190 protein-coding genes, 1 tRNA gene and 5 pseudogenes (2 of these 196 running past the window's edge) are annotated in these 230686 nt (G+C 58.3%); 83 read left to right on the top strand and 113 right to left on the bottom strand.

Going from position 1 to position 230686, the window contains the following annotated elements:
* The 8 genes from KQP88_RS01345 to KQP88_RS01380 form a co-directional block, all read right to left on the bottom strand.
* Positions 1-50 carry the start of an ABC transporter ATP-binding protein gene (locus KQP88_RS01345; protein ID WP_216704628.1) on the bottom strand. It extends 1534 nt beyond the left edge of the window, so the window shows 50 of its 1584 coding nt (coding positions 1-50); it begins with the start codon at positions 48-50; the stop codon falls past the left edge of the window.
* A 1-nt stretch (position 51) separates the two neighbouring features.
* A complete protein-coding gene (locus KQP88_RS01350) occupies positions 52-1074 on the bottom strand; it encodes an ABC transporter permease (RefSeq protein ID WP_216704629.1) in 1023 nt (340 codons plus the stop codon).
* Positions 1074-2141, bottom strand: a complete 1068-nt coding sequence (locus KQP88_RS01355) for a microcin C ABC transporter permease YejB (protein WP_216704630.1) — start codon at positions 2139-2141, stop codon at positions 1074-1076. Before KQP88_RS01355 ends, KQP88_RS01350 begins: the two co-directional genes overlap by 1 nt.
* Before the next feature lies 1 nt (position 2142).
* Positions 2143-4026 (bottom strand): extracellular solute-binding protein, encoded by a 1884-nt coding sequence (locus KQP88_RS01360; protein WP_216704631.1) that lies wholly within the window; start codon positions 4024-4026, stop codon positions 2143-2145.
* A 147-nt stretch (positions 4027-4173) separates the two neighbouring features.
* Entirely contained in the window at positions 4174-6897 is a 2724-nt protein-coding gene (locus KQP88_RS01365; RefSeq protein WP_221529421.1) for a TonB-dependent receptor, read from the bottom strand.
* 191 nt (positions 6898-7088) lie between these two features.
* Positions 7089-7490, bottom strand: a complete 402-nt coding sequence (locus KQP88_RS01370) for an ExbD/TolR family protein (protein WP_198728112.1) — start codon at positions 7488-7490, stop codon at positions 7089-7091.
* The gene (locus KQP88_RS01375; RefSeq protein ID WP_407681822.1) at positions 7490-8176 is read right to left on the bottom strand and encodes a MotA/TolQ/ExbB proton channel family protein; all 687 of its coding nucleotides are present in this window, start codon (positions 8174-8176) and stop codon (positions 7490-7492) included. The genes KQP88_RS01370 and KQP88_RS01375 overlap by 1 nt, the downstream gene beginning before the upstream one ends.
* A gap of 71 nt (positions 8177-8247) precedes the next feature.
* The gene (locus KQP88_RS01380; RefSeq protein ID WP_216704634.1) at positions 8248-9075 is read right to left on the bottom strand and encodes an energy transducer TonB; all 828 of its coding nucleotides are present in this window, start codon (positions 9073-9075) and stop codon (positions 8248-8250) included.
* A gap of 1107 nt (positions 9076-10182) precedes the next feature.
* Between KQP88_RS01380 and KQP88_RS01385 the strand changes: the two genes are divergently transcribed.
* Positions 10183-11766: a methyl-accepting chemotaxis protein gene (locus KQP88_RS01385; protein ID WP_216704635.1), complete on the top strand. Its 1584-nt coding sequence runs from the start codon at positions 10183-10185 to the stop codon at positions 11764-11766.
* Positions 11767-11779: 13 nt separating this feature from the next.
* Here the strand turns inward: KQP88_RS01385 and KQP88_RS01390 are convergent, their stop codons facing one another.
* Positions 11780-12061, bottom strand: coding sequence for a hypothetical protein (locus tag KQP88_RS01390; RefSeq protein ID WP_216704636.1), 282 nt, complete (start codon positions 12059-12061; stop codon positions 11780-11782).
* A gap of 394 nt (positions 12062-12455) precedes the next feature.
* On the opposite strand from KQP88_RS01390, the gene KQP88_RS01395 reads away from it, so the two are divergent.
* The 7 genes from KQP88_RS01395 to KQP88_RS01425 all read left to right on the top strand — a co-directional run bounded on the left by KQP88_RS01395 (position 12456) and on the right by KQP88_RS01425 (position 20082).
* On the top strand, positions 12456-12860 hold the full coding sequence (locus tag KQP88_RS01395; protein ID WP_253950587.1) for a sugar 3,4-ketoisomerase: 405 nt from the start codon (positions 12456-12458) through the stop codon (positions 12858-12860).
* Positions 12853-13317 (top strand): acyltransferase, encoded by a 465-nt coding sequence (locus tag KQP88_RS01400; RefSeq protein WP_025258042.1) that lies wholly within the window; start codon positions 12853-12855, stop codon positions 13315-13317. The genes KQP88_RS01395 and KQP88_RS01400 overlap by 8 nt, the downstream gene beginning before the upstream one ends.
* Complete coding sequence (locus tag KQP88_RS01405) at positions 13314-14438, top strand: DegT/DnrJ/EryC1/StrS family aminotransferase (RefSeq protein WP_216704638.1); 1125 nt, start codon at positions 13314-13316, stop codon at positions 14436-14438. Before KQP88_RS01400 ends, KQP88_RS01405 begins: the two co-directional genes overlap by 4 nt.
* A 67-nt stretch (positions 14439-14505) precedes the next feature.
* Positions 14506-16203 (top strand): ABC transporter ATP-binding protein, encoded by a 1698-nt coding sequence (locus KQP88_RS01410; protein WP_216704639.1) that lies wholly within the window; start codon positions 14506-14508, stop codon positions 16201-16203.
* Positions 16204-16490: 287 nt separating this feature from the next.
* A complete protein-coding gene (locus KQP88_RS01415) occupies positions 16491-17369 on the top strand; it encodes a hypothetical protein (protein WP_216704640.1) in 879 nt (292 codons plus the stop codon).
* Entirely contained in the window at positions 17362-18363 is a 1002-nt protein-coding gene (locus tag KQP88_RS01420) for a glycosyltransferase family A protein (protein WP_216704641.1), read from the top strand. Before KQP88_RS01415 ends, KQP88_RS01420 begins: the two co-directional genes overlap by 8 nt.
* A 66-nt stretch (positions 18364-18429) precedes the next feature.
* Positions 18430-20082, top strand: a complete 1653-nt coding sequence (locus KQP88_RS01425; RefSeq protein WP_216704642.1) for a ribosomal eL19 family protein — start codon at positions 18430-18432, stop codon at positions 20080-20082.
* 157 nt (positions 20083-20239) lie between these two features.
* Here the strand turns inward: KQP88_RS01425 and KQP88_RS01430 are convergent.
* Positions 20240-20316 (bottom strand) — tRNA-Arg (locus KQP88_RS01430).
* Positions 20317-20487: 171 nt separating this feature from the next.
* Here KQP88_RS01430 and KQP88_RS01435 point away from each other — a divergent pair.
* The 4 genes from KQP88_RS01435 to KQP88_RS01450 all read left to right on the top strand — a co-directional run bounded on the left by KQP88_RS01435 (position 20488) and on the right by KQP88_RS01450 (position 25443).
* Positions 20488-20811, top strand: coding sequence for a RebB family R body protein (locus tag KQP88_RS01435; RefSeq protein ID WP_374011488.1), 324 nt, complete (start codon positions 20488-20490; stop codon positions 20809-20811).
* A gap of 242 nt (positions 20812-21053) precedes the next feature.
* On the top strand, positions 21054-22496 hold the full coding sequence (gene gabD, locus KQP88_RS01440) for an NADP-dependent succinate-semialdehyde dehydrogenase (protein WP_216704643.1): 1443 nt from the start codon (positions 21054-21056) through the stop codon (positions 22494-22496).
* A gap of 120 nt (positions 22497-22616) precedes the next feature.
* Positions 22617-23897 carry a 4-aminobutyrate--2-oxoglutarate transaminase gene (gene gabT / locus KQP88_RS01445; protein WP_025258050.1) on the top strand — a complete coding sequence of 427 codons (1281 nt, stop codon included), beginning with the start codon at positions 22617-22619 and terminating at the stop codon, positions 23895-23897.
* Between the two features lie 160 nt (positions 23898-24057).
* Entirely contained in the window at positions 24058-25443 is a 1386-nt protein-coding gene (locus KQP88_RS01450; RefSeq protein ID WP_216704644.1) for a response regulator, read from the top strand.
* 33 nt (positions 25444-25476) lie between these two features.
* Here the strand turns inward: KQP88_RS01450 and KQP88_RS01455 are convergent, their stop codons facing one another.
* Positions 25477-26478, bottom strand: coding sequence for a GGDEF domain-containing protein (locus KQP88_RS01455; RefSeq protein ID WP_216704645.1), 1002 nt, complete (start codon positions 26476-26478; stop codon positions 25477-25479).
* Between the two features lie 136 nt (positions 26479-26614).
* A complete protein-coding gene (gene desA / locus KQP88_RS01460; RefSeq protein ID WP_216704646.1) occupies positions 26615-27799 on the bottom strand; it encodes a delta-9 fatty acid desaturase DesA in 1185 nt (394 codons plus the stop codon).
* 157 nt (positions 27800-27956) lie between these two features.
* Here desA and dibA point away from each other — a divergent pair, with 157 nt between their 5' ends.
* The 6 genes from dibA to KQP88_RS01490 all read left to right on the top strand — a co-directional run bounded on the left by dibA (position 27957) and on the right by KQP88_RS01490 (position 34236).
* A complete protein-coding gene (gene dibA / locus KQP88_RS01465; protein WP_216704647.1) occupies positions 27957-29891 on the top strand; it encodes a phosphodiesterase DibA in 1935 nt (644 codons plus the stop codon).
* 206 nt (positions 29892-30097) lie between these two features.
* Entirely contained in the window at positions 30098-30280 is a 183-nt protein-coding gene (gene oscA, locus KQP88_RS01470; protein WP_025258055.1) for a sulfur starvation response protein OscA, read from the top strand.
* Positions 30281-30425: 145 nt separating this feature from the next.
* Complete coding sequence (locus tag KQP88_RS01475) at positions 30426-31433, top strand: sulfate ABC transporter substrate-binding protein (protein WP_216704648.1); 1008 nt, start codon at positions 30426-30428, stop codon at positions 31431-31433.
* Between the two features lie 105 nt (positions 31434-31538).
* Entirely contained in the window at positions 31539-32360 is an 822-nt protein-coding gene (gene cysT, locus KQP88_RS01480; protein ID WP_025258057.1) for a sulfate ABC transporter permease subunit CysT, read from the top strand.
* Positions 32361-32370: 10 nt separating this feature from the next.
* Positions 32371-33243 (top strand): sulfate ABC transporter permease subunit CysW, encoded by an 873-nt coding sequence (cysW, locus tag KQP88_RS01485; protein WP_117163650.1) that lies wholly within the window; start codon positions 32371-32373, stop codon positions 33241-33243.
* Positions 33244-33246: 3 nt separating this feature from the next.
* Positions 33247-34236 (top strand): sulfate/molybdate ABC transporter ATP-binding protein, encoded by a 990-nt coding sequence (locus tag KQP88_RS01490; RefSeq protein WP_216704649.1) that lies wholly within the window; start codon positions 33247-33249, stop codon positions 34234-34236.
* A 203-nt stretch (positions 34237-34439) separates the two neighbouring features.
* Here the strand turns inward: KQP88_RS01490 and KQP88_RS01495 are convergent, their stop codons facing one another.
* A complete protein-coding gene (locus KQP88_RS01495) occupies positions 34440-34964 on the bottom strand; it encodes an Mpo1 family 2-hydroxy fatty acid dioxygenase (RefSeq protein WP_216704650.1) in 525 nt (174 codons plus the stop codon).
* Between the two features lie 84 nt (positions 34965-35048).
* On the opposite strand from KQP88_RS01495, the gene KQP88_RS01500 reads away from it, so the two are divergent.
* On the top strand, positions 35049-35759 hold the full coding sequence (locus KQP88_RS01500) for a Crp/Fnr family transcriptional regulator (protein WP_216704651.1): 711 nt from the start codon (positions 35049-35051) through the stop codon (positions 35757-35759).
* Position 35760: 1 nt separating this feature from the next.
* Here KQP88_RS01500 and KQP88_RS01505 read toward each other — a convergent pair whose 3' ends face one another.
* Both KQP88_RS01505 and KQP88_RS01510 read right to left on the bottom strand, forming a co-directional pair.
* Entirely contained in the window at positions 35761-36435 is a 675-nt protein-coding gene (locus KQP88_RS01505) for an Abi family protein (RefSeq protein ID WP_095067320.1), read from the bottom strand.
* A 252-nt stretch (positions 36436-36687) separates the two neighbouring features.
* Entirely contained in the window at positions 36688-37680 is a 993-nt protein-coding gene (locus KQP88_RS01510; protein WP_200986323.1) for an AraC family transcriptional regulator, read from the bottom strand.
* Between the two features lie 397 nt (positions 37681-38077).
* Between KQP88_RS01510 and KQP88_RS01515 the strand changes: the two genes are divergently transcribed.
* From KQP88_RS01515 to KQP88_RS01545, 7 genes are all read left to right on the top strand, one after another.
* The gene (locus KQP88_RS01515; RefSeq protein WP_200993569.1) at positions 38078-38659 is read left to right on the top strand and encodes an alpha/beta hydrolase; all 582 of its coding nucleotides are present in this window, start codon (positions 38078-38080) and stop codon (positions 38657-38659) included.
* Positions 38660-38756: 97 nt separating this feature from the next.
* Positions 38757-39689, top strand: a complete 933-nt coding sequence (locus tag KQP88_RS01520; protein ID WP_025258064.1) for a sigma 54-interacting transcriptional regulator — start codon at positions 38757-38759, stop codon at positions 39687-39689.
* Positions 39690-39910: 221 nt separating this feature from the next.
* Complete coding sequence (locus tag KQP88_RS01525; RefSeq protein ID WP_216704652.1) at positions 39911-40693, top strand: MetQ/NlpA family ABC transporter substrate-binding protein; 783 nt, start codon at positions 39911-39913, stop codon at positions 40691-40693.
* A 194-nt stretch (positions 40694-40887) separates the two neighbouring features.
* On the top strand, positions 40888-41784 hold the full coding sequence (locus KQP88_RS01530) for a TauD/TfdA dioxygenase family protein (RefSeq protein WP_216704653.1): 897 nt from the start codon (positions 40888-40890) through the stop codon (positions 41782-41784).
* A gap of 16 nt (positions 41785-41800) precedes the next feature.
* Positions 41801-42685: an ABC transporter ATP-binding protein gene (locus KQP88_RS01535; RefSeq protein ID WP_253950537.1), complete on the top strand. Its 885-nt coding sequence runs from the start codon at positions 41801-41803 to the stop codon at positions 42683-42685.
* A 40-nt stretch (positions 42686-42725) separates the two neighbouring features.
* Positions 42726-43592 carry an ABC transporter permease gene (locus KQP88_RS01540; RefSeq protein WP_216704654.1) on the top strand — a complete coding sequence of 289 codons (867 nt, stop codon included), beginning with the start codon at positions 42726-42728 and terminating at the stop codon, positions 43590-43592.
* A gap of 52 nt (positions 43593-43644) precedes the next feature.
* A complete protein-coding gene (locus KQP88_RS01545) occupies positions 43645-44664 on the top strand; it encodes an ABC transporter substrate-binding protein (RefSeq protein ID WP_216704655.1) in 1020 nt (339 codons plus the stop codon).
* A 712-nt stretch (positions 44665-45376) separates the two neighbouring features.
* Here the strand turns inward: KQP88_RS01545 and KQP88_RS01550 are convergent.
* The 5 genes and pseudogenes from KQP88_RS01550 to KQP88_RS01570 all read right to left on the bottom strand — a co-directional run.
* On the bottom strand, positions 45377-45847 hold the full coding sequence (locus tag KQP88_RS01550; protein WP_216704656.1) for a hypothetical protein: 471 nt from the start codon (positions 45845-45847) through the stop codon (positions 45377-45379).
* A 104-nt stretch (positions 45848-45951) separates the two neighbouring features.
* On the bottom strand, positions 45952-46422 hold the full coding sequence (locus tag KQP88_RS01555) for a hypothetical protein (RefSeq protein WP_216704657.1): 471 nt from the start codon (positions 46420-46422) through the stop codon (positions 45952-45954).
* A gap of 27 nt (positions 46423-46449) precedes the next feature.
* Positions 46450-46920 (bottom strand): hypothetical protein, encoded by a 471-nt coding sequence (locus KQP88_RS01560; protein ID WP_216704658.1) that lies wholly within the window; start codon positions 46918-46920, stop codon positions 46450-46452.
* Positions 46921-47046: 126 nt separating this feature from the next.
* Positions 47047-47517 (bottom strand): hypothetical protein, encoded by a 471-nt coding sequence (locus KQP88_RS01565; RefSeq protein WP_216704659.1) that lies wholly within the window; start codon positions 47515-47517, stop codon positions 47047-47049.
* A pseudogene (locus KQP88_RS01570) lies at positions 47514-49814 on the bottom strand (RHS repeat-associated core domain-containing protein); the annotation flags it as partial. The gene KQP88_RS01565 and the pseudogene KQP88_RS01570, both read right to left, overlap by 4 nt.
* 320 nt (positions 49815-50134) lie before the next feature.
* Between KQP88_RS01570 and KQP88_RS01575 the strand changes: the two are divergent.
* Complete coding sequence (locus KQP88_RS01575; protein ID WP_095067314.1) at positions 50135-50347, top strand: DUF6124 family protein; 213 nt, start codon at positions 50135-50137, stop codon at positions 50345-50347.
* Positions 50348-50436: 89 nt separating this feature from the next.
* Here the strand turns inward: KQP88_RS01575 and KQP88_RS01580 are convergent.
* The 8 genes and pseudogenes from KQP88_RS01580 to KQP88_RS01615 all read right to left on the bottom strand — a co-directional run.
* Positions 50437-50667 (bottom strand): annotated as a pseudogene (locus KQP88_RS01580) (hypothetical protein); the annotation flags it as partial.
* A 171-nt stretch (positions 50668-50838) separates the two neighbouring features.
* The gene (locus tag KQP88_RS01585; protein ID WP_216704660.1) at positions 50839-51309 is read right to left on the bottom strand and encodes a hypothetical protein; all 471 of its coding nucleotides are present in this window, start codon (positions 51307-51309) and stop codon (positions 50839-50841) included.
* A pseudogene (locus tag KQP88_RS25435) lies at positions 51306-53606 on the bottom strand (RHS repeat-associated core domain-containing protein); the annotation flags it as partial. The gene KQP88_RS01585 and the pseudogene KQP88_RS25435, both read right to left, overlap by 4 nt.
* A 306-nt stretch (positions 53607-53912) precedes the next feature.
* Positions 53913-54383: a hypothetical protein gene (locus KQP88_RS01595; protein WP_216704661.1), complete on the bottom strand. Its 471-nt coding sequence runs from the start codon at positions 54381-54383 to the stop codon at positions 53913-53915.
* Complete coding sequence (locus KQP88_RS01600) at positions 54380-59353, bottom strand: RHS repeat-associated core domain-containing protein (protein WP_216704662.1); 4974 nt, start codon at positions 59351-59353, stop codon at positions 54380-54382. Before KQP88_RS01600 ends, KQP88_RS01595 begins: the two co-directional genes overlap by 4 nt.
* Positions 59350-60093 (bottom strand): DUF4123 domain-containing protein, encoded by a 744-nt coding sequence (locus KQP88_RS01605; protein WP_216704663.1) that lies wholly within the window; start codon positions 60091-60093, stop codon positions 59350-59352. The genes KQP88_RS01600 and KQP88_RS01605 overlap by 4 nt, the downstream gene beginning before the upstream one ends.
* Positions 60083-62125 (bottom strand): type VI secretion system Vgr family protein, encoded by a 2043-nt coding sequence (locus KQP88_RS01610; protein ID WP_216704664.1) that lies wholly within the window; start codon positions 62123-62125, stop codon positions 60083-60085. Before KQP88_RS01610 ends, KQP88_RS01605 begins: the two co-directional genes overlap by 11 nt.
* Positions 62126-62203: 78 nt before the next feature.
* Positions 62204-62719 carry an Hcp family type VI secretion system effector gene (locus KQP88_RS01615; protein WP_025258081.1) on the bottom strand — a complete coding sequence of 172 codons (516 nt, stop codon included), beginning with the start codon at positions 62717-62719 and terminating at the stop codon, positions 62204-62206.
* A 470-nt stretch (positions 62720-63189) separates the two neighbouring features.
* Between KQP88_RS01615 and KQP88_RS01620 the strand changes: the two genes are divergently transcribed.
* The 4 genes from KQP88_RS01620 (at position 63190) to KQP88_RS01635 (ending at position 69496) form a co-directional block, all read left to right on the top strand.
* A complete protein-coding gene (locus tag KQP88_RS01620; RefSeq protein ID WP_216704665.1) occupies positions 63190-64167 on the top strand; it encodes an RHS repeat-associated core domain-containing protein in 978 nt (325 codons plus the stop codon).
* A gap of 105 nt (positions 64168-64272) precedes the next feature.
* Positions 64273-65391 (top strand): efflux RND transporter periplasmic adaptor subunit, encoded by a 1119-nt coding sequence (locus KQP88_RS01625; protein WP_216704666.1) that lies wholly within the window; start codon positions 64273-64275, stop codon positions 65389-65391.
* On the top strand, positions 65388-66458 hold the full coding sequence (locus KQP88_RS01630) for an efflux RND transporter periplasmic adaptor subunit (protein WP_216704667.1): 1071 nt from the start codon (positions 65388-65390) through the stop codon (positions 66456-66458). Before KQP88_RS01625 ends, KQP88_RS01630 begins: the two co-directional genes overlap by 4 nt.
* On the top strand, positions 66455-69496 hold the full coding sequence (locus tag KQP88_RS01635; protein ID WP_216704668.1) for an efflux RND transporter permease subunit: 3042 nt from the start codon (positions 66455-66457) through the stop codon (positions 69494-69496). Before KQP88_RS01630 ends, KQP88_RS01635 begins: the two co-directional genes overlap by 4 nt.
* 181 nt (positions 69497-69677) lie before the next feature.
* Here the strand turns inward: KQP88_RS01635 and KQP88_RS01640 are convergent, their stop codons facing one another.
* From KQP88_RS01640 to KQP88_RS01700, 13 genes are all read right to left on the bottom strand, one after another.
* Entirely contained in the window at positions 69678-70145 is a 468-nt protein-coding gene (locus KQP88_RS01640) for a hypothetical protein (RefSeq protein ID WP_216704669.1), read from the bottom strand.
* 166 nt (positions 70146-70311) lie between these two features.
* A complete protein-coding gene (locus tag KQP88_RS01645) occupies positions 70312-70938 on the bottom strand; it encodes a class I SAM-dependent methyltransferase (RefSeq protein ID WP_216704670.1) in 627 nt (208 codons plus the stop codon).
* A gap of 64 nt (positions 70939-71002) precedes the next feature.
* Positions 71003-71647 carry a methionine ABC transporter permease gene (locus KQP88_RS01650; protein WP_216704671.1) on the bottom strand — a complete coding sequence of 215 codons (645 nt, stop codon included), beginning with the start codon at positions 71645-71647 and terminating at the stop codon, positions 71003-71005.
* Positions 71637-72758: a methionine ABC transporter ATP-binding protein gene (locus KQP88_RS01655; RefSeq protein WP_216704672.1), complete on the bottom strand. Its 1122-nt coding sequence runs from the start codon at positions 72756-72758 to the stop codon at positions 71637-71639. The genes KQP88_RS01650 and KQP88_RS01655 overlap by 11 nt, the downstream gene beginning before the upstream one ends.
* Position 72759: 1 nt before the next feature.
* Entirely contained in the window at positions 72760-73548 is a 789-nt protein-coding gene (locus KQP88_RS01660) for a MetQ/NlpA family ABC transporter substrate-binding protein (protein ID WP_216704673.1), read from the bottom strand.
* 187 nt (positions 73549-73735) lie between these two features.
* Positions 73736-75106 (bottom strand): LLM class flavin-dependent oxidoreductase, encoded by a 1371-nt coding sequence (locus tag KQP88_RS01665; protein ID WP_216704674.1) that lies wholly within the window; start codon positions 75104-75106, stop codon positions 73736-73738.
* Entirely contained in the window at positions 75106-76299 is a 1194-nt protein-coding gene (locus KQP88_RS01670; RefSeq protein ID WP_216704675.1) for an SfnB family sulfur acquisition oxidoreductase, read from the bottom strand. Before KQP88_RS01670 ends, KQP88_RS01665 begins: the two co-directional genes overlap by 1 nt.
* A 24-nt stretch (positions 76300-76323) precedes the next feature.
* Complete coding sequence (locus KQP88_RS01675; protein ID WP_253950589.1) at positions 76324-77496, bottom strand: SfnB family sulfur acquisition oxidoreductase; 1173 nt, start codon at positions 77494-77496, stop codon at positions 76324-76326.
* A 447-nt stretch (positions 77497-77943) separates the two neighbouring features.
* Positions 77944-78669: a hypothetical protein gene (locus KQP88_RS01680; protein ID WP_200993988.1), complete on the bottom strand. Its 726-nt coding sequence runs from the start codon at positions 78667-78669 to the stop codon at positions 77944-77946.
* Between the two features lie 581 nt (positions 78670-79250).
* The gene (tcyN, locus tag KQP88_RS01685; protein ID WP_216704677.1) at positions 79251-79994 is read right to left on the bottom strand and encodes an L-cystine ABC transporter ATP-binding protein TcyN; all 744 of its coding nucleotides are present in this window, start codon (positions 79992-79994) and stop codon (positions 79251-79253) included.
* Between the two features lie 3 nt (positions 79995-79997).
* Positions 79998-80666, bottom strand: coding sequence for a cystine ABC transporter permease (gene tcyL / locus KQP88_RS01690; RefSeq protein WP_200993986.1), 669 nt, complete (start codon positions 80664-80666; stop codon positions 79998-80000).
* A complete protein-coding gene (tcyJ, locus tag KQP88_RS01695; RefSeq protein ID WP_200993985.1) occupies positions 80663-81460 on the bottom strand; it encodes a cystine ABC transporter substrate-binding protein in 798 nt (265 codons plus the stop codon). The genes tcyL and tcyJ overlap by 4 nt, the downstream gene beginning before the upstream one ends.
* 150 nt (positions 81461-81610) lie before the next feature.
* The gene (locus tag KQP88_RS01700; protein ID WP_216704678.1) at positions 81611-82609 is read right to left on the bottom strand and encodes a D-cysteine desulfhydrase; all 999 of its coding nucleotides are present in this window, start codon (positions 82607-82609) and stop codon (positions 81611-81613) included.
* A 196-nt stretch (positions 82610-82805) separates the two neighbouring features.
* Between KQP88_RS01700 and epsC the strand changes: the two genes are divergently transcribed.
* Together epsC and betT are read left to right on the top strand one after the other, a co-directional pair.
* A complete protein-coding gene (epsC, locus tag KQP88_RS01705; protein ID WP_200993983.1) occupies positions 82806-83759 on the top strand; it encodes a serine O-acetyltransferase EpsC in 954 nt (317 codons plus the stop codon).
* Between the two features lie 312 nt (positions 83760-84071).
* The gene (betT, locus tag KQP88_RS01710) at positions 84072-86030 is read left to right on the top strand and encodes a choline BCCT transporter BetT (RefSeq protein WP_216705867.1); all 1959 of its coding nucleotides are present in this window, start codon (positions 84072-84074) and stop codon (positions 86028-86030) included.
* Between the two features lie 67 nt (positions 86031-86097).
* Here the strand turns inward: betT and KQP88_RS01715 are convergent, their stop codons facing one another.
* Positions 86098-87144 (bottom strand): LacI family DNA-binding transcriptional regulator, encoded by a 1047-nt coding sequence (locus KQP88_RS01715; RefSeq protein ID WP_216704679.1) that lies wholly within the window; start codon positions 87142-87144, stop codon positions 86098-86100.
* Positions 87145-87361: 217 nt separating this feature from the next.
* On the opposite strand from KQP88_RS01715, the gene KQP88_RS01720 reads away from it, so the two are divergent.
* The 5 genes from KQP88_RS01720 to KQP88_RS01740 all read left to right on the top strand — a co-directional run bounded on the left by KQP88_RS01720 (position 87362) and on the right by KQP88_RS01740 (position 94404).
* Positions 87362-89629, top strand: a complete 2268-nt coding sequence (locus KQP88_RS01720) for a TonB-dependent receptor (protein WP_216704680.1) — start codon at positions 87362-87364, stop codon at positions 89627-89629.
* Between the two features lie 45 nt (positions 89630-89674).
* Entirely contained in the window at positions 89675-91003 is a 1329-nt protein-coding gene (locus KQP88_RS01725) for an LLM class flavin-dependent oxidoreductase (RefSeq protein ID WP_216704681.1), read from the top strand.
* Positions 91004-91145: 142 nt separating this feature from the next.
* Entirely contained in the window at positions 91146-92090 is a 945-nt protein-coding gene (locus tag KQP88_RS01730; RefSeq protein ID WP_216704682.1) for a sulfonate ABC transporter substrate-binding protein, read from the top strand.
* A gap of 49 nt (positions 92091-92139) precedes the next feature.
* Positions 92140-93177 carry an L-glyceraldehyde 3-phosphate reductase gene (mgrA, locus tag KQP88_RS01735; protein WP_216704683.1) on the top strand — a complete coding sequence of 346 codons (1038 nt, stop codon included), beginning with the start codon at positions 92140-92142 and terminating at the stop codon, positions 93175-93177.
* Between the two features lie 276 nt (positions 93178-93453).
* Positions 93454-94404, top strand: coding sequence for an IS110 family transposase (locus KQP88_RS01740; RefSeq protein ID WP_216704684.1), 951 nt, complete (start codon positions 93454-93456; stop codon positions 94402-94404).
* Between the two features lie 58 nt (positions 94405-94462).
* Here the strand turns inward: KQP88_RS01740 and ntrC are convergent, their stop codons facing one another.
* The 7 genes from ntrC to glnA all read right to left on the bottom strand — a co-directional run bounded on the left by ntrC (position 94463) and on the right by glnA (position 101146).
* Positions 94463-95899: a nitrogen regulation protein NR(I) gene (gene ntrC, locus KQP88_RS01745; protein ID WP_025258106.1), complete on the bottom strand. Its 1437-nt coding sequence runs from the start codon at positions 95897-95899 to the stop codon at positions 94463-94465.
* Positions 95896-96981: a nitrogen regulation protein NR(II) gene (glnL, locus tag KQP88_RS01750; protein ID WP_025258107.1), complete on the bottom strand. Its 1086-nt coding sequence runs from the start codon at positions 96979-96981 to the stop codon at positions 95896-95898. Before glnL ends, ntrC begins: the two co-directional genes overlap by 4 nt.
* Before the next feature lie 303 nt (positions 96982-97284).
* Complete coding sequence (locus KQP88_RS01755) at positions 97285-97929, bottom strand: DUF4124 domain-containing protein (protein WP_216704685.1); 645 nt, start codon at positions 97927-97929, stop codon at positions 97285-97287.
* Positions 97913-98443 (bottom strand): DUF4124 domain-containing protein, encoded by a 531-nt coding sequence (locus KQP88_RS01760; protein ID WP_216704686.1) that lies wholly within the window; start codon positions 98441-98443, stop codon positions 97913-97915. The genes KQP88_RS01755 and KQP88_RS01760 overlap by 17 nt, the downstream gene beginning before the upstream one ends.
* 61 nt (positions 98444-98504) lie before the next feature.
* Positions 98505-99062, bottom strand: coding sequence for a chorismate mutase (locus tag KQP88_RS01765; protein ID WP_216704687.1), 558 nt, complete (start codon positions 99060-99062; stop codon positions 98505-98507).
* Positions 99063-99149: 87 nt separating this feature from the next.
* Positions 99150-99503, bottom strand: a complete 354-nt coding sequence (locus KQP88_RS01770; RefSeq protein ID WP_374011496.1) for a cupin domain-containing protein — start codon at positions 99501-99503, stop codon at positions 99150-99152.
* A gap of 236 nt (positions 99504-99739) precedes the next feature.
* Positions 99740-101146: a glutamate--ammonia ligase gene (gene glnA, locus KQP88_RS01775; RefSeq protein WP_200993975.1), complete on the bottom strand. Its 1407-nt coding sequence runs from the start codon at positions 101144-101146 to the stop codon at positions 99740-99742.
* Between the two features lie 332 nt (positions 101147-101478).
* Here glnA and thiI point away from each other — a divergent pair, with 332 nt between their 5' ends.
* Together thiI and typA are read left to right on the top strand one after the other, a co-directional pair.
* Entirely contained in the window at positions 101479-102933 is a 1455-nt protein-coding gene (gene thiI, locus KQP88_RS01780; RefSeq protein WP_216704688.1) for a tRNA uracil 4-sulfurtransferase ThiI, read from the top strand.
* Positions 102934-103073: 140 nt separating this feature from the next.
* A complete protein-coding gene (gene typA, locus KQP88_RS01785) occupies positions 103074-104894 on the top strand; it encodes a translational GTPase TypA (protein ID WP_200993973.1) in 1821 nt (606 codons plus the stop codon).
* Positions 104895-105137: 243 nt separating this feature from the next.
* Here the strand turns inward: typA and KQP88_RS01790 are convergent, their stop codons facing one another.
* The 3 genes from KQP88_RS01790 to KQP88_RS01800 form a co-directional block, all read right to left on the bottom strand.
* Positions 105138-105593 carry a YkgJ family cysteine cluster protein gene (locus KQP88_RS01790; protein ID WP_025258115.1) on the bottom strand — a complete coding sequence of 152 codons (456 nt, stop codon included), beginning with the start codon at positions 105591-105593 and terminating at the stop codon, positions 105138-105140.
* 135 nt (positions 105594-105728) lie between these two features.
* Positions 105729-107114: a GTPase/DUF3482 domain-containing protein gene (locus tag KQP88_RS01795; protein ID WP_216704689.1), complete on the bottom strand. Its 1386-nt coding sequence runs from the start codon at positions 107112-107114 to the stop codon at positions 105729-105731.
* Complete coding sequence (locus KQP88_RS01800) at positions 107107-108486, bottom strand: DUF2868 domain-containing protein (RefSeq protein ID WP_216704690.1); 1380 nt, start codon at positions 108484-108486, stop codon at positions 107107-107109. Before KQP88_RS01800 ends, KQP88_RS01795 begins: the two co-directional genes overlap by 8 nt.
* Before the next feature lie 103 nt (positions 108487-108589).
* On the opposite strand from KQP88_RS01800, the gene KQP88_RS01805 reads away from it, so the two are divergent.
* On the top strand, positions 108590-109102 hold the full coding sequence (locus tag KQP88_RS01805) for a dihydrofolate reductase (RefSeq protein ID WP_200993970.1): 513 nt from the start codon (positions 108590-108592) through the stop codon (positions 109100-109102).
* A gap of 210 nt (positions 109103-109312) precedes the next feature.
* The gene (locus KQP88_RS01810) at positions 109313-110368 is read left to right on the top strand and encodes an HAD family hydrolase (protein WP_216704691.1); all 1056 of its coding nucleotides are present in this window, start codon (positions 109313-109315) and stop codon (positions 110366-110368) included.
* A gap of 78 nt (positions 110369-110446) precedes the next feature.
* On the opposite strand, the gene ilvD is transcribed toward KQP88_RS01810, so the two are convergent.
* Complete coding sequence (ilvD, locus tag KQP88_RS01815; RefSeq protein WP_216704692.1) at positions 110447-112294, bottom strand: dihydroxy-acid dehydratase; 1848 nt, start codon at positions 112292-112294, stop codon at positions 110447-110449.
* Between the two features lie 267 nt (positions 112295-112561).
* On the bottom strand, positions 112562-113758 hold the full coding sequence (locus tag KQP88_RS01820; RefSeq protein ID WP_216704693.1) for a class I SAM-dependent rRNA methyltransferase: 1197 nt from the start codon (positions 113756-113758) through the stop codon (positions 112562-112564).
* A 190-nt stretch (positions 113759-113948) separates the two neighbouring features.
* On the opposite strand from KQP88_RS01820, the gene KQP88_RS01825 reads away from it, so the two are divergent.
* From KQP88_RS01825 to KQP88_RS01835, 3 genes are all read left to right on the top strand, one after another.
* A complete protein-coding gene (locus tag KQP88_RS01825) occupies positions 113949-114815 on the top strand; it encodes an HDOD domain-containing protein (RefSeq protein ID WP_200993965.1) in 867 nt (288 codons plus the stop codon).
* Positions 114816-114860: 45 nt separating this feature from the next.
* Positions 114861-115673 (top strand): bifunctional DNA-formamidopyrimidine glycosylase/DNA-(apurinic or apyrimidinic site) lyase, encoded by an 813-nt coding sequence (gene mutM / locus KQP88_RS01830; protein WP_025258123.1) that lies wholly within the window; start codon positions 114861-114863, stop codon positions 115671-115673.
* 94 nt (positions 115674-115767) lie between these two features.
* Entirely contained in the window at positions 115768-116106 is a 339-nt protein-coding gene (locus KQP88_RS01835) for a multidrug transporter (RefSeq protein WP_198724124.1), read from the top strand.
* Positions 116107-116138: 32 nt separating this feature from the next.
* On the opposite strand, the gene KQP88_RS01840 is transcribed toward KQP88_RS01835, so the two are convergent.
* The 3 genes from KQP88_RS01840 to KQP88_RS01850 form a co-directional block, all read right to left on the bottom strand.
* Positions 116139-116390: a YfhL family 4Fe-4S dicluster ferredoxin gene (locus KQP88_RS01840; protein WP_025258125.1), complete on the bottom strand. Its 252-nt coding sequence runs from the start codon at positions 116388-116390 to the stop codon at positions 116139-116141.
* Positions 116391-116478: 88 nt separating this feature from the next.
* Positions 116479-116961, bottom strand: coding sequence for a pantetheine-phosphate adenylyltransferase (gene coaD, locus KQP88_RS01845; protein ID WP_025258126.1), 483 nt, complete (start codon positions 116959-116961; stop codon positions 116479-116481).
* A gap of 158 nt (positions 116962-117119) precedes the next feature.
* Positions 117120-118529 carry a coniferyl aldehyde dehydrogenase gene (locus KQP88_RS01850; RefSeq protein ID WP_216704694.1) on the bottom strand — a complete coding sequence of 470 codons (1410 nt, stop codon included), beginning with the start codon at positions 118527-118529 and terminating at the stop codon, positions 117120-117122.
* Positions 118530-118694: 165 nt separating this feature from the next.
* Here KQP88_RS01850 and KQP88_RS01855 point away from each other — a divergent pair, with 165 nt between their 5' ends.
* Together KQP88_RS01855 and KQP88_RS01860 are read left to right on the top strand one after the other, a co-directional pair.
* A complete protein-coding gene (locus tag KQP88_RS01855) occupies positions 118695-119366 on the top strand; it encodes a TetR/AcrR family transcriptional regulator (RefSeq protein WP_216704695.1) in 672 nt (223 codons plus the stop codon).
* Positions 119367-119416: 50 nt separating this feature from the next.
* Positions 119417-120271 carry a sulfurtransferase gene (locus KQP88_RS01860; protein ID WP_216704696.1) on the top strand — a complete coding sequence of 285 codons (855 nt, stop codon included), beginning with the start codon at positions 119417-119419 and terminating at the stop codon, positions 120269-120271.
* A 214-nt stretch (positions 120272-120485) separates the two neighbouring features.
* Here the strand turns inward: KQP88_RS01860 and KQP88_RS01865 are convergent, their stop codons facing one another.
* Together KQP88_RS01865 and KQP88_RS01870 are read right to left on the bottom strand one after the other, a co-directional pair.
* A complete protein-coding gene (locus KQP88_RS01865) occupies positions 120486-121532 on the bottom strand; it encodes a hydrolase (RefSeq protein WP_216704697.1) in 1047 nt (348 codons plus the stop codon).
* A gap of 120 nt (positions 121533-121652) precedes the next feature.
* The gene (locus KQP88_RS01870) at positions 121653-124091 is read right to left on the bottom strand and encodes a penicillin-binding protein 1A (RefSeq protein WP_407681823.1); all 2439 of its coding nucleotides are present in this window, start codon (positions 124089-124091) and stop codon (positions 121653-121655) included.
* 211 nt (positions 124092-124302) lie between these two features.
* On the opposite strand from KQP88_RS01870, the gene KQP88_RS01875 reads away from it, so the two are divergent.
* The 11 genes from KQP88_RS01875 to hemE all read left to right on the top strand — a co-directional run bounded on the left by KQP88_RS01875 (position 124303) and on the right by hemE (position 140212).
* Positions 124303-125367 carry a pilus assembly protein PilM gene (locus KQP88_RS01875; RefSeq protein WP_025258132.1) on the top strand — a complete coding sequence of 355 codons (1065 nt, stop codon included), beginning with the start codon at positions 124303-124305 and terminating at the stop codon, positions 125365-125367.
* Entirely contained in the window at positions 125367-125939 is a 573-nt protein-coding gene (locus tag KQP88_RS01880) for a PilN domain-containing protein (RefSeq protein WP_200993960.1), read from the top strand. Before KQP88_RS01875 ends, KQP88_RS01880 begins: the two co-directional genes overlap by 1 nt.
* The gene (pilO, locus tag KQP88_RS01885) at positions 125936-126559 is read left to right on the top strand and encodes a type 4a pilus biogenesis protein PilO (protein WP_198724138.1); all 624 of its coding nucleotides are present in this window, start codon (positions 125936-125938) and stop codon (positions 126557-126559) included. The genes KQP88_RS01880 and pilO overlap by 4 nt, the downstream gene beginning before the upstream one ends.
* Complete coding sequence (locus KQP88_RS01890; protein ID WP_025258135.1) at positions 126556-127083, top strand: pilus assembly protein PilP; 528 nt, start codon at positions 126556-126558, stop codon at positions 127081-127083. The genes pilO and KQP88_RS01890 overlap by 4 nt, the downstream gene beginning before the upstream one ends.
* A gap of 47 nt (positions 127084-127130) precedes the next feature.
* Positions 127131-129230 carry a type IV pilus secretin PilQ gene (pilQ, locus tag KQP88_RS01895; protein WP_200993959.1) on the top strand — a complete coding sequence of 700 codons (2100 nt, stop codon included), beginning with the start codon at positions 127131-127133 and terminating at the stop codon, positions 129228-129230.
* Positions 129231-129234: 4 nt separating this feature from the next.
* A complete protein-coding gene (gene aroK, locus KQP88_RS01900; RefSeq protein ID WP_025258137.1) occupies positions 129235-129753 on the top strand; it encodes a shikimate kinase AroK in 519 nt (172 codons plus the stop codon).
* A 115-nt stretch (positions 129754-129868) separates the two neighbouring features.
* Entirely contained in the window at positions 129869-130972 is a 1104-nt protein-coding gene (aroB, locus tag KQP88_RS01905; protein WP_200993958.1) for a 3-dehydroquinate synthase, read from the top strand.
* Between the two features lie 10 nt (positions 130973-130982).
* Complete coding sequence (locus tag KQP88_RS01910) at positions 130983-132608, top strand: AAA family ATPase (RefSeq protein ID WP_200993957.1); 1626 nt, start codon at positions 130983-130985, stop codon at positions 132606-132608.
* Between the two features lie 356 nt (positions 132609-132964).
* Positions 132965-137410 carry a glutamate synthase large subunit gene (gene gltB / locus KQP88_RS01915; RefSeq protein WP_216704699.1) on the top strand — a complete coding sequence of 1482 codons (4446 nt, stop codon included), beginning with the start codon at positions 132965-132967 and terminating at the stop codon, positions 137408-137410.
* A 121-nt stretch (positions 137411-137531) separates the two neighbouring features.
* On the top strand, positions 137532-138950 hold the full coding sequence (locus KQP88_RS01920) for an FAD-dependent oxidoreductase (RefSeq protein WP_198724146.1): 1419 nt from the start codon (positions 137532-137534) through the stop codon (positions 138948-138950).
* A 197-nt stretch (positions 138951-139147) separates the two neighbouring features.
* Positions 139148-140212: a uroporphyrinogen decarboxylase gene (hemE, locus tag KQP88_RS01925; RefSeq protein WP_198724147.1), complete on the top strand. Its 1065-nt coding sequence runs from the start codon at positions 139148-139150 to the stop codon at positions 140210-140212.
* Between the two features lie 54 nt (positions 140213-140266).
* Here the strand turns inward: hemE and KQP88_RS01930 are convergent, their stop codons facing one another.
* The 3 genes from KQP88_RS01930 to KQP88_RS01940 all read right to left on the bottom strand — a co-directional run bounded on the left by KQP88_RS01930 (position 140267) and on the right by KQP88_RS01940 (position 143525).
* On the bottom strand, positions 140267-140929 hold the full coding sequence (locus KQP88_RS01930; RefSeq protein WP_216704700.1) for a retron system putative HNH endonuclease: 663 nt from the start codon (positions 140927-140929) through the stop codon (positions 140267-140269).
* The gene (locus KQP88_RS01935; protein WP_216704701.1) at positions 140926-142194 is read right to left on the bottom strand and encodes an AAA family ATPase; all 1269 of its coding nucleotides are present in this window, start codon (positions 142192-142194) and stop codon (positions 140926-140928) included. Before KQP88_RS01935 ends, KQP88_RS01930 begins: the two co-directional genes overlap by 4 nt.
* Positions 142195-142271: 77 nt before the next feature.
* A complete protein-coding gene (locus KQP88_RS01940; RefSeq protein WP_216704702.1) occupies positions 142272-143525 on the bottom strand; it encodes an MFS transporter in 1254 nt (417 codons plus the stop codon).
* A gap of 117 nt (positions 143526-143642) precedes the next feature.
* On the opposite strand from KQP88_RS01940, the gene KQP88_RS01945 reads away from it, so the two are divergent.
* Positions 143643-144590: a LysR family transcriptional regulator gene (locus tag KQP88_RS01945; protein WP_200993952.1), complete on the top strand. Its 948-nt coding sequence runs from the start codon at positions 143643-143645 to the stop codon at positions 144588-144590.
* A gap of 98 nt (positions 144591-144688) precedes the next feature.
* Here KQP88_RS01945 and KQP88_RS01950 read toward each other — a convergent pair whose 3' ends face one another.
* The 20 genes from KQP88_RS01950 to KQP88_RS02045 are packed head-to-tail and all read right to left on the bottom strand — an operon-like array spanning position 144689 to position 162669.
* Positions 144689-145915, bottom strand: coding sequence for a beta-ketoacyl-ACP synthase (locus KQP88_RS01950; protein WP_216704703.1), 1227 nt, complete (start codon positions 145913-145915; stop codon positions 144689-144691).
* Positions 145915-146643, bottom strand: a complete 729-nt coding sequence (gene fabG, locus KQP88_RS01955) for a 3-oxoacyl-ACP reductase FabG (RefSeq protein WP_216704704.1) — start codon at positions 146641-146643, stop codon at positions 145915-145917. Before fabG ends, KQP88_RS01950 begins: the two co-directional genes overlap by 1 nt.
* On the bottom strand, positions 146640-147095 hold the full coding sequence (locus KQP88_RS01960; RefSeq protein ID WP_216704705.1) for an ApeP family dehydratase: 456 nt from the start codon (positions 147093-147095) through the stop codon (positions 146640-146642). Before KQP88_RS01960 ends, fabG begins: the two co-directional genes overlap by 4 nt.
* Positions 147092-148288 (bottom strand): beta-ketoacyl-[acyl-carrier-protein] synthase family protein, encoded by a 1197-nt coding sequence (locus KQP88_RS01965; RefSeq protein ID WP_216704706.1) that lies wholly within the window; start codon positions 148286-148288, stop codon positions 147092-147094. Before KQP88_RS01965 ends, KQP88_RS01960 begins: the two co-directional genes overlap by 4 nt.
* A complete protein-coding gene (locus KQP88_RS01970) occupies positions 148285-148767 on the bottom strand; it encodes a hypothetical protein (RefSeq protein WP_216704707.1) in 483 nt (160 codons plus the stop codon). Before KQP88_RS01970 ends, KQP88_RS01965 begins: the two co-directional genes overlap by 4 nt.
* Positions 148764-149498 carry a class I SAM-dependent methyltransferase gene (locus tag KQP88_RS01975; RefSeq protein WP_025258152.1) on the bottom strand — a complete coding sequence of 245 codons (735 nt, stop codon included), beginning with the start codon at positions 149496-149498 and terminating at the stop codon, positions 148764-148766. The genes KQP88_RS01970 and KQP88_RS01975 overlap by 4 nt, the downstream gene beginning before the upstream one ends.
* On the bottom strand, positions 149495-150742 hold the full coding sequence (locus KQP88_RS01980) for an NAD(P)/FAD-dependent oxidoreductase (protein ID WP_216704708.1): 1248 nt from the start codon (positions 150740-150742) through the stop codon (positions 149495-149497). Before KQP88_RS01980 ends, KQP88_RS01975 begins: the two co-directional genes overlap by 4 nt.
* Positions 150729-151901, bottom strand: a complete 1173-nt coding sequence (locus KQP88_RS01985) for a cation:proton antiporter (RefSeq protein WP_216704709.1) — start codon at positions 151899-151901, stop codon at positions 150729-150731. The genes KQP88_RS01980 and KQP88_RS01985 overlap by 14 nt, the downstream gene beginning before the upstream one ends.
* Positions 151898-154219: an MMPL family transporter gene (locus KQP88_RS01990; protein ID WP_216704710.1), complete on the bottom strand. Its 2322-nt coding sequence runs from the start codon at positions 154217-154219 to the stop codon at positions 151898-151900. The genes KQP88_RS01985 and KQP88_RS01990 overlap by 4 nt, the downstream gene beginning before the upstream one ends.
* Complete coding sequence (locus KQP88_RS01995; RefSeq protein ID WP_216704711.1) at positions 154203-154814, bottom strand: outer membrane lipoprotein carrier protein LolA; 612 nt, start codon at positions 154812-154814, stop codon at positions 154203-154205. Before KQP88_RS01995 ends, KQP88_RS01990 begins: the two co-directional genes overlap by 17 nt.
* On the bottom strand, positions 154811-155236 hold the full coding sequence (locus KQP88_RS02000) for an acyl-CoA thioesterase (RefSeq protein WP_216704712.1): 426 nt from the start codon (positions 155234-155236) through the stop codon (positions 154811-154813). Before KQP88_RS02000 ends, KQP88_RS01995 begins: the two co-directional genes overlap by 4 nt.
* Complete coding sequence (locus tag KQP88_RS02005; protein ID WP_216704713.1) at positions 155226-156773, bottom strand: HAL/PAL/TAL family ammonia-lyase; 1548 nt, start codon at positions 156771-156773, stop codon at positions 155226-155228. Before KQP88_RS02005 ends, KQP88_RS02000 begins: the two co-directional genes overlap by 11 nt.
* Positions 156754-157698, bottom strand: coding sequence for an LpxL/LpxP family acyltransferase (locus KQP88_RS02010; RefSeq protein ID WP_216704714.1), 945 nt, complete (start codon positions 157696-157698; stop codon positions 156754-156756). Before KQP88_RS02010 ends, KQP88_RS02005 begins: the two co-directional genes overlap by 20 nt.
* Positions 157695-158429, bottom strand: coding sequence for a glycosyltransferase family 2 protein (locus KQP88_RS02015; protein WP_200993940.1), 735 nt, complete (start codon positions 158427-158429; stop codon positions 157695-157697). Before KQP88_RS02015 ends, KQP88_RS02010 begins: the two co-directional genes overlap by 4 nt.
* A complete protein-coding gene (locus KQP88_RS02020) occupies positions 158422-160110 on the bottom strand; it encodes an acyl-CoA synthetase family protein (RefSeq protein ID WP_216705868.1) in 1689 nt (562 codons plus the stop codon). The genes KQP88_RS02015 and KQP88_RS02020 overlap by 8 nt, the downstream gene beginning before the upstream one ends.
* 10 nt (positions 160111-160120) lie before the next feature.
* Positions 160121-160666, bottom strand: coding sequence for a COG4648 family protein (locus KQP88_RS02025; RefSeq protein WP_216704715.1), 546 nt, complete (start codon positions 160664-160666; stop codon positions 160121-160123).
* Positions 160663-160917 carry an acyl carrier protein gene (locus KQP88_RS02030; protein ID WP_117167185.1) on the bottom strand — a complete coding sequence of 85 codons (255 nt, stop codon included), beginning with the start codon at positions 160915-160917 and terminating at the stop codon, positions 160663-160665. The genes KQP88_RS02025 and KQP88_RS02030 overlap by 4 nt, the downstream gene beginning before the upstream one ends.
* A gap of 9 nt (positions 160918-160926) precedes the next feature.
* Positions 160927-161187: a phosphopantetheine-binding protein gene (locus tag KQP88_RS02035; RefSeq protein WP_025258164.1), complete on the bottom strand. Its 261-nt coding sequence runs from the start codon at positions 161185-161187 to the stop codon at positions 160927-160929.
* Complete coding sequence (locus KQP88_RS02040) at positions 161162-161974, bottom strand: lysophospholipid acyltransferase family protein (RefSeq protein ID WP_216704716.1); 813 nt, start codon at positions 161972-161974, stop codon at positions 161162-161164. The genes KQP88_RS02035 and KQP88_RS02040 overlap by 26 nt, the downstream gene beginning before the upstream one ends.
* Entirely contained in the window at positions 161950-162669 is a 720-nt protein-coding gene (locus tag KQP88_RS02045; RefSeq protein ID WP_216704717.1) for a beta-ketoacyl synthase chain length factor, read from the bottom strand. Before KQP88_RS02045 ends, KQP88_RS02040 begins: the two co-directional genes overlap by 25 nt.
* A 334-nt stretch (positions 162670-163003) precedes the next feature.
* Here KQP88_RS02045 and KQP88_RS02050 point away from each other — a divergent pair, with 334 nt between their 5' ends.
* Positions 163004-163783 (top strand): ParA family protein, encoded by a 780-nt coding sequence (locus KQP88_RS02050; protein ID WP_200993935.1) that lies wholly within the window; start codon positions 163004-163006, stop codon positions 163781-163783.
* Positions 163784-163824: 41 nt separating this feature from the next.
* On the opposite strand, the gene KQP88_RS02055 is transcribed toward KQP88_RS02050, so the two are convergent.
* Complete coding sequence (locus KQP88_RS02055) at positions 163825-164226, bottom strand: PAAR domain-containing protein (RefSeq protein ID WP_216704718.1); 402 nt, start codon at positions 164224-164226, stop codon at positions 163825-163827.
* Between the two features lie 254 nt (positions 164227-164480).
* On the opposite strand from KQP88_RS02055, the gene KQP88_RS02060 reads away from it, so the two are divergent.
* Together KQP88_RS02060 and KQP88_RS02065 are read left to right on the top strand one after the other, a co-directional pair.
* Positions 164481-164927: a hypothetical protein gene (locus KQP88_RS02060; RefSeq protein ID WP_216704719.1), complete on the top strand. Its 447-nt coding sequence runs from the start codon at positions 164481-164483 to the stop codon at positions 164925-164927.
* A gap of 78 nt (positions 164928-165005) precedes the next feature.
* The gene (locus tag KQP88_RS02065; protein WP_216704720.1) at positions 165006-165821 is read left to right on the top strand and encodes a hypothetical protein; all 816 of its coding nucleotides are present in this window, start codon (positions 165006-165008) and stop codon (positions 165819-165821) included.
* On the opposite strand, the gene selO is transcribed toward KQP88_RS02065, so the two are convergent.
* Genes selO through KQP88_RS02080 form a run of 3 tightly spaced genes read right to left on the bottom strand, consistent with a single transcriptional unit; the run spans position 165805 to position 172485 of the window.
* Entirely contained in the window at positions 165805-167268 is a 1464-nt protein-coding gene (gene selO / locus KQP88_RS02070; protein WP_216704721.1) for a protein adenylyltransferase SelO, read from the bottom strand. The two genes, KQP88_RS02065 and selO, sit on opposite strands and share 17 nt — an antisense overlap.
* A gap of 48 nt (positions 167269-167316) precedes the next feature.
* Complete coding sequence (mscK, locus tag KQP88_RS02075) at positions 167317-170703, bottom strand: mechanosensitive channel MscK (RefSeq protein WP_200993930.1); 3387 nt, start codon at positions 170701-170703, stop codon at positions 167317-167319.
* Positions 170704-170742: 39 nt separating this feature from the next.
* Positions 170743-172485 carry a potassium/proton antiporter gene (locus KQP88_RS02080; RefSeq protein WP_198724204.1) on the bottom strand — a complete coding sequence of 581 codons (1743 nt, stop codon included), beginning with the start codon at positions 172483-172485 and terminating at the stop codon, positions 170743-170745.
* A 198-nt stretch (positions 172486-172683) separates the two neighbouring features.
* On the opposite strand from KQP88_RS02080, the gene KQP88_RS02085 reads away from it, so the two are divergent.
* Positions 172684-175257: a dermonecrotic toxin domain-containing protein gene (locus tag KQP88_RS02085; protein ID WP_216704722.1), complete on the top strand. Its 2574-nt coding sequence runs from the start codon at positions 172684-172686 to the stop codon at positions 175255-175257.
* Here KQP88_RS02085 and KQP88_RS02090 read toward each other — a convergent pair.
* A complete protein-coding gene (locus KQP88_RS02090; protein WP_216704723.1) occupies positions 175254-177056 on the bottom strand; it encodes an acyl-CoA dehydrogenase in 1803 nt (600 codons plus the stop codon). The two genes, KQP88_RS02085 and KQP88_RS02090, sit on opposite strands and share 4 nt — an antisense overlap.
* A gap of 145 nt (positions 177057-177201) precedes the next feature.
* Positions 177202-181155 carry a trifunctional transcriptional regulator/proline dehydrogenase/L-glutamate gamma-semialdehyde dehydrogenase gene (putA, locus tag KQP88_RS02095; protein ID WP_216704724.1) on the bottom strand — a complete coding sequence of 1318 codons (3954 nt, stop codon included), beginning with the start codon at positions 181153-181155 and terminating at the stop codon, positions 177202-177204.
* Positions 181156-181610: 455 nt separating this feature from the next.
* On the opposite strand from putA, the gene putP reads away from it, so the two are divergent.
* Positions 181611-183098, top strand: coding sequence for a sodium/proline symporter PutP (gene putP / locus KQP88_RS02100; protein WP_200993926.1), 1488 nt, complete (start codon positions 181611-181613; stop codon positions 183096-183098).
* A gap of 58 nt (positions 183099-183156) precedes the next feature.
* Here putP and KQP88_RS02105 read toward each other — a convergent pair whose 3' ends face one another.
* Positions 183157-183828, bottom strand: a complete 672-nt coding sequence (locus tag KQP88_RS02105) for a polysaccharide lyase family 7 protein (protein WP_200993925.1) — start codon at positions 183826-183828, stop codon at positions 183157-183159.
* Between the two features lie 310 nt (positions 183829-184138).
* Between KQP88_RS02105 and KQP88_RS02110 the strand changes: the two genes are divergently transcribed.
* The 3 genes from KQP88_RS02110 to KQP88_RS02120 are packed head-to-tail and all read left to right on the top strand — an operon-like array spanning position 184139 to position 187157.
* Positions 184139-186265, top strand: coding sequence for a two-component system response regulator (locus tag KQP88_RS02110; RefSeq protein ID WP_216704725.1), 2127 nt, complete (start codon positions 184139-184141; stop codon positions 186263-186265).
* Positions 186266-186306: 41 nt separating this feature from the next.
* Positions 186307-186834, top strand: a complete 528-nt coding sequence (locus KQP88_RS02115; RefSeq protein WP_025258177.1) for a M48 metallopeptidase family protein — start codon at positions 186307-186309, stop codon at positions 186832-186834.
* Positions 186835-186860: 26 nt separating this feature from the next.
* Entirely contained in the window at positions 186861-187157 is a 297-nt protein-coding gene (locus tag KQP88_RS02120) for a winged helix-turn-helix domain-containing protein (protein WP_216704726.1), read from the top strand.
* Between the two features lie 12 nt (positions 187158-187169).
* Here KQP88_RS02120 and KQP88_RS02125 read toward each other — a convergent pair whose 3' ends face one another.
* The gene (locus KQP88_RS02125; RefSeq protein WP_200993922.1) at positions 187170-187628 is read right to left on the bottom strand and encodes a GNAT family N-acetyltransferase; all 459 of its coding nucleotides are present in this window, start codon (positions 187626-187628) and stop codon (positions 187170-187172) included.
* Positions 187629-187884: 256 nt separating this feature from the next.
* On the opposite strand from KQP88_RS02125, the gene KQP88_RS02130 reads away from it, so the two are divergent.
* Positions 187885-188637 carry a substrate-binding periplasmic protein gene (locus KQP88_RS02130; RefSeq protein ID WP_025258180.1) on the top strand — a complete coding sequence of 251 codons (753 nt, stop codon included), beginning with the start codon at positions 187885-187887 and terminating at the stop codon, positions 188635-188637.
* Here KQP88_RS02130 and yccS read toward each other — a convergent pair.
* The 13 genes from yccS to KQP88_RS02190 form a co-directional block, all read right to left on the bottom strand.
* Entirely contained in the window at positions 188603-190798 is a 2196-nt protein-coding gene (gene yccS / locus KQP88_RS02135; protein ID WP_025258181.1) for a YccS family putative transporter, read from the bottom strand. The two genes, KQP88_RS02130 and yccS, sit on opposite strands and share 35 nt — an antisense overlap.
* Positions 190799-190922: 124 nt before the next feature.
* Positions 190923-192101: a BaiN/RdsA family NAD(P)/FAD-dependent oxidoreductase gene (locus KQP88_RS02140; protein WP_200993921.1), complete on the bottom strand. Its 1179-nt coding sequence runs from the start codon at positions 192099-192101 to the stop codon at positions 190923-190925.
* 92 nt (positions 192102-192193) lie between these two features.
* Positions 192194-193573: an ATP-dependent RNA helicase DbpA gene (gene dbpA / locus KQP88_RS02145; protein ID WP_216704727.1), complete on the bottom strand. Its 1380-nt coding sequence runs from the start codon at positions 193571-193573 to the stop codon at positions 192194-192196.
* Between the two features lie 304 nt (positions 193574-193877).
* Positions 193878-194012: a hypothetical protein gene (locus KQP88_RS25365; protein ID WP_260406810.1), complete on the bottom strand. Its 135-nt coding sequence runs from the start codon at positions 194010-194012 to the stop codon at positions 193878-193880.
* 87 nt (positions 194013-194099) lie between these two features.
* On the bottom strand, positions 194100-195497 hold the full coding sequence (mdtD, locus tag KQP88_RS02150) for a multidrug transporter subunit MdtD (protein WP_216704728.1): 1398 nt from the start codon (positions 195495-195497) through the stop codon (positions 194100-194102).
* A 64-nt stretch (positions 195498-195561) separates the two neighbouring features.
* Positions 195562-196887, bottom strand: coding sequence for a TldD/PmbA family protein (locus tag KQP88_RS02155; RefSeq protein WP_216704729.1), 1326 nt, complete (start codon positions 196885-196887; stop codon positions 195562-195564).
* Positions 196887-198329: a TldD/PmbA family protein gene (locus KQP88_RS02160; RefSeq protein WP_216704730.1), complete on the bottom strand. Its 1443-nt coding sequence runs from the start codon at positions 198327-198329 to the stop codon at positions 196887-196889. Before KQP88_RS02160 ends, KQP88_RS02155 begins: the two co-directional genes overlap by 1 nt.
* 264 nt (positions 198330-198593) lie before the next feature.
* Entirely contained in the window at positions 198594-200300 is a 1707-nt protein-coding gene (gene betA, locus KQP88_RS02165) for a choline dehydrogenase (protein WP_216704731.1), read from the bottom strand.
* A gap of 133 nt (positions 200301-200433) precedes the next feature.
* Positions 200434-201906 carry a betaine-aldehyde dehydrogenase gene (gene betB / locus KQP88_RS02170; protein ID WP_198724239.1) on the bottom strand — a complete coding sequence of 491 codons (1473 nt, stop codon included), beginning with the start codon at positions 201904-201906 and terminating at the stop codon, positions 200434-200436.
* A 106-nt stretch (positions 201907-202012) separates the two neighbouring features.
* Positions 202013-202606 (bottom strand): transcriptional regulator BetI, encoded by a 594-nt coding sequence (gene betI / locus KQP88_RS02175; protein WP_200993915.1) that lies wholly within the window; start codon positions 202604-202606, stop codon positions 202013-202015.
* 210 nt (positions 202607-202816) lie between these two features.
* On the bottom strand, positions 202817-203995 hold the full coding sequence (gene choV / locus KQP88_RS02180; protein ID WP_198724243.1) for a choline ABC transporter ATP-binding protein: 1179 nt from the start codon (positions 203993-203995) through the stop codon (positions 202817-202819).
* A complete protein-coding gene (gene choW, locus KQP88_RS02185; RefSeq protein WP_200993914.1) occupies positions 203992-204837 on the bottom strand; it encodes a choline ABC transporter permease subunit in 846 nt (281 codons plus the stop codon). Before choW ends, choV begins: the two co-directional genes overlap by 4 nt.
* 64 nt (positions 204838-204901) lie before the next feature.
* Positions 204902-205849, bottom strand: a complete 948-nt coding sequence (locus KQP88_RS02190; protein ID WP_025258192.1) for a choline ABC transporter substrate-binding protein — start codon at positions 205847-205849, stop codon at positions 204902-204904.
* A gap of 705 nt (positions 205850-206554) precedes the next feature.
* Here KQP88_RS02190 and gbdR point away from each other — a divergent pair.
* Positions 206555-207658, top strand: coding sequence for a choline metabolism transcriptional regulator GbdR (gbdR, locus tag KQP88_RS02195; RefSeq protein ID WP_117167214.1), 1104 nt, complete (start codon positions 206555-206557; stop codon positions 207656-207658).
* 148 nt (positions 207659-207806) lie between these two features.
* On the opposite strand, the gene KQP88_RS02200 is transcribed toward gbdR, so the two are convergent.
* The 3 genes and pseudogenes from KQP88_RS02200 to KQP88_RS25495 form a co-directional block, all read right to left on the bottom strand.
* Entirely contained in the window at positions 207807-208736 is a 930-nt protein-coding gene (locus KQP88_RS02200) for an IS110 family transposase (RefSeq protein ID WP_216703852.1), read from the bottom strand.
* Positions 208737-209014: 278 nt separating this feature from the next.
* Positions 209015-210100: pseudogene (locus KQP88_RS02205) on the bottom strand (methyl-accepting chemotaxis protein); the annotation flags it as partial.
* Between the two features lie 45 nt (positions 210101-210145).
* A pseudogene (locus KQP88_RS25495) lies at positions 210146-210835 on the bottom strand (MCP four helix bundle domain-containing protein); the annotation flags it as partial.
* A gap of 184 nt (positions 210836-211019) precedes the next feature.
* On the opposite strand from KQP88_RS25495, the gene KQP88_RS02210 reads away from it, so the two are divergent.
* Both KQP88_RS02210 and KQP88_RS02215 read left to right on the top strand, forming a co-directional pair.
* Positions 211020-211253, top strand: a complete 234-nt coding sequence (locus KQP88_RS02210) for a hypothetical protein (RefSeq protein WP_216704733.1) — start codon at positions 211020-211022, stop codon at positions 211251-211253.
* Positions 211250-211552: a cell division protein ZapA gene (locus KQP88_RS02215; RefSeq protein WP_216704734.1), complete on the top strand. Its 303-nt coding sequence runs from the start codon at positions 211250-211252 to the stop codon at positions 211550-211552. The genes KQP88_RS02210 and KQP88_RS02215 overlap by 4 nt, the downstream gene beginning before the upstream one ends.
* A 55-nt stretch (positions 211553-211607) precedes the next feature.
* Here the strand turns inward: KQP88_RS02215 and KQP88_RS02220 are convergent, their stop codons facing one another.
* Positions 211608-212648 (bottom strand): threonine aldolase family protein, encoded by a 1041-nt coding sequence (locus KQP88_RS02220; RefSeq protein ID WP_216704735.1) that lies wholly within the window; start codon positions 212646-212648, stop codon positions 211608-211610.
* A 103-nt stretch (positions 212649-212751) separates the two neighbouring features.
* On the opposite strand from KQP88_RS02220, the gene KQP88_RS02225 reads away from it, so the two are divergent.
* On the top strand, positions 212752-213495 hold the full coding sequence (locus tag KQP88_RS02225) for a TraX family protein (protein ID WP_216704736.1): 744 nt from the start codon (positions 212752-212754) through the stop codon (positions 213493-213495).
* Between the two features lie 251 nt (positions 213496-213746).
* Positions 213747-214961, top strand: coding sequence for an alanine transaminase (alaC, locus tag KQP88_RS02230; RefSeq protein WP_200993910.1), 1215 nt, complete (start codon positions 213747-213749; stop codon positions 214959-214961).
* Positions 214962-215009: 48 nt separating this feature from the next.
* Here alaC and KQP88_RS02235 read toward each other — a convergent pair whose 3' ends face one another.
* On the bottom strand, positions 215010-215213 hold the full coding sequence (locus KQP88_RS02235; protein ID WP_200993909.1) for a hypothetical protein: 204 nt from the start codon (positions 215211-215213) through the stop codon (positions 215010-215012).
* Between the two features lie 299 nt (positions 215214-215512).
* Between KQP88_RS02235 and glyA the strand changes: the two genes are divergently transcribed.
* The 8 genes from glyA to KQP88_RS02275 all read left to right on the top strand — a co-directional run bounded on the left by glyA (position 215513) and on the right by KQP88_RS02275 (position 225197).
* The gene (gene glyA, locus KQP88_RS02240; RefSeq protein WP_200993908.1) at positions 215513-216766 is read left to right on the top strand and encodes a serine hydroxymethyltransferase; all 1254 of its coding nucleotides are present in this window, start codon (positions 215513-215515) and stop codon (positions 216764-216766) included.
* A 17-nt stretch (positions 216767-216783) separates the two neighbouring features.
* Entirely contained in the window at positions 216784-218034 is a 1251-nt protein-coding gene (locus tag KQP88_RS02245; RefSeq protein WP_025258201.1) for a sarcosine oxidase subunit beta family protein, read from the top strand.
* Between the two features lie 16 nt (positions 218035-218050).
* Positions 218051-218347, top strand: a complete 297-nt coding sequence (locus KQP88_RS02250) for a sarcosine oxidase subunit delta (RefSeq protein ID WP_025258202.1) — start codon at positions 218051-218053, stop codon at positions 218345-218347.
* On the top strand, positions 218344-221364 hold the full coding sequence (locus tag KQP88_RS02255; protein ID WP_216704737.1) for a sarcosine oxidase subunit alpha: 3021 nt from the start codon (positions 218344-218346) through the stop codon (positions 221362-221364). Before KQP88_RS02250 ends, KQP88_RS02255 begins: the two co-directional genes overlap by 4 nt.
* Positions 221365-221480: 116 nt before the next feature.
* The gene (locus KQP88_RS02260; protein WP_200986111.1) at positions 221481-222113 is read left to right on the top strand and encodes a sarcosine oxidase subunit gamma; all 633 of its coding nucleotides are present in this window, start codon (positions 221481-221483) and stop codon (positions 222111-222113) included.
* 109 nt (positions 222114-222222) lie between these two features.
* Positions 222223-223080 carry a formyltetrahydrofolate deformylase gene (gene purU, locus KQP88_RS02265; protein WP_025258205.1) on the top strand — a complete coding sequence of 286 codons (858 nt, stop codon included), beginning with the start codon at positions 222223-222225 and terminating at the stop codon, positions 223078-223080.
* A 170-nt stretch (positions 223081-223250) separates the two neighbouring features.
* Positions 223251-224450: a formaldehyde dehydrogenase, glutathione-independent gene (gene fdhA, locus KQP88_RS02270; protein ID WP_198724259.1), complete on the top strand. Its 1200-nt coding sequence runs from the start codon at positions 223251-223253 to the stop codon at positions 224448-224450.
* Positions 224451-224630: 180 nt separating this feature from the next.
* On the top strand, positions 224631-225197 hold the full coding sequence (locus tag KQP88_RS02275) for a DUF2780 domain-containing protein (protein ID WP_216704738.1): 567 nt from the start codon (positions 224631-224633) through the stop codon (positions 225195-225197).
* Here the strand turns inward: KQP88_RS02275 and KQP88_RS02280 are convergent.
* Positions 225177-226076: an acyltransferase gene (locus KQP88_RS02280; protein ID WP_216704739.1), complete on the bottom strand. Its 900-nt coding sequence runs from the start codon at positions 226074-226076 to the stop codon at positions 225177-225179. The two genes, KQP88_RS02275 and KQP88_RS02280, sit on opposite strands and share 21 nt — an antisense overlap.
* A gap of 185 nt (positions 226077-226261) precedes the next feature.
* On the opposite strand from KQP88_RS02280, the gene rloA2 reads away from it, so the two are divergent.
* Positions 226262-226762 (top strand): retropepsin-like aspartic peptidase RloA2, encoded by a 501-nt coding sequence (gene rloA2 / locus KQP88_RS02285; protein ID WP_200993904.1) that lies wholly within the window; start codon positions 226262-226264, stop codon positions 226760-226762.
* Positions 226763-226788: 26 nt separating this feature from the next.
* Here the strand turns inward: rloA2 and KQP88_RS02290 are convergent, their stop codons facing one another.
* The gene (locus tag KQP88_RS02290; RefSeq protein WP_183143800.1) at positions 226789-227418 is read right to left on the bottom strand and encodes a glutathione S-transferase family protein; all 630 of its coding nucleotides are present in this window, start codon (positions 227416-227418) and stop codon (positions 226789-226791) included.
* A gap of 286 nt (positions 227419-227704) precedes the next feature.
* Between KQP88_RS02290 and KQP88_RS02295 the strand changes: the two genes are divergently transcribed.
* Positions 227705-228655, top strand: coding sequence for an IS110 family transposase (locus KQP88_RS02295; RefSeq protein ID WP_216704740.1), 951 nt, complete (start codon positions 227705-227707; stop codon positions 228653-228655).
* A 39-nt stretch (positions 228656-228694) separates the two neighbouring features.
* On the opposite strand, the gene KQP88_RS02300 is transcribed toward KQP88_RS02295, so the two are convergent.
* The 3 genes from KQP88_RS02300 to KQP88_RS02310 form a co-directional block, all read right to left on the bottom strand.
* A complete protein-coding gene (locus tag KQP88_RS02300; RefSeq protein ID WP_198724272.1) occupies positions 228695-228859 on the bottom strand; it encodes a hypothetical protein in 165 nt (54 codons plus the stop codon).
* Complete coding sequence (locus KQP88_RS02305) at positions 228856-229962, bottom strand: PepSY-associated TM helix domain-containing protein (protein WP_216704741.1); 1107 nt, start codon at positions 229960-229962, stop codon at positions 228856-228858. The genes KQP88_RS02300 and KQP88_RS02305 overlap by 4 nt, the downstream gene beginning before the upstream one ends.
* Positions 229963-230024: 62 nt before the next feature.
* Positions 230025-230686: the 3' portion of a TonB-dependent siderophore receptor gene (locus KQP88_RS02310; protein ID WP_216704742.1), read on the bottom strand. Its footprint extends 1756 nt past the window's final position; the window shows 662 of its 2418 coding nt (coding positions 1757-2418); its start codon lies off the right edge, out of view — the gene reads right to left on this strand; its stop codon occupies positions 230025-230027.

Here is a 230686-nt window from a genome sequence, read left to right on the forward strand (position 1 = left end):
CCGTTGAAGGCGACGCGCAGGTCGCGTATTTCAATCAGGGTCTCTTGCATGTCAGCTCCGGGGATCGAAAGCGTCGCGGCAGGCTTCGCCGATGAACACCAACAGGGAAAGAATCAGCGCCAGTACCACAAAGGCGGTCAGCCCCAGCCAGGGGGCTTGCAGATTGCGCTTGGCTTCACCGATCAGTTCACCCAGCGAGGCGCTGCCTGCGGGCATGCCGAAGCCGAGAAAGTCCAGCGCGGTCAGGGTGGCGATGGCGCCCGTGACGATGAAGGGCAGATAGGTCAGGGTGCTGGTCATGGCGTTGGGCAGGATGTGCCGCCACATCAGCGCCGTATCGGTCAGGCCCAGGGCGCGGGCCGCCTTGACGTATTCCAGGCTGCGGCCGCGCAGGAATTCGGCCCGTACCACATCCACCAGCGCCAGCCAGGAGAACAGCGCCATGATGCCCAGCAACCACCAGAAATTCGGTGAAACGAAGCCGGACAGAATGATCAGCAGATACAGCACCGGCAAACCGGACCAGATTTCCTGAATCCGCTGGCCGATCAGGTCGGTCATGCCGCCGTAGTAGCCCTGGATCGCGCCGGCACAGACCCCGATCACGGTACTGATCGCGGTCAGCAGCAGGGCGAAGAGGATGGATATCCGGGCACCAAACAGCACCCGCGCCAGCACATCCCGGGCCTGCTCGTCGGTGCCCAGCCAGTTGTGGCTGTCCGGCGGGCTGGGCGATGGAGCTTGCAGGTCATAGTTGATGGTGTCGTAACTGAAAGGGATCGGTGCAAACAGCATCCAGCCGTTTTTGGCGGCGATCAGTTGGCGTACGTAGTCACTGGAGTAGTCCGGCTCGAAGGGCAGTTCGCCACCGAAGTCGGTTTCCATGTAGGTGTGCAGAACAGGGTAGTACAGCCTGCCTTCGTAGCTCAGCACCAGCGGCTTGTCGTTGGCGATCAGCTCGCCACACAGACAGACCAGCATCAGTGCGAGGAAGATCCACAGCGACCACCAGCCCCGCCGGTTGGCCTTGAACAGCGCCATGCGGCGTTTGCTCTGGGGAGAAAACTCGAACATCAGGCGCTCCTCGCGGAAAAGTCGATGCGCGGGTCGACCAGCGTGTAGCACAGGTCGCCCACCAGCTTGATCAGCAGGCCGAACAGCGTGAACAGAAACAGCGTGCCGAACACCACCGGATAGTCCCGCGACACCGCCGCCTCGTAGCTCATGCGCCCCAGCCCATCGAGGCCGAAGATGGTTTCGATCAGCAGGGAGCCGGCGAAAAACACCTCGATCAAGGCCTGCGGAATCCCGGCGACCACCAGCAGCATGGCGTTGCGGAACACATGGCCATACAGAACCCGGTGTTCCGTGAGGCCTTTGGCTCGTGCCGTGACCACATACTGACGGCTGATCTCGTTGAGAAAGCTGTTCTTGGTGAGGATGGTCAGCGTGGCAAAACCGCCGATCACCAGGGCACTGACCGGCAGCACCAGATGCCAGAGGTAGTCTTTGACCTTGCCCCAGGCACTGAGGCTGTCGAAGTTGTCCGAGAGCAGGCCTTGCGCCGGAAACCAGCTGAGGTAACTGCCCCCGGCAAAGACCACGATCAACAGAATGGCGAACAGAAACGCAGGCGTGGCATAGCCGATGATGACCAGCGTGCTGCTCCAGACATCGAACGCACTGCCATGCCGCACGGCCTTGCGGATGCCCAGCGGTATGGAGATCAGGTAGGTAATCAGCGTGGCCCATAGTCCCAGGGACAGTGATACCGGCAGTTTCTGGGCAATCAGTTCCGTCACTTCGGCACCACGAAAGAAGCTGGTGCCGAAATCCAGCTGTGCATAGTTCTTGAGCATCAGCCACAGACGTTCGTGCATGGGTTTTTCGAAGCCGTAGTGCTCCTTGATCGCCTCGATCAGTGCCGGGTCCAGCCCGCGAGTGCTGCGGCTTGCCGTGCCGGAGGCCGCCACTTCGCCACCGCCACCGCCGACCCCGTTGGGACTGAAGCCCTGAATGCGGGCGATGGCCTGCTCGACCGGGCCGCCGGGCGCCGCCTGTACGATCAGGAAGTTCACAATCAGAATGGCCAGCAGCGTGGGGATGATCAGCAACAGGCGTCGAATCATATAAGCCAGCATGTTATGGCTCCTTCGCGGCGGTGGTCTTGCCTGTCAGGGCAGAAGCCTGGGCATTGGTCAGTGCTGTCGGGCTGATCTGCCACCAGGTTTCCAGGCCAATGTCGTAGACGGGCTCGATCTCGGGCCTGCCAAAACGATTGGCGAACACCAACGGCGTTCCTTTGGAGTAGTAGTTGGGAATCATGTAGTAGCCCCATTGCAGGACCCGATCCAGGGCGCGGGCATAAAGCACCATGTCCTGACGACTGTTGGCGGCGACCAGGCCATCGATCAACCTGTCCACAGCGGGATTGCGCAAGACCATGGCGTTGGAGCTGCCCACTTGTGTGGCGCTTTGCGAGCCAAACAGGTTGTACAGTTCACGGCCCGGGGAAATCAGCGGGTTGCCGTTTTTCGGCAGACTGACCACGATCATGTCGTAGTCCCGTGCGTTGAGCCGGTTGATGTACTGCGCCGAATCGATGCGCATGAAATTCAGGGTGATGCCGATCTGCGCCAGGGTGCGTTTGAACGGCAATATCAACCGGTCGAAGCCGCCCTGGCCGTCGAGAAAGCTGAAAGTCAGTGGCTCGCCTGCCGCGTTGACCAGCTTGTTGTTGCGCGGATGCCAGCCCGCCTCGGCCAGCAGCTTCAGGGCCTGTAGCTGCTTGTCGCGGATATAGCCGCTGCCGTCGGTGCTGGGTGGCTGGTAGACCTGTGTGAATACCTCATCCGGGACCTGGCCGCGCAGGGGCTCGAGAATCTTCAGTTCGGCAGCGTCCGGCAATTGCGTGGCGGCCATCTCGCTCTTGGGGAAGTAGCTCTGTTCACGCACGTAGAAACTGCGCATGACCCGACGATTCAGCCACTCGAAGTCCCACAGCAACGATAACGCTTCGCGAACCCGTCGATCCTGAAAGACGGGGTTGTCCAGATTGAAGACAAAGCCCTGTGCCGCAACGGGGCGTTGCCGGGCCAGGATGTGTTTTTGCAGACGTCCGTCGTCGATGGCCGGGCCGCTGTAGCCGACGGTGTAGCCTGCCGATGAGAACTCCCGGTTGTAGTCGAAGGCTCCGGCCTGCAGCAGTTGCCGGGCGATTTCCGTGTCGCCGTAGAAATTCACGGTCAGGGTGTCGAAGTTATACAGCCCGCGGCTGACCGGCAGGTCTTTGGCCCACCAGTCCTTGACCCGCTCGAAGACCACACTGCGTCCGGCGTCGACTTTCGCGACCCGGTAAGGCCCGTTGCCCAGCGGTGGCTCGAAACCTCCACCGTTGGCAAAGTCTCTGTTCTTCCACCAGTGCTCGGGAAGGATGCGCATGCTGGCGATATCCAGAGCCAGCATGCGGTTGAGGTTGTTCTTGAAGTCGAAGCGAATCTGTAGCGGTCCTTCCATGACCACATCCTTGACGTCCTCATACATGGGCCGGTAGCTGAAGCTGGCCTTGGTGGTCATCAGTTCAAAGGTGTAGCGCACATCATTGGCGGTGACGGGTGTGCCGTCCTCGAAGCGCGCCTTGGGGTTGATGAAGAAACGAATCCAGAGGCCATCGGGGGCCATTTCCATTTTTTCCGCGATCAGGCCGTACACCGTGTAGGGCTCATCCAGTGAGCGATAGGCCAGCGGGGAATAGACCCAGGTGTCGAGTTGAACCACGTTTATGCCTTGATCGACATACGGGTTCAGGTAATTGAACTGGCCGATTTCTTCGGCCGAGCGTGTGAGCGAGCCGCCCTTGGGGGCGTCCGGGTTGACGTAAGCGAAGTGCTGAAAGCCCACAGGGTATTTCGGTGCTTCGCCATAGACCGTCAAGGCGTGGGTCGGCGCGGCCAGCAGTGCCTGCCCATAACCGTACAGAACAACGCCCAGCAGCAGGCGCCTTAGAAAACGGGAGGTATGCAACATGATGGGGCTGTCCTTGTACGCGCTGAATACTCATGCACTGCGAAAAAAACCTCCGGCCGGGGAAGGTGGATGAAACCTGTAGGGCCGGAGGGGCGAAGCGCAACTCAAGGCGTGGCTCACGGAGCCTGTATGAGCCACGCCATTACCTCAGAAGTGATAGGTCATGCGGGCGAACAGCGTGCGGCCCAGCGGATCGGCATAGCGCGGGTCGTAGCCGGACTGGAAGTTGTAGGCCTGATTGGAGAACGGCGGCTCGCGGTCGAACAGGTTGCGGACCCCGGCATCCACATCCAGCACCTTGTCGAAGGTATGCCCGACCGATAGGTCCCAGAGCGTATACGACGCCACCCGAGCGTTGGTGGTGCGGTCATAATCGTTGTAACCGCTGGTGAAGCGGTTGGTGAGGGAAGCGCGGCTGTTGCCCAGTGACCAGGTGCCGGTCAGGACATGTTTCCAGCGCGAGATTACGCCATCGCCCTGGAAGTCCCCGACCTTGTCGGTGTAAGGGCCGTCGATGATGTTCTGGTAGTCGTAGCGGGTTACATAGGTGCCGGTCATGCCCAGACCGAACTGGCCGTACGGCGTGTTCGGAAAGCGATAGTCCAGGGAGACGTCCACACCGCTGGTCTTGACGATGCCAAGGTTCGCGTTGCCGGTCACGATATTGGCGATCGAACCATCCGGATTGCGGATGAAGCGGTCGGCGTAGGTGGTGGGGTCGTCGAAGACGGTCGATTCAGGGAACGACTGAATCTGGTTGGAGATGTGAATCCACCAGAAATCCAGGCCCATGGAAAGGGTGCTGACCGGCTGATAGACGAAGCCCAGTGTCACGTTGCGGGCTTTTTCGGGAGCCAGTTCGGTATTGCCGCCACTGTTGTTGAGAAACTGCTGATTGCAGTCGCGTCCGGCATTACCGCCAGGCTGCACGGTGCCGCCTGCGCACAGGGTCGGGTCGTTGTAGTAACCCTGGGTGAAGCTCAGGCTGCGCGGCGCATAAAGCTCATACAGAGAAGGTGCGCGGAAGCCCTCGCTGTAGGCACCTCTGACCACCAGTTGCTTGAACGGCTGGAAGCGGAACGAGTATTTGGGGTTGGTCGTACTGCCGAAGTCGCTGTATTTGTCGTGACGAATGGCAGCGCTCAGTTCCAGGCTGTCGAGGACCGGAACGTTCAATTCGGCGTATTGGGCCTTTACGCTGCGTTCGCCCGAAACACTGCCCGCCGCGTCTGCCCCCAGGCTGCTGACGTCATTGACGAAGGCTTCGTACTCCTGATGCATTTTCTCCTTGCGGTATTCACCGCCCAGCGCCAGGCCGGCCGGTCCGGCACCAAACCAGTCACCGATTTCCCGGCTGATGCGGGCGTCGATACCGGCCACCCGGCCCACGGCGCTTGAGTACTGGCCATGGTATTCGTTGGCATCGATCAATGCCTGGCCTGCCGCGGTCTGCGGACCGAACGGGTTGATAATGCCGTTGGCCAGACCGGCGATCATGGCCGCATCGCTGATATAGCCGTTGGTGAGTGAGGAAATGACCTTGTTCTGGTTGTATGACGCGCCGACGTTGTAGTCCCAGCCGCTGACCATGCCATCGAAGCTCAGAAGAAAGCGCTGACTGGTGTTCTGGTCGCTGGAACCCCTTGGCCCGGCTGCGGTTTCCCGCCATGCGGTATCGATGGGCTGTGTCGGATCGAGCACGAAACTGGTCGGCAAGGGTGTGATGCCGTTGCCGGGGTAGTAGGGCGACGAAGCGTCCAGCGACAGGCCGGTCAGCGGAGCCGGGCCGATGTCGGTGTGGTTATTGTTGCGGGCCCAGAAGTATTCGAGGTTGACGTTGTGGTCGTCCGCCAGCTTGCCGGTGGCCTTGCCGAAAAAGGAAGTCTTCTCGGTCTGCGGAATCAGGTCGATGTATTCGCGGGTGCTGAAACGGCAGATGCCGTTGCTGGCGATCAGGTTGGGCCCGTTGCAGTTACCGCCGGCCAGCGGATTCGTGCCATTGTTGCCCTGGTAATAGTTGCCGGGGAAGGCGGTCCCGGAGGTCTGGTTAAGACCGCGTCCCGGCACATAATCCCTGGCGAATGAGCGGTCGTTGGCATCCAGATTCTGCTGCTTGTTGTAGTTGAAGACACCCATGACATTGAAGCGGTCTTCTTCAAGGTCACCGAAGCCCCAACTGGCGCTCATGTCCTTGGTGGCTCCGCCGCCACTGTTGGTGGGCGTTTCGCCGCCCAGGCTCAAAGTGCCGTCGGTCATGGATTTTTTGGTGATGAAGTTGATGACCCCGCCGATGGCGTCGGTGCCGTACAGCGCAGAGGCGCCGTCACGCAGCACTTCCACCCGGTCGATGGCGGCAAACGGGATCATGTTCAGGTCGATGGCACTGCCGTTGGGCGTGCCGACACCCGACAGGGCGTTGTTCGCCAGGCGGCGACCATTGAGCAGAACCAGCGTCTTGTTTGCGCCAATCCCGCGCATGTCGGCGTAGGACGCGCCCCCGGTTCCGGCGCCGACCGAACCGGCACTGTTGTTGATCGACTGGCTGCCGGTGATGCGCTGGACCATTTCCTGGGTGGTGGTCACGCCCTGTTTCTTCAGGTCATCGGCACGCAGGATGGTGATGGGCACGGCCGTCTCGGCATCGACCCTGCGGATTGCAGAACCTGTGACTTCGACACGTTGCAACTGGGTCGTGGCGGGTACGACGGCGGCGCTGGAGGATACGCTTGTACTGCTTGTGTCCGCATCGACGGCATCGGCCGCCTGGGCACCACTCATGCCCATGGCCAGTGCGCAGAGCAGCACACGGGGATGGCGCCGTACCGCAATGGCGAGGGGTTTGAGGGTGCAACCGGGAAGATTCATCAGCATGGTAATTTCCGACTTGTTCCAGACGTTATTGAAATGGCCTTGTGAGCCCTCTTTTCCCGATGCGGTTGTGCCCATCAGGAGTGTCACTTCTTCCTTTCCGGCAAGCCGCTCCCCTCCAGGGGCTTTGCGGCCCACGGACGAGCGTGCTTACGGAATTCAGTCAGCAGGCTTCGCGCGGCGAAGCCCTCATGTCATTTCGAGGTCATGACGGATATCTTCGTAATGCCCGACCTTTCGATCGAGGCCATGGCCTTGGCCACCTGGCCATAGTTCACGGCCGTGTCGGCCTGCAACTGGACGCGGATTTCCGGGTCTTTGGCTTTCTCGTCCTGCAGGCTTTTTTCCAGCAGTTCGGGGGCAATTTCAGATTTGGCCAGATAGAACTTGCCGTCCTGATCGACGCTGACCACCACCGGGTCTTTCTTTTCGGCCGGCGCCACCGAGTCGGTCTTGGGCAGGTTGACCTTGATAGCATTGGTCATCAGCGGTGTGGTGACGATGAAAACCACCAGCAGCACGAGCATCACATCCACCAATGGCGTGACGTTCATTTCGCTGAGCACTTCATCGCTGTCCTGGTTGGAAAAGGCCATTAGCTTGCCTCCCGAACGGATTGGTTGTGGCGGGTGGCGATGGGTTGGCGCGTGACGGCGAAGGCGCTGCGCTGGGCGAGCGAATCGAAGTCGTGGGCGAAGTCGTCCATGTCGGCAACGGCCAGCTTCAGGCGGCGCAGGAAGAAGTTGTAGATCAGCACCGCTGGCACCGCGACGGCGATGCCGACGCCGGTGGCAACCAGAGCGTGGCCGATGGGGCCTGCCACCGCTTCAAGGCTGGCCGAACCAGTGAGTCCGATACTTTGCAGTGCCTCCATGATTCCCCAGACCGTACCGAACAGGCCTATGAACGGTGCGGTGCTGCCGATACTGGCCAGAATGGCCTGGCCGTTTTCCAGTGCCCGGCGTTCTTTCTGGATCTGTTGGCGCAGATTGCGTTCCAGTCGGTCTGAACGGTTGATGGTGTGGGCCAGTTGCTGGGTGGTACGAGGTGCATCTTCGACCGCCATCGCTTCAAAGCCGCTGTTGGCGATACGGGCCAGTGCGCCCGGGTACTGGGAAGCGTGTTCGGCTGCCGTCAACAGGTCCGGGGCACTCCAGAAGGCCTGGGTGAACTGTTTGTTCTGGGATTTCTGCCTCATGTACTGCGCCGACTTGATCAGCAACAGGGCCCAGCTCAATACGGAAAACAGAATCAGTGCCCAGAGCACGGCCGGAACAATCATGGAGGAAAGCGATGCGTTCATGGTTTACACCTCACCAGCTTGAATAAAGTTGTCGGTTGTTATGCGCCGGATCATTCCGGAAGCTTGAAGTCGATGGTCTGTGTCGCGAAGCCTTCGATAGGCGTGTCACCCCGTTTGGCCGGGATGAACTTCCAGTTGCGCACGGCTTCCACGGCGGCTTCGTCCAGTACCGGTTTGCCGCTTGATCGGGTCACCTCAACACTGCCGGCCCGGCCATTGGCCAGAACCTTGATGCGCAGAATCACGCGTCCTTCCCAACTGCGTCGTAACGCCAGCCCCGGGTACTCGGGCGGCGGATTGCCAAGGCTGGCCAGCCCTGAAACGGCCGCACTTTCCTTGACCGGCGCCGCAGGTGCTGGAGGTGCGGGCGAAGGTGTCGGCGGTGCCGGGGTACTCGGGGCACTGGGCGCAGGCGGTGTCGGCGGCGCGGGTGGCCTTGGCTTTTGTACGGGCTCCGGTTTTTTGACCGGCTTGGGTTTTTCGACTTTCGGCTTTTCCACCGGTTTGGGCGGTGGCTTGACCGCGTCCGGGTCCTCAACCGGCTTTTCGGGCTCGGGTTCAGGGGGCGGAGGTGGCGGCGCAGGCGGAGGTGGCTCCGGAGGCGGCGCTTGCGGTGTCGGTGGTGTCGGGCTGGTCAGCTCAATCGTCATTTCCGGAACTTGGGGTGCAACTTCCGGAAGTTCGGCTTTTGCGGTCTGCATGTACCACCAGACCGCACCGTGAATAAGCACCGAAGCGGCAATCAACAAGAAAGCCTGCGGTTTATTCAGACTGCCAGGTCGTGAGGTATTGGCTGTAAACGGAATACTCTGCCATGCCGTGGGAACTTCATCGGGCAATGGATCAGGGACCGACTTCAGGGTTGCCGCATCATTCATTAAAGCTCCCTCGGAATAGTTGAAGGGCAATAAAAGTCCGTTCAAACATTTCGTGAATGTTCAAATACTGGAGGGCTGCACATTTAACAGGCGCACGATTCCGTGGAGCCGCACGTCAGCTCAATCGGATAACAACGGTTTACGGATTATGAAGATGGCATTGATCGTCCTTTTTCTTATCACGTACCTGAAGGTAGTGAGGGTTCCTGAGGGCTAGATAGCAACCGCTATGCCAGAAACTATCAGGAAGTGGTCTGTAATGGCTGAAATAGAGCGAATGTCGCATTCATGTAATTTTTTATCGAATCCCCGAAAAGTTTGAGCTGTGCCCACTGTTTATTAAGGGGTGAAGCCATAAAGTTGAAGGCGAAAGAATACCCTCTGTTTTTTCAGACGATATCAAAAAGACACCAGTTAAAATCCGGCTGACGGCATGCACCAATCTTGTATGAGTCGAGTCAAGTTGGTGCAGTTAATAATCAAGGGCTCACAGAATATTCTCCTTAGTGAAAGATGATGTATTTTGAGAAACTTTATAAACAGGCAGACAAAGTCCGAGCGCCCACTCTGAAAGAGAGGTGGCTATTTGGAACTAGCTGATGGATTGTCGGACGACATTCACTTTATCTAGTTAAATAATTGTTCTCGTCTGAACCTGCCGATAGATCGCTGATAAAAAAGTACAAAGCCTGATGATCCAGGAAAAAGGCAGTCGCTCAGGGCGACAGAAGGTCATTGCAAGGACGGGCCCGTTGGCAGGGCGAGCGGCGGGGTAGAAAAGACAGCGAGCGCTTGTGGGGCACGAGTGGATCTCCTTATCTGAAGAGACACGACTTTTGATCGGGTCTTTGCACTGTTTATGGACGCTGTGGCATCCGGTGACTGCACTGTGGTGCGCGATGGGCGTTTTCCATGCCGCAAAACCAGTGATTTTCTGGTACGAGTGTTCCACTAGGAAGAAATGTGCCAACTTGTGTCTGTTTGTAACCGTGGACATACAGATTGTCGCAAACGGGATACCAAAGGATCACTCACAAGGCAGGCGACGGAACCCGAACGACCCTGAGGACACTCACCAGCACTTAAACGTGCACGGAGCGCTCTGAGATGGTCAACTGGTTCGCAGGTATGCTGGGCAATATCAGTGTCAGATCGAAATTGATCCTGGGGTTTGTCAGCGTTCTGCTGCTGACGACCCTGATCGCTGCTTTCAGTTGGGTGGAAATCAATATCCTGCGCGAGCGGGGCGAGAAGCTGGCGTCCATTTCTCAGCTAAATGAAATGGTGCGCGACATGCGCATTGCCAAGCTGGGCTATGCCCTGCATCCAGAAACGGATCGAGCCGCTGCGGTGCTCAAGGCGAACGACAACCTGGAATCGCATTATGAAAAAATCAGAAGCCTGCTGAATGCACCAGCGGACCTGGCTCTGGTCTTTCGTGCCATGGAGACGACCCAGCGTTATCGCGATCATTTCCAGGATTTTGTCCGGGCCACCGATGACCACGACGCCGCGAAGCTCAAGCAGATCCAGTATGGCCTGGACACGGAAGTGGCCAGCCTGTTTGAAACCAGTCGGCAATTACTGGTCAACCAGACGGCCAAGCGCGATGAAGATGTCGCAGAAGCCAAGTTTCTGCTCATCGTGTTTGCGAGTATTGCCCTGACACTAGGCGCGCTGGCGGCCTGGCTGATTACCCGCATGATTGTCGGACCGTTGATGGAAACCCTGCATGTTGCCGAACGGGTGGCAGGCGGAGACTTGAGCGTCGACATCCCCGTCAATCGCAAGGATGAGCTGGGCCTTCTGCAGGCCAGCATGCAGCGCATGACTGCCAATCTGCGAGACTTGATCGGCGGCATTCGTGACGGTGTTGTCCAGTTGGCCAGCGCTTCCGAGCAGTTGTCAGCGGTTACCGAGCAAACCACCGCAGGCGTTACCAGCCAGAAGAGCGAGACGGATCAGGTTGCGGTCGCCATGAACCAGATGGCCGCGACGGTGCAGGAGGTGGCGCGCAATGCCGAAGATGCGTCCATCGCCGCCATTGCCGCCAATGATGAAGCCCGTAAAAGTGATGAAGTCGTGGTCCATGCCCTCGATCACATTGGCCGGCTGGCTGAAGAGGTGAACCACTCGACTCAGGCCATGAGCGAACTGAGCCGCGAAAGCGACAAGATCGGCACGGTGCTGGATGTGATCAAGTCGGTTGCCCAGCAGACCAACCTGCTTGCCCTCAACGCCGCCATCGAAGCCGCCCGTGCAGGCGCTGCCGGTCGCGGTTTTGCCGTGGTTGCTGACGAAGTTCGCAGCCTGGCTCAACGAACCCAGGCTTCCACTGAGGAAATCGAAGGGCTGGTCAGCAGTCTGCAGAGTGGTACCCAGAAAGTGGCTTCGATTCTGGACAGCAGCCGTGCGCTGACCGAAAGCAGTGTCGAGCTGACCCGTCGTGCAGGCACCTCACTGATGAGCATCAGCCGCTCGGTGTCCACCGTCGAACAGATGAACACCCAGATCGCTGCAGCCGCCGAGCAACAGAGTATCGTCGCCGATGAAATCAACCGCCGCGTCGTGAACGTGCGAGTGATCTCGGATCAGACCTTCGTCGCCAGCGGCGAAACCGCCATGTCCAGCAGTGAGCTGGCAAGGCTGGGCGGCAGCTTGCAGGCGAGTGTCGGGCGATTCAGGTTTTGAGATGAAAGGCGTCTTATTCGGGCTGCGCCGGATCGTCGGCAACCAGCCCGATCCGTTTGCGCCAGAACCAGGTCAGCATCAGCACACCGGTGACCGCAATGGGGGTCACCAGATAGATCGGCATCATGCTTCTCGTGTACAGCGATACCCCGGCCATCAGCACCATCATCGAAACGATCCCCATGACCTTGGCCCGGTAACGGGCGCGATAGAAGTCCAGCCAGTAGCGTTGCAGGTTCAGCCGCCGCTGCTCGCGTATGCGCTGGGATCGGGCTGATCGTTTTTTCACTTTCATTGCATGTCCATCCGTGGTTTGGGTGGGGCATTGTCTTGCGCTGTGCTCCCTCGTGCCTACACTGACATCGTTTTTTTCATAGCCATGATACAAAGCGCGTCTGCGGCATGGCGTGGGATACGCAGATGTTTTCATCGATCAGGGCTTATAAAGGTATGACTGGTGGCCTGCCCTGCGTATTATCAGGGGTTTGAGTCGATGAGCGGACCTGCATAGCCTCGGTGTACAATTTTCGAGGATGTACCGCATACAGAGATGGCAAAAAGGTATTGCAGCACCCCGGTGTAGAATGCTGGGTGATTGCTGAGCCATTCGTTTTTTGTAGCGATTGCCGATCTCGATGAATTCTTATACAGCGCCAATCAGAAAATACAGCGGAGCATGTGAAGTGAGCATGATGAAATGGATTGACTTTCCCAGTCTGGGCGATGAACGAGGAGGGTTGGTCGCTCTGGAAATTGGTATGGAAAAAGCAATACCTTTTGATATTAAGCGCGTTTATTACATCTATCGGACCGGCGAAGGTGTCAGTCGCGGGTATCATGCTCACCGTAACCTGAAACAAGTTGCTATCTGCGTTGCTGGACAGTGCCGGATGGTGCTGGATAACGGCAAAGTTCGTGAAGAAACCGTGATGGACAGTCCTACCCGAGGACTGCTGATCGAAAGTATGGTCTGGCGCGAAATGCATGACTTCAGTGACGACTGCATACTTTTAGTGTTGGCCAGCGAACATTATGACGAGTCGGATTACATCAGAAGTTATGATCGTTTTCTCACGGAGATAAATAATGTCTGAGATTCACGCTCTGGCCGATGTCAAAAGTTCAAGCATTGGTAGTTCGACACGTATCTGGCAATACTCCGTTGTTCTGGAGGGAGCGGTTATCGGTCGTAACTGTAATATCTGTGCCCATACGCTGATCGAAGGCGATGTTATCGTGGGCGACAATGTTACTGTCAAGTCGGGTGTTTTCCTGTGGAGCGGCACTCGCGTGGAGGACAACGTTTTTATTGGTCCCAACGCAACGTTTACCAACGATCCAATGCCCAGGTCGAAAGTATATCCCGATGCGTTTCAAGGCATAACGGTCAAGGCCGGTGCAAGTATTGGGGCCAATGCAACATTGCTGCCGGGTATCACCATCGGTAGTAATGCAATGGTAGGGGCAGGTTCTGTGGTCACTAAAGATGTGCCCGACAGCGCTGTTGTAGTAGGCAACCCGGCAAGAATTATCAGGTATCTGGACAAATGATCAGCTTTCTGGATTTGAAGAAAATCAATTCGACGATGCGTGACGAATTGATCGAGTCGTGTACCCGTGTCATTGATTCGGGCTGGTACATCGGCGGTAATGAACTGTCGGCTTTTGAAGAAAGCTTTGCAGCCTACAGCGGTAGCCGGCATTGCATTGGCGTTGCCAACGGCCTCGATGCGTTGAACCTGACGTTGCGTGCCTGGAAAGAGCTGGGGAAACTCAAGGATGGCGACGAAGTCATCGTGCCAGCCAACACCTACATCGCCAGTGTTCTGGCTATCACCGAAAATCGCCTGGTGCCGGTTCTGGTCGAGCCCGATGCGAGCACTTACAACCTGTGCCCTGTCAATGCCCGGGCTGCGGTGACTTCCAGAACCCGCGTGCTCATGCCAGTTCACCTGTACGGGCAATTGTCCGACATGCCGGCATTGATGGCCCTGGCTGAGGAAAAGGGACTTCTGGTTCTGGAAGACTCGGCCCAGGCCCATGGCGCGAGCTTCAATGGCCGCAGGGCAGGGAGCTGGGGCGATGCCTCGGGCTTCAGCTTCTATCCAGGAAAAAACCTGGGGGCTCTGGGCGATGCGGGCGCTGTTACCACTGACGACGACGAGTTGGCGAAAGTCCTGCGCGCACTGCGCAACTATGGCTCCCATGAGAAGTACAAGAATCTCTACCAGGGCGTGAACAGCCGTCTGGATGAGATTCAGGCAGCGATGCTCAGCGTCAAGCTCAAGTATCTGGATGACCAGACTGCACGCCGCAGGGAAATTGCCAGGATGTACATGGAGGGTATCAACAACTCTTCAGTAGAACTGCCACTTGCCACCGGCACTTGCCCGCTGTCGCTGCATAGCCATGTGTGGCATTTGTTCGTCGTTCAATGCCGGCAGCGTGATGTGTTGCAGCAGCATCTGGCCGCACAAGGTATTCAAACCATCATTCACTACCCGATTCCTGTCCATCAGCAGCAGGCTTACAAAGAGCTCAATGGCCACAGCTATCCAGTGACCGAGAAGATCCATCAGCAAGTCCTGAGTTTGCCAATGAGTCCTGAAATGACATCGGCTGAAGTCGAACTGGTCATCGCAGCCGTTAATAATTTTTCTTGCGAAGAGTGACTCAATGATTCAGTTGCTAGGCCGTCTTTGGAAGTGTTTTACACTCAAAAGAAAGCTGCAGTTCTTTGTGATCCTCGGGCTCATGGTGGTTGCATCGCTTGCGGAAATAGTCAGCATCGGAGCCATCGTTCCCTTTCTGGCTGTCCTGATCAATCCCGAGAAGCTACTGAGCCAGCCTCTGGTGGGTGATCTCTTTGCGGCCATGGGAATCGACTCTGCCAACGGGCTTTTATTGCCGTTGACCGTCATTTTTGCTGCCGCGGCCATATTCTCCGGTGTCAGTCGTTTTGTGCTGATGTGGGCACAGAACAGACTGAGTTCGGCCGTCGGTGGCGATCTGGCAGGCGATATCTACAAGACGGTTATTCATCAGCCTTACAGCAAGCACATTTCCAGGAACAGCAGTGAAGTGATCACTGCCATTTTCAACAAGGTCGATACCGTGGTGCGGGAGTTTCTTTTCCCCTCTCTGACCATTGTCAGCTCGGCTTTCATGATGTTGGCAATCCTCGTGATCGTCCTGGCCATTCAGCCGGTTGTCGCCTTTCTCGCCTTTGCAAGTTTTGGCGGGGTCTACCTGGCGGTTGTACTGGTGACCAGGAAGCAGTTGAGAAAAGACAGTCTGGTGGTGAGCGTCACTTCCGATCGGCTGCTGAAGTTGATGAGTGAAAGTCTTGAAGGTATTCGGGACGTGATCATCGACTCGTCTCAGCGCACCTATCGCAAGGACTTCGATAGCGCCGATTACAAGTTGCGTCGGGCCAAGGCCAATATCCAGATCATCGCGAACTCGCCACGATTCGCTATCGAATCGTTCGGCATGCTGATGATTGCGATTTTTGCCTATTGGCTTGCGCAGTTGCCCGGTGGACTGCTTGCATCCATCCCCATGCTGGGCGCGCTGGCGCTGGCGGCGCAACGCCTGCTTCCGGTCCTGCAGCAATCCTATGCCGCGTGGGCATGTATCAGCGGTGCGCAGGATTCCTTGCGAGATGTATTGGACCTTCTGCCAGAAGAGCGTAATGACGTCGAAATCGAAACGACGCGCATTCCTCTGGACTTCAACGATCGTCTGTCGCTGGACAATGTCTCGTACCGCTACGGCAACGATGCGCCGTGGGTGTTGAAGAACATCAGCCTGAATATTCCCAAAGGTTCGCGTGTAGGCCTGATGGGGGCTACGGGCAGCGGGAAAAGTACCCTGATCGATATTCTGATGGGGTTGCTGACTCCAACGGACGGTGTCTTTGCGGTCGACGGTGTCGAGGTGAATACGGACAACAGTCGAAACTGGCAGGGGAACATTGCCCACGTACCACAGCAGATATTTCTGTCCGATGCTTCAGTGGCTGAAAACATCGCCTTCGGGGTGCCTTACGAAAATATCGATTTCGATCGTGTGAAGCGAGCCGCCGCCAAGGCGCAAATTTCCGATGTCATCGAATCGTGGTCTGCTGGTTATGAGACTCCTGTGGGAGAGCGAGGTGTCTTTCTCTCCGGCGGACAGCGCCAGCGCATTGCGATAGCGCGTGCTTTCTATAAAGAAGCCAGCGTTATCATTCTGGATGAAGCGACCAGTGCGCTGGACAGTAAAACCGAGCAGGAGGTCATGCGCGCCGTCGATGATCTGGGGGATGGCACGACGTTGATCGTCATTGCGCACCGCCTTAATACGCTGGAGACCTGTGATACTGTTATCGAGGTCGAAGGTGGAACAGTGGTAAGGTATGGCTCTTATGAGTCCGTGTGCGGCGCTGTTCGTTAGTTTTTAAATGAGCGAGTCTTGGGGGATCGTAGGCTTTCTGCCCGGCAAGACCTCGCTACGCATATCGTTGATGCTAGAAACATTCATGCGCCCTGCTTTGAAGCAGGGCGCAGGTGCATCTGCAAGGTGGGAAGTGGCCGCTGCAAGATGTGCCTGATAGCTGAAAAACAGAATTGAGTGGAAGTCTATCCAGATGGATGGGTTTACTGCTTTGAGAATCAGGGGGCAGTAGTCAGAAATGCATGGCTATTTCAGGCTATCCCCAGCGGTTTACGTTGGAGTGGGTCATGAGTGATAACGTTGGCAGGGTGAGTGGGAAGGATTGCACAATCATTGTTAACTCCTGCGACAGTTATGAAGATGTGTGGCTCCCTTTTTTCTACTCACTCAAGGAGATGTGGCCTGACTGTGACTGTCGGGTCATATTGAACACGGAGCGTAAAAGTTTCGAGTTTGACGGGTTTCAGGTTCGTACATTGAAACTGTCGGCTGATGAAGCCAGGCGACCTTGGGGCTGGCGGTTACGCAAAGCTCTGTCCCTGGTGGAAACTGAATTTGTTATCACTCTGTTTGATGATTTCATCCTGGAGTCTCCCGTCAATCAGTTGAAAATAGCTGACTGCATCCGGGCGATGAAAGAACGCTCCGAAATCGCTGTTTTTTATTTCAGCAATATCCCTGGCATCAACAGGGTTGAAGGCGAATTTGACGGTTTTGAAGTGGTAGGAGCGCGAGATGACTACCGCTTGAATTCTGCGCCTGCTCTCTGGAGAACCCGCAAGCTTGTCGAGTTTACCGGTGAGGTTGACTCGCCTTGGGCGTGGGAGTTTTTCGGTAGTGCCCGGACTTACGGTGGCGGCGACACCTTTTACTGCGCCCAGATCGGCAAGGAAGATACGTTTGTCTATAACTACACGCTTGGCGGTGCGATCCGTCGAGGGAAGTGGGTGCCTAGCGTTATTACACCTGTACTGAAAAAGTACGACTTGCCAATAGACATCAATAAAAGGGGTGTGGCAAGTGAGTCTTTGTCTGATGGAAAGTACAGTCTGAAATGGAAAGTCGATTTTTTTGTACTCGGCTTCAAGATGGTTGGTTTCAAGGCTTTCATCTTCTTGTACAGAGTGTTGGCAAAAAAATTGAGTGAAGGTGTTTCTCGTGGTTAAGAAGAAGTTTACGTTTGGTGTTTTGACCTATAATCACGAGCTTTATATTGTCGAGCACCTCGAAAGCATAAGATTTCAGATAGAAAGCTTCGGTGCCGACTACGATTTTTGTCTGGTTATCGCGGATGACTGTTCCCGGGACAAGACCATTGAGCTGGTCAATCGCTGGCTGTCTGTTCATGGTCATCTGTTTCATGATGTTAAAGTTCTGGATCATTCAAAAAACAATGGTACCTGCTTTAACTACACTCGCATCTGGCCCCATGTTGAAGGTGAGCTGTTCAAGATCACCGCCGGCGATGACGTTTACTCGTGTGTGAATCTTTTCGAAGAGGCCGAGCAGTTAAGCACCCATGACTATTATTCAGGTCTGCCGCTGCTGTTGATCGATGGTGAGATTATCAATTCACCTTCGACCCTGTTCCATATTCTGGCTTCTGATACGATCTATAAAGACAAACCGTTCATGGCGCGTCTGAAAAACATCAGCAGCATCAATACGCCCAATCTCTTCTGCAATAAAAAACTTCTGCTGAATGATGAGCTTTGCCAGTTCATCAACAGCTACAGTGTTACCGAAGACTTCCCCATGTTGGTAAAGACTGCCGAGCTTTATGGGAATGTCAGTTTTCACCAATCCAGTAAAGTGTATGTGTACTACCGTCGCACATCAGGATCGACGTATCTTGTCAGGGGTTCAGACTTTGACAAGGACAAGCTGAATATTTTCAATCACATGCTTTCTCTGGAGAAAGGCTGGCTCGGACGTATTCTCTTGAAGAATCGCCTGTATTGCTACAACCTCGATAATGGGCTTTTGAAAAAGCTGCTCAATCTGAACTACTATGTTTATCTGCTTCGATTGGTTACACGACTTGTGCCAACCATAAAGCGTTATTCCGAGTCGACCCCCGATGTGGCACGCCACAAGTCCCATTATGAGCTGGTCAGTAAAAGAGCGGCTGATTTTCATGCAGGGCACAGCCAGGTATGAGTAAGCAGCGGGTGAGCTTGACGTTTCTGGATATTGGAAAAGGTTTAATCTTCTTCGGTGGGCTGGATGAAAACTGCTAAATTCTACATACCGCTTTTACTTGTTGAAAGCTACCTGCTCTTCACGCTGTGGCTGTTCTTTTTCGGCCCGGTAATCTGGCCCGTCGAAAATAAAAAAGAGTTCCTCTTTGTCGTATCTCTGTATCACGCGTTCTTTATCGCCGGGTATCTTCTGTCCTGCCGTTTCTCGCTGAAACAGCCGTCCAGGGCTGTTGAACCGAACGGTGATAATCTGTTCTTGAGATATTACTGGATTATTATCGTCTTCGCTTTCATTGCGATGGTCATCCTTCATCGCAATACGACGCTGTCCAGATCATATTTCCCCACCGGTTTTTTCTCGGAGTTACTGAAGGGGTTATTGGCACCTGCTGAGGTGAGGAGTTTTTATGCTTCGGCTGCCTCAAGAGAAGGGTTTTCCGGGAATGCCTATGTAACAGGGATGCTCCTGTTTTTCGGAGTGTTCAAGTACGTCCTGTTACCGGGCCTGGTGTTCTTCTGGGACCGGCTGAGTACCACGCGCAAACTTGTGGGTTTTCTGGTGGTCATGCTTCCGTTGTGTACAGGCATTATCTCCAGTCTGAGCGCAATCAATTTCTATTACCTTTTCGTGGTGTCGGTTTGCCTGTTTGGTGTTGTGATTTCGAACAAGTCTGCCGGATTTTTTGTCGAGCTCGGACGGCGCAAGACCTTTCTGTTCTTTCTGGTCTTTATATTCCTGTTCTCGTTCTGGCAGTTTTATAGTGTCAAATCCGGAGTATCGCCTTACAAGGTTTTCTTTGAAGACGAAAAGCCAATTTCGTTCAGCTACTTGAATGAAACAGGAAGTGTGTTCAAAAGCGATCTTGCTCCGGCTGAGAAAGCCAAGGATGCAGATTCGTCTGTGAAGGACCCGGCTCCAGCCGTACCGGAAAGCGTCGATATTACTGTGCGGCCTGCCAAGACCAATGTTGTGGCCTTGCCTGCGACGGTTGATAACAAGGTTGCTGCTGCGAAGAGCAATACAGCACCTTCGCCTGCAAAGACGGTGACTCCGGAGTTGCCTGCGAAGATCGAAACTGCAGCCTTGCCAGAGATTGCCAAAGTGGCAGATGTGCCTGCCCAGGTTGCAGTCGCAGTCGTACCTGAGAAGTCCAACCTTACCGACTTTTATGAGAAGCTGACCGTCTATCTGGTTCAGGGCTACCAGGGCGTATCCATTGCGCTTGGAGAGAAATTCGATAGCTCATATGGCATCGGGCATTCGGTATTCCTGCAGCGGGTTTTTGCCGAGCACCTTGGCATTGATGTAAGAGACAGAACGTTCCAGCGCAAAATTACCGCACGGTGGGACGAGAATGTTTACTGGCATTCGTTCTACAGCTACATGGCAAATGATGTCGGCTTCTTTGGTGTGTCGATTGTCATGTTGATCCTGGGCTGGTATTTCGCAAACGTTTACCTTGCCGTGGTCAATGATGATGACTTCTTTGCGAAGATGCTGCTGCCGTTATTTGCCATCATGTTCCTGTATATCCCGGCGAATAATCAGATTTTCAGCTTTCTGGAAACCATGATTTCGTTCTGGATACTCACGGCGCTCTATATTTTTCACAGGCGCCGTACCGCTGTCCGGCATGCTCAAGGCTTCACTGAAGTGAGCGCGGCCCAGCAAGTCTAGAGTTCACATCAAGTGACTTCATACCCCACCGGTTTCAAGGTGGGGTATGCGCTTGCAAATCACGAGCAGGAAAACAGTCCGTCAGCCTGGGCGGTGATTGAGGTGCAAGAGAGTTTTCGGCTGAAGCGACAACCCTTGGGACCAAGGGAAAGGAAGATGGCGCACTCGGCGGGATTCGAACCCACGACCCCTGCCTTCGGAGGGCAGTACTCTATCCAGCTGAGCTACGAGTGCAACGCGGGCGCCATGATACTCATCTGACGGGCGGGCGTCCATGCTGGCTTTAGCTTCTGGCGGGAAATCGCGACTTTTGCTTCTGTGGTTTCACATCTATGCTCTTTTGGCGACCCGGGGTGTAATGCGCCACGTGGTGAAGGCCCTGATGTGGCAGCGGTTTCCCAGGAGATGTCCATGCCCGACTCAATCGTCAATTCGCAGATTACCGATGCTGTCACCCAAGCCAACGTCAAGGTGCTGGGCGAGTCTCCGCCCATGGCCATGAGCACTCTGTATCAATCCATGTCCCAGGCAACGGCGATTCTGTTTCAGAACGCCGTGTCCGCGCAGCAGCAACAGAACACCCTGTCTCAGGCTGCTGCCAATCAGGGGATCATGCAGATCTATAACGTCGACACCACTGGCGCTGCCAAGGCGACCGAGGCTGTTGGCCAGTCCGGGGCGCCTGACAACCTTGCAAGCCTGCTGACGGTGCTCAAGAGCTTCCAATAGCCAGGGACGTTCCTCTTTCCGTTGTCAGCCTGTTCTTTTTTTTGAACAGGCTATTGTCCTTTATCCCGGCAGTCCCTAGGATTCGTTTGAGATTTCAAACGCTCTTGTTCGGTCTTCCCGTTTTTTCGCGATGTGCGTCGCTGGGACCGATGGAATGTTTTCCTGGCGATGGCTTCCAAATGAGGCACATCGATATTCATTTGTTCGCTCCGCCCTTGTGCGGTGCTGTTTAGGAGGCCGACATGCAGCTCAAAGATTCCAAACTGTTCCGCCAGCAAGCCTATATCAACGGCCAGTGGCTGGATGCGGACGGTGGTCAGACGATCAAGGTCAACAACCCTGCAACCAATGAGATCCTCGGTACAGTGCCAAAGATGGGTGCTGCTGAAACCCGTCGTGCTATCGAAGCTGCCGACAAGGCGCTGCCGGCCTGGCGTGCTCTGACCGCCAAGGAGCGTGGCAACAAGCTGCGCCGCTGGTTCGAGCTGATGATCGAGAACCAGGATGACCTGGGCCGTCTGATGACGCTGGAGCAAGGTAAGCCACTGGCCGAGGCCAAGGGCGAGATTGCTTATGCAGCTTCCTTTATCGAGTGGTTTGCCGAAGAAGCCAAGCGTGTCTATGGCGACGTGATTCCGGGCCATCAGCCGGACAAGCGCCTGATCGTGCTCAAGCAGCCGATTGGCGTAACTGCGGCCATCACTCCGTGGAACTTCCCGGCAGCGATGATCACCCGCAAGGCCGGTCCTGCACTGGCTGCCGGTTGCACCATGGTGCTCAAGCCCGCTTCGCAAACCCCTTATTCTGCTTTGGCCCTTGCTGAGCTGGCCGAACGTGCTGGCATCCCGGCTGGCGTGTTCAGCGTGGTGACGGGCAGCGCTGGCGACATCGGCAGCGAACTGACCGGCAACCCGATCGTGCGCAAGCTGTCCTTTACCGGCTCGACCGAAATCGGTCGCCAGTTGATGGCTGAATGCGCGCAGGACATCAAGAAGGTGTCGCTGGAGCTGGGCGGTAACGCGCCTTTCATCGTGTTCGACGATGCCGACCTGGACAAGGCAGTCGATGGCGCGATCATCTCCAAGTACCGCAACAACGGCCAGACCTGCGTCTGCGCCAACCGTATCTATGTGCAGGACGCCGTTTACGATGCGTTCGCCGAGAAACTTCAGGCTGCGGTTGCCAAGCTCAAGATCGGTAATGGTCTGGAAGAGGGCATTACCACCGGCCCGCTGATCGACGAGAAGGCCGTTGCCAAGGTTAAAGAACATATTGCCGATGCTGTCGGCAAAGGCGCGAAAGTTCTGTTCGGCGGCAATAGCCTGGAAGGGACCTTCTTTGAGCCGACCATTCTGGTCAATGTGCCCAAGGATGCCGCGGTGGCGAAGGAAGAAACCTTCGGTCCTCTGGCGCCGCTGTTCCGCTTCAAGGACGAGGCCGAAGTGATTGCAATGGCCAACGATACCGAGTTCGGCCTGGCTTCTTACTTCTATGCCCAGAACATGAGCCGCGTGTTCCGTGTAGCCGAAGCGCTGGAGTACGGCATGGTGGGTATCAACACCGGCCTGATCTCCAACGAGCTGGCTCCGTTCGGTGGCATCAAGTCTTCGGGCCTGGGCCGCGAAGGCTCCAAGTACGGCATCGAAGACTACCTGGAAATCAAATACCTGTGCCTGAGCGTTTGACGCAGCGGGCTTGACCGGTAGCCGGGCGTTGCAGCAGTCGATCATCGTATGCTGCTGCAACCCACCCCGGCTGCTTAATCCTTGAACTACGCCGACCGATGAGCGGCGAATGAGGAATACATGAGCAATACAAACGAATCCTTGATGCAACGCCGCCAGAACGCTGTCCCACGTGGCGTTGGTCAGATCCACCCGATCTTTGCCGCCTCGGCAAAGAACGCCACCGTTACCGACGTCGAAGGTCGTGAGTTCATCGACTTCGCGGGCGGTATCGCGGTACTGAACACCGGTCACCTGCACCCGAAAATCATCGCCGCCGTGCAAGAGCAGTTGACCAAGCTGTCTCACACCTGCTTCCAGGTACTGGCTTACGAGCCGTATGTAGAACTGTGCGAAAAAATCAACGCACGGGTTCCTGGTGATTTCGCCAAGAAAACCCTGCTGGTGACCACAGGCTCCGAAGCCGTGGAAAACGCCGTCAAGATCGCTCGTGCAGCGACTGGCCGGGCAGGCGTGATTGCCTTCACCGGTGCCTATCACGGCCGTACCATGATGACCCTGGGTCTGACCGGTAAAGTCGTGCCTTACTCGGCCGGCATGGGCCTGATGCCGGGCGGTGTGTTCCGCGCCCTTTACCCGTGCGAGCTGCATGGCGTGAGCGTTGATGACTCCATTGCCAGCATCGAGCGCATTTTCAAGAACGATGCAGAGCCCAAGGATATTGCCGCCATCATCATCGAGCCTGTGCAGGGCGAAGGTGGTTTCTATGTGGCGCCAAAGGCGTTCATGCTGCGTCTGCGTGAGCTGTGTGACAAGCACGGCATTCTGCTGATCGCTGACGAAGTGCAGACCGGCGCTGGCCGTACCGGCACCTTCTTCGCCATGGAGCAGATGGGCGTTGCTGCCGATCTGACCACCTTTGCCAAGTCCATCGCAGGCGGTTTCCCGCTGGCGGGCGTCTGCGGCAAGGCCGAGTACATGGATGCCATCGCTCCAGGCGGTCTGGGCGGTACTTATGCCGGCAGCCCGGTTGCCTGTGCCGCGGCCCTGGCTGTTCTGGAAGTGTTTGAAGAAGAAAACCTGCTGGCGCGCTGCAACACCGTGGGCGAGCACCTGGTTTCCGGCCTGAAAGCCATCCAGGCGAAATACCCGGTCATCGGCGAAGTTCGTGCCCTGGGCGCAATGATCGCTGTCGAGCTTTTTGAAGACGGTGACAGCCACAAGCCAAACGCTGCCGCTGTCGCTCAGGTTGTGGCCAAGGCACGTGACAAGGGGCTGATCCTGTTGTCGTGCGGTACTTATGGCAACGTCCTGCGCGTCCTGGTGCCTCTGACGGCCGAGGATGAGCTGCTGAACAAAGGTCTGGCTATTCTGGAAGAGTGCTTCGCAGAGCTGGCCTGAAAAAGTGCGGTTACAGATTGAGTGATTTGTGACCAGACAGACAGAAAAAACCCTGCCTCGGCAGGGTTTTTTCGTCTTGAGAACAGGATTTATCGCTTACAGCTATATATCCGGACGAAGGCTTTGGCTAAGGTGGGCGAATCGATGTCGGAGAGTTCTGATGACTGCTGTAGATTTGACTGCGATGCCTCGCGTATTGATTGCTGAATCGGATCCGTGGGTTCGTGAAACCCTCAGCGATCTGGTGTTGAGCGTGCGGGCTGACGTCGAATTGGAGATGTGCAGCGACGGCAAGCAGGCCGTCGAATGGATCAAGAAACATTTGCCGGACCTGGTGGTAGCGGCCAGAGAGTTGCCGGTTATTGATGGTTTGAGTCTGCTGCGTGGCATCCGCGCCTTGCGTCGCCAGCCTCCCATTCCCTTTATTCTGCTCAGCAACCGTAGCGACAGCGCCAGCGTGCGCGAAGTCCTGCCGCTTGCGCCTACGGCTTATCTGACCAAACCCCTGAATACCGAAGGGCTGCGTCAGCGCCTTGAAGGTCTGTTGCTGGAACGCCGTGCGCCAGTACCGGGTGAAATGCCTGCACTGACGCCAGGGTTGACCCTGACCAAGTTTCTCGAAAAACGACGTGATGTGGCCGATGGCGCGCCACTGTTTGTGGATGTCGCCACCGCGCTCAAGCTCAGCCAGAGTGGCGGTAGCATCGACGCGGCCTTGCTTGAGCAGGAGTTGCGCAACGACCCGCACATTACGGCAGTACTGATTGCGGCCGCCAATAGTGCGGCGCAGCATCTGGGCAAGCCTGTTCAGACCCTTGGGTTGGCCATTGGTGTGCTGGGCGCGGTACAGAGCGCAAGTATCGTGGCCGCCCTTGCCAAGAAGCGCATGGCGGTGCTGACAAACGATGCACTGCTGGTCGAAGCCAGCAAGTTCTGGACAATGTCGCAACGCACAGCTGATTACGCACGGATTCTGGGTGGCATGCTGGAACTCGATGTCGAACGCTGTTTCTGCGCGGGTTTGCTGCAGTCGTTGGGGGATCTGGCGGTGCTGGGCTGTCTGCAGGAGTGGTTGCTGGCGGGCGGTCATCTGGACGAGGAAGTGATCAGGCAATCTCTGGAGCAATATTCAGCTGCCTACGGCTCAGCCTTGCGCACCCGCTGGCGTCTGCCGCTCGAGCTGCGTGAGCTGATTGCTGCGGTGTATCAGTATAACACCGGCATTTATACCCGCGAAGTGCTGGCCATGAACCTCGCCGGGCAGATGGCTCGTCTGGGTGAGCATGAAAGCGTGACGACGCTGGTCAAGACCAAGTCTGCCAAGCTGCTGAAACTGAGCGTTGGGGACTTGCAGCGTCTGCGCAAGAAGCTCACGGGCGTGACCGACCCAAGCCTGCTGGCGCCGGTGGTGGCTGAAGTGACAGAGGCTGAACCTGAGCAAGAGGCTGATACGGATCTGCTGGATATTACGTCAGAGCCTGTGGATCCGGGAGTTGCCAGTACGGAAGACCCGGGCGTCGGGATTCAGGAGTTGCCGAAGGGATGAGGTTTTTCGCGAATGAATTCATTCGCGAAGGCCTCACACCAGAACAATCTGATTCTTGCCCTGACGCTTTGCCTGATACATCGCCGCATCCGCTCGTGCATACAGCGCTTCCAGGCTGGTGTCTTCCGGGCCCAGATTGGTCAGGCCCTGGCTGGCGGTGATACCGAACGTCGTGCTGTTGCACTGGAAGCTCTGGCGCTGGATTTCACGTTGCAGGCGCTCGGCGATCTGCATGGCCATCTCAGGGGCGCAGCCCGGAAATACCGCTGCAAACTCTTCCCCGCCAATACGCCCGAACAGATCACCACGACGTAGCGCCGAGCGGCCGCTTTCGGCGATGCGCTGCAGCACCACATCACCTTCCTGGTGGCCGTAAGTATCGTTGACCAGTTTGAAGTCATCGACGTCCAGCAGCAGAAAGGCCAATGGTGTGTCGTTGAGCCGTGCCAGCTCGAACTCGCGCTGGGCGCACTCGAAGAAGTGGCGACGGTTGCTGCTCTGGGTCAGCACGTCGGTGGTGGCCAGGCGCTGCAGTTCGTCTTCGAGGTGTTTTTTCTCGGTGATGTCTTCGGCGATGCCGACCACTATCAGGCGCTGGCTCGGATCGGTGCGGTGGCTGACGAAGCATTTGTCGCTCAGCCAGCGGATTTCCCCATCGGCCCGGATGATCCGGTATTCGCGATCTTCGATGGAGCCTTTTTCGATGACGTCGCTCAGGCTGCGTTCGGCGTAGTTCAGGTCATCGGGATAGATGCTGTCGCGCCATTCGGCGAAGTCAGCCAGCAGCAGGCCTGCGGAGCGCCCGAATATCTTCTCGTAGGCAGGGCTGACATAGATCATGCGCTGGGTTTCCCAGTCGAATGCCCACAGTACGGCATTGACGCTTACCAGCAATGAACTGAAGAGTTGTTCGCGCTCGCTCAGGCGAGCGACTTCTGCCTGGGCATGCATCAGGGCCAGCAGGGTTTCTGCTGCCGCAGGCATCTCGGCGATTTGCGTGGCTGTAGGTAGGGCGATTGCTGTCTGCTTTTCCATCGTGCGGCATCTCAAATGACGTGCGGCCAAGGCCGCAGCATCCACCCAAACGGATTATGGGGAAGCCTTTGAGATTGATTTTCAGGAGGGAAGTTCCGGTATCGGCGCGCCCAGGTGGGCGCGCCGATCAACGGTGTCAGGCTTGAGAGGGGCGCAGGGAGTAGGTTTTCAGCTGATCTGCAAAGTCGCGCAGGGACTGAATACCGCTGGCCTCGGCTTCCTGTACCCAGTCCTTGATGGCGCTGAGCATGTCATGGCCATTGCTGCTGGTCTTGAGCCAGATCTGTTGCAGGGCAAGGCGTTTCTCGTAGATCACTTTCAGGGCCTGGCTGTGTTCGAGCATGGCCTGGATGCGTACGTGATGCTTGTCTTCCAGCAGGCTGGTTTCCCGGGAAAGCAGACGTTTGGCGCGGTGGAACTGATGACGCACCGAGGCATCGGCCTTGGCCAGCTCCTGTGCAACCAGCGGGCCGATGACCAGCTTGCGGTACTGGGCCATGATCTGGAAGCGGTTGTTGAGGATGGCCATGGCGGTGTCCATGTCCATGTGGCCCTTGCCTTCGACCCGGTGGGCAATCGGCGCGACCCGCTGGACCTTGGCCAGACGCAGTGCGCTGAACAGCTTGATCCAGGCCCAGCCCATGTCGAACTCCCACGGCTTGACCGACAGCTTGGCCGAGTTGGGGTAGGTGTGGTGGTTGTTGTGCAGTTCTTCGCCGCCGATCACGATGCCCCACGGCACCAGATTGGTCGCGGCATCGCGACACTCGAAATTGCGATAGCCCACGGCATGACCCAGCCCGTTGACCACACCGGCAGCCCAGAACGGAATCCACATCATCTGCACGGCCCATACGGTGATGCCGAGCACACCGAACAGCGCCAGGTCGATGACGGCCATCAGGGCGATGCCCAGCATCTTGTAGCGTGAATACAGATTGCGCTCGATCCAGTCCTCGGGGCAGTTCTTGCCGTAGATGCGCAGGGTATCCTGATTCTGTGCTTCGGCACGGTAAAGCTCCGCCCCCTTGCGCAGGACGGTGGAAAGACCTTTGACGACGGGGCTGTGCGGGTCATCGACGGTTTCGCATTTTGCGTGGTGCTTGCGGTGGATGGCTGTCCACTCGCGGGTGTTCTGCGCCGTGGTCAGCCACAGCCAGAAACGGAAGAAGTGTTTGAGCCCGGCGTTGAGTTCCAGGGAGCGGTGAGCGGAGTAGCGATGCAGGTAAACCGTAACGCCGACGATGGTCACGTGGGTCATTACCAGCGTGACTGCTATTAACTGCCAGACGGAAAGGTCGAGCAAACCGTTGTACCACATAGGCTGTTTGGCCCTCGGTAGAGACGCGTGTGAAAAACAAAGTAACAAGCGCATTATCACTTAGCTTTCACAGAAAACCAGTCGCTCTTTTAGATAAGAGTCGCAGGATGTTTCTTGCTTTATAATCCGGTCATTTTGTAAGGCTTTATGCATTCTTATGAACAATTCTTCTTATGAGGCCCTACGGACCGCGCTTTTGTACGGGTTGTCCTCTGTTTTGTGGTTTGTGGCGTGCGACGAGCTGCTGCCACATTGGATCGAAGAACCGGCTCGATTGGCCTTCTGGCAGCAGGTTGGAGTCTATCTCTGGGTAGTGCTCAGCGCGGTCATGGTGTTTATCGCTCGTGGCCGATTGCTCAGGTTCATGGGCATCGATGCGCAGTTGCGTCGCCAGCAGGAGGAAGATCAGGAGCGCCTGCGGCTGGCTTCGGCGGTCTTCGACAGCACCCGCGAAGGGGTATTGGTAACCGATGAAAAGGGGCTGATCGTTCATGTGAACCGCGCCTTCATGGAAATCACCGGTTATCAGGCTGAAGAAGTGCTGGGCTTCAACCCGAGCAAGTTCAAGTCCGGTCGCCACGGCCCCGAGTTCTATCGGCAGATGTACCGCTCCATCCTCAGTGCCGGGCAATGGAGTGGCGAAATCTGGAACCGTCGCAAAAGCGGCGACATTTACCCGCAGTGGCAGAGCATTCGTGGCATCAAGGACCTTGATGGCCAGATCAGGCATTTCGTGGCGGTGTTTTCGGACATCACGGCCATCAAGCGTTCCGAGCAGGAACTGGCCCAACTGGCTCATTACGACGCCCTGACAGACCTGCCCAATCGCCTGCTGTTCACGGATCGCGCCACTCAGGCGCTGGCCCATGCCCGCTCCAGCAAACGCGGGTGTGCCTTGCTGCTCATCGACCTCGACCACTTCAAGAACATCAATGACAGCCTGGGCCACAGCGTTGGCGATCAGGTGCTCAAGGCAGTGGCCGAGCGCCTGAAGAGCCTGTTCGACAGCGAACTGACCCTGGCGCGACTGGGCGGCGACGAGTTTGCGCTGCTGGTGAAGAATTGCCAGCAGAGCGTGCAGGCCGCCGCCCTGGCCCAGCAGATCATCGACAGTTTCAAGAAGCCTTTTCTGCTCGATGATCACGAGCTGTTCATGACCGCCAGTATCGGTATCAGCCTGTTCCCCGGCGACGCGCTGACGGTTGTGCAATTGCTGCGCAATGCAGACTCTGCCTTGTTCAAGGCCAAGAACGACGGGCGCGAAGGCTATGCGCTTTACACCGAAGAGCTCACCGCGCATGCCCAGCAGCGTGTCGAACTGGCCAGTGAGTTGCACCGGGCCATCGAGCAGCAGGAATTACGAGTGTTCTACCAGCCCATTCATGATCTGCAGAACAGCCGTATCAAGGGAGTTGAGGCTCTGGTGCGCTGGGAGCATCCAAGGCGCGGCATGGTTTCGCCGGGAGAATTCATTCCGATTGCCGAGCAGAGCGGGCTGATTGCCGATATCGATGCCTGGGTATTGAGCACGGCCTGCCGGCAGATGAGCACCTGGCTGGAAGAGGGCGTCAATCTGTCATTTGTTGCGGTGAATATCTCCAGCCGACTGTTCAGCCATGGTGATCTGGACCTGCAAGTGGCTCAGGTGCTGCGCGATACCGGGCTGGACCCTGGCTTTCTGGAGCTGGAAGTCACTGAAAGCGCGGTGATGGACGACCCCGAGCAGGCCATCGAACAACTGCATCGGTTGCGCAATCTGGGCCTGAGCCTGGCCATCGATGATTTCGGCACCGGTTATTCATCGTTGTTGCGGCTCAAGCGCATGCCGGTGCAAAAGCTGAAGATCGATCAGGGTTTTGTCGCCGGCCTGCCGAGCGATGATGACGATATCGCGATTGTGCGCATCATCATTGCCCTGGCCAAAAGCATGGGCATGCGGGTGCTGGCCGAAGGGATCGAGCAGGCCGAGCAGGCGGGTTTCCTGTTGGAAAATGGCTGTCAGTTGGGGCAAGGCTATTGGTTCGCCCGTCCGATGCCTGCTGAAAAGATCGACTGGTTGCGAGCGCCGGACTTTCGTCAGCCCGTTATCTGAATAATTTTTTCCTGTGCAATCCAGGCCCGCCGGGGCGTGCAACGCGCTCCGGCTGCATGCTGCAACGCCAAATGACTTTTGGTTATATCTGCATTCTTAAATAGTCTTTTTAAGAATAACTCTGCGTATCTAATATTGCCTCACCGCCACAAGCCATCGCCCCCAGTCGCGACAGGCAGGCCTCTCAAATTTCAAGGAATACGATTATGAGCGCATCTCTACGTAGTGTTGACGGTCAGGACGAAGCAGCAATTCTGCGTGAAATTCAGAGTGCGCTGCGTGACCTGCGTTTTGGCGCCGTCGAAATCACTGTGCATAACGCCCAAGTGGTTCAGATCGAGCGTAAGGAAAAGTTTCGTTTGCAGAACTCTGGCGCCAAGCCGAGCTGATTGCATACCCGACTGGTTAACCGGAGGGCTTCACTTTGACTCCTGATACACCCGTGAACAGCAGCGCTCCCTTCCGAATGCGGTTTTGAAGCGCCAAGAAGAACTCAAAAAAGCCAACACTTAGAATTTCCAGGAGCTCCACCTTATGTCAATTCGCCGTTTCGCTTTGGCTGCTCTGGCCAGCGCTGTTTTTGCAGGTTCCGCTGTTGCAAAGGATTATGAATTGCTCAACGTGTCCTATGATCCGACACGCGAGCTGTATCAGGAATACAACGCAGAGTTCGCCAGCTACTGGAAAAAGGCTCACCCGGAAGACACCGTCACCGTCAAGCAGTCCCACGGTGGTTCGGGCAAGCAAGGCCGTGCGGTCATCGACGGTCTGCGCGCTGACGTCGTGACCCTGGCTCTGGCCGGTGACATCGACGAAATCGCCAAGCTGGGCAAGACTCTGCCAGAGAACTGGCAGACTCGCCTGCCAGATGCCAGCACGCCTTACACCTCGACCATCGTGTTCCTGGTGCGCAAGGGCAACCCTAAAGGCATCAAGGATTGGGGCGACCTGATCAAGAAGGATGTCTCGGTTATCACTCCGAACCCTAAAACCAGCGGCGGTGCGCGCTGGAACTTCCTGGCGGCATGGGCCTATGGCCTGAAGTCCGGTGGCAGCGAAGCCAAGGCCAAGGAGTACGTACAGACCCTGTTCAAGCATGTGCCGATTCTGGACACCGGTGCTCGCGGTTCGACCATTACCTTCGTCAACAACGGTCAGGGTGACGTGTTGCTGGCCTGGGAAAACGAAGCGTTCCTGGCTCTGAAAGAAGATGGCGGCAACGACAAGTTCGATATCGTCGTACCTTCCCTGTCGATCCTGGCCGAGCCGCCTGTTGCGGTCGTCGACAAGAACGCCGAGAAGAAAGGCAACACCGAAATCGCTACCGAATACCTGAAGCACCTGTACAGCAAGGCTGGTCAGGAAATCGCAGCCAAGAACTTCTACCGCCCGCGTGATCCGGAAGTTGCCGCCAAGTACGAGAAGCAATTCCCGAAACTGGAGCTGGTAACTATCGACAAAGACTTTGGCGGCTGGAAAACTGCGCAGCCGAAATTTTTCAATGACGGCGGTGTGTTCGACCAGATCTACCAAGCGCAGTAATCTGTGCAGCCAGGCGGCATTGCTCGATAAAGCAGTGTCGCCCAGGACACGTTCATTAGCCCGGACTCGTTTCCGGGCTTTGTGCAAGCGCAACCAAGGACTTTTATGTCGCGTCGTATCTCCCCCGTCATACCCGGCTTCGGGCTGACGCTGGGCTACACCTTGGTGTACCTCAGTCTCATTGTGCTCATACCGCTGGCGGCCATGTTCGTTCATGCCGCGCAGCTCACCTGGGATCAGTTCTGGACCATCATCACCGCTCCGCGTGTGATCGCTGCCTTGAAACTGAGTTTCGGTACCGCGTTCTACGCAGCCCTGATCAACGGCGTCATCGGTACGCTGCTGGCCTGGGTGCTGGTGCGCTATACCTTCCCCGGCCGCAAGATCATCGATGCGATGATCGATCTGCCGTTCGCCCTGCCCACCGCCGTTGCCGGTATCGCGCTGACCGCGCTTTATGCACCCAATGGTCTGGTCGGGCAGTTCGCCACGGATCTGGGTTTCAAGATCGCCTACACCCCGCTGGGTATCACCCTGGCGCTGACGTTCGTGACCATGCCGTTTGTGGTGCGTACCGTGCAGCCCGTACTGGCTGATATTCCCCGTGAAGTCGAAGAAGCGGCTGCCTGCCTGGGCGCTCGCCCGTTGCAGGTGTTTCGCTACATTCTGGTGCCTGCCTTGTTGCCTGCGTGGTTGACCGGGTTTGCCCTGGCCTTCGCCCGTGGTGTCGGTGAGTACGGCTCGGTGATCTTCATCGCCGGTAACATGCCGATGAAAACCGAAATCCTGCCGCTGTTGATCATGGTCAAGCTGGACCAGTACGACTACACCGGTGCGACGGCTATCGGCGTGATGATGCTGGTGGTTTCCTTCATTCTGTTGCTGCTGATCAACTTGTTGCAGCGACGCATCGAAACCCCATCCTGAGGAGGCGCGCATGTCTTATTCATCTGTTTCTGCCGCCGCCGATGCCAACGCTGCACGCCGTGGCAATTCAACAGCGCGCCGGGTCCTGATCGGCCTTGGCTGGCTGATTTTTGCCCTGTTTCTGGGCCTGCCGCTGTTCATCGTGGTTTCCCAAGGGCTTAAAAACGGCCTGGGTGCGTTCTTCTCCGCGATTCTTGAGCCCGATGCGCTGTCGGCCCTCAAGCTGACGGTGATTGCTGTGCTGATCTCGGTTCCGCTGAACCTGGTCTTCGGCGTCAGCGCCGCCTGGTGCGTGAGCAAGTACTCGTTCCGGGGCAAGAGCATTCTGGTGACCCTGATCGACCTGCCGTTCTCGGTATCGCCGGTCATCGCCGGTCTGGTCTATGTGCTGATGTTCGGTGCCCAGGGCCTGTTCGGGCCATGGTTGCAGGACCATGACATCCAGATCGTCTTTGCCCTGCCGGGCATTGTGCTGGCGACCATTTTCGTGACCGTGCCTTTCGTGGCGCGTGAACTGATCCCGCTGATGCAGGAGCAGGGCACCCAGGAAGAAGAGGCCGCACGCCTTCTGGGCGCCAATGGCTGGCAGATGTTCTGGCACGTCACGGTACCCAATATCAAATGGGGTCTGATCTACGGCGTGGTGCTCTGTACCGCACGGGCCATGGGTGAGTTTGGTGCGGTGTCGGTGGTGTCCGGCCACATCCGCGGCGTTACCAACACCCTGCCGCTGCACGTCGAAATCCTCTACAACGAGTACAACCACGTGGCAGCCTTTGCCGTGGCGAGCTTGTTGCTGATCCTGGCGCTGTTCATCCTGCTGCTCAAGCAGTGGAGCGAATCCCGCATTAACCGTCTGCGCCAAAGCGCGGCGGAGGAATAAATCATGTCGATCGAAGTCCGTAACGTCAGCAAGAACTTCAACGCCTTCAAGGCCCTGAACGCTATCAATCTGGATATCCAGAGTGGCGAGCTGGTTGCCTTGCTCGGCCCGTCAGGCTGCGGCAAGACCACCTTGCTGCGCATTATTGCCGGTCTGGAAACCCCGGATGCAGGCAGCATTGTGTTCCACGGTGAAGATGTCTCCGGTCACGATGTTCGCGACCGTAATGTCGGGTTTGTATTCCAGCACTACGCGCTGTTCCGGCACATGACCGTGTTCGACAACGTTGCCTTTGGCTTGCGCATGAAGCCCAAGAGCCAGCGCCCGAACGAAACCCAGATCGCCGCCAAGGTTCACGAGCTGTTGAACATGGTGCAACTGGACTGGCTGGCCGACCGTTACCCCGAGCAGCTTTCCGGTGGTCAGCGCCAGCGTATCGCCCTGGCGCGTGCCCTGGCGGTCGAGCCCAAGGTGCTGCTGCTGGACGAACCCTTCGGTGCGCTGGATGCCAAGGTGCGTAAAGAACTGCGCCGCTGGCTGGCGCGCCTGCACGAAGACATCAACCTGACGTCGGTCTTTGTGACCCACGACCAGGAAGAAGCCATGGAAGTGGCAGACCGCATCGTGGTGATGAACAAGGGCGTGATCGAACAGATCGGCTCGCCGGGCGAAGTGTACGAGTCGCCGTCCAACGACTTCGTCTACCACTTCCTGGGCGACTCGAACCGCCTGAGCCTGGGCGACAACGGCCATGTGCTGTTCCGTCCCCACGAAGTATCGCTGTCGCGTCAGGAGCTGGAAGACCACCACGCTGCTGAAGTTCGTGATATCCGTCCGCTGGGCGCCACCACACGCGTGACCCTCAAGGCTGAAGGCCAGAGCGAACTGATCGAAGTTGAAGTGGTGAAGGATCACGACAGCCTGGTTGGCCTGGCACGGGGCGAGACGTTGTTCTTCAAACCGAAGGTCTGGCAGAAGGTTTCGGGCGTTTAGCACATGCTTGTGCGAATTCATTCGCGAATGAATTCGCTACGGCGTAATACCGATCAGTTAAGGCATACCTGTCACTTGTGGGAGGGGCCTTGGCCGCGACGACTTGCTTACAGGCAACACATTTGAAGCGTCTGAAAGTAAAGTCGCCAGCAAGCTGCCTCCCACAAAGTGACCTTGGCTGATCAATATTATTCCTGGAGTTTTCAGACTGCGGCTTTTGGTGCGTTGCGCCGAACCGGCCCCGAACGCTCTTCGATGGCATGCTGCAACGGCTTGCGCATCCCCGCCAGAAACGCCAGTTCCGCCACCACGAACAATGGCCCGATGATCAGGCCCGTGACGTCGTCGATGAATGCCGGTTTGCGGCCTTCGTAGTAATGGCCGATGAACTGGATGATCCAGCCGATCACAAACAACCCGACTCCCGCACTCAGCCAGACCATGGTGGTCTGTTGCGCCAGATTCGCACCTGCCCAGATGCAAAGCCCGAGCATCACGGCCATCACCAGCCCCAGCGCCCGATCCAGCTTGAGATAGAACACGGTCGAGGCCAGCGCCACTAACGCAGCAGGCGATAACCAGACCCCGCCCACGTCCCAGCCCGGACGCGACAGCAATACCGCCACAGCCAGCACGATCAGGGGTATTCCCACGAAGTGGGTCACGATATTGCGTGAGTCGCGGTGATACGCCGCGTATTGGCTGAGATGATCGACAAGGTTTTTCATTATTATTCCTGCCTGAGACGATTATCGGGTTGGGCTACCGTATCGCTTTTGCAATACGAGCGTTTGGAAAAAAAGGGAGCAAACATGACAAATGGAGCGGGATGGCGGTCACGATTACTGTCCGATTACTGGTTTACCTATTTACCTGCCGACTTGCAGGATAGCTTGCTTGACGCCGCTCGGCAGCGGCGCAAGACACCCGGCAAACTGCTGTTTGAAAAAGGCGACCCTCCGTGCGGGCTTTATGTCCTGCTCGAAGGCTCTGTGCGCATGGGTGGCATTGACGAACAGCGCCTGGCGCCACGGCTCAAGGAAGTCCGGCCGCCTTACTGGTTTGGCGAAGTTTCATTGTTCGACGGCATGCCCCGCATGCTGGATGCCTACTCGGTGGATCAGACGATCTTCCTGCAGATCCCCCATGAAACACTCGTCCAGTGGCTCGAAAAGAACCCGCAGCACTGGCGTTACTTCGAGGCATTGCTCAGCCACAAGCTGGGCCTGGCCTTGCCCGGCACCGAGAAAATGAAGCAACTGCCCGCCCGTGCCCGCGTGGCCTGGCGCCTGTTGCTGCTGTGCGAAGGCTATGGTCATTTGAGCCACGCACGACGCCTTGTCACGCTGGACGACATCCTTGCCACGGACACCTTGTCGCTGTCCCGACCTGACGTACTCGAAGCCCTCGACGATTTGCATCAACGCAAGATCGTGCGTCTTGGCGATGAGCAGGTGGAAGTCTTCGATGTGGTCGCGTTGCGCAAGGTTGCCAATTTTTCGCGGACCAGGGTGTTGGGCTGATTCATGTCGAAAACGGTTTTGCCTGGATTGCAGCAAGAGCCTGTTGCTCACTCATCATCCAGGCAGCCGATACCATGCATCGTGCTTCCACCAAGTCATGTACCTTTGAAAATTCGTTGGCCAGGTTTCGTCTGAATATCGGCTCATGGTGCGCAATCCGGTTGCGTAGCAGGCGGATTGCTTCCAGATCCGTTGCCAGTCTCAATCTTTGAGTAGATACCGTTTTTGTCTGGTCCAGGTTGGGGAACAGGGAAAAGAGGTGCGTGTTCCAGATCCGTTGGTCGTGGCGGCTCGTCAACATTTTTTCCCAGAACACGAATTTAAGCTCGACAACAATTCGATCTGTGGTGCGACAACGGGTACGTGTGTCGATCAGATCCTGACGTTGCTGGTAGCCGTATCCTTTGGAGACAGGGAGACTGTTTTCAAAATTTTTATCCCAAGGCCAGTGATTTCCATAGACCAACTTCAGTGCATCCGATACGGCATTGCGTACAGTTACCTCGCAAATGTGGAGTGGGGTCAGTAAGGCGCTAGAAACGTGCGCGTTCCAGGCGTAGAGTTTTACCGCATCCTCGCAGGAAAGCCCGGCTGCCGCTGCTGCGGTTTCGTAGGTTGCAAATCTTGCGGGTGACAAAGCGAGGCGGATAGCTGGCGCGACAGGTTGAGCAAGCATTGACGACAACGGTGAATATCCTTATATTCCGTTCACTAGCCGAGGGAAACGAGGGCGAAAGCCTCCACCCGCGGACATATGAAAGTAGTTCACGAAAAACCCACCTCACGGTGGGTTTTTTCGTTTTCGGCGCTGAATTTACCAGCAAATTTCCAACCTCTCCATGCCTGGTCGCTGTGATGTGCTGTGAGGTTTTCATGGTTTTGTCATTTGGCTGATCAGCGCGGAGGCAGGTGATCTGGAGTCCGGCAGTCACCTCGCCAACTCATTGCGATACTGCTCCGGTGTCTGTCCTGTCCAGCGTTTGAAGGCGCGGTTCAGGCTGTCGATATTGGCAAAGCCCAGCAGGTAGGCGGCTTCGCTCAGTGAGACTTGTGGGTCGCTCATGTGCAGCAGTGCCAGGTTCTGGCGACATTGCTTGAGCAGCAGGTCATAACGACAGCCTTCGTCGGCCAGGTGCCGTTGCAGGCTGCGCGGGCTCAGATTCAAGGCCTGGGCAATGCTTTCGGCCGAGGGTTCTCCTTCCGGTAGCAGATTCTCGATGGCCGAGCGTACACGCTGCTCCCAGATCAGTGGCTGGAGCTGTTCGCCGTTGCGGGGTGCTTCGCTCAGTTGCGAAGGGTTGTCGTCCAGGTGGCTGTCGAAGTCGGCGCACGCGAATGTCAGCAGGTTTTCTGCTGCCGAGAAGTACAGCCGCGCCCGGAAGAAGTCCTGCCAGGGTTGGGGATTGGCGGGTGCGGGTCGCTGCAAGTGGACGCTTAGCGGTGCATAGTTGCGGCCCAGCCGGTTACGGCAGGTGCGCACATAAATGGCGGCAAAGGCATCCAGCACTTCATGGGCGGGTGCCGCAGCGCCTGCCGGTGTATTGAAGCGAAGCTCGTAGTGCTCATCGACTCGCTTGAAGCTCAAGGCCAGTGCGTCATCGGCCATCGAGTGATAGCGCACGATGCGCTCGAATACTTCCCGCAAGGACTCGCTGGCCACCAGCGTGTAGCCCAGCGCATGAAAGGTGGTCGGGCTGACGAAGCGCGAGACCCGCAAGCCCAGTGCCGGATCATGGCTGGCGTCAACCGCCAGTTGCCAGAGCCGACGGGTTGCGTCTGGTGAGTATTCGGCGTTGGGAGCGTCAATGAGGTGGGGATCGAGTCCGGCGTCCTTGCACAGCGCAAAGCTGTCCAGGCCCAAGACATCGAGTTGTTTGCGCAAAGCGCGGGTCCAGGTGGCAAAGCTGTTTGACTCGGGCATATGAACGACCCTTCCTGTCATCGATTGTTACTCACGCCGGGCGGTGCCGACAGGTATCGATGGCAACTCCTTTGCCCGATACCGAAGTCAGAGCATGGAAGCATTTATGACAATTGTGCAAGTGCTGGCTGACTGAATGCATAACGAGTCATATGAGGACGGTGGTGATCGAGCCAGTTGTGATGTTCATCCTCTGTAGCTTTCCTGTAACCCGTCGGGTTTATCTTCCTTCCTGAAAGCAATTTTTAGAGGGATCGTCCTTGAGACAGGGGGCGGTTCCTTTTTTTTGTGTCTCATATTTGTTTTGGTTATTAATAAATAGCTACTTATTCCTTATCGGATATAAGTTTCCTCCCTATACTCGTTTCATGAGTGCCCACATGCAGGAGGCGAACCCATGCATAACGAGTCGATCCGTTACCTGATCGTGCCAGGCTGGCAAGGGTCGCCTGAGGATCATTGGCAAAGTCACTGGCAGGCCAGTCTCCCCAACAGCGCGCGCGTCGAGCAGTACGACTGGCTCAAGCCGCGTCGTGAAGACTGGATTGGCGAGTTGCAGCGCATGATTTCTGCGCAAGACACGCCGGTGATCCTGATCGCTCATAGCCTGGGTTGCATCACGGTTGCGCATTGGGCGCAACTGGCTCCGCTGGAGTCCTTGCGTCAGGTGCATGGAGCGCTGCTGGTGGCCCCTGCCGATGTGGAGCGCCCCAACTGCCCGCCTGCATTACGTAATTTTGCACCGATTCCCCAAGACCTCCTGCCGTTCCCGACGCAGATCGTCAGCTCGGACAACGACCCTGCCGTCAGCTCCCAGCGTGCCCTGGAAATGGCTCGCAACTGGGGCGCGGAAGTCGGGTTCCTGAGTCAGGCGGGGCACATCAACGTCAAGTCGGGTCATCAACGCTGGGAGCAGGGGTTCGCTTACCTGTACCGCCTGCAGAATCGTTTGGAACAGCACGCACGTCGTCGGGCATGAGTTCATACCTGGCGGCCATATTACGTTTTCGTCGGGCCATTTCGGGTCTGCCTGTTTTTAACGCTTGAGTCTGGCAAGGCTCAGGCGGGAGTTTGTCATGAGCCTTGAAAATTTTGGTCAGCCGCTGCTGACGTTCCCTGAGGCGGACAAGAGTCCCCTCAGTATCCGCGCCAAAGCACTGGTATTCATCGATCCACGTTCTCGTCAGTTGCGCGAAGAAATGGAACAGCTGGCTCCGCGCTCGCTGCCGGTTCTGATTCGCGGCGAATCCGGCACCGGCAAGGAATTGCTGGCGCGGCACATTCACCGTGGCAGTGATCGCTCCGGGCTGTTTGTGTCGGTCAACTGCGGTGCCATCAGCCCGTCCTACGCCGATGCGGAGTTGTTCGGCTATGCCGCAGGCGCCCACAGCGTTTCGGGAAGCAGCCGTGCTGGCTGGTTCGGGTCGGCCAATGGCGGCACGCTGTATCTGGATGAAATCGGCGACTTGCCGCTGCCGATTCAGATCAAGCTGCTGTCGGCGCTGGAAAACCATGAAGTCACCCGCGTCGGCGCACATCAACCCAGCCCCGTTGATGTGCGGCTGGTGGCTGCAACCAGTATCGACCTGGCCCAGGCTGTAGAAGCCGGGAAGTTTCACGAGCGGCTTTATCACTATCTGAGCGAAGGGCGGCTCGATCTGCCGGCCTTGCGCGAACAGCCCGGCAACATCCTGCCGTTGGCGGAATACTTCGTGGGCATCTACAGCCAGCGCCTGAACCTGCCGGTGCAGTTGCTCAGCGATGAGGCGCAGCATGCCCTGCAATCCCACAGCTGGCCCGGCAATACACGTGAGCTGGAAAACGTCATTCACTTTGCGCTGCTGGTCAGCAGTGGCGAAGAGATTCTGCCGGAGCACCTGAACCTGCCACAAAGCACCAATCCGGTTGCTGAGGTCGAGCGGCTGGTGGGGCAGATACTGGTGGATGCCAAGGAAGAACAGCTTCTGGCCGTAAAACGCCTGCTGGAGCGTATTCAGTCCAAGGATTGAAACGTCGCCCTGTTTTTGTCCTGCGCCCCTTATGGGGCGTTTTTTTTGCTTGCGAGACGGTGGGTGAAATCAAACAGGTATAAGGACTTATCAAAAAAATCTTTTCTAGGAATAAGAAAGCCCGGTAATGTCCGCTCCATGCCCCCGATAGCCTCTGCATCGCGGGCAACACATTGGTGAGCTGTCGTTTTCCACGACTTTGATTTTCCTAAGGACATTGCATGAAAAAGACCTTGTTGTTGACCGCTCTGGCGGCTGCGCTTTCCATTGGCCTGGCTCAGGCTGGCGAAAAACTGGTGGTTGGCGCGACACCTGTCCCACACGCTGAAATTCTGGAGCTGATCAAGCCAACCCTGGCCAAGGAAGGCGTGGATCTGGAAGTCAAGGTCTTCACCGATTACGTGCAGCCTAACGTGCAGCTCAACGAGAAGCGTCTGGACGCCAACTACTTCCAGACCAAGCCTTATCTGGATGGCTTCAACAAGGGCAAGGGCGCCAAACTGGTGACCGGCGTCGGCGTTCACGTAGAACCTTTCGGTGCTTACTCCTCCAAGTACAAGAAGCTGGCCGACCTGCCTGAAGGCGCAACCGTTGCCATTCCGAACGAGGCCAGCAATGGCGGCCGTGCGCTGCTTCTGCTGCAGAAGGGCGGCCTGATTACCCTCAAGGATCCGACCAACGCGCTGTCGACGCTGAAAGACATCGCGACCAACCCGAAAAAACTGAAGTTCCGCGAACTGGAATCGGCTTTGCTGCCGCGCTCGCTGGGCCAGGTTGACCTTGCTCTGATCAACACCAACTACGCGCTGGAAGCCAAGCTGAGCCCACGCAAGGATGCGCTGATCATCGAAGGCTCCGATTCGCCATACGTGAACTACCTGGTAACTCGTGAAGACAACGCCAATAGCGACGCTATCCAGAAGCTGTCCAAGGCGTTGACCAGCCCTGAAGTGAAGGAATTCATCAACAAGAAGTACGACGGCGCGGTATTGCCAGCGTTCTGATTGTCGACCGGATACGGTAATACCCTTTCCCGGCTGCCGCTTCTACGGAGTTTTCTGTGGGAGCGGCTTCAGCCGCGAAGCCTGCTAGCTCATTCCGCGCTATGAATATGCCATAACGGTATTTAAATTTAGTTTCTTATACCTATAAAGTTCTGCCTCTATATTCATCTACATGTTTTGGAGTCGGAGCCTATATGTCCGCAGCCGCCCTCGCTTCATCGTCTACCCAAGCCGCAGAGCAACAGTTCGAGGTGCGTCCATTCACCGGCAAGGTGGGCGCGGAAATCGTCGGGCTGGACTTGTCCAAAACCCTCAATGACGCCGATTTCGCTCGTGTGCACAAAGCGCATCTTGATTACCACCTGATCGTGTTTCGCGACCAGCACATCACTCCGCAGCAACAGATCGATTTCAGCCGCCGTTTCGGCGTGTTGCAGATCCATGTGCTCAAGCAGTTCCTGCTGGCCAATCACCCGGAAATCCTGATCGTTTCCAACATTGTCGAGAACGGCCAACCTGTGGGGCTGGGCGATGCTGGCAAGTACTGGCATTCGGACCTGTCCTACAAGGAACTGCCGAGTCTGGGCTCGATGCTCTACGCCCAGGAACTGCCAAGCGAAGGCGGCGACACGCTGTTCGCGGACATGCACCTGGCCTGGGAAACCCTGCCGCAGCATCTGCGCGAGGCGGTCCAAGGGCGTTCAGCCGTTCACAGCTACACCTCCCGCTATCTGGATGGTGACAACGCCGCCAACTGGCGTCCGACCCTGACGCCAGAGCAGTTGGCCCAGGTCGCGGAAGTGACGCACCCGATCGTGCGCACCCACCCGGAAAACGGCCGCAAGGCATTGTTCGTCAGTGAGAACTTCACGACCCGCATCGTGGGCCTGCCGGAAGACGAAAGCCGCCAGCTTCTGACCGAGATCTATGCCCACTGCGCCCGTCCCGAACATATATACCGTCACCAATGGCAGCCACACGACATGGTCTTCTGGGACAACCGCTCCCTGATCCATCTGGCAGCCGGTTGCCCGGCACATCTGCGACGCAAGTTGTATCGCACCACCATTCAAGGCGATGCGCCGTTTTGATTCAGGGGAATTGGTCATGAATGCTGTAGTGCAAAGCCATACGGCTAGCGAAGGTACAAACACGCAACAGGCCACTCAGCATGCCACTGAGGCCTTGTTGAAAGTTCAGGACGTGAGTCTTGAATACCGCACCCCCGAGCGGGTCGTGCGGGCCACCCACCAAGTCAGTTTTGAAGTCGATCCGGCGGATCGCTTCGTACTGCTCGGCCCTTCCGGTTGCGGCAAGTCCACCTTGCTCAAGGCCGTGGCCGGGTTCATTCAGCCCAGCGAAGGGCAGATTCGTCTGGCGGGCGTTCAGGTCAAAGAGCCTGGCCCGGACCGGATCGTGGTGTTCCAGGAGTTCGACCAACTGCCACCCTGGAAGACCGTGATCGAAAACGTGATCTTTCCGCTGCTGGCCTCGCGCACCCTCAAGCGTCCCGAAGCCCTGGAGCGTGCGCGTTACTACCTGGAAAAGGTCGGCCTCAGTGCCTTTGCCGACGCCTACCCGCACACCTTGTCCGGCGGCATGAAAGCGCGTGTGGCGATTGCCCGTGCCCTGGCGATGCAACCGAAAATCCTGCTGATGGATGAGCCCTTTGCGGCGCTTGATGCCCTGACTCGCCGCAAGATGCAGGAAGAACTGCTGGAGTTGTGGGAAGAAGTGCGTTTCACGTTGCTGTTCGTGACCCACTCCATCGAAGAAGCGCTGGTGGTCGGCAACCGCATCCTCTTGCTGTCACCTCATCCGGGCCGTGTGCGGGCGGAAATCAACAGCCATCAGTACGACCTGAAAAGCCTCGGTGGCGTCGGTTTTCAGCAAACGGCACAGCGTATTCACCGCTTGCTGTTCGATGAAAACGAAGCTGGTGGCCAGGCCGAGTCCGAGCTGAATTTCCAGGATATCCGCATCGCTTATTGAGGCCTGTTAAGCGCCTCAACATGACAACAGAGAACCCGACATGAGTCTTTCACCCCCCGTTCGTGAAGAATACGAAGTCGCGCTGGAGCCCTTCACCCAGAAGGATCTGGTGCGCGATATCCCCCTGGCCCAACGCATCTGGCAACTGGGCTGGGTCCGCAAGAGTGTGATCATGGTCCTGCTGGCCGTGCTCTGGGAAGTCGCCGCACGTATCCAGAACAATGACCTTCTGCTGCCCAGCTTTCTGCAGACCGCCACGGCGTTCTATGACGGCATCATCACCGGTGAATTGCCCGGCAAAGTCTGGATCTCCCTGAAGGTACTGATCCAGGGGTATGTGATCGGCATTGTCCTCGCGTTCGGCCTGACGACCCTCGCGGTTTCGACCCAACTGGGCCGTGACCTGCTCAGCACCCTGACCGCGATGTTCAACCCGCTGCCTGCCATTGCCCTGCTGCCGCTGGCGCTGCTGTGGTTCGGGCTTGGGCAGAATAGCCTTATCTTCGTGCTGGTGCATTCGGTGCTCTGGGCGCTGGCGCTCAATACCTATGCCGGTTTCCTCGGTGTCTCGGAAACCCAGCGCATGGCCGGTCGCAACTATGGCCTCAAGGGGTTGCGCTTTGTCTGGCACATCCTGATTCCGGCGGCGCTGCCTTCGATTCTCGCCGGCCTGAAAATCGGCTGGGCCTTCGCCTGGCGCACCCTGATCGCGGCCGAACTGGTCTTCGGCGCGTCCTCAGGCAAGGGCGGTCTGGGCTGGTACATCTTCCAGAACCGTAACGAGCTGTATACCGACAAAGTGTTTGCGGGGCTGGCGGCGGTGATTCTTATCGGCCTGCTGGTGGAAAACCTGCTGTTTGCCAATATCGAGCGCCTGACAGTCAAGCGCTGGGGCATGCAGCGTTAAGTGCATGGAACGCTTGGTTTCTTATCGTCTTTCGAATTTTTGTGAGGGTTTCATGGTTACTTCTTTCAAACGCCCGGCACTTACCGCACTGGCAGCAGCATTGGGGCTTGCAGGCGCACTGCTCAGCGGTGGCGCACAAGCCGAAGGCAAGATCAGCATCGCCCAGCAGTTCGGCATCGGCTATCTGATTCTGGATGTAGTGCGTGATCAGAAACTGATCGAAAAGCACGGTAAAGAGCAAGGCCTGGACATCAAGGTCGACTGGAACAGCATTTCCGGCGCTACCGCCATGAACGAAGCGCTGCTGGCCGGTGCGCTGGATGTGGTGTCGGCAGGCGTGCCGCCGATGCTGACCATCTGGGACCGCACCAAGGGCAAGCAGAACGTCAAGGCCATTGCCTCGCTGGGCTCCATGCCCAACTACCTGCTGACCAACAACCCGAACGTCAAAACCCTGAAAGACTTCACCGACAAGGACCGCATCGCAGTGCCGGCGGCAGGTGTAGGCTTCCAGTCGCGTACCTTGCAGATCGAGACGGCCAAACAGTTCGGAAACGAGAACTTCAAGAAATTCGACAACATCTCCGTCAGCCTCGCACACCCTGACGCCACCTCGGCGCTGATTGCCGGTGGTTCGGAAATCAACTCGCACTTCTCCAGCCCGCCGTTCCAGTACCAGGCGCTGGAAAACCCCAACGTGCATAAAGTGCTGAGCAGCTACGACGTACTGGGTGGCCAGGCCACCTTCAACGTGCTCTACACCACCGAAAAATTCCACGACGAAAACCCAAAGACCTACAAAGCGTTCTACGCCGCGCTGGCCGAGGCCGAGAAAATCATCAAGGCTGACAAAGCGGAAGCGGCCAAGACTTATATCCGTGTCGAGCAGTCCAAACTGGCGCTGCCGCTTGTAGAGAAAATCGTCTCCGACCCTGAAATCGACTTCACCATCACGCCGCAACGCACCTTCATCTACGCCGAAAAACTGCATGAGCTGGGTGTGTTGAAAAACAAGGCTGCAAGCTGGAGGGATTACTTCTTCGAAGAAGCTCATGGTGGGTCGGGTAGTTGATAAATCCCACAAGCTTAATTAGTTGGCATTAGTGGTAGGAGCGAATTCATTCGCGATAGGCCTGTACATTCAAAGAAAATGTATCGCCTTCAATGATGTCTCGCGAATGAATTCGCTCCTACGCAGCTCTCAACAAATCCGCCAGCGAAGTCATTTGCCTGCCGATTTTGCTCTTTCTTCTGTATGAACTTCCCTGGAAAAGCCCAAGCCCTTGCGCCTCTGAATTCTGGCGCATAGGCTGATTCGGTCACTGAAATGACCGCTTTGCGTGGGGCATCTTCGGATGCACCGGGTCTTGTGTTCTCTACCGGTCTGCTAACCTGCGTCAAGGCTGTCGCCTTCAACTCCCTTTGAAAAAAATCAGAATTTTTTAAAACAGGCCATGAACCTGTTCTTCAAGAGGCGCTTTGAAATAAATATATTAGCCATACGCGTACAACATATCTTCGATTATCTCTAGCTCTTGTTTGGTAAATGGCGGGTGGTCGTAATTTTTTATACGCTCCAGTACACCTCTAATTGGAACTTGGCGTGAGCGTTCCTCCACGAAACCTATGAGTCGATCAGCTTCCGGGTCTTTGTTTTTTAGATATTTAATTATTAGGGTTTTTAATGATTCACGTGCTTGGTCATCGCTCAGCATTTTATTGTTTCGCCTGTGCTATCTGACTTCAAAGGAGGTAATCTGAAATATTAGATAAATGCATTGCCTCTAAAGATTCTCTAGGTCTTTAGGACCTCCATCGCTGATCAATCTTTCCATGTCCTGATTGAAGAGTTCTATCTTCTGAGTGTTATTGGATCTTGTTAGCTCTTGTCTTAAAAAACTTATGGTTTCGGATGTTTTTTGACGCTGTGCGTCTGGTAAATTAAGAAGTAGGTCAAATCCGTTGACGGATAAGGCAGGAGATTTTTTGCGCATATAATAATAGCAGCCTATGTTTTCAAATAGGTCTTCTGCATCCTGCAAGCTGATGGTCACTGTATCTAGATATTTGCTGAAAGCATTATTCAATATTAGATCGGGCGTTTTGTGTGTTTTGAGAAAGCTGCAGAGTCCCGCCCAGTTTCTAATGTGCAGCTGAGTACCCCAATCAGGGTCAGGAGAGAAATAATTTTTTAGCCCCCTGAAATAGTCTGAGAATTCATTTCGGTTTAAGGCGGTTTCAAAATTACTTCTCATTGAGGTTTTTTCCAGTCGTCAGCGTTCTTGCGCTCTCTGACTTGTTGTAGCCCATTATAGAGTTGAATGCGGATTCACTAATAACGATGCACGCTGCATGTGGCTTACAGAGCCTCAAGATCTGTAGTGCATCCTCTCTTTATAAATGTTTCAATTTCTTGGTCAAGTGTGTAATTCGGCAGGTCTTTGTTTTTTATATCGTACTCTTTTCTCAAGAAACGAAACATCTTGCCAATGGTTTTTTTACTGTCTTTATCGACGCTTTCGATTAAATCGTAATCGTCGTCAGATAAAAATGAGATTTTCTTTCTAAGCGTATAGTATGACGAGATGTTACGTAGCAGACTCTCGGCATCACTATATGACTCTTCGAGATACCTCAAATACTCTTCAAATAGATTTGTCAATAGACTCTGTGCAGGCTTTTGCTTTTTGAGAATACTGCACATTTCTTGCCAATTACTTACGTATAAATGGTCGCCCCAGTCTGAGCCTCTTGCAAAGTAAATACCCTTTCCTTTGAAGAACTCCGAAATTTCATGTCTGTCTAAAGCCATTTCAAAAGAGGTTGTCACGGAAATGCTCCAGAGTAAGATATCTTTTTACAGCTTCTCTAAGTCTATCTTGCAACCATTATCCTTTATTTCGGAAAGAAATTGATCGAAGCTGATTACGGGGCTGCCGGCATTATGTATATCATATTCTCTACGAAGCAGTCTGAACAGTTCGCCTATTATTTTTTTGCTGCCAGAGTCGAGAGCAAGTATTAAGTCGAAGTCATCAGCAGACATGAAACTAGTATCTACTCGCATTGAATAGTAGCAGCTTATATTGAGTAATACGGAATCTGCATCTTTGTAGGTGATTTGCAATGATTGCAAGTGCTCGTTGAATGCTTTTAGCAGTATATTATTTGGCTGTTCTTTCTGTTTTAGGAAGCCACATAAACCTTGCCAGTTATTTATATACAGGTGGTCACCCCAGTCTGGATCCCTTGAAAAGTATTCTCCTTGGCCTTTGAAGAACTCAGGGAATTCGTTTTTTTCTAGTGCAGTCTGAAATTTTGTTTTCATTGAAACTTTTCCCAGTCTTCAAATTGGCTTGGTGATTTATTTGAAGTTGCAGGTTGTCAGGCGATACTCCAAGTTTCTTCTGTTGGGAGACTCGCGTGTTACAGAATTATATAAATTCCGGATGCTCTAAAGATTCTCTATGTCTTTAGGGCCACCATCCCTGATGAGTATTGCCATGCGCCGCTTGTAAAGCTCTAGGTCCTGAGCTTTGTCAGCTTTGGATAGCTCTTGTCGTAGAAAACGCATGATTTGGGATATCTTTTGTTTTTGTGTGCTTGGTAAATCAAGAATCAGGTCGAATCCATTTGTAGATAAGGCAGGAACTTTCTTTTTCATATAGTAATAGCAAACTATATTTTCAAATAAGTCCTCTGCTTCTTTTAGAGTAATATTGACTGTGTCCAAGTACTTTGTAAAAGCATTTTTTAGTACTGTGTCTGGGGTCTTTTGTGTTTTAATGAAGCCGCAGAGTCCTTGCCAGTTCATGATGTGTAGCTGATTTCCCCAGTCAGGGTCTGCTGTGAAGTATGTGCCAATTCCTCTAAAGTAGTCCGGGAATTCATCTCTGTTTAAGGCAGTTTCAAAATTGCTTCTCATTGAAGTTGCTCCCAATCATCAAACTGGCTCAAAAGCTTGTTCATATCCATCCCGTGGTCGATTTTTTCTGATCCAACCAGTGCGGCTTCTTTCGTTCCACTTTTGGTTTCTCCTCCAGGAACCCATTCTTTAGGATAAGCGCCTGCTTCATTGCCATTTGGGATTTCATATTTGAACCTAGGGTCGTTAGGTTTAATATTTACGAGATAAATTTTGGCGTTAGAGAGGTCTTTCGTGCCAAGATTCAGCTCTCTGTTAAGTATCTCCCAGTTACCGCCGCTCGCTTTATATTTGGCGACTACTTTATCCATCTCGGATGGTAGACCTACAAATTTTCTAGGCGGGAAAGTAGGATACTTCGAGAGTTCGATCCACTCATCGATAACAACAAACGAGCCTCCCTGCTGCCGGAATGCCTCTTCGTGCATCGTTACATATGATTCTGGCAGATATTCGCGCGTGTCAGTGGGTCTGTTTCCTCTCTCGAGATTGATCACTTCATCGTACTTAGCCTGAGACATGGGAATCCGGTCAGGTTTCGTTGCGTTCGCCGAATTGTTGGGAAGCGTTGTTCCTGATCCTGGACAGCTATCACTCAACCCCAACGGATCCACCCACCCCGTAGGGTTAGGCACATACCGATAGTTATTCAGCCCACCCGCCAGCTTGATCGGGTCAGGTGTCAAAAACCGTCCGGTCCCCGGATTGTAGTAGCGATGCCGGTTGTAGTGTAACCCTGTCTCCGCATCGAAATACTGACCTTGAAAGCGCAGCGGGTTGTCGATTTCGGCGACGTCCAGCGTGGCGAGGTTGCCGTAGGCGCGGTATTTGGCGGACCACATGATCTCGCCGCTGTAGTCGGTGAGCTCCTGTGGCGTGCCGAGGTGGTCGAGTTGGTAGTAGAACGGCGTGGCTTTGCGTGGGCCTTCGCCGTCGAGCATGGCCAGCGGGCGGAAGCTGCCGGGTTCGTAGACGTAGCTGCGATAACGGTTGTCGGCGCTTTCGGCGACGAGGCGTTCGCCTTGCCAGAGGAATTCGGTGGTGTGGCCGTCGACGGTCTTGGCGATGCGGCGGCCAAAGGCGTCGTATTTGTAAGTGGCGGTACTGCCGCCCGGCAGGCTGACGCCGATCAGTCGGTGTTGGGCGTCGTAGCGGTATTCGGTGACGAGTTTCTGGCCAGCACCACGACGCTCGCGGATCTGGTTGCCGTAGGCGTCGTAATCGTAATGGCGGTCGCCCTGCATCAGCAGGCGGTTGCCCTTGACGTTGGCCAGGTTGGCAGTTGGCAAATCGCCCTGGCCCAGCAGGTTACCGGCCGGGTCGTGGGCGAAGCTTTCCGGTGTGTTGCCACGAACGTTGATCAGGCGGTCCAGCGGGTCGTAGTGAAAGCTGCGATTGCCCTTGCGGCTGTCATCGATCCCCGCCAAGTTGCCGTTGGCATCGTAGGCGTAGCGACGCTGGAACAGGCTGCGATCCTGCTGGCTGACGCTGTGCGCTTGCAAGCGACCTTGTTCGTCGTACTGATACTGGCTGAGCAACAGACCCTGCTGACGCTGCCGCTCCCGACCGCCACTGAACTGCTGGGCGGTCAGGCGCGAACCGTTGAGGTCGATGCTGCTCAGTTGCCCGCCGCAATGGTGGTGGTAGTCCAGCTTGCTGCCGTCCGGCAGGCGACAGTGTTTGAGCTGGCCGACGCTGTCGTACTCGTAGCGCAGCTTGCCCCAGCCTTGGTGTTCGGTGATGAGGCGGTCTTGCAGGTCGTATTCGTAGGCCAGCGGCCAGTTGCCGTCGTCGACATTGACCAGGCGGCCAAGGGCGTCGTAGCTGTAGTGAATCTCTTCGCCGTCGGGCAGGGTCTTGACCAGCAGGCGGCCGGCCGCGTCGCGCTGGTACTCGGTCACTAACTCGCTTTCGTCGTCACCGAATTCGGTTTTCTTCAGTAACTGGCCGTTGAGGTCGTATTCATACGCGGTGCGGCGACCGTCGAAACCGGTTTCCTGCTGGATCAGGCCATTCGAGTAGTAATTGAGGTGGTAACGCTCGCCACGCTCGTTCTCGATTTCGGTCAGCAGCAGGCGCGAGTTGTCGTAGCGGTAGCGCAACTGGCTGCCGTCGGGATTGATGCGGCGGCTGACCAGGTGCAGGTTGTCGGCGTATTCGTAACGGGTGATGCGACCCAGTTCATCGCGCTCGGCGGTGACGCGGCCATACGGGTTGTAAGCGAAGGCGCGGGTGGCACCGCCCGGCAAGGTCACCTGTGCCAGGCGGTTGGCAGCGTCCCATTGGTAATTGTTTACGTTCGCTAACGAAAACCCTGCCTCCAATCACTTGGTCCGATACCCTTTTCCCTTTCTTCTGCATGAAGTTTCCGAGAGAATCCTGAGCCCTTGCGCAGGGGTATTCCGGGCTCTAGGCTGCATCCGTCGCTGAACATCAGCGGTCGGGTTTAGCAGCCTGTTTGATCAATCCCAGCGCAAGCTTCGTTTATGGCGGCTTTGTGCGGGGCACTTTCGAGTGCGCCGGTTTTGGGATGGTCACCGGTCTGCTAACCCGTATCAAAGCCGCCACCCTTGGACGTTTAGCAGCGGGCCTGGGTGGTCTGATGGAGATTGTCCCAATGGTTAAAGTAATCCCCGATCCACCGCAAATAACGCTTGAAGAATCCTTGTTGCATGTCAGTGATCTGCTGCGTTGCGCTGCTGCCACTGCATACGAAACCGGCGACAGCCTCAATGGCCCCAAACGTGATTTGGCGTTTTCGGTGGTGCATTTGATTGGCATGGCCAAGACGGAACTGGAACGGTCTTTGGCGCGCGTGGAGGTGCGTTGATATACGAGTGACCAGTACCAGTGTGAAGGTGCGAGTGAGGGCAGCCTTGCTCGCACATATTGTTCAGAAAAATCTCGAATTCGACTTTACTTCAGCAATTGACCGTTGAGGTCACATCCATAAGCGGTGCGACGTGGGTCGAAGCCGTTTGCCGGCTGGATCAGGCTGTTGGCGTAGTAATCGAGTTTGTAGTGCTCATCACGTCCGTTCTCGATGTCGGTCAGCAGCAGACGCGAGTTGTCGTAGAGGTAACGCAACTGGGTGCTGTCCAGATTGATACGTCGGCTGAGCAGATGTAGGTTGTCGGTGTATTCGTAGTGAGCTGCTACCAATTTCTCCCTGCGCTCACTAACTCAAAAGGAATAACAGTCTACGAAGTACGGTACTTGTGTGGCTGGGTCGTATAAGGGATCAGTCGAATCCAGCCATTGCTCTATGCTATCGATACAGAGAGTTACTCAGTTGGCAAAGGCAAGTAGATGCATCGCCCTTTAGAGATTCTCTATATCTTGAGGGCCGCCATCATTGATGAGCTTTTTCATACGGCGATTATAATGCTCGATATCCTCCGCTTTATTGGATTTTGTCAATTCTTGGCGTAGGAAAGTCATGATGCCCGATATTTTTTTCTTTTGTTCGCTAGATAGGTCAAGAATCAGATCAAATCCATCTATGGATAAGACGGGATGTTTTTTACGCATGTAGTAATAGCAACCGATGTTTTCAAAGAGGTCATCTGCATCCTTTAGGTCGGTATTCACAGTGTTTAAATATTTCTCGAATGCCTCTTTTAATACTGAATCTGGGGTTTTATGTGTTTTGAGAAAACCACAAAGCCCTTGCCAGTTTCTAATGTGTAGCTGAGTACCCCAGTCGGGATCTCTCGTAAAGTATATGCCATTCCCTTTAAAGTAGTCTGGGAACTCATCTCTGTTTAAGGCTGTTTCAAAGTTGCTTTTCATTGAAGTTGCTCCCAGTCATCAAACTGACTCAATAGTTTTTTCATGTCCGAGCCGTGATCGATCTTTTCTGATCCAATTAGTGCCGCTTCCTTTGTGCCACTTTTTGTTTCACCTCCGGGAACCCACTCTTTTGGATAAGCACCGGCTTCATTTCCATTTGGAATTTCATATTTAAACCTAGGGTCATCAGGTTTGATTTTTACGAGATAGATTTTGACCTTGGAAAGATCTTCTGTGCCAAGGTTTAACTCTCTATTAAGTACCTCCCAGTTATTGCCGCTTGCTTTGTATTTGGCGACTACGGCATCCATTTCGGATGGCAAGCCTACGAATTTTCTAGGGGGGAACGTTGGATACGTTGAGCGCTCAATCCAGTCATCGATAACAACAAACGAGCCTCCTTGCTGCCGGAAGGCTTCTTCGTGCATGGTTACATATTGTTCTGGCAGATATTCGCGAGTATCAGGAGGCCTATTTCCTCTTTCAAGGTTGATTACCTCATCGTACTTTTCCTGAGTCATGGGTATACGATCAGGCTTCGTCGCATTCGCAGTGTTATTGGGAAGAGCGGTTCCTGATCCCGGACAGCTATCACTCAACCCCAACGGATCCACCCACCCCGTAGGGTTAGGCACATACCGATAGTTATTCAACCCACCCGCCAGCTTGATCGGGTCAGGCGTCAAAAACCGTCCAGTCCCCGGATTGTAGTAGCGATGCCGGTTGTAATGTAAGCCCGTTTCCGCATCGAAATACTGACCTTGAAACCGCAGCGGGTTGTCGATTTCGGCGACGTCCAGCGCGGCGAGGTTGCCGTAGGCGCGGTATTTGGCGGACCACATGATCTCGCCGCTGTAGTCGGTGAGCTCCTGTGGCGTGCCGAGGTGGTCGAGTTGGTAGTAGAACGGTGTCGCTTTGCGTGGGCCTTCGCCGTCGAGCATGGCCAGCGGGCGGAAGCTGCCGGGTTCGTAGAGGTAGCTGCGGTAGCGGTTCTCGGCACTTTCGGCGACGAGGCGTTCGCCTTGCCAGAGAAATTCGGTGGTGTGGCCGTCGACGGTCTTGGCGATGCGGCGGCCAAAGGCGTCGTATTTGTAAGTGGCGGTACTGCCGCCCGGCAGGCTGACGCCGATCAGGCGATGTTGGGCGTCGTAGCGGTATTCGGTGACGAGTTTCTGTCCGGTGCCGCGACGTTCGCGGATCTGGTTGCCGTAGGCGTCGTAGTCGTAATGACGGTCGCCCTGCATCAGCAGGCGGTTGCCCTTGACGTTGGCCAGGTTGGCAGTTGGCAAATCGCCCTGGCCCAGCAGGTTACCGGCCGGGTCGTGGGCGAAGCTTTCCGGCGTGGCACCACGGACGTTGATCAGGCGGTCCAGCGGGTCGTAGTGAAAGCTGCGATTGCCCTTGCGGCTGTCATCGATCCCCGCCAGGTTGCCGTTGGCATCGTAAGCGTAGCGGCGATGGAACAGGCTGCGATCTTGCTGGCTGACGCTGTGAGCCTGCAGGCGACCTTGTTCGTCGTACTGATACTGGCTGAGCAACAGACCCTGCTGGCGCTGCCGCTCCCGTCCGCCACTGAACTGGTGAGCCGTCAGGCGCGAACCGTTGAGGTCGATGCTGCTCAGTTGCCCGCCGCGATGATGGTGGTAGTCCAGCTTGCTGCCATCCGGCAGGCGACAGTGTTTGAGCTGGCCGACGCTGTCGTACTCGTAGCGCAGCGTGCCCCAGCCCTGGTGTTCGGTGATGAGGCGGTCTTGCAGGTCGTATTCGTAGGCCAGCGGCCAGTGGCCGTCGTCGACGTTGACCAGGCGGCCAAGGGCGTCGTAGCTGTAGTGAATCTGTTCGCCGTCGGGCAGGGTCTTGACCAACAGGCGGCCAGCAGCATCGCGCTGGTACTCGGTGACCAGCTCGCTGTCGTCATCGCCGAATTCGGTTTTCTTCAGCAACTGGCCGTTGAGGTCGTATTCATACGCGGTGCGGCGACCGTCGAAACCGGTTTCCTGCTGGATCAGGCCGTTGGTGTAGTAATCGAGGTGGTAACGCTCGCCACGTTCGTTCTCGATTTCGGTCAGCAGCAGGCGCGAGTTGTCGTAGCGGTAGCGCAACTGGCTGCCGTCGGGATTGATGCGGCGGCTGACCAGGTGCAGGTTGTCGGCGTATTCGTAACGGGTGATGCGACCCAGCTCATCGCGCTCGGCGGTGACGCGGCCATACGGGTTGTAAGTGAAGGCGCGGGTGGCACCGCCGGGCAAGGTCACCTGTGCCAGGCGGTTGGCAGCGTCCCATTGGTAATTGTTTACGTTCGCTAACGAAAACCCTGCCTCCAATCACTTGGTCCGACACCCTTTTCCCTTTCCTCTGCATGAAGTTTCCGAGAGAATCCTGAGCCCTTGCGCAGGGGTATTCCGGGCTCTAGGCTGCATCCGTCGCTGAACATCAGCGGTCGGGTTTAGCAGCCTGTTTGACCAATCCCAGCGCAAGCTTCGTTTATGGCGGCTTTGTGCGGGGCACTTTCGAGTGCGCCGGTTTTGGGATGGTCACCAGTCTGCTAACCCGTATCAAAGCCGCCAACTTCCCCCTTTTTTACAACATGATATTACCTACAGTTATAAGTTTTCTATATTTTCTGGGCCGCCATCTCTGATCAGCTTACTTATATTTAAGTTATAGTTTTCAACATCCTGAGCGCTGTTAGATCTGCCAATCTCTTCTTTTAGCAGTCTCATTACACTTGAAACAATTTTTTTTCCGTCAGTTCCTAAATCACGGATCAAATCGAACCCATTCTCAGATAGTTCTGGAATTTTCTTCCTCATATGGTAGTAACAGATGATGTTTTCCAATAGGTCGCTTGCTTCTTCTCGCGTTTCTTCAATGCTTAGCACGTATTTTTCAAACGCGTCTTTTAGCAGGGCGGTTGGATTTTTTTGTAACTTTAAAAAGCTACATAGGCCGGACCAGTTGATAGCATGAAGTTGTGTCCCCCAGTCAGGGTCTCTTGTAAAATAAATACCGCTCCCTCTGAAGTATGCTGGAAACTCATTTCTCCTTAAAGCTTTTTCAAAGTTGCTAATCATTGAAGTTGTTCCCATTCATCGAATTGGTTTAGGAGCTTGTTTACATCTTTTCCGTGATTAATTTCTTCCGACCCTACCAAGGCCGCTTCTTTAGTTCCACTTTTGGTCTCGCCTCCTGGTACCCATTCTTTAGGATAAGCGCCTGCCTCATTTCCATGTGGTAGCTCATATTTGAATCTAGGGTCGCCAGGCTTGATTTTTACGAGATAGATTCTTTTATCTGAAAGATCCCCAGATCCAAGATTTAGCTCTCTATTTAATACCTGCCAATTCCCCCCGCTTGCCTTGTATTTGGCAATTACAGCGTCCATTTCTGATGGCAAACCAACAAATTTTCTTGGTGGGAAGGTTGGGTAACTAGAAAGTTCGATCCAGTCATCAATAACAACGAAAGAACTACCCTGTGTTCTAAAAGCTTCCTCATGTAAATTTACATATTCATCAGGTAAATATTCACGGACATTACCAGGCCTGTTTCCTTTCTCAAGATTGATAATCTCATCGTATTTATCTTGAGTCATGGGTATGCGATCAGGCTTCGTCGCATTCGCAGTGTTATTGGGAAGAGCGGTTCCTGATCCTGGACAGCTATCACTCAACCCCAACGGATCCACCCACCCCGTAGGGTTAGGCACATACCGGTAATTATTCAACCCACCCGCCAGCTTGATCGGATCAGGCGTCAAAAACCGTCCAGTCCCCGGATTGTAGTAGCGATGCCGGTTGTAGTGTAACCCTGTCTCCGTATCGAAATACTGACCCTGGAAGCGCAGCGGGTTGTCGATTTCGGCGATGTCCAGGGCGGCGAGGTTGCCGTAGGCGCGGTATTTGGCGGACCACATGATCTCGCCGCTGTAGTCGGTGAGTTCCTGTGGCGTGCCGAGGTGGTCGAGCTGGTAGTAGAACGGCGTGGCTTTGCGTGGGCCTTCGCCGTCGAGCATGGCCAGCGGGCGGAAGCTGCCGGGTTCGTAGATGTAGCTGCGATAACGGTTGTCGGCGCTTTCGGCGACGAGGCGTTCGCCTTGCCAGAGGAATTCGGTGGTGTGGCCGTCGACGGTCTTGGCGATGCGGCGCCCGAAGGCGTCGTATTTGTAGCTGGCGACACTGCCGCCCGGTAGGCTGACACCGATCAGGCGATGTTGGGCGTCGTAGCGGTATTCGGTGACGAGTTTCTGCCCGGCACCACGACGCTCGCGGATCTGGTTGCCGTAGGCGTCGTAGTCGTAATGGCGGTCGCCTTGCATCAGCAGGCGGTTGCCTTTGACGTTGGCCAGGTTTGCTGTGGGCAAATCGCCCTGGCCCAGCAGGTTACCGGCCGGGTCGTGGGCGAAGGTTTCCGGTGTGTTGCCACGAACGTTGATCAGACGGTCCAGCGGGTCGTAATGGAAACTGCGGTTGCCCTTGCGGCTGTCATCGATCCCCGCCAGGTTGCCGTTGGCATCGTAGGCGTAGCGACGCTGGAACAGATCACGATCCTGCTGGCTGACGCTGTGAGCCTGCAGGCGACCTTGTTCGTCGTACTGATACTGGCTGAGCAACAGACCCTGCTGACGCTGCCGCTCCCGTCCGCCACTGAACTGGTGAGCCGTCAGGCGCGAACCGTTGAGGTCGATGCTGCTCAGTTGCCCGCCGCGATGATGGTGGTAGTCCAGCTTGCTGCCATCCGGCAGGCGACAGTGTTTGAGCTGGCCGACGCTGTCGTACTCGTAGCGCAGGGTGCCCCAGCCCTGGTGTTCGGTGATGAGGCGGTCTTGCAGGTCGTATTCGTAGGCCAGCGGCCAGTTGCCGTCGTCGACATTGACCAGGCGGCCAAGGGCGTCGTAGCTGTAGTGAATCTGTTCGCCGTCGGGCAGGGTCTTGACCAACAGGCGGCCAGCAGCATCGCGCTGGTACTCGGTGACCAGCTCGCTGTCGTCATCGCCGAATTCGGTTTTCTTCAGCAACTGGCCGTTGAGGTCGTATTCATACGCGGTGCGGTGACCGTCGAAACCGGTTTCCTGCTGGATCAGGCCATTCGAGTAGTAATTGAGGTGGTAACGCTCGCCACGCTCGTTCTCGATTTCGGTGAGCAGCAGGCGCGAGTTGTCGTAGCGGTAGCGCAACTGGCTGCCGTCGGGATTGATGCGGCGGCTGACCAGGTGCAGGTTGTCGGCGTATTCGTAACGGGTGATACGGCCCAGCTCATCGCGCTCGGCGGTGACGCGGCCATACGGGTTGTAAGCGAAGGCGCGGGTGGCACCGCCGGGCAAGGTGACCTGGCTCAGGCGATTGACCGCATCCCATTGGTAATGGGTGATGGCACCGGTTTCGTCCTGACGGGTGATCTGCCGACCGAGGGCGTCATAACGGTATTTGCGCTGGCCGCCGTCGGGCAGGCGTTCTTCCAGCAATTGGCCCAGACCGTTCCAGCCCAGTTGATGACGGCTGCCATCGGGATGACGGATTTCCAGCAGACGGCCCTGACGGTCGTAGCTGTAATGGGTTTCGTTGCCGTGGGGGTCGATCTGCCGGGTAATGTCGCCTTGTTCGTTACGGTCATATTGCCAGCGGGCTTTGCCGCGCAGGACCTCGACCAGTTGCCCGTCGAAGTAGTTGTAACGGATCGTCGCGTCTTCCGGCGGGATCACGGCGATCAGGCGCCCGGCGTCGTTGTACTGATACTCGGTAATGGCCCCCAGCGGATCTTTTACGGCAATCAGGCGGCCTTTATCGTCATAGGCTTTCTGGGTTTGTGCGCCATCGGGAGTGGTTTCGCTGATCAGGCGGGCATTTTCGTCATGCACGTAAACCTGTTCGCTGCCGTCGGCGTTATGGACAGTGACCGTGCCTTTGTCGTCCCACTCATAACGCGCTTCGAGTTGCGAGTAGTTGGCCCAGTGATGCACGCAGCGCGAGAGCTTGCCTTCGCGCTCCCATTCCCAGAAGAAGCTGGCACCACCGGCCATTTGCCGTTCCAGAATGACGTGCTGGTCGTTGTAGCGGTAATGCTCGGTTTCCCCCACCGCATTGGTGGCAGAGACGAGTTGGTGCTTGTCGTTGTAGCCGTAGGTGACAAAGGTCTGGAGGGTCAGCCACGGGTCCTGACGCTCGCCACGCTCGTCATACTCCGGACGTTGTTGCTGATGATCCACGGCGACGATATGCCGGTCGTCGTAGCGCAAGAGCAGGGCGCGGCCAGCACCGTTGTCGATGCGCTGAATCCGGTCCACCAGGTCGTACGTGATATGGACCTGGTTGTCGTACGGGTCACTGATGGTGGTCAGGCGACCGGCACGGAAGTGATAGAAGCGTGCTTTTGCCCCGGCCTGGGTCAGGATCAGTTCGCCAGGAGCATCCCCGAGGTAAATGGCGGCCTGGGCAAGGCTGTTGGTGATGGCCGGACGTTGCTCGGTCGGCATCGGGAAGCGGGTCTGACGGTTTTCGTTGTCCGTCCAGAGCACGCCTTCATCGTCCAGTTGCAGACGATGAGACAGCGAATGGCTCCAGCCATGGCCCAGACGGCTATCGATTTCGACCGCACTGCTGCGGTACAGGCGCGTCCACTCCAGAGGCAGCAAACCACCGAGCTCGCCATCGGTCAGGGTCAGCAGTTCTTCGCCGGTCACCATCGATACCGGTTCGCCGTTGGTGCAGGTCTTGTCTGCGCACTGGGCGGGCTGCTTGGCAGGCGTTTCTGATTGCTTGGCAGCGTCGTCGGTCTTTTCCGCCTGTTCCATGCGCGTTGCATTTTCTTTCTTGCCGCGTGCATGAATCTGCGCATCGGTTTCGACTTCACCGCCTGAAACGGGTGCTTTGCGCTTGGGGGCCGTCGCGGTTTCTGCAGGTTTGGGCGCGGCGATTTCAACGCTGGTCTTGCGCGCCGGGTTCATTGGCGAGTTGCCATTGAGCAGCAGGGGCTTGGCGGTTTCCGCGTGGCCGGTCGCGTTCTTCTTGCTGATCTTCATCAGCATGGACGTGAAGTCTTCGATCAGCTTCATGACCTTGCCGCTGTTTTTGGCAGCATTGAGGCCTTTGGCGCTGACCCGTACAGCCAGGCCGATACCGCCCGTGAGGACGATACCGATCAGGATGTTCAGCAGCACTTCGGTGGTCAGTTCCGCCAGCACTTCCGTGCAGGTCTGTGGCGGCAGCATCTTGACCCAGGCCACGATTGCCGCGACGTAGATCCACATCAGTGGTTCGTCGCTGGCGATCAGCAGGGCCGTCTGAATCGCTCCCTTGGAGGCGTTATAGATCTTCTTGATCTCTTCCTCGGTGAAGAACTTCTTGAGCTTTTCGTAGTTCTCGCGGGGATGAGCAACCAGGTCGTACAGACCCTTGATATCGCCCCACAGGCCCATGATCGCCTTGAGGAAGCCTTTCCAGGCAGACTCCAGTTGTTGCATCGCCTTGCCGGCCATGGACGCGCTGCTATGCGCTTGCCATAGAGGCAAAAAGTCGGTGCTCCATTCGGTTTGCAGCCAGCCGCTCAGATCACCGATAACGCCTTGATAAGAGTTGAACAGGCTGTCGATCTGCGCACGGGTAGGGTTCGGGAAAAAGGTGATCTTGTATTGCTGATTAGGCTTGAGGCCGGGGACTTCCAGAATCCCGCTCGGGCCGATTTTCAGATCGATCGCCTGGCCCACTTCGTTTTTGCCGTAGACCACTCCATCTTCCACAGGCACCAGACGCACCGGCGTATTGCCAATCGGCACAAAGCGCGCTGATTCGAAGCTGTGTACAAGCTTCAGTTTGCCGTTGGCCGGGCAGTTGGCATACAGGGTGTTTGGCTGTTTGCTGTCCTTGTCCGCAGTGCCGACCTCGTCGCCCACCTTGAACTGCTGTTCGGCATCCAGCACGCCGCCATACCAGGCTTCGGCATGTTCGCGGTAATCGGCCAGGCATTTCTTGAAGTCGTTGATGATGGCCTGAGCATCAGGCTGTTTGGCCGTGAGGGCTCCGGTGAATCCGCCCATCAAAACGCTCATGCCGCCACCTCATTTTCCAGATGAGCCTTCAACAGCCCGGTAAAGTTTTCTTCCTTGAGCGGCGTGCGCTTCACGAAGCGCGCCACTTTTTCTCGCAGGTTGGATTCGGGGAACGAGAAGTACAGTTCGGCATGTTCATCCAGCAACCACTGCATCATGTTGTCGATGATGGTTGACGGGTTTTCAGCCATCAGGCCATCCAGCAGTGTCTGAGGCACTTCCCACCACGGCCAGTCCTTCGCTTTCGGCACCGACCTTGGCGCGACTTCCAGACTGCGGCCATTGATCAGATAGCGCTCGAACATCGGCATCAGTTCACCCGCCGAATCACCCAGCCCTTTCAGGATCGGATAGATATGCCGCCCATCCCAGAACCGGAAAAACACCTCGGTTTCGTCGGGCATTTTCACTTGGGTCAGGCTGCGCAGGTGTTCGAATACGGTATCGGGTTCCGAGCGCGATACGGCGAGCCAGCCCCAATCCTGAGCGTCAGTTTCGGCGATCCATTGCATGAAGCCAGCATCGGGTTTCAGCTCGACAAGGTAGGGCATCACGGGCTGCCAGTCGGCGTAAGGTGTGCCGCTCCAGATCGGGATCAGTTGCGGCGCATGGCTTTGCTGGTAGAAGGCCTTGAGGGGCTCGGCGTCGCTGGCCGCACTGATGATCAGGTACAGGCGCTCGCCTGGTTGCAGCGGCTGTTCTGCCAGCCATGCCGTTGGGCTCAAAAGATCAGATTGCACAGGCACCGTCCTTGCACTTCTCGCATTCTTCACAGAACGGCGCGTTGCGTTTAAGCGTATTGATTTGCGCGGGTGTCAGCACTGCACCGGCTCTGGCGGCATCGGCCTGTTTCAACAATCCGGGCAGCAATGCCGCTATGCCAGACCCGACGCCCGGGCTGCCGCCGGTATTGACGTTGACCACCGGCCCGCTGATTGTCACGCCACTGGCGTCGATTTTGACGAAGCTGCCACCCGCCTTGAACGTCAGCTCGCTACCGGCTTCCAGGACGATCTTGATGCCGCTGTCGAGGTGAATCTCCTGCCCGGCCTCAATGAACTGCCCTGTCCCGATCTTGACGTGCTGGTTGGTCGCAACAGTCAGGTGATCGTCGGCCCGAGCTTCGACCTTGCGGTCGGCATAGGTCGTGTGATGTTCCTCAGCCTTGAACTCGCTGTAGCTGTTCTGCTCGACGGTGTCGTGGCGTTCGTTGCCGACGCGGATCTTCTGGTCGTGCTCGACGTTCTCGTCCCAGTCGCGCTGGGCGTGGAGGTAGATCTGTTCCTGACCTTTCTTGTCCTCGATGCGCAGTTCGTTGTAACCGCCGCCGCCCGGTGAACTCAGGGTCTTGAAGGTGCTGCGGGTCTTGTTGGTCGGCAGTTCGTAGGGGACGACGTTTTCCTTGTGGTACAGGCAGCCGCTGATCAGCGGTTGATCGGGGTCGCCTTCCAGGAAGCTGACCAGTACTTCCATGCCGATGCGCGGGATGGCGATGCCGCCGTACTGGGCGCCGGCCCAGGCGGACGAGACGCGCAGCCAGCAACTGGTCTTGTCGTCGGCCTGGCCTTCGCGGTCCCAGTGGAACTGGACCTTGACGCGGCCATATTGGTCGCAGTGGATTTCTTCACCTTTCGGGCCGGTCACCACGGCGCTCTGGCTGCCCAGGATGCGCGGTTTGGGGTGCAGCAGCGGCGGGCGGTTGGGCACGTCCCAGGGCGTGGCCTGGAAGCGGTTGCGATAACCCTGATGGAAATCGTCCTTGAGAGTCGTGGTGTCGCTGGTGACCGACTCTTCCAGCACTTGAGGCTGTTTGCCCTCGTGGATGATTTCGGTCAGCAGCCACAGGTCGTTCCATTTGGCCTTGGGGTGTTGGGTCAGGGCGAGGAAGTGGCCGCTGACCAGCAACGGTTGATCACTTTTGCCTTCGGCCAGCTGGTAGTCGCTGCGATGACGCTCAAGGGCGCGCTTGGCCAGGTGCTTGCCGCGCTCGCGGTCCACGAAGCGGCCCGGATAGTCGTAGTCTTCGAGGTCGGGCAGGGCGTTGCCACGGTTTTCGCTTTCCAGCGTCAGGCGCGGTTTCTCGAAGTCGTAGTCGCGGCGGGTGGTGCGGCTGGTACGGGTTTCCAGGCGCAGGTCGAAGCGCTTGATGACCGGGTCGTTGGCGACCAGGCCGGAGTCTTGCTGATAGGCCACAGGGGCGAGTTTCGGGAACACCGTCTGGTCATCGCCGAACACCAGCTTGTGGCCCGTGCTGCTGTGCTGGAAGTGGTAGTGAATCCCTTCTTCCTCGCACAGGCGCTGGATGAAGTGCAGGTCCGATTCATCGTACTGAACGCAGTAGATGCGCTCGGGATAAACCGACCCGACCTTGAATTCGTAGGCGTTGCTCTGGATGCCATGCTCTTCGAGGACCTGGCCGATGATTTTCGGCACGCTGAGGTTCTGGAAGATGCGCTGGTTGATGCGGTGGGCCAGGTAGGACAGTTGCGGGCGAAGGGTCACCGAGTAACGGGTCAGTCGCTTGCCGGAATCACCCTGGGCGGCGCGATAGATCTGGCCATGAATGCCGCTGCCGTCCGGCGAAAGCTGCAGGAAGGCGGGTTTGTGCAACAGGGTTTCAAGGTCCAGGGACGGCTGCTCGCTGACCAGTTCCACGTCGAACACGAACGGCTGGCTGATGGCTTCCCGCCCGTTGAGGGCCAGGACCTGCAGGTCGCTGTTTAAACCTTCTACGGTCAGGCTGAAGTGAGTCTGATTGGCCGGCGCGAACATCCCTTGTTCCTCGATTCTGAAAGGGCGTAAACAACATCGACCAGCAGAGGCCGGTCGATGCTTGAAACCTCAGCCGTATCAGGCCACAGGCGAACGCCAGTCATCGGAACCCGAAGTACCGGAGACTTCGTGGGTCCAGGTGATTTTGCGGTAGGTCATTTCGATGTCTTCCAGGTGCGTGAAATGCGCGTTCGCAGGATCCTGGCAGTTGTGCATGTAGTCCTTGGAGCTGACGAGGATCGCGTCTTCCAGAACGGTGGTGTAGTAGTGCTCTTGAGTGCCTTGAGCGGAGGTGCGGAACCATTTGATTTCGACTTTGCTCAGGCGCTCGCCGGAAGTCAGGGCCGCTTGCAGCAGAGGCGAGGACTTGTCGAAAACCTTGGTGATTTTCACCGGCTTGTGAACGCGCTGGCCGGTTGGCTGGCCGGACTGTGGGTCACGCGGGATGATCACGTCGTGATGGAACGCCTGGACCATCACTTCGTCTTCGTGGCCTTCCTGAAAGGTGTTGCCCACGGAGTCGGCGGTGAAGGCGCCGGCAGTGATCAGGCCTTGTTTTTCGCCGGTGATGGACATGTACGCGGGTGTAGCCATGGATGCTCTCCTTGCTGAAACTTGAGGGTCCCGGGAGGCGAATTTGCCTGATGGGTGGCAAATACTGATCAAGCTTTGTGCCAGAAAGAATATTTACTATATAAATCAGATAGATATGAAATTAATCATCCGGTTTTCATGATTTTTACGTGGAAAACCCTATGAAAGTGCGCAAGAAGTTGCGCACCACTGCGCAACTTCTTGCGCACTTGGCTGGAGGGCTTGAGCGGCGTGAGTCAGAGAGAACTGATCACAGGTTATCCACAGAAAAGTGCGCAACTTCTTGCGCATAATGGCTATGTGTCATCTATGAGCCGGAAACGAAAGCCGGTTTGCACTTTCTTCTGTACAGGTTTTCCTGCCTGCAACTGTCATTTCTACGGGTAGCCAATATTCGCGTGTGAGTTCATTGTGAAGGTTCGGGTGAGATCAGCCTTGCCCGTACACATTGCCTGGAATGGTCACTCGCCATGCCTCATAAAATTGCCCTGTGCCGCTATGAGTATGACCCGCTGGATCGCCTCGCGACCCGTATGCCGCTTGCCGAGGCTGTCACCCGGTCTTTCTATCGGGCGGACAGGCTGGCCAACGAAATCCAGGGTGCCGGGCAGCGCACTTTTTTCCACCGTGAGAATCAGTTGCTGGCACTGCAAACGATGATCGGCAAAGTCCTCGCTACGACCCTGACCAGCACCGATCAGCCAGGCAGCGTGCTCCATGCGGCAACATCGGGGCAGCGCACCGCCATCGCTTATGCACCGTACGGTCATCATGCGCCGCTTGGCGACCTGCCCGGTTTCAACGGTGAACGCCCCGATCCCGTCACGGGCCATTATCTGTTGGGCAAGGGGTATCGCGCCTACAACCCGGTACTGATGCGTTTCAACAGTCCGGACAGCTTGAGCCCGTTTGGCGAGGGTGGCGTGAATCCTTATGCCTATTGCCTGGGAGATCCGGTCAATCACATTGACCCCACGGGGCATACGTCCTGGCAGTTCATCGTAGGCATAGTGCTCAGCGTGGCTGCGCTGACAGCTGCCACCGCCACCCTGCTCCCTTCGCTGCCTTTCCTGTTATCCGTGAAGGCCGCTCAAGCCGGTTTTTTCAGTGCGGGTAGCCTATCCACGATCATTACCGGCACGAGTGCGGTGGCAGGTGGTGTGCTTGGTGTAGCCCGACAGATCGTAGCTGAAGTCGCCCCCGATTCTCCTGCATTGGAACCCATGGGGTGGGCCGCTCTGGCGCTCGGTGTCGTTGCTGCCAGTACACGGGTTGGTTCGGTGATTGCGTCAAGAAACCCGAAAAATCTGGCGAATTTGCGGAGGGTGGTAGCTGTGGAGCAGATAAAACGTCGGGAGGCGGTGACTGTGAACCTGAGAAATATCAGTACGCGTATCAGATCAAGCTCATCAATCCGTTCTCTGGATCTATACGAGTCCCCCCTCTGAAGAGTTGAGTACCGCAAGGAACCCTCCCGCCTGCGCACAGTCGCATGTTCACGTTCCTCTCTCGTGATATCACTCTCGCATCTGGCAGCCGCAAAAGGAGTCTGCATGCCTGCTCGTTCTTCTGGACTGGTTATGCTCGGCTTTGCCGCAGCCATGGCGCTACTGACTGGCTGTGGCCAGGAAAAACCGGCGGCTGTCGATCTGCCGCGGGTTTATGTGCAAACGGTGAAGACTGCCGACTTTGCCGCCAGCGTTGCTTTGACCGGTGATATTCAGGCGCGTGTGCAGACCCGGCTTTCATTCCGGGTCAATGGCAAGATCATCCAGCGTAATGTGGATGTCGGTGATCGTGTCACCGCCAATCAGGTTCTCGCCCGGCTCGACCCCAAAGACCTGCAGATCAATGTCGACTCGGCCCTCGCCTCGGTGGCCGCCGAGCAGGCGCGGGTCACTCAGGCTCGCGCCGCTTTCGGGCGTCAGGAAAAGCTGTTGCCCAAGGGCTACACCAGTCGCAGCGAATACGATTCGGCCCAGGCGGCATTGCGCGGCAGCGAGAGCGCGCTCAAGGCCGCTCAGGCGCAACTGGCCAATGCCCGCGAGCAGTTGAGTTACACCGCGCTGGTCGCCGATACGCCGGGTGTGATCACGGCGCGTCAGGCCGAGGTCGGGCAAGTGGTGCAGGCGACCGTGCCGATTTTCGATCTGGCCCGGGATGGCGAGCGCGATGCGGTGTTCAACGTTTACGAGTCGCTGTTCGTTCAGCCGCCGACCGATCAGCCGGTGCAAGTCACCTTGCTCGACAACCCGGCCATCAAGGTCAGCGGCAAGGTGCGCGAAGTGACCCCGGCGGTTTCGGCTGAAACCGGTACCTTGCAGGTCAAGGTCGCGCTTGATCCTTTGCCTGAAGGCATGGATCTGGGCTCTGTGGTCAGCGTGGCCTTGAGCGCGCCAGCCAATGCCAGCGTCGAGCTGCCGTGGTCGGCCCTGACCAAGGACCTTGGCGAGCATCTGGGCAAGCCCGCCGTGTGGGTGGTGGACGAGCAGGGCAAGGTCAACCTGCGCAAGGTTCAGGTCGCTCGTTACCTGACGTCCAGAGTCATCATCGGTGACGGGCTCAAGAGTGGAGAGAAAGTCGTGGTGGCTGGCGGACAGTTATTGCACCCGGACATGCAGGTCGAAATCGCCGATCAACCACAGCAACACAATGCTCAGGTGCAGCCATGAAGCGTCTGGTCTGCCTGTTGTTGAGCGGTTTGCTGCTGAGTGGCTGTGGCAAGGATGAAACGCCACCCGAGCCGGTCCGGCCGGTGGTCTTTGTCGAGGCCCGGCCTGATTCGCAACTGGAGTTCGGACGTTTCGCCGGCAATATTCAGGCGCGTTACCAGAGCGTGCTGGGCTTTCGGGTGCCGGGTCGTATCGCGTCCCGCCATGTCGATGTGGGCAGCGAAGTGAAAAAAGGCGACCTGCTTGCGACCCTCGACCCGACCGATCAGCAGAATAACGTGCGCGCTCGCCAGGGCGATCAGGCCCGTATCGAGGCGCAGTGGATCAATGCCCAGGCCAATGCCCGTCGCCAGCAGGAGTTGTTCGACCGTGGCGTCGGCGCGCAGGCGCAACTGGACAATGCCCTGACCGAGCTGAAAACCACGCGCTCGTCCCTGGATCAGGCCAGAGCTGCTGCCCAACAGGCCAATGATCAGTTGAGCTACAGCGAGTTGCGCACGGACCACGATGCGGTGGTTACCGAGTGGCAGGCCGAGGCCGGGCAAGTCGTCACGGCCGGGCAGGAGGTCGTGACTCTGGCGCGGCCCGATATCAAGGAAGCGGTGATCGATCTGCCCGTTTCGCTGGTGGATCAATTGCCCGCCGATGTGGTGTTCAACGTGGCCAGCCAGCTTGATCCGCAGGTGAAAACCACCGCCACGCCTCGGGAAATCGAACCGCAGCCCGACCGCTCGACCCGTACCCGCCGGGCACGCCTGACTCTGACTGACACGCCTGCGGCATTGCGGCTCGGGACCGCGATCAGCGTGACCCTCAGTTCCGCCATTGCCCCGCGCATGAGCCTGCCGATCACGGCCTTGCAGGAGTTGGATGGCAAAAACCGGGTCTGGATCATCGACCCGCAAAGCCAGACGGTAAATCCCAGAGAGGTGAATGTCGTCAGCCGTGACAACGACAGCTTCCTGCTGACGGGCGGAGTCAATGCCGGTGAGAAGGTGGTCAGTGCGGGCGTCAACAGCCTCAAGCCGGGGCAGAAAGTCAAAGTCGATGAGGAAAGCCCGCGATGAAAGGAAGCTTCAATCTGTCCGAGTGGGCCATCAAGCATCAGTCGTTTGTCTGGTACCTGATGTTCGTCGCCCTGCTGATGGGCGTGTTTTCCTACATGAAGCTTGGGCGTGAAGAAGATCCGTCCTTCACCATCAAGACCATGGTTATCCAGACCCGCTGGCCCGGCGCGACCGTGGACGAAACCCTGAAGCAGGTGACCGACCGCATCGAGAAGAAGCTTGAAGAGCTGGATTCACTGGACTACGTGAAAAGTTATACCCGGCCAGGCGAGTCCACGGTTTTCGTTTACCTGCGCGACACCACCAGTGCCAAGGACATACCGCAGATCTGGTATCAGGTGCGCAAGAAGATCGACGACATTCGCGGGCAGTTCCCCCAAGGCTTGCAGGGGCCGGCGTTCAACGACGAATTCGGTGACGTGTTCGGCTCGATCTACGCCTTTACCGCCGATGGTTTCTCGATGCGTCAGTTGCGCGATTACGTCGAGAAGGTGCGCGCCGATATCCGTGCGGTCCCGGGCCTTGGCAAGGTGGAAATGATCGGCCAGCAGGATGAGGTGATCTACCTGAACTTCTCCACCCGCAAGCTGGCGGCTCTTGGTCTGGATCAGCGTCAGGTGGTGCAAAGCCTGCAATCCCAGAACGCGGTGACGCCTGCCGGGGTGATCGAGGCCGGGCCGGAGCGGATTTCCGTGCGCACCTCCGGGCAATTCGCTTCGGAAAAGGACCTGGCAGCGGTCAACCTGCGGCTCAATGACCGTTTCTACCGCTTGAGCGATATCGCTGAAATCACCCGAGGCTATACGGATCCGCCCAAACCGCTGTTCCGTTACAACGGCAAACCGGCCATCGGCCTGTCCATCGCCATGCAGAAGGGCGGCAACATCCAGGAGTTCGGCAAGGCGTTGCATGAGCGCATGGACATCTCCACCGCCGAGTTGCCGGTGGGCGTTGGTGTGCACAAGGTGTCGGATCAGGCTGAAGTGGTGGACAAGGCGGTGGGCGGTTTCACCAGCGCGCTGTTCGAGGCAGTGATCATCGTGATGGTGGTCAGCTTTGTCAGCCTCGGGGTACGTGCCGGTCTGGTGGTGGCCTGTTCCATCCCGCTGGTGCTGGCCATGGTCTTCGTGTTCATGGAATACAGCGGCATCACCATGCAGCGGATTTCCCTCGGGGCGTTGATCATCGCCCTCGGGCTGCTGGTGGACGACGCCATGATTACCGTGGAAATGATGGTCACACGCCTGGAAATGGGCGAAACCCGGGAGCAGGCTGCGACCTATGCCTACACCTCGACCGCGTTCCCGATGCTGACCGGCACGCTGGTAACGGTGGCCGGTTTCGTGCCCATTGGCCTGAACAACAGCTCGGCGGGGGAATATACCTTCACGCTGTTTGCGGTGATTGCCGTGGCGATGCTGGTGTCATGGATCGTGGCCGTGCTGTTTGCGCCCGTGATCGGCGTACATATTCTGAGCAGCAACATCAAGCCCAAGTCCGAAGAGCCGGGCCGTATAGGACGTGCATTCAACAGCAGCATGCTGTGGGCCATGCGTCATCGCTGGCTGGCCATCGGCATGACCCTGTTGCTGTTTGCCGCCTCGCTGTTCTCGATGCAGTTCGTGCAGAACCAGTTCTTTCCGTCGTCGGACCGGCCTGAAATCCTGGTCGATCTGAACCTCCCGCAGAACGCCTCGATCAACGAGACGCGCAAGGTCGTTGACCGTTTTGAGGCCAGCCTCAAGGACGATCCGGATATAGAGCGCTGGAGCACCTATATCGGCCAGGGCGCGGTGCGTTTTTATCTGCCGCTGGACCAGCAACTGGAAAACCCGTTCTACGCCCAGTTGGTTATCGTCAGCAAAGGGCTGGAGGAGCGCGGTGCGCTGACCGAACGGCTGCAGAAGCGCCTGCGCGATGAATATGTCGGGATCGGCTCCTATGTGCAGCCACTTGAAATGGGGCCGCCGGTCGGGCGTCCGCTGCAATATCGGGTCAGTGGCGAGAACATCGACAAGGTTCGCCAGCACGCCATTGAACTGGCCACGCTGTTGGGCAAGAACTCGCACGTGGGTGAAGTCATCTACGACTGGAACGAGCCGGGCAAGGTGCTGCGCATCGATATCAATCAGGACAAGGCGCGACAGTTGGGGCTGTCTTCCGAAGATGTTGCGCAACTGATGAACAGCGTGGTCAGCGGTTCGGCGGTGACTCAGGTGCGTGACGATATCTATCTGGTCAACGTGGTGGGCCGCGCTGAAGATGCCGAACGCGGTACGCCGGAAACCCTGCAGAACCTGCAGATCGTGACGCCTGCCGGAGCCTCGATTCCGCTGCTGGCCTTTGCCACGGTGGGTTACGAACTGGAGCAGCCACTGGTCTGGCGGCGTGATCGCAAACCGACCATCACGGTGAAAGGTGCAGTTCGCGACGAGATCCAGCCGACCGATCTGGTGAAGCAGTTGAAGCCGGAAGTCGACAAGTTCGCCGCAGGTTTGCCGGTGGGCTACAAGGTGGCGACCGGCGGCACGGTTGAAGAAAGCAGCAAGGCCCAAGGGCCGATTGCCAGTGTCGTGCCGCTGATGCTGTTCCTGATGGCGACCTTTCTGATGATCCAGTTGCACAGCGTGCAGAAGATGTTTCTGGTGGCCAGTGTTGCGCCGCTGGGGTTGATCGGCGTGGTGCTGGCGCTTATCCCGACCGGCACGCCATTGGGTTTCGTGGCGATTCTCGGGGTGCTGGCGCTGATCGGCATCATCATCCGCAACTCGGTGATTCTGGTGACCCAGATCCATGCCTATGAACAGAGCGGCTACTCGCCGTGGGATGCCGTGGTCGAAGCCACCGAGCATCGCCGTCGCCCGATTCTGCTGACGGCGGCAGCGGCCAGCCTGGGCATGATCCCCATTGCACGTGAAGTGTTCTGGGGACCGATGGCTTACGCGATGATCGGCGGCATCATCATCGCGACCTTGCTGACCCTGTTGTTCCTGCCCGCTCTTTATGTGGCGTGGTACAGAATCAAGGAGCCCGCGTAGACGCGATTAATGCCGATCAGTTAAGGCACACACAAACGTGTAGGAGGCAGCTTGCTGGCGAAAAAGGCCTGAAAACCGGCAGATATTCCGTGTCTGTACGCTGAAGTCGCCAGCAAGCTGTCTCCCACAAAATGATTTATGGCCTTAACTGATCAGCAATACCCCCAGGGATTGTCCCGCGTCAGCCGATATCGCTTTCAACCAGGCTGAAATCCCCGAACCGCACAGGGCTCATGGTGAAAGTCCCCTCTGGATGGTTGGCAGAGACCGCCGGTCGAGGGGTCGAGACGTTCAGGAAGCAGGAGGTCAGATCGTCCTGGAAATACATGTTGACCGAGAAACGCTGCCAGTCCGGCGTCGCAAAACCGGTGACAGGCGAAACCATTACTACGCCGTCAGCCCTGAAGCCTCCCACACTGACCACAAACGAGGCGTCCTCTACGGCTGCATCAGCGCTGAGTGCGTCGAACTCGATAAGCATGGTCGTGCCCGGCAAGTCCGGCAGACCCTGGCTGATATTTGTCGCTACCGGCAACAGGATGCTTTGTCCGAAGCCATAACGCTCAAGGCCAGGGTCAAAACCCACAGGTCCTTTCCAATAGTTGAAATCGTCTTTGAAATTGCCGTTCTGAATATATTGAGTTGCCATGATCATCTCCCTGATCGATTAACATTCGGGCCCCATTCATTGAGTGCGAACCCCTTTTTCTGGAGCCCATCCTAAGCGCCATGCTGCTGCGCTGATACTGACAAAAATGCCAGTCACGCCATGCACGCAATAGGAGTTGAATGCTTTCGTCAAGTCGATGTAGCGCTCAGCTTCGTCGCCAGACACTCGCCAGCCAAGGTTGCTGCTCCCTTGGCAAACCAGTCGGGCGATAGTAGTGCTCAAGCTCTACAAAGCCCGCCTCGTTCAGCAGCTCACGCCATGATTCCAGGTCGTGATACGAGCCATAGCGCTCGCCTTTCCAGCCTTCCTGGTTCTGGCCTCTGGGATTGGAGCTGAACAGCACACCGTCCGGTTTGAGGGTGGCGTGCAATTGGCGCAGGACCTTGGGAAGTTCCTGTTTGGGAATGTGAAACAGCACGGCATTGGCGAAGATGCCGTCGAAGCGGGCGAGCGGCAGGTCCAGCTCCAGAAAGTTCTGGTGCAACACTTCGCAACCGCTGTCCTCGCGAGCCATTCGGGCGAATTGTTCGCTGCCGTCCAGCCCCACCGCGACGTGGCCCATGGCGCTGAAAGTCTTCAGATCACGGCCCGGCCCGCAGCCGAAATCCAGAATCTGCCAGGGCGTCGGCCCCTGGATATGGCGCAAGAGGGCGGCAATGTTCTGGCTGACGTCGTGGTCGCGGGTGCCTTCGCGAAAGTCTTCGGCCACCTGGTTGTAATGGCCGACGGTGACGGCGGTGATATGGGCGAGGTCTTGGGCGTCGAGCTTCATGGCAAACGGTTGTCCGGGCAATGGAGGTCGTCAATATACCTCCAGCCCGGACCGAAGCAATGGCTCAGCGCTTGTTCAGAACCCGAGCCAGCCGGTCGCCACCCAGTTGAATGGCGGCCACCAGCACCACCAGCAACACGATCACGGTGAGCATGATCTGTGTGTCGAAGCGTTGATAGCCGTAGCGGTAGGCGATATCACCCAGCCCACCGGCACCGATGGCACCGGCCATGGCCGAGGAGTTGATCATCGTGACGATCGTGATGGTGAAACCACCGACAATGCCCGGCAAGGCTTCAGGCAGCAGTACATGCCAGACGATATGCCAGCGACGGCAACCCATGGCCTGTGCCGCTTCGATGAGGCCATGATCGACTTCACGCAGGCTGACTTCGGCGATGCGGGCGAAGAAGGGTGTTGCGGCAATGGTCAATGGCACCACGGCCGCCCAGACGCCATAACTGGTGCCGACGATCAGGCGCGTGAACGGGATCAGCGCGACCATCAGGATCAGGAACGGAATCGAGCGAAACAGGTTAACGAAGGCGCCCAATACCTGATTCAGCACCGGTGCTTCGTAGATTCCCCCTCTGGAGCTGGTGACCAGAATCACCGCCATCGGAATGCCCAGCAGCAGGGCAATGAAAGAGGACACGCCGACCATCAGAAAGGTATCGAGCACGCCTTGCAACAAACGATCAATCCACATAACCCAGTACCTCCGCATGTGGCGCATGCTGGCGTGCGCGGGCCAGCAATTCGTCTCGACTGTGGGGCGAGCGGCTGATCGACAGGGTCAGATGCCCGACGGCACGCTCCTGAATACGCTCCACGCCACCTTGCAATAACTTCACCTGGCCACCCAGGGCTGCGAACAGTGCAGCTAGGTCTGGTTCTTCGGCGCTGACGCCGGTAAAGCTCAGGTCCAGCAGCAACGTGGCGTCCGGGTGAGCCGCTTGTGGCGTCAGGCGCTCCAGCAAGGCTTTCGGCAAGCCGAGTTGCAGGGGCGCGAGCAAGGTTTTGCTCACCTCATGTTGCGGGTTGCCAAACACTTGCCACACCGGGCCTTGCTCCACCACCTGGCCTTTTTCAAGCACCACCACGCGGTTGCAGATATCGCGGATCACTGACATCTCGTGGGTAATCAGCACGATGGTCAGGCCCAGGCGCTGGTTGATCTCGCGCAGCAGGCCAAGGATCGATTGAGTGGTTTCCGGGTCCAGCGCCGAGGTCGCTTCGTCGCACAACAGGATGGCCGGGTCATGCACCAGCGCCCGGGCAATGCCCACGCGCTGTTTCTGCCCGCCGGAGAGCTGAGCCGGGTAAGCCTTGTGCTTGTCCTGCAGGCCGACCAGCTCCAGCAGTTCAGTGACCTTGCGCTGGCGCTGCTCCTTGGGCACGCCCGCGACCTTGAGCGGCAGCTCGACGTTCTGCCACACGGTCTTGGCCGACATCAGGTTGAAGTGCTGGAAGATCATGCCGATGCGTCGGCGCAGCTCTACCAGCTTGTCTTCGTCGAATTCGCCAATGTCCACCTGATCGATCAGCACCCGGCCGCTGCTGGGTTGTTCGAGGCGGTTGATGGTGCGGATCAGCGATGACTTGCCTGCACCGCTGCGCCCGATGATGCCGAAGATCTCACCTTTCTGGATGGCCAGTTCGATGTTGCTCAGGGCTTGCACCGGGCCTTGCTGGCCGTGGTAGGTCTTGCCCAGATTGCTGAAGCGCACATGAGCGTGATTCAGGTCCGGGTGCAGTTCGGTATGGCTGGCCGAATGTGCGGGAGCGGTCGGCTCTTGCCGTTGCGCGAGTGCGTTCATGTCATTCCTTCCAGCCCGGCTGGTAGAGCTTGCCGTTGACCTTGTCCAGAGAGGCGCGAACCACCGGGGAGTGCTGATAGATATCGACAAACCTTGCCAGGCGCGGATCGTCCTTGCGTTCAGGCTTGATCACGAACTGAATCACGTATTCCGGATGGTCCAGGCCGTCGAACAGAATGGCCGAGTCGGCGGGGAAGGTCTTGGCCAGACGGATATAGGCCGGATAGCCCTGAACCAGATCCGCGTCATCGTAGGCGCGCACCAGTTGCACGGCTTCGACCTGGATGATCTTGATCTTCTTCGGGTTGGCGGTGATGTCTTCTTCGGTGGCCTTGTAGCCCACGCCTTGCTTGAGGGTGATCAGGCCCGCCTTGGCCAGCAATTGCAGGCCGCGACCGCTGTTGATCGGGTCGTTGGCGATGGCCACGGTGGCGCCCGTGGGCAGCTCATCGAAGCTTTTGTATTTCTTCGAGTACAGCCCGACGTTGTTGATGATGCCCGGTGCATAGGACACCAGGTTGTAACCGGCGGCCTCGTTGGCGTTGGTCAGGAACGGGATGTGCTGGAAGTAGTTCACATCGATGTCACCAGCGGCGAGGGTGACATTGGGTGCGATCCAGTCGGTGAACTCCACCAGTTCGACCTTCAGGCCCTGTTTGGCGGCCTCTTCGACAGCCGCCTCCAGCGGGATGGCGAAGGCGGCGGTGGTGCCGACTTTCAAGGGCGCATCGGCGGCATGGGCGGTGAGGGTCAACAGGCTCAGGGCCAGGGCGATAAAGGGTTTTTTCATGATGTTGTCCGTTGTTTTGAAAAATTTGGGTGTGGCTTTTCACGGGGTAATGCCGATCAGCAGGCATACACAAAACCTGTGGGAGGCAGCTTGCTGGCGAAAAAAAGGCCTGAAAACCGGCAGATATTCTGTGTCTGTGCGCTGAAGTCGCCAGCAAGCTGCCTCCCACAAAGTGATTTATCCATCTTCAATGATCGGTGTTAGCCCTACGGTGTCTTGAGCCTGCATGGTTGTCTGGCAGGTGCGCGTTGCCTGTGGGAAACAGTTTCTGGCGCAGGCTGCCGTCTTCATAAGCGGTCTTGTAGGAGCCACGACGTTGCAGCTCGGGAATCACCAGGTCGATGAAGTCCTCATAGCTTTCCGGGGTGACGATGCGGGTCAGGTTGAAACCGTCCAGGCCGGTTTCTTCGATCCAGGATTCCAGCTCGTCCGCCACCTGTTCAGGTGAGCCGACCAGCGTGATATAGCGGCCACCCAGAGCGTGCTGGTCGAGCAGGCGCTGGCGGGTCCAGTCGTTGTTCTTGAGGTTTTTCGTCGCGGACTGGATGGCGTTGCTTTTCACGTACTGAATGGGTTCGTCCAGCTCGTACTCGGCAAAGTCGATACCGGTGGAGGCCGCGAAATGCGCGACACCGGCTTCGGCGCTGGCGTAGCTGCGGTATTCGGCATATTTCTCACGGGCAATGGCTTCGGTGGCACCGACGATCACGTTCAGGCCCATGAACACTTTGATGCTGTCGGGATTGCGTCCGGCCTCTACGGCGCTGGCGCGTACCTTGTCCACCTGCTCACGGGTCGCGGCCTTGTTCTGGCCGCTGATGAACACGCACTCGGCATTCTGCCCGGCAAACTGCAGGCCGCGCTCCGAGCTGCCCGCCTGGAACAGCACCGGGGTTCGCTGCGGTGACGGCTCGCAGAGGTGATAACCCTCGACCTGATAGAACTCGCCCTTGTGCCGAACCTTATGGACCTTGTCCGGCCTGGCATAGACACGTTCCTTACGATCATTGATGACCGCGCCGTCTTCCCAACTGCCTTCCCAGAGTTTGTACAGCACCTCCAGGTATTCATCGGCCTGATCGTAACGGCGATCGTGCTCGACCTGTTCCGTCAAACCCATGGCCCTTGCTGCGCTGTCGAGATAGCCGGTAACGATATTCCAGCCCACCCGGCCACGGCTCAGGTGGTCCAGGGTCGACATGCGACGGGCGAACAGATAAGGCGTTTCGTAGGTCAGGTTGGCGGTGAGGCCGAAGCCCAGGTTACGGGTGACTGCCGCCATGGCAGACACCAGCAACAGCGGGTCGTTGACCGGTAACTGGATCGACTCCTTGAGAGTGACGTCCACCGAGTTCTGATACACGTCGTACACGCCGACGATATCGGCGATGAACAGTCCGTCGAACAGGCCGCGCTCCAGGAGTTTTGCCAGTTCGGTCCAGTATTCCAGGGTCTTGTACTGGGTGGAGTTGTCCCGTGGATGGGTCCACAGGCCATGGTTGATGTGGCCGATGCAGTTCATGTTGAACGCATTGAGCAGGATCTTTTTCCTGGCCATCAGATGGTCCCCCGACGTGGAGGATTGGTGTCGTTGAGGTAGTAATTGCCGATGGCGTGATATTTCCAGCGCACCGGATCATGAAGGGTGTGTACGCGGGCATTGCGCCAGTGACGATCCAGTCCGTGCTCGGCCAGCGTCGCCTGGCTGCCTGCCAGTTCGAAAAGCCTGCTGCTGGTTTCCAGGGAGATTTCCGTGCTGATGGCCCGTGCCTCGGCCACGGCGATGGAAACCGCGGCCAGGGTCTGGTCGTTGCTGTCAGCCTGTGCGATGTCCAGATACTCGCCTGCCCGTTCAAGCAGGGCTTCTGCGGCATGCAGACGGATGCCCAGCTTGCCGAAGGCATGCAGGGTCAGCGGGTCGTCCACGGCTTTTTCTATGCCTGAATCGATCCAGGGGCGCGTGCGGGTGCGCACGAATACCAGGGCGTCTTCAAAGGCTGCACGGGCAATGCCGGTGTCGATGGCTGCATGGAGAATCTGTGCCAGCGGGCCGACCGTGGTTGGGCGCTCGAAAGCACTCTGGAACGGGATGACATCGTCGGCGCTGACATACACATTCTCGAACACCACCGAGCCGCTGCCAGTGGTGCGCTGGCCGAAGCCGCTCCAGTCGTCGATAACCTTCAGACCGGCGCTGTCGTGAGGGACGAAAGCCAGGTGCTGCACGCCTTCGTCGTCAATGACCGAGGTCGGAATCCGCTGCGCGTACAGCGCGCCGGTGGCGTAGAACTTGCGGCCGTTTATGCGATAACCGTCGCCTTCACGCTCCAGTCGGGTAGTACGGTCGCTGGCGGTTTTGGTGCCCAATTCTGCCAGAGCATTGCCGAAGCGTTTTCCGGCCAGCACTTCGGCATACAGACGAGCCTGTTGCTGCTCGCTGCCATTCACGCGCAGCACTTCAAGGGCGTAGAAATGGTTCTGCGGAATCTGCCCGAGCGAGCCATCGGCCTGGGCGATGATCTGCACCACCTGGGCCAGGGTGACGTTGGACACGCCCGCACCGCCAAAGGCTTTGGGCACGCTGATGCCCCACAGGCCGGACTGGCTGAACAGGTCGAGTTCGGGATTCGGCAGACGACGCTCGCGGTCACGCAACGCGCTGTCGGTGATGAAGGTCTGCGCCAGTTCGCTGGCCACTTGCAGGGCCTGCGCGTCACTGGTGATGACGACAGGGTGTGGAGTGAAACTCATAACGATGTTCTCCAGTTGTCTGGTTCAAATCCAGGAGTGGCGTGCAGGCTGGGTGCCGTTCAGGTGCCAGGCGCCGACGGCGTAGTACTTCCAGCGCACCGGGTCATGGAGGGTGTGCACGCGGGCGTTACGCCAGTGGCGGTCGAGGTTGTACTGCGCCAGCGTGGCGCGGCTGCCTGCCAGCTCGAACAGCTTTTCGCTGGCCTGCAGGGAGATTTCCGTGGTCAGCACCTTGGCGCGAGCCACTGCAATGGATGCTCGGGCAGCTGAGGCTTCATCGATGGGCGCTGCGCTCACTTCGTCGAGGGTTTGCGCGGCCTTGCGCAAGAGGGCTTCGGCAGCATGCAGATCGAGTTTCAGTCTGCCGATATCGGCGATGACATACGGATCGTCACTGGCCCGCTCGACGTTGGCGTCGATCCACGGACGAGAGCGTTCGCGTACAAAGGTGATGGCGTCATCGATGGCTTCGCGGGCGATGCCGGCATCGATGGCGGCCTGAATCAGTTGCGAGACCGCACCCTGAATATTCGGCGTCAATGCCAGTCGCCAGTTGGCGATCACGTGTTCGGCTTCCACCGGCACGTTATCCAGCAACACCGTGCCGCTTGCCGTGGTGCGCTGACCGAAGCCCGACCAGTCGTCCACGATGCTCAGGCCCGGTGAGCCACGTTTCACGAAGGCCATGATCTGCCGGCCTTCGTCGTCCAGTGCCTTGACCGCGACCCAATGGGCGAACAAGGCGCCGGTGGAATAGAACTTCTGGCCGTTGATGACAAAACGGTCGCCGTCGGCGGTGATACGCGCCTTGAGTTCCAGAGTGTTTTTCGTGCCGCGTTCGGGGCCTGCATTGCCGATGCGCCAGCCATCCAGGACGCTTTGAAACAACGCTTTTTTCTGCTCTTCGGTGGCGCCGTCCTGCAACAGATGGAGGATGCCGAACTGGTTCTGTGGGATCTGTCCAAGTGCCGGGTCGGCGGCCGAGATGATCCGGAACACTTCGGCGATGGTCGCGAAGGAAACCTGCGGGCCACCATAAGCCTTGGGAACGGAAATGCTGCCGAGCCCGTTACGGGTGAACTGCTCGATTTCCGACCAGGGCAGTTTTCGCTCCTGATCGCGTCTGGCTGCATTCAGGCGTGCGATATCGGCCAGTTCATGGGCGGCAGCAATGGCCTGGGCGTCGTTGTGCAACACCTTGGCCGGGAGTAACAAAGGCGCAACATCCGGCTCTCGTGAAGTCGAGATGTGCTGGGCAGTGTGTTCAGGTAATGCCCTGGTGTTATCCACGGGGGTAATTGTGAAAGAGACCATCGGAACCTCATAGCGGGTGCCGCCGAGCAGGGCAGCAAGAAAACATCGCGATGTCCGGTGGTCCGGTGCATATACCCTAATCTTGTATCAATTATTTTAAAACGAGCATTTTGGAATAAGCATAGATGGTAAATGCTGGCTGCCCTGTCAGCCGGGTAACGTGACCTGTTGCTTGATGTTAGTTATGGATCTACGGCGGCGGTTAATGGCTGTTAGAGGGACATGTTTTTGTGGTGGTTTTATAAGTGTTGATGTGAACTACGCCAGCGCGCCATGAACGGAAAGTTGTTCATGCAGGGCTGGCGTATATGCGATTCGGGTTGTTCAAGGTCACCGGGAGAGTTCACTTGAATTCCTGATTTTTATTTCCCGTGGAGGTGCCCAATGCGAGTTGTTTCCTACACGGTCAATGACACAGTAAGTAGCCTCAAGTTGTTCGCCACCTGCCTCGCGTATCAGGGTTGCCGGGACTACAACATCAATGGGTTCTCCAACGTCTTCGAGTGTCAGGGGCGGCAGATCCATGCGCAGGTCACCCCAGCGCAGGGTGATTTCGTCATGGGGCGCCATGTTCAGATAAGGCTCGATCGTCATCGGCAGACCGCTGTTCATATGCCGTGTGCTCAAGCCGCGGCGTACCACCGAGGGCGGCAGTGACAGCGGCGCCAGCCCCTGATTTTCTTCATCTACAGGGTCCAGCAACTGGCCGCCGGGTGCGTCCAGCTTGACCCAGATCTTGCAGATGGGCGAGGTGATGGGCATACCGCCTACTTTCATCAACCTGTAGTAGGTACGGGCCTTGCCGTTCTGCAGAAAGCTTTCCGGCACGCGCAGAGCGATGGTCTGCTTGATGTCAGCCGCTGTCAGGATCTTTGATGCGGCGTAGCAGCCATCCCAGAACAGCTCGATCAGGTCACCCTCATCCATGTTGCTGTAAGGGTGAATATGAACCATCAGATGGGACGCTATCCTGACCCCGATGCCATGACGACTGGCCTGGGGAATGAAGGGGGGTAAAAGCTTTGAGGAGTCGGGGTTGCAATAGGTTTGGCTCATGTTCGAATACTCTTGGTTAACAGAAGTGCCAGTAACTGTTTGTTATAGAATTTGTAATTCTTTCGGTCGTGGCTTGATCTGAAACATAAAAAACGATAAGTGCCTGAAAGTTCGAAGCTGTGGCAAGCATTACAAGGTGTTGTAAATTAATACTTGTAACTTTGTAGTGTGTGCCAGGACTGCTGTTCTGAGTGAGCTAATGGGTTTTGTGTAAGCCTGTCAATATACGGATGAGGTGTTATGAAGCGGTTTTGAAAAATTAGATTATTCCTACATGGATATACAGATACTGTTTACTTTTAGGCAAACTGGCTTCCTACTCCATCCAAGCCTCCGATATGTTCGTTGCTCAAGCCGCGGCGACGCCATGATTGAGGGAGTGAAGGGGAGGCGAACGGGGTGGAATCCGCATCAAGGGCAGCCGAAAAATGCCCCCGGATTGCTGCAGGAATTCGATAATTTTGTTGGGATGAGTGCCTTTACCTGGCAAGTATTTTGATAGGTTGGCTTATGTCTTGCTGTAAGACGGATGAAGGACAGCGCCCTTGCGGACGCTGTTTATGTGGACAGCGCTTGTAGGATCAGGCTCTGGTGCGTTCCAGAAATTGCTTGGTACGTTCTTCTCTGGGATTGGCAAACAAGGCCTTTGCTTCTCCCTGCTCAACGATCACGCCCTTGTCGATGAAAATCACCCGATTGGCCACATCCCGCGCAAAGCTCATCTCGTGTGTGACGATGACCATGGTGCGGTTCTCTTCGGCCAGTGCCCGAATGGCGGTCAGCACTTCGCCAACCAGTTCCGGATCCAGCGCAGAGGTGGGTTCGTCGAAGAGAATGACCTCAGGCTCCATTGCCAATGCCCGTGCAATCGCGACCCGTTGCTGCTGACCGCCGGACAGACGGCGCGGGTAGGAATCTTCCTTGCCGGACAGGCCGACCTTGGCCAGCAGTTGCCGAGCCAGAGCCACGGCCTTTTCCCTGGCAACCTTCTTGACCACCACCGGGCCTTCGATGACGTTCTCCAGCGCTGTGCGATGGGGAAAGAGATTGAAGTTCTGGAACACGAACCCGACCTGCTGACGCAACTGACGGATAAGGCCCTGTTGCTGGCTCAAGGCGCGACTGCCATCAATCTGGATGTCACCTACCCTGATCGTGCCGCTGGTGGGGGTTTCCAGCAGATTCAGGCAACGCAGCAGCGTGGTTTTCCCCGAACCGCTGGGGCCGATGATTGCCACGACTTCCCCGGACTCGATGCGCAGGTCGATGCCCTTGAGCACTTGCTGGCCTTTGAATTCCTTGGTGAGGTTTTCAACCACGATCATGCTTCAAGTCTCCAGATCATGCCGATTGACCCTCGCTTCAAGACGGTTTTGCAGGTGCGAAAGCAACGAGGCAAGGACCCAGTAGATCAGCGCGGCGGCAAGGTACATGGTGAAAATTTCAAAGGTCCGTGCGGTGATCAGTTGCGCCTGACGGAACAATTCCGGCACCTGGATGGTGGCTGCCAGTGCCGTGTCCTTGACCAGTGAGATGAAACTGTTGCCCAGCGGCGGCAAGGCGGTGCGTGCCGCTTGCGGAAGGATTGCCCGGCGCATGGTCTGCCAGCGGGTCATGCCGATACTGGCTGCTGCTTCCCATTGCCCGCGATCCACTGCACCGATGGCCGCGCGCAGGATTTCACAGGCGTAGGCCGCCATGTTCAACGAAAAACCGATCAGCGCAGCAGGCAGCGGATCCAGTTCGACCCCCAGTTGTGGCAGGCCGTAATAGATCACGAACAGTTGCACGAGCAGCGGTGTGCCGCGGAAGAACGAGACGTAGACACGTGCCGGCCAGCTCACCAGCCTGAAACGCGACAGACGCATCAGTGCCAGACCGAAGCCCAGCAGCAATCCGAAAAACATCCCGCCCAGGCTGAGAATGATCGTGTAGTACGCGCCCTTGAGCAGGAAGGGCGCAGAGTCTGCTACGAGCTTCAGGCTCTCTTCGATCATTTGGTCACATCAGCGTTGAAGTACTTTTGCGACAGTTTGGCCAGGGTGCCGTCGGCACGCAGCTTTTCGAGTGCCTTGTTGATGGCGTCCAGCAATTCAGGCTCGCCCTTGCGCAGGGCAATACCGGATTCCTGACGGGAAAACGGAGCGCCCGCGACACCAAAGGCATCCTTGGTCTTGGCCGCGATTTCCAGAGCAGCCAGGCGGTCGACCAGAATGGCGTCGATACGGCCTACACGCAGGTCCTGGAACTTGGTCGGATCATCGTCGTAGGTCTTGACGATGGCCGTCGGGACATTGGCCTTGATCCATTGCTCATAGTTGGTGCCCAGGCCTACGCCGACTTTCTTGCCTGCCAGATCCTGAGGCGTCTTGATGGTGTCCGCGTTTTTCTTCTGGGTCAGCGTCTGCAGGCCGGAGATGGTGTAGGGCTCGGAGAAGTCGTACTTTTTCTTGCGCTCTTCGGAAATGGTCACCTGGTTGATCACCACATCCAGACGCTTGGATTCCAGGGCCGCGAGGATGCCGTCCCACTTGCTCGGCTGTACCTTGGCCTTGACGCCCAGTTCCTTGGCCAGAGCCTCGGACAACTCGACTTCGAAACCGGTGAGCTTGCCGTTTTCGTCCACGAAGCTGAACGGTGGATAAGTGCCTTCCAGGCCCACATTGAGGGTGCCGCTGTCCTTGATCTTTTGCAGTTGTTCGCCGGCCATGGCTTGCCCCGCAATACCGGTGCCCAGCACCAGCGTCAGAGCCGAAAAGAGAAACGTGCGACGAATAGCGGAAATGTTCATGCGAGCCCCTTGTTTGTATGGAGTGTCAGGCAAGTCAGACCTGGCGACAGCGTTTAGCGGTCGCGAATATAAATCGAGTTTCTTATAAACAAAAAGAACTAAAAAGCATCTTCAGGTTTTCTTTTGGTATATGTGTCAGGCGTCGTGCTATCAGCCGCTGAACACATCCGGATACGCGAACAACGCTGGCGCTCCGCCGGTATGCAGGAAGATCAGCGGCCCATCATTGAAACGCTGACGCCCGATGCCGTCGAGCAGGCCGGCCATGGCTTTGCCGGTATAGACCGGATCCAGTAACAGACCTTCGTGGCTGGCCACCAGTTTGATTGCCGACAGCGTGCCAGCGTTCGGTTCACCATAGCGTGGACCGAAGTATTCGTCCCAGAGTTGCACCTTGAAGGCTGGCGGCAGGGCGATATCCAGCAATTCTGCGGTACGCTCGGCCAGGCCCTGAACCTTGGGAAACTGGGCTTCTTCGCTACGGGAAACGGTTACGCCAATCACCGGCAGTTCCGGCAACTGCTCAGCCAGAGCCAGGGCCAGGCCGCTGTGGGTGCCCGCACTGCCGGAGGCCAGCACCACGGCGGAAAAATCCAGGCCGGTCTGTTTGATCTGCTCTGCCAGTTCCAGCCCGGCTCGCACATAACCCAAAGCACCTACGGCACTGGAACCACCAATCGGGACCAGATAAGGCTTCTTGCCACTGGTGCGCAGGCGAGCAGCCAGGGCTTGCAGTTGCTCGTCGGCGTTATCGAGGTTTTCCACCAGCTCGACCTTGGCGTCGAACAGCTCCAGCAGCAGGCGATTGCCGTTATGAAGGTAATTGGCGTCTTCGGTGCCGATGGGGTTTTCCAGCAGCGCGACGCAACCCAGCCCCAGACGAGCGGCCAGTGCTGCGGTCTGGCGCACATGGTTGGACTGGATGGCGCCAGCGGTAATCAGCGTGTCGGCACCCTGGGCCAGCGCATCGGCGGCCAGGTATTCCAGTTTGCGTACCTTGTTGCCGCCCAGCGCGAGGGTCGTGGTGTCATCGCGCTTGATGTAGATATCGCGGCCCGCCCAGGTCGACAGGCGTTCGAGCTTTTCCAGTGGAGTGGGAGCGTCGATCAGGTCGAGGCGATTGAAACGGGCCAGCTGTTTTTTGATCATCGTGATAGATAAGCCAAGAGGGAGTAATCGGACTATATGCAGAGGTTTCCTGCACGGCAACCCGGTATGACTTATGACGAGGCGGCTAAGTCCCTACGTAAATTGTTATTTTTTCCGTGCAAATGTTTGCCGTAGAGTGGAGGCCGCAGGGGCCGCCATCATCGGGTTGCCTTCTTTGACTCAAGGAGAGTTCAGCGTGAGCGATATTCCAGAAGCACCTGCCTCGGGCCGCTCCAGCCATTGGCAGTTGCAGCGGATCGTCAGCCAGTTGCGCAGTGCGCGTGAAGACTGGCGTACTCGCAACAGGCGGGTGAGCGGTGAGCATGGTGGTCGGGAATTACCCTCCCGCGCGGCCATGGCCGAGATTCTCGAAGCCTTGAGCGGCGCCTTGTTCCCGATGCGTCTAGGGCCGGTGGATCTGCGCGAAGAAAGCGAGGACTTCTACGTCGGCCATACCCTGGACGTGGCACTCAATGCGCTCCTGGCCCAGGCACGGCTGGAGCTGCGCTACGTGGCGCATCAGCAAGGCAGCGGAACTCAGGGCATCGACGAGCGGGCACTGGAACTGATCCAGGATTTCGCCACGGCCTTGCCAGGCATTCGCCTGCTGCTCGATACCGATGTGCTGGCGGCCTATCACGGCGACCCGGCGGCGCGCAGTGTCGATGAGGTCCTGCTGTGCTATCCGGGGATTCTTGCGGTGATCCATCACCGGCTGGCGCATCACCTGTATCGGGCCGGCCTGCCACTGTTGGCGCGCATCAGCTCGGAAATCGCCCATTCCTCCACTGGTATCGATATCCATCCCGGCGCTCAGATCGGCCCGAGCTTCTTCATCGACCATGGCACCGGCGTCGTGATTGGCGAAACGGCCATTATCGGTGAGCGGGTCAGGATCTATCAGGCTGTGACACTGGGCGCCAAACGCTTCCCGGCGGACGAAGATGGCCAGTTGCAGAAAGGCCATGCCCGCCACCCGATCGTCGAAGACGATGTGGTGATCTATGCCGGTGCAACCATTCTGGGGCGTATCACCATCGGCAAGGGTTCGACCATCGGCGGCAACGTCTGGCTGACCCGCAGCGTCCCGGCCGGCTGCAACCTGACCCAGGCCAATCTGTTGCAGCAGGATGACGGGACGCAGAAGTAGGAGGGGGAGTTTTGAGCGGCAAGCCACAAGCTGTAAGTCTTGAGCTTCAAGCTTGCCGCTTGCCGCTATTTTTCGCGAATGAATTCGCTCCTACGCCCGGGTGGGTAGGGAACGATCCGGCGCCGTCGTGCGTCATACCCCTGGTCTGAGCCCGCATCCCCTGTATGCGATTTGTTTTTTGCAGGTAGTTTTCTGCCCGCTCATACCAGGAGTCCTTCCCGTGTTTCCCTCTATTTCTGGAGCTTCTTGCCTTGATCCAGAGGCGTACCGCCTATGAGTACGTCTGTTTCCCCCTCCAGCGGCCAGGTCCGCATGAATGCTCCGGTTTTCTACTTTGCTGCGAGTGTCATCCTGATCTTCGGTGTCACCGTGATCGCCTTCCCGCAAGCCAGCGGTGAGTGGTTACTGGCTGCACAGAACTGGGCGGCCAATACGGTCGGCTGGTATTACATGTTGGCCATGACGCTGTATCTGGTCTTCGTGGTGGTCACCGCCTTGTCCGGCTACGGCAAGATCAAGCTCGGTGCCGACCACGACGAACCCGAGTTCAGTTACCTGTCATGGGCAGGCATGCTGTTTGCCGCCGGGATCAGCATTACGCTGTTCTTCTTCTGCGTCTCCGAGCCGCTGACCCACATGCTGCAACCGCCGCAAGGCGAGGGCGGTACCACTGAGTCAGCGCGCCAGGCCATGCAGTTGCTGTTTCTGCACTGGGGCCTGCATGGCTGGGGCGTCTTTGCCTTCGTCGGCATGGCGCTGGCGTATTTCGCCTACCGTCACAACCTGCCGCTGGCCTTGCGTTCGGCGCTGTATCCGCTGATCGGCAAGCGTATCAATGGCCCTATCGGCTATGCCGTCGACGGCTTTGGCATCATCGCGACCATCTTCGGCCTGGGTGCCGATATGGGTTTCGGCGTGCTGCACCTCAACTCAGGTCTGGATTACCTGTTCGGTGTTTCCCACACCCAATGGATTCAGGTCGGGTTGATCACACTGATGATGGGCGCAGCTATCCTGGTTGCCGTCTCGGGCGTCGACAAGGGTGTGCGGGTCATGTCCGACATCAACATGCTGCTCGCCTGTGCATTGCTGCTGTTCGTACTGTTCGCCGGACCCACTCAGCACCTGCTCAACACGCTGGTGCAGAACATCGGCGACTACCTGGGCGCGCTGACGACCAAGAGTTTCGATGTCTATGCCTACAGCAGCGACGCCAAAGGCTGGCTGGGCGGTTGGACAGTGTTCTACTGGGCGTGGTGGATTGCGTGGGCGCCTTTTGTCGGCCTGTTCATTGCGCGTATTTCCCGTGGCCGGACCATTCGCGAGTTTGTCTTTGGCGTGCTGCTGATCCCCTTGGGTTTCACACTTGCCTGGATGTCGATTTTCGGTAACAGCGCCATCGAGCAAGTGCTCAACCACGGCATGACTGCGCTGGGACAGTCGGCCATCGATGATCCGTCGATGACCCTGTACCTGCTGCTGGAAACCTATCCATGGAGCAAGACGGTCATTGCGGTGACGGTATTCATCAGCTTCGTCTTCTTCGTCACCTCGGCGGATTCGGGCACCGTGGTGTTGTCCACCCTGTCTGCCAAAGGCGGTGGCCCGGATGAAGACGGTCCGAAATGGTTGCGTGTGTTCTGGGGCGTTGCAACCGCGGTGATTACCAGCGGACTGCTGTTCTCCGGCAGCATCGATGCGCTTAAGTCAGCGGTCGTGCTGACATCGCTGCCGTTCTCGCTGATCCTGCTGCTGATGATGTGGGGGCTGCACAAAGCGTTCTTCATGGAGACCCAGCGCCAGATCGCCCAGACCTATTCCCTGGCACCTGCTTCCGGTGCGCGACGTGGCGGCTGGAGACAGCGCTTGAGCCAGGCCGTGCACTATCCGTCCCGGGACGAGGTCTATCGCTTCCTCGACCAGACCGTACGCCCGGCGATTGAAGACGTGACAGCGGTGTTCGTCGAAAAGGGCCTGAGTGTCGATACTCAACCAGACCCTTCAAACGATTCGGTCAGCCTTGAAATCGGCCACGGTGAAGAGCGTCCGTTCATTTACCAGGTACAGATGAAAGGCTTCTTCACCCCGTCCTTCGCCCGTGGCGGCATGGGCTCCAAGCAACTGAACAACCGTCGCTACTACCGCGCCGAAGTCCACCTGAGCGAAGGCAGCCAGGATTACGACCTGGTGGGCTACACGAAGGAACAGGTCATCAACGACATACTGGACCAGTACGAACGGCATATGCAGTTTTTGCATTTGGTGAGGTAGAGCGTTAAAGCCTCAAGCTGCAAGCTATAAGCTTCAAGTCAAAAGCTTGCAGCTTGCAGCTACGTTGTCACGTACTCTCCCGCTCAACCAGGCTGCAGTCGAGCAGGTTCAGTCGTTGTATTTCCCCTTCCAGCGGCAGCATGCCCAGGCTTTCCAGTACGCGCTGTGCGGCGAGGACGCCGATTTCCAGGGCGGGTGGTTTGATGGTGCTGAGGCTGGGCATCATCATTTGGGCGAAGGCGTAGTCGCCAAAGCCCATGACGGCGCAATCCTTGGGTATTTGCAGGCCTGCACGCTGGCTGGCGAGCAGTCCGCCAGCGGCCAGGTTGTCGTTGGCAAAGAAGATGGCGTCGGGTTTGTCCGGGCCGTTCATGAGTGTATCCATCGCCTGTTTGCCCGCCTCGAAGGGGGCCATTCCTTCAGCCGGGACGAACACCCTTGGCTTGAGGCCGAAGGTTTCCAGTGTTGCGATGTAGCCGTCACGGCGTTCAAGGGCGCTGAAGTCACCTGCCATGCTGTTCTGCACGAAGGCGATGCGTCGGTAGCCTTTGCCATGCAGATAGCGGGTAGCGCTGACGCCTACGTCGTAATGCGAGAACCCGATCTGGATCGGACTGCGGCCTGGCTGGTGGTCCCAGGTTTCGATCACCGGGATATCAGCCTGCTCGATCATCTTTTCTGTGGCTTCGCTGTGAAAGCGACTGGTCAGCACCAGTGCAGCCGGTGACCAGCCGAGAAACGCCCGCACCGCGCTTTCTTCCTGTTCGGTGGAGAAATAGCTGGAAGCCAGCAGCAACTGAAAACCGTGTTTGCTCAGGGTGTCGCTGAAGCCCTGAATGGTGTTGGCGAAGATCGGCCCCGAGATGTTGGGAATCACCATGGCTACGACCCGACTGCGCGCCGAGGCCAGGCCGCCTGCGACCAGATTGGGCACGTAGCCGAGCTGATTGACCGCCGCGGCGATACGCTCGCGCAACTCTGGGGACACCTGATCCGGCTGGTTGAAATAACGCGACACGGTAATGGCCGAAACACCTGCCTGCTTTGCCACGCCGGTGATGGTCACGCGGCCTGCGCCTCGGCGTTTGCGTGTCGCAGGGATGTCATCGGCCATGGGCAGTCACTTCGTATAAAAGAAAAAGGAATATAAAGGTAATTTTTCAGTATTTGACGATCTATGTGTCAGTTACTGATACTGGCGATGTTAGCGCTAACAAGATGGTTTGTCTGCTACTCGCCACCGCGAATGCCCCGAACCTGTTTAGCCGGCAATTTCAGACGTCAGTGCTTGAACACTGACCGACCAGGGCACATATCAGGCAGGCACGCAGATGCACACAACACTTGGGGATAGCGTCAAACACAACCTTCTGGCGCAAGCCGTCGGCCAGGCCAATACGGCGCGGGGACGTCGTTGCGGCATGCTGCTGATGAGCCTGGCGGCGATGCCGCTGGCTCCGGCGATGGCTGAAACCGAAGCCACGCAGAACGCCGAGGCTCCAACGCTCAAAGCGGTCACCGTGACCGCCACGCGCCGCGAAGAGTCGTTGCAGAAGGTGCCTGTTGCAGTTTCCGTGGTGGAGGGCGAGCAACTGGAGCGCGACAACCGCAATGGTGTTTCCAGCATCGTGCAGCAGATCCCGACCCTGAACTTCCGCACTGGCGCCTCCAACAAGGACACGTCGCTGTTCATTCGTGGCGTGGGCACTATTTCCACATCGCCGGGCGTCGAGCCGACCGTTGCGACGGTCATCGACGGTGTTGTGCTCGGTCGTCCAGGCCAGGCCACGCTGGACCTGCTGGACCTGGAACGCATCGAAGTCCTGCGCGGCCCTCAGGGCACGCTCTTCGGCAAGAACGCTTCGGCCGGTGTGCTCAACGTGGTCACCAAGGCGCCCACCGAAGAGACACATGGCTATATCGATCAGTCCTATTTCAGCGGAAATGAAAGCCGCACGCGCTTCGGTATTGGCGGCAGCCTGATCCCGCAGACCCTCAAGGGCTCGATCACAACCCTGTTCGGCAGCTACGACGGCAACGTCGACAACAAGCTCAATGGCCACGAAGTCAATGGCTATAACCGCAAGGGCGCACGGGGCAAGCTGGAGTTCACTCCGAATGACGACGTGACATTCACCCTGATCGCCGACTACATGCAGGCCCATGACGACGCGCCAAACGGCGTGGTCAGCAAGTCGCTGTTGCCAGCGTTCAGCAACGCCTTGTCGCCTGTGCGGGCCGACAGCGACAACCGCGATGTGAACAGCGATTACCGCAGCCATGTGGACGACGTCAACAAAGGCTTGTCCGGCCAACTGGACTGGAAGCTGGGCGATTACACCCTGACGTCCATCACGGCCTGGCGTGGCTGGGACAACACCCAGTATCAGGATGGCGACCGTCTGGGCACCATCACCGCCGCGTTCCCCGGCACCGAAGACAAGGGCCAGCTGGAGTACAACCAGTATTCTCAGGAACTGCGCCTGGCTTCGCCCAAAGGTGAGTTCCTGGAGTATGTCGGTGGCCTGTTCTACATGCATGGCAAGAGCGATGAAACCTATCAGCGCACCCTGATCACGCCAACCACCCAGAACCGAGGCGTCGCCGACTACAGCACCACCAGCGAAAGCTACTCGGTATTTGGCGAAACCACCTTCAACTTCACGCCTGATTTCCGCGCCATTGCCGGTCTGCGCTGGACCCACGACAAGCTGGAATACGATCACCGTCGTGTCTCCACCTCGGCCACCACGGTCAGCGGCATTCAGCCGGCCACCAGCAGCTCGGGTACAGTGGATGAAGATGGCAAGTCCGGTCGCCTGGGTCTGCAATACGACCTCAGCGATGCGGTAACCACCTATGTCACTTATTCGCGTGGCTACAAAGGCCCGGCCTATAACGTGTTCTTCAACATGCAGCCGCGTGATACCGATGCGCTCAAGCCTGAAACCTCCAACACCTGGGAAGTCGGCATCAAGGCCACCACCTGGAACAACCGCCTGACCACCAACCTGGCCGTGTTCCGCAGCGAGTACGACAACTATCAGGCGAACTTCTTCGACAGCGTGGCCGGGCAAGTGGTAACGCGCCTGATCAACGCCGGCAGTGTCAGCACTGAAGGCGTCGAACTCGACTACGCCTTGCAGGCCACCACCAACCTGAAAATTTCCGGTGCGGTGGCGTACACCAAGGCGCGCATCGACAGCTTCGCATGCCCGGCCGGTGCGGCGGCGTCCTGCAACGTCGATGGCAAGACCTTGCCCTACAGCCCTGACTGGAAAAGCTACGTTCGTGCTGACTACACCATCCCGCTGGATAACGGTCTGGACATCGAACTGGGCACCGATTACAGCTGGCAGAGCGAAGTGCAGTACGACATCAGCCAGAACGCCGACACCAAACAAGGCGCTTACGGTATCTGGAACGCAAGCGTTGCCCTGGCGGATTACAACGCAGGCTGGCGTGTAGCCTTGCTGGGCAAGAACCTCGCTGACAAGTCGTACTCGCCGCTGCTGGCCACTGGCGGGAACTACATCTACCGTGCAGTACCGCGTGATGATGAACGTTATTTCGGTGTGCAGTTGCGTAAGGATTTTTGAGCCGTTGCGTGCAACAACCCTCAATGAATCGGTAAGGAGTTGGTTATGAGCGAGTCCGCTCGTCAGTTGAAATTGGGCGCGTTTCTAATGGCCACCGGGCATCATGTGGCGGCCTGGCGTCACCCGGATGTTCCGGCCAATGCAGGGCTTGATATCAAGCACTACAAGCATCTGGCCAAGGTGGCGGAAGAGGCGCGGTTCGACACCTTGTTCGTGGCCGACAGCGTGGCGGCAGCGACCGGAGATATCGCCAGTCACATGGCGCGCTCCGATCACTTCGAGCCGCTGACACTGCTGTCGGCACTGAGCGCGGTGACCGAGCACATCGGCCTGATTGCAACAGCGACCACGACTTATAACGAGCCTTATCACGTCGCCCGCAAGTTCGCCTCGCTGGACCATCTGTCCGGCGGGCGAGCCGGCTGGAACCTGGTGACTTCCGATGCCGCAGCCGAAGCCCTGAACTTCGGCCGTGAAGAACACGTGGGCCACGCCGAGCGCTACAGCCGCGCCCGGGAGTTTCATCAGGTCGTGACCGGGCTCTGGGACAGTTGGGCGGACGATGCCTTTATCCGCGACAAGGCCAGCGGGGAGTATTACGACCCTGCCAAACTGCATGTACTCGACCATCAGGGCGAGCACTTCAAGGTCAAAGGCCCGCTGAATGTGGCGCGTTCTCCGCAAGGTCAGCCTGTCGTGGTGCAGGCGGGTTCTTCTGAAGTGGGGCGGGATCTGGCGGCGCAGACGGCTGAAGTGGTCTTCACGGCCCAGACCTCACTGGCCGATGCCCAGGCGTTCTACGCCGATATCAAGGGTCGGCTGAAGGCTTACGGGCGCAGTGCCGACTCGCTGAAAATCATGCCCGGCGTGTTTATCGTCGTGGCTGAAACCGAGGTTGAGGCCCGGGCGAAATTCGAGTCGTTCCAGGATCTGGTCGATCCCCATGTGGGCGTGGCGTTGCTGGGCCGCATGCTGGGCAATTTCGATCTGTCGGGCTACCCGCTGGACGGGCCGTTGCCGGAGTTGCCGTTGACCGACAGCGGCCAGCGCAGTCGGCAAAAGCTGCTGACCGATCTGGCGGAAAAGGAAAACCTGAACCTTGCACAACTGGGGCGGCGCATTGCCGGTGGCCGAGGCCATTACAGTCTGATCGGCACGCCGACGCAGATCGCCGATGAGTTGCAGACCTGGTTCGAGCAAGGCGCTGCCGACGGCTTCAACGTGCTGGTGCCGCATCTGCCCGGAGGCCTGGAAGATGTGGCGCGTCTGCTGGTGCCGGAGTTGCAACGTCGCGGCTTGTTCCGCACCGAATACGAAGGCTCGACCCTGCGTGAGAACCTCGGACTGCAAAGGCCGTCGAACCGCTTCGAATAACCGAAACCTGTAGGAGCGGATTTATCCGCGAGACGGCATTTCCGGCGACAGATCTTCTGCGGATGTACCGGCCTCTCGCGAATGAGCGGAGCGCCGCCCGATTCGCTCCTACGAGGGTTCGCAATTCACAAGGAAAATGTTCATGAAACCACTGGCATTCATCGCCGCCGTCCTGACCTTGTGCGGTGTGTTCAATACCGCCATCGCCCAGGAACCGGACGCGCTGCGCATCGGTTATCAGAAAGGCTCCATCACTCTGGTACTGGCCAAGGAACACGGCTTGCTGGAAAAGCGTTTTGCCAATACCCGGATCAAGTGGATCGAGTTTCCAGCCGGGCCGCAGATGCTTGAGGCCTTGAATATCGGCAGTCTGGATATCGCTTCGACCGGCGATATTCCGCCGATCTTCGCTCAGGTGGCGGGTGCCGATCTGGTGTACATCGGTGCCGAGCCCGCCAAGCCGCAAGCCGAAACCATCCTGGTGCGCAATGACAGTCCGCTCAAGGGCGTGGCTGATCTCAAAGGGCGAAAGGTCGCCTTGCAGAAGGGCTCCAGCGCACACAACCTGGTGCTGCGTGCCTTGAACAAGGCTGGTCTGAGCTTCAAGGATATCCAGCCGGTCTACCTGACTCCGGCCGATGCCCGTGCCGCGTTCGAGAACGGCAGTGTCGATGCCTGGGCCATCTGGGACCCCTATTACTCCATCGCCATCAACGAAGGGCATAGCCGTGTGCTGGCCAATGGCGAAGGGCTTGGTCTGTCTGGGCCGATCTATACTGCCCGCCGGGCCTATGCCGAAAGCAACAGGGCGTTCGTTCAGCAAGTCCTGGATGAACTGAGTGCCGCCGATGCGCTGACCCGCAGCGACCGTGCCGAGAGCATCCAGATCCTGGTGCGCAGCATGGGCCTGCCGGAAGCGGTGATCGCCCAGTACATCGACCATCGTCCAGAATCTCCCAGCTTGCCGATCACGCCCGAAATCATCCGCGCCCAACAGGCCACCGCCGATCTGTTCTACGAGAACCGACTGGTGCCCAAGCGGGTCGATGTACAGCAGGCTGTATTGAAGGAAGGCGTTCGCGAATGAATGTATTTGCGCAAAGGCCATCCCAAACCACCTAACAAGAGAGGACTCAATGACCTACATCGCTGCCGAAAACCGCTATAACGACATGCCTTATCGCCGTACTGGCCGCAGTGGGCTGGTGTTGCCGGCCCTCTCGCTTGGTCTTTGGCACAACTTCGGTGACAGCACGCCCATCGAGACACAGCGCGCCATGCTGCGCACGGCATTCGACCTGGGCATCAACCATTTCGACCTGGCCAACAACTATGGCCCGCCCTATGGCAGTGCCGAGATCAATTTTGGTCGCCTGCTGCGTGAAGATTTCAAGCAGTACCGTGACGAGTTGATCATCTCCACCAAGGCGGGATGGGACATGTGGCCTGGGCCGTACGGTCAGGGCGGCGGCTCACGCAAATATGTGCTGGCCAGTCTCGATCAGAGTTTGCAGCGCCTGGGCCTCGATTATGTGGATATCTTCTATTCCCACCGCTTCGACCCGGACACGCCGCTGGAAGAAACCGCAGGCGCACTGGCCACTGCCGTGCAGCAGGGCAAGGCGCTGTACATCGGCATCTCTTCCTACTCGGGCTCGAAAACCCGGGAAATCGCCGCGCTGCTGAAAGAGTGGAAAGTGCCGCTGTTGATTCATCAACCGGCTTACAACCTGCTCAACCGCTGGGTCGAAAAAGACCTGCTCGATGCAACCGAAGAGCTGGGCGCGGGCGTGATTGCCTTTACCGCGCTGGCTCAGGGGCTGCTGTCGGACAAGTATCTCAATGGCGTGCCGCAGGACGCCCGGGTCAATCGTCCGGGTGGCGGTTCGTTGCAGGCTTCGCATTTGTCGGAAGAGAACATTGCCCATGTGCGGGCACTCAACGAGATCGCCAAGCGTCGCGGCCAAAGCCTGGCACAGATGGCACTGGCCTGGACCCTGCGTGATCCGCGCGTGACGTCAGCCCTGATCGGTGCGAGCCGTCCAGAGCAGATCATCGAGAACGTGGGGGCGTTGAAGAACCTTGAGTTCAGCAGTGAAGAGCTGGCAGAGATTGATCGTTTTGCCGTGGAAGGCGGGATCAATCTCTGGGAAAAGCCATCGTTGGCTCAATAATCTCTTGATGGGGTGGGAGCGAATCGGGCGGCGTTCCGCTTATTCGCGAATGAGCGGAACGCCGCCCGATTCGCTTGTATGGTAGAGCTTGAAGGGGTGGTGGGACGAACAATTCGCATCTGACTGCAGCCACAGTACAGACCGTGGGAGACCTCGCCTCACCCCTTCCACCAAAAGCGCCGATAAAGAATGCTTCGTTCAAGCGACGATAGAAACAAGCCTGCGCCTCTGGGTGAACCCCCTCAAGCCGTAAAACCTTAGCGTGGAGAAGTGCCCATGGCAATGCGCGTTTCGCAGTCAATCGTGGGCGTGGATGTTGCCAAGATTGAACTCGTTACCTATCAGGCAGACCTGGATCTGCTCACCTCGATAGCCAATGAAAAGCCCGCCATAAAGCGCTGGCTTAAAACGTTGCCAAGGCCCACCGCCATTGCTGTTGAGGCGACCAATATTTATCACGTCGATCTGGTCGAGCTGGCTTACGAGTCGGGTTTTGACGTCTACATCATCGACGGTTTTCAACTGAGCAATTACCGTAAAGGCATTGGTGGCCGTAGTAAAACGGATGCTTCCGATGCTCGTCTTCTGGCCCGTTTTCTGAAAAACGAAGGCGAAGATCTACGCCCCTGGACCCCGCCTCCAGCCGTCTATGGCAAGCTGCAAAGCCTTCTGCGCCGCAGGGCTTCGCTGGTTCAGGCCAAAACCAGCCTGACCCAGAGCTGGGCAAATGACGCCAGTTTGAAAGCCGCCTTCGCAGCTTTCCTCAAGTCCATCGAGCGGCTGGACCTGTTGGTCCAGAAGAAGCTCAAAGAGGTCTTGCGCGAAGCCGGCCTGCTGGAGCAAGTCGCCCGATGCCAAGCTGTCGAAGGCATCGGTTTTCTGACCGCGACCGCTCTGGTCATGGCTTACAGCCGAGGCGACTTCACGAGTAGCGATTCATACATCGCCTTTTTGGGCATGGACCTGAGGGTGACTGACTCAGGCCAAAAAAATGGCCGCCGATCCCTGACCAAGCGAGGTTGCTCGGAGATCCGCCGATTGCTGCACAACGCCGCCATGTCCGCGAGCCGATCAAGTGCCTGGAAAGAGTTTTACGACCATCATCGCAGCCGTGGAAAAGCGACCACAGAAGTGCTCGTCATGCTCGCTCGTAAACTCGCTCGGGTGGCATTCGCCCTGATGAAGAATCAGAGCGAATATCAAACCAAAGGGTGGGTTATGGCTTGATCACAACCATAGAATCTCCCACAGATTCAGCTCCCACAGATTGCTTTAACAGGGGGGGTTAGCCCTCATCCCCTTCATCGTCATCACCGCCATCGACCTTCATGCCCAGTTCCTTGATCTTGCGGGTCAAGGTATTGCGGCCCCAGCCCAGCAGCACGGCGGCGTCGCGACGGCGACCGGCGGTGTGCTTGAGGGCGGTTTCGATCATGATGCGCTCGAAGGTCGGCACGGCGCTGTCCAGCAGGCTGGATTGCCCGCGTGACAAGGCCTGGTCTGCCCACTGACGCAGTGCCTGTTCCCAGTTGGTGACCGGCGCGGCATCTTGCGGCAGGCTGAGCAGTTCAGGTGGCAGGTCGCTGATATGCACTTCACGACCTGAAGCCATGACCGTGATCCAGCGGCAAGTGTTCTCCAGTTGGCGAACGTTACCCGGCCATGGCAGGTGCTTGAGGTATTCCTCTGTCTCGGCCTTGAGCAGCTTGGGCTCGACCGCCAGTTCCTGTGCGGCGCGGCTCAGGAAGTGCTTGGCCAGGGTCGGGATGTCTTCGCGACGGTCCGACATGCGTGGAATATGGATGCGGATCACGTTCAGGCGGTGGAACAAGTCCTCACGGAACTTGCCGGCCTGCACCAGGGTTTCGAGGTTCTGGTGAGTCGCGGCAATGATGCGCACATCGACCTTGACCGGCGTATGACCGCCGACCCGATAGAACTCGCCGTCAGCCAGAACCCGCAGCAGACGGGTCTGGGTATCGGCCGGCATGTCACCGATTTCATCGAGAAACAGTGTGCCGCCATCGGCTTGTTCGAAGCGACCGCGACGCAGGTTGGCCGCGCCGGTGAAGGCGCCTTTTTCGTGGCCAAACAGCTCAGACTCCATCAGATCCTTGGGAATCGCTGCCATGTTCAGCGCAATGAACGGCGAAGCCGAACGCGGGCTGTGGCGGTGCAGGGCGTGGGCGACCAGTTCTTTACCGGTGCCCGACTCGCCATTGATCAGCACGGTGATGTTGGAGTGGCTCAAACGCCCGATGGCGCGAAACACTTCCTGCATCGCAGGGGCTTCACCAATGATTTCCGGGGTGCGGGTCAGGGTTGGAGCTGCATCCAGGCCTTGTTGCTCCTGGGCGTGCTGGTTGGCACGCTTGACCAGCGAGACGGCTTCGTCGACGTCGAACGGTTTTGGCAGGTACTCGAAGGCACCTCCCTGATACGACGCCACGGCGCTGTCCAGGTCCGAGTGTGCGGTCATGATGATCACCGGCAGGCGCGGATGCTGCTCGCGAATCCTGGCCAGCAGATCCAGGCCACTGGCACCGGGCATGCGGATGTCGGAAATGATCACGTCCGGTTGCTGACGGGCCAGGCGACTCATCACCCCATCCGCGCTATCGAAGCTTTGTGTGGTCATGCCTTCCTGTTGCAGAGCCTTTTCCAGTACCCAGCGGATGGAACGATCGTCATCTACGATCCAGACAGTTTCACTACGGCTCATGGCGAAGCGGCTCCTTGTTCCAGCGGCAGGAAGATCGAGAAAGTGGTGTGGCCGGTATGGCTCTCACATTCGATCAGCCCCTGGTGCTGGCTAATGATGTTCTGGGTAATGGCAAGACCTAGTCCCGTACCATCCGGGCGGCCACTGACCATGGGGTAGAAAATGGTTTCCTGAAGTTCGGCCGGAATACCGGGGCCGTTGTCGATGATTTCGATCTTGCTCACCAGTCGATGGCGAATGTGCCCGATGGTGAACTGGCGCATGGCGCGGGTGCGCAGGGTGATTCGTCCCAGGCGCAGCTCGTTCTGACTGCCGATGGCCTGCATCGCGTTGCGTACGATATTGAGTACGGCCTGAATCATTTGTTCACGGTCGATCAGAACGTCCGGGATGCTTGGATCATAGTCGCGCACCAGAGTGATGCACCCTTGGGTTTCTGCCTCGACCAGACTGCTGACCCGCTCAAGTACTTCGTGCACATTGGTCATGGCCAGCGAAGGCAGCTTGTTGGAGCCCAGCATCCGGTCGACCAGATTACGCAGGCGATCGGCCTCTTCGATGATGACGTTGGTGTAGTCCTTGAGGCTTTCCTCGGGCAGTTCGCGGGACAGCAACTGGGCCGCGCCGCGAATTCCGCCGAGGGGGTTCTTGATTTCGTGAGCCAGGCCACGCACCAGCATCTTGGTGGTTTCCTGCTTGGACAGCTGGGCCTCTTCCTTGGTGATGCGCAACAGGCGATCACGAGGATGAACCTCAAGCAGCAAAAGGGTTTCACCCTTGTTGAGGATAGGTGTCACCGCATAGTCGACGGTCAGGGTCTGGCCGGTCAGTGCGGTAAGCATGGCTTCACGCTTGGTGAAAGGGTGGGCCTGTTCCACGGCCTGACGAAGCGAGCTGAGTGCTTCGGCGGACTCGGTGAACAGTTCGCTGATGAATTGTCCATGGCTGCGCTGACCACTGATGGCCAGCAGCATTTCCGCTGCCGGGTTCATGTACTCAAGGCGCAGATCGGCATTGAGCAGAATGGTGGCAGTGGTCAGGTTGTCCAGTAACAGACGGTGCAGCGCGTCGCTGATAGTCATGAATCTTGTTGACCTCTTTTGGCACATTGCAATCGCGGAGGTGCAGGGCTGAGCCGTCCTGGCCAGCATCAGCAAAGCCACTGATACGGTGCTTAACGGGGTGCTGTACAAGCGAAGTTGCAAGAACCAAACCAAGGCTCCGAAAAGAAGCGTTTAATTCGCAAAATCGGGCCTTTTTTGGATCGGTGCTCACATAAGGCGCCATGCGACAGTCATTTCTGAACCATATTGGGCTGTCTTGAGGCGTGCCGAAGCACATGATGCACCATTAAGGTGCCTTGTTGGCGGGATGGCCTTTTATGCCTAGAAAAAAGGCAGGATGCTGCTTTCTTCTTCGGGCTTGTCCTTGATCGGGCACTCGGGACGTACACCGTACTCGGGAAGCTGGCAGGGGTTGGCTTTGCGTTTTTGCGCCAGTGAGGTGCGCAGCATGTGGAAGGGCTGGTTGGGTGTTTTTTCCAGCACGCGGTCGTACTCATCGACTATCTCGACCGATAGCTGGTGCGTACCCCGATCAATATTGCTCAGCGGGATGACCGGGCTACGCCCTGGCTGGCCTGCGAGTTGGCCATCCAGAAACAGGCGATAGTTGTGGCCGGGCTGCAGAGCCGGTTCGCTGGTGACGGTTACGATGACGTCGCCGCTGGTGCTGCGTACTGTTCCGTCCGGCTCGGGGACCAGCACCCGCAGCAGTTGATAGCGAAATATCGACTTGGCCTTGGGTTTTGCGGGTGCTGCCTGATAGGTGCGGGCAGGTGGTGTGCCCGTCATGTTGTTGCTGGGCGGTATCTCCACGCGCTTGGCATTCTTGCGCGGCTGATCGGTGAATACCCGGTTGCCGTTGGCATCGATGTAGGTATAGACGTCAGCGGCTGATGGCAAGGCTGCCAGCAGCAACAGGCACATCAGCAGGCCATGGAGCAGGTGTCGTTCAGGGCCGGTTGACATGGACGCGCTGCACGGTGAGGGTGATTGTCTGGCTTTGCTGGACGACACGTTGGGAGTCCAGCACCACGACCGCAAAACTGTGTTCACCCCGGTCGATATTCACCACCTGAAGGCGAGGAATATTGGTGGGCGTTCCGTAAGGGTTGCCGTCCACCAGCAACTGGAGCTGGTGGCCGGGTCGCAGACGCGGTTGAATCTTCACGCTCACCGTGAAGGTGCCGTCATTGGCGCGCAATGCTTCGTCTGTCGGCAGGTCGGTCAGTTCCAGTGTGCTGTATGCGTCCCGAGGCTGTGTCTGTGTGCTCGTCGGTGGTGCTGCGGTGTTCATGGCCGGTGTCGCGGGAACCCGGGTTTCCACGCTGTTGAGTGGCGGCAACTCTACGACCTCGGTCTTGATGCCGTTGGGCGGCTGATTGCTGTATGCGGTATTGCCATTCGCATCGGTGTACTTATAGATCTGCGCCGCAGCAGGCAGGCTGATCAATAGGAACAGGCAGATGAGGCTTTGGCGCATGAGGCTCTCGGCAGCAAAGGGAAGGTCGTCAGCATAGAACACTTCGGTCGGGCGGTCAGGCTTACAGTTTCGCCGCACACAGATCGGTGGTGGCAAGTACCAGTGCCTGATCGTGAATCGGGTCGGTGCGGTGATGCTTGAGTGCGGCATCCAGCAGTGTCCGACAGTCGTCCGAGGAGCGGACCGGCTGGAAGTCGGCATAGGCGCGCAGCAATTCGGTCTGCAGTCGATCCAGTCTGGGGCGGATGTCGTCGACCAGACTCTGGCGTTCGGTATCGGGTGCCTTGCCTGCCGTATGCCACTGTTCAAGCAGGGCGTTCTGCACACGTTTGTTGGCCTCTATCTGGGCGCGGAACAGTCGTTGAACGTCGTCGGGATCGAGTTTGAATTCGGCTGCACGGGCCTGGGCTGCACTGATGACCTGCTGCTCGCGAGGCGGATCTTCGACAGCCTTGCCACTGTCCCATTTGCTCAGGGCAACCTGATCGGCAATGGTCAGGCGTTCGCTGATGGCTTGCAGCAAGGGTTCAAGGAGGGATGGTTGCTGTTCGGCGGCGAGAGCGATGCCGGGAGACATGCACGTCAGAGTCAACAGCGAAGTGGCCAGAAGCAGGCGCATGGCGGTTCCATCTCGAATCGGTGGGTGGAGCGCAGATTTAACTCCAGGTCATCGACCAGAGCCAGTGGCAATACGAGGCATGGTCGTTTAGCGGGATAGCGGTGTTCCAGCAGCTCCAGCATAGAACACAACGAGTTCGACCGGTGTATTGCCGGTCTTCCCCCGGTGAATGATGTCCACCATTTCGGCCAGAGTGTCACCTGCTTTGATGCGAATGGACTTGCCTCCTTCCTTTGCCTCGACCGTGAGTTCGCCGGAAAGGACGTAGGCGGCGTTTGGAACGGGGTGCTGGTGCCATTTCAGCGTGCTGTTCGCCGGGATGCTGATCTTGAGAATGCTCAGTTCCGGCTGGCCTTCGGGATAAGCCTTGTAGGGCGTTCCATCCCATGACTGGGTGGCTTCGAGCAATATCTGGGATGTGGGCTGGTTTGTGCCCTGCATGTTTTTGTCAGCGAAAGCCATATTGCCCAATAACAGGCTGGCGACGACCAGCAGGATGTTGATGTCCATGTAACCCCCGGTTTTGCGATTGATTGATCTCAAGGCGAAACGCAAGAATTCCAAAAAGCTCAGGCAGCAAGGTGCTAACTATTTACTACATGCCAGTAAAAGCGCGGGCATGAAAAAGGCCTCCCGAAGGAGGCCTCATTTACGCCATTACCGCTGGCGCGACTGGATCAGCAGCTGTAGTACAGCTCGTATTCCAGTGGGTGTACGAAAGTACGTACCTTGATTTCTTCTTCGCTTTTCAGCTCGATGTAAGCGTCGATGAAATCGTCGCTGAAAACGCCGCCTTTGGTCAGGAACGCACGACCTTTGTCCAGCTCTTCCAGGGCTTCTTTCAGGCTGCCGCAAACTTGTGGAATGCCTTTGGCCTCTTCTGGCGGCAGGTCATACAGGTTTTTGTCAGCTGCATCGCCAGGGTGGATCTTGTTCTGGATGCCGTCCAGGCCAGCCATCAACAGTGCAGCGAACGCCAGGTACGGGTTGGCTGCCGGATCCGGGAAGCGGGCTTCGATACGACGGCCACGTGGGCTGGAGACGTAAGGAATACGGATCGAAGCGGAACGGTTACGAGCCGAGTAGGCCAGCATGACCGGAGCTTCGAAGCCCGGGACCAGACGTTTGTAGGAGTTGGTCGAAGGGTTGGTGAAGCCGTTCAGAGCCTTACCGTGCTTGATGATACCGCCGATGAAGTACAGAGCGGTGTCGGACAGGCCGGCATAGCCTTCGCCTGCGAAGGTGTTCTTGCCATCTTTGGCGATGGACATGTGAACGTGCATACCCGAACCGTTATCGCCGTACAGAGGCTTGGGCATGAAGGTGGCGGTGCGACCGTAAGCGTCGGCAACGTTGTGCACGACATACTTGAGGGTCTGAACTTCGTCAGCCTTGGCAACCAGGGTGTTGAACTTCACGCCGATTTCGTTCTGGCCGGCAGTTGCCACTTCGTGGTGGTGAACTTCGACGACCTGACCCATTTCTTCCAGTGCGTTGCACATGGCAGTACGGATTTCGTGGTCGTGGTCGACCGGTGGAACCGGGAAGTAGCCGCCTTTGATACCTGGACGGTGGCCTTTGTTGCCGCCTTCCACGTCCTGGTCGGTCATCCACGAGCCTTGCTCGGAGAAGATCTTGAACATGGAGCCGGAGATGTCGGACTTGTACTTGACCGAATCGAAGATGAAGAACTCTGGCTCCGGACCAACGAATACGGTGTCACCGATACCGGTGGACTTCAGGTATTCCTCGGCGCGGTGGGCGATGGCGCGTGGGTCGCGGTCATAGCCTTGCATGGTCGAAGGTTCGATGATGTCGCAGACCAGGATCAGGGTCGGCTCTTCGGTGAACGGGTCCAGAACTGCGGAGCTGTCGTCCGGCAGCAGGATCATGTCGGAGGCTTCGATACCTTTCCAGCCTTCAATGGAGGAACCGTCGAACATCTTGCCGACTTCAAAGAAGTCGTCGTCCAGCGCATCGCGAGCTGGCATGGTGACGTGTTGCTGCTTGCCTTTGGTGTCAGTGAAGCGCAGATCAATCCATTTAACGTCATGATCTTTGATGAGTTGAACCGACTTCGACATGGTGTCCTCCGGGTGGCTAGGGCCTGGTTATGGTTGTGGCCCCTTAAATTTGGGTGATGCCGGCGCAGATACTCTGCCAAGGCAACCTGCCTCACAAGGGAGCAAATTGCATGCCAGTGCCCCGTGTTGGGTTTTTTGCCCCAAACAAGGCCTTTTCGGGGGCGAAAACGGATTTATCGGCAAAATGACGCACTGTTATGGTGCTTTAAAATGCCGAGGCGTGCCTTTTTAGTGCGCTGATGATTGGTAGTACGATAACTGGTTAAACCTTGAGCAATTTCCGCTATAATCCGCGCCCCCCTTTTTCGGCCGGCACCTCACGTACCGTTTCCATGAAACTAATCGTCAAAGTTTTTCCTGAAATCACCATCAAAAGCCCGCCGGTGCGCAAGAAGTTCATCCGCCAGCTGGCCAAGAACATTCGTACCGTGCTCCGTGAACTGGACGCGGACATTGTCGTGGGTGGCGTATGGGACAACCTTGAGGTCGAAACAAGGCTGACCGATCCAAAGGTCCTGCAGGGCATCACCGAGCGCCTGAGCTGCATGCCGGGCATCGCCAATTTCCTGCAGGTTGCCGAATACCCGCTGGGCGATCTGGATGACATCGTTGCCAAGTGCAAGATGCATTACGGCGACCTGCTGCCGGGCAAGATGTTTTCCGTGCGCTGCAAGCGTGCGGGGCGGCACGATTTCAGCTCCATGGACGTCGAGAAGTACGTCGGCAGCAAGTTGCGCCAGCAATGCAGCGCCGCCGGTATCGAGCTGCGCAAGCCCGAACTCGTGGTGCGCATGGAAATTCGCGACCAGCGTCTGTTTGTCATTCATGACCAGCACACTGGCATGGGCGGTTATCCGCTGGGCGCGCTGGAACAGACGCTGGTACTGATGTCCGGTGGTTTCGACTCGACCGTGGCGGCCTACCAGATCATGCGTCGTGGCCTGATGGCGCATTTCTGCTTCTTCAATCTGGGTGGTCGTGCCCATGAGCTGGGCGTGATGGAAGTCGCTCACTTCATCTGGAAGAAGTACGGCAGCTCCCAGCGAGTGCTGTTTGTAAGCGTGCCTTTCGAGGAAGTTCTGGGAGAAATTCTGCAGAAAGTCGATAACAGTCATATGGGTGTAGTTTTGAAGCGTATGATGTTGCGCGCTGCCTCATCTGTTGCCGACCGTCTCGAAATCGATGTGCTGGTGACGGGGGAAGCGATTTCGCAGGTGTCCAGCCAGACGCTGCCCAATCTGTCGGTCATCGACTCGGCCACCGACAAACTGGTGCTGCGACCGCTGATTGCCAGCCACAAGCAGGACATCGTCGATCTGGCGACTGAAATCGGCACGGCCGAATTCGCCCGGCACATGCCTGAATATTGCGGGGTGATTTCGGTCAACCCCAAGACCAACGCCAAGCGTAATCGCGTTGAGTATGAAGAGAAGCAGTTCGACATGGCTGTTCTTGAGCGAGCGCTCGAACGTGCCAGGCTGGTGACCATTGATCGGGTGATCGACGATCTGAGCCAGAATGTCGAAATAGAAGAAGTCAGCCAGGCGCTGGCCGGTCAGGTCGTCATCGACATCCGTCATCCGGATGCCCAGGAAGACCAGCCGCTGCAAGTGCCGGGCGTAGAGATACAGACGCTGCCGTTCTATGCATTGAACAGCCGCTTCAAGGAACTGGATAACACGCGCCAGTACCTGTTGTATTGCGACAAAGGCGTCATGAGTCGCCTGCATGCTCACCATCTGCTCAGTGAGGGGCATGCCAATGTGCGCGTTTATCGACCGAGCTAAGTGCCCGGGGCTGTTTGCCTGTGGCTTGCGTCACCGGCCCCCCGACACCAGTCGTCAAGCCGTAACGGCTTTTGCCGACTCAATGTTAATTGCTGCCTGACAACAGTCAGCTCACCGAATCCTCTGATCGAGATACACAAGTGATCGAAAATCTACGTAACATCGCCATCATTGCTCACGTTGACCATGGCAAAACCACCCTGGTAGACAAACTGCTGCGTCAGTCCGGCACTCTGGAGCGTAACGAGCTCAACGACGAGCGCGTCATGGACTCCAACGACCAGGAGAAAGAGCGCGGTATTACCATTCTCGCGAAGAACACCGCGATCAACTGGAACGGCTACCACATCAACATCGTGGACACCCCGGGCCACGCCGACTTCGGCGGTGAAGTAGAGCGCGTGATGTCGATGGTCGACTCCGTTCTGCTGCTGGTTGACGCTCAAGACGGCCCTATGCCGCAAACCCGTTTCGTGACCAAGAAGGCTTTCGAAGCCGGCCTGCGTCCAATCGTGGTCATCAACAAGGTTGACCGTCCGGGCGCGCGTCCTGACTGGGTTCTGGACCAGATCTTCGACCTGTTCGACAACCTGGGTGCCACCGAAGAACAGCTGGACTTCAAAGTCGTCTACGCCTCGGCCCTGAACGGCATTGCCGGTCTGGACCACACCGAAATGGCTGAAGACATGACCCCGCTGTACCAGTCGATCGTCGACAACGTACCTGCGCCGTCTGTTGACCGCGATGGTCCGTTCCAGATGCAGATCTCCGCTCTGGACTACAACAGCTTCCTGGGTGTTATCGGTGTTGGCCGTATCGCTCGTGGTCGCGTCAAGCCGAACACTCCGGTTGTCGCCATCGACACCGACGGCAAGAAGCGCAACGGCCGTATCCTGAAGCTGATGGGTCACCACGGTCTGCACCGCATCGACGTTGAAGAAGCAGCTGCCGGCGACATCGTCTGCATCAGCGGCTTCGACGAGCTGTTCATCTCCGACACCCTGTGTGATCCAAACACTGTCGAGGCGATGAAGCCTCTGACCGTTGACGAGCCAACCGTTGCCATGACCTTCCAGGTCAACGACTCGCCTTTCTGCGGTAAAGAAGGCAAGTTCGTCACCAGCCGTAACATCAAGGAACGTCTGGACAAAGAGCTGCTGTACAACGTTGCTCTGCGCGTTGAAGAAGGCGACTCGGCTGACAAGTTCAAGGTTTCCGGCCGTGGTGAGCTGCACCTCTCGGTTCTGATCGAAACCATGCGTCGCGAAGGCTTCGAAATGGCCGTAGGTCGTCCGGAAGTGATCATCCGTCTGGTTGACGGCGTGAAACACGAACCGTACGAAAACGTCACCATCGACCTGCCGGAAGATGCACAAGGCGCGATCATGGAGCAAATGGGTCTGCGTAAAGGCGACCTGACCAACATGGTTCCGGATGGCAAGGGCCGTGTTCGCCTTGAGTACAACATCCCGGCTCGTGGCCTGATCGGTTTCCGTAACGAGTTCCTGACCCTGACCTCCGGTGCAGGCATCCTGACCTCGATCTTCGACCGTTACGACGTGATGAAGTCCGGCGACATGTCCGGTCGTCAGAACGGCGTTCTGGTTTCGGTTGAAACCGGCAAGGCACTGACCTACTCCCTGGAAACCCTGCAAGCGCGCGGCAAGCTGTTCGTTGAGCACGGTCAGGAAATCTACAACGGTCAGATCGTTGGTCTGAACAGCCGTGACAACGACCTGGGCGTCAACCCTACCAAGGGCAAGAAGCTCGACAACATGCGTGCTTCGGGTAAAGACGAAACCATCGCTCTGGTTCCACCTGTTCGTTTCACTCTGGAACAGGCTCTGGAATTCATCCAGGACGACGAGCTGTGCGAAGTCACTCCAAAGTCGATCCGTCTTCGCAAGAAGATCCTCGACGAAAGCGAGCGTACCCGCGCTGCCAAGAAAGCCAAGGCTTGATATTTAGCCCCGGCTGAATGAAAACGCCCCCGGTCGAAAGGCCGGGGGCGTTTTTTTATGTCTGGGTTTCACTGTACTGAGTAGGAGTGGATTCATCCGCGAAAGCGGTCCCGCGCAGTAATGTGTGGGAGGCAGCTTGCTGGCGACTGGACCGTGAAACTGGCAGATATGCTGCGTCTGTACGCTAAAGTCGCCAGCAAGCTGCCTCCCACAAAGTGATTGATCAGCATTACTCCTGGCGGATCAGAACTTCAGGGGGACGCGGCCTGAGTTGGAGTTCAGGGCGCCGCTGTTCTGGCGCTCGACGGCCTTTGGCTTGTACGCGCAATACCCAGGGCGCGGGCCGATCTTCGGGTGGTTGCGGCAGGTGTCCGGGCGCTTTTCATAGATGGTGCACAGGCGACTCTTGCGATCCAGATACAGGCAGTCGTTGTTGCTCATGCGCTGCAGGGTAAAGATCCCGGACTTCTGGTTGAAGCGCTCGACGATCCCTTCCTTCTGCAGGCGCTTGGCGATGTTCTTGGCGGGCTCGTCTTTCTCGAACTCGTCAACGATGCCGATGCGGATCAGATCCTTGATCTTCACTTCTACCGGCAAGGTGCAGCAGCTGGAAATACAGCCACCGCACATATGGCTGGAGTACTTGGCCCAGGTATCGAGACGGTCGATCTCTGCGGCTGCGATCAAGGTGGATTTCATTTCGGTTCAGGCTTCCGGGTGTATCGGGCGCGCGATCATACCGGGGCTTGCGGGTTTAGCGTAGGCAAAAATGAGTGAAGCGACTGCCGGTGCCCCTCTTGAGTGATGGTAGGAGGGGCCTTGGTCGCGATGGCATCATACGATCCGTGAGTTGGCCAGGTTTTCGATCTGCTCCTGCCGCTCGGCCTGGCTCAGTTTTGCGCCGGGATTGAGCGATGACCATTGCGGATGTGCCCGCGCCTTGTGCACGGCATCGGGAAGTTTACCTTCGCGCCAGGCCTTATCCTGAGGCTCGCTCACTTCGATGCTGTCCATCGCCGCATGGCCCCTCACGTCCAGCGCCTGCAACAGGTGTTGCTGTCGAAGTACAAGCAGTCGCAGCACTGCATCGTCTACGGTCAGTTCCCGTTGCCCCTTGAGTTTGCCCAGCAACCGCCCGCCATAACTGCGGGCCGTTTGCAGTGCGCCGCCCGCAATGGCGCCGACCAGTGCCGCGGCGCCCAGAGTGATGCCGCCGACCAGCAGATCGACGCCGGCTCCGGCCGCAGCACCTGCCGCCACGCCGCCGCCGACACGTACGCCCAGTTGCTTGAGGGTTTCAGGGTTGAACAGGTCGTCGCCCCAGCGACCATCCAGTAACGGCAAGTCGGCCGCCGAGGCGTCCTGTGTGCGAAAGGCATACAGCTTGAGCAGCGCTTCGACGCAACGTTGTTCACGCTGGCGAATGGCTTTGCGCAGTTCCTCGATAGCCTTCTGTTCCTGCTGTGCATCGGTGTCCACGCTGCGCCGACAGGCTGCGCAGTCAATCAGCATCTCTGCAATCAGCCGTGCGGCGCTGTGTCGTCGGGCCTTGCGCTGGGCCTGTTGGTCTTCGATCAGGCGCTCCAGTTGCGGGCGGGCGCTTTCCATCATCAGCGCCAGGCTTTCATAAAGCCGACGCTCGCCATCCTCCGGTGGTGCCACGCTGTCGAAGCGCACCAGCGCATGAAGGCCAAGACGCGAAAGCGCTTCGCGCCAGTCCGGCTCTCGCTGTTGCGGGCTGCTGACGAAATTCAGTACCGGCAGCAACGGTTTGCCACAGCTTGCCAGTACCGCCAGTTCATCACGGTATTTGGACAGAATCGGTTCGCGGGCATCGATCACGTACAGGCCAGCGTCCGAGTCGAGCAACTGACGCAATACCTTGGCCTCCTGCTCGAAGCGCTGGCGTGCCTCGCTGCTCTCCAGAAAACGCGCCAGTCGCGCCGGGCCGTCCAGTCGTTCGCCGGGGCGATCCAGACGCTCAAGGTAGTCGAGCAGAGCAATGGCATCTTCCAGGCCCGGCGTATCGTAAAGCTCAAGCAGAGCCTGACCTTCGACCGACAGGCGCGCACCTTCTACATGGCGTGTGGTGCTGGGGCGATGGGAGACTTCCCCGAAACCGATATCACGGGTCAGGGTGCGCAACAGCGACGTCTTGCCGACATTGGTATGGCCCACGACCGCCAGCTTGAGTGCGCGAGGTGTGTTCAGCTCAGTCATTGCCTGTCTCCAGCCAGTTCAACAGCGAACCTTCGCTCCACGTCAGCTCCAGTTGCTGCAGTGCGGCGTGCCAGTCATTGAGGCGTTGCGGGTCAAGCGTCTGACCGGCTGGCGCGGGTAATAGCCAGATGCGGGTCAGGCCGGCGTATCTGGCCAGTTCGGCAATCAATGCCAGGCTGCCGCGATCCGGCGAGCGGCGCGGATCGCAAGCAATGAGCAGTCGTGCCGGTGGATAGTGGGTCAATTGCTCCAGCAGCTTCTGTCGGGATTCACGGCTGTCGAGCACACCTGCATCGGCCACGCCCGTCGGCAGTTGTGGAGGCCACGGGTATTGATCGTCCAGTTCGATGGCGACCAGCAAGGCGCCTTCACTGTTGGCGGTGCCTGCGTTGGGTTGTATCCGATGCAGCTGCGGCGGTGCGGCATCGTTGACGCCCAGGCGCTCGCTGCTGGGCATCAGGCGTTCGCGCAACTGCTGGTAGCCGGGCAATTCCAGATCCAGCTTCAGGGTGGCGCGCCCACGCTTCCAGCGCCACAGGCAGAACAGCGCCAGAATCAGGCGCGGCACGATGCCGAAGACCAGCAGGATGCCCACCAGCCAGGAAGCCCAGGCCTGCCGGGCATTTTCCAGGCTCAGTACGCCATTGCCGCTGGCGCGTATCATCAGCTCATCGGGCGTACTGAAACCCAGCATGGCCGGGATGATGCCCAGTGTCTGCGTCAGGCTGACGAAGGTTTCGCTGCCCAGAATGGTGGTTTCCCAGACAAAGCCGTAGCGCCGCGTCGCCATCAGCATCAACAACATGACCATGGCGCTGAGCAAGGCCACCAGCCACAGGCTGTTGACCAGTAGACCCAGTGCCCAGCGATTGAGGCGTCGGCGTTGCAGCAGCACGATCAGTGCGGGAGCCAGTTGGGCGGCCTGTGCGTCGCGAGCGAGCTTTTCGCTGGCCCACAGCCAGAGCCGGCCCAGGCCCGAACTGCTGCGCCCGGTGAATATCAGACCCAGCGCCCAACTGATCAGCAGCACCAGATTCAGCCCGAGCAGGCTGCCCAGCGCCCAGAACACATTGACCGGTGCCTGTCCGTTGCCCATGGCCGCAAAGGCCAGGCCCGCGCCACTGAAAACCGCGATGACGATCAGTGCGATCAGTGCCAGGCGGGCGCCTTGCTTCCAGTGATGCAGGGCGCTGACCATGCCGTCACGTTCGGCCAGCCACAGGGCGCGCAGCTTGATCCGGCTGTTCAGGTCGCCTTCTGCGGCGCGGGCGCGGCGATTGGCTTCCTGGTCGTCAAGGAGGCCTGCCTGTTCTTCTCGCAGGCGTACAGCTTCGGTCAGCCAGAGGGTATCGAGTGGTGTCAGAGCAGTCACACAGCGTCTCTTCGATGAATTAGGCACAAAGCATAACCGTTGCGGTGAAGCTTAGGGTCCACACGGTGTCTCTCAGTTCCCTTGCTCTGTTATTCTCGCGCCCATGAAAAAACATCTCCCTCTCAGCCTGATTGCCGCCCTTGGTGAAAACCGGGTGATCGGCGTCGACAATTCCATGCCCTGGCATTTGCCGGGGGATTTCAAGTATTTCAAGGCCACGACCCTTGGCAAGCCGATCATCATGGGTCGCAAGACCTGGGATTCCCTGGGCCGGCCACTGCCCGGTCGCCTGAACCTGGTGGTCAGTCGTCAGGCTGATCTGCAGCTTGAAGGCGCTGAAGTCTTTGCTTCCCTGGAAGCCGCCGTGGTGCGCGCCGAGCAATGGGCGCAGGAGCAGGGCGTCGATGAAGTGATGCTCATCGGCGGTGCCCAGCTTTATGCGCAGGGCTTGCCTGATGCCGACCGGCTTTACCTCACTCGCGTGGCGCTGAGCCCCGAAGGCGATGCCTGGTTTCCGGAATTTGATGCTGCCGAATGGGTGCTGGTATCCGAGAGCCCGAATCCGGCGCAGGATGACAAACCGGCCTACAGTTTCGAGGTCTGGGAGCGGCGTTAAGCCGTGTTCGCGGGTGATTCGTTCCTGTGCGACGGGAATGAATCGCTCGTGACGAGCGCGTAACTGTCACAAAAATGTCGCAATCGAATATCCCTGTCGCGAACCATTGCGCACATGACGCCGTCAGAACACGCGGGGTCGTTCACACACGAAAATCGTAACACCACTTTGCTACGGTCGGCCCTATACATTTATCGGGGGAAACCATAGATGAAGTTCGCACCAAAAATACTCGCCGCCGCTTTGTGCCTGGGTCTTGCCAGCCAGGCTTTCGCCACCGATCTGAAACACTGGCCGGAGCCTGCCGCCAAGGCGCTGGACACCATGATCGCTGCCAACGCCAATAAAGGTAATTACGCCGTCTTTGACATGGATAACACCAGCTATCGCTTCGACCTCGAAGAGTCGCTGCTGCCGTACATGGAAAACAAGGGCCTGATCACCCGCGAGAAGCTGGACCCGTCTCTGAAGCTGATTCCCTTCAAGGACACCGCCGAACACAAGGAAAGCCTGTTCAGTTACTACTACCGCCTCTGCGAACTGGATGACATGGTCTGCTATCCATGGGTGGCACAAGTATTCTCCGGCTTCACCCTCAAGGAGCTGAAAGGTTACGTCGACGAGCTTATGGCATCGGGCAAACCGATCCCGGCGACCTACTACGACGGCGATGTGGTCAAGAAGCTCGACGTCGAGCCGCCACGAATCTTTACCGGCCAGAAAGAGCTTTTCAACAAGCTGATGGAAAACGGCATCGAGGTCTATGTCATGACCGCTGCTTCCGAAGAGCTGGTGCGGATGGTCGCCTCCGATCCCAAGTACGGCTACAACGTCAAACCGCAGAATGTCATTGGCGTAACCATGCTGCTCAAGGACCGGAAAACCGGCGAGCTGACCACTGCCCGCAAGCAGATCACTGCTGGCAAATACGACGAGAAGAGCAACCTGGGTCTTGAGCTGACGCCTTACCTGTGGACGCCAGCCACCTGGATGGCGGGCAAGCAGGCGGCAATCCTGACGTACATCGACCAATGGAAGAAACCGGTCCTGGTGGCTGGCGATACGCCAACCAGCGACGGCTACATGTTGTTCCATGGCGTGGACGTCAACAAAGGCGGCGTACACCTGTGGATCAACCGCAAGGACAAGTACATGAAGCAGATGGAAGGTATGATCAAGAGCAATGCCGAAGCTCAGGCCAAGGAAGGTTTGCCGGTGACTGCCGACAAGAACTGGGTAGTCGTCAAGCCGGACGAGATTCAGTAAGAGAAAGCATAGCTACAAGCTGCAAGCCATAAGCCGCAAGCTTTTGACTTGCAGCTTTTGACTTGCAGCTTGCCGCTTTTACGGCACCAACTTGTCCAGCAGTGCCTTGTCACGCACAGCGCCCTTGTCGGCGCTGGTGGCCAGCAGGGCGTAGGCCTTGAGGGCGGTGGTCACTTTGCGTGGGCGCGCTTCCACCGGTCTCCAGCCCTTCTTGTCCTGTTCCGCACGGCGTGTAGCCAGCTCTTCATCGCTGACCAGCAGGTTGATCGAGCGGTTCGGGATGTCGATCAGCACTTTGTCGCCATCGCGTACCAGGCCGATTGCGCCACCTGCAGCCGCTTCCGGGGAAGCGTGGCCGATGGAGAGGCCCGAGGTGCCACCCGAGAAACGACCGTCGGTCAGCAGGGCGCAGTCTTTGCCCAGGCCCTTGGATTTCAGGTACGACGTCGGGTACAGCATTTCCTGCATGCCCGGGCCGCCTTTCGGACCTTCGTAACGGATGATCACGATGTCGCCCGCTTTCACTTCGTCGGCGAGGATGCCGCGTACGGCGCTGTCCTGGCTCTCGAAGATCTTGGCGTTGCCTTCGAAGACATGGATCGACTCGTCCACGCCTGCGGTTTTCACCACGCAGCCGTCCAGCGCGATGTTGCCGTACAGCACGGCCAGGCCACCTTCCTGCGAGTAGGCATGCTCGAAACTGCGGATGCAGCCGTTTTCACGGTCGTCATCCAGGCTCGGCCAGCGGGTTGACTGGCTGAAGGCCGTCTGTGTCGGGATGCCTGCCGGGCCTGCCTTGAAAAAGGTGTGCACGGCTTCGTCGTCGGTCAGGGTGATGTCCCACTTGGCGATGGCTTCGGCCATGGTCTTGCTGTGCACGGTCGGCAGGTCGGTATGCAGCAGACCGCCACGGGCCAGCGAGCCCAGAATGCTGAAGATGCCGCCTGCGCGGTGCACATCTTCCATGTGGTACTTCTGAATGTTCGGCGCAACCTTGCACAGTTGCGGAACCTTGCGCGACAGGCGGTCGATATCGCGCAGGTCGAAGGCGATTTCGGCTTCCTGGGCAGCGGCCAGCAAGTGCAGGATGGTGTTGGTGGAACCGCCCATGGCGATGTCCAGCATCATGGCGTTCTCGAACGCCTTGAAGTTGGCGATGTTGCGCGGCAGAACCGACTCATCGTTGTTGCCGTAATACTGTTTGCACAGCTCGACGATGGTACGACCGGCAGTCAGGAACAGTTGCTCGCGGTCGCTGTGGGTGGCCAGTGTCGAGCCATTACCCGGCAAGGCCAGGCCCAGCGCTTCGGTCAGACAGTTCATCGAGTTGGCGGTAAACATGCCGGAGCACGAACCGCATGTCGGGCAGGCGCTGCGCTCGTATTCGGCAACTTTTTCGTCGCTGGCAGTGGAGTCGGCCGCGATGACCATGGCATCGACCAGATCCAGGCCGTGGCTGGCCAGTTTGGTCTTGCCGGCTTCCATCGGGCCGCCGGACACGAAGATCACCGGGATATTGAGGCGCAACGACGCCATCAGCATGCCAGGGGTGATCTTGTCGCAGTTGGAGATACAGACGATGGCGTCGGCGCAGTGGGCGTTGACCATGTATTCCACGGAGTCGGCGATGATCTCGCGGCTCGGCAGCGAATACAGCATGCCATCGTGACCCATGGCGATACCGTCATCCACGGCGATGGTATTGAATTCCTTCGCCACGCCGCCTGCGCGTTCCACTTCCCGGGCGACCAGTTGGCCCATGTCCTTGAGGTGGACATGCCCTGGTACGAACTGGGTGAACGAGTTGGCGATGGCGATGATCGGTTTCTTGAAATCTTCGTCCTTCATGCCCGTGGCGCGCCACAAGGCACGTGCGCCGGCCATGTTGCGGCCGTGGGTGGACGTTTTCGAGCGGTAATCAGGCATTGGAGCACTCCGGCAAAACAGGCTGATCAGTAAGGGGAGTGAGCTTCTATTGACGCTACACGCAAACGGCAGTGACCGGATGCAGCGAAGAAACCGAACACCACGGGATCACCGTGCACTCGGCCTGAGCTCATAAACCCGCCGGGGGATGACTGGCGATGAATAGCGTCGATTCTACACGGGTCGAAGGGCTTGCGGACACCTCCTGAAAAGCTAATCAGGAGGTGTGCATTGGCTCTGACGGCAACCCGACGACAAGGCTGAAGGTCAGCTGTTTGGCAGCAACCGGCAGATGATGCTCTTGATGTAGCGGGTTTCGGCGATGGCCGGGTGTACCGGATGGTCCGGGCCCTGGCTGCCGCGTTCCAGTAGCTGGATGTTGCGGTCCAGGTGGCGGGCGCTGGTCAGGAGGATGTTTTGCAGGTCGTCTTCCGGCAGGTGCATGGAGCACGAGGCGCTGACCAGGATGCCGTCCTTGCTGAGCAGGCGCATGGCCTGTTCGTTCAGGCGACGGTAGGCACCTTCGCCGTTTTTCAGGTCTTTCTTGCGCTTGATGAAGGCTGGCGGGTCGGCCACGATCACGTCGAAGCGTTCTTCGCCGGCTTTCAGTTCTTTCAGGGCTTCAAATACGTCGCCTTCGATACAGGTGACCTTTTCGGCGAAGCCGTTCAGGGCTGCGTTGCGTTCCACTCCATCCAGGGCAAAGCCCGAGGCGTCGACACAGGTGACTTCGCTGGCGCCAAAAGCACCGGCCTGGATACCCCAGCCGCCGATGTAGCTGTACAGGTCCAGGACGCGCTTGCCTTTGACGTAAGGGGCCAGGCGGGCGCGGTTCATGCGGTGGTCGTAGAACCAGCCGGTTTTCTGACCTTGCATGACAGGTGCTTCGAACTTCACGCCGTTCTCTTCCAGGGCAACCCACTCCGGCACTGCGCCATATACGGTTTCGACATAGCGGTTCAGGCCTTCGGCGTCACGGGCAGCCGAGTCGTTCTTGAACAGAATGCCGCCAGGCTTGAGCACCTGCACCAGGGCGGCGATCACGTCTTCCTTGTGGTGCTCCATGGTGGCCGAAGCCAGCTGCACCACGAGGATGTCGTCGAAACGATCGACCACCAGGCCCGGCAGCAGGTCCGAGTCGCCGTAGACCAGGCGATAGAACGGCTTGTCGAACAGGCGATCACGCAGGGACAGCGCCACGTTCAGGCGATGAACCAGCAGCGACTTGTCCAGCGGCAGCTTGATGTCCCGTGACAGCAGTCGGGCGCAGATCAGGTTGTTGGGGCTCATGGCGACGATGCCCAGTGGCTTGCCGCCAGCGGCTTCGAGCAACGCCTGATCACCTGCTGCAAAACCGTGCAGTGGGGTGGCGGCTACATCGATTTCATTGCTGTAGACCCACAAGTGGCCGGCGCGCAGGCGACGGTCGGCGTTGGCTTTGAGGCGCAGGCTGGGCAGGGACATGACGTCGCTCCGGAAAAAAGAGCGGGATTATAGCCTGTGATTGGGTTATTGGAGGGGCATCCCGTCAATTAACCTCATCAATCGAGGTAAATGATGAAACTTGGCTAAAGTCATAGCCATGTGCCCACGAGCGGGTGGACCGATTCTCATTAAGCGGGCAGAATCCGGGTATGGCCTTGAGTAAATTTCTATGTCCGAAGAGTTGACCCCCGAGCAGATCCAGGAAGCCCTTCAGGGTATCAGCGTACCTCCGCAACCTCAGATCATGGTGGATCTGCAGATGGAGCAGTACATGCCTGATCCTGATCTGGCGGTGATTGCGCGGTTGATTTCCCAGGACCCGGGGCTTTCCGGCGCGCTGCTCAAGATCGTCAATTCTCCGCATTACGGCCTGTCCAACAAGATCGCCTCGATCCAGAAAGCCGTGAATCTTCTGGGTAGCCGCACCGTCATCAACCTGATCAACGCGCAGTCGATCAAGGGCGAGATGAGCGACGAAACCATCGTGACGCTCAATCGTTTCTGGGACAGTGCCCAGGACGTGGCCATCACCAGCCTGACCCTGGCCAAGCGAATCGGCTCGCAGACTGTGGACGAATCCTACGCGCTGGGTCTGTTCCATGACTGCGGGATTCCGCTGATGCTCAAGCGTTTTCCGGATTACATGCCGGTGCTGGAAGAGTCCTACGCCAAGGCCGGTCCCGATTGCCGGATCGTGGATACCGAAAACAGCAAGTTCGACACCAACCATGCTGTTGTCGGCTATTTCACTGCCAAGTCCTGGCGCTTGCCGGAACATGTCTGCAATGCCATCGCCAACCATCACAATGCCCTGGCAATCTTCGAGGATGATACGAGCCGCAATGCCGCGCTCAAGAATCTCCTGGCTCCCCTGAAAATGGCCGAGCATATCTGTGAGTCCTCCCGGGTGCTGGGCAACCAGGACGAAGACCACGAATGGAACAGCATCGGTCATCTGGTGCTGGACTATGTCGGTCTGTCCGAGTACGACTTTGAATACCTCAGGGAAAGCATTCGCGAGCTGGGCGCCCACTGATTCTGCCCGCTGCCGGTTTTCCTCTTTTGCCTCTCCGAGTTATCCATGCCTGAATTACCTGAAGTCGAAACCACGCGCCGTGGCATTGCGCCCCATCTGGAAGGGCAGCGTGTCAGCCGCGTGATCGTGCGGGACCGGCGTTTGCGCTGGCCCATTCCCGAAGACCTCGATGTACGCCTTTCCGGGCAGCGGATCGTGGAAGTCGGCCGACGGGCCAAATACCTGCTGATCCAGGCCGAAGTCGGAACGCTCATCAGTCATCTGGGGATGTCGGGCAACCTGCGTCTGGTCGAAGCCGGCCTGCCTGCGCTCAAGCATGAGCATGTGGATATCGAGCTGGAGTCCGGTCTGGCGTTGCGCTACACCGACCCGCGCCGTTTCGGTGCCATGCTCTGGAGCCTTGAACCCCACAGCCACGAGCTTCTGGTTCGACTGGGGCCTGAGCCATTGACGGATCTGTTCGACGGTGAGCGCCTGTACGAGCGCTCCCGAGGCAAGTCCATTGCGGTCAAGCCTTTCATCATGGATAACGCGGTGGTGGTCGGCGTGGGCAATATCTACGCGACCGAAGCGTTGTTTGCTGCCGGTATCGACCCGCGGCGCGAGGCCAAGGGTATTTCCCGGGCGCGCTATCTGAAGCTGGCTGTCGAGATCAAGCGCATTCTGGCCTACGCCATCGAACGGGGCGGCACGACCTTGCGCGACTTCATCGGCGGCGACGGCAAGCCTGGCTATTTCCAGCAGGAGCTTTTTGTCTATGGTCGGGGCGAGCAGCCATGCAAGGTGTGTGGCACGACCTTGCGTGAGGTCAAGCTGGGGCAGCGGGCGAGCGTTTATTGCCCCAAATGCCAGACCTGATCCTCAATACTTGAAATACTGCGCCGCTTGCTTAAGCCCCAGTGCTGTTTATAGTTATCAGCACTCCAACCCGCGACACCTGAAGGACCAAGCCATGCGCCCGTTTCGTATTATCGCCGCCACCCTGACCCTGCTCGTCGGGTTACAGGCTTTACCTGCCATGGCTGCCGAGCTGCCTCCAGGCAGTGGTGATCCGGTCTACAGCATCCAGACCCCGCCAGCCTTCGCCATGATCGGCGATCTGATCATCGCCCGGCCATTGCTGATTGCCGCGACCATCATCGGCACGGGATTGTTCGTGATTGCTGCACCTTTCGCAGCTGCGGGCGGCAACCTGGGCGCAACTGGCAAGGCGCTGGTAGTTGATCCGGGCAAGGCAGCATTCGTCAGGTGCCTGGGCTGCACCGGCGATGGATATGGCAAGCAGGAATGACGCAGAGCGCTTTTATCACCAGCCTTTGAAGGCTATGCCTTGCCGGTGATGAGGCGATATTTGGTCATCAGCTCGTCTTTGCTTTCGACACGATTCTCGTCCAGCGGAATGCAATCCACAGGACAGACCTGCTGGCATTGAGGCTCGTCGTAATGACCGACGCATTCGGTGCACAGGTTCGGGTTGATCACGTAGATCTCCTCACCCTGTGAGATGGCCTCGTTCGGGCACTCGGGTTCGCAGACGTCGCAGTTGATGCAATCGTCAGTGATGATAAGGGACATGAAACACTCCAGCCGCGGGGTGTACCGGGGCGTATGAAAACCAATGCGGCGAATTGTGCCGCATTAGCGCCTTCGATGCACCTGGACGTTACGAGCGTTTGAAGCGATCGGTCAGTGCCTGGGCCACGGCCGGGTGCACGAACTTGTTGATATCACCGCCCAGCGCAGCGATTTCACGGACCAGCGTCGAAGAAATGAACGAATAACGTTCCGACGGAGTGAGAAACAGGCTCTCGACGTCCGGTGCCAGTTGTCGGTTCATGTTGGCCAGCTGGAATTCATACTCGAAATCCGAAACCGCCCGCAGGCCGCGTAGAAATACGTTGGCGTTCTGCTCCTTGGCGAACTGGGCAAGCAAGGTCGAAAAGCCTACGACTTCGACGTTGGGCAGGTGTTTGGTGACTTCTCGTGCCAGCTCTACACGTTGTTCCAGAGGGAACAGCGGGTTTTTCTTCGGGCTGGCAGCAACGGCAATGACCACTTGGTCGAACAGGCGCGAGGCGCGTTCGACCAGATCGCCGTGGCCCTTGGTGATAGGGTCGAAGGTTCCTGGGTACAACACTCGGTTCATCGCGTCGTCCTGGTCGGAGTCCGGTTGGGGACTCGGATGTTATCGCAGCCGCCCCGGTGGGCCAAGTCGAGGTGTAGCCAGTGAGGCGTTATTGTGCCGATTATCGGCGATTTTTTATCAGGCTGATGGCATCTCAATGGCCATCAGCATGGCTCTATTCAGCGCAGGAACAGCTTGTAGACCAGTCGCTGGATAGCCTTGCCGTACGGCGGGTAAATTAAACGCGCCGCGTTGAAGCGTTGCTTGATGAACACGCTTTTGGCCTGGCTGAAGGTCAGAAAACCTTCCCGGCCATGGTAATGGCCCATACCTGAAGGGCCGATGCCCCCGAAGGGCAAGTCGTCCTGAGCCGCATGCATCAGCGTATCGTTCAGGCAGACGCCGCCGGAGTGAGTCTGTTCCAGCACTTTTTGCTGCTCGGCCTTGTTGTAGCCGAAGTAGTAGAGCGCCAGCGGACGAGGGCGCTGATTGATGTAGGCAAAGGCTTCATCGAGGTGTCTGTAGGGCACGATAGGCAGCAGCGGCCCGAAAATCTCATCCTGCATGACCAGCATGTCATCGCTGACATTGAGCAAGAGACTGAACGGCATGCGCTGCGCCTGTCCCTGATCGTAAAGGGCGATCACCTCGGCGCCTTTGCTGGTGGCGTCTTCCAGGTAGTGATTCAGCCGCGCCAGTTGTCGCTGATTGATGATCGCCGTGTAGTCCGGGTTGTCAGCCAGTGTCGGGTAAAAGCCCTGTACCGCTTGCCTGTAGGCTTCGACGAAACCCTGCATCCGATCCTGCGGCACCAGCACGTAGTCCGGTGCGATGCAGGTCTGTCCGGCATTCAAGGTCTTGCCGAACGCAATGCGCTCGGCGGCGTCCTTGAGCGGGACATCCCGGGACACAATCACGGGAGATTTGCCGCCCAGTTCCAGCGTGACCGGCGTCAGGTTTTCCGCTGCAGCACGCATGACATGCTTGCCGATGCTGGTCGCGCCGGTAAACAGAAGGTGATCGAACGGCAGTCTGGAGAAGGCCATGCCCACCTCGGCTTCGCCCAGTACCACGGCGATCAGGTCTTCGGGAAAGATCCGCGCGAACAGGCGCTTGAGCAGATCGCCCGTGGCAGGTGTGGATTCGCTGAGCTTGAGCATCACGCGATTGCCGGCCGCCAGGGCGCCAATCAACGGGCCGATGGCCAGGAACAGCGGGTAGTTCCAGGGCACGATAACCCCGACCACACCCAAAGGCTGATACACCACTTTGGCCGAGGCAGGTTGAAAGGCCAGGCCTACATGACGGCGCGAGGGCTTCATCCATTGCTTGAGCCGTTTGCGCGCATCCCGGATGCCCAGCAGGCTTGGCAGCAACTCGGCCAGCAGGGTTTCGTCGGCGCTGCGGTGGCTGAAGTCGCTGCTGATGGCGTCGATCAATGCCTGCCGATGCTCGCTGAGCAGTTCACCCAGGCTCTTGAGCCACTGGGAGCGTTGCGCTGCCGAGGGCATCGGGTTGGCTGCGAACGCCTGACGCTGGAGAGCGAACGTGTGTTCCAGTTCGCTGGAAAAAGACGGTGCGTCAGGCATGCGGGGCGTTCCTTGCTGGATTTTTCGAGTGTTTTAGAGCTGTTGCTCTATAAAGTCAAATGGCCTGTGTCCCCTTGTCCCTGAGGTTTCACGTACATCGCTGCATCTATGCCGACCGCTTGCGCTACCATTCCCCACCAACATACCCGAGGGATCGAGCTGAGTATGGCTCCACGTATCAAAACCCGTGAACGTATCGTGCAGGTCAGTCTGGAGCTGTTCAATCAGCAGGGTGAGCGTAGCGTAAGCACCAATCACATTGCCGCGCACATGGAAATTTCTCCGGGCAATCTCTATTACCACTTCCCCAACAAGCAGGCGATCATCGCCTCGCTGTTCAACGAGTATGAAGCGTTGGTGGATGGGTTTCTGTTTCCTCCCAAGGGGCGGCAGCCGACGGTCGAAGACAAGCGTAACTACTTGCTGGCGATACTCGACGGCATGTGGCGTTACCGGTTCCTGCATCGCGACCTTGAGCACCTGCTGGCTTGCGACCCGGAAATGGCGACCCGCTATCGGCGTTTTTCCCAGCGCTCCCTGACCCAGGCCATGGCGATTTACAGTGCTTTCGTCGAGGCTGGTATCCTGAACATGGACAAGGCGCAGGTCGAATCGCTGACCCTCAATACCTGGATCATCCTCACCTCCTGGGTGCGTTTCCTGTGCACCACACGTGAACATTCCACGCACTTGAACGAAGATGCCATTCGACGCGGTGTCTATCAGGTGCTTATGCTGGAGTATGGCTACATCAGCGCCGAGGCCCGTGAAGAATTCAGTGCCTTGTGCGCTGCTTTTTATACGGCCCTGCCCAAGGTGCTGGGGGAAGTCGGCTGAGAGTCATCGTCAGCACCCACTATTCGCTTTTCTGCTTACAGGAGTGAGTCATGTCCATCGCGCAACTGATCAGCCCTCAGCAATTGGCTGCCCGCCAGCGAGAGCCCGGGCTGGTGATTCTCGATTGCCGCTTTGCTCTGGAAGATCCCGATTACGGGCAGCGCAGTTACGCTCAGGGTCATATCGATCGTGCGTCTTTCGCGGACCTGGAGCGTGACCTCAGTGGTCCGGTCACCAAGGGCAAGACCGGACGCCATCCCTTGCCGGACCCTGAGGCGCTGTTGCGTCGCTTTCAGGCATGGGGCATCAACCCGGACAGCGAAATCGTGCTCTATGACGACGGCCCCGGAGCCTTTGCGGCCCGTGCCTGGTGGCTGCTGGCGTGGCTGGGCAAGCGCGAGGGTGTCTACCTGCTCGATGGCGGTCTGAAAGCCTGGCACGCGGCGGGCCTGCCGCTGAGTCTGGACGCGCCCGGCAACAAACCCGGCACCTTCACGGGGGAGCCCGACATGTCGCTGGTGCTCAATGCCAGCCGTCTGCAAGGCCGCCTCGGACGCCCGGAACTGACCCTGATCGATGCGCGCGCCGAAGCCCGTTTTCGCGGTGAAGTGGAGCCCATTGACCCGGTTGCCGGGCATATTCCGGGTGCGCAGTGCGTCGCCTTCAACGAAAACCTGGGGCCTGACGGACGCTTTCTGCCCGCCGATCAGCTCAGACAGCGCTTTGCCGAGACGTTACAGGATCGTTCGCCGAAGGATCTGGTCGCCTACTGCGGTTCAGGTGTGACGGCCTGCCATAACCTGTTTGCCCTGTGTCTGGCAGGTTATCCACTGGGGACGCTGTATGCAGGTTCGTGGAGCGAATGGATTACCGATCCCGGTCGTGAGGTTGCGACGGGAGCATGACCCTGTCGCCAGCAAGCTGCCTCTCATCAAACAAGATGGAACATGCGGCATTGTAGGAGCGCGCTTGCCCGCGACCGGCTGCGTAGCAGTCGTGGATTTTGCGAGCGCTTCGCACTCGGTCGCGGGCAAGCGCGCTCCTACCTGTTTGCTACGCGACAGCGCGGCGCCGGGGCGGCGGGCGAACTCCCACAAGAGCTGGTTTCTGTCCCGGGATTCATCCGCGAACAGTCTTGTCGCGCTCATACGCCAGGCTCAGCCAGTGCGGAATGCGCCGCTCCAGATAATAACCGGGGTTTTTCAGCGAGCCATCGACAAACCCCACATGCCCGCCCCTGGCCTGCAACTCGAACTCCGTACACGCTGAAAGCTCGTCGGGTTCGGGCAGGCTGTGGATAAAGACGAAAGGGTCGTCTGCGGCCTGGATGATCAGTGTCGGTGTGCGAATCTGGCCCAGAAAATACCGGCTCGACGCCCGGCGATAATAGTCCTCGGCATTGGCGAAACCATGCAGCGGCGCTGTCACCCGGCCATCGAAATCCCAGAACGTGCGCATATTCTCCAACGAGCCCAGGGCGGCCAGTTCTGCCAGGCCTTCGCTCATCCCTTCATGCTGGAAGCGGCGTTGCTTGTCCCGGATATAAGCCAGCATTTCGCGCATGAAGTGCCGTTGATAGACCTTGGAAAAGCCCTGGCCGATACGGTTGGCGCACTCGTCAAGCCGGAATGGCACCGAGACGGCCACCGCGCCCAGCAACCCGCTCTCTGCGCCGGATTCGCCCAGGTGCTTGAGCAGAACGTTGCCGCCCAGGGAATAACCCACGGCATAAAGCGGCGCCAGAGGGCGCAAGGCCCGCAGGTGGGCAATGACTTCTGCCAGGTCTTCGCTGGCGCCGGAGTGATAGCTGCGCGACAACAGATTCGGCTCACCCGAACAGCCGCGCCAGTTCAGCGCCACGCTGGCCCAGCCTTGGGAAGCCATTGCCTTTTGCAGACCTGCCACATAAGGCGAATTCGACGATCCGGTCAGCCCGTGCAGGACCAGCACCAGTGGTGCATCGGCCTCATGGGGGCCATGCCAGTCCATATCGAGAAAGTCCCCGTCCTCCAGCCACATGCGCTCCCGTGTACGGGCAAGCAGGGTTCGTTTGCGCCACAGCGGTCCCCACAAGGTTTGCAGGTGCGGATTACCCAGGCCTGAAGCCGGGACGAAACGGTTTGCCGAGGATGGGTGCAGAGGGCTGGCTGGCACGGTCTTGCTCATCAATGAATGCAGAGACGTACGTTGCCATTAAGTGATGCGAGATGTAAGGGGTTTTTGGCCGAGTGGCTTGATTGTGAATGCGCTCCTGCAGCAGGAGCGCATTCATCTGCGAGAGGGCCGTCAGAACAGATCGATCGGTGCCGACTCGTCTGCTGGCAGCGGGCTGCCCGGTACGCTGCCGCCCAGTTCGTTCACGCTTGGAGGCGTGTCTTCGCTCTTGAACAGCTCGAAGAACGCATTGGGCGTGCTCGGGGTCGCGGCGCGGCCACTCACAGGGTCGACCCGCAGGCTGAGGATGCCATCCGGTTCGGCCTGTTGATGCGGCGGCTTGTCCTTGAGGGCTGCGCTCATGTAGTCCATCCAGATCGGCAGGGCGACCGTACCGCCAAACTCGTGGCGTCCGAGGCTTTCCGGCTGGTCGAAGCCCGTCCAGACCGTTGTCACGTAATCCGCGTTATAGCCGGAGAACCACGCATCCTTGGATTCGTTGGTCGTACCGGTCTTGCCCGCGATATCCGGCCGGTTCATGGAGAGTGCGCGACGCCCTGTGCCGCGCTTGATCACATCCTGCAGCATGCTGTTGAGGATGTAGGTCGTGCGACTGTCGACGATTCGCTCTGCAACCACAGGTGCCTGTGGCTCTGTGGCGGATGTCGGGGACGTGGTGGTCAGGCCCGGACTGTCATGGATCGCGAAGGTCGAGGTGTTGGCTGCTGTCTTGGCCTCTGTGGCCGGAACGCTGGCCGGATTGGCCAGGAACAGCGTCTGACCGTCACGGTTCTCGATCTTCTGGATCAGGTACGGGTTGACTTTATAGCCGCCGTTGGCAAATGCACTCCAGCCGGTGGCGATTTCCATCGGCGTCAGGGTTGCGGTGCCCAGTGCCAGCGACAGGTTGCGCGGCAGGTCCTGCTTGGCGAATCCGAAGCGAGTGATGTAGTCCATGGTGGAATCGATACCCAGGGCCTGCAGCAGACGGATCGAAACCAGGTTGCGGGACTTGTAGAGCGCCTCGCGCAGCCTGATCGGGCCGAGGAAGGTGTTGGTGTCGTTCTTCGGACGCCAGACCTTGTCCAGGTATTCGTCGACGAACACGATAGGCGCATCGTTCACCAGGCTCGAAGCGGTATAACCGTTGTCCAGAGCGGCACTGTAGATGAAAGGCTTGAAGCTCGAACCCGGTTGACGCTTGGCCTGCATGGCGCGGTTGTAATTGCTCTGCTCGAAGGCAAAGCCACCGACCAGCGCACGAATGGCGCCATTCTGCGGATCCAGAGAAACCAGCGCGCTCTGAGCGGCGGGAATTTGACTGAATTTCAGCGAGCCGTCTTCCTGACGCAGCAGGCGGACCAGATCGCCCACATGCGCCACGTCAGCCGGTTGGCGTGGATTGGCCCCCAGACTGTTGGTGTTCAGGTAAGGGCGAGCCCATTTCATGCTGCTCCACTCGACGTTTTCTTCTTTCTCGCCGTTGCGGGTCAGGACGCGGATGCCGTTTTTATCGACCTGCGTGACAATGGCAGGCTCCAGGCCGTTGATCGTGCGCTGTTTGGTCAGTTCCTGAGCCCAGCCGGCAGGCGTCATGCCCGGGAAACGGCTTTCCGGGCCGCGATAGCCGTGGCGCTGGTCGTATTCGATCAGCCCTTGCTGCACAGCCTTGTTGGCGTGCTCCTGAAGGTCGCTCGGAACAGTAGTGGTGACGCGGAAGCCTTCGGTATAGGCTTCGCTGCCGTAGCGACCGACCATTTCGGCACGGGCCATTTCGGCGATGTAGGGCGCGTAGACTTCCGGCGTCGGGACGTGGTAGCTGGCGTTGAGAGGCTCGTTGAGAGCGGCCTGATAAGCGTTCTGGTCGATCTTGCCCAGTCGGTACATGCGCCCCAGGATCCAGTCGCGACGTTCCTTGGCCCGAGCCGGGTTGGCCAGCGGGTTGAAGCGTGAAGGTGCTTTTGGCAGGCCGGCAATCATGGCCATTTGCGCAAGGCTTACATCGCGAATCGATTTGCCATAGTAGACTTGCGCCGCAGCCTCGATGCCATAGGCTCGGTTGCCCAGGTAGATCTTGTTGACGTACAGCTCAAGGATTTCATCCTTGGTCAGTTGGCGCTCGATTTGCAAGGCAAGGAGAATTTCGGTGGTTTTACGTGAAAAGCTTCTTTCGCTGGTCAGGAAAAAGTTTTTCGCGACCTGCATTGTGATGGTACTGCCGCCTGATTGAATATGGCCGCTTTTCACCAGTTGGGTGGCGGCGCGCATCAGGCTGCTTGGGTCGACGCCGTAGTGATTGGCGAAGTTGTCGTCTTCGGCCGACAGCAGGGCGTTGATGAAATTGGGCGGGATTTCGGCGAAGCGAATAGGGGTGCGGCGCATCTCGCCAAACTCGGCGATCAGCTTGCCGTCGCTGCTGTAGACGCGCAGGGGAATCTGCAACTGAATGCTCTTCAGCGCTTCGACAGAGGGCAGGTTCGGGCTCAGATAAAGGAATGCACCGCTCAGCGCGAGCAGCAGGCCGCAAAATACTGCTACGAGAGACCACCAGATAAACTTCAGCAGGCGTATCAAGGCTTTTGGATTTCCACAAAAAAGAATGGGTTGAGCGCAGGCATTTACAAACGAACACGCCTTGAAGCTTTGTTAAACGAAAAAACCGCCGGGCATTATAAGCATTTTTCGTCTCCAGGCGTGATTTGCGCTACTGTCAAGGCTGTTGACAATGGCGCAGGCCAAAAATTACGCCGTAAGTGGCGGAAAACTCATAGGAATACTGGTTGTGTTCGAACTCTTCGGTAAGAAGGCCAACACCCTTCTAGGGATCGATATTAGCTCTACCTCGGTAAAACTCCTTGAGTTGAGTCGTTCCGGCACTCGTTACAAGGTCGAGTCTTATGCGGTCGAACCGCTGCCGGCCAATGCCGTCGTCGAAAAGAATATTGCCGAACTCGAAGGGGTCGGCCAGGCGTTGTCGCGGGTGCTGGTCAAGGCCAAGACGAACGCCAAAATAGTGGCGGTCGCCGTGGCGGGCTCGGCGGTCATCACCAAGACCATCGAGATGGACGCCGGTCTGTCCGACGACGATATGGAAAACCAGCTCAAGCTTGAAGCTGACCAGTACATTCCCTATCCCCTCGAAGAAGTCGCCATCGATTTTGAAGTCCAGGGCTATTCGGCGCGCAATCCCGAGCGCGTCGAAGTGCTGCTGGCCGCCTGCCGCAAGGAAAACGTGGAAGTGCGTGAGGCCGCATTGGCGCTGGCCGGGCTGACGGCCCGTGTCGTCGATGTGGAGGCCTACGCGCTGGAGCGTTCTTTCGGCCTGCTGTCTGCCCAGTTGGGCAATGATCACGATCAACTGACCGTTGCCGTGGTGGACATCGGCGCAACCATGACCACCCTGAGCGTGCTGCATCACGGGCGCATCATCTATACACGTGAGCAATTGTTCGGTGGGCGCCAGCTGACCGAGGAAATCCAGCGTCGCTATGGCCTGTCCATGGAAGAAGCGGGGCTTGCGAAGAAGCAGGGCGGGCTGTCCGACGATTACGTCAGCGAAGTGTTGAACCCCTTCAAGGATGCCCTGGTTCAGCAAGTGTCCCGCTCGCTGCAGTTTTTCTTTGCCGCCGGGCAGTACAACACCGTCGACTACATCATGCTGGCGGGCGGTACGGCTTCCATTCCAGGACTTGAGCACTTGATCCAGAAACGTCTTGGTACGCCAACCCTGGTCGCCAACCCTTTTGCCGACATGGCCCTGAGTTCCAAGGTCAACGCCGGTGCATTGGCCAGTGATGCTCCCGCATTGATGATCGCCTGCGGTCTTGCCTTGAGGAGCTTCGACTAATGGCACGGATCAACCTTTTACCGTGGCGTGAAGAGCTTCGCGAAGAACGCAAGAAACGCTTTCTGACGGCGCTGGCCTGCGTACTGGTTTTCTCGGTGGGCGCGCTGTTTCTGCTGGATCGCTACATCAACAACGCGATCACTTATCAGGAAGCGCGCAACGCATTCATCCAGAAGGAAATCGCCCAACTCGATATCCGCATCAAGGAAATCAGCGACCTGAAAGCCCGGCGCAAACAGTTGCTGGAGCGGATGAAGATCATCCAGGACTTGCAGGGCAACCGTCCGATCATTGGCCGGGTGTTCGATCAGCTGGCGCGGACCTTGCCCGATGGCGTTTATTTTTCAGATGTGAAAATGACCGACAAATTGATTTCCATCAGTGGGGCTGCCGAGTCCAACAACCGGGTTTCGGACCTGATGCGCAACATGGAGGCCTCCGACTGGCTCGCCTCGCCAAGCCTGACCGAGGTCAAGGCAACCACGGCGGGTGCAGTGGATCAGGCAAACGTCTTTCAACTGACGGTCCGCCAGACCCAGCCTGCTGCTGTGGTTGAAGGAGCCAAGCCATGAATTTTGCCGAATGGCTGGAAGGGCTTCGCCGGGTCGACCTCAATGACCTGGACCTCAACAACCTGGGCTCCTGGCCCGCAGCGGTCAAGGCCATCTCCGGCGTGCTGGTGATGGTGCTGGTGTTTGCGCTGGGTTATTTCCTTTTCATCCAGGAGCTGGAAACCCGGCTCGAAGGTGCCCAGGCCAACGAACTGATGCTGCGCGAGCAGGTGTCGACCAAGGCTTTCCAGGCCGCGAACCTGGAGCCTTACAAGAAACAGATGGAAGAAATGGAAAACACCTTCGGCGCACTGTTGCGGCAATTGCCCAGTGACACCGAGGTGCCGGGCCTGCTCGAAGACATCACTCGCACAGGTCTGGGAAGCGGTCTGGAGTTCGAGGAAATCAAGCTGTTGCCCGAGGGTGTTCAGCAGTTCTATATCGAGCTACCCATCCAGATCACGGTGGTGGGCGGTTATCACGACCTTGCGACATTCGTCAGTGGCGTTGCCAGCCTGCCGCGCATCGTGACGCTGCATGACTTCGAGATCAAACCGGTCGACCCCAAATCCCAGACCAAGCTGCGCATGAACATTCTGGCCAAGACCTACCGCTACAACGATGAAGGGCTGAAGAAATGAGGGCGGCGCGACTGTTGTGCGTCAGTGTGGTCCTGATGGGGCTGGCCGGGTGCGATAACGATCAGGAGTTCGCGGATCTCAGCGCATTCGTCGATGAGGTCAAGACGCGTCCTTCAGGCAATATCGATCCATTGCCCAAGTTCCGGCCCTATGAAACCTTTACCTACAACGCGGCCAATCTGCGCAGCCCGTTCCAGCCTCCGGTGAAGATCGATCTGCTCAATCGCCAGAAAGGCTCACGGCTGGTCAAGCCGGACGAAACGCGGGTCAGGCAGTTTCTCGAGGGATTCAATATCGAATCCTTCGAGATGGTCGGAACCATTGGCAACGAATCGGGTACATTCGCCTTGTTGCGCGGTGCCGGAGGGGTTCATCGCGTAAAAGTGGGTGATTATCTGGGCCGTAATAACGGCCGGATTGTGTCGGTCAGCGATGCGCAGGTCGATGTCATTGAAATAGTTCCTGATGGAGAGGGGGCCTGGCTTGAAAGGCCGCGCAGTATTTCCCTCAAAGAACGCTCATGAAGTGGGCAAGGCCAAGCATGCTTAACACCGCACAACGGAAATTCATCATGATCAGGATTCTCTCGATTATCGGCGTTTCGCTAGGGATAGCGATGCTTTCGCCGGTTCTCCAGGCAGCCAATCTCAAAACGCTGGATGTCGCAGCCTTGCCAGGTGACCGGATCGAACTGAAGCTTTCCTTCGATTCTCCGGTTCCTGCGCCGCGCGGCTATACCACCGAACAGCCGGCGCGCATCGCGCTGGACCTGCCGGGTGTGACCAGCCAGCTGGCAACCAAGAGTCGTGATCTGGGTGCGGGCAATGCGCGCAGTGTCGTGGTGGTTCAGGCCCAGGACCGCACGCGGGTCATCATCAACATGACGACGCTGTCTCCCTACAGCTCCCGTGTCGAAGGCAATAACCTGTTCGTGGTTGTCGGCCAGGGCGCCGCCGCTGCGCAATCCTCCCAGCCGAGCACGGCCATGGGAGCGCCACGAGTCGCCGTCCCGACGCCAGCTCCGGCAGCAGCGCGGCCTTATGTGCCGGCTGGTGTGAAAGCCATCAAGAATATCGACTTCCAGCGCGGCGAGCTGGGTGAGGGCAATGTGGTCATCGACCTGAGCAGTCCTGGAATCTCTCCGGACATTCAGGAGCAGGGCGGCAAGATTCGTGTCGACTTTGCCAAGACCCAGTTGCCCGAGCCGCTGCGGGTCAGGCTGGACGTCAAGGATTTCGCCACGCCTGTGCAGTTCGTGAGCGCCACGACTTCCGGCGACAAGGCGAGCATCAGCATCGAGCCTTCGGGCGCTTTCGACTACTCGGCCTACCAGACCGAAAACAAGCTGACCATCAGCGTGCGTCCCCTGACCAACGAAGACCTGGACCGTCGTGCTGCCGACAAACCGGTCTACACCGGTGAAAAACTGTCGCTGAATTTCCAGGACATCGATGTGCGCTCGGTGCTGCAACTGATTGCCGATTTCACCAACCTGAACCTGGTGGCCAGTGACACGGTTCAGGGCGGTATTACCCTGCGCCTGCAGAATGTGCCGTGGGATCAGGCGCTGGATCTGGTGCTCAAGACCAAGGGCCTGGACAAGCGCAAGGTGGGCAGTGTCCTGCTGGTCGCACCGGCTGATGAAATTGCTGCCCGTGAGCGTCAGGAGCTGGAATCCCTCAAGCAGATTTCCGAACTGGCGCCGTTGCGTCGCGAGCTTCTGCAGGTCAACTACGCCAAGGCAGCCGACATCGCCAAGCTGTTCCAGTCGGTGACCAGCGTCGAGTCGAAAGCCGACGAGCGTGGTTCGATCACCGTGGATGAGCGTACCAACAATATCATTGCCTACCAGACCCAGGACCGCCTCGACGAACTGCGCCGCATCGTGTCTCAACTGGATATTCCGGTGCGTCAGGTGATGATCGAGGCGCGCATCGTCGAAGCCAACGTCGATTACGACAAGGCGCTGGGTGTGCGCTGGGGTGGGACCAAGGTCGGCAGTGGCAACTGGAACACCTACGGTCTTGACGATAATGGTGACGAGGCGGGCAATACCGGCAGTGACCTGGGTGCCAATACACCGTTTGTCGACCTGGGTGCCGGTAGTGCGACTTCCGGGATTGGTATCGCTTTCGTCACCAATAACACGTTGCTCGATCTTGAGCTGAGCGCGATGGAGAAGACCGGCAACGGTGAAATCGTTTCCCAGCCCAAGGTGGTCACTTCCGACAAGGAAACCGCCAAGATCCTCAAAGGTACGGAAATCCCTTATCAGGAATCCAGCTCCAGCGGCGCCACAACCGTGAGTTTCAAGGAAGCGTCCCTGTCGCTGGAAGTGACGCCGCAGATCACGCCGGACAACCGCATCATCATGGAGGTCAAGGTCACCAAGGATGAGCCGGACTACCTCAATGCCGTGCTGGGTGTACCTCCGATCAAGAAAAACGAGGTCAATGCCAAGGTGCTGGTTTCCGATGGCGAGACGATCGTGATCGGTGGCGTGTTCTCCAACACACAAAGTAAAGTTGTAGAGAAAGTGCCATTTCTTGGCGATGTACCGTATCTTGGCCGCCTTTTCCGTCGAGATACGGTTTCAGAAGCGAAATCCGAGCTGTTGGTATTTCTGACTCCGCGTATCATGAACAACCAGGCGATTGCTGTGAGTCGTTGATTCTGTGCGAAATTTAATACTTGTAGGGCCGATGGGGGCTGGTAAAAGCACCATCGGCCGTTTGCTTGCCAAAGAGCTGCGCCTACCGTTCAAGGATTCCGACAAGGAAATCGAGTTGCGCTCGGGCGCAAATATTCCGTGGATTTTCGACAAGGAAGGCGAGCCCGGCTTTCGCGACCGCGAGCAGGCGATGATTGCAGAGCTGTGTGAATCCGATGGCGTCGTTCTGGCGACGGGCGGCGGAGCCGTCATGCGCAGCGAAAACCGTCAGGCACTGCATGCCGGTGGGCGTGTGGTGTATCTGCACGCATCGGTCGAACAGCAGGTCGGGCGCACGGCTCGTGACCGCAATCGTCCCTTGCTGCGTACTGCCGATCCGGCCCGTGTATTGGGTGAATTGCTGGCCATTCGTGATCCGCTGTATCGGGAAATCGCCGATCTGGTGGTTGAAACCGATGAACGGCCACCCCGTATGGTCGTTCTTGACATACTTGCCCGCTTGGCAGAGCTTCCTCCCCGTTAAAGCGCAGACGAAAATGCGCTATCCTCGGCGACCATCAAAACAGCGACAGCCATTGGCTGTCCTGGCGCATGGGAAAACATGCGCAACGCCCAATCGTTAATCAATGTGGGGACACATGCAGACACTTAAGGTCGAGCTTGGTGAGCGTAGCTACCCGATTCATATTGGCGAAGGCCTTCTGGACAAGCCGGAGCTCCTGATCCCGCATATCGTCGGGCGGCAGGTGGCTATCGTTTCCAATACCACGGTGGCTCCTCTTTATCTCGAACGATTGACGCGAACGCTGGTGGGGTACAACGTCCTGTCAGTGGTGTTGCCTGACGGCGAAGCGTTCAAGAACTGGGAAACCCTGCAAACCATCTTCGATGGCCTGCTCACGGCGCGGCACGACCGCCGCACGACGGTGATCGCCCTCGGTGGCGGTGTGATCGGCGACATGGCCGGATTTGCTGCCGCCTGTTATCAGCGTGGCGTGAATTTCATCCAGATCCCGACCACGCTGTTGTCCCAGGTGGATTCGTCGGTAGGCGGCAAGACCGGCATCAACCATCCGCTGGGCAAGAACATGGTGGGGGCTTTCTATCAGCCTGGCGTCGTGCTGATCGATACCACCACACTCAACACCCTGCCTGAGCGTGAACTGTCCGCCGGGCTGGCTGAAGTCATCAAGTACGGCCTGATCTGCGACGAGCCGTTCCTGACCTGGCTCGAAGAGCACGTCGACCAGTTGCGCGGCCTGGACCAGAAGGCCCTGACCATCGCCATCGAGCGCTCATGCGCCGCCAAGGCGCTGGTGGTGGGTGCCGATGAGCGAGAGTCCGGTGTCAGGGCAACCTTGAACCTGGGTCACACTTTTGGCCACGCCATCGAAACTCATATGGGCTATGGTGTCTGGCTGCATGGCGAGGCGGTTTCCGCCGGTACGGTCATGGCTCTGGAAATGTCTTCGCGTCTTGGCTGGATCACCACCCAGGAGCGTGATCGCGGTATCCGCCTGTTGCAACGTGCAGGGTTGCCGGTTGTGCCGCCACAGGACATGACGGAAAACGATTTTCTTGAACACATGGCGATCGACAAGAAAGTGATCGATGGTCGCCTGCGTCTGGTGCTTCTGCGTCAGATGGGTGAAGCGGTTATCACGGACGATTATCCAAAAGAAGTACTACAGGCCACTCTGAGGGCGGATTACCGCGCTCTGGTGGATCAGCTTAGAGGTTAACGGAAAACCCATGACTAGTTTGCATGCCGACGAGGCTTTCCTCGGCCATTATCAGTTGAGTCATGACCCCTTTGCAGCGCGGGTACCTGGCTTCAAGTTTTTCCCTGCCCAGCGCAAGTCGGTGCTGGGTCAGCTTCATCACCTGGCTCGTTACAGCCAGTTGCTGCTTGCCGTCACCGGCCCTCAGGGCAGCGGCAAGACCTTGCTGCGCCAGGCGCTGGTAGCCAGCACCAACAAGCAGTCGGTGCAGAGCGTGGTCATTTCGGCGCGTGGCGCCAGCGATGCGGCAGGCGTACTGCAGCAGGTCGCCCAGGCGCTGATTGTCGCCCAGGCTGAAATGCAGGCGATCCTGGCGCAGGTCGTACAGCTCGCGCTGACCGGGCAGGAAGTCTATCTGCTGGTGGACGATGCGGAACAACTTGGCGATTCGGCGCTCGAAGCGTTGCTGGGTCTGGCCGCAGGCACGCCTGAAGGGCGTCCTCATGTGTTCCTGTTTGGCGAGCCGTCGCTGATCGATCGTCTCGATCAGTTGTGTGCCGACCTGCAGGGTGATGTCGAAGGCGAGCGCTTTCATGTCATCGAGTTGCAACCTTATACCGAAGAAGAAACCCGGGAATATCTGGCTCAACGTCTGGAAGGTGCAGGGCAAGGAATCGCGTTGTTCACTGCCGAGCAGATTACCGATATCCATGAACAGTCCGATGGCTGGCCTGGAAATATCAACCAGGTTGCCCGCGATTCAATGATCGAGGCGATGATCGCGAGTCGTTCCGCGGTCAAGCGCCCAAGTGTGGGGTTCAACATGCCGAAAAAACACGTACTGGCCCTTGGCGCAGTTGTCGTGGTCGCAGTGGCAGCCGCAGTGCTGATCCCTGGCCGTGGCGACAAGAGCGCCGCGCCAGCCAATGCGCCGGCCCAGGCCCAGTTGCCACTGGGTCAGGGCACGCCTGCGAACCAGCAATCCAACAATGGCGGTCCTGCCATCGAGTTTGCGGGTAACTCGCAGCCGATGCCTCTGCCGCTGGTGGGGAACTCGCAACCTGTGATGCGCGGCCCTCTGGCCGAGGCGGCAGGCGCCGGTGAAACCGACGAAGATGCAGTGCCAATGGGCTCTCCAGCCCAGCCGGCCACGGTAACCACCACTGCGCCACCTGCCGGTGCGCAGGCCGGTGCCGTGCCTCGCTCTTCCATTCCGGCTCCTGCGGCGGCAACGCCGGTGGCTCCGGCCGCCAAGCCTGCTCCTGCGCCAGCCCCGACTCAGGTCGCCACGGCCAAGCCGGCCCCCGCAGCAGCTCCAGCCGCCAAACCTGCCGAGAAACCGGCCGCAGCGGCTGCCAAACCGGCTGCTGGTGGCAACTGGTACAGCGGTCAGGCGCCAGGGCATTATGTGGTGCAGATCCTGGGCACCAGCTCGGAAGCAACGGCCCAGGCCTATGTTGCCGAGCAGGGCGGCGAGTACCGTTACTTCAAGAAAACACTGCAGGGCAAGCCCCTGTATGTCGTGACATACGGTAATTTTTCGGACCGCGCTGCAGCCCTTGCAGCCATCAAAGTCTTGCCAGCAAAGGTTCAGGCTGGTAAACCTTGGCCCCGTACTGTCGCCAGCATCCAACAAGAGCTCGGCGCCAGTCGCTGAAGTCGCAGCGGCCTTATCCAGGCCGCTCACCCGGCAAACCCGATTTACCTGCTCCGACGTGCCGCTTCTGGCGGCGCGCCTTGCAGTGTCTGCGTTACAAACGCCCTGACGTTTCGGTCGCTTCGGTCAGAATATTGAAAAATACTTTGACTAGCACAGTGCTCAACTATAAAACCTTCATAAATGCGACATTGATTTTCGGCTTTTCGCCGTTAAATTTGTGGGCCTTTGTGTCGCTGTGTACAATGACCTCCGTTTTGCCTCTCCGAAGCCGGCGTACGTTCGGCGTGACAGGTAATTGATTGAATTGAAAAGAAATTTGCCTCGCATAGAGGCAGCCTGGTGAGAAAGTGTCTATGAAAGCCGGTCTATACCAACCAGATGAATTCAAGGATAACTGCGGCTTCGGCCTGATCGCTCATATGCAGGGCGAGCCCAGTCATCACCTGTTGCAGACGGCTATTCAAGCCCTGACCTGCATGACCCACCGTGGCGGTATCAACGCCGACGGCAAGACCGGTGACGGTTGTGGCCTGTTGATTCAGAAGCCCGATGCATTCCTGCGTGCGGTCGCCAAGGAACACTTTGGTGCTGATCTGCCTCGCCAGTATGCCGTGGGCATGGTGTTCCTCAATCAGGACGACACCAAGGCTGACATCGCTCGCGAGAACATGAATCGCGAAATCCTCGCCGAAGGCCTGACTCTGGTCGGCTGGCGTCAGGTGCCGATCGACACCAGCGTACTGGGCCGTCTGGCTCTTGAGCGTCTGCCGAAGATCGAGCAGGTATTTATCGGTGCGGAAGGCCTGAGTGATCAGGAATTCGCCATCAAGCTGTTCAGTGCCCGTCGCCGTTCGTCGGTGGCCAACGCTGCCGATGCCGACCATTACGTCTGCAGCTTTTCGCACAAGACCATCATCTATAAAGGTCTGATGATGCCGCGCGACCTGACGGCATTCTTCCCTGACCTGAACGACGAGCGCCTGCAAACCGCGATCTGTGTGTTCCACCAGCGCTTCTCGACCAACACCCTGCCGAAATGGCCGCTGGCTCAGCCATTCCGCTTCCTCGCCCACAACGGCGAGATCAATACCATCACCGGCAACCGCAACTGGGCGCAGGCGCGTCGTACCAAGTTCACCAACGATCTGATGGATCTGGAAGAGCTCGGCCCGCTGGTCAACCGCGTGGGTTCCGACTCGTCGAGCATGGACAACATGCTCGAACTGATGGTCACCGGCGGCATCGACCTGTTCCGTGGCGTGCGGATGATCATTCCGCCAGCGTGGCAGAACGTTGAAACCATGGACCCCGATCTGCGGGCGTTCTATGAGTACAACTCCATGCACATGGAACCGTGGGATGGTCCGGCCGGCGTCGTGATGACCGAAGGTCGCCATGCGGTCTGCCTGCTCGACCGTAACGGTCTGCGCCCGGCTCGCTGGGTCACCACCAAGAACGGCTACATCACCCTGGCGTCGGAAATCGGCGTGTGGGATTACAAGCCTGAAGACGTCATTGCCAAGGGCCGTGTCGGTCCGGGCCAGATCTTCGCGGTGGATACCGAGACCGGTCAGATCCTCGACACCGATGCCATCGACAACCGCTTGAAGTCGCGTCATCCGTACAAGCAATGGCTGCGCAAGAACGCCTTGCGCATTCAGGCGACCATGGAAGACAACGACCACGGTTCGGCCTTCTACAACCCTGAACAGCTCAAGCAGTACATGAAGATGTACCAGGTCACGTTCGAGGAACGCGATCAGGTACTGCGTCCGCTGGGTGAGCAGGGCCAGGAAGCGGTCGGCTCCATGGGCGACGACACGCCGATGGCGGTACTGTCGCGTCGTGTGCGCTCGCCGTTCGACTACTTCCGTCAGCAGTTCGCGCAGGTGACCAACCCGCCGATCGACCCGCTGCGTGAAGCCATCGTCATGTCGCTGGAAATCTGCCTCGGTGCCGAGCGCAACATTTTCCAGGAGTCGCCCGAGCATGCCTCGCGTGTGATCCTCAGCTCGCCGGTCATTTCCCCGGCCAAGTGGCGCTCGCTGATGAACCTGGAGCGTCCGGGTTTCGAGCGCCATATCATCGACCTGAACTACGACGAAAGCGTCGGTCTGGAAGCGGCGATTCGCAACATCGCCGATCAGGCCGAAGAAGCTGTCCGTGCCGGCCGTACCTTGCTGGTGCTGAGCGACCGTCATATTGCTCCGGGCAAACTGCCTGCTCACGCTTCCCTGGCGGTCGGCGCTGTTCACCACCGTCTGACCGAAAAAGGGCTGCGTTGCGACAGCAACATCCTGGTTGAAACCGCGACGGCCCGCGACCCGCACCATTTTGCCGTGCTGATCGGCTTCGGTGCTTCGGCGGTCTATCCGTTCCTGGCCTACGAAGTGCTGGGCGACCTGATCCGTACCGGTGAAGTGCTGGGCGACCTTTACGAAGTCTTCAAGAACTACCGCAAAGGCATCACCAAGGGCCTGCTCAAGATTCTGTCGAAAATGGGCATCTCCACCGTTGCGTCCTACCGTGGCGCGCAACTGTTCGAGGCCATCGGCCTGTCCGAGGAAGTCTGCGATATCAGCTTCCGTGGCGTACCGAGCCGCCTGAAAGGCGCCCGTTTCGTCGATATCGAAGCCGAACAGAAGGCGCTGGCAGCCGAAGCCTGGAGCCCGCGCAAGCCGATCCAGCAAGGCGGCCTGCTCAAGTTCGTATTCGGTGGCGAATACCACGCCTACAACCCGGACGTGGTCAATACCCTGCAAGCCGCCGTGCAACAGGGCGACTACAGCAAGTTCAAGGAATACACCTCGCTGGTGGACAAGCGTCCGGTGTCGATGATTCGCGACCTGTTCCAGGTCAAGACCCTCGACCAGCCGCTGAACATCGACGAAGTCGAGCCGCTGAGCGAGATTCTCAAGCGTTTCGACTCTGCCGGGATTTCCCTGGGCGCGCTGTCGCCGGAAGCTCACGAAGCCCTGGCCGAAGCGATGAACCGCCTGGGTGCCCGTTCCAACTCCGGTGAGGGCGGCGAAGACCCGTCCCGCTACGGCACCATCCGCAGTTCCAAGATCAAACAGATCGCCACTGGCCGTTTCGGCGTGACGCCTGAGTATCTGGTCAATGCCGATGTGCTGCAGATCAAGGTCGCTCAAGGCGCCAAGCCGGGTGAAGGCGGGCAACTGCCAGGTGGCAAGGTCAACGGCCTGATCGCCAAGTTGCGCTATGCCGTACCGGGCGTGACTCTGATTTCGCCTCCGCCGCACCACGACATCTATTCCATCGAAGACTTGTCGCAGCTGATTTTCGACCTGAAACAGGTCAACCCGTCGGCACTGGTTTCGGTCAAGCTGGTAGCAGAAGCCGGCGTTGGCACTATCGCCGCTGGCGTGGCCAAGGCCTATGCCGACCTGATCACCATTTCCGGCTACGATGGCGGCACAGGCGCTTCGCCTCTGACGTCCATCAAGTACGCCGGTGCGCCGTGGGAGCTTGGCCTGGCCGAGACTCACCAGACCCTGCGCGGCAACGACTTGCGCGGCAAGGTCCGGGTACAGACTGACGGTGGTCTGAAAACCGGTCTGGACGTGATCAAGGCCGCTATCCTCGGTGCTGAAAGCTTCGGCTTCGGTACGGCGCCGATGATTGCCCTGGGCTGCAAATACCTGCGTATCTGCCACCTGAACAACTGCGCCACCGGCGTAGCGACCCAGAACGACAAACTGCGCAAGGACCACTACATCGGCACCGTCGATATGGTGATCAACTTCTTCACCTACGTGGCTGAAGAAACCCGCGAGTGGCTGGCCAAACTGGGCGTTCGCTCTCTGGAAGAACTGATCGGCCGTACCGACCTGCTGGATATCCTGCCGGGCGAAACCGAGAAGCAGCAGCATCTGGACCTGACGCCTCTGCTGGGCAGCGACCACGTGCCTGCCGACAAGCCACAGTTCAGTCTGGTGGACCGTAACCCGCCGTTCGACAAGGGCCTGCTGGCCGAGAAGATGGTGGAGCTGGCCAAACCGGCCATCGAATCCCTGAGTGGCGGTGAGTACGAACTGGATATCTGCAACTGCGACCGTTCCATCGGCGCACGGATCTCCGGTGAAATCGCCAAGCTGCACGGCAACCAGGGCATGAACAAGGCGCCGATCACCTTCCGTTTCAAAGGCACTGCCGGGCAGAGTTTCGGCGTGTGGAACGCCGGTGGCCTGAACATGTATCTGGAAGGCGATGCCAACGACTACGTCGGCAAAGGCATGACCGCTGGCAAGCTGGTTATCGTTCCGCCTAAAGGCAGCCCGTTCAAGACCAATGAAAGCGCCATCGTGGGCAACACCTGCCTGTACGGCGCGACCGGCGGCAAGCTGTTCGCTGCCGGTACTGCGGGTGAGCGCTTCGCGGTGCGTAACTCGGGTGCTCACGCCGTCGTGGAAGGCACGGGCGACCACTGCTGCGAATACATGACCGGCGGTTTCGTCTGCGTACTGGGCAAGACCGGCTACAACTTCGGTTCCGGCATGACGGGCGGTTTCGCCTACGTGCTCGACCAGGACAACACCTTCGTTGACCAGGTCAACCATGAGCTGGTCGAGATTCAGCGCATCAGCGGCGAGTCGATGGAAGCCTATCGCACTCACCTGCAAAGCGTGCTGAACGAGTATGTCGAGGAAACCGGCAGTGAGTGGGGTCGTAACCTGGCCGAAAACCTGGACGACTACCTGCGCCGTTTCTGGCTGGTCAAGCCCAAGGCTGCCAACCTGAAATCGCTGCTCTCCAGCACCCGGGCGAATCCGCAATAAGGCACAGCTGCAAGCGGCAAGTTTCAAGCCGCAAGTTAACAGCAGTGCGCGAATTGCCTGCGATCATGATTCTTGCAGCTTCAGGCTTGTAGCTTGAGGCTGCCGTTAGAGGTTCCAGAGTATGGCTGAACGTCTCAGTAACGACTTCCAGTTCATCGAGGTCGGACGTAAAGATCCGAAGAAGAAGCTGCTGCGCCAGCGCAAGAAAGAGTTCGTGGAAATCTACGAACCCTTCAAGCCCCAGCAGTCCGCCGATCAGGCCCACCGTTGCCTGGGTTGCGGCAACCCGTATTGCGAGTGGAAATGCCCGGTACACAACTTCATCCCCAACTGGCTGAAGCTGGTATCCGAAGGCAATATCCTGGCGGCCGCCGAGCTGTCGCACCAGACCAATACCCTGCCGGAAGTCTGCGGTCGCGTATGTCCTCAGGATCGTCTGTGTGAAGGTGCCTGCACCCTCAATGACGGTTTTGGTGCCGTCACCATCGGTTCGGTCGAGAAGTACATCACCGACACCGCATTCGCCATGGGCTGGCGTCCGGACATGTCTCGCGTTGTGCCGACCGGCAAACGTGTTGCGATCATTGGCGCAGGTCCTGCGGGCCTGGGCTGTGCCGACGTGCTGGTGCGTGGTGGCGTGACGCCGGTGGTTTTCGACAAGAACCCGGAAATCGGCGGTCTGCTGACCTTCGGTATTCCCGAGTTCAAGCTTGAGAAAAGCGTGTTGAGCAATCGCCGTGAAGTGTTTACCGGCATGGGTATCGAGTTCCGCCTCAATACCGAAGTTGGCAAGGACGTCACTGTCGATCAACTGCTTGAAGAGTTCGATGCCGTGTTCATGGGCATGGGAACCTACACCTACATGAAAGGTGGCTTTGCCGGTGAAGAACTGCCGGGCGTACACGATGCGCTCGACTTCCTGATCGCCAACGTCAATCGCAATCTGGGCTTCGAGAAGTCGCCGGAAGATTTCGTCGACATGAAAGGCAAGAAAGTCGTGGTACTGGGCGGTGGTGACACCGCGATGGACTGCAACCGTACGTCGATCCGTCAGGGCGCCAAATCGGTCACCTGCGCCTATCGTCGCGACGAAGAAAACATGCCGGGTTCACGCAAGGAAGTGAAGAACGCCAAGGAAGAAGGCGTGAAGTTCCTCTATAACCGCCAGCCAATCGCCATCGTGGGTGAAGGCAAGGTTGAAGGTGTGAAAGTGGTCGAGACTCGCCTTGGCGAGCCTGACGCCCGCGGTCGCCGCAGTCCCGAGCCGATTCCGGGTTCCGAAGAAATCATCCCGGCCGACGCCGTGGTCATCGCTTTCGGTTTCCGTCCAAGCCCGGCGCCATGGTTCGAGCAGTTCGGCATCAACACCGACAGCCAGGGCCGCGTCATCGCCCCGGAGCAGTCGCAATTCAAGCACCAGACCAGCAACCCGAAAATCTTCGCGGGCGGCGACATGGTGCGCGGCTCCGACCTGGTCGTCACCGCAATCTTCGAAGGCCGCAATGCGGCTGAAGGGATTCTGGATTATCTGGGTGTCTGAGGGCGTCAGCTGAAAGCTACAAGCTACAAGCTACAAGCTACAAGCGGTGAGCAAGGCAGGTTTTTCTGCTTCTGGCTTGCCGCTTGAAGCTTGTCGCTTAAAACTTCATCACCCCCATAGAGAAAAGAAACGGCTCTTGCCGTGCCTTTTGTGTCGAGCTCTGAGAAAATGCCCGCACTTTTTTTGCGGATGCCGACATGACTGCCCTGAAGAACGACCGTTTCCTTCGTGCCCTGCTCAAGCAACCCGTAGACGTCACGCCTGTCTGGATGATGCGTCAGGCCGGTCGCTACTTGCCTGAATACCGCGCCAGCCGTGCCAAGGCGGGCGATTTCATGAGTCTGTGCAAGAACGCCGAGTTCGCTTGCGAGGTCACGTTGCAGCCGCTGGATCGCTATCCGCTGGATGCCGCGATCCTGTTCTCCGATATCCTGACCATTCCCGATGCCATGGGCCTGGGCCTGTACTTCGAGACCGGTGAAGGTCCGCGCTTCAAGAAAACCGTCAGCACCCTGGCCGACATCGAAGCCCTGCCGATTCCCGATGCACAGCAAGACCTGGGCTATGTGATGAATGCGGTCAGCACCATCCGCCGCGAGCTCAATGGCCGTGTTCCGCTGATCGGTTTCTCCGGCAGCCCGTGGACGCTGGCCACTTATATGGTTGAAGGCGGTTCGTCGAAAGACTTCCGCAAGTCCAAGGCCATGCTCTACGAAAACCCGCAAGCCATGCACCTGCTGCTCGACAAGCTGGCGCAGTCGGTGACCTCGTACCTCAATGGTCAGATCCTGGCGGGCGCCCAGGCTGTGCAGATCTTCGATAGCTGGGGCGGCAGCCTGTCCGCTGCGGCGTATCAGGAATTCTCGCTGGCTTACATGCGCAAGATCGTCAGCGGCCTGATCCGCGAGCACGATGGCCGCAAGGTGCCGGTCATCCTGTTCACCAAAGGCGGCGGCCTGTGGCTGGAAAGCATTGCCGATGCCGGTGCCGATGCACTGGGCCTGGACTGGACCTGCGACCTCGGCGAAGCCCGCCAGCGCGTCGGCCACAAGGTTGCGTTGCAAGGCAACATGGACCCGACCGTCCTCTATGCACGCCCTGAAGCCATCCGCCAGGAAGTGGCACGCATCCTGGCCAGCTACGGCAGCGGCACCGGCCACGTCTTCAACCTCGGCCACGGCATCACCCCTGAAGTCGACCCGGCCAATGCGGGCGCCTTCATCGAAGCCGTGCACGAGTTCTCGGCGCAGTATCACCAGTAATTCGTGATTGCAGTCATGAAAACGCCCGGCTTTTGTCGGGCGTTTTTATTCAGGTCAGGCGCTGAGGAGTTGTTCGGCGTACCGGGCAATAACGTGGCAAAAGCGTGTTTGTTGTCCGTGGGCGCGTTGGGCGATTGTTTGTAGTTCTTCTTTGCTTGCCGTAAGCAAAAAGTCGTCATTGAAGAAGCCAAGCATCGTTTCTTCCCGACGATTATTCAGTCGAAGGGTATCAAGCGCGAGGATTTCGATCATTTTTGATGCGGCTTCATCCTCTGCGTCTGTCGGTTTTACTTCGCCACTCAGCGTATATTGAAAGCGGCTTTCGCAGTTTTCATCCAGTGGAGAAATATGCTGAGCTTCATCAAAGAGGTTGCCTTTCTTGTGGCCGCAGTGCAGCAAGTAGTCAGGTTCTATTTGTTGTAGCTCTCCCACGTCGCGCAAGCAGGACGCATGCAGGTTGTTATAGTCAAGCTGCAAATGCTTGTATCCTGATTTCGGGCGAAAGTGTTCTATGTGGCTGGTCTGCTCGGATATTTCATCTCCGCAATAACAGCACAGATAGGCTTGCTCCCTTAGCAGGCTTTCATGAACCTCTTTTTTCTTTTGTGGAGCAGATCGGGTCAATGATTTGTAGGTAAGCCTTCGGTTTTCTCTTTCTGCTTTGGCTTTCCAGTTTGTAAAAGACAGCGGCTCAATTCCCTTGAGTACTTTCCTCATCTGCCAATCATCTCTTTGCGAGTTATCAGGGCTTGGGCTCTTGCATATTCAGGAAGGTCTGGAGACAGCGCCTTAAGCTCTTCAAGTTGCTGCTTGGCCTGTTCAAGATTGTTATCTTCCAGTGTCGAAAATAGCTGGTTCAGTAGCTTTTCAATCTCCGGGGCGCGTTGCGTAACGCCCATGATTTCTTCAAGTACGCTGCTGGAGTCCATCCCATAGGTCGTTCTGGGGTTAGAGCCTTTGCCGTCATGCAACAGAATGACTTCTTCTGGTTGCAGGCTTCCGATGATTTGGGGGGAGTGGCTAGTTGCAATGAATTGCACTTTCGGGAATGCTTTTTTGAGCGTAGGAGCAATATTGCGCTGCCAGGCTGGGTGAAGATGGATGTCCAGTTCATCGATAATCACGATGCCATTGGTGTTTGTCAGGACATCTTTTCCCATATGGGGATTGAGAATACACATGCGGCGCGCAATATCGGCTATCAGAGCAATCAAGCTACGTTGTCCGTCACTCAGGTCATAGAACGGGACGGTCTTGCCCGGTCCCATATCTACCACCAGACTTTGAAGTCTCAAGTCATATCTGAGGTCAAGCGCATCGGGGATTGCGAGCTGTATCGCCTGGTTTACCCACTTGAGTTCATCATCGGGCTCGCTGTCGGATTTCGAGTCCAGCCTGTCCTGAAGACGTTCAAGTGTCCTGGCGATTAACCAGCTTTCAAAGTCGCGTAAGTCCACGACGGCATCAAACCAGTTCAGGTAGCCATCGAAACGAGATATTTTCTGTTGTGCCGAAAATTCTGCCGAGACGTTTGCGCTTTTCCACCGGCGATTGGCGCGATAGAAAGCCAGTACCGGTAGATCGATACGCTCACCCGCATTCCATTTGGAATGCACTTCTTCCATATGCGTTATAAAGGATGGGTCGATACCTGCTTCCCAGATATCAGCCAGCTTTATTGTTCCCCAGTCCGCAAGGCCAAAAATGTCCCCTTCGGCTTTTATGAAAACAGGAAGTTTGCGTTCAAATCGGCTTCGTCCTTCGTACTTATCAATAGCGAAGCGCACATCTTCGGCAGGTAAATCATTTTCGTCGCACCCCATCGCGTTGCCAAACGGCACGAGAGATACAGCCACCCCCTGCAACAACGACGTCTTCCCACTCCCATTGACCCCGACCACGAGGTTAAACCCCGGCTGGAAGTCGAAACGGGCATCTTCGTAGCAACGAAAATTCTGTAGGTGGAGATGGTCGAGGCGCATGCCGGTTTCCTTTACCAAGTCTGGCGGATGCGTCAGTGTACCTTGGCTTGCCCTGTCTGCCAGCTTCCGGGTTGTGACTAAACCTTCGCCCCCAATGGCTGCAACCTCGACAACCTCAAGGCCACGGCCAGGGCGATCAGCAGCAGGGCGCCGATAAACAGTCCGATGCCGTTCCAGCCGGCGTAGTGCCAGAACACTCCACCACCGGTTCCGGCCACGCTGGAGCCTGCGTAGTAGCAGAACAGGTACAGCGAAGTGGCCTGGCCTCTGGCTTTTACGGCTCTGCGGCCCACCCAACTGCTGGCGAGCGAATGGGCGCCGAAGAAGCCGAAGGTGAAGATCAATACGCCGACAATGACGACCAGCAGCGGAGTGAACAGGGTCATGGCCAGGCCGATCAGCATCATGACGATGACTGCCCACAACACTTTGCGCCGTCCCAGTCTGTCGCCCAGTGCGCCGATCTGTGCCGAGCTGTAGATGCCTGACAGGTAGACGATCGAGAACACGCCCACCACCGCCTGGCTCAGGTTGTAGGGTTCGGTCAGCAGGCGATAGCCGATGTAGTTGAACAGGGTGACGAAGGCGCCCATCAGCAGGAAGGCGAGCAGGAACAGCAGCGGCAGGCCGGGGTCGCGAAACTGCAGGACGAAGCCGTCCAGCAGGCTGCGTGGATGCAGTGAGCGAGGCTGGAAGTTGCGGGACTCGGGGAGAATCTTCCAGAAAACAGCCGCGGCCATGAGTGCCAGGCCGCCGACCACCAGCATCGCGGTATGCCAGCTTACGTAATCGATCATCACCCCCGTAATCAGCCGTCCGCTCATGCCGCCGACTGCGCTGCCGCCTATATACAGGCCCATGGCCAGGCCAAGGTGCATCGGGTGGATTTCCTCGCTGAGGTAGGTCATCGCCACCGCCGCCAGCCCGCTGAGGGACAGCCCGACCAGTGCGCGTGTGACGAGCACGCCTTCCCAGGAGGGCATCAGTGCGCTGGCAATGGTGGAGAGTGCAGCGCAGAACAAGGCCAGTACCATGACCGGCTTGCGTCCCAACCGGTCGGAAATAGGTCCGGTAATCAACAGGCCAATGGCGAGCATCGCCGTTGCAACCGACAGGATCAGGCTGCTTTGCGCCGCGTTGATCGAGAATTCCTGAGACAGCAACGGCATCATCGGTTGTACGCAATACAGCAGGGCGAAGGTCGCGAATCCTCCGGCGAACAGCGCCAGCACCGTTCTCTTGAAAGCCGGTGTGTTCTTTTCGATATAGCTGTCGCCTGCGGCAGCGGTGGGCTGAGCGTCTGTGGAAAGCGGGGCAACGGCAGGGTTCACGATGGACCTCGGAGCGCGGCAGGGCAGGTAATGAAAAAAGCATATAGCGCGGAAATAATTCAATCCAATATATTGTTCGACCTGTTTGATATGTAAAACGACTTGATTGGAGGCCGCATGGAATTGCGCCATCTGCGTTACTTCATCGCAGTTGCCGAAGAACTGCATTTTGGCCGCGCCGCTCAGACGCTGGGTATTTCCCAGCCGCCGCTGAGCCAGCAGATCCAGACGCTGGAGCAGGAGCTGGGCGCGCGTCTTTTTGATCGCACCAACAGGCGGGTCGAATTGAGCGAGGCTGGAAGGTTGTTCCTCGAAGAAGCGCGCGCGGTGTTGGCCCAGGTCGACAAGGCCGCCGATGTGGCGCGGCGCGCACAACTGGGTGAGCTTGGCGAATTGAAGATCGGCTTCACCGCTTCGGCGCCTTTTACCTCCAGTATCCCACAGGCCATTTTCTCTTTTCGGCAGAAGTACCCGGCTGTACACCTGGCCTTGAAGGAGATGACCAGCAAGGATGTGGCCGAACAACTGGAAGACAGGTCGATACAGGTCGGCATCATGCGCCCGCTGGCCCTGCCTGATTCACTGGTCTCTTTCGAGCTGTTGCGCGAGCCGCTGGTGGCAATCATGCGCTCCGATCATCCCTTGGCGGCGGGTAGCGAGAAGGGGCTGTACATGTCAGAGCTGGCTGCCGAACCGTTCGTGTTTTTCCCTCGCTCTTACGGCAGCGGTTTGTACGGTCAGATACTTGAGTTGGCGCGGGATGCGGGCTTCAGTCCGTTGATTACCCAGGAGGCCGTCGAAGTGATGACCATCATCGGGTTGGTGGCGGCAGGGCTTGGCGTGACGGTCATGCCCGCGCCTTATCAGCGGATGCGCATTGAGGGCGTGGTCTATCGAACCCTGCTCGACCCCAAGGCAACCACTGCTGTCTGGCTGGTGCAGAGAAAGGACGAACAGTCTCCGATGGCCAAGGCCTTTTTTGAGCTGGTGACCCAGGCATTCGCGAATGAATCCTCTCCCGCCATTGGAGAGGACTCATCCATGCAGGGCAGGCCTCTTACTTGATCTGTGCCAGATCCCCGCGCAGATCGACACTGGCCAAAGCCATCAAGGCCACGATGCGGTTGATCAGATTCATTCCCTTTAATCCGTAGGTCGATCTATCAGTGCCAGCGGCGGAAAATCAGCGACGTGTTGACCCCGCCAAATGCAAAGTTGTTGTTCATCACATACTCGTTGCTCATCTGCCGGGGTTCACCCATCAGGTAATCCAGTTCGCCGCATTGCGGGTCGATGCTGTCGAGATTGAGGGTATGGATGTAGCGGTCGCGATTGAGCATTTCGATGCTGAACCATGACTCCAGCGCCCCGCAGGCGCCGAGCGTGTGACCGAAGAAACTCTTCTGCGAGCTGATCGGCATGCGCGGCCCGAAAAGGCTGCTGGTTGCCAGGGTTTCGGCGATATCGCCCTGTTCGGTGGCGGTGCCATGGCCGTTGACGTAACCGACTGCCTCTGGCGGCAGGTTCGCATCTTCCAGAGCCAGTTCCATGGCGCGACGCATGGTGATCTGCTCCGGGCGAGTGCTGTGGGCGCCATCGGCATTGCTGCCGAACCCGACGATTTCCGCATAGATGTGCGCACCTCGTGCCAGCGCATGTTCAAGCTCTTCGAGCACCAGCATGCCGGCACCTTCACCAATCACCAGGCCATCTCGACCGCTGTCGTAAGGCCTTGGGCTGGTGTGTGGTGCGTCGTTTTTCAGGCTGGTGGCGTACAGCGCGTCGAAAACCATGGCTTCGGTAGGGCACAGCTCTTCCGCGCCGCCTGCCAGCATCAGCGGCAAGCGTCCGAACTTGATTGCTTCATAGGCGTAGCCGATGCCCTGGCTGCCGCTGGTGCAGGCACTGGAGGTCGGAATCAGGCGTCCGGTCAGGCCGAAGAAGATGCTGATGTTGGCTGCCGTGGTGTGCGGCATCATCCGCACATAGGAGTTGGCGTTCAGGCCTTCGGCTACGGAGTTGAGCAGCATGTTGCCGAACGCTTTTATGTCGTCGGTGCTGCCGGTTGAGGAGCCGCATGCAGTGCCCATGCGCCCGTCGCGAATGATCGGGTCATTCAGCAAGCCTGCGTCGATCAGGGCTTTTTCCGATGCGCCCACCGCCATGCGCGATACCCGGCCCATGCTGCGCAACTGCTTGCGGGTCCAGTGCTCGGGCACCGCGAAATCATCGACAGGCCCGGCCAGTCGTGTATTGAGTTCGGGGAAACGGTCCCACTCGCCCATGCGCCGGATGCCGCTGCGGTTGGCGGTGAAGTTGGCTTCGATGCTGGCCCAGTCGCTGCCCAGTGAAGTAATGCCGGACATGCCGGTAACGACTACACGCTTCATCAGCACAGGCCTCCGTTGACGGCCAGGACCTGGCGAGTGATGTAGGCGGCCTCAGAGGACATCAGGAAGTTCACCGCACCGGCCACTTCTTCAGGCGTGCCCATGCGCTGTGCCGGGATCATTTTCATCAGTTCGTCCACAGGAACGTTTTCGTCCAGCATTGCTGTATCGATCAGGCCCGGTGCCACGCAGTTGACGGTGATCTTGCGTTTGCCCAGTTCGATTGCCAGAGCTTTGGCTGCACCGATGAGCCCCGCCTTGGACGCGCTGTAATTCACCTGCCCGCGATTGCCGATCAGGCCGGACACCGACGTGATGCACACAATCCTGCCTGCCGCACGACGGCGAATCATCGGCATCATGACCGGGTGCAGCACGTTGTAGAAACCATCGAGGTTGGTGCGCAGCACCTGATCCCAGTCGTCTTCGCTGAGGGCCGGAAAAGCGCCATCGCGAGTCAGGCCGGCGTTGAGCACGACGCCGTAATAGGCGCCATGGGTTTCAACGTCCTCTTCGAGAATCGTCTTGCAGGCGGCGCGGTCGCTCACGTCGAATTGCAGCACGCGGGCCTGGCGTCCCAGCGCGACGATTTCGGCCTGGACAGCTTCTGCTTCACTGCGGCCGCTGCGGCAATGCAGGACCAGGTTATATCCGGCCTGTGCCAGACGCAGTGCAATGGCGCGGCCGATGCCACGGCTGGAGCCGGTGACCAGTATCGATTCAGTCATGCCAGGGCTCCTTCGGTCAGGTATTGGGCGGCGTTGGGTGGGCAATAGACGCTGAGTCGGGCAAAGGCCTGGATGTCCGGGCCGGTCAGGTTGCATTCAAAGACACCCATGCCGCTTTCGTCCTGCAATGAGCGGGTGGCCTGGATCGTCAGTTCGCTGCCAGCCGGGAAATGCCCGACGTTGCATTCGAACTTTCGGCTGCCAAGCAGGAAGCCCAGCTGGACAGGCTCACCCTTGAGGCGTGCCTGACAACCGGCATAGGCTGCAACGCTCTGTGCCATCAGCTCTACGCCGATCCAGGCAGGAAGGCTGCCATCCGGCTGGCTGAACAAGCCATCGGGGCGCACGGTGACGCGGGTCTGGATCTGTTCTTCGTCAAAGCTCAGGACCTGATCGATAAGGATCATGTCGGCAGCATGGGGAATCAACTCGGCGAGCGGCCAATCGATCATGGTGCATCTCCGATAATCAGGCTGATGTTGTTGCCGCCGAAAGCAAAGGAATTGCTCATCATGTAGCGGGAGTCAGTGGGCGCCAGTTGTGCGCCGGGCAGTATCCATTGCAGGGTTGGCAGCAATGGATCGGCCTGGCCGTCCCAAAGATGAGGCGGCAAGGCCCGTTCGCTGTTCTGCGGTGCAAGGCTCAGCCAGCAGAAGGCGACCTCCAGAGCACCGGCTGCGCCGAGAGTATGGCCGCTGAGGGGTTTGGTCGAGGAACACGAAACACCATCGGGGAATACCGCCTGCACGGCCAGGCTTTCCATGGCGTCATTGTGCTGGGTCGCAGTGCCGTGCAGATTAAGATAGCTGATTTGACCGGCAACGAGCCGGGCATTGTCCAGTGCCTGTTGCATGGCTTGTCGTGCGCCACGACCGCTGGGTTCCGGCGCGGAAATATGATGAGCGTCGCAACTGGCGCCAGCGCCCAGCAGGGCGATCGAGTGTGTGCCGCTGGCTTCACGGGTCATGAGGAACAGGACTGCCGCCTCGCCGATATTGATGCCGTCGCGGTTGGCGGAAAAGGGATTGCAGCGCTGTTGCGACACCGCTTCCAGCGCCGAAAAACCATTCAGCGTCAGTTTACACAGGCTGTCCACGCCGCCACACAGGACGGCATCGCACAGACCCATGTCCAGCGCCCGTCGTGCGCTGAGCAAGGCGCGTGCGCTGGAGGTGCAGGCTGTGGAAATCACATAGGCCGGGCCGCGCAGTTCCAGCCAGGACGCCAGGAAGGTCGCCGGTGCGCTCAACTCCTGCTGCTGATAGTCGTAATGCTCGGGGAAGCTCTGGTCGCGCAGCCAGGTCGCCATGCTGTTGCTGGCTTCGTCGATACCCGAGGTGCTGGTCCCCAGAATCACCCCGATACGCTCGGCGCCATAACGCTCGATGGCCTGACGGATATCGCTTTCGATCTGCAGGGCGGCGGTCAGCAACAATTGGTTATTGCGACTGCCTTGTGCGCTCAGTGACGCCGGGATGGGAGCCAGGACATCTTTGATTGCGCCGACCGGCAATACCCGATCGGGCACCCAGCCGTTCTCTGCAACCATCCCCGAACTGTCGGCAGCGAACAGCTTGCGCGACACCTCTTCAGGACCATTGCCCAGGGCACAGATCAGCCCCATGGCATTGAGGTAGGCAGTCATTGTGAAGTCTCGAGATTCAAGGGGGTGATTTCATAACTCAGCCCTTCCTTGAGCTTCAGCGTAAAGACAGTGGCAGAACGGTAGTCAACCCGCCAGCGGTCATTGAGGTGGCGCTGCGTATCCTGACTCTGTGCCGCAGGATAACTGACGGGCAGCTTTTCATTCGGTGTCAGAGCAAAGAGCAGGGCTGCAAACAGTTCGCGAGCTTCCGGGTTCGGTGGCAGCAGACCATCGGCCTGCCACTTGCCCTGAATCAACAACTGGCGCGCCTGGGGAATGCCCAGCGGGTCCATCAAGGACCAGCGCAACCCGGCATTCTCACCCTGGATGATCAGCAGCCAGTCCTGACGCTGATCGGCCTGCTCACGCTGGATATGCAGCTGCATCGGCAACTGCAGCGACGGCATGGCCGCAGGCAGCGGTGCCTGACTGGCACAGCCGCCCAGCAGCAGAAGCACTAAAAACCATGCGCGGATCATGAGGACTCGCCGGTCAGAGGCTTGCGGGCCACGACATTGACCAGGGTTTCTTCGCGTTGCCCGAACGGCTTGGGCTTGAGCAGTTTCAGGCGCTCCAGCAAGCCGAAGTCTTTTGCACGGCTCCACCACAGATACGGGTACGAGACATTATCGGCTTCAAACTCGAAGCCCTGGCCACGAATCATCTCCAGGTACTGCGCTGCGCTTTTCTGCACATGCATGGGGTGGCGAAACAGCCAGCGAATCACCCAGGTGTCGATATAGGCCTCGGTGGATTCGGCGAACAGCAGATAACCGCCCGGTTTGAGCACACGATAGAACTCGGCAATGGCTTTTTCCTGCTCGACCAGATGGTGAAAGGTCTGGTGACAGAACAGCATGTCGACGCTGGCATCCGGCAATTGCAGGGCGGCGCAATCACTGCCGATCAGCTCGATATCGATACCCTGGCGGCGAGCTTCTTCACGGCTCATCTTCAGACTGTGCGGGTCGGCGTCCACACCCAGCAGGCGTGAAGGTGCGAAGACCTGGCGCAGGTACTGGAATGACTTGCCTTGCCCACACCCGGCATCCAGCAGCACCGGTGCTTCAGGTGGCTGGCCGTTGAACAGAGTGCGCAGATCATTGATCGCAACCCGCAGCACGTGATGCTGCCAGGTGTGGCTGCGCAGGAACCAGAAACCGAAACGGGTTTCTTCGACATAGCTGTCGCTCAGGAATGGCTGGTTCATGAGGCGCTGCTCGCACAGAACTCGGCCAGCATCCGCAACCGGCGTTTGGGTTCGCTGACAAAAGGATTGCGTTCATCCCAGGCATAACCGGCCAGGATTGCGCTGATCATGCGACGGATGTCCGGGGTGCTGTCGGGATAGAAAATGACGTCTTGGAAGCTGTTGTCATACCAGCCCTCGACATAGGCGCGGAAGGTATCGACACCACGTTTGAGCGGGATGGCGAATTCGCTTTCCCAGTTCACGCTTTCGCCCTGCAACTGTCGGCTCAGCAGGTTGGCGGCCATGCTTGCCGAGCGCATGGCAATGGTGACGCCGGACGAGAACACCGGATCGAGAAATTCCGCCGCATTGCCCAACAGTGCGAAGCCCGGGCCATGCAGGGTTTTGACGTTGGCCGAATAGCCGCCAATGGTGCGTGCAGGGGTATCCCAGACGGCATTTTTCAGCACCTTCTTGAGCTGTGGCGTTTCATCGACGAAGGCTTGCAGGCAGGCGTCCAGGTCCTGCGGCTTGTCCTTGAAGCGCTCAGCCGATGCAACCACGCCCAGGGAGCAGCGGCCATTGCTGAACGGGATGGTCCAGAACCAGACGTCCCGATGTTCAGGGTGAATGCTGATCAGGATCTTCTCGCGGTCGAAGGGCGGGCTTTCGATATGGTCTTCGATGTGGGTGAACACGGCCTGACGCACCGGGAAGCCGGACGGCGCTTCAAGGTCCAGCAAGCGCGGCAGGACCCGGCCATAACCGCTGGCATCGAGCACGAACAGGGCTTGTATGCTGTATTCGCTGCCGTCTTCGCGACGAACGCTCAGGACCGGTTGCGGGGCGCTGAAGTCGACGTTGATGATTTCCTGCTGATAGCGGATTTCAACACCCTGCAGCGCTGCCTGATCGGCCAGCAGCTTGTCGAACTCGCTGCGCTGGACCTGAAAGGTCGTGGGTTTGCCGTTGCTGAACGTGTCACCGAAATCGAAATCGCTGTACTGATCACCGACAGCAAAGGCCGCGCCGTTTTTCTTCTGGAATCCGGCCGCTTCAACCGCTTCGAGCATGCCGGCTTCTTCCACGAAGTCCAGGCAATGGGAGAGCAGGCTTTCGCCAATCGAGAAGCGTGGAAACAGCTGGCGCTCGATGATCAGAACATCGTGGCCCTTGCGTTTGAGCAACGCGGCGGCAATCGCCCCGGCAGGGCCTGCACCAATGACGACAACCTGCCGATTTTCCATGTCAGTGAGGGGCACAAGAGTTCCTTATCGGTTGGTCGGTGTTAATTGGGGACGGCAACGGTTTGCGACCCATGCCGGTCAGGGCAGGCATGAGCGTCGCCAGCAGGCTCATCACCATCAGCGCGAAATACAGCGCCGGACTGATGAGCTGCTGTTGCAGCAGAAGATTGAGAAAGACGATTTCGCTCAGCCCGCGGATATTCAGCAATACGCTTTCGCGCCAGCGACTTGCGCCTGCAAAGGAAGGTGGAGCCCAGCGCAGACCGATCCAGTTTCCCAGCATCTTGCTGCCGATGGGCACGATGATCAGTGCGGCCAGTTGCAGCCCGCTCAGGGTGCTCATGGCGCTGTGAATGTCGATTTGCACAATGCCGAAGGTCAGCAGCAACGGGATCGCCAACTGGTTCTGCAAGCGTCTGAACAGGGCCGCAGGCAGCGGCAGCTTCCAGGTTTGCCCAAGGCGTGACATGCATAGCAGATAGCCAATGCCGAAGATCAGCGCGTTAAGTCTGTAGTGCTCGGCTACCACCAGCATGAAAAAGAACGTCACGCTGTAGAGGAACGGCTGGCGCAGGCCCAGCAGGCGGAACAGCAAGGGAATGCAGGCGCCTGTCAGCGGCAGTAAAAGGCTGGCGGGTTTCAGGCTGCCCTGGCCCAGGGCGAACAGGCTCCAGCAGGCCAGATCGATAAGGATCGCGGTTTGCACCAGACGGCGTATGGCCTGAGGCGGGTAGCCGATGTGTTGCAGATAGAGATAAAGCACCGGAATCGCGGTGATTGCGAACACCAGTCCGATTGCCAGCGAACCGAGCCAGGATTGATCCGGCAGCAGCCATAGCGCACAGCCCAGCCCTGCGATGAAGGGCACCAGAAAGCTGGGGACCGCAACTTTCAGGCTCTGGCGGTCCAGTCTGGCGTCGATCACATCGCTGAGGATATGCCCCAGGACTATCGCGAAGGCCATACCGTACAAGGTCTTGAGCCAGACCGGCGACACCAGTTGCGTGCCGCTCAGTTGCCAGCTCGGTTCGATCCAGAACAGCATCAGCAGGGGTAAGCCAAAGGTCGCCAGCAGCAACTGACTGACGATGGGAATCAGCCCCAGCCGTTGGCCCGCCCAGGTTGCCAGGGCAAAGGCCAATAGCGCCATCAGCCAGAACAGAAGGATCATCACGGGCGATGCTCCTTTTTCGGACTTGCCCAGGGCGCAAGGATGAAGCTGAAAGCCAGCCCAAGGCTGACGGACAGCCCGAAATTGCTGATGGCCGGGGTGCTGGAGATCGCCAGCAGGCCAAATGAAAGCCAGGTGGTGATGGCGGCCAGCAAGGTGCCCAGCAGGCTGACGGCAGCGCCGCCGATCTGCTCGCGCATGAGAATGGCGTAATCGACACTGATCGCCGTCACCAGCAGCAGGCCGAACAGGCTGAACAGGGTCAGCGGCTGTCCGAGCCAGCCCAGGCTTGCCAGACTGCACAGGGCCGCCAGCAAGGGCAGGGCGACAATTCGCAGGGCACCGCCCAGGCCGAACGGCAGCACCAGCAACAGGACGATCAGCACGCAGGAAAGCAGTTTCAGTTCGGCGGCGCTGATCTGGGTGGCGGCGAATACGCTGTTGAGTTCGCCCAGGCGATCCACCAGTTGTACACCTTCCAGCCCTTGCGCCTGGGTCTTCAGCAGAGCGGGATCGTTCAGGCCTCGCAAACTTACGATGCCGGCCACGCCGTCATCGTTCTGGCCGAGCCAGAGCGTGCGCCAGGGTTCGCTGAGTGGTCCGGTGAGGGCGAGGTCGATACTTTGTGAGGGCAGCGCTTGCAGTCGAGCCAGCTCGGCCTGCAATGCGCTGGCCGGCACGCCCAGTTGGACCAGAGGCTGCCAAAGCGGCTCCAGTCGGGAGAGTGCAGTGCGTGTGGCTTGCTGGTCGGCGGGCGATGCGACCAGTTGATTGAGCGCCATGTAGCCCTGCAGCTTGCCGACATTGACCAGTTGTTCCAGTCGCTGGGTGAGTGCCGACTGGCGCTCCAGCAACTGCTGCTCATCCTTGCCTCGAACCAGAAAGAACTGGCTGGTGGGCTGGTAGCCGGTAATGCGGGCGATGGCCTGGGCTTCGTCTGTCAGTGCCTGAGGCGCGGAAACCCATTGGCGGATATCGTTTCGAGTGGTCAGTTGCCACAAGCCTGTCGCGCAGAACGCTAGCAGCACTGCCAGCAGGACGGGGGTACTGATGCGTTGCAGCAAGGCGTCCCGGCAATCGAGCAGGTGTTGAGCCAGGGCCAGAGGCCATTGCGCGGGATGGATTTCGACCTTGGCGAGCAACGCAGGCAGCAGGCAAACCGCTGTCAGATAAGCCCCGATCAGACCGGCAGCCGAGAACACGGCGATTTGCGTCAAAGCTGGGAATGGCGTCCAGGCCAGGGCCAGATAGCCAATACAACTGGTGATCAGGCTCAGGCTCAGGCCGGGCAATGTCAGGCGCAAGGCAGGCCAGCTTCGCCAGGGTTTCAGGCTCCAGCTTTTGGACAGATAGTGCAGCGGGTAGTCCACGGCTACGCCGATGAGGCTTGAGCCGAGCACCAGCGTCATGACATGCATGCTGCCAAAAAACGCCACGCAGGCCACGGCACCGAACAGCATGCCGACCAGCACCGGCACGAATGCCAGAAGCACTTTCCAGCGACGGAACGCCAGCAACAGCAGCAACAGAATGCCCACCGTCGCACCGCCACCTACCCAGGTGATTTCCCGGCTGGCCTGTTTCTGGCCATTGGCGGCATACAACAGGCCGCTGGCTGCCAGTAACTGGCCGTCGACCTGTCTAGCCTGTTCGCGAGCAGCATCCAGGAGGTTCGCGACCTGGGTGGGCAGGTGCATGTCGAATGCGTCGCTGCGAGTGCGTGAGCGCAGCAATACCCAGCTTTTGTCATCGGCCACGGCAACCAAGGCGCCGCTGGCCAGATCCGGCTGGACCGAGCCCTGTTTCGGCAGCCCGTTCTGAATGCGTCCGGTCAGGCCCAGCCAGTCGTCCTGACTTGCGACCAGACTGAATCCGGCAAATGGATCGAACAGGCTTTGTACGCGCTGGTCGATGAAGGCCTGTGGATCGTTGATCAGCAGGTTGCGGTCTGCACTGGGCAACATTGCCAGTCGACCTTGCAAAAGCTGATTACGCAAGGCTGGCAGGTCCGCTTGCAGCGACCATTGCACCTTCTCGAACAGTCCGCTGGCTTGCCATTGCTCGCTCAACTGGCGTGCCAGCTCGATGGCCTGTTGTCGGTCGGCATGTCCGACCAGTACCAGCATTTCCCGGTTGAGCGGCTCCTGCATGCGTTGCTCGGCACGCAGTACCAGGGCATCGGTGTTGGTGCCGGGGACCAGCTCCATGAGGTTGGCCGACAGCGGCGAGCGGTCATGCCACTGCCACCCGGCCAGGGCCAGAACGCCCGCCAGGATCAGCAGGAACAGGCGCGGCAACAAGCGTTCAGTTGCTGAAGTCATTGCGCTGCACGTCGGTCAGGGCCTGGGAGCTGCTGCTGTCGAGCATTTTCAGAACAGTGCTGTCGCCCTGGGTTTCCAGCAATTCGATACGGTTGACCAGTTCGCCGCCGTCGATATTGATCTGCTTGAAGACCTGTTGTAGCAGCAGCGAACGTGGGATGAGGGTGAGGTGCCAGGCCTGGGCGTCGCCTTTCAATTGCAGCTCGAAGTCCCGTTGCAGACCGCTGCTGTCGCCTTGCAATACGGCGAGAAAAAGACGGTTCTGTTCGGCCCCCGCGCTCTTGCCCGGCAGGAGTTTCCAGGGGCCGCTGCCCGGTGCTTCGCGGCGAGCGATACCGGCTGGCGTGATGCGGTAATCCTGTTTCAGCGGTGTTTCCAGCAACCAGAGCAGCCCGAACTCTCTGGACAGGACAAACCGGCCTTTGCTGAGCAGGGGTTGCGGCAGGGCGCGCAGGTGTTTTTCCTGAACGAAGTTGCCCTGTACCACCGCTGGCCTGGCCAGTTGATCGCTCAATTGCTGCAGATCGAATGCCTGAGCCAGTGACGGCAGGCATATCAGGCCAAGCAGGCACAAAGCCCGGAGCGCACGGTTCATGGCAGGACCTTCTGGACGGCATCGATAAAGACTTGAGGGGAAGCCAGTTGCATCTCGCGGCTTTCCCGACTCACGGCGACCTGAACCGTACTGGCGCGGGTCATGCGTTCTCCGGTGGTGGCGTCGGTGATCAGATAGTTGATCTTCAGACGGTTTTCCCACTCCACCAGACTGGCGCGCACGATCAGTTTCTGGCCGAACACGGCACCACGCATGTAGCGCAGTTGCAGGTCGATCACGGGCCAGCCGTAGCCGGACTCCAGCATGTGGGTGTAGTTGTGGCCGATATGATCCAGCAACGCACAGCGAGCGACTTCCAGGTATTTGACGTAATGGCCGTGCCAGACGATGTTCATCATGTCGACATCGAAAAACGGCACCGTCACTTCTGTGTCGACGTGAATGAATCCCTTACTGCGCATGCAACCTCCAGTGGCGGTTGGCGATGCGATTCAGGCACAGGCGCAGTTCGGCTTCCAGGGCGCGATCCTCTATGACGGGCGGGAAATCCTGAGCCAGTTGCTCGTGCATGGCGGCCAGTGCCGGTGGCAATGGACGTGCGTCATCTGCCCGGCTGCGCAGCCAGACGCCTTGATTGGCGGCGATCAGCGTGGCGGCGGCGACCTGTTCGGTCAGTTCCAGAACGCGAATGGCATCCCGGGCCGCAATCGTGCCCATGCTGACCTTGTCCTGGTTGTGACATTCGGTCGAACGCGAGAACACGCTGGCGGGCATGGTATTTTTCAGGGCTTCTGCGGTCCAGGCGCTGGCACCGATCTGCACGGCCTTGAAGCCGTGATTGAGCATGGCTCGCTCACTGCTGGCACCGGAGAGGTTGCTCGGCAGGCCATGGTTGTAGCGCGTGTCCACCAGCAGGGCCAGTTGCCGGTCCAGCAGGTCTGCGACGTTGGCGACCAGGGTTTTCAGGCTGTCCATGGCAAAGGCGATATGCCCGCCGTAGAAGTGCCCGCCATGCAGGACGCGCTCGGCTTCGGCATCGATGATCGGGTTGTCGTTGGCGCTGTTGAGTTCGATCTCGATGAACGAACGCAACCAGTTCAGGCTGTCTGCCAGCACGCCCAGCACATGGGGAGCGCAACGCAGCGAGTAGCGATCCTGCAGACGATGCAGCGGCGCGGTCGGCGCATCAATGGCCAGATCCTGACGCAACCAGGCGGCGACCTGAGTCTGGCCAGGATGAGGCTTGGCGGCAAACAGGCGCTCGTCGAAATGCTCCGGGTTGCCTTGCAGCGCCACGACATTCAGGGCCGTGATGCGGGTTGCCAGTTGCAGCAGGTAGTCGGCGCGGGCGAACGCCAGGCAGGCCAGGCCGGTCATGACGGCGGTGCCGTTCATCAGTGCCAGCGCTTCCTTGGGCCTGAGCTGGAGCGGTTCCCAGCCCAGCTCGCGATGCACATCGCTGGCCTGGCGTCGCTCGCCACGGAACATGACTTCACGCTCGCCGGACAGGGTGGCTGCCACATAGGAAAGGGGTGTCAGGTCGCCGCTGGCGCCTACCGAGCCCTCTTCCGGGATCAGCGGCAGGACGTCGTGCTCGATGAACGCCTGAAGGCGCTCCAGCAGTTCGACGCGCACGCCGGAAACCCCGTGACACAACGATTGCAGGCGCGCTGCCAGGACCGCACGGGTAGCCTGAGCATCCAGCAGCTTGCCCAGGCCGCAGCCATGGAAGGTGTACAAGTGTCGTGGCAGGGCCTCGACATGCTGCAACGGCACGGCGACCACGCAGGAGTCACCGTAACCGGTGGTGACGCCGTAGATCACGCCTTCCTTGTCCAGCAGGGAATCAAGGAACTGCGCGCCTTTGGCGATGCGCTCCCGAAAGGCACTGTCGTTCTGCAGAGCCGTCGGGGCCTGGCGATTGGCCAAGGCCAGAACGTCCTCGATGCGCAGTGCGCGTTCGCCAAACATGACCGTGTCAGGAGCTTGATTCGTCATCGGACTTCCAGAAAGGGTAGAAATTGAACCACTGTTGCGGAGCCTCCAGGCAATAGTGCCCAAGACGTTCGGCATAGCGGCTGGCCCAATGGGCAATCACTTCGGCGCGGTCGCTGCGGCGCCATTGAATGGCATCGGTGAAGGGTTCGAGAATCACTCGGTAACCCTTCGGGCCCTTGAGGCAGAAAAACAGATTGACCGGGCATTTGAGCAGCCCGGCCAGCAGCCACGGGCCCTGGGGAAAACTTGCCGCGTGGCCGAGGAAATCGGCCTGCACGTTGCGCCCGCCATGCAGGGTGACGCGATCCCCGGCAATGGCCAGCCACTCGCCTTTGTCCAGGCGCTGACTCAGTTGCAGCATGATTGCTGGGTCCAGTTCGCTGACCTGGATCAGGCGCAGGTTGGTGGCACCGGCCTGCCCCAGCAGGCGGTTGAAGCGTTCGGCGTGCTTGGTATGCACCAGCACATTCATGGTGACCTTTTCGCCCAGTTCGGCCAGCGCCCGGCAGACTTCAAGGTTGCCCAGATGCGCCCCGACCAGGAGCTGCCCACGTTCACCCCGCAGTTGATCGCGAAGAAGCGCGGGGTCGACGATTTCAATCTGTTCGATCCCGAGCTTGCCGTTCCAGACATCGAGTTTGTCCAGCAAGGCATCGGCAAAGGCCATGAACTGGCCAAAAACCCGCCAATGCGTGGGGCGCAATTCAGGTTTGCCGCTCCAGTCCGCCAGCCGTTGCTGATATTCCCGGATGCTGCGGCGAGCCCGGCGACCAAACAGGAAGAAGTACAGAACGATGCCGTACAGCACCGGGCTGAGCACACGCCGACCCAGCACACGTACGCCCCAGGCGGTGAGCTTCATCAACAGGAAGCTGCCGCGCTCTTCGTGGTGAGCCCAGTGCTGTTTTTGCGGGCTGTCGCTCATGGTTTCAACCGCCGCCACAGGATCAATGGCAGACGCAGCAGCATGCCGAAGAACAGCCGGGTGTGCATTTGCGAAATCAGCGCGTTGTCATGGAACAGACGGAAGTGAGACAGCCCGTCCTGGGGGTAGTGAACCCGAGTCGGCAGCCAGCGCATCGGCTGCTTGCGCCATGAGAGGCGCACCAGGATTTCAGGGTCGAAGTCCATGCGTTTGCCGACGTGTACCGAGTCGATCAGTTTCAGGACCGGTGGCAATGGATAAACCCGGAAGCCGCACATCGAGTCGCGAATCTGCAATGACAGGCTGTTGATCCAGACCCATACATGAGTCAGGTAGCGGGCATACAGCCGACCTTTCGGAACGCTGGCGTCATACTCGGGATAGCCGCAGATGATCGCCTCGGGGTAGAGGCGCGAGTTGTCCAGAAAGACAGCGACATCGCTCAGGTCATGCTGGCCATCGGCATCGACTTGCAGCGCGTGGCTGAAACCCAGTCGCGAGGCCTCCCGCAGCCCGGCCATGACCGCGCCGCCTTTGCCCTGGTTGACCGGCAGGGTGACCAGAAAAACCTGATCGTTTTCCGCCAGCGATTGCAGCACCGCCGCACAGCCCGGGCTGCTGGCATCGTCGACCAGTACGCATGGCAACCCGGCTGCCCGCAGTGCCTTGACGACATCGGGCACGGCCAGCTCATGATCGAACACCGGGATAACGGCGCAGGGGTTATGCATCTTGGCTGGCCTTCAAGAGAATTCTGCCGCTGGAGCAGGGAGCGTTGTCGGTGTTGGTGAAGGCGAAGTACAGCTTGGAGCGCTCACTGTCGAAGCGCAGGGTCAGCTTGATCTGGTCGCCCGGGCGCACCAGTTGCTGGAACTTGAGCACTTCCATGCCGGCGAAAACAGGCGGCACTTCCAGCAGTTGCTGGGCCAGATGCATTGCCCACTCGACCTGCACCACGCCTGGCAACACCGGGATCCTGGGGAAGTGCCCGCTGAAATACGCCAGGTCCGGCGGAACCAGCAGGTCCAGGTGCAATTCAGCGTCGACGGTTTGCTGTTCCAGCAGTTCCGGTTTCTTGGGGCGCGGTGCCAGAAGCAGCGCCTGGACTTGTGCCTGCGGCAGCTTGCCTTGGGCGTTGAATGGCAGTTGCCGCAGCATGCGCCAGCGACGGGGCAGGGCAATGGCCTCGCAATGGGCGCTCAGGTGCTGGCGAAGGCTCTTGGTCAGGGCACGTCGACCCTGGTTGCGTAGCGCATGCATCCCGTTCTGGCTCAACACAATCAAGGCACCCAGCGATGCCCGGCTTTCCTGAACGACTCCCAGGCGCGCTTCGTTGATCCACTCATGGCTCATGAGGGCTTCTTCCAGAAGCGGCAGGGAAATGCGTTTTTCTTCAAGTTTGACGATGCGGTCCAGGCGACCCAGCAGCTCGAACCGGCCATCTTCATCGATACGGGCAGCATCGGCAGTCTGTTCGACATGATCGGCGGGCATGTAGGGCGAGCGAATACACAGCGCACCGTCGCTGTTCTGACTCAGTTGCACGCCATCGAACGCCTGCCAGAGGCTTTCGCCCTGACGCCAGGCGATCCCGCCGGTTTCGGAGCTGCCGAGAATTTCGGTGGGCCATTGCCCCAGACGTTGCTGCAGGCTCTGAGCGGCATCGGCGGGCAATGCGCCGCCTGATGAAAACACCCGGCGTACGGCGCTCAGGCTGGACCAGTCCAGGTTGTCGCCCATTCGCTTGAGCAATGCGGGGCTGGCGACCCAGGCAAAAGCCGGGTATTCGCGGCTGGCGCGTTGCAGGTCCTCCGGGAAAGGCAATTGTTTGCGTACGAACGGGCGAGCAGCGCACAAAGGCCACAGCACGCGAAACAACAAGCCATAGATATGTTGCGATGCCACGCTGCCGATGATGCAGGCCGAACCCAGTTTCTCACCCCAGAGCTGTTCCAGCGCCTGGACTTCATTGGCCAGTTGCCTGAGGCGCTTTTCGATCAGTTTGGGTTCGCCACTTGAGCCCGACGTACACAGGCTCAGGCGACATTCGTCCAGATCCAGTGCCATGGGTGCAAGCGGTGCGGCATCCTGCAACTGCTGCGGCTTTGTATCGCCAGCCTGATCGGTCAGCCACATGTCCACATGCTTTGCCCAGCGCTGGCGGGTCTGGCCCTGCAGGTCGGCAGGCAGCAAGACTTCCACACCAGCGCGCCAGGCACCGAGCAGCGCAATGGACAGATCGCCAGCGTCCTCAAGGTGGACGGCCAGTCGCTTGATGTTCCGGGCTTGCAAACCGGCAGCCAGACGTAGTGCCTGCTCACAGAACTGAGCATGATCGAGGGCGGGTTCTTTTGTCAGCAGTCGATCCTTCGAGGGTTCGAGCAGCAGGTTTTCGAGGTTTAACCAGTTCATGCGATCCATTTCATGCTCCGCCTCGAACACGTCGGCGGACTATCAATTCGCCTGCGAACAGCAGGCCCATCAGTCCATAGGAAATCAGGCCGGTATACAGCGCCCACCAGGACAGGGGAGCCCACAGTGTCAGGGCTGCTGTCATCAGACCGTTGCCCAGAAAGAACACACACCAGGCCTTGGTGACCTGGCGCGTATAGCGGACGGCGACTTCGGGTAATTCCGGCTCTTTCAGGCGTGCCAGTCGTTCCACCAAAGGCATGCCATACATCAGGCTCGAGCCGAACAGGCACAACATGAACAGGCTGATGAGCACCGGATACCAGCGCAGCAGAAGCGGGCTGTCCAGCACGCCCAGCAACAGGCAGAACGCAATCGCCGCTGTCGCCATGGCCAGAGTGCCCGCCTGTCTTTCGCCCGTCAGTGCGCGCATCAGCCACAGGCTGCCCAGCAACAGCGCGAACTGCCAGGGCGCGAAATGCTCCGTGCCCCAGTAAACGGCAAACGGGTAGAGCACACCGATCAGTAGCAGACCGGGGCCGATCAGCCGTTTCATTCCGCCGGGTTGGCCATGCGATAGACGGCTTCGACTACATCGTTGACCGTTCTTACCGACTTGAACTCTTCGGCGGCGATTTTCTTGCCGGTCTTGCGCTTGATGTGATCGATCAGGTCTACGGCATCGATGCTGTCGATTTCCAGATCCTGATACAGGTTGGCTTGCAGGGTGACGCGCTCCGGCTCAAGCTCGAACAACTCGACCATGGACGCACGCAGGGTCTCGAAAATGTCTTCGCGGGTTTGCATGTTCAGTCCTCAGGCCGATTGTCTGGCGCTGACGAAGGCCGCAAGGCTGTCTACGCAAGTGAAGTGATTGCGAGTGTCTTTTGCATCGGCATCGATCTTGATGCCGTAGCGCTTCTGAATCGCCAGCCCCAGTTCCAGCGCATCGACCGAATCCAGTCCCAGGCCTTCGCCAAAGAGAATCTGGTCGTTGCCTATGTCGTGTGGGGTGATGTCTTCGAGGCCCAGGGCATCGATGATCAGTTGCTTAATGTCCCGGTGTAGATCGCTCATCTATGGCGAGCTCCTTGATGAAATACGCATGCAGGTAATCGTTGAGTTTGCGCGACGCCAGCGGCGGCGGGCCAAGTGCAGCAAAGCTGTTTGGGTCGATGTCTTCGCCGACGCGCAGGGTGAAATGCACGCGGCGTTGGGGGATCCGGTACCAGGGCTCGGCCTTGGTCAGGGTGCTCGGGCTGACCTGGATGATGACCGGGGTAATCATGCTGGCGCCGCGCAGGGCAATGGCGGCTGCACCTCTGTGAAAGGCGGGTGCCATGCCCGGCTGGGTCCGGGTACCTTCCGGAAAAATGATCAGGGTCTGGCCTGTCTGCAGGCGGTCGACGGCCGCGTCGAGCATGTCCATGCTGCCGTCGTTGCTGATGTAACCGGTGGAGCGCACGGGGCCGCGAGTGCAGGGGTTGTCCCACAGGCTTCGCTTGACCACGCAATTGGCATCGCGCACCAGCCCGATCAGGAACACCACATCGATCAGCGAAGGATGGTTGGCGATGATCATCTGCCCTGGACGGCCCAGGCGTTCGGCACCTTGTACGTCGTAGGTCAGGACACCCATTCGCGCCATGATGCGGATAAACAGCCAGAACAGACGGCTGATGGTGCGGCGTGCACGACGCTGATGGCTGGCCTTGTCCCCTGGCAGGCAACCCAGCAACGGAAAAACGAACAGGCGCAGGCACAGCCCGCTCAACCCGAACAGGACAAAACTGATTCCGGTAGCCAGCAGGCGCCAGTAGTAGGCATCCCGGCCTTTCTTCAGAGGTTGCGTTGCCAGTTCCATAACCGGTTATTCCAGAGATGTTGGCAAACGGATTGGTTGGTGTTCAGAGCGCGTAACAGATTCAGGGCATGAGGCCATTGGCTTCGCTCGGCGGTCTGGGTATCGCCACCCAGAGACAGCTGCCACTCATCGCCCTGTGTCAGCAGCAGGCCAACGGCATAGGGGAAGGGCACGTCATCGATCCATTGGGCATAGGCTTGCGGCGGTTGCTCTTCGGTCACCACTACCAGCACGGCCTTGCTGCCTTCGGCCAACAGCGTGACTGCTTCGAAAATCCCGTGTTCCAGGCCGTCGCCTGCCGCGGCCAGGGCGGTCATTTCGCAGGTTTCTCCGCGCATGATCGACCACAGTCCAATCACCGCGTTGTGCACGGAAAGGCTGAATTGTGTGGGAGATAGCGGCTCGTTTGCCGCAAGGTCACGCAATATGTCAAAGGTGCGGGGCGTTTCCCCATGGCGCGACACGAATACCAGAGGCAGGCGCTCGTGGCCTTCAGCCAATGGCCAGCCCACCGTAAATGCCATGCGCGCCATTCTGCTCAGGCGTCTGCGCTGCATGGCGGGAAGGAAAGAGACGTCGGGGGCCGCATCGCTGCTTTGTAAAAGCGTCGGATTGCGGCTCCACTGCTGCCAGTCGTCGACGCTTGTCAGGCCTGGGGCCCAGGCACGCCATTGTGCGATGTTGAATGTAATCACAACTTTTCTTCCCGCCCCTGCGGGCTACTTCTTGTTGCTGCTTCAGGCGAGCGACAGCAGTCTTGATATGTAATTCCGACTGATTGCGCGCATTATCCTGATGGCCCGTATGAGTAGCAAATTTGTTACACATTATTTGTTTGCAAATGCTTTTTTTGCGTCAATAAGCGCTTTTTTGATGCTTTATCAGAGCCATATTGCAGGTATGCGAGACCTCAGTGGCCTTCAGCTCTGTGGAAAGCTCGCCCTTGTCATATGGATTGCCTAGACTCGGATTTCCTGTGGGCTTTATCGGCATTGCAGGGTGTTTCTTCACTGAACGAGGAGTTATTGCATGCGTCGCGTGGTGTTCAATCAGAAAGGGGGTGTCGGCAAGTCCAGCATCGCCTGCAATCTGGCAGCGGTCAGTGCCAGCGAAGGTTACCGAACACTGTTGATCGATCTGGATGCCCAGGCCAATTCGACCCAATACCTCACCGGTCTGACGGGCAGCGATATTCCGATGGGGATTGCCGAGTTCTTCAAGCAGACGCTTTCTTCCGCGCCATTTGGCAGGAAGAACCATGTCGATATCTATGAAACGCCTTACGACAACCTGCATGTGGTGACAGCGACCGCAGAGCTGGCCGACCTTCAGCCCAAGCTTGAGGCCAAGCACAAGATCAACAAGCTGAGAAAGTTGCTGGATGAGCTGAGCGAAGATTACGAGCGCATTTATCTGGATACTCCGCCAGCCCTGAACTTCTATGCTGTTTCGGCATTGATTGCTGCTGATCGTGTACTCATTCCCTTCGACTGCGACAGCTTTTCGCGCCAGGCCCTGTATGGCTTGCTGCAAGAAGTCGAGGAACTCAAGGACGATCATAATGACGGTCTTGAAGTGGAAGGGATTATCGTCAACCAGTTCCAGCCTCGTGCCAGTCTGCCCCAGCAAATGATCGACGAACTGATTGCCGAGGGACTGCCGGTCTTGCCGATTCATCTCAGTGCCTCGGTGAAAATGCGCGAGTCGCATCATGCCAGTACCCCCTTGATTCATTTCGACCCTCGTCACAAGTTGACGCAGCAATTCGTTGACCTGCACCACTGGCTGGAAGCCAGGGCCCAGGCCTGAAGATGACCTGGATGGGGTGCAAGACCCCATTCCGGCAGGCGTCAGCCCTGTGCATCAGATTTGAAGAGCGGAGAAGCAAAGGTGCCTGCCTTGATCGAGCAGATGATCTGCTCGGCATTCAGCTGCGCCTTTTCGGCCATTTCTGCAGGAATGCTGATAGTCGCGTCCATATCTGCCCTTGAATGCTCCTGAGAGGCAGTGAGTCGGTTGTTGCCAGACTGGCATCCGCATTTCACCTCATGCCCGTGCGTGGCGACGGCAACACAGCCATTGATATAGGTGGGATTCCCCTGAGCGATGTAGCCCACGCTCTTGCACGCTGGGCACCACACCGGATCCCCCATGCGCGCCACTCTGCGCTCATCTATCAATTCTGTTGCCGATGCTGACAGCACGAAACCACCTGTGGTGGTCGGATCGCCTTCCCTGACTACAAATGGCATGACCTGCCTCCTCTGTGTTTGGAAAGTACGAGGTTATGCGCAAAACAGTGATAAAGGGGGCATTAAATAGCATTAAGGAAAAGTCCTACAGATAAATAAGTAAATACTGTTGAGGTTCGCGAATGAATTCGCTCCTACGGGGTATTTGTTTATGAGGAAACCTATCCTTTCGGGTTATCCGATCGGGTAGTTGAGCAAAACTTCTGATGTCTCTAACCTTTTTTGGCAGGGAATAACAAAAAAGGAATCAAGGGATGAAAACTTTAAAAGGTATTAAAGGTGTGATGGCTGTCGTTGCGTTTGTTACAGCGGGCGCAGTACAGGCAGGACCACAGGTGACGGTTATTTTTAAAAATAGTGGTTCGGCTCCTGCGGTATATAGTCCGGTGGATAGCAATGAGGCGATGACCAGGACTTTTGCTGCAAAAGTCCCCGTCGCGATTGTTTCTGCAGGCAGTACAGACTCATATGTTGTCAAAGGACGCCTTTCTCCAGATGCCAGTCATGCGTTTGTTCGGTACAGGGCAGGCATTAAAGAATGTAAATTCAAGTCGACTTACATCATGGCCCATACCCGTGGTGTAAGAGTGCCCAAGTGGATCAAGGATGCTGTGGCAAGTGGCGGGGCGCGTTGTGATGCCAGGATAGTTTCTGTCAATAGCACTACGCATGAGTGGACGGTTGAATTTGTCATGAGATAAGTGTTTCTGGTTTTCGTGCCGGCAGCAGGTCACTGTTTCGGTACGAATTTCATTCCTCAATATAGAGGGCTGCATAAGATGAGTAGTATTGAGGCTATTGCTGCACCTTTACCCGTTACATTAATGCCGGCGATAAAAGTACCTGCTGTGTCAGGAAGTGATAAGACTGCTGAAGTTTCAGCGCCTTTATCGGACACGACCCATATATCGATACTGTCTCGCCAACTAAGCGAAAGTGCTGCCCGGGCCGAGGCGCGTGATCAATCGCTGACTCGCAGTCAACTGGGGGATCTGGCGCTCAGATTGCGGGCTCAATTCGACGCTGTGCCGTATTTCCGCCCTGATGCCATGCAGGTTTTACCGGACCCCACCATCAATGATCCGGCCTTGAAAGAGCGAGATCGTCAGGCGGTGGAGTATGTGGTCCGCGATATGCGTCGTGATCACAGCGCCAGGAACCCGTTTGCCGGTTTGTCGTATGAGCAACTGACCGTGATTGCTTACGATGAGGGTGACACCTTTACCTTGCATGAGAGGCATGCGGCTTATCGGGGAGCTTGGGCGATTGAGCTGGGGTGGCACTTGAATATCGGTCATGAAAGCCAACAAGGAGCGTTCACACAGCAACCTCATGTTTTTTATGCAGAGCATTTGGTCCATTACCGGTCTCTTCCTCTCATCGAGCAAGCCCAATATCCTGAAGATTACGAAGCCAAAGTAGAAGGCTGGATGCTCGAAGCCGCTGCCGGTCCCAAGAAAGACGAACGACTACTCACGCTGTTTGAAGTCCTGGCAGGCGCGATTCCCGGCAAGGATAACAAGGCTGAGGAAAAGCCTCCCAAGGAGGCCCAAAGTCCTGCTGCTACGGCGCCAGCAATCAAGACGAACAACTGATCTCCAGATGCTTCCCCCAATCCGGCGGGCGTTGCGCGTAGTCAGTCATGTCGGGCTGTTCGGTGAACGGGTTGCAGAGCACTTCATGCAGGCGGCGGACTTCGGTGTAGTCGCCTTTTTCTGCCGCTTCGATGGCGTTCTGCGCCAGGTAGTTGCGCAGGATGTAGAGCGGATTGACGGCGTGCATGCGTGTCTGGCGGTCCTGCTCGGTACCGTTTTCTTCTCTGGCCTGACGCGCTTGATAGCTTTCGGCCCAACTGTCGAAACCCTTGATGTCGACAAAGTCGTCACGCAATGTGCGCAGCGCATCGGCAGCGGGTTTGTCGCCCAGTCGGCGGAAGAACAGGGTGTAATCGACGCCGCTGTTCTGCATCAGTTGCAGGAGGCGGCTGATCAGTTTGTCATCCTCGTCTTCGGCGCTGGTCAGGCCCAGGCGGCGGCGCATGAGGTCCAGGTAGTGGGCCTGATAGAGCGGCAGGAACAGGCCGATGGTTTCGCGCAGCGCTTCGACGCTGATGAAGGGCGTCAGGGCTTGAGCCAGTGCGCTGAGGTTCCACTGCGCGATAGGCACCTGATTGCTGAAGGAGTAACGGCCTTCATGATCGGAATGGTTGCAGATGAAATGCTCATCGAAATCGTCCAGAAAGGCGAACGGGCCGAAGTCGAAGGTGATGCCCATGATCGACATGTTGTCGGTGTTCATCACGCCATGACAGAAGCCATAGGCCTGCCATTTTGCGATCAGTTCGGCGTTGCGCTCGACGATTTCCCTGAACATCGCCAGATAAGGCTCGGGCTGTTCCAGGCACTGTGGGTAGTGCATGGCCAGTATGTATTCACCCAATTCTTTAAGGCGATCCGGTTGCTTGGTGTAGTAGAAGTATTCGAGGCTGCCAAAGCGGATATGGCTTGGAGCCAGCCGCAGAACCATCGCCGCCCGTTCCTGTGTTTCACGCCATACCGGCGTGCTTGAGCCGATCACACAGGCTGCCCGGCTGGTGGGGATGCCCAGTGCGTGAAGGGCTTCAGAGGCCAGGAACTCGCGGATCGAGGAGCGCGATACGGCGCGCCCGTCGCCCATGCGTGAATAAGGCGTGCGGCCAGCACCTTTGAGGTGCAGGTCCCAATGCTCGCCGGCGTCGTTATAGACCTCGCCCAGCAACAGGCCACGCCCGTCTCCCAGCCTTGGGTTGTAGGAGCCGAACTGGTGACCTGAATAGACCATTGCCCGTGGATCGGCATCGCTCCAGAGCTTGTGACCGCTGAAGATTTCGGCGAACAGAGGGAGTTCGGCCTGGCTCGGGTCCAGATCCAGTAGTGCCAGGGCTGACTCGCTGGCAACCACCAGTCGAGGCTCTTCAATGGGCTCGGGCAGGACCGCTGTGGAAAACACATCGCCCAGTCGGGCGAAGCGGTTGTCGAAGATGAGTTCGTCGAGGGCTTTCACGGGCCATCTCCAGCAGAATGTTCAGGCATTCTGCTGGGATTGGCAGTATCAGTCGAGCCTGAGTTCAGGCGGCTCGGGTGCATCCTTGGGCGCTGGCTTCACTTTGGTCGTGACCGGCGGCGTTTCAGGCTCGACAGGCAGGATGGTCTTGTCGGCGTTTTCGATGGGTACCATCTTGTACTCCTGACCATGGAGATTCTTGAGATAGACCTCCATCTGGCGGAACGAGATGTTGATTTTCTGCTTCTTGAACTCACGGTTGATGAAGCGGTTGATCTCGTCCAGCACCGGGTTACGGTCGCCCAGGTCGCGCACATGCATGCGCAATTCGTGGTCCAGGGTGCTTTCGCCGAAGTTCAGGAAGTAGACGATCGGTTCCGGTTCCTTCAGCACGCGGGGGTTGTCGCGGGCGGCCTGGAGCAGAAGGGTCCGGACCAGATCCAGGTCCGAACCGTAATCCACGCCCAGTTTCAGGGTTACGCGGGTGATGGTGTCGGTCAGCGACCAGTTGATGAGCTGGCCGGTGATGAAGGTCTTGTTCGGGACGATGATGTCCTTGCGGTCGAAGTCGGTGATGGTCGTGGCGCGGATGCGGATCTTGCTGACCGTGCCCGACAGGTTGCCGATGGTGATGGTGTCACCGATTCGTACCGGACGCTCGAAGAGGATCATGATGCCGGAGATGAAGTTCGCGAAGATTTCCTGCATGCCGAAACCCAGGCCGACCGACAGTGCGGCCACCAGCCATTGCAGCTTGTCCCAGCTCACGCCAAGGGTCGAGAGGGTGGAAACGAAGCCGATGCCGGCAATGGCGTAGGACAGCAGCGTGGTCGTGGCATAGGCACTGCCTTGCGCCAGATTCAGGCGTGACAACACCAGCACTTCCAGCAGGCCGGGCAGGTTGCCCGCGAGCACGAACGTGATGCCGATGATCACCAGTGCGCCGATCATGTCGCCGAGGCTGATGGGCACCATGCTGATGTTGGCGCCTGTGCCGCTGGTGTATTCGTACAGGGTGATGTTGTCCAGATACGCGAATACGGTGATCAGGTCGGCCCAGACCAGATAGAGCCCGCCGATGAAACCACCCAGCAAGGCCAGGCGAATCAGGCGCAGCGACTGCTGGTTGACCTGCTCGATGTCCAGCTTCGGTTCTTCTATCGCGATTTCGCCGTCACCGCTTTCCCTCGCGGCCTGACGCTTGGCCAGTGCGCGCTGGTAAGCCAGACGGCGTGCGGCAACGCTCAGGCCGCGCACGAAGGTGGCCTCTGTCACCAGCCAGAGCATGATCAGGTACAGGGTGTCGATCAGGCGGTCGCTGAGTTTCAGCGCGGTGTAGTAGTAACCGAAGCAGACCGCCAGAAACAGCGCGATGGGCAGTGCCGTGAACGCAAGACCGACGGCTTTGCGGAATAGCGAGGCGTTGTGATGAGTCGGGCTGGAAAGCAGCAGGCGGCTGAGCAGCCAGGCCATCAAGGCGTAGCAGGTCAGTACCACGCCAATGCCCAGCACATCGTCGGCCAGTGCCGCCGGTTGGTGTTCGGCAACGGCGACCACTGCCACCAGCGCCAGCACCACGAGCCCCAGGCGACGAACCCAGCCACGCAGGAATTCCACCTGAGCCGTTTCCCAGCGGAAATGCAGTTGCGCAACGCCAGCCGGTGCCAGGACACGATAGGCCGTGTAGAACACGAGCCAGGCCAGGGCAATCTGCAGCAATGCTTCGCCCAGATTGGCGTTCTGCCCACGGGCATCGATCTGCAGGGCGTAGCCGCACAAGGCCAGGCCCAGCGCGACAGGCAAGGCCAGCAGCACGTTGATCAGCAGGGCCAGAGGCGTTTTCCACTGGCTGTCACGTTTGAAGTGGCCGATATCGGAGTGCAACCGGCCCAGCTTCTGATAAAGCGCCTTGCGTCGCCATGTCAGGACACCGATCAGCACCAGCAGCGGCAGGAACAGCAGCGGACGCTGTGTCAGCCCGTCGGACAGTTCGCTGAGGCTGGATGTCCAGGGGAGTGTGGCGAGCTGCTTGGTCAGGCGCGGCCAGATGTTCTGGAACCATTCCAGATCGAGCGGCTTGTTGCTGGGGATCCAGAACATCTGCTCGTCCAGCGTAGCGCGCAGGCCCAAGGCCGTGCTGGTCAGCTGTTTCTGGTTCAGTTGCAGGGTGATGGATTCGTTGAGCAGGGCGCTGAGTTCGCGGTTCAGGCGCTCCAGCAGGTCGCTGCGGGTAATGGCCAGATCCAGCAGGGTCTTGCGCAGTTGCGGGGTGATGTCTTCGGGCGGTTGGGTCGCCAGCAGTTTTTCGACGTAGGCCGAAGGGCTGCTCATCTGTTCGCGCTGCTGGTTGACCTCGAACTGGTACAGGCGAATGTTGGCGATTTCGTCGGCCAGGCCTTTGTCCAGTTGCAGATGGGGCAGGGCCTGCTTCTGTTTGTAGAGAATCTTGGACAGCAGCAGGCTGCCACTCAGGACGTTGATCTGCTCGCTCAGGGCCTGATCGGTCTGGGTCAGGTTGTCCAGTTGCTGCTTGGTCTTGAGGTTCTGCTGGGTCAGCTCATTGAGGCGATCGGTGCCGCGCAGCAAATAGTCGGACAGCTTGAGGTTGGCCGCGCTTTCAGTGGCCAGCAGGCTGCTGCTGCCTGCCTTTTGTGCTTCCAGAGACAGCTCGGCCACAGTCTTCTGGGACTGGGCACGGCGCTTGTCGTTGATCAGGGTCTGCAGGTCCTGGATTTCCTGCTCCTGACGGCTGACTTTCTCGGTCAGCAGGTCATGCTGGCTGTTGCCCAGGTCCTGAAGCTGGCTGTTGCCGGCCAGCTCCTGGCGGCGCAGCAGGTTCAATGCATTGATCGACGCCAGTTCGGCATTGAGCATGTTGCGCTGATCGGCGTTGAGGGTCTTGCCGTTATCCTTGCCCAGCTTGAGCGTGGCGTTGATTTGCTGGATGCGGGTCTGGTTGGCGCTGATTTCCGCCTGGGCTCTTTCCGGCCGCGTCTGGGCGGTGATGGTCAGGCTGTTGGCTTCGTTGAGGGCCTTTTGCAGGTCGCTTTGCTGAGTGCTGCGCTGGCTGAGCATCTGCTCGAGTTGCGGCACGTCAAGGTTGCCATAGCGCTGGGCAACAGGGATGACTCTGCTTTCTTTCAGGCGGCTCAGTTCGCGCTGGTTCTCGGTGGTCTGTTTGGGAGCCTGATTCAACTGCTGCTTGAGCGCGGCGAGTTTCTCCTGGCTGTCCTGCTGGCTGGACAGAAACGCGAGGGTTTGCTCAAGCACCTGCTGCAAGGCCTTCTGATCGGCCTCCGGCAGTTTACGGTCGGCGATCTTGTCCAGGCTTTGCTGCACGGCTGCACTGGTTGGCGGGTCAGCCGCCAACGCCGGGAAAGTGGAAAGGCAAAGCCCGAGCAGAGTGACAGCAAAAAATGCACGCAGCGAAAACATAGACACCGGTCGCTTGATAAAACGGAGTGGATTGGCAGTTTAAAGGAACAATCCGGGACCCGGGCGGCTTCCTTCGGGGAATCTGACGCCGACTTTGAGGATCTTGTTCCCTTCCATCACCGCAACAGTCCAAATAGTTCCATTCCATTCGATCTGGTCGCCCACGACGGGCTCACCGCGATTCTTCTGAATGATGAACTGGCTGAGCGGCATATTGTTATCCAGACCGTCGAGTTTGAGGCCATACAGTGCTGCGACGGCACCCAGTTGCGCATCGCCCTCAAGGACGAAGTCACCGAAGAAACGCAGGTCCAGGCCGCGTTGCGGTGCCTGGCTGAACAGCTTGCCCAGTGCCGGAAGATCATGTTCGTGGCCGATCACGCACAGCATGTCGCCCACTTCCAGCGTGGTACTGCCGGAAGGGTGGAGCAGTTGCTGATTCCTGAACAGCGCCGCAATACGGGTGTTTTCAGGCATCTTCAGCTCGCGCAGTGCCGCGCCGATGCACCACTTTTCAGCGCCCAGGCGATAGACGAACAGCTCCCATTCACTGGTGACATGCACTTCCAGCGCCGAACGGGTAATCGGTGCAGGATCAGGCGGAACCGTGACCTTGAGCAGTTTTGCCATCCACGGCAGGCTGGTGCCTTGCAGCAACAGCGAAACCAGAACGATGAAGAACGCGAGGTTGAAATACAGCTGCGCGTTGGGCAGGCCGGCCATCAGCGGGAAAACCGCCAGAATGATCGGAACCGCGCCGCGCAAGCCGACCCAGGCAATGAACGCCTTTTCACGACCATGGAACGCCTTGAACGGCAGCAGGCCGACCATGACCGAAAGCGGACGCGCCACCAGAATCATCCACAACGCCAGGCCAAGGGCCGGGATGGCGATAGGCAGCAGGTCGTGGGGTGTGACCAGCAGGCCCAGCACCAGGAACATGCCGATCTGTGCCAGCCAGGCCATGCCGTCGAGCATGTGCAGAATGCCGTGACGGCTGCGGATTGGCCGGTTGCCCAGTACCAGACCGCACAGGTAAACGGCCAGGAAGCCGCTGCCGTGAATGGCGTTGGTCAGGGCAAAGATCGCCAGACCACCTGCGATGACCAGAATCGGATACAGCCCGGCTGCCAGATTGATGCGGTTGACCAATTGCAGCATCAGCCAGCCGCCACCCAGGCCGATGAAGCTGCCGATACCGAACTCTTGAATAAGGTGCCCCAGCAATCCCCAGTGCAGGCCGGTCTGGCCGCTGGCGAGCATGCCGATCAGGGTGACGGTCAGAAACACCGCCATGGGGTCGTTGCTGCCGGATTCGATTTCCAGGCTGGCGGTCACCCGCTCGTTCAGGCCTTTGCCGCCCAGTAGCGAGAACACCGCGGCGGCGTCGGTAGAGCCGACGATTGCGCCGATCAGCAGGCCCTGAATCATGTTCAGGTCAAACAGCCAGGCCGCGACCATGCCGGTCAGGCCTGTGGTGATCAGCACCCCGACCGTTGCCAGCGACAAGGCGGGCCATAACGCAACCCGGAAGCTGGCGACTCGGGTGCGCAGGCCACCGTCGAGCAGAATCACGGCCAGAGCCAGGTTGCCCACCAGATAGGCTGTGGCGTAGTTGTCGAAGATGATCCCGCCGCCATCGACCCCGGCGACCATGCCCACGGCAAGAATAATGACCAGAATCGGAATGCCGAGGCGCGAAGACAGAGAACTGACCAGAATGCTTGCGCCCACCAGCAACGCGCCGATAAGGAACAGGCTGTTGATGGTCGTGGCATCCAAGGGCGGTACTCCATATGTAAACGGTTATAAACAGGCGGGCCGCAAACTGACCATGCAGTCCGCGTGCCAAGGGATTCTAACCTGTTGAATTGGCTGGCTGTCAAAAAAGGTTACAGACTGATCCCATAAATAATTAACGCCTTACAATTTCTTTATCTGCTCACGTGCATGGCTTGTCCCCTACAAGGAAAGAAAGCCATGCCTACAACTGAAGTGACCCGGATCGCGATTGGCAACGATGAGCATCGACTCAAGACCATCGCTCGGGCATTCATCGATGATTACCCCGATATCCATGGGCTTGCCTATGCCGAAGCCCGCAAGCTGCTGTTCAGGCATACCGGCAAATGGCTGGATCCGGAGAGTATCTATTGGCACCGCTTTTCCACGGCGGTGAGCAATCCGAGAACCCTTACCGGCTGGCAGCATTCCGGGCCGCCCGTGGAGTCGATGACGTTTGTCGAACTGATGATTCGTCGCTTCAGTGTTGACGACCAGAACGCCGGCGATGAGCTGGCATCCTATGGCGGCTTCTACCGTGGCGGGCCGCAACAGCGCTTGTTCGACGAACATAACGAAGTCGCCTTGCATCCCCGCCAGGTTCTGGACGATTTCTGGGCGCTGGACTTCAGTGCGCTGTTCACCGCCAGGATGGAGCGCTTCTGGACGCTGCACCGCGAGAATTTCTGCACCCTGGCCCGCTCCGCGTTCATGGCATCTGCCGGTTTGCAAATGCTCAAGGGGCGCTTGAATATCCAGCAGTTCAAGCTCATCACTGAAACGATCATCGGCAGGCTGCAACCTGTCATGACCTACGATGCGCTGCGTACAGGCGTTATTCCCCGTGCCGGGCTGACTTTGCGCACTTTCGATATCGGCGGCTATGTCTGCACCGAAAGCATTCGCATCGTTGATGGCAGCGGACAGCAAATTCTCTATCTGCCCGGCGATACCGATCCCTTTCATGTATTTGCCTCGGACAAGGTGTTGTATGAATGGGTGCAGGAGCGATTGCTCGATACCTCGCCAACGGCCACCTTCAAAAAACTGTTCATTCGCTCGGCCACCGCCCGGCAACTGCATGGCGGGTTCTTCGATGAACATGCACGGCAGATTCTGGACACCCCCTGGGTTGCGGGACAGACACTGATCAACAGCAGGGATTTCGCCATCACTGGGGATGCGTTCGTCCACCTTCGCGGGCTGGCCCGTGAGCAGATGCGTGAGGATGCGCAGACCTTGCTGACTTCCAATACCGACTTGCGCAAGCAGATATGGCTCGGCTACCTGAATGCGTTCAGCAGTACATTCGGGGGGCTGGCGACATTGGGCTGGCCGATGGCTTTACTCATGGTCGGGGTGAGTTCTGCCAGTCTTGTACTTGAGGTCGATCGGACCCTTCAGGCCCGCGAGCCCCGGCAGCGCAAGGCCGGGATCATCAGTGTGATCTACGGCTCGATCTCTCTGGTATTCAACCTTGCGGTACTGGTGGGCATTCTCAGGACCGGCGCGGGCAGTCGCAGTACAGGCGCCGCTGCCGTGTCTGATACCTCCCAGTCCATTCCCATGATCGAGTTGAGCCCGCCAGCGCTCCCGGCGACCGGGGCCAGTGCCAACATGCGTGGCGTCCAGATGCTGTCCAATGGCGAAACCTGGATCAATCTGGGCGACGTGCCGTATCGGGTCGTGTTCAACGATGAGCTCAATGCCTGGACCCTGACCGATCCGGCCAACCCCTTGGCCAGCGACCCTGGCCGCGCAGTACATCTCAATGCCCGTAATGAATGGGAGTGGCGCGAGCCTTCAGTCACGTCGACGCCGGTTCTACCGGCGAGTGACGTCAGCAATGACGTGGCCAGCGGAGCGTTTGTGACTGTGCGCTCGTCTTTCTGGGATGTGTATATGCAGTTCAATCTCGCAGAAGAAGAGCGTCTGTCGCAGAACGCTCTGGCGCGGCAAAAATCGATCATGATCGTGCCGTTCTTGAATAAGGGCGATCTGATCGCGGAGGACCTTCATGGCAACCCCTTGTACATTGACGAGTGGGGAGATGCCCATCACATATTCAGGCGTCCGGACGGCCGATATGTGGGAGGACGAATCCCGCTGTATTCTGCCAAGGACTCCTCTTTCAACAAGTATCTGCGCACTGGAATATCCACAGGTCCCGCCCAGGTGGACCTGATCGATGAGCTGGCCGACGACCTGCGCACCATCGGCTTCGACAATAGCGTCTCGCTTTATCGGGGCGGCAGTGATCTGCGGGGTACCTCGGGGCGGTTTTTCCGTAACGGGCAGATCAAGAGTGGCGACGTACTGGTCAGCACCGACATCCTGTCGTTCAGCGAAAATCCTTATGTGGCTCGGGCTTTCTGCAGTAGCCAGGCTGGCGAGTACTCCGCCAGTTTTGCCCGCAAAGGCATTCTCACCACCTTTGACGACTCTTCGGTTGTCTTTGAATTGCCTGCCAGAAACTATCTGGGAGCGACGCCTGTCGCTCCGTTCTCCACGGATCCGGAAGAGGTCGAGTCGATTTTCCTGCCGGGTCGCTATTTCCTGATCGACGACATTCATCAGGTATCCGGCATCAATTACAGGTTCATCAAGGTGCGTCTGATTGAAACCTCCACGCCCAAGGTCTGGCACAAGCTCTACGACTTGCGCACCGGTGAACCCTTCACTCGCGAACGCTATGCGGCAAAGCTGGGTGAGCAAGGTCAGCGACTGGTGGACCGGTTCTTTCCCGCGAACCCTCGGGGGTTGAGTTTCTAGAACCACTCGGCCTGCATGCCCAGGCAGGCATCATCCCGGTTTTCCAGTAGCGTCAGTTCATGATTGCAGCCCGGTATTTCCCAGGTCAGGAAGTATCGGGCTGCCTGCAACTTGCCTTGATAGAAATCGGCATCGGAAGGGTTGTTTCGAGCCAGCCCTTCTGTGGCGCGAATGGCCTGTTCCAGCCAGCGCCAGCCGATGACGGTATGGCCGAACACCTTCAGGTAGAGCGCCGAATTGGCGAGCGTGGTGCTGACCTTGCCCTGTGCCAGATCGGTCAGCAGGCCGACAGTCACCGTTTGCAGGCGTGTCACCAGTTGTTCCAGCGGCTGGCGCAAGGCATCGAGGCCCTGATGGGCGCTGGCACGTCGGGTGGTGTCGGCAATCAGGCGAATCAGTTGTTTGAGGCCGGCACCATTGTTCTGTGCCAGCTTGCGGCCCAGCAGGTCCAGCGACTGAATGCCGTGGGTGCCTTCATGGATCGGATTCAGGCGGTTATCACGGTAATACTGCTCGACCGGATATTCGCGGGTGTAACCATGACCGCCCAGAATCTGGATCGCCAGTTCGTTGGCTTTCAGGCAGAACTCCGAAGGCCATGACTTGACGATGGGCGTCAACAGGTCGAGCAGTTCCTGGGCCTGATGACGCCCTTCTTCGGTTTCGCCGGTCTGGGTGTCGTCGAAAAGGCGAGCGCTATACAAACCGAGGTCGAATGCACCTTCCACGTAGGCTTTTTGCGTCAACAGCATGCGCCTGACATCGGCGTGCTGGATGATCGGCACGGGCGCACTTTGCGGGTCACGGTTATCGGGCAATCGTCCTTGCGGGCGTTCCCGGGCGTAGTCCAGTGAATACAGATAACCCGCATAACCAAGCATGATGGCGCCCATGCCCACGCCAATCCGCGCTTCGTTCATCATCTGGAACATGTAGCTCAAACCCTGGTGCGGCTTGCCTACCAGGTAGCCCACACATTGGCCGTTATCGCCGAAGTTCAATGCCGTCGAGGTGGTACCGCGCCAGCCCATCTTGTGAAACAGCCCGGCCAGAATCACGTCATTGCGTGGGCCATTGGTGCCGTCTTCATTGACCAGAAACTTGGGCACTATAAACAGCGAAATCCCTTTCACGCCCGCAGGCGCGTCCGGCAGCTTTGCCAGCACCATATGCACGATGTTTTCCGACAGCGAATGATCGCCACCGGAAATGAAGATCTTGTTGCCCCGCAAGCGATAACTGCCATCCGCCGCAGGTTCGGCGCGGGTGCGGATATCCGAGAGCGATGAGCCCGCATGGGGTTCGGTCAACGCCATGGTGCCGAAAAAACGGCCTTCGATGATCGGTTGCAGAAAGCGCTGCTTTTGCTCGTCGCTGCCGAAGCTTTCGATCAGGTTTGCCACGCCCATGCTCAGGAACGGATAAGCCGTGGTGCCTGCGTTCGCTGCCTGGAAGTGGGCAAAACAAGCCTGAGAGAGCAGGGTCGGCAACTGCATGCCGCCTTCCTCGAAGTCCCGCGCCGCATTGAGAAAACCGGCTTCCAGAAACGCATCCACCGCCGGTTTGACCTCGGGGATCAGCACCGCCTCGCCATTTTCGTAGCGCGGCTCGTTTTCATCGGCTTTGCGGTTGTGCGGGGCAAAGTACTTTTCGGCGATGGTGCGGGCAGTGCCAATGGCGGCATCGAACGTCTCGCGCGAATGCTCGGCAAAACGCTCGCGCCGGATCAGCGCCTCGGCATCCAGCACCTCATACAGCTCGAAAGCCAGATTGCGGGAACTGAGCAGCGTCTCGGACATGACCTTCACCCTTTATCTTGTAGTGGGCAGAGTCTAGGCCGGAGATTGAGAGCTGCCCAGCATGATTGATGGGGGTGATGGTGGGGCAAGCGGCAAGCTAAAAGCTGCAAGTTAAAAGCTTGAAGCTTGAAGCTTGCCGCTCTCTTCAACCTATCGTCATCAGGCTCGCATTGCCTCCCGCCGCTGCGGTGTTGACGCTCAATGCCCGTTCGATCACCAGTCGTTCCAGCGCCACGTTGGTTTCTCCATGGGAGAGGCCGTTGACGCCGATGATTGCGCCGGAGCGTTGGGCAACCTGTTCGCAAATGGCGCGCAACTGGTCGGAGTCGCCGTGGTGCAGGACGGCGTCGATCAGTACGTCGTCCTTGTTCCAGTCGGCCACCAGTTTGATGCGTGCCTGTACTTCTTTTGGCAGGCGGTTGCGCAGCGGCTTGCTGATTGGTGTTTCCGGCCAGATGGCGCTGCTGCCGACGGCCAGGACCGCTGCCAGTTGGGTCAGCAGGTCGGCTTCGTCGTCGGCCAGACACAGCACGTGTTCACGCGGCAGGATGCTGTAGCTGTTGCGTTCACCGGTCGGGCCGGTCAGCAGGCGGGTGATGCCGCTTTGCGATTGCTCGGCAAACTGGCTGCACAACTCGTCCAGTGCGGCTTGCTGATTGCTCGCGGCCCAGGCTTTCAAGGCTTGCAGCGGTTTACCCAGCTCTTCCTGCAGACGGGTATCGGGGGCGAGCAGTTTGTCGCCTCGGCCCAGGGATTGCTCGATGGCGTCCTGTGGGCGGGTCGACAGCAGACGATACAGATACAGTGGCCCGCCCGCTTTTGGTCCGGTCCCCGACAGGCCTTCGCCGCCGAACGGCTGCACGCCTACCACGGCGCCGACGATGTTGCGGTTGACGTAGATGTTACCGGCATTGACGTTATCGATGACCTTGGCAATCGTCTCGTCGATACGGGTATGGACACCCAGTGTCAGACCGTAGCCGGAAGCGTTGATCTGGCCGATGAGTTGGTCCAGTTCCTTGCGCTTGTAGCGAACCACGTGCAGCACCGGTCCGAAGATTTCCCGTTGCAGTTCGTCGAAGCTTTCCAGCTCGATCAGGGTCGGCATCACGTAGGTGCCGCGCTTGAGGTCTGCGCTGTTGGCGATCGCGACCTGATAGACCTGACGACCTTTGTCACGCATGCCCTGAATGTGTTTCTCGATGCCGGCCTTGGCTTCGGCGTCGATCACCGGGCCGATGTCCACCGACAGATGTTCCGGGTTGCCCAGGCGGTTTTCGGCCATGGCACCCTTGAGCATTTCGATCACGCGGTCGGCGGAGTCTTCCTGCAGGCACAGCACGCGCAGTGCCGAACAGCGTTGGCCGGCACTGTCGAAGGCCGATGACAGGATATCGATCACCACCTGTTCGGTGAGTGCCGAAGAGTCGACGATCATGGCGTTCTGGCCACCGGTTTCGGCGATCAGCGGGATCGGCCGACCCTGAGCATCGAGGCGTCCGGCAATGTTGCGTTGCAGCAGGCGCGCCACTTCGGTGGAGCCGGTGAACATCACGCCCTTGACGCGCTCGTCGCCCACCAGCCTTGCACCGACGGTTTCACCGCGGCCCGGCAGCAGTTGCAGCACGCCTTCCGGAATGCCGGCCTCCAGCAGCAGGCGCACAGCCTGAGCGGCGATCAGCGGCGTTTGCTCGGCGGGTTTGGCCAGCACCGGGTTGCCTGCGGCCAATGCCGCTGCGACCTGACCACTGAAAATCGCCAGCGGGAAGTTCCACGGGCTGATGCAGACCACCGGCCCGAGCGGGCGGTGCGTATCGTTGCTGAAATCGTTGCGCGCCTGCACGGCGTAGTAGCGCAGGAAGTCCACGGCTTCGCGCACTTCGGCGATGGCGTTGGCGAAGGTCTTGCCGGCTTCGCGAACCAGCAGGCCCATCAGTGGCTGGATCTCGTTTTCCATCAGATCGGCAGCACGTTCGAGAATGGCGGCGCGCTCTGCTGGTGGTGTGGCCTGCCAGATCGGGCCGGCAATCAGCGCGCTCTGGAGGGCGTTATCGACATCTTCCAGGTTGGCTTCCTGCACATGACCCACCACGTCACGCTGGTCGGACGGGTTCAGGGTTGCAATGGCCGGGCCTTCGCTGGCCGGGCAACCGAGGATCGGTGCGGCTTTCCAGTCATTGTGCGCCGTGGCCAGCAAGGCCGACGACAGCGAGGCCAGACGGTGTTCGTTGGCCATGTCGATGCCGCTGGAGTTGGGACGCTCCGGGCCATACAGTTCGCGAGGCAAGGGAATGCGCGGGTGTGGCAGGCCGAAGCTGCCTTCCTGGGTTGCCATGCGCTCGATGCTGCTGACCGGGTCGGCCACCAGTTCCTGGATCGAAACCGATTGATCGGCAATGCGGTTGACGAACGAGGTATTGGCGCCGTTTTCCAGCAGTCGGCGTACCAGATAGGCCAGCAGCGTTTCATGAGTGCCGACCGGCGCGTACACGCGGCACGGACGGTTCAGCTTGCCATCGGCAACCTTGCCGACCACCTGCTCGTAAAGCGGTTCGCCCATGCCATGGAGGCACTGGAATTCGTACTGGCCGGGGTAATAGTTCTGACCGGCAATGTGGTAAATGGCTGCCAGTGTATGGGCGTTATGGGTGGCGAACTGCGGATAGATGACTTCCGGCGCTGCCAGCAGTTTGCGGGCGCAGGCAATATAGGAAACGTCGGTGTACACCTTGCGTGTGTAGACCGGATAGCCTTCCAGGCCTTCGACCTGGGCGCGCTTGATTTCGCTGTCCCAGTACGCACCCTTTACCAGTCGGATCATCAGGCGGTGACGGCTGCGACGAGCCAGGTCGATCACGTAATCGATCACATACGGGCAGCGCTTCTGATACGCCTGGATGACGAAGCCGATACCGTTCCAGCCCGTCAGTTGCGGCTCGAAACACAGGCGCTCCAGCAGATCCAGCGACAGTTCAAGGCGGTCCGCTTCTTCGGCATCGATATTCAGGCCGATATCGTATTGCTTGGCCAGCAGGGTCAGCGACAGCAGGCGCGGATACAGTTCTTCCATCACCCGCTCATATTGAGCGCGGCTGTAGCGTGGGTGCAGCGCCGACAGCTTGATGGAGATGCCCGGGCCTTCATAAATGCCACGACCGTGGGAGGCCTTGCCGATGGAGTGGATGGCCTGTTCGTAGGACGCCAGATACTTCTGCGCGTCATGCTCGGTAAGGGCTGCTTCACCCAGCATGTCGTAGGAATAACGAAAGCCTTTGGCTTCGAACCGGCTGGCGTTGGCCAGGGCTTCACCGATGGTTTCACCGGTCACGAACTGCTCGCCCATCAAGCGCATGGCCATGTCCACGCCCTTGCGGATCATGGGCTCGCCGCTCTTGCCGATGATGCGGCTCAGAGAGGAGGAAAGTCCGGTTTCGTTATGGGTGGATACCAGTTTGCCGGTCAGCAGCAGGCCCCAGGTGGCGGCGTTTACGAACAGCGACGGGCTGTTGCCCAGATGCGGTTGCCAGTTACCGTTGCTGATCTTGTCGCGAATCAATGCATCGCGAGTGCCTTTGTCCGGGATGCGCAGCAATGCTTCGGCCAGACACATCAGCGCGACGCCTTCCTGGGACGAGAGCGAGAACTCCTGCAGCAAGCCCTGAACGATTCCGGCACGGCCGCTGGCGCTCTTCTGGTTGCGCAGCCTCTCGGCAATGGAAGCTGCCAGTTTATGGGTGGCTTCTGCCATGGGGGCGGGCAGGCGGGCCTGCTCCAGCAGCATGGGGACCACTTCCGGCTCGGGGCGACGATAGGCGGCGGTGATGGCGGCGCGCAGGACCGATTGCGGCAGGATGCTTTCTGCGAACTCCAGAAAGCTCTGATAGCTCGTGTCAGCCGGCAGATCGCCGCTGTCATCGCTGTCCTTGCTGCCCAGGCCGTTGAGTTCCTGCAGGGTTGCACCACTCTCCAGCTTTTCCAGGTAATTGAAGATGGCCTGCTTGATCAACCAGTGGGGCGTACGGTCGATGGATTGGGCGGCTGCTTTCAATCGCTCGCGGGTCAGGTCGTCAAGTTTGACGCCCAGAGTGGTGGTGGCCATGTCTTGTCCTCATTGTCGCCACTCTGTGCGTGGCCTCGGCTTTGAGGCAGGTTAGCTTTGCTCCATGAAAGGTGCAACCGGGTGCAACCTGTTTTTTGCCGAATATTTCAGACTGGATTCGGGTCATGGCCGGGTAAGTGGGGTCAATGCATGATTTTGAGGCGTTATTTTTTGCGTAATCGGCATTGGCCGCCTCAAAATGAGGCGTAAATCACAGCGCAATGATCATTCTGTGAAAGGTGCAACTGGCTGGTTGAATTAGGTTGCACCTTTTTCGGATTGTCTAATAGGATTCGCCATAACGGTGCAACCGTTGGCGAGTCGTTCAGTGACTGCTTCCTTGCGGGATTCCAGTCAGCGCTGCGTCGGGTACACAAGGCATGGATGGCGGTTCGGTAACCGACGTTTTTCCTGGGTATCTGGCGTTTCATAAAAACAATGCCAAGGCAGAACTCATGAGCTTCAACAATCCAACCCTGATCACGTTCGTGATCTATATCGCGGCAATGGTCCTGATCGGTCTCCTGGCCTATCGCTCCACCAATAACTTCTCTGACTACATTCTTGGCGGGCGCAGCCTGGGCAGCTTCGTGACAGCGCTCTCGGCGGGCGCTTCGGACATGAGTGGCTGGCTGTTGATGGGCCTGCCGGGCGCGATCTACATGTCGGGTCTGTCGGAAAGCTGGATCGCCATCGGCCTGATTGCAGGTGCTTACCTGAACTGGCTGTTCGTGGCTGGCCGCTTGCGTGTGCAGACCGAGCACAATGGTGATGCGCTGACTCTTCCAGATTACTTCAGCAGCCGCTTTGAAGACACCAGCGGCGTGCTGCGCATCATTTCGGCCATCGTGATTCTGGTGTTCTTCACCATTTATTGCGCGTCGGGCATTGTCGCGGGTGCGCGCCTGTTTGAAAGCACGTTTGGCATGTCCTACGAGACAGCGCTGTGGGCGGGTGCTGCGGCGACCATCGCTTACACCTTTGTCGGTGGCTTCCTGGCAGTGAGCTGGACCGACACGGTTCAGGCAACGCTGATGATTTTCGCGCTGATCCTCACGCCGATCATCGTCCTGCTGGCAACCGGCGGTGTCGATACCACGTTTCTGGCCATCGAGGCCAAGAACCCGGCCGGTTTCGACATGTTCCAGGGCACAACCTTCATCGGTATCGTCTCGTTGCTGGCCTGGGGCCTGGGTTATTTCGGCCAGCCGCACATTCTGGCGCGCTTCATGGCCGCCGATTCGGTCAAATCGATTGCCAGCGCACGTCGCATTTCCATGACCTGGATGATCCTTTGCCTGGGCGGCGCAGTCGCCGTGGGCTTCTTCGGTATCGCTTATTTCTCTGCCAATCCCGATGTGGCCGGTCCGGTCACTGAAAACCACGAGCGCGTGTTCATCGAGCTGGCGAAGCTGTTGTTCAACCCGTGGATTGCCGGTGTGCTGCTGTCCGCGATCCTTGCAGCGGTCATGAGCACCCTGAGCTGTCAGTTGCTGGTGTGCTCCAGTGCCCTGACCGAAGACTTCTACAAGGCTTATCTGCGCAAGGGCGCTTCCCAGCTTGAACTGGTCTGGGTCGGCCGAGCGATGGTGCTGTTGATCTCGGTGATTGCCATTCTGCTGGCAGCCAACCCTGAAAACCGTGTTCTGGGGCTGGTGAGCTATGCGTGGGCCGGCTTCGGTGCCGCTTTCGGGCCGGTCGTGCTGATTTCGCTGTTGTGGAAAGGCATGACCCGCAATGGCGCGCTGGCTGGCGTTGTAGTGGGCGCGGTTACCGTAGTGCTCTGGAAGCAGTTCAGCACCATGGGCCTGTACGAAATCGTGCCGGGCTTTATCTTCGCCAGTATCGCGATCGTGGTCTTCAGCCTGATTGGCAAAGGTCCGTCTGCTGCGATGCAGGAGCGTTTCCTGGCTGCGGAAAACGAGTTCAAGGCTGCCCGTTGATCGCTCTGCCATGAAGTGAGAAGGCCCGCCATGCGGGCCTTTTTTCTGGCCGCGTATATCAGATCTTGTTGTGATCGATATCCAGGTTGTAGAACGTGGCTTTCCCGCCTTCATTGCTGTAGCCGGAGTTGTCCTGGGTATATACGCCAGCCTTGAAATAGAGCGGTTTTGTTTTCCAGGAAGAACTGATGGATGTGCTCCAGTTCACATCTTTTACACTGACACTTAATTCCCCGCCGGGACTCAGGTGAATGATGTATTTGAATTTTTCGTTGAGTGGCACGCCTTCGACAATCTCGATGACTTTGCTTTCTTCATCATCGAAGCGCTTGCGAACTTTCACCACGATATTTCCGGCCTGTGTACTTTCCTTGTACTGATACTCGACCTTGAGCATGGGCTCTGTGCTGTCGTAGGCGTGTATCTGGCCGATGACGATCTTGCCCGACGATGGCACCTGATTGACTTCAAGAGTCGCATTCAGAAAATTGTCTGCGTCGGGGTACAGCCAGTTATGCAGGGTGCCGTCGGACCACGTCTCGCGCAGCTCGCTGCGTGGGTATTTGGCATTTTCGGTCCGGGTGCCGGTGACGGGTGCCCAGAAGAAAATGTATCCCGAATGAGACTCGAAATATTTGCCGTCATAGCCTTGACGCAACTGTGAGGTTTCTACGGTTTTGGGGGGTGAGCCCACCGGGATACTGAGATTCCACGATCCTAGATCTATCATTTTGTACTTCCAGAAAAATTCGTTCGACGGCTCTGAAGTCTCTGCTCAGAGGGTTTCGGCAGCTTTTATACGATTTGAAATCACATTTGTTAATGCTTGGCGAGCGAACTAATGACGTCAAAGTGCTGTCATTTTTCCTGTAGGACAGAATTTATATGGTCTGCAGGAATATACCGTTAGTCGGTTATGTGGAACTTTCGTGGTGGCAATAGGCTGCCTTGCTGCTGCTTTTTTCAGGAGCGACTAAAGTTGATACAAATTGGACAGGGTTTTCTGTAACAGGCGCCGCCCACAAAAGTAGAGAAGCAGCATGGAATGCGTGCAATCCAAGCCCAATGATGGCTCTTCGGTTCTTCTGGTTGTCGATGACTACCCGGAAAATCTGGTGACGATGTGCGCGGTCCTTCAGCGAACGGACTGGCACATCGTCACCGCCAGTTCCGGAATCGAAGCGCTGACTGTGCTTCTGGAGCAGGAAGTGGATCTGGTTCTGCTGGATGTGCAGATGCCGGACATGGATGGGTTTGAGGTCGCACGCCTGATGCGTGGCAGCCAGCGCACGAGCCTGACACCGATCATCTTTCTGACCGCCAATGAGCAGAGCCCCGCCTCGGTGCACAAAGGCTATGCAAGTGGCGCCATCGATTACCTGTTCAAGCCCTTCGACCCAAACGTGCTCAAGCCCAAGGTCCAGGCCTTGCTGGAGCAGCAGCGCAATCGTCGTGCCCTGCAGAAGCTCACGCAGGAACTGGAGCGCGCCAGGGCCTTCAATGCTTCGGTGCTGGCCAATATGGCCGAAGGCATTGTGGTGGTGGATGAAAGCGGCATCATCAGTTTCGCCAACCCGGCCATCTGTCGCTTGCTTGATACCACGGACGAAAAGTTGCGCGGCACAAGCGTGCTGGATCATGTGCTGGAGCCCAAGGTTCAGAGCTGGTCGGAGTCGGATTTCTACAAGCACTATCGCAATGCCGAGACTTACCGCGTGCATGACGCCGTTCTGCGCACGTCTGCGGGCGGGCAGTTGCCTGTGACCCTGTCCTGCGCGTCACTGCCTTGCGAGCAGAAGGCAATGGTGCTGACCGTTCTCGATATGTCGCTGGAGCGCAATCTGTATCAGCAGCTCGAGCAGCAGGCGGTCACCGATGCCTTGACGGGGCTGCTCAATCGTCGCGGCTTCTATCAGGCCGTCGAAGGCATGCTGCTGCGCAACGAGCATGCGGAACAGTATCTGGTCGTGCTGTATCTGGATCTGGACGGGTTCAAGCAGATCAATGACTCATTGGGCCATGATGCTGGCGATCAGGTTTTGCTGTGGGTGGCCACGCAGCTCAAGGATTGTCTGCGGCCTTATGATGTTCTGGCGCGCATGGGCGGTGATGAGTTCACGGTGGTGATCGAAGGTTTCGATTATCCCGAGCAGGCCGCCAAGGTGGCTGAAAAGCTTATCGAGCGGGTGTCGATGAAGCGCCAGGTCGATGGCGTGGAAATCTCCCTTGGCGTCAGCATCGGGATCGCGACTTACCCCGAATGCGGTTCCAACCTCGATGGCCTGCTGCGGGCGGCGGACATTGCCATGTACGAAGCCAAGCGTGCAGGGCGCCAGCAATATCGTTTCTATGACCAGAACATGAATGGCCGTGCGCGTTCGCGCCTGATGCTCGAAGACAGCGTGCGCAATGCCATCGACGGCAAGAATTTCTCGGTGGTCTATCAGCCTCAGGTGTACGTTGACGATGGTCGCCTGCGGGGTTTTGAAGCCCTGTTGCGCTGGCAGCACGCCAGCGTCGGGGAAGTGCCACCTGCCTTGTTCATTCCACTGCTTGAAGAAACGCGACTGATCAACCGGCTTGGCAGCTGGATCTTCGATCAGGGAGCCGAGCAGCGTCAGTCTCTGGGCAGGGTCTTTGCCTCCGATCTGGTGGTGAGCGTCAGCGTCAGCCCGACGCAATTCTGCATGCCCAACCTGGCTGCGGAACTGCGGCGGGCAATGGACCGTTTCGAGTTGCAACCCGGCCAGTTGGAAGTCGAGATTACCGAAGCCTCACTGGTGAACAACCTGACCCACAGTCACAAGCAGTTGCAGCAACTGCGCGAGATTGGTGTGCGCGTGGCGCTGGACGATTTCGGTATGGGTGAGTGCTCGCTGTCGCACCTGCGCAACCTTCAGCTCGATACCCTGAAGCTCGATAGACACTTCATTGCCGGCCTGCTCGACTCGCCTCGCGATGCGGTCTTTGCGCGCAGCATCATCGATCTGTGCCGCAACCTCGACATACTGGTCATCGCCGAAGGGGTCGAGACTTTCCAGCAATATGAGTGGCTGGCCAACAATGGCTGTCAGGTCATCCAGGGGTTTCTGGTGGCTTATCCGCTGGAGGCCGCAGGTGCCCGGTCCTTCCCGGCACGTTTTGACTGGTCGAGGCTGCGTGGCTGATTGCGGTAGACTGGCGCCTTTGAATCATCTGCCATGGCCCCATGACTGCTTCAGCTCCTATACCGCTCAAATACCTGCAAGCCTATCCTGCTTCCCTTCAGGATCAGGTGCGGCAACTGATTGCTCAGGACAAACTGGGCGACTATCTGCAACAGCGTTATCCGGAGCGTCATCAGATCCAGAGTGACAAGGCGCTGTACGCCTATGCCCTGGCCTTGAAGCAGGAGCACCTGCGCAATGCGCCGCCTGTGGACAAAGTGCTGTTCGACAATCGTCTCGACCTGACCCATCGCGCACTGGGCCTGCACACCACTGTTTCGCGAGTGCAGGGTGGCAAGCTCAAGGCCAAGAAAGAAATCCGCGTTGCTGCGCTGTTCAAGGAAGCAGCACCGCAGTTTCTGCGCATGATCGTGGTGCATGAACTGGCGCATTTCAAAGAGTCGGATCACAACAAGGCGTTCTACCAGTTGTGTGAACACATGCAGCCAGGCTATCACCAGCTTGAGTTCGACCTGCGGGTCTACCTGACGTATCGCGACCTGCAGGCTGGCGCCCGGTCGACCACCTGAATACCGCTCCAGCAAGGATTTTGAAAATGGATGTCAGCAAGACCAAAAGCAGCTTTTATCGTCGTCTGTACGTGGCGTACCTGATCGACAGCCAGCTTGCCTGCACGGTGCCCGAATTGACGGAAGTCACCGGCATGCCGCGTCGCACGGCACAGGACACCATCGCGGCGCTGGCCGACCTGGATATCCAGTGCGAATTCGAACAACAGGAAGGTGCCCGCAATCATGCCGGGAATTACCGGATTCGGGACTGGGGCGCGATCGATAAAGCGTGGATAACCCGCAATCTGGCCAGCATCAAGGCCGTACTGGGTTATCCCTGACGGAAGCTGGCCTTATTCGAGGTCGCGGCGCATGCCGATGTGCGGGATGTCGTCTTCCAGATATTCCTCGCCTACGGCGTTGAAGCCGTAACGGCTGTAGTACCCCTGAAGATGAGCCTGGGCCGACAGATAGATGGGCTGGTCGGGCCATTTCTTTTCGGCGTGTTCCAGCGCCTGGACCATCAGTTCGTGGCCCATGCCCTTGTTGCGAATCGATGGCGCGGTCACCACGCGGCCAATGGTGACATCGCCGCCTTGCTGAATCGGGTCCAGCAAGCGCAGGTAAGCCACCAGCTTGCCGTCCTGCCAGGCCATCAAATGGCAGGTGTCACCTGTCAGGTCCAGCCCGTCCACATCCTGATACACGCACTGCTGCTCGACCACGAAAACCTCGGCGCGCAGTTTCAGAACGGCGTAAAGCTGTTCGATACTCAGGTCGGTATGGTGTTTGCAGATCCATTTGATAGGCATGTTGTTGACTCGCAGAGAAACCAGAAGGGAATTCTAAACGCATACCGCCGCATTCCCAATAAAAGGCCGTGATGTCTGTCGATCGTTTTGGCTTTGGTCTGGAAAATATTTTTGCATCAATCACATGGCTGCCACATGGGCGTGGGTTGTTTCCTGACGGGTTTGGGTCTTCAATACAGGTCAGGATTCAAGTAACGCTGTTGATCAACGACTCTCAGTCTGGATCGGGCATGCTGCCCACCTGGGGAATTCAAGCATGTCGCGACTGCTTCAAGCTGTTGGGTTGCTGGGGTTACTGCTGATCGCACAGGCTGGAGCAGGCGAGAAGTTGCGTCTGGTTGCCGATGCCTGGCCTCCCTTTACCGATAACACGTTGCTCCACGACGGTCTGGCGACGGATATCGTCAGAACTGCACTGCAGCGTGCCGGGTATCAGACGGTTTACGAGCAGGTGCCCTGGGCGCGGGCCATGCATGGCATCGCCGAGGGGCGCAATGATGTGCTGATCAATGCATGGTTCAATGAAGAACGCACCCGGATTGGTCAGTTTTCCGCCGAGTATCTGGTCAATCGGGTGCGCTTTCTCAAGCGCAAGGACTCGAATATCGATACCTCGAACCTCGATCAACTGCACAAGTACATCATTGCGGTGGTGCGTGGTTACGCCTATTACCCGTCGTTCGACAATGATCAGGCGTTACGCAAGGTCCCGGTCCACAGTTTTTCCATGGCGGCGAACATGCTGGCTGCAGGACGTGTCGATCTGGCACTGGAGGATGAGTTCGTGGCCCGTTACAGTCTGGCCAACGAGCCCGACGAAGTCCGCAATCACGTCGAGTTCCTGCCGGACTCACTCACCGAGAACAGCCTGCATATTCTGGTCAGCCTGAAGAACCCGAGGCATGCGCAAATCGTCGCCGGCTTTGACCGGGAAATCGCCGCCATGAAGGCTGATGGTACTTACGACGAGCTGCTCAGGCTGCACGGTCTGATGCCTGTGGCCCCTTGATCAGATGCGCTGCCAACGTACGTAACGGTGCCAGCTGACGATAGATCAAGGCCAGTTGCGTCTGCACCAGCCGCTGGCTCTCGTCCAGTTCGTCGGGCATCTGTTCCAGTTGAGTGGCCAGTTCCTCTTCGGCGTCGTTCTGTACGGCAACCGGTTTCTTTTCCGCCAGGCTCTGGGCGATTTCATCGATGCTGGCCGCCAGTGCCGCGCCCGCGCCATCGATAAGCTGCTCGTGGACATCGCCGGGCAGTTGCGTGTCGCGATGCGCGCCCAGCCCGGACAGATAACTCAGCAGCGTGTGCGACAGCACCAGAAAGCGAAAGCCCACATCCGCCTCTTTGCGGAAATGCCCGGGCTCCATCAGCATGTTCGCCAGCGTCGTTGAAAGCGCAGCATCGGCATTGTGCGCATTGCGCCTTGCCAGACGATAAGCCAGGTCGTCGCTCTTGCCCTTGGCGTATTGCTGCATGATCTGGCGCAGGTAAATGCTGTTGCAGCTCAGGGTATTGGCCAGCACCTTGTTCAGCTTGCGTCCTTGCCAGTCCGGCAGGAACAGGAAGACCGCCAGCCCGGCAATCAGGCTGCCCAGCAGGGTATCGAACAGGCGTGGCAGGAACAGGCCGTAGCCATCGCCCACCTGATTGAAACAGAACAGCACCATCACCGTGATCGCAGCGGTCGAAAGGGTGTAGCGCGTCGTACGGTTGACGAAGAACACCACGCCAGCCAGCACCGCACACATCGATTGCAGGACCGGAGTGGTGACCAGCTCGAACAGCGCCCAGCCTGCGGTCAGGCCAAGGGCTGTGCCGATGATCCGCTGTACCAGCTTGCGTCGGGTTGCGCCGTAGCTTGGCTGGCAAACGAAAACCGTGGTCAGGATGATCCAGTAGCCTTGGGACGGATGGATCAGGTGCACCATGGCATAACCCACCGACAAGGCCAGTGGCAGGCGCAAGGCGTGGCGGAACAGCAGCGAAGTCGGTGTCATCTGCAGGCGCAGGCGCGTCCAGACGTCCTTGAGATTGCGCGGCGAACGGTCCAGCAGGCTGCTGTCGGTCGCGTCGGCCAAGGCATCCGGGTTGCTGGCGTCGCTGATCAGGCGATCCAGGGTTTCAAGATTGGCCGCCAGTGCCCGCAAGGAGCGCAACAGGCTGCGCCAGGCCGGATTGCTCTGGATGCGCAGATGTTCGAGAGAGGCGCGCAGATCTTCCATCGCCTCGGCAAAGCTCGGGTCGTAGACAAACGGCTGACGCAGTTGAATGGATTCGGACAACGCCTGACAGGCCACGCCCTGCTGGCGCAGCAGGCGCTGGCAGCGGAACAGCACGTCGCTATGGAAAAACGCTTCGGCCAGCGAGTTGTACGGGTAATGGGATGAGCTGGCGCGTTCGTGAATGTCCTGGGCGATGAAGTACAGCTTCAGATAACGGCTGACTTTCGAGCCGGGCCGACCATTGCCGACGCGGTGCAAAATGATTTCCTTGGTGCTGTTCAGCGCCGCAACCACCCGGCCGTTCTGCTTGGCCAGCTCCAGGCGCCGCTCTTCTACATCCAGGGTACGAATCGGCTCGAACAGGGTCGACTTGAGCTTGAGGTACAGCCCCAGCTCGCGAAACAGCCGCGCCAGCGCCTGCTGCACCGGCTGGTTGGAAAACAGCATCTGCCACAGTACCGACAACAGGCCGTACCAGGCTGCACCTGCCACCAGCAGCATCGGCTCATGCCAGAAGTCCAGGACTTCGCCGCCGCGCTGGTCCACGCCAATCATGGTGTAGACCGAGAGAATCAGGGTGCCGTAGGCAATTGCACCGTAGCGTTCGCCCAGCGCCCCAAGCATGGTCAGGCAGAAACTGGCCAGTGCCATCGCGCAAACGAACAGCCAGGGATAGGGAAACAGGAGTTCCACGGCCAGCGCGGCGATGCTGAAACACACCAGCGTCACGGCCAGGGCATTGAGGCGGCCTTGCCAGCTGTCATCGGTTTCGGCCAGGGCGCAGGCGATAATCCCCAGGAACAGCGGGATCAGCAAGCCCATCTCATTTTGATACCAGCACAGCGCCATGCTGCCGGTCAGTGCGATAAAGACCCGAACGCTATAGCTGAACTTGTCCAGTGCCCATAACCGACGGAGTGTATGACGCAGAGATTTTGATGCCATGAATGAGATGACGGCCTTGTTCGCAATTGATCGATCCCGCAGAAAGATATGTACAGGCCCGAGGCTGGCCTGTACATCCGCTTGGGAAAAAAATTATTGCCCGGGGTGTGCGGTTTTCCCGCTGTCAGACGTACTGTGCCGCCGCATAGGCCGATGCCCAGGCCCACTGGAAATTGAAACCGCCCAGGTGGCCGCTCACATCCAGCACCTCGCCCACGAAATACAGCCCCGGTGACTTCAGCGACTCCATGGTCTTGGAAGACACTTCACGGGTATCGATTCCGCCCAGGGTGACTTCGGCTGTGCGATAGCCTTCGGTGCCCGCCGGCACAACCCGCCAGCTCGCCAGTTTTTCGGCGATGTCGGCCAGTTCGGCGTGGGTGTACTGTTTCATGGGTTTTGAAGCGAACCACTGTTCGGCCAGCAGGTTGGCCATCTTCTTGGTGAAGATTTCCCCCAGCAAGGTTTTCAGTTCGCTGTTCGGGCGTTCTGCCTGCTGCTCGGCCAGCCAGCCCGGGACGTCGTGATCGGGCAGCAGGTTGATTTCCACACTGTCACCCGGTTGCCAGAACGACGAGATCTGCAGAATTGCCGGACCACTGAGGCCGCGGTGGGTAAACAGGATGTTTTCGCGAAAGCTTGTGTCATTGCAACTGACCAGACAGTCCACCGACGTCCCCGACAGCTCGCTGCACAACTCCTTGAGCTGGTCGGTAATGGTGAACGGCACCAGCCCGGCGCGAGTCGGCAGCAGCGTATGGCCAAATTGCTTGCCGACCTGATAACCGAAACCTGTGGCACCCAGCGTCGGAATCGACAGGCCGCCGGTGGCGATCACCAGCGACTCGCAGCTCAAGGTGCCAAGGGTGGTTTCCAGGCGGTAGCCGGTTTCGGTCTTTTCGATCTGCTGCACGGACGTGTCCATGTGCAGGCTTGCACCGGCTTGTCGGCATTCTTCGAGCAGCATTTCCAGGATGTCGCTGGACTTGTTATCGCAAAACAACTGGCCCAGCTTCTTCTCGTGATAAGGCACGCCATGTCTGGCAACCATCTCGATGAAGTCCCACTGGGTGTAGCGGGCCAGGGCCGATTTGCAGAAGTGCGGATTCTGCGACAGAAAATTGCCTGGCTCGGTGTACATGTTGGTGAAGTTGCAGCGCCCGCCACCGGACATGAGGATCTTCTTGCCCGGCTTGTTGGCGTGATCAATCAACATCACCTTGCGCCCGCGACCTGCGGCGGTCAGCGCACACATCAAACCTGCGGCGCCAGCGCCAATGATTACAACGTCAGTAACGGGCACAGCATGGTCCTCTGGTGTTCGGTATGGGGGCTTTCGCGAATGAATTCGCTCCTACAAATTCCGTAGGAGCGAATTCATTCGCGAAGGGGTCATCAAAGAATACGAACCCGCAACGACTTGCCCTTGATCTTGCCATTGTTCAAACGCTCCAGCGCCTGCTGGGCGATGCTGCGCTCTACGGCCACATAGGCCTGGAAGTCGAAGATGGCGATCTTGCCGACCTGCGCGCCCGGAATACCGGCTTCGCCGGTCAAGGCACCCAGAATGTCGCCTGGACGCAGCTTGTCCTTGCGGCCGGAACCGATGCACAGAGTCGTCATGGCTGGCAGCAGCTTGCCGCCTTCCTTGACGCTCAGGTTGTCGTATTGCTGCCAGTTCAGGGGCGCTTTCTGCAACTCTTCGATAGCCCGGGCACGCTGGCTTTCCGAAGGGGCTACAAGGCTGACCGCGATACCTGTTTCCCCCGCGCGTCCGGTACGACCGACGCGGTGGATGTGGATTTCCGAATCCCGTGCCAGCTCGACGTTGATGACCATGTCCAGCGCATCAATATCCAGACCTCGGGCCGCTACGTCAGTGGCCACCAGCACCGAAGTGCTGCGGTTGGCGAACATCGCCAGCACCTGATCGCGGTCACGCTGCTCCAGATCGCCATGCAGGCCCACGGCGGACATGCCCTTGGCTGTCAGGTGATCCACCACTTCCTGCACTTGCTGCTTGGTGAAGCAGAACGCAACGCAGGATGTCGGGCGGAAATGGCCAAGCACCTTGACCACGGCTTCCAGACGTTGCTCCGGAGAGATTTCGTAGAAAATCTGCTCGATCTGGCTGTCGGCATGCAGCGCCTCGACCTTGACGGTCTGCGGATCGCGCATGAATTTCGAGGCCAGTTGCTTGATGCCGACCGGGTAGGTGGCCGAGAACAGCAGGGTCTGGCGACGTTGCGGAGTCTGCTCGATGATGTCGGCGATGGCGTCGTAGAAACCCATGTCCAGCATGCGGTCCGCTTCATCGAGAATCAGCGTGTTCAGACCGTCCAGTACCAGCGAGCCCTTGCGCAGGTGCTGCTGGATACGGCCCGGCGTGCCGACGATGATATGCGCGCCATGCTCCAGCGAACCGATCTGCGGCCCGAAAGGTACGCCGCCGCACAGGGTCAGTACCTTGATGTTGTCTTCGGAGCGGGCCAGACGACGAATTTCCTTGGCCACCTGATCGGCCAGCTCGCGAGTCGGGCACATCACCAGAGCCTGGCAACCGAAGAAGCGCGGGTTGATCGGGTTCAGCAGACCGATACCAAAGGCGGCGGTCTTGCCGCTGCCGGTCTTGGCCTGAGCGATCAGGTCCATGCCCTTGAGAATCACCGGCAGGCTTTGCGCCTGAATCGGCGTCATCTGGGCGTAACCAAGCGACTCCAGGTTAGCCAGCATGGCGGCGGACAGGGGCAAAGTGTTGAAAGCGGTGTTAGTCACGACGGTGGACCTGCAAAACAAAAATGTCGCGCAGTGTATCAGGTCGCAAGGCCAGGCAGGTGCTACGGCGGCGGGTGGCTGTATTTAATGCACAATAAGTCAGACATAAAAAAGCCGCCTCAAGGGGTAATGTCGATCAGTTAAGGTCAATGAATCACTTTGTGGGAGGCAGCTTGCTGGCGACTTTGGCGTACAGGCGCAGAATATCTGCCAGTTTCAAGGCCCTCTCGCCAGCAAGCTGCCTCCCACAGGTTTTGTTTGTGCCTTAACTGATCGGCATTAGCCTCAAGGACGGCTTTTGTATTCACGCTATTTTTGGCGGCGCTACTTGCTTTAAAGAGCCATTCTTGATTGCACGTTCTATTTTTGCGAAAGCATCGCCAAGGCGTGCTGCTTTCATTTGTTGCAAATCTTTAATGGTCAGTTTTTCGGTAACCATGCCAGTCTCCTTTGGAGAGGCGTACAGGTAAAAGCTAAGGTATCGAGTCTAGTCACGTAAATGTATTAACGGGACTATTCTGCCTGCTCAAACCCTTTTCCGCTTGCCCTCCTGCGCAGGCAATTGCAGGAATATCCCTGCCGCGAACATCGCCAGTATGCCGACGCTCAGGAAGGTGAGCTGGAAGGCGCCCAATACGTTGCTGACTTCGCCGGTAGCCACTTCATCGCTGAAACCGCCCAGCAAGGCGGCAGCGGATGCCACGCCCAGGCTCAGTGACAATTGTGCAACGACTGACAGCAGGCTGTTGCCACTGGCGGTGCTGGCGTCGTCCAGGTCGATGAGGGTCACGGTGTTCATGGCGGTGAACTGCAAGGCGTTCACTGCGCCCAACAGAGCCAGATGGACAAGCAGTATCCAGTACGGGGTTTGAGTGTCCACCAGCGCAAGTGTCGCCAGCAGTATTCCCAGCAGTAGCGTGTTGCCGGTCAGAATGGTGCGATACCCCAGCAGTTCGATCAGCCAGCGGGCAATGGTTTTGGCGAACATTCCGGCGGCGGCCAGCGGAAGCATGCTCATGCCGGCTTGCGCGGGTGAATAACCCAGCGGGATCTGCAGCAGCAAGGGCACCAGGAACGGCAGGGCGCCACTGCCCAGTCGCGCAAACAGATTGCCGAGGATGCCCACCGCAAAGGTCCGGGTGCGAAACAGCGACGGTGCAAAGAGCGGGAACTCCACATGCCCGGCCCGCAGCCAGTAAGCCGCCAGACAGCCCAGGCCGGCGAACAGCAGCAAGACCACGCGCATGTGCGGCAGATGCAGTTCGCCCAGGCCTTCCAGCGCAATGGTGATCAGCACCATCGAGGCTCCGAACAGAATGAATCCTGTGCCGTCGAAGCGTGTGCGTCCTCCGCCGGGGATATCCGGGATGAAGTGCTTCACCGCATAACAGCCCAGCAACCCCACGGGAATATTGATCAGGAAGATCCAGTGCCAGCTCATGTACTCGACCATCCAGCCGCCCATGGTCGGCCCGAGCAGCGGCCCCAACAGGCCGGGCACGGTAATGAATCCCATGATCCGCACCAGCTCCGAGCGCGGGTAGGCGCGTAGCACGATCAGGCGCCCGACAGGCAGCATCAAAGCGCCGCCAAGCCCCTGAATGATCCGTGCTGCCACCAGCATGTTCAGCGAGTTGGACAGTGCGCACAGCAACGAACCGAAGCTGAACAACAGGATGGCGCTGAAAAAGATGCGTTTGATGCCGAAGCGATCGGCAATCCACCCCGAAGCGGGAATCAGCAGGGCGATGGTCAGCATGTAGGCAATGACCACTGACTGCATGCGAAGCGGATCTTCTTCCAGGGAACGGGCCATGGAGGGCAGAGCGGTATTGAGAATCGTGCCGTCCAGGCTTTGCATGAAGAAGGCGATGGCGATGACCCAAGGCATCCAGCGCAAGGTTTTTTCGTCCAGGTGCTGCATGTGATTTCCTGTGTTTTTTTCGCGAATGAATTCGCTCACAAGCGAATTCATTCGCGAAGAACGTTTAGAGCGTCAAAGTCAGTTTGCTTATCAAAGCCCCCGGCAACTGAATGGAGGCTGTCTGGCGCTGGCTATAGGTGCTGGCCGACAGAATCAGTTCCCGCTCGCGGGTCAGATTTTCCAGAGCGTTGCCCAGCAGGCTGTAGGCACTGTCATCGAAGCGCATGGTGCTGACCGGCGCCACGATCTTGCCGTCTTCGACCCAGAAGGTTGCGAAACGGGTCATGCCGGTCAGGCGTGCGGCCGACTGGTCGGAGAAGTTCAGGTACCAGAGGTTGCTGATGTACAGACCGGTGCCGAGCTGCTTGAGAATCTGTTCCTGCTCCAGAGTTCCGCCCGCCATGCTCAGTGCGCTTGGCCACTCGCCGTTGTCCGCGCCGTTGGCTTGCAGGCCGTATTCGGCGGCGCTGCTGGAATCCACCAGTTGTTCGCGGGCTTCGCCGCTGGCAATCAGGGACAGATCCTTGCGCGGATAACCTTCGCGGGAGAAGGCCGGCGACAGCGAACCACTGACCTGTTCATCCAGGCTGAACAGCGGGCTGAAACGGGTATCGCCGCTGTACAGCCGCTGCAACGGGCTGTGCTTGCTGGCCAGTGCCTGTGCGGAAAACCCGCCCCAGCACAGCATGCCGATGATTTCATCCAGTGCGGCCGGTGCCAGGTAAGCGCGGTATTGACCGGGCTCCAGAGTGCGCAGCGGCCGACCGAGAAACTCCAGTTGCTCGCGAGCCTGATTGAAGCGTCTGGCAAAGGCCTCGCTGTTCCAGTCATGTCCGGCATAGTTGGCTTTTACCGCCTGACCGTTCTCGTGGAACAGGCTCCAGTCGAAATTGAAGCTATTGGCCTGATGCCAGCCCAGCGCGCCCCAGGAACTGGCGAAGCCGCGATACACCGGCCCGGCAGCGTAAAAGCCCACCAGATCCAGACCTTGGGACAATTCGCTGATCTGCTCCACGACTTGCCCGCTGTCCGGCAGCGGCGGCTCTTGCAGGTTGTTGCTGTGCCAGGCCTCGGTATTGGGCAGCAGATACGGGTCCCTGGCGAGTGATACCAGGGTTTCGCGCAGTTGATCCAACGCCTCGCTCAAACGCTGGCTGTCGACCTGAGCATCGCCCGAAAGCGTCAGATCCAGATCGGCATGCCGACCGTCATCGATCAGTTTGAAGGTCACGCTGGCTTGCTGCACATGCCCGGCCTGACGGACCTGAGCATGATTGAAGCGAATGAAGTCCGAGGCTTCGGCGTTGTAGGTCAGGGTGAAGTGTTCGTTCGGGCCGATAGCGGCTTTGAGGACGTCGACCAATGCCTCGAATTGCTGTTGATGAGACATCAGGCATCACCTCCAAATACATCCACACTGGCGAACACACAGGCTGGCGAAGCGTGACCGACACGCACCACCTGATTGGGTTCGCCTTTTCCGCAATTGGGCGTGCCCAGGACCTTGAAGGTGCTGGCGTCGCCGACCGCGCTGAGGTTGCGCCAGAACTGCGCGGAAATCGCTCGATAGTTGGGGTTCTTGACCACGCCCTTGAGTTCGCCGTTTTCGATCAACTGGCCCCACTCGCAACCGAACTGGAACTTGTTGCGCGCATCGTCGATGGACCACGAGCGGTTGGTGGACATCAGAATGCCGTGCTCGATATTGCCGATCAGTTGCTCCAGCGACTGGTCACCCGGCTCGATATTCAGGTTGGCCATGCGGTCGATGGGCGGACGGTTCCAGTTGCAGGCGCGGCTGTTGGCTACGCCCGGCAGGCCTGAGCGGTATTGCGACAGCGCACCGCCCAGAGGCCGTTGCAACAGGCCATTGCGAATCAGGAACTGCTTGCTTGCCGCCGTGCCATCGTCGTCATGACCGTAACTGGCCAGTTGCTCGGGAATCTCGGGATCGAACGTCACGTTGAGCAGGCTGGAGCCGTATTGCAGCGTGCCGAAGTCCGATGCCTTGACGAAGCTGGTGCCGGCGTAATTGCGCTCGTCACCCAGAATCCGGTCCAGTTCCAGCGGATGGCCGATGGATTCGTGGATTTGCAGAATCATCTGGTCCGGCATCAACAGCAGATCACGCGGCCCGGTAGGCGTGTTGGGGGCCAGGATCAATTGCAGTGCCTGATCGGCCACCTGTGCGGCTGCTCCGATCAATCCGCAATTGCTGATGATTTCTGCGCCGCCTTGTTGACCGAAGTTATCGCGGCCCAGGCTGCGGGTCTGGCTGTCACGCCCGTCATAGGCGGTCACGGCCAGGCCCGGAAAGACGAAGCGTTGCGCCTGACGAATCTCGGCGCCTGCGCTGTTGAGGTAGATCTGCTCGACGTTTTCCAGACCCAGACCGACCTGCCAGTTCACCAGACGCTCGTCCTTGGGGACCGACTTCGACTCGGCCATCAGCAGGTCGATGCAATCGCTCAGGCTCGGGAAGGCATTGCTCAGGTTGGGCGACAGGTAATCGGCGCGTGCCGTCGAGACAGCCTGTTCGCTCAGGTCCAGCAGCGAATGCGGGGCCAGACGCCGCGCCAGTGCTTCGGCCTGTTGCAGTGCGGCCTGCAGGCCTCGTTGGGAAATATCGTTGGTGGCGGCGTAGATTTCAACGCCGTTGAGGCGCACCGTCAGCATCGCCCCTTCATCGCTACCCAGCGACGGCGGCTCGGCCACGTTCTTGCGCACGCTCAGGTGCTGGCTGGTCCTGCGCACATAACGTACGGAAAAAAATTGCGCATCGCTCTGCAGTGCGGCGAACCGCTGCTTGAGCTGAGCGGAGAAATCGAACATGCAGGGAAGCTCCTTGTCGAGGCGGGCAAATCCCCCTTCTCACCGTTGGAGTAATGCCGATCAGTTAAGGTCAATGAATAACTTTGTGGGAGGCAGCTTGCTGGCGACTTCACGTACAGACACAGAGTATCTGCCAGTTTTCAGGATTTTTTCGCCAGCAAGCTGCCTCCCACATGTTTTGTTTGTGCCTTGGCTGATCGGCATTACACCGTTGGAGCGAATTCAAAGTGAGAACAGGCTTGCCCGCAAATCATAGAGCCTGAATCACGCCAGTGCTACTGAACCACGCACCGGTGTGCCGCGTGCCGGGCGGTCGCCTGCCACGAAGTAGTCGGCGGTGCTGCGTGGCAATGGCTGACGGCCACGAATCCTGTCGGCGATCTTCTCGGCGATCATGATGGTCGGGGCATTCAGGTTACCGGTGGTGATGATCGGCATGATCGAGGCATCCACCACGCGCAGGCTTTCCAGGCCATGGACACGGCCCTGACCATCGACGACGGCCATGTCATCGGTGCCCATCTTGCAGGTGCACGATGGGTGATACGCCGTTTCGGCGTGTTCACGGACGAAGTTATCCAGTTCTTCGTCGGACTGCACTTCGATGCCAGGGCTGATTTCGCGGCCGCGGTACGGGTCCAGTGCCGGTTGCTGCATGATTTCCCGGGTCAGGCGGATGCCGTCGCGGAACTCCTGCCAGTCCTGCTCGGTGGACATGTAGTTGAACAGGATGCTCGGGTACTCGCGTGGGTCCTTGGACTTGACCTGCACTCGGCCACGGCTCGGTGAGCGCATGGAGCCGACGTGAGCCTGGAAACCATGCTCTTTCACACCTTTGGTGCCGTTGTAGTTAATGGCAACCGGCAGGAAGTGGTACTGGATGTTCGGCCACTCGAACTCTTCGCTCGAACGAATGAACCCGCCTGCCTCGAACTGGTTGCTGGCGCCGATGCCCTTGCCCAGGAACATCCACTCGGCACCAATGGCCGGCTGGTTCCACCACAACAGGGAAGGGTAGAGCGAAACCGGCTGGGTGCAGCTGTATTGCAGGTACATCTCCAGGTGATCCTGAAGGTTCTGGCCGACACCCGGCAGATCATGAACCACGGGAATATCGAGCTTGTTCAGCAGTTCGGCGGGGCCGACACCGGAGCGTTGCAGGATCTGCGGCGAAGCGATGGCGCCGCTGCACAGCAGCACCTCCTTGCGGGCACGGGCTTCGATTCGGGTGTCGCTGTCACCGCGCAGATAAGCTACGCCGACGGCACGCTTGCCCTCGAACAGGATGCGGTCTGTCAAAGCATGGGTGACGATGGTCAGGGTCGGGCGCTTCTTGGCTTCGTCCAGATAACCGCGAGCGGTGCTGGCGCGACGGCCATTGGGCGTCACGGTTCTGTCCATCGGACCGAAACCTTCCTGTTGATAACCGTTGAGGTCGTCGGTGCGCGGATAACCTGCCTGCACACCCGCTTCGACCATGGCATTGAACAGGGGATTGTTACCCGCCTTGGGCGTGGTCACGCTGACCGGACCGTCGCCGCCGTGATAATCGTTGGGGCCGATGTCGCGGGTTTCGGCCTTGCGGAAATACGGCAGGCAGTCGAGGTAGCTCCAGTCCTCCAGACCCGGTTCCTTTGCCCAGCCGTCATAGTCCATGGCGTTACCGCGGATGTAGCACATGCCGTTGATGAGCGACGAGCCACCCAGGCCCTTGCCGCGACCGCATTCCATGCGGCGGTTGTTCATGTGCGGTTCCGGCTCGGTTTCATAGGCCCAGTTGTAGCGACGGCCTTGCAGGGGGAACGCCAGCGCTGCTGGCATCTGGGTGCGGAAATCCAGCCGGTAATCCGGGCCGCCGGCTTCCAGCAACAGAACGGTGACGCCCGGATCTTCGGTGAGACGGGCTGCCAGAGTGTTACCGGCAGAGCCGGCACCAATGATGATGTAGTCGAATTCGGATTGCGTGGTCATAGAAAGTCCTTCGTAGAGCTGCAAGCCTCGAGTTTCAAGCTGCAAGCAAAGGCATTCAGGTGCTGCCTGTGAGAATGAGGGCGGCAAGCTGCTTCACTTGAAGCTTCTAACTTGCCGCTTGAAGCTGGCCGTCTTAAAACACCGACGCGTAATCGCCCAGTTCCACCTGCACGGATTTGATGCGTGTGTATTGCGCCAGCGAGCTGATGCCGTTTTCGCGGCCGACGCCCGATTGCTTGTAGCCACCGACCGGCATTTCTGCCGCGGACTCGCCCCAGGTATTGATCCAGCAGATGCCGGCTTCAAGCTGGTGAATCACGCGGTGCGCACGGTTCAGGTCGCGGGTGACGATACCGGCGGCCAGACCGAAGTCGGTGTCGTTGGCGCGGCGGATCACTTCCTCTTCGCTGTCGTAACCGAGGATGCTCATCACCGGGCCGAAGATTTCTTCGCGCACGATGGTCATCTCGTCGGTGCAGTCGGTGAACACGGTTGGTGCCACGAAGGCACCTTTGGCAAGGTCGCCTTCGGTCAGGCGTTCGCCACCGCACAGCAGGCGCGCACCTTCTTCCTTGCCCTTGGTGATGTAGCCCAGCACGCTTTCCATATGCTCGAAGCTGACCAGCGGGCCGAAGTTGGTGTTGTCATCTTCCGGGTTGCCGATGCGGATGCGTTTTACGCGCTCCAGGATTTTGGCTTCCAGTTGCGCCTTCAGGGCATTGGGCACGAAAACCCGTGTGCCGTTGGTGCAGACCTGACCGGAGCTGTAGAAGTTGGCCATCATTGCAATGTCGGCGGCGCGATCCAGATCTGCGTCGTCGAAGATGATCAGCGGCGACTTGCCGCCCAGTTCCATGGTCACTTCCTTGAGCGAAGAACTCGACGCGCTGGCCATGACTTTCTTGCCGGTGTCGGTGCCGCCGGTGAAGGAAACCTTCTCGATGCGCGGGTGTTCGGTGATCCAGGTGCCGACTTCACGGCCGCTGCCGGTCAGCACGTTGAACACGCCATCGGGTACGCCTGCTTCGGTGTAGATTTCCGCCAGTTTCAAGGTGGTCAGGGACGTGACTTCGCTGGGCTTGAAGATCATCGCGTTGCCCGCTGCCAGTGCCGGAGCGGATTTCCACAGAGCGATCTGGATCGGGTAGTTCCAGGCGCCGATACCGGCTACCACACCCAGCGGCTCGCGGCGGGTGTAGACGAAGGAAGAATTACGCAGCGGGATCTGTTCGCCCTCGATGGCGGGGACCAGACCTGCGTAGTACTCCAGCACATCGGCACCGGTCACGACGTCGACATAACGGGTTTCGGAATAAGCCTTGCCGGTATCCAGGGTTTCCAGTGCTGCCAGTTCATCGTTGCGCTCGCGCAGGATGTCCACGGCACGGCGCAGGATGCGCGAACGCTCCATGGCGGTCATGGCGGCCCAGATTTTCTGGCCTTTTTCTGCACTGGCGACAGCGCGTTCGACATCGTCCTTGCCTGCACGTTGTACTTGCGCGAGCACTTCGCCATTCGCCGGGTTGATGGCATCGAAAGTGGCGGGGTTGCTGGCGTCTACGTAACCGCCATCGATATAGAGTTTCTGCAGTTCAAAACGGGCCATAAAGTCCTCGCAAATTCATGTGGGGGGCGATGACTGATCTCAGCTTGCCGGTATGTTTGGTCAACATTCGGCGTCAGTCGTTCGATGAAAAGGGCTCTTGAGCGCTTCAGTCCACCGCTTTCGCCAGTTGAAAATCCATGTATTCGTAAGCGATCTGCTGCGCCTGCTCCGTGTCGAAAGCATCGCCCGACAAGGCGCCGCGCAACCACAAACCGTCGATGAGCGCTGCCAGCCCACGGGCTGCGCTGCGAGCCTGTTCCAGCGGCAATACGCGGCGGAACTGGCAGCACAGGTTCGAGTACAGGCGGTGATCGTTGATCCGCTGCAACCTGTGCAGTGACGGGTGATGCATGCTGGTGGCCCAGAAGGCCAGCCAGGTTTTCATCGCCGGGCCATTGACCTGGCTGGCATCGAAGTTGCCCTCGATGATGACTTGCAGATGCGCCCTGGGGCTGTCATCGGTCAGCGCCTGACGGCGTTCGTTCACGCTCTGGATCAGTGCATTCATCAGGTGACGCATGGTCGCCGCGATCAGGCCGTTCTTGTCCTGAAAGTAGTGGCTGATGATGCCGTTGGAGACGCCGGCCAGACGCGCAATCAGAGCAATGCTGGCCTCGCTCATACCGACCTGGTCCACCGCGCTGAGCGTGGCCTGGATCAGTTGCTGACGGCGGATGGGTTGCATACCAACCTTGGGCATTGGTTCGGGTCTCCGTGGCTTGCTGACCCTTTTTAGCCTAGTTGTTTTTAATTGAACGATCAATCAATAAAAACCTGCAGACGTGACAAAACGCTCTAAAACAGGCGTTGTAGGAGCGAATTCATTCGCGAAAAAAGGTGCAGACTTTGGAGGCAGCTTGCCCGCGACGAGATCGTCTTCGCGAGCAAGCTCCCTCCCACAGAGAAATAGTTACCCCAGATTCTTGCCCAGCAGCGCGTGATACAACTCGCTGTCACCCAGAATGCCGACCACCTTGTCGCCATCCTGCAGCACCAGTTTGTTGCCGGTCTGGTAGCGGATCTGCAAGGCATCGCGCATGCCGATATTGGAGTGAACCAGTGTCGGACGGCGATCCAGGCTGGCGACGTCCTGGCCCGGTGTCCAGTTCTGCAAGTCGAGCTGCGCAGCCCCCTGGCGAGCGCTTTTGATCACATTGCCTTCGGCCAGATCCAGCCAGGAATCCACGCCAGGGTCCAGACACACCGAACCGTTGATCCGGGTGCAGTTGTCGACGCTGCGCATCAGGCTGCGGCCGCACAGCACGTTGAGCGGATTGGTATGTGCGACGAAAGTACGTACGTAGTCATCGGCCGGGTTGAGGACGATCTCTTCGGGCACGCTGTACTGAATGATCCGGCCGTCTTTCATGATCGCGATGCGGCTGCCCAGCTTGAGGGCTTCATCCAGGTCATGGCTGACGAAAACGATGGTCTTGCTCAGTTTGCTTTGCAGGGCCAGCAGTTCATCCTGCAGGCCTTGGCGGATCAGCGGGTCGAGCGCAGAGAAAGGCTCGTCCATCAGCAGAATGTCGGCGTCCATCGCCAGTGCCCGTGCCAGGCCGACACGCTGCTGCATGCCGCCGGACAGTTCATCGGGCTTCTTGTTGCGCCATTGAGTCAGGCCGACCAGTTCCAGTTTTTCGTCGACCAGCTTGCGTCGTTCCTTTTCCGGTCGTCCCTGCATTTCCAGGCCGAAGCTGATGTTCTCGCGAACGGTCAGCCAGGGCATCAGGGCGAACTTCTGGAACACCATCGCGATGCGCTGGGTGCGCATCATTTTCAGTTCTGCCGCCGTGCAGTTGGCGATGTTGATCTGCGAGCCTTCATGCTCGACATACAGTGAACCACGGCTGACGGTATTGAGGCCGTTGATGCAGCGCAACAGACTGGACTTGCCCGAGCCTGAAAGGCCCATCAGGACACAGATTTCGCCTTTCTCGATTTCCAGAGTGGCTTTTTCCACGCCGACGATCTGGCCGGTTTTTTTCAGGATCTGGTCACGCGTGAGGCCTTGGTCCAGCAGCTTGAGAGCCTCACGCGGATCCTTGGCGAAGATGACGTCTACCTGGTCGAATTTGATGATACTCATGCGTCGGACCCTACCTTGGCTTCGGGTTGTTTGCAGATACGGTCGAGCATGATGGCCAGCAATACGATCGCCAGACCGGCTTCGAAGCCCAGGGCGATATCAGCGGTGTTCAGTGCGTTGACCACGGGTTTGCCCAGACCGTCGGCACCCACCAGTGCCGCGATCACCACCATCGACAGCGACAGCATGATGCACTGGGTAATGCCGGCCGCGATGCTGGGCATGGCGTATGGCAGTTCAATACGGGTCAGCAACTGGCGACGTGACGAGCCAAAGGCCTTGCCCGCATCGAGCAGTTCATGGGGCACATCGCGAATGCCCAGATACGTCAGGCGGATCGGCGCGGCGATGGCGAAGACCACTGTGGAAATCAGGCCGGGCACCACGCCCAGGCCGAACAGGGTCAGGGTTGGAATCAGGTACACGAAGGTCGGTACGGTCTGCATCAGGTCCAGCAGCGGACGGATAATGGTGTAGAACATGGGTTTGTGGGCAGCGATGATGCCCAGCGGCACACCGATGACCACACAGACCAGTGTGGCGAACAGCACCTGGGCCAGGGTTTCCATGGTTTCCTGCCAGTAATGCAGGTTCAGGATCAGCAGGAAGGCCAGGATGACGAATACCGTCAGGCCCCATTTGCGCTGGATGTAATGCGCCAGTGCCGCAATCAGGCCAATCAATACCAACGGGTTGAACCAGGTCAGGCCGAAGGTCAGGCCGTGGATCATCATTTCCAGGGTCGAGGCAATGGCATCGAAGTAGTTGGCGCCGTTTTGCGTCAACCAGTCGACAAAGGCCGCGATGTACTCGCCCAGAGGGATTTTATGGTCAGTCAGCATGGTATCGATTGTCCGCTTGCGGGAAGAAATGGGACAGCAGGCGGGCAGGCCGCCTGCCATCGTCTTACTGTGTCAGTTTGGCCTTTGCAGCCTCCAGGCCTGGCTTGCCGTCTACGGTGGTGACTCCGGCGAGCCAGGTGTCGAGCACTTGAGGGTTGTTCTTGATCCACGCCTTGGCGGCGGCATCGGGTTTCATCTTGTCGTCCAGTACATTGCCCATCAAGGTACTTTCCATGTTCAGGGTGAACGAGAGATTCTTCAGCAACTGGCCGACGTTGCTGCACTCTTGCACGTAACCCTTGCGTGTATTGGTGAAGATAGTGGCCTGGCCGAAGTTGGGCCCGAAATACTCGTCGCCACCGGTCAGGTACTGCATCTTGAAGCGGGTATTCATCGGATGGGGTTCCCAGCCCAGAAAGACCACGTCCGTAGAGCGTCGCGTGGCACGGTCGACCTGCGACAGCATGCCGGCCTCACTGGATTCGACGACCTTGAAGCCTGCGTCCTTCAGACCGAAGGCGTTCTTGTCGATCATGCTCTGGATCAGGCGATTGCCGTCGTTGCCCGGTTCGATCCCGTAGATCTTGCCGTCGAGTTCTTTCTTGAATTTGGCTATATCGGAGAAGTCCTTCAGGCCCTTGTCGTAAAGCGCCTGCGGAACGGCCAGCGTGTACTTGGCGTTTTCGAGGTTGGCGCGAACGGTTTCCACGGTGCCCGCTTCGCGGTAGGCCTTGATGTCGTTTTCCATGGTGGGCATCCAGTTACCCAGGAAGACGTCCATGTTCTTGCCATCAGCCAGGGACTTGTAGGTCACGGGAACCGAAATCATGGTGGTCTTGGTCTGGTAGCCCAGAGATTCGAGTACGACGCTGGTCACCGCAGTGGTGACGGTAATGTCAGTCCAGCCGACGTCCGAGAATTTGACCGTGTGACAGGCCTCTGGCTCGGCGGCCTGTGCCAGCAACGGCAAACCGAGCGTGGCGGCCAACAGCAAGGATTTAGAACCTTTCATGGGGTGGACTCCTGTGAATTCTGTCTATTCATCTCATCAGCAACGGGGCGCTGACGCGGCTTGTTGTGTTGGCAAAGTGTGTTGCGAAGCTCTTTCACTGCGCCCGGCGATCGAGTCGAAGCCGATCATGTAACAGTGAAAATCAAACGCCTACAGGGGGCGTCGTATCCAGTACAGGCGGGGTCGCATCCAGTGTGAGCAACGTCGCTTACAGCTTTTTTCCCACCTGCAAGCGCACTTTTACCGGGTGGGCCAGCTAAAAACGGCCAGATAATGGAGACGACAAGGTGTATTGAAGTTCACTGGTGCGGCGCTTTCTTGCCTTTCGACAGCGAATGGCCTGCTCGCTTTTCGACCATGGCTGCCAGAAGCCGCCACCTTTTAGCGCGAAAAAAATCGGTTATGGCGCCGTGCTATTGCCCTGTGCGATGAGTGACACCGTTGGGCAACATCATCCGTTCCCGTTTCCCGAAAGTGCTACCGAACTGCTCACGCTTCCTTGTCGTGCGTGGCTTGCACGTCGTAATTGGATACGCCGGTCGCACCTGAATAGACGCATCACGACGTCGCTTTCAGGGGTTATTGAATGGCTATTCAGTTTTCGGCATGGGATTTGCGATGGGGTTGGAAGGCCATGCATGAAGCAAGGCTACTAAGAAGAGCCTCGCCTGAGGCCAACTAACGCCAAGAGTGAGGAGATACGTGATGACTTCGTTCAATGCAGGGGCACAACCCCAGAACCGCGCGCCACAGTCCATCGGCTTTCTGCTGCTGGACAACTTCACCCTGATCTCACTCGCATCGGCGGTCGAACCCCTGCGCATGGCCAATCAGCTTTCCGGTCGTGAACTCTATCGCTGGACCACTCTGAGTGTGGACGGCAACCAGGTCTGGGCCAGTGATGGTCTGCAGATCACTCCGGATGCCGCCATGCAAAAGGCACCGGCACTGGACACCATCATTGTCTGCGGCGGCGTTGGTATTCAGCGCACCGTTACCCGTGAACACGTGAGCTGGCTGCAAAGCCAGGCTCGCCAGTCCCGTCGTCTGGGCGCTGTATGCACCGGCAGCTGGGCTCTGGCCTGTGCAGGTCTGCTCGATGGTTTCGATTGCAGTGTTCACTGGGAATGTCTGGCGGCGATGCAGGAAGCCTTTCCGCGTGTGTCCATGAGTACTCGCCTGTTCACCCTGGACCGCAACCGTTTCACCAGTTCCGGTGGCACCGCGCCGCTGGACATGATGCTGCACCTGATCAGCCGTGATCATGGCCGTGAACTGTCGGCAGCGATTTCCGAGATGTTCGTCTACGAGCGTATTCGTAACGAGCAGGATCACCAGCGCGTTCCACTCAAGCACATGCTGGGCACCAATCAGCCCAAATTGCAGGAAATCGTGGCCTTGATGGAAGCCAACCTCGAGGAGCCGATCGACCTCGATGAGCTGGCGGTTTACGTGTCGGTTTCCCGCAGGCAGCTGGAGCGACTGTTCCAGAAATACCTGCATTGTTCGCCGTCGCGTTATTACCTCAAGCTGCGCCTGATCCGTGCCCGGCAACTGCTCAAGCAGACACCCATGTCGATCATTGAAGTGGCATCGGTCTGCGGCTTCGTATCGACGCCACATTTCTCCAAGTGCTACCGCGAATACTTCGGTATCCCGCCACGCGACGAGCGTGTGGGTTCAAACACCGCGCAGCAGGTTGCCATGATGCCAATCCCGCAGGCTCTGGTACTGGCTCCGTTGTCCGGCCCGATGTCGGCATTGAGTCAGGCGCGTAACGAATCGACGTTTGCGAGTGTGCGGTTGTAAGGCTTTTTCGCGAATGAATTCGCTCCCACAGGTCTGAGCAACTGGCCTGGTGGGAGCCAACTGTCTTTCATCGCTCCCCGATGAACGGGCATTTTCATGATGTCATCGCGGATAGATTCCGCGATGGCGGGCAACGCCCGCCCCCCATTCAAACCACCTGATCACGCCATGGTGTTCCGTCGCGCGCCATGGCGTTCAGGCGAATCAGCAACACCCGCATGCAGGCCACCAGGGCCACTTTCGCGCACTTGCCTTTGGCACGCAGCCTCGCATAACGCTCCTTGAAATCGGAGTTGTAGCGCACCATCCCCAGCGCACACATGTAGGCCGCACGGCGTAGTTTCGACCGCCCACCGTAGATCTGCCGCTTACCGGTCTTGGTACCGCTGTCGTTGTTGTACGGCGCCACGCCGGCCAAGGCAGCGATTTGTCCACGGCTCAGGTCGCCCAGCTCGGGCAGGTAGCAGAAGAGGCTGGCGATTGTCACGGCCCCCACGCCCTTTACAGCCTCTAGCCGTTGCAGCAGTTCTGAGTCGACCCGGCGGGTTTGTGCAGCGACAAGCTGATCCACCGACTTGATCTGCACTTTAAGGCTGGCCTCCAACGCGAGGTAGATTTCCACCACGCAGGGCAGTACGGCCTGTTTGATACGGCGCCGGTTGTCATCGCGTTGTTGAAGCAGGTTGCTACGCAAGTTGACCAGTTCAAGCAGGACTTCGCGTTCCTCGTCAGGCTTGGCGAAACCCTTTTCCTCCAGGCTGGAGGCGAACATGGCCAGCATTTGCGCGTCGATCGGGTCCGTCTTGGCGCGCTTGCCCATGGCCAGCGCGAACTGGCGTGAGCGGACAGGGTTGATACGCTGGACCTTGAACCCGGCATTAGCCAGCAGCTTTACCGACAGTCTCTCGTAACCCCCGGTGGCCTCAACAAGAACACGTTCAACCTGATGGGCGCTGAGGTACTCAGCGATGCTGGCGAGACCTTCTTCGGTGTTAGGCACGCAGAGATCATCTGCTTTGGGAAACAGTGCAACCTGCAGCGTGGCCTTGGAAACATCAATTCCGGCATAGGCGGACATGAGTAAAACCTCTAGGATAAAGAGTGAGAGGCGCTTTGGCCTGGCTCACGCTTGTTGTTCGAGGTCGGACTCAGTCAACTGTTCGAGCTTTGAGCCAAAGCGGGAAGAGTGGATGGCAGCTTGGCTCCCACACGTGCTCTGGGCACCGCGAATGGTCAGCTTGCCATCCACCCCTCTCACCCCAGACATTACCCTGATCAAAGACACAAGCGAATTTATTCGCGAAGCCCTTAAGCTCCCACAGCCACCTGGTGGGAGCGACTTCAGTCGCGAAGCCCTTACAGGCTAAAACGCGAAACCATGCTGTTCAGGTCCACTGCCAGACGCGACAGCTCGTTGCTGGCTGCTGTGGTCTGGTTGGCGCCTGTGGTGGATTGGGCTGACAGGTCGCGAATGTTCACCAGATTGCGGTCAACTTCCCTTGCGACTTGAGCCTGTTCTTCGGCGGCGCTGGCGATGACCAGATTGCGCTCGTTGATTTCTTCCACCGCCGAGTGAATGGTTTCCAGCGCCAGGCCGGCACCCTTGGCGATGCTCAGAGTCGATTCGGCGCGCTCGGTACTGTTGCGCATCGAGTTCACGGCCTGTTCGGTACCACCCTGAATGCTGCCGATCATGCGTTCGATTTCGCTGGTCGACTGCTGGGTGCGATGGGCCAGGGCACGGACTTCGTCGGCCACTACGGCAAAACCACGTCCGGCTTCACCGGCACGAGCAGCTTCAATGGCAGCGTTGAGGGCCAGCAGGTTGGTCTGGTCGGCAAGGCCGCGAATCACATCCAGCACCTTGCCGATATCGCGGGATTCTTCAGCCAGATTGCTGATGAGTTCAGCCGTGCCTTGAACGTCGGCGCTCATGCGCTCGATGGCATTGACGGTTTCCACTACCAGATCACGACCGTCTCCAGCCGACGAGGTCGCGCTTTTCGAGGCTTCGGAAGTGCTGGTGGCGTTGCGGGCAACTTCTTCAACGGCGCTGGTCATTTCGTTGACCGCAGTGGCAGCCTGTTCGATTTCGTTGTTCTGTTGAGCCAGCCCGCGAGCACTTTCGTCGGTGACCGCGTTCAGCTCTTCTGCTGCCGAAGCCAGTTGGGTGGCCGAGCCGGAAATGCGTTGCAGGGTGTCGCGCAGCTTGCCTTGCATGGTTTGCATGGCCAGCAGCAAACGGCCTGCTTCGTCGTTGCCATCGACTTCGATCGGACGAGTCAGGTTGCCTTCGGCGATGGTTTCGGCTGCATGCAATGCCGCTGAAATCGGGCGGGTAATGCTCTTGGTCAACAGCCAGGCGAACAGAATGGTCAACAGGGTGGCGGCGATCAGCAGGCCGATGACCAGATTGAAGGCCGAAGCATATTCCTTGGCGGCCTGCTTTTTGGTGTCGTTCAACTGTTCAGTGTTGACGTCCACCAGCTTGCCGAGCACGACGTTCATCTGGTCGGAGTTGCTGAGCATTTCGTTATTGAGCAGGTCTTGCAGTTCATCGATCTTGTTGGCCCGGGTCAGGGTTTTCATGCGTTCTTCGAGCTGGCGATATTGCCCGAGCAGCTGCACGTACTGGTTGTAGAGTGCTTGCTCCGTGGGGTCGGCAATCAGCCTTTCATAGATGGCCTGGGCGTCGCCGATCTGCTTGTTGCGCATGGCCAGCAAGTCGATGGTCTTCTGCTGGATATCCGGTTCCCGGTTTACCAGCAGGCGATAGGAAAGCACCCGCAGGCGGATACTCACTTCTGCAAACCGATCCAGGCTTTTGATGCTGGGAACACTGTTCTCGGCCAGGGTTTCGGTTGCCACGCGGATCTTGCTCATCTGCGAAAGAGCGAAAATGCCCAGGATCAGCATGAGGGTGCCGATCACGGCAAACCCGAGAAACGCGCGCGGCGCGATGTTCATATTTCGTAGTGACATGGAGGCTTCCAGAAGTAGGGCGCGTTCCATGCGTCGTATAAAGGAGAAGGCAATTTCGTGATGTTGGCTGCCTATCGGTTCTACGACGAAAGTCTTGAGGGCAGGGCACATACTTTGACGTGTATGAATTTCTGGCGTTTTTTCCAGTAAATGAAAAATTGTCTGCAAATGCTTGAAACCACTGGGTTGTGCCATTTTGGGGTGATAGCACTGTGCTGTTTGCTGCGCGCTTTTGTCGCAGCAGCGGTGTTCTGACGAACCGCAGGAACCCGATGGTCAAAATGTAGTCACATGGCCTCTGAAGCCTTGCTTTGTTCTGGCATGCGTAAAGACTTTTCTTTATCGTGTGCGCCCGTTGAAATTTGCTTGAGAAATCAGAATGTTGGAAACCTCCCTCAGCCAGTTGGAACAGCTTGTCGGTGACCTGGTGCAACAGAACCAGCAACTGCAGGACACAAACGCGCAACTGAGCGCCGAACTTGCCAAAGTCAGGGATGAGAACGACAGCCTGCAGTTGAGCCTGATGGAACAGGAAGAAAAACAAGGCAGTACCGCTGCACGCATTCAGGCTCTGGTCGAACGCGCAACCAGCGCAAGTGCTGTCGGCGCATGAGCTACGACAGAAACGGGGTAACCGTTCTCTCCATCCTGGGTAACGAATATTCGATCAAGGCACCTGCCGGCGAGGACAAGACTCTTCTGCAGGCCGCAGCGATGCTCCAGGCATCCCTTGCCGATACCAAGCGCAAATACCCGACCCTGATCGGTGACCGTCTGCTGGTGCTGGCGGCGCTGAACCTGTGTTCGCAGCAGATCGAGCTTGAGCAGCAGCACAAGGTCGAGCTGGCACGCTATCAGGAGCAGGTCAGCGCGACGGTGGATGTGATTGCCAAGACCATTTCGCAGGGTTGAGTACTTTGTTTCGCGAATGAATTCGCTCCCACAAGCGAATTTGTTCGCGATAACCCTAACCCTGCATCACCAGGCGAATATCGGCCGCCAGTTCCCGCACCCGTGCTTCTTCGGTATCCCAGGAGCACATGAAGCGTGCGCCGCCCTTGCCGATGAAGGTGTAGAAACGCCAGCCCCTGGCGGTCAATGCGGCAATCGCCGGTTCCGAGAGTTGCAGGAACACGCCGTTGGCCTGCACCGGGAACATCAGCTCCACGCCTGGAATATCCTTGACCAGTGCGGCCAGCAGTTGCGCGCAATGGTTGGCATGGCGCGCATGTTTGAGCCAGGCGTCGTTTTCCAGCAGCCCGACCCATGGCGCGGACAGAAAGCGCATTTTCGAAGCCAGTTGCCCGGCCTGCTTGCAGCGATAGTCGAAGTCTTCGGCCAGATCATGGTTGAAGAACAGGATGGCTTCACCCACCGCCATGCCGTTCTTGGTGCCGCCAAAGCACAGCACATCGACGCCCGACTTCCAGGTCAGCTCGGCGGGTGAGCAGTCCAGATAGGCACAGGCATTGGAGAATCGGGCGCCATCCATGTGCAGGTGCAGGCCCAGCTCCTTGCAGGTTGCGCTGATCGCCCGCAGTTCTTCCGGCAGGTAGACACCGCCGACTTCAGTCGCCTGAGTCAGAGTCACGACCCGGGGTTTGGGGTAATGGATATCCTGACGCTTGAGCGCCACTTCACGGATCGATTCAGGCGTCAGCTTGCCGCCAGCGCTGGGGGCTGTCAGCAGTTTGGAGCCGTTGGAGAAGAACTCGGGCGCGCCGCATTCGTCTGTTTCAACGTGGGCAGTTTCCGAACAGATGACACTGTGATAACTCTGGCACAGCGACGATAGCGCCAACGAGTTGGCCGCTGTGCCGTTGAAGGCAAAGAACACTTCGCAATCGGTTTCGAACAGTCGACGGAAATCGTCGGAGGCGCGGGCAGTCCACTGGTCATCGCCATAGGCACGCTGATGCCCCTTGTTCGCCTGTTCCATGGCTGCCCAGGCTTCGGGGCAGATGCCGGAGTAGTTGTCGCTGGCGAACTGTTGGCTTTGGTCTGTCATGGCCGATTCCTTGTGGTCGTTTATGGTGCGCACTTTAGCGAACAATGCCGTGTTGAGTAACGCCATTGTTAATGGTTGAAATGCTTTTATTTTCGGGAGCGACATGGATCTTTCAAACCCGCCCTTTCTGCCGGGACGCGACAAGGCGCTGGATCTGCTCAAATGGCTGGCGATGCTGAGCATGGTGCTCGATCACCTGCGCTATGTGGGCTGGGCGGTCAATGTTCTCTACGTGCCGGGACGTCTGGCCTTTCCCTGGTTTTGCCTGGCGATTGCCGTCAACCTGGCGCGCCGCAGCGCCGCGCTGGTGACGCCCCGGGTGCAGTGGCGTTATCTGGGCTGGGTGTTGGCGTTTGCGGTGTTGTCGGAGATTCCCTATCGACTGTTCATGGCCGATGCCACGACCCTGAATGTCATGCCGACCCTGTTGCTCGGGCTTCTGGTTGCCCAGGGCTGGCGACACCGCAATGTCACGACACGACTCATGGCCATTGTTGCCCTGTTGTTTGCCGCGCTCTTTCAGCAACACCTGATGTTCGGTTTTGCGGGTGTGCTGCTGCCGCTGGTGTTGCTGCTGGTCTTGCAGAAACCGCTCTGGTACGCGGTTTTTCCGGCGGTACTCTGTGTGGCGGCCAATGCCTGGCCGGATATGTTCGCCGGTGCAACGTGGGGTGATCCGATCTCCATTGGTTCGATCATCGCTTGCCTGATCGCGCCGGTCATGGGTATTGCATTGCTGCGCCAGAAGCCGGGGTTTGCGGTCATGCCGATGCGGCGCTGGGCTTATGCGATCTATCCCGGACATTTTCTGGTCTTGCTGGGGCTGCGGGAGTTATTGGCCCTCTGACGCCTGCATAAATTACTTTGTGGGAGGCAGCTTGCTGGCGCACTTCACAGACGCAGAATACCTGTCGTTTTCAGGCCTTTTTCGCCAGCAAGCTGCCTCCCACAAGGTTTGTTTGTGTCTTGAGTGATTGGTATTAATCCCACAGATATCTGTAGACAAAGCGCCATTACTGCACTTATCTTCGCCGCAGGCCGCCTCATGTGGCCAACGTCGCTCGGACGGTTCCGGGCGCTTACGTCTGCGAGATACCCATGGCTGACCAAGGTTTGCCGCGCCGCTTTGCGCGCATAGATCGACTCCCCCCTTACGTGTTCAACATCACTGCCGAGCTGAAAATGGCGGCTCGTCGTCGTGGTGAAGACATTATCGACTTGAGCATGGGCAACCCCGATGGGGCGACGCCACCGCATATCGTCGAAAAGCTGGTCACCGTTGCCCAGCGTGAAGACACCCACGGCTATTCGACCTCACGGGGTATTCCTCGTCTGCGTCGTGCCATTTCCAACTGGTACAAGAAACGCTACGAAGTCGATATCGATCCGGAAAGCGAAGCCATTGTCACCATCGGTTCCAAGGAAGGCCTGGCGCACCTGATGCTCGCCACCCTCGACCAGGGTGACACGGTGCTGGTGCCCAACCCCAGTTACCCGATCCACATCTACGGTGCCGTGATTGCCGGCGCCCAGGTGCGTTCGGTGCCACTGGTGCCAGGTGTGGACTTCTTTGCCGAACTGGAAAAGGCCATTCGCGGCTCGATCCCCAAGCCAAAGATGATGATCCTCGGCTTTCCGTCCAACCCCACCGCCCAGTGCGTGGAGCTGGATTTCTTCGAGCGTGTGGTCGCGCTGGCCAAGCAGTACGACGTACTGGTGATTCACGACCTGGCCTATGCCGACATCGTCTATGACGGCTGGAAGGCTCCGTCGATCATGCAGGTTCCCGGCGCCAAGGACATTGCGGTGGAGTTCTTCACCCTGTCCAAGAGCTACAACATGGCAGGCTGGCGCATCGGCTTCATGGTCGGTAACCCGGAGCTGGTCAGTGCGCTGGCGCGGATCAAGAGCTATCACGACTACGGCACCTTCACGCCCTTGCAGGTGGCCGCGATTGCTGCGCTCGAAGGCGACCAGCAATGCGTGCTCGACATCGCCGAGCAATATCGTCAGCGCCGCAATGTGCTGGTCAAGGGCCTGCACGAGCTGGGCTGGATGGTGGAAAACCCCAAAGCGTCGATGTATGTCTGGGCCAGGATTCCGCCTGCGTATGCGCACCTCGGCTCGCTGGAGTTCGCCAAGAAGTTGCTGGCCGAAGCCAAGGTCTGTGTGTCGCCGGGTATCGGTTTCGGTGAATACGGCGACGACCATGTGCGTTTCGCACTGATTGAAAACCAGGACCGTATCCGTCAGGCCGTGCGTGGCATTCGCGCCATGTTCCGTGCGGATGGCTATGTAAGCAAGAAAGAGTAAAGGGCAAGTGAAAGAGTGCAATCGTCTAGCGATAGCACTCTTTCATACTCAATTGAAAAACAGGTCATACCTGATTTTCAGCGAGCCCCCGTCATCTGTTCTCGATACCCCTTTTCGGGTCAGGCGAAAGGTATCGCCCAGGGCAGGAAGATTCACATGATCGCCAGGGTTGAGAGCTGCAAACTCAAAATCTTCCATGCTGTCGTACACGGCTCCTGATGGTTTGTAGAGGACTACATCGATAAGTGCCATGATCCGTCTCCTTTCCAGATTTAATGGCCTGAACATCTTTATTGCGTCATTAACCTAAGTCCGTCGTTCCAGCCCGTCTACTCGTAGAAATACCAGTTTTTGCTGCCACTGGTCGCAAGCCCTTTGCGTATGAGCCAGTGAATCGATTTGTCTCTCCCCGCCATGCCATGTCGTAAACGCACCTTTGTGTGGCGTCCGTAGGCATTTGGCCGGTTTGCGTCGGCCCTACCATCGCATCCAAAGGGCACTCACAGCCCTGCCGACAAGCCAGGCGCAACGCCGCCGCTGGGAGAACCGCGATGTTCAGCAAGCAAGACCAGATTCAGGGATATGACGATGCACTGTTGTCGGCCATCAACGCCGAGGAGCAGCGTCAGGAAGACCATATCGAGCTGATCGCCTCCGAGAACTACACCAGCAAGCGCGTCATGCAGGCTCAAGGCAGCGGACTGACCAACAAGTATGCTGAAGGTTACCCGGGCAAGCGCTACTACGGTGGCTGCGAGCACGTCGACAAGGTCGAGCAACTGGCAATCGAGCGGGCCAAGCAACTGTTCGGTGCCGATTACGCCAACGTCCAGCCCCATTCCGGCAGCCAGGCCAACGCCGCTGTCTATCTGGCTCTGCTGCAAGCGGGCGATACCGTGCTGGGCATGAGCCTGGCCCATGGCGGTCACCTGACCCACGGTGCCAAGGTGAGTTTCTCCGGTCGCCTCTATAACGCTGTGCAATATGGCATCGACACCAATACCGGGCTGATCGACTACGACGAAGTCGAGCGTATCGCCCTGGAAACCAGGCCGAAGATGATCATCGCCGGTTTCTCGGCCTACTCGAAAACTCTGGATTTCCCGCGCTTCCGTGAAATCGCCGACAAGGTCGGTGCTTACCTGTTCGTCGACATGGCCCACGTGGCCGGACTGGTGGCTGCCGGTTTGTATCCGAACCCGCTGCCTTACGCCGATGTGGTGACCACCACCACCCACAAGACTCTGCGTGGCCCGCGTGGCGGCCTGATCCTGGCCAAAGCCAACGAAGACCTCGAGAAAAAACTCAATTCCGCCGTATTCCCGGGCGGGCAGGGCGGTCCGTTGATGCACGTCATCGCCGCCAAGGCCGTGTGCTTCAAGGAAGCGCTGGAGCCAGGCTTCAAGGCTTATCAACAACAAGTGATCGATAACGCCCAGGCCATGGCGCAGGTGTTTGTGGATCGCGGTTACGACGTGGTGTCCGGCGGTACCGACAACCATCTGTTCCTGGTCAGCCTGATTCGCCAGGGCCTGACCGGCAAGGATGCGGACGCCGCTCTGGGCCGTGCGCATATCACCGTCAACAAGAACTCGGTCCCGAACGACCCGCAATCGCCGTTCGTGACTTCGGGCCTGCGGATCGGCACCCCGGCCGTCACCAGTCGCGGTTTCAAGGTGACCCAATGCACCGAGCTGGCCGGCTGGATCTGCGACATTCTCGACAACCTCGGCGATGCCGATGTCGAGGCCAACGTCGCCAGTCAGGTCGCGGCACTGTGCGCCGATTTCCCGGTTTATCGCTGAGTCAGGAGTAGCCTTTCATGCAGCATTACTCAGGCTTCGGCCTTTTCAAACACTCCCTCAGCCATCATGAAAACTGGCAGCGCATGTGGCGCACGCCGACGCCCAAGAAAGTCTACGACGTCGTGATTGTCGGCGGTGGCGGGCATGGCCTGGCAACGGCCTATTATCTGGCCAAGGAACACGGCGTGAAAAACGTGGCCGTGGTCGAGAAGGGCTGGCTGGGCGGCGGTAACACGGCGCGCAACACCACCATCGTCCGTTCCAACTACCTGTGGGATGAGTCGGCTCATCTCTACGAACACGCGATGAAGCTGTGGGAAGGCCTGTCCCAGGACCTGAACTACAACGTCATGTTTTCCCAGCGCGGCGTCTATAACCTGTGCCACACCCTGCAGGACATGCGCGACTCGGAGCGTCGAGTCAGCGCCAACCGCCTCAACGGTGTGGATGGCGAACTGCTCAATGGCAAGCAGGTTGCCGAAGAGATTCCGTACCTGGACTGCTCGAAAAACACGCGTTACCCGATCATTGGTGCAACGGTCCAGCGCCGTGGCGGCGTTGCCCGTCACGATGCCGTGGCCTGGGGCTTTGCCCGTGCCGCCGATGCCTTGGGTGTGGACCTGATCCAGCAGACCGAAGTGATCGGTTTCCGCAAGGAAAACGGTGTCTGCATCGGCGTCGAAACCAACAAGGGCTTCATCGGCGCCAAGCGTGTCGGTGTGGTGACAGCCGGTAACTCCGGGCACATGGCGAAACTGGCAGGCTTCCGTCTGCCGATCGAATCCCATCCGTTGCAGGCACTGGTGTCCGAGCCGATCAAACCCATCATCGACAGCGTGATCATGTCCAACGCCGTTCACGGCTACATCAGCCAGTCCGACAAGGGCGACCTGGTGATCGGTGCTGGTATCGACGGCTGGGTCGGTTATGGCCAGCGCGGTTCATATCCTGTGATCGAACACACCATCCAGGCCATCGTCGAGATGTTCCCTGTGCTGTCGCGGGTGCGCATGAACCGCCAGTGGGGCGGCATCGTCGACACCACGCCGGACGCCTGCCCGATCATCTCCAAGACACCTGTACCGAACATGTTCTTCAACTGCGGTTGGGGCACCGGTGGATTCAAGGCAACGCCTGGCTCGGGCAACGTATTTGCCGCGAGCCTTGCCAAGGGTGAGATGCACCCGTTGGCCAAGCCTTTCTCCATCGACCGTTTCCACAACGGCGCCCTCATTGATGAACACGGCGCTGCTGCAGTAGCCCACTAAACAGGAGAACACCCTCATGCTGCATATCTTCTGTCCTCACTGTGGCGAACTGCGCTCCGAAGAGGAATTTCACAGCTCTGGCCAGGCGCATATCCCGCGTCCTCTGGACCCGAACGCCTGCACCGACGAAGAGTGGGGCGATTACATGTTCTTCCGTGACAACCCCCGTGGCCTGCATCACGAGTTGTGGATTCACGCCGCCGGTTGCCGCCAGTATTTCAATGCCACCCGCGACACCGTGACCTACGAGATTCTGGAAACCTATCCGATTGGCGCCAAGCCACAGTTCACGGCCAAGGGAGACAAGGCATGAGCCAGACCAACCGACTGCCCCACGGTGGCCGTATCGACCGTAGCAAGGTGCTGAATTTCACCTTCAACGGCCAGTCTTACCAGGGTTTCGAGGGCGATACCCTGGCCGCTGCGTTGCTGGCCAATGGTGTGGATATCATCGGCCGCAGCTTCAAGTATTCCCGTCCTCGCGGCATTTTCGCGGCGGGCTCCGAAGAGCCGAATGCGGTCTTGCAGATCGGCTCTACCGAAGCGACCCAGATCCCCAACGTGCGTGCTACCCAGCAGGCGCTGTATCCGGGGCTGGTGGCGACCAGCACCAACGGCTGGCCGAGCGTTAACAATGACGTGATGGGGATTCTCGGCAAGGTCGGCGGCAAGCTGATGCCACCGGGTTTCTACTACAAAACCTTCATGTACCCGCAATCGTTCTGGATGACTTACGAGAAGTACATCCGCAAGGCAGCCGGTCTTGGCCGCTCGCCGACCGAGAACGATCCGGACAGTTATGATGCGATGAACCAGCACTGCGACGTGCTGATCGTCGGTGCCGGGCCTGCCGGTCTGGCCGCTGCCCTGGCCGCTGCGCGCAGTGGCGCACGGGTGATTCTGGCCGATGAGCAGGAAGAGTTCGGCGGCAGTCTGCTCGACAGCCGCGAAAGCCTCGACGGCAAACCGGCCGCCGAATGGGTCGCTACCGTCATTGCCGAGCTCAAGGGTCTCAAGAACGTGACCCTGCTGCCTCGCGCCACGGTCAACGGCTATCACGACCACAACTTCCTGACCATTCATGAGCGCCTGACCGACCATCTCGGTGATCGCGCCCCGATTGGCATGGTGCGCCAGCGCATGCACCGCGTACGTGCCAAGCGTGTCGTATTGGCCACCGGTACTCACGAGCGCCCGCTGGTCTACGGCAATAACGACGTGCCGGGCAACATGCTGGCCGGTGCCGTTTCTACTTATGTTCGCCGTTATGGCGTGGCTCCGGGCCGCAAGCTGGTGTTGTCTACCAACAACGACCACGCCTATCGCGTTGCTCTGGACTGGATCGATGCCAGCCTGCAAGTGGTAGCCATTGCCGATGCGCGTCACAACCCGCGTGGTCCGCTGGTTGAAGAGGCGCGGGCCAAGGGCATTCGTATCCTGACCTCCAGTGCCGTGATCGAAACCCGTGGCAGCAAGCGCGTGACGGCTGCCCGTGTGGCGGCCATCGACGTCAAGACCCTGAGCGTTACCAGCCCTGGCGAATGGCTTGACTGTGATCTGGTTGCCAGCTCCGGTGGTTACAGCCCGATCGTGCACCTGGCGTCGCACCTGGGCGGCAAGCCGGTCTGGCGTGAAGACATTCTCGGTTTCGTGCCGGGCGAAGCGCCACAGAAACGTGTCTGTGTCGGCGGCGTGAATGGCGTCTACAGCCTGGCCGATACCCTGGCCGACGGCTTTGAAGGTGGTGCTCGGGCTGCCAGCGAGGCCGGTTTCAAGGCAGTGGAAGGCGTCATGCCCAAAGCCCTGAGCCGTGCAGAAGAACCGGCGCTGGCGCTGTTCCATGTGCCCCATGAAAAAGGCACGGCCCGCGCACCCAAGCAGTTCGTCGACCTGCAGAACGATGTCACCGCCGCCGCCATCGAACTGGCGACCCGCGAAGGGTTCGAGTCGGTCGAGCACGTCAAGCGCTACACCGCGCTGGGTTTCGGCACCGATCAGGGCAAGTTGGGCAACGTCAACGGTCTGGCCATTGCTGCCCGTTCGCTGAAGGTTTCCATCCCCGAGATGGGCACCACCATGTTCCGCCCGAACTACACGCCTGTGACCTTCGGCGCCATTGCCGGTCGTCACTGCGGACACATTTTCGAGCCGGTACGCTTTACGGCACTGCATGCCTGGCACATCAAGAACGGTGCCGAGTTTGAAGATGTCGGTCAGTGGAAACGTCCATGGTACTTCCCGAAAAACGGTGAAGACATGCATGCCGCTGTCGCCCGTGAATGCAAGGCCGTGCGCGCAAGCGTCGGTCTGCTGGACGCTTCGACACTGGGCAAGATCGACATTCAAGGCCCGGACGCCCGTGAGTTCCTGAACCGCATCTACACCAACGCCTGGACCAAGCTGGATGTGGGCAAGGCGCGTTATGGCCTGATGTGCAAGGAAGACGGCATGGTCTTCGACGACGGCGTGACCGCCTGCGTCGCTGACAATCACTTCATCATGACGACCACCACTGGCGGCGCGGCCCGTGTGCTGCAATGGCTGGAAATCTATCAGCAGACCGAATGGCCCGACCTGAAGGTGTATTTCACCTCGGTAACCGACCATTACGCGACCCTGACCCTGTCCGGCCCCAACAGCCGCAAGCTGCTCAGCGAAGTGACCGATATCGATCTGGGCCGCGAAGCTTTCCCGTTCATGACCTGGAAAGAAGGCCTGGTGGCTGGCGTGCCGGCACGTGTGTTCCGTATTTCCTTTACGGGCGAGCTGTCCTACGAGGTCAACATCCAGGCTGACTACGCCATGGGTGTTCTGGAAAAGATCGCCGAGGCAGGCAAGAAGTACAACCTGACGCCTTACGGCACCGAGACCATGCACGTGCTGCGGGCCGAGAAGGGTTTCATCATCGTCGGTCAGGACACCGACGGCTCGATGACCCCGGACGACCTGAACATGGGCTGGTGCGTGGGTCGCACCAAACCGTTCTCCTGGATCGGCTGGCGCGGCATGAACCGCGAAGATTGCGTGCGTGAACAACGCAAGCAACTGGTGGGCCTCAAGCCGGTCGACCCGACCAAATGGCTGCCGGAAGGTGCGCAACTGGTCTTCGACACCCAGCAGACGATCCCCATGAACATGGTCGGCCACGTCACCTCCAGCTATGCCCACAACTCGCTGGGTTATTCGTTTGCGATGGGCGTGGTCAAGGGCGGTTTGCAGCGCATGGGCGAGCGGGTCTTTGCACCGCTGGCCGATGGCAGCGTGATCGAAGCCGAAATCGTTTCTTCGGTGTTCTTCGACCCCAAAGGCGATCAGCAGAACGTTGAGTAAACCCACGCACTGTAGGAGCGCGCTTGCCCGCGACGACCTGCTTGCAGACGCAGTTTTCATTGTTTGAACCATGGAGGTCGCGGGCAAGCGCGCTCCTACAGGCACAAAGGTGTCCCATGACCACAGTCAACGTATACCAACAGCGCCCCGAAGCGGGCGTAAAGGCTGAATCGCCGCTGTTCCACGCTAACCTCGACAGTCTGGTCGGCAAGGGTCGCGCCAACCCTGGCGTGATCCTTCGCGAGAAGAAACTGCTCGGCCACCTGACCATTCGTGGCGATGGCCGCGATCCGGCGTTTGCTGCCGGAGTTCACAAGGCGCTGGGCATGGAGCTGCCTGCGGCACTCACTCTGGTCACCAGTGGCGAAAGCTCGCTGCAATGGCTTGGCCCGGATGAGTGGCTGCTGATCGTGCCTACCGGCGAAGAGTTCGCGACCGAACAACGTCTGCGCGAAGCACTGGCAGGGCTGCATATTTCGGTGGTGAATGTCAGCGGTGGCCAATCCATTCTGGAGCTGACCGGCCCCAATGTTCGTGAAGTGCTGATGAAGTCCACCAGCTATGACGTGCACCCGGACAACTTCCCGGTCGGCAAGGCGGTCGGCACGGTGTTCGCCAAGTCACAACTGGTGATTCGCCGCACCGGCGAGGAAACCTGGGAACTGCTGATCCGTCGCAGCTTCGCGGATTACTGGTGGCTGTGGCTGCAGGATGCCAGTGCCGAGTATGGGTTGAGCATCAAGGCGTAGTGAGCCCCCGTTCGCGAATGAATTCGCTCCCACGGCGAAGCCCCTCCCACAAATTCTGTAGGAGCGGATTTATCCGCGAAAAACCAATGAGGCAGGAGTCTCTTTAAATATGAGTCGCGCCCCCGATACATGGATTTTGACTGCCGACTGCCCCAGTGTGCTGGGGACGGTGGATGCGGTAACCCGTTATCTGTTCGAGCAGGGCTGCTATGTCACCGAGCACCATTCGTTCGATGACCGGCTCTCGGGACGTTTTTTCATTCGTGTCGAATTCCGTCAGCCCGACGGCTTCGACGAAGCAGCCTTTCGTTCTGGCCTGACCGAGCGCGGTGAAGCCTTTGGCATGATCTTCGAGCTGACAGCGCCGAACTACCGTCCAAAAGTCGTGATCATGGTGTCCAAGGCCGATCACTGCCTGAACGATCTGCTCTATCGCCAACGCATCAACCAGTTGTCCATGGATGTGGTTGCGGTGGTCTCCAATCACCCCGATCTTGAGCCTCTGGCTGGCTGGCACGGAATTCCGTACTACCATTTCCCACTCGACCCGAACGACAAGCCTTCTCAAGAAGCCAAGGTCTGGCAGGTCATCGAAGATTCAGGCGCGGAACTGGTGATCCTCGCCCGTTACATGCAGGTGCTGTCACCGGACTTGTGCCGCAAGCTCGACGGCAAGGCGATCAACATTCACCACTCGCTGCTGCCGGGTTTCAAGGGCGCCAAGCCTTACCACCAGGCCTACAACAAAGGCGTGAAACTGGTGGGCGCGACGGCCCATTACATCAACAACGACCTGGACGAAGGACCGATCATTGCCCAGGGCGTCGAAGTGGTAGACCACAGTCACTATCCCGAAGACCTGATTGCCAAAGGCCGGGATATCGAAGGACTGACACTGGCACGGGCCGTCGGGTATCACATCGAGCGGCGTGTGTTTTTGAATGCCAATAGGACAGTAGTTCTGTAGAGCTACAAGCTGCAAGTTTCAAGCGGCAAGTGAAAAAGCGGCAGCAGCAAGCGACAAGTTTCAAGCTACAAGCAGCAAATGGAAGGCTGGCGAGATCCTCTTGCAGCTTGACGCTTGCTACTTGTAGCCAACACTCCCTCTTCCCAACAACAAATATAGAGGTGGCATGCATGTCTGGTAATCGCGGTGTGGTGTATCTCGGCGCTGGCAAGGTCGAGGTGCAAACAATTCCTTTCCCGAAAATGCAGGATCCAAGGGGCAAGCGCATCGAACACGGAGTCATTCTGCGCGTTGTTTCCACCAACATCTGCGGCTCGGACCAGCACATGGTTCGCGGTCGTACCACTGCCCAGACCGGCCTGGTGCTCGGTCATGAAATTACTGGCGAAGTGCTCGAAGCCGGGCGCGATGTCGAAAACCTCAAGGTCGGTGATCTGGTTTCGGTGCCGTTCAACGTGGCGTGCGGTCGTTGCCGCAGTTGCAAGGAGCAGCACACCGGCGTCTGCCTGAGCGTCAACCCGGCGCGTGCCGGTGGGGCTTATGGTTATGTCGACATGGGCGACTGGGTCGGCGGGCAGGCGGAATACGTGCTGGTGCCTTACGCCGATTTCAACCTGCTGAAACTGCCTGACCGCGATGCGGCCATGGAGAAGATTCGCGACCTGACCTGCCTCTCCGACATTCTGCCAACCGGTTATCACGGCGCAGTGACTGCGGGCGTCGGTCCGGGCAGTACCGTGTACGTCGCTGGTGCCGGACCTGTCGGTCTGGCGGCTGCGGCTTCGGCCCGCTTGCTGGGTGCTGCGGTGGTGATCGTCGGCGATGTGAACCCGACGCGTCTGGTTCACGCCAAGGCTCAGGGTTTCGAGATCGCCGACCTGTCGCTGGATACTCCACTTCACGAACAGATTGCTGCGCTGCTGGGCGAGCCGGAAGTGGATTGCGCCATCGATGCCGTGGGCTTTGAAGCGCGTGGCCATGGTCATGCGGGTGCGCAGTCCGAAGCGCCGGCCACGGTGCTCAACTCGTTGATGGGCGTGGTGCGGGTTGCCGGCAAGATCGGTATCCCCGGCCTGTATGTCACCGAAGATCCGGGCGCTGTGGATGCTGCAGCGAAAATGGGCAGCCTGAGCATTCGCTTCGGCCTGGGCTGGGCCAAATCCCACAGCTTCCATACCGGCCAGACCCCGGTCATGAAGTACAACCGCCAATTGATGCAGGCCATCATGTGGGACCGTATCAAGATCGCCGATGTGGTGGGTGTCGAAGTCATCAGCCTGGATGACGCGCCACGTGGCTACGGCGAGTTCGATGCGGGCGTACCGAAGAAATTCGTGATCGACCCGCACAAACTGTTCAGCGCAGCGTAAGCCTGTCGCGGCCAAGGCCCCTCCACAATCCCGTGGGAGGGGCCTTGGCCGCGACTTTGCACGTCCGTTTCGGAAAGAACCACCCTCCAGCCGTTACATCCGGGAACAAGGTCTGCATCCTCCAGTCAAACCGTCTGTTTTACCATCCACCGATGGTTTCGGTTCTAGAGGTTGACTGTAATGAACACTGTTCGCGGTATGGCACTTGCTACATTGATGGCCCTGGCGGCAAGCCCGGCTTTTGCGTTCAATCTGAATGACGCAGCCAATGCGGTTTCCAACGCCACAGGCGGTAATCAGAAAGCCACGGCGGCACCTGAGGCTGCCGGCCTGCTAAATACCCTCGGTACACAACTGAATGTCACCCCCGAACAGGCTGTTGGCGGTACGGGCGCTTTACTTGGGCTGGCGAAGAACAAACTCACCGGCCCCGATTACTCCCAACTCACCAAATCCGTTCCGGGCCTCGATCAACTGTCTGGGCTTTCCGCGTTGAATACGCTGGGTGACGGCGGGCTTGGTGCCTTGCTGGGCGGCAGCGGAAAATCGGGAAACAGTTCGGCGCTCGGCAGTGCGTTGGGCAATGTGCAGAACATGGATGACGTGAACAACGCATTCAAGGCGCTGGGCATGGACAGCAGCATGGTCAGCCAGTTTGTGCCGGTGATCCTGCAATACCTCGGCCAGCAAGGCGCCAGCGGCTCCGCATTGCAGAGCCTGAGCGGCTTATGGGGTGCCGGTAGCTGATTCGTTACGCAAGGCGCTGATATGGGTGTCCTTTTCGATCCAGAGCTGGTTGACCCAGTTCTGGATCCGCTCGCGAAACAGCGGATCGTTCTCGTAGTCGCCCTGCCACAGCGCGGGGTCCAGTTCCCGGGTCTTGATGTCGACGATCACCTTCGGCACTCGCCCGCACAGCATGTCCCAGAACCCCGGAATCCTTGAGCCGGGATACACCACCGTCACATCCAGAATCGCATCCAGTTGTTCACCCATGGCAGCCAGCACGAACGCCACGCCTCCGGCCTTTGGCTTGAGCAGGTTCTGGTAGGGCGATGCCTGGGCCGCATGCTTGGCTTTTGTGAAGCGTGTGCCTTCCAGATAGTTGACGATGGTCACCGGCTGGCGCTTGAACAGTTCGCAGGCGGCCTTGGTGATTTCCAGATCCTTGCCCTTGAGTTCCGGGTGCTTTGCCAGGAACGCCTTGCTGTAGCGCTTCATGAACGGGTAATCCAGTCCCCACCAGGCCAGCCCCAGGAACGGCACCCAGATCAGTTCCTTTTTCAGGAAGAACTTGAAGAACGGTGTACGACGGTTGAGCGCCTGTACAAGGGCCGGTATATCAACCCACGACTGATGGTTGCAGATCAGCAGGTAGGAGGTATCGCCACGCAGGTCCTCGTGGCCGCGAATCTCCCAGCGGGTCGGAGTGAATGCGCCGAAGATGTATTTGTTGATGTGCGCCCAGGTTTCCGCAAACCACATCACCGCCGCCGAGCAGTGATCACGCATGTGCCCCTGAAACAGCAGTTTGAGCAGGGCGCAAACCAATAGCGGGCCGATCAGCACGAGGGTGTTGATCAACAGCAGAAGGGTGACGAAACAGCCACAAAGCACTCGACGCATAAGGTTCTCTTGAGTCTCTTCAAGGTTGGCAATGATAGAGACACTGATTTGCCGCGCCAATTACACAGGTGCTTACAAATGTTTCACGCGCTGACGATTATGCTGATCCTGTTCGAACAAACTTCAAGTTTGCTGTCTAAAACCGGGCGTCAATAAGGCGCTGCCCCCTGCGAGGAACCTGCCACGTGAAACCGATTCTGGCGCTGTTGTCCCTGCTGGCGTTGCCTGTCATGGCCGCCGAACCGACGCTGTATGGTCGCTATGAAAACATCAAGGTCGCCGAGATCGGCCAGACCTTCAAGGCCAAGATGGACACCGGTGCACTGACAGCATCCCTGTCGGCCAAGGACATCGAGTTGTTCCAGCGTGGTGGCGAAGACTGGGTGCGTTTCCGTCTGGCGACCAAGGATGCCGACAATAAAGTCTACGAACACAAGGTTTCGCGTATCAGCAAGATCAAGGGCCGCGCCGAGGGCGATGACGACGATGAAACCATCGATTCGGCCAAACGCCCGGTCGTTGATCTTGAACTGTGCCTGGGCAACAAGAAGCGCACGGTCGAAGTGAACCTGGTGGATCGCAGCCACTTCAACTACCCATTGCTGATCGGCGCCAAGGCCCTGCGCGAGTTCGATGCCGCAGTAAACCCTGCACGCCGTTATACCGCCGACCAGCCCGATTGCTGATCGACTTCACGGGCTGAAATCGCGACTCAAACGAACGGCTGTGTCGCCAGCATCGAGGGTCGCTGGCTGACGTCGGCGTACCAGTTGGCCAGTCGCGGATAGCTGCTGCGCCAGCGCAGGTCCGGCTGCCGGAAGTCCAGATAGCCCAGGGCGGCGGCTACGCTGATGGAGGCTACATCGAAGGATGAGCTGAGTTCGGTAATTGCATCCTGCTCGAAATAGCTCAGGGTTCGTTCGATCTTTTCCTGCTGGTTATCGAGCCATTGATCCCAGTGCTTTTCCTGGGGGCGCAGCGCGGTTTCGTAACGGATCAGCAGGGCGGCGTCCATCAGCGCATCGGCCAGGGATGCCAGGGTCAGACGCCTCCAGCGCGCCGAGCCTTCGCGAGGGATCAGTGGGTTGCCGACATGCTGGTGGTCCAGATAGTCGAGGATCACCCGGCTGTCATGAATGATATTGCCGTCAGCCAGGCGCAAGGCCGGGATCTTGCCTGCGGGGTTGTCGTCATTGAGTTCGGCAGAAGGGTTGACCGGTGTCAGCAGTGTGGTCTGCAATTGCACGCGGTCGAGCTGCCCGGTTTCATGAAGCAGAACCACCACCTTGCGGGCGAAAGGAGAGGCGGGGTTGGAATACAGCGTCATGGTCGGTGCTGACATGAATCTTCCTCGGCAGGTACAGATTCATAGATTAGTCAGCGGATTGTTGGTCTGCAATGCTGAACATTTCGCGAATGAATTCGCTTGTATGGTAGAGCTTGAAGGGGTGGTGGGACGAACAATTCGCATCTGACTGCAGCCACAGTACAGACCGTGGGAGACCTCGCCTCACCCCTTCCACCAAAAGCGCCGATAAAGAATGCTTCGTTCAAGCGACGATAGAAACAAGCCTGCGCCTCTGGGTGAACCCCCTCAAGCCGTAAAACCTTAGCGTGGAGAAGTGCCCATGGCAATGCGCGTTTCGCAGTCAATCGTGGGCGTGGATGTTGCCAAGATTGAACTCGTTACCTATCAGGCAGACCTGGATCTGCTCACCTCGATAGCCAATGAAAAGCCCGCCATAAAGCGCTGGCTTAAAACGTTGCCAAGGCCCACCGCCATTGCTGTTGAGGCGACCAATATTTATCACGTCGATCTGGTCGAGCTGGCTTACGAGTCTGGTTTTGACGTCTACATCATCGACGGTTTTCAACTGAGCAATTACCGTAAAGGCATTGGTGGTCGTAGCAAAACGGACGCTTCCGATGCTCGGCTTCTGGCCCGTTTTCTGAAAAACGAAGGCGAAGATCTACGCCCCTGGACCCCGCCTCCAGCCGTCTATGGCAAGCTGCAAAGCCTTCTGCGCCGCAGGGCTTCGCTGGTTCAGGCCAAAACCAGCCTGACCCAGAGCTGGGCCAATGACGCCAGTTTGAAAGCCGCCTTCGCAGCTTTCCTCAAGTCCATCGAGCGGCTGGACCTGTTGGTCCAGAAGAAGCTCAAAGAGGTCTTGCGCGAAGCCGGCCTGCTGGAGCAAGTCGCCCGATGCCAAGCTGTCGAAGGCATCGGTTTTCTGACCGCGACCGCTCTGGTCATGGCTTACAGCCGAGGCGACTTCACGAGTAGCGATTCATACATCGCCTTTTTGGGCATGGACCTGAGGGTGACTGACTCAGGCCAAAAAAATGGCCGCCGATCCCTGACCAAGCGAGGTTGTTCGGAGATCCGCCGATTGCTGCACAACGCCGCCATGTCCGCGAGCCGATCAAGTGCCTGGAAAGAGTTTTACGACCATCATCGCAGCCATGGAAAAGCGACCACACAAGTGCTCGTCATGCTCGCTCGTAAACTCGCTCGGGTGGCATTCGCCCTGATGAAGAATCAGAGCGAATATCAAACCAAAGGGTGGGTTATGGCTTGATCACAACCATAGAATCTCCCACACAGAGCGGATAGGTCATCACCGCCGCTTCATCAACCCCCGAATACTCAACCCCGCCGCAATCCCCATCCCGATCCAGGCCAGGATGTCCCATCCGTTATCTCCCAGCAGGGCCATGAACAATCCCGTGCCAGTCAGCACTGCAATCAGGCCGGGCACCGCAAACGTCGAGCCCTTTTTCATGGTTTGACCTGCGCCCGACGCCGTACCCACCACAGATAAAGCCCGCTACCCAGCACGATGATGGTCAGTACATCCAGCGCCGCCCACAGAATCTTCATCGGCATGCCGCCGTAATCACCGAAGTGCAACGGTTGCGACATGCCCAGAGCATCCATGTACCAGGGCCGTTCGACGATGGCGGTGACCTGCAGGGTCTGGGCGTCGATCAAGACCGGTGTCGCCAGGTGAGCGGTCAGGTGCGTATCGCCCTTGAGGAATACGGCGTAATGGTGCTCGCTGGAAAAGCGCGTGCCGGGGAATGCGATGAAGTCCGGTTTCATACCCGGCACGGCGGCTTCTGCGATATCCAGCAGGCGTGTGGCAGGTGCTCGCTGAAGCAGTGACGGGGCGTCGCGGTACGGTTCGATCATGGTCGCCAGAGCATCGTTGCGCCATGAGGCAATCAACAGATCGGCGCAGGCGCTGATCACTCCGGTCACACCCACCACCAGCGCCCAGGTCAGGGTCACGACGCCAATCAGGTTATGCAGGTCCAGCCAGCGGGTGCGCGTGGATTTGCCTGCGCGGACGGTGCCGAACTCGAGCTTGCGCATGAAGGGCGCATACAGCACGGTCCCTGAAACAATCGCGACTACAAACAGCAAGCCCATGAAAGCCAGCAGCAGTTTGCCGGGCAGCTCTGCATACATATCCACATGCAGGCGCAGCATGACCATCATGAAGCCGCCATTGGCCGATGGCATTTCCTGGGCTTCACCGGTACGGGCATCCAGAGCGAAGGTGTGGGACGAATTGGGCTCGGTGCCAGCGGTCGCTGCGGTAATTGCCATGACGCCATCGGGATCGTCTTCGTCCCAGCCGAAATACTGCAGCACTTCACCGGGCCGGTGGGCCTCGGCGGCCTGGACCAGTTGTTCAAGATTCAGGCGCGGTGTGTCGGCGGGCATTTCCCGATAGTGCGGGGCGTCGCCCAGCAGATGGTCGATCTCGTGATGAAAGATCAGCGGCAGGCCGGTCACTGCCAGCATCAGCAGGAACAGTGTGCAGATCAGGCTGCTCCAGGTATGGACGATGGACCAGTGGCGCACGGTTTGGCTTTTCATTGCATGTTCCAAAAAGCAAAAGGCCCGCTGACAATCAGAGGGCCTTTGGTAGGGGTGTCAGATCACCACTTGTAATTGACGCTGGCGACGACGTTGCGCTGATCGCCGTAGTAGCACCAGAAACCATCACAGGTTGCCAGGTAGTCCTTGTTGAAAATGTTCTTGGCGTCCACTGCCACCGAAGCACCTTTCAGGCTGCTGGCCAGACGGCCCAGGTCGTAATGCACCGAAGCGTCGTAAACGGTGTAGGAGCCTACATGGCCCAGAGCGGTGTTGCTCTGGTTGCCATAAGTGTCACCCACATAACGCACGCCTGCGCCGACACCGAAGCCATCGAGTGCGCCGTTGTGCCAGGTGTAGTCAGCCCAGGCCGTGGCCTGATTGCGTGGTACTTGCGGGACACGGTTGCCCTTGTCGTCGCCCTTGAGGATTTCGCTGTCGGTGTAGGTATAGGAACTGATCAGCTTCAGGTTGTCAGTCACGTCCGAAGTGGCTTCAAGCTCCAGGCCACGAACCTTGATCTCGCCGATCTGGCTGGTGATGTTGTTCTCGGTGATCGATACGTTCTTCTGGCGCAGGTCGAACACGGCCGCAGTCAGCAGGGTTTTGGAGCCGGGCGGTTGATACTTCAGGCCTGCTTCGTACTGACGGCCTTCGGTGGGCTTGAACGACTCGGTGGCGCTGACGCCTGCGCCGGTCGCAGGCTGGAACGACTCGGTGTAGG

This window comes from Pseudomonas lijiangensis (assembly GCF_018968705.1).
Taxonomy (GTDB): Bacteria; Pseudomonadota; Gammaproteobacteria; order Pseudomonadales; family Pseudomonadaceae; genus Aquipseudomonas; species Aquipseudomonas lijiangensis.

Coding starts and splice junctions, on each gene's coding strand:
- KQP88_RS01350 (WP_216704629.1), bottom strand. CDS start 1,074: ATGTTCGAGTTTTCTCCCCAGAGCAAACGCCGCATGGCGCTGTTCAAG.
- KQP88_RS01355 (WP_216704630.1), bottom strand. CDS start 2,141: ATGCTGGCTTATATGATTCGACGCCTGTTGCTGATCATCCCCACGCTG.
- KQP88_RS01360 (WP_216704631.1), bottom strand. CDS start 4,026: ATGTTGCATACCTCCCGTTTTCTAAGGCGCCTGCTGCTGGGCGTTGTT.
- KQP88_RS01365 (WP_221529421.1), bottom strand. CDS start 6,897: ATGCTGATGAATCTTCCCGGTTGCACCCTCAAACCCCTCGCCATTGCG.
- KQP88_RS01370 (WP_198728112.1), bottom strand. CDS start 7,490: ATGGCCTTTTCCAACCAGGACAGCGATGAAGTGCTCAGCGAAATGAAC.
- KQP88_RS01375 (WP_407681822.1), bottom strand. CDS start 8,176: ATGATTGTTCCGGCCGTGCTCTGGGCACTGATTCTGTTTTCCGTATTG.
- KQP88_RS01380 (WP_216704634.1), bottom strand. CDS start 9,075: ATGAATGATGCGGCAACCCTGAAGTCGGTCCCTGATCCATTGCCCGAT.
- KQP88_RS01385 (WP_216704635.1), top strand. CDS start 10,183: ATGGTCAACTGGTTCGCAGGTATGCTGGGCAATATCAGTGTCAGATCG.
- KQP88_RS01390 (WP_216704636.1), bottom strand. CDS start 12,061: ATGAAAGTGAAAAAACGATCAGCCCGATCCCAGCGCATACGCGAGCAG.
- KQP88_RS01395 (WP_253950587.1), top strand. CDS start 12,456: ATGATGAAATGGATTGACTTTCCCAGTCTGGGCGATGAACGAGGAGGG.
- KQP88_RS01400 (WP_025258042.1), top strand. CDS start 12,853: ATGTCTGAGATTCACGCTCTGGCCGATGTCAAAAGTTCAAGCATTGGT.
- KQP88_RS01405 (WP_216704638.1), top strand. CDS start 13,314: ATGATCAGCTTTCTGGATTTGAAGAAAATCAATTCGACGATGCGTGAC.
- KQP88_RS01415 (WP_216704640.1), top strand. CDS start 16,491: ATGAGTGATAACGTTGGCAGGGTGAGTGGGAAGGATTGCACAATCATT.
- KQP88_RS01425 (WP_216704642.1), top strand. CDS start 18,430: ATGAAAACTGCTAAATTCTACATACCGCTTTTACTTGTTGAAAGCTAC.
- KQP88_RS01435 (WP_374011488.1), top strand. CDS start 20,488: ATGTCCATGCCCGACTCAATCGTCAATTCGCAGATTACCGATGCTGTC.
- gabD (WP_216704643.1), top strand. CDS start 21,054: ATGCAGCTCAAAGATTCCAAACTGTTCCGCCAGCAAGCCTATATCAAC.
- gabT (WP_025258050.1), top strand. CDS start 22,617: ATGAGCAATACAAACGAATCCTTGATGCAACGCCGCCAGAACGCTGTC.
- KQP88_RS01450 (WP_216704644.1), top strand. CDS start 24,058: ATGACTGCTGTAGATTTGACTGCGATGCCTCGCGTATTGATTGCTGAA.
- KQP88_RS01455 (WP_216704645.1), bottom strand. CDS start 26,478: ATGGAAAAGCAGACAGCAATCGCCCTACCTACAGCCACGCAAATCGCC.
- desA (WP_216704646.1), bottom strand. CDS start 27,799: ATGTGGTACAACGGTTTGCTCGACCTTTCCGTCTGGCAGTTAATAGCA.
- dibA (WP_216704647.1), top strand. CDS start 27,957: ATGAACAATTCTTCTTATGAGGCCCTACGGACCGCGCTTTTGTACGGG.
- oscA (WP_025258055.1), top strand. CDS start 30,098: ATGAGCGCATCTCTACGTAGTGTTGACGGTCAGGACGAAGCAGCAATT.
- KQP88_RS01475 (WP_216704648.1), top strand. CDS start 30,426: ATGTCAATTCGCCGTTTCGCTTTGGCTGCTCTGGCCAGCGCTGTTTTT.
- cysT (WP_025258057.1), top strand. CDS start 31,539: ATGTCGCGTCGTATCTCCCCCGTCATACCCGGCTTCGGGCTGACGCTG.
- cysW (WP_117163650.1), top strand. CDS start 32,371: ATGTCTTATTCATCTGTTTCTGCCGCCGCCGATGCCAACGCTGCACGC.
- KQP88_RS01490 (WP_216704649.1), top strand. CDS start 33,247: ATGTCGATCGAAGTCCGTAACGTCAGCAAGAACTTCAACGCCTTCAAG.
- KQP88_RS01495 (WP_216704650.1), bottom strand. CDS start 34,964: ATGAAAAACCTTGTCGATCATCTCAGCCAATACGCGGCGTATCACCGC.
- KQP88_RS01500 (WP_216704651.1), top strand. CDS start 35,049: ATGACAAATGGAGCGGGATGGCGGTCACGATTACTGTCCGATTACTGG.
- KQP88_RS01505 (WP_095067320.1), bottom strand. CDS start 36,435: ATGCTTGCTCAACCTGTCGCGCCAGCTATCCGCCTCGCTTTGTCACCC.
- KQP88_RS01510 (WP_200986323.1), bottom strand. CDS start 37,680: ATGCCCGAGTCAAACAGCTTTGCCACCTGGACCCGCGCTTTGCGCAAA.
- KQP88_RS01515 (WP_200993569.1), top strand. CDS start 38,078: ATGCATAACGAGTCGATCCGTTACCTGATCGTGCCAGGCTGGCAAGGG.
- KQP88_RS01520 (WP_025258064.1), top strand. CDS start 38,757: ATGAGCCTTGAAAATTTTGGTCAGCCGCTGCTGACGTTCCCTGAGGCG.
- KQP88_RS01525 (WP_216704652.1), top strand. CDS start 39,911: ATGAAAAAGACCTTGTTGTTGACCGCTCTGGCGGCTGCGCTTTCCATT.
- KQP88_RS01530 (WP_216704653.1), top strand. CDS start 40,888: ATGTCCGCAGCCGCCCTCGCTTCATCGTCTACCCAAGCCGCAGAGCAA.
- KQP88_RS01535 (WP_253950537.1), top strand. CDS start 41,801: ATGAATGCTGTAGTGCAAAGCCATACGGCTAGCGAAGGTACAAACACG.
- KQP88_RS01540 (WP_216704654.1), top strand. CDS start 42,726: ATGAGTCTTTCACCCCCCGTTCGTGAAGAATACGAAGTCGCGCTGGAG.
- KQP88_RS01545 (WP_216704655.1), top strand. CDS start 43,645: ATGGTTACTTCTTTCAAACGCCCGGCACTTACCGCACTGGCAGCAGCA.
- KQP88_RS01550 (WP_216704656.1), bottom strand. CDS start 45,847: ATGAGAAGTAATTTTGAAACCGCCTTAAACCGAAATGAATTCTCAGAC.
- KQP88_RS01560 (WP_216704658.1), bottom strand. CDS start 46,920: ATGAAAACAAAATTTCAGACTGCACTAGAAAAAAACGAATTCCCTGAG.
- KQP88_RS01565 (WP_216704659.1), bottom strand. CDS start 47,517: ATGAGAAGCAATTTTGAAACTGCCTTAAACAGAGATGAATTCCCGGAC.
- KQP88_RS01575 (WP_095067314.1), top strand. CDS start 50,135: ATGGTTAAAGTAATCCCCGATCCACCGCAAATAACGCTTGAAGAATCC.
- KQP88_RS01585 (WP_216704660.1), bottom strand. CDS start 51,309: ATGAAAAGCAACTTTGAAACAGCCTTAAACAGAGATGAGTTCCCAGAC.
- KQP88_RS01595 (WP_216704661.1), bottom strand. CDS start 54,383: ATGATTAGCAACTTTGAAAAAGCTTTAAGGAGAAATGAGTTTCCAGCA.
- KQP88_RS01600 (WP_216704662.1), bottom strand. CDS start 59,353: ATGAGCGTTTTGATGGGCGGATTCACCGGAGCCCTCACGGCCAAACAG.
- KQP88_RS01610 (WP_216704664.1), bottom strand. CDS start 62,125: ATGTTCGCGCCGGCCAATCAGACTCACTTCAGCCTGACCGTAGAAGGT.
- KQP88_RS01615 (WP_025258081.1), bottom strand. CDS start 62,719: ATGGCTACACCCGCGTACATGTCCATCACCGGCGAAAAACAAGGCCTG.
- KQP88_RS01620 (WP_216704665.1), top strand. CDS start 63,190: ATGCCTCATAAAATTGCCCTGTGCCGCTATGAGTATGACCCGCTGGAT.
- KQP88_RS01625 (WP_216704666.1), top strand. CDS start 64,273: ATGCCTGCTCGTTCTTCTGGACTGGTTATGCTCGGCTTTGCCGCAGCC.
- KQP88_RS01630 (WP_216704667.1), top strand. CDS start 65,388: ATGAAGCGTCTGGTCTGCCTGTTGTTGAGCGGTTTGCTGCTGAGTGGC.
- KQP88_RS01635 (WP_216704668.1), top strand. CDS start 66,455: ATGAAAGGAAGCTTCAATCTGTCCGAGTGGGCCATCAAGCATCAGTCG.
- KQP88_RS01640 (WP_216704669.1), bottom strand. CDS start 70,145: ATGGCAACTCAATATATTCAGAACGGCAATTTCAAAGACGATTTCAAC.
- KQP88_RS01645 (WP_216704670.1), bottom strand. CDS start 70,938: ATGAAGCTCGACGCCCAAGACCTCGCCCATATCACCGCCGTCACCGTC.
- KQP88_RS01650 (WP_216704671.1), bottom strand. CDS start 71,647: ATGTGGATTGATCGTTTGTTGCAAGGCGTGCTCGATACCTTTCTGATG.
- KQP88_RS01655 (WP_216704672.1), bottom strand. CDS start 72,758: ATGAACGCACTCGCGCAACGGCAAGAGCCGACCGCTCCCGCACATTCG.
- KQP88_RS01660 (WP_216704673.1), bottom strand. CDS start 73,548: ATGAAAAAACCCTTTATCGCCCTGGCCCTGAGCCTGTTGACCCTCACC.
- KQP88_RS01665 (WP_216704674.1), bottom strand. CDS start 75,106: ATGGCCAGGAAAAAGATCCTGCTCAATGCGTTCAACATGAACTGCATC.
- KQP88_RS01670 (WP_216704675.1), bottom strand. CDS start 76,299: ATGAGTTTCACTCCACACCCTGTCGTCATCACCAGTGACGCGCAGGCC.
- KQP88_RS01680 (WP_200993988.1), bottom strand. CDS start 78,669: ATGAGCCAAACCTATTGCAACCCCGACTCCTCAAAGCTTTTACCCCCC.
- tcyN (WP_216704677.1), bottom strand. CDS start 79,994: ATGATCGTGGTTGAAAACCTCACCAAGGAATTCAAAGGCCAGCAAGTG.
- tcyL (WP_200993986.1), bottom strand. CDS start 80,666: ATGATCGAAGAGAGCCTGAAGCTCGTAGCAGACTCTGCGCCCTTCCTG.
- tcyJ (WP_200993985.1), bottom strand. CDS start 81,460: ATGAACATTTCCGCTATTCGTCGCACGTTTCTCTTTTCGGCTCTGACG.
- KQP88_RS01700 (WP_216704678.1), bottom strand. CDS start 82,609: ATGATCAAAAAACAGCTGGCCCGTTTCAATCGCCTCGACCTGATCGAC.
- betT (WP_216705867.1), top strand. CDS start 84,072: ATGAATGCTCCGGTTTTCTACTTTGCTGCGAGTGTCATCCTGATCTTC.
- KQP88_RS01715 (WP_216704679.1), bottom strand. CDS start 87,144: ATGGCCGATGACATCCCTGCGACACGCAAACGCCGAGGCGCAGGCCGC.
- KQP88_RS01720 (WP_216704680.1), top strand. CDS start 87,362: ATGCACACAACACTTGGGGATAGCGTCAAACACAACCTTCTGGCGCAA.
- KQP88_RS01725 (WP_216704681.1), top strand. CDS start 89,675: ATGAGCGAGTCCGCTCGTCAGTTGAAATTGGGCGCGTTTCTAATGGCC.
- KQP88_RS01730 (WP_216704682.1), top strand. CDS start 91,146: ATGAAACCACTGGCATTCATCGCCGCCGTCCTGACCTTGTGCGGTGTG.
- mgrA (WP_216704683.1), top strand. CDS start 92,140: ATGACCTACATCGCTGCCGAAAACCGCTATAACGACATGCCTTATCGC.
- KQP88_RS01740 (WP_216704684.1), top strand. CDS start 93,454: ATGGCAATGCGCGTTTCGCAGTCAATCGTGGGCGTGGATGTTGCCAAG.
- ntrC (WP_025258106.1), bottom strand. CDS start 95,899: ATGAGCCGTAGTGAAACTGTCTGGATCGTAGATGACGATCGTTCCATC.
- glnL (WP_025258107.1), bottom strand. CDS start 96,981: ATGACTATCAGCGACGCGCTGCACCGTCTGTTACTGGACAACCTGACC.
- KQP88_RS01755 (WP_216704685.1), bottom strand. CDS start 97,929: ATGTCAACCGGCCCTGAACGACACCTGCTCCATGGCCTGCTGATGTGC.
- KQP88_RS01760 (WP_216704686.1), bottom strand. CDS start 98,443: ATGCGCCAAAGCCTCATCTGCCTGTTCCTATTGATCAGCCTGCCTGCT.
- KQP88_RS01765 (WP_216704687.1), bottom strand. CDS start 99,062: ATGCGCCTGCTTCTGGCCACTTCGCTGTTGACTCTGACGTGCATGTCT.
- KQP88_RS01770 (WP_374011496.1), bottom strand. CDS start 99,503: ATGCAGGGCACAAACCAGCCCACATCCCAGATATTGCTCGAAGCCACC.
- glnA (WP_200993975.1), bottom strand. CDS start 101,146: ATGTCGAAGTCGGTTCAACTCATCAAAGATCATGACGTTAAATGGATT.
- thiI (WP_216704688.1), top strand. CDS start 101,479: ATGAAACTAATCGTCAAAGTTTTTCCTGAAATCACCATCAAAAGCCCG.
- KQP88_RS01790 (WP_025258115.1), bottom strand. CDS start 105,593: ATGAAATCCACCTTGATCGCAGCCGCAGAGATCGACCGTCTCGATACC.
- KQP88_RS01795 (WP_216704689.1), bottom strand. CDS start 107,114: ATGACTGAGCTGAACACACCTCGCGCACTCAAGCTGGCGGTCGTGGGC.
- KQP88_RS01805 (WP_200993970.1), top strand. CDS start 108,590: ATGAAAAAACATCTCCCTCTCAGCCTGATTGCCGCCCTTGGTGAAAAC.
- KQP88_RS01810 (WP_216704691.1), top strand. CDS start 109,313: ATGAAGTTCGCACCAAAAATACTCGCCGCCGCTTTGTGCCTGGGTCTT.
- ilvD (WP_216704692.1), bottom strand. CDS start 112,294: ATGCCTGATTACCGCTCGAAAACGTCCACCCACGGCCGCAACATGGCC.
- KQP88_RS01820 (WP_216704693.1), bottom strand. CDS start 113,758: ATGTCCCTGCCCAGCCTGCGCCTCAAAGCCAACGCCGACCGTCGCCTG.
- KQP88_RS01825 (WP_200993965.1), top strand. CDS start 113,949: ATGTCCGAAGAGTTGACCCCCGAGCAGATCCAGGAAGCCCTTCAGGGT.
- mutM (WP_025258123.1), top strand. CDS start 114,861: ATGCCTGAATTACCTGAAGTCGAAACCACGCGCCGTGGCATTGCGCCC.
- KQP88_RS01835 (WP_198724124.1), top strand. CDS start 115,768: ATGCGCCCGTTTCGTATTATCGCCGCCACCCTGACCCTGCTCGTCGGG.
- KQP88_RS01840 (WP_025258125.1), bottom strand. CDS start 116,390: ATGTCCCTTATCATCACTGACGATTGCATCAACTGCGACGTCTGCGAA.
- coaD (WP_025258126.1), bottom strand. CDS start 116,961: ATGAACCGAGTGTTGTACCCAGGAACCTTCGACCCTATCACCAAGGGC.
- KQP88_RS01850 (WP_216704694.1), bottom strand. CDS start 118,529: ATGCCTGACGCACCGTCTTTTTCCAGCGAACTGGAACACACGTTCGCT.
- KQP88_RS01855 (WP_216704695.1), top strand. CDS start 118,695: ATGGCTCCACGTATCAAAACCCGTGAACGTATCGTGCAGGTCAGTCTG.
- KQP88_RS01860 (WP_216704696.1), top strand. CDS start 119,417: ATGTCCATCGCGCAACTGATCAGCCCTCAGCAATTGGCTGCCCGCCAG.
- KQP88_RS01865 (WP_216704697.1), bottom strand. CDS start 121,532: ATGAGCAAGACCGTGCCAGCCAGCCCTCTGCACCCATCCTCGGCAAAC.
- KQP88_RS01880 (WP_200993960.1), top strand. CDS start 125,367: ATGGCACGGATCAACCTTTTACCGTGGCGTGAAGAGCTTCGCGAAGAA.
- pilO (WP_198724138.1), top strand. CDS start 125,936: ATGAATTTTGCCGAATGGCTGGAAGGGCTTCGCCGGGTCGACCTCAAT.
- KQP88_RS01890 (WP_025258135.1), top strand. CDS start 126,556: ATGAGGGCGGCGCGACTGTTGTGCGTCAGTGTGGTCCTGATGGGGCTG.
- pilQ (WP_200993959.1), top strand. CDS start 127,131: ATGATCAGGATTCTCTCGATTATCGGCGTTTCGCTAGGGATAGCGATG.
- aroB (WP_200993958.1), top strand. CDS start 129,869: ATGCAGACACTTAAGGTCGAGCTTGGTGAGCGTAGCTACCCGATTCAT.
- KQP88_RS01910 (WP_200993957.1), top strand. CDS start 130,983: ATGACTAGTTTGCATGCCGACGAGGCTTTCCTCGGCCATTATCAGTTG.
- gltB (WP_216704699.1), top strand. CDS start 132,965: ATGAAAGCCGGTCTATACCAACCAGATGAATTCAAGGATAACTGCGGC.
- KQP88_RS01920 (WP_198724146.1), top strand. CDS start 137,532: ATGGCTGAACGTCTCAGTAACGACTTCCAGTTCATCGAGGTCGGACGT.
- hemE (WP_198724147.1), top strand. CDS start 139,148: ATGACTGCCCTGAAGAACGACCGTTTCCTTCGTGCCCTGCTCAAGCAA.
- KQP88_RS01930 (WP_216704700.1), bottom strand. CDS start 140,929: ATGAGGAAAGTACTCAAGGGAATTGAGCCGCTGTCTTTTACAAACTGG.
- KQP88_RS01935 (WP_216704701.1), bottom strand. CDS start 142,194: ATGCGCCTCGACCATCTCCACCTACAGAATTTTCGTTGCTACGAAGAT.
- KQP88_RS01945 (WP_200993952.1), top strand. CDS start 143,643: ATGGAATTGCGCCATCTGCGTTACTTCATCGCAGTTGCCGAAGAACTG.
- KQP88_RS01950 (WP_216704703.1), bottom strand. CDS start 145,915: ATGAAGCGTGTAGTCGTTACCGGCATGTCCGGCATTACTTCACTGGGC.
- fabG (WP_216704704.1), bottom strand. CDS start 146,643: ATGACTGAATCGATACTGGTCACCGGCTCCAGCCGTGGCATCGGCCGC.
- KQP88_RS01960 (WP_216704705.1), bottom strand. CDS start 147,095: ATGATCGATTGGCCGCTCGCCGAGTTGATTCCCCATGCTGCCGACATG.
- KQP88_RS01965 (WP_216704706.1), bottom strand. CDS start 148,288: ATGACTGCCTACCTCAATGCCATGGGGCTGATCTGTGCCCTGGGCAAT.
- KQP88_RS01970 (WP_216704707.1), bottom strand. CDS start 148,767: ATGATCCGCGCATGGTTTTTAGTGCTTCTGCTGCTGGGCGGCTGTGCC.
- KQP88_RS01975 (WP_025258152.1), bottom strand. CDS start 149,498: ATGAACCAGCCATTCCTGAGCGACAGCTATGTCGAAGAAACCCGTTTC.
- KQP88_RS01990 (WP_216704710.1), bottom strand. CDS start 154,219: ATGACTTCAGCAACTGAACGCTTGTTGCCGCGCCTGTTCCTGCTGATC.
- KQP88_RS01995 (WP_216704711.1), bottom strand. CDS start 154,814: ATGAACCGTGCGCTCCGGGCTTTGTGCCTGCTTGGCCTGATATGCCTG.
- KQP88_RS02000 (WP_216704712.1), bottom strand. CDS start 155,236: ATGCGCAGTAAGGGATTCATTCACGTCGACACAGAAGTGACGGTGCCG.
- KQP88_RS02005 (WP_216704713.1), bottom strand. CDS start 156,773: ATGACGAATCAAGCTCCTGACACGGTCATGTTTGGCGAACGCGCACTG.
- KQP88_RS02010 (WP_216704714.1), bottom strand. CDS start 157,698: ATGAGCGACAGCCCGCAAAAACAGCACTGGGCTCACCACGAAGAGCGC.
- KQP88_RS02015 (WP_200993940.1), bottom strand. CDS start 158,429: ATGCATAACCCCTGCGCCGTTATCCCGGTGTTCGATCATGAGCTGGCC.
- KQP88_RS02020 (WP_216705868.1), bottom strand. CDS start 160,110: ATGAACTGGTTAAACCTCGAAAACCTGCTGCTCGAACCCTCGAAGGAT.
- KQP88_RS02025 (WP_216704715.1), bottom strand. CDS start 160,666: ATGAAACGGCTGATCGGCCCCGGTCTGCTACTGATCGGTGTGCTCTAC.
- KQP88_RS02030 (WP_117167185.1), bottom strand. CDS start 160,917: ATGCAAACCCGCGAAGACATTTTCGAGACCCTGCGTGCGTCCATGGTC.
- KQP88_RS02035 (WP_025258164.1), bottom strand. CDS start 161,187: ATGAGCGATCTACACCGGGACATTAAGCAACTGATCATCGATGCCCTG.
- KQP88_RS02040 (WP_216704716.1), bottom strand. CDS start 161,974: ATGGAACTGGCAACGCAACCTCTGAAGAAAGGCCGGGATGCCTACTAC.
- KQP88_RS02050 (WP_200993935.1), top strand. CDS start 163,004: ATGCGTCGCGTGGTGTTCAATCAGAAAGGGGGTGTCGGCAAGTCCAGC.
- KQP88_RS02055 (WP_216704718.1), bottom strand. CDS start 164,226: ATGCCATTTGTAGTCAGGGAAGGCGATCCGACCACCACAGGTGGTTTC.
- KQP88_RS02060 (WP_216704719.1), top strand. CDS start 164,481: ATGAAAACTTTAAAAGGTATTAAAGGTGTGATGGCTGTCGTTGCGTTT.
- KQP88_RS02065 (WP_216704720.1), top strand. CDS start 165,006: ATGAGTAGTATTGAGGCTATTGCTGCACCTTTACCCGTTACATTAATG.
- mscK (WP_200993930.1), bottom strand. CDS start 170,703: ATGTTTTCGCTGCGTGCATTTTTTGCTGTCACTCTGCTCGGGCTTTGC.
- KQP88_RS02085 (WP_216704722.1), top strand. CDS start 172,684: ATGCCTACAACTGAAGTGACCCGGATCGCGATTGGCAACGATGAGCAT.
- KQP88_RS02090 (WP_216704723.1), bottom strand. CDS start 177,056: ATGTCCGAGACGCTGCTCAGTTCCCGCAATCTGGCTTTCGAGCTGTAT.
- putA (WP_216704724.1), bottom strand. CDS start 181,155: ATGGCCACCACCACTCTGGGCGTCAAACTTGACGACCTGACCCGCGAG.
- putP (WP_200993926.1), top strand. CDS start 181,611: ATGAGCTTCAACAATCCAACCCTGATCACGTTCGTGATCTATATCGCG.
- KQP88_RS02105 (WP_200993925.1), bottom strand. CDS start 183,828: ATGATAGATCTAGGATCGTGGAATCTCAGTATCCCGGTGGGCTCACCC.
- KQP88_RS02110 (WP_216704725.1), top strand. CDS start 184,139: ATGGAATGCGTGCAATCCAAGCCCAATGATGGCTCTTCGGTTCTTCTG.
- KQP88_RS02115 (WP_025258177.1), top strand. CDS start 186,307: ATGACTGCTTCAGCTCCTATACCGCTCAAATACCTGCAAGCCTATCCT.
- KQP88_RS02120 (WP_216704726.1), top strand. CDS start 186,861: ATGGATGTCAGCAAGACCAAAAGCAGCTTTTATCGTCGTCTGTACGTG.
- KQP88_RS02125 (WP_200993922.1), bottom strand. CDS start 187,628: ATGCCTATCAAATGGATCTGCAAACACCATACCGACCTGAGTATCGAA.
- KQP88_RS02130 (WP_025258180.1), top strand. CDS start 187,885: ATGTCGCGACTGCTTCAAGCTGTTGGGTTGCTGGGGTTACTGCTGATC.
- yccS (WP_025258181.1), bottom strand. CDS start 190,798: ATGGCATCAAAATCTCTGCGTCATACACTCCGTCGGTTATGGGCACTG.
- KQP88_RS25365 (WP_260406810.1), bottom strand. CDS start 194,012: ATGGTTACCGAAAAACTGACCATTAAAGATTTGCAACAAATGAAAGCA.
- mdtD (WP_216704728.1), bottom strand. CDS start 195,497: ATGCAGCACCTGGACGAAAAAACCTTGCGCTGGATGCCTTGGGTCATC.
- KQP88_RS02155 (WP_216704729.1), bottom strand. CDS start 196,887: ATGTCTCATCAACAGCAATTCGAGGCATTGGTCGACGTCCTCAAAGCC.
- KQP88_RS02160 (WP_216704730.1), bottom strand. CDS start 198,329: ATGTTCGATTTCTCCGCTCAGCTCAAGCAGCGGTTCGCCGCACTGCAG.
- betA (WP_216704731.1), bottom strand. CDS start 200,300: ATGACCACGCAATCCGAATTCGACTACATCATCATTGGTGCCGGCTCT.
- betB (WP_198724239.1), bottom strand. CDS start 201,906: ATGGCCCGTTTTGAACTGCAGAAACTCTATATCGATGGCGGTTACGTA.
- betI (WP_200993915.1), bottom strand. CDS start 202,606: ATGCCCAAGGTTGGTATGCAACCCATCCGCCGTCAGCAACTGATCCAG.
- choV (WP_198724243.1), bottom strand. CDS start 203,995: ATGAGTATCATCAAATTCGACCAGGTAGACGTCATCTTCGCCAAGGAT.
- choW (WP_200993914.1), bottom strand. CDS start 204,837: ATGCTGACTGACCATAAAATCCCTCTGGGCGAGTACATCGCGGCCTTT.
- KQP88_RS02190 (WP_025258192.1), bottom strand. CDS start 205,849: ATGAAAGGTTCTAAATCCTTGCTGTTGGCCGCCACGCTCGGTTTGCCG.
- gbdR (WP_117167214.1), top strand. CDS start 206,555: ATGACTTCGTTCAATGCAGGGGCACAACCCCAGAACCGCGCGCCACAG.
- KQP88_RS02200 (WP_216703852.1), bottom strand. CDS start 208,736: ATGTCCGCCTATGCCGGAATTGATGTTTCCAAGGCCACGCTGCAGGTT.
- KQP88_RS02210 (WP_216704733.1), top strand. CDS start 211,020: ATGTTGGAAACCTCCCTCAGCCAGTTGGAACAGCTTGTCGGTGACCTG.
- KQP88_RS02215 (WP_216704734.1), top strand. CDS start 211,250: ATGAGCTACGACAGAAACGGGGTAACCGTTCTCTCCATCCTGGGTAAC.
- KQP88_RS02220 (WP_216704735.1), bottom strand. CDS start 212,648: ATGACAGACCAAAGCCAACAGTTCGCCAGCGACAACTACTCCGGCATC.
- KQP88_RS02225 (WP_216704736.1), top strand. CDS start 212,752: ATGGATCTTTCAAACCCGCCCTTTCTGCCGGGACGCGACAAGGCGCTG.
- alaC (WP_200993910.1), top strand. CDS start 213,747: ATGGCTGACCAAGGTTTGCCGCGCCGCTTTGCGCGCATAGATCGACTC.
- KQP88_RS02235 (WP_200993909.1), bottom strand. CDS start 215,213: ATGGCACTTATCGATGTAGTCCTCTACAAACCATCAGGAGCCGTGTAC.
- glyA (WP_200993908.1), top strand. CDS start 215,513: ATGTTCAGCAAGCAAGACCAGATTCAGGGATATGACGATGCACTGTTG.
- KQP88_RS02245 (WP_025258201.1), top strand. CDS start 216,784: ATGCAGCATTACTCAGGCTTCGGCCTTTTCAAACACTCCCTCAGCCAT.
- KQP88_RS02250 (WP_025258202.1), top strand. CDS start 218,051: ATGCTGCATATCTTCTGTCCTCACTGTGGCGAACTGCGCTCCGAAGAG.
- KQP88_RS02255 (WP_216704737.1), top strand. CDS start 218,344: ATGAGCCAGACCAACCGACTGCCCCACGGTGGCCGTATCGACCGTAGC.
- KQP88_RS02260 (WP_200986111.1), top strand. CDS start 221,481: ATGACCACAGTCAACGTATACCAACAGCGCCCCGAAGCGGGCGTAAAG.
- purU (WP_025258205.1), top strand. CDS start 222,223: ATGAGTCGCGCCCCCGATACATGGATTTTGACTGCCGACTGCCCCAGT.
- fdhA (WP_198724259.1), top strand. CDS start 223,251: ATGTCTGGTAATCGCGGTGTGGTGTATCTCGGCGCTGGCAAGGTCGAG.
- KQP88_RS02275 (WP_216704738.1), top strand. CDS start 224,631: ATGAACACTGTTCGCGGTATGGCACTTGCTACATTGATGGCCCTGGCG.
- KQP88_RS02280 (WP_216704739.1), bottom strand. CDS start 226,076: ATGCGTCGAGTGCTTTGTGGCTGTTTCGTCACCCTTCTGCTGTTGATC.
- KQP88_RS02290 (WP_183143800.1), bottom strand. CDS start 227,418: ATGTCAGCACCGACCATGACGCTGTATTCCAACCCCGCCTCTCCTTTC.
- KQP88_RS02295 (WP_216704740.1), top strand. CDS start 227,705: ATGGCAATGCGCGTTTCGCAGTCAATCGTGGGCGTGGATGTTGCCAAG.
- KQP88_RS02300 (WP_198724272.1), bottom strand. CDS start 228,859: ATGAAAAAGGGCTCGACGTTTGCGGTGCCCGGCCTGATTGCAGTGCTG.
- KQP88_RS02305 (WP_216704741.1), bottom strand. CDS start 229,962: ATGAAAAGCCAAACCGTGCGCCACTGGTCCATCGTCCATACCTGGAGC.